Origin of the sequence: Prochlorococcus sp. MIT 1201, assembly GCF_047303415.1 — a bacterium.
Taxonomy (GTDB): Bacteria; Cyanobacteriota; Cyanobacteriia; order PCC-6307; family Cyanobiaceae; genus Prochlorococcus; species Prochlorococcus marinus_D.
Genome location: NZ_CP138947.1, coordinates 624,111 through 848,293 on the forward strand (window position 1 = coordinate 624,111; position 224,183 = coordinate 848,293).

The 224,183-nt window shown below is 48.2% G+C and carries 233 protein-coding genes, 3 tRNA genes and 2 pseudogenes (2 of these 238 cut by a window edge); 118 read left to right on the plus strand and 120 right to left on the minus strand.

The annotated features are described in order from the left end of the window. On the minus strand, nucleotides 1-1,460 hold the 5' portion of the coding sequence (locus SIB41_RS03045) for an HDIG domain-containing metalloprotein (RefSeq protein ID WP_413361345.1). 634 nt of this gene lie to the left of the window's left edge; 1,460 of the gene's 2,094 nt are visible here — the first part of the coding sequence; it begins with the start codon at nucleotides 1,458-1,460; its stop codon lies beyond the left edge, outside the window. 70 nt (nucleotides 1,461-1,530) lie between these two features. Between SIB41_RS03045 and folD the strand changes: the two genes are divergently transcribed. From folD to SIB41_RS03065, 4 genes are read left to right on the plus strand one after another with little or no spacing between them, the layout of a single operon-like run. Further along, on the plus strand, nucleotides 1,531-2,439 hold the full coding sequence (gene folD, locus SIB41_RS03050) for a bifunctional methylenetetrahydrofolate dehydrogenase/methenyltetrahydrofolate cyclohydrolase FolD (protein WP_413360345.1): 909 nt from the start codon (nucleotides 1,531-1,533) through the stop codon (nucleotides 2,437-2,439). 42 nt (nucleotides 2,440-2,481) lie between these two features. Further along, entirely contained in the window at nucleotides 2,482-3,384 is a 903-nt protein-coding gene (gene crtE, locus SIB41_RS03055) for a geranylgeranyl diphosphate synthase CrtE (RefSeq protein ID WP_196757120.1), read from the plus strand. Next, nucleotides 3,381-3,893 carry a divergent PAP2 family protein gene (locus tag SIB41_RS03060; RefSeq protein WP_011130480.1) on the plus strand — a complete coding sequence of 171 codons (513 nt, stop codon included), beginning with the start codon at nucleotides 3,381-3,383 and terminating at the stop codon, nucleotides 3,891-3,893. The genes crtE and SIB41_RS03060 overlap by 4 nt, the downstream gene beginning before the upstream one ends. After that, nucleotides 3,890-5,365, plus strand: a complete 1,476-nt coding sequence (locus SIB41_RS03065; protein ID WP_413360348.1) for an ATP-dependent DNA helicase — start codon at nucleotides 3,890-3,892, stop codon at nucleotides 5,363-5,365. The genes SIB41_RS03060 and SIB41_RS03065 overlap by 4 nt, the downstream gene beginning before the upstream one ends. Here SIB41_RS03065 and SIB41_RS03070 read toward each other — a convergent pair. The 6 genes from SIB41_RS03070 to SIB41_RS03095 form a co-directional block, all read right to left on the minus strand. Beyond that, a complete protein-coding gene (locus tag SIB41_RS03070) occupies nucleotides 5,340-6,029 on the minus strand; it encodes a GAP family protein (RefSeq protein ID WP_413360351.1) in 690 nt (229 codons plus the stop codon). The two genes, SIB41_RS03065 and SIB41_RS03070, sit on opposite strands and share 26 nt — an antisense overlap. Before the next feature lie 79 nt (nucleotides 6,030-6,108). Then, nucleotides 6,109-6,699, minus strand: a complete 591-nt coding sequence (locus tag SIB41_RS03075; RefSeq protein ID WP_413360354.1) for a histidine phosphatase family protein — start codon at nucleotides 6,697-6,699, stop codon at nucleotides 6,109-6,111. 69 nt (nucleotides 6,700-6,768) lie between these two features. Next, nucleotides 6,769-8,196, minus strand: coding sequence for a cobyrinate a,c-diamide synthase (locus SIB41_RS03080; protein WP_413360356.1), 1,428 nt, complete (start codon nucleotides 8,194-8,196; stop codon nucleotides 6,769-6,771). Nucleotides 8,197-8,237: 41 nt separating this feature from the next. Beyond that, entirely contained in the window at nucleotides 8,238-9,527 is a 1,290-nt protein-coding gene (locus SIB41_RS03085; RefSeq protein ID WP_413360359.1) for a glucose-6-phosphate dehydrogenase assembly protein OpcA, read from the minus strand. Between the two features lie 41 nt (nucleotides 9,528-9,568). Next, entirely contained in the window at nucleotides 9,569-11,092 is a 1,524-nt protein-coding gene (gene zwf / locus SIB41_RS03090) for a glucose-6-phosphate dehydrogenase (RefSeq protein WP_011825597.1), read from the minus strand. Between the two features lie 171 nt (nucleotides 11,093-11,263). Continuing rightward, nucleotides 11,264-12,364, minus strand: a complete 1,101-nt coding sequence (locus SIB41_RS03095; RefSeq protein WP_413360363.1) for an FAD-binding oxidoreductase — start codon at nucleotides 12,362-12,364, stop codon at nucleotides 11,264-11,266. 171 nt (nucleotides 12,365-12,535) lie between these two features. Between SIB41_RS03095 and SIB41_RS03100 the strand changes: the two genes are divergently transcribed. Beyond that, complete coding sequence (locus tag SIB41_RS03100) at nucleotides 12,536-13,108, plus strand: SRPBCC family protein (RefSeq protein ID WP_413360366.1); 573 nt, start codon at nucleotides 12,536-12,538, stop codon at nucleotides 13,106-13,108. 129 nt (nucleotides 13,109-13,237) lie between these two features. Here the strand turns inward: SIB41_RS03100 and SIB41_RS03105 are convergent. After that, nucleotides 13,238-13,310 (minus strand) — tRNA-Glu (locus tag SIB41_RS03105). A gap of 84 nt (nucleotides 13,311-13,394) precedes the next feature. Continuing rightward, complete coding sequence (locus SIB41_RS03110) at nucleotides 13,395-14,507, minus strand: histidine kinase (protein WP_063402938.1); 1,113 nt, start codon at nucleotides 14,505-14,507, stop codon at nucleotides 13,395-13,397. A 508-nt stretch (nucleotides 14,508-15,015) separates the two neighbouring features. Between SIB41_RS03110 and SIB41_RS03115 the strand changes: the two genes are divergently transcribed. Next, nucleotides 15,016-15,390: a cAMP phosphodiesterase gene (locus tag SIB41_RS03115; protein ID WP_413361347.1), complete on the plus strand. Its 375-nt coding sequence runs from the start codon at nucleotides 15,016-15,018 to the stop codon at nucleotides 15,388-15,390. A 600-nt stretch (nucleotides 15,391-15,990) separates the two neighbouring features. Here SIB41_RS03115 and SIB41_RS03120 read toward each other — a convergent pair. Next, nucleotides 15,991-16,695 (minus strand): response regulator transcription factor, encoded by a 705-nt coding sequence (locus SIB41_RS03120; protein ID WP_369818036.1) that lies wholly within the window; start codon nucleotides 16,693-16,695, stop codon nucleotides 15,991-15,993. A 146-nt stretch (nucleotides 16,696-16,841) separates the two neighbouring features. On the opposite strand from SIB41_RS03120, the gene SIB41_RS03125 reads away from it, so the two are divergent. Beyond that, complete coding sequence (locus SIB41_RS03125) at nucleotides 16,842-17,114, plus strand: DUF6761 family protein (RefSeq protein ID WP_011130468.1); 273 nt, start codon at nucleotides 16,842-16,844, stop codon at nucleotides 17,112-17,114. 243 nt (nucleotides 17,115-17,357) lie between these two features. Here SIB41_RS03125 and SIB41_RS03130 read toward each other — a convergent pair whose 3' ends face one another. Genes SIB41_RS03130 through SIB41_RS03150 form a run of 5 tightly spaced genes read right to left on the minus strand, consistent with a single transcriptional unit; the run spans nucleotide 17,358 to nucleotide 19,504 of the window. Then, complete coding sequence (locus SIB41_RS03130; protein WP_413360369.1) at nucleotides 17,358-17,531, minus strand: hypothetical protein; 174 nt, start codon at nucleotides 17,529-17,531, stop codon at nucleotides 17,358-17,360. Between the two features lie 37 nt (nucleotides 17,532-17,568). Next, on the minus strand, nucleotides 17,569-17,892 hold the full coding sequence (grxD, locus tag SIB41_RS03135) for a Grx4 family monothiol glutaredoxin (RefSeq protein ID WP_011130467.1): 324 nt from the start codon (nucleotides 17,890-17,892) through the stop codon (nucleotides 17,569-17,571). Between the two features lie 21 nt (nucleotides 17,893-17,913). Further along, a complete protein-coding gene (locus SIB41_RS03140) occupies nucleotides 17,914-18,147 on the minus strand; it encodes a BolA family protein (RefSeq protein ID WP_011130466.1) in 234 nt (77 codons plus the stop codon). Nucleotides 18,148-18,203: 56 nt separating this feature from the next. After that, entirely contained in the window at nucleotides 18,204-18,740 is a 537-nt protein-coding gene (locus SIB41_RS03145) for a hypothetical protein (protein WP_063397946.1), read from the minus strand. A gap of 26 nt (nucleotides 18,741-18,766) precedes the next feature. Further along, on the minus strand, nucleotides 18,767-19,504 hold the full coding sequence (locus SIB41_RS03150) for a lysophospholipid acyltransferase family protein (protein ID WP_011130464.1): 738 nt from the start codon (nucleotides 19,502-19,504) through the stop codon (nucleotides 18,767-18,769). Nucleotides 19,505-19,614: 110 nt separating this feature from the next. Between SIB41_RS03150 and SIB41_RS03155 the strand changes: the two genes are divergently transcribed. After that, on the plus strand, nucleotides 19,615-20,352 hold the full coding sequence (locus tag SIB41_RS03155; protein ID WP_413360372.1) for a pyridoxine 5'-phosphate synthase: 738 nt from the start codon (nucleotides 19,615-19,617) through the stop codon (nucleotides 20,350-20,352). Nucleotides 20,353-20,527: 175 nt separating this feature from the next. Here SIB41_RS03155 and SIB41_RS03160 read toward each other — a convergent pair whose 3' ends face one another. Beyond that, nucleotides 20,528-20,902, minus strand: a complete 375-nt coding sequence (locus SIB41_RS03160) for a hypothetical protein (protein ID WP_236066052.1) — start codon at nucleotides 20,900-20,902, stop codon at nucleotides 20,528-20,530. A 46-nt stretch (nucleotides 20,903-20,948) separates the two neighbouring features. Between SIB41_RS03160 and SIB41_RS03165 the strand changes: the two genes are divergently transcribed. From SIB41_RS03165 to SIB41_RS03215, 11 genes are all read left to right on the plus strand, one after another. Then, nucleotides 20,949-21,650 carry a metallophosphoesterase gene (locus tag SIB41_RS03165; protein ID WP_413360374.1) on the plus strand — a complete coding sequence of 234 codons (702 nt, stop codon included), beginning with the start codon at nucleotides 20,949-20,951 and terminating at the stop codon, nucleotides 21,648-21,650. Then, entirely contained in the window at nucleotides 21,644-24,955 is a 3,312-nt protein-coding gene (locus tag SIB41_RS03170) for an exodeoxyribonuclease V subunit gamma (RefSeq protein WP_413360377.1), read from the plus strand. Before SIB41_RS03165 ends, SIB41_RS03170 begins: the two co-directional genes overlap by 7 nt. Nucleotides 24,956-25,041: 86 nt before the next feature. After that, nucleotides 25,042-25,614 (plus strand): methyltransferase family protein, encoded by a 573-nt coding sequence (locus SIB41_RS03175; RefSeq protein ID WP_413360380.1) that lies wholly within the window; start codon nucleotides 25,042-25,044, stop codon nucleotides 25,612-25,614. A 337-nt stretch (nucleotides 25,615-25,951) separates the two neighbouring features. Then, entirely contained in the window at nucleotides 25,952-26,569 is a 618-nt protein-coding gene (locus SIB41_RS03180; RefSeq protein WP_413360383.1) for a YbfB/YjiJ family MFS transporter, read from the plus strand. Between the two features lie 51 nt (nucleotides 26,570-26,620). Next, complete coding sequence (locus tag SIB41_RS03185; RefSeq protein ID WP_413360386.1) at nucleotides 26,621-27,130, plus strand: hypothetical protein; 510 nt, start codon at nucleotides 26,621-26,623, stop codon at nucleotides 27,128-27,130. Nucleotides 27,131-27,559: 429 nt separating this feature from the next. Beyond that, nucleotides 27,560-31,384 carry a UvrD-helicase domain-containing protein gene (locus SIB41_RS03190; protein ID WP_413360389.1) on the plus strand — a complete coding sequence of 1,275 codons (3,825 nt, stop codon included), beginning with the start codon at nucleotides 27,560-27,562 and terminating at the stop codon, nucleotides 31,382-31,384. Then, on the plus strand, nucleotides 31,381-33,111 hold the full coding sequence (locus SIB41_RS03195; RefSeq protein WP_413360392.1) for an ATP-dependent DNA helicase: 1,731 nt from the start codon (nucleotides 31,381-31,383) through the stop codon (nucleotides 33,109-33,111). The genes SIB41_RS03190 and SIB41_RS03195 overlap by 4 nt, the downstream gene beginning before the upstream one ends. A 13-nt stretch (nucleotides 33,112-33,124) precedes the next feature. Beyond that, a complete protein-coding gene (locus SIB41_RS03200; protein ID WP_413361349.1) occupies nucleotides 33,125-33,508 on the plus strand; it encodes a phosphomannose isomerase type II C-terminal cupin domain in 384 nt (127 codons plus the stop codon). A 51-nt stretch (nucleotides 33,509-33,559) separates the two neighbouring features. After that, nucleotides 33,560-35,467 (plus strand): DEAD/DEAH box helicase, encoded by a 1,908-nt coding sequence (locus SIB41_RS03205; RefSeq protein ID WP_413360395.1) that lies wholly within the window; start codon nucleotides 33,560-33,562, stop codon nucleotides 35,465-35,467. Nucleotides 35,468-35,534: 67 nt separating this feature from the next. Further along, a complete protein-coding gene (locus SIB41_RS03210; RefSeq protein ID WP_413360398.1) occupies nucleotides 35,535-35,762 on the plus strand; it encodes a hypothetical protein in 228 nt (75 codons plus the stop codon). Nucleotides 35,763-36,208: 446 nt separating this feature from the next. Next, a complete protein-coding gene (locus SIB41_RS03215; protein ID WP_413361351.1) occupies nucleotides 36,209-36,568 on the plus strand; it encodes an RNA recognition motif domain-containing protein in 360 nt (119 codons plus the stop codon). A 54-nt stretch (nucleotides 36,569-36,622) separates the two neighbouring features. Here SIB41_RS03215 and SIB41_RS03220 read toward each other — a convergent pair whose 3' ends face one another. Next, the gene (locus tag SIB41_RS03220) at nucleotides 36,623-36,823 is read right to left on the minus strand and encodes a hypothetical protein (RefSeq protein WP_413360400.1); all 201 of its coding nucleotides are present in this window, start codon (nucleotides 36,821-36,823) and stop codon (nucleotides 36,623-36,625) included. A 139-nt stretch (nucleotides 36,824-36,962) separates the two neighbouring features. Between SIB41_RS03220 and SIB41_RS03225 the strand changes: the two genes are divergently transcribed. Both SIB41_RS03225 and SIB41_RS03230 read left to right on the plus strand, forming a co-directional pair. Then, a complete protein-coding gene (locus SIB41_RS03225; protein WP_413360403.1) occupies nucleotides 36,963-38,765 on the plus strand; it encodes an ABC transporter ATP-binding protein in 1,803 nt (600 codons plus the stop codon). Between the two features lie 377 nt (nucleotides 38,766-39,142). Then, complete coding sequence (locus SIB41_RS03230) at nucleotides 39,143-40,039, plus strand: LCP family protein (protein ID WP_413360405.1); 897 nt, start codon at nucleotides 39,143-39,145, stop codon at nucleotides 40,037-40,039. A gap of 205 nt (nucleotides 40,040-40,244) precedes the next feature. On the opposite strand, the gene psbP is transcribed toward SIB41_RS03230, so the two are convergent. Beyond that, nucleotides 40,245-40,799 carry a photosystem II reaction center PsbP gene (psbP, locus tag SIB41_RS03235; protein WP_413360407.1) on the minus strand — a complete coding sequence of 185 codons (555 nt, stop codon included), beginning with the start codon at nucleotides 40,797-40,799 and terminating at the stop codon, nucleotides 40,245-40,247. A gap of 137 nt (nucleotides 40,800-40,936) precedes the next feature. Between psbP and recR the strand changes: the two genes are divergently transcribed. Next, complete coding sequence (recR, locus tag SIB41_RS03240; protein WP_011130449.1) at nucleotides 40,937-41,506, plus strand: recombination mediator RecR; 570 nt, start codon at nucleotides 40,937-40,939, stop codon at nucleotides 41,504-41,506. Nucleotides 41,507-41,510: 4 nt separating this feature from the next. Further along, nucleotides 41,511-42,431 carry a lipoyl synthase gene (gene lipA / locus SIB41_RS03245; protein ID WP_413360409.1) on the plus strand — a complete coding sequence of 307 codons (921 nt, stop codon included), beginning with the start codon at nucleotides 41,511-41,513 and terminating at the stop codon, nucleotides 42,429-42,431. Here lipA and SIB41_RS03250 read toward each other — a convergent pair. Continuing rightward, nucleotides 42,413-42,952: a hypothetical protein gene (locus tag SIB41_RS03250; RefSeq protein WP_413360411.1), complete on the minus strand. Its 540-nt coding sequence runs from the start codon at nucleotides 42,950-42,952 to the stop codon at nucleotides 42,413-42,415. The genes lipA and SIB41_RS03250 overlap by 19 nt on opposite strands. 872 nt (nucleotides 42,953-43,824) lie before the next feature. After that, entirely contained in the window at nucleotides 43,825-44,823 is a 999-nt protein-coding gene (locus tag SIB41_RS03255; RefSeq protein WP_011130446.1) for a ribose-phosphate pyrophosphokinase, read from the minus strand. An 86-nt stretch (nucleotides 44,824-44,909) separates the two neighbouring features. Here SIB41_RS03255 and SIB41_RS03260 point away from each other — a divergent pair, with 86 nt between their 5' ends. Beyond that, nucleotides 44,910-45,446: a hypothetical protein gene (locus SIB41_RS03260; RefSeq protein ID WP_413360414.1), complete on the plus strand. Its 537-nt coding sequence runs from the start codon at nucleotides 44,910-44,912 to the stop codon at nucleotides 45,444-45,446. Nucleotides 45,447-45,456: 10 nt separating this feature from the next. On the opposite strand, the gene SIB41_RS03265 is transcribed toward SIB41_RS03260, so the two are convergent. Continuing rightward, entirely contained in the window at nucleotides 45,457-46,458 is a 1,002-nt protein-coding gene (locus tag SIB41_RS03265; protein WP_413360416.1) for an LCP family protein, read from the minus strand. Between the two features lie 196 nt (nucleotides 46,459-46,654). Between SIB41_RS03265 and malQ the strand changes: the two genes are divergently transcribed. Beyond that, nucleotides 46,655-48,220: a 4-alpha-glucanotransferase gene (malQ, locus tag SIB41_RS03270; RefSeq protein WP_413360419.1), complete on the plus strand. Its 1,566-nt coding sequence runs from the start codon at nucleotides 46,655-46,657 to the stop codon at nucleotides 48,218-48,220. On the opposite strand, the gene SIB41_RS03275 is transcribed toward malQ, so the two are convergent. Both SIB41_RS03275 and SIB41_RS03280 read right to left on the minus strand, forming a co-directional pair. Beyond that, nucleotides 48,142-49,071, minus strand: coding sequence for a helix-turn-helix domain-containing protein (locus tag SIB41_RS03275; RefSeq protein WP_063419978.1), 930 nt, complete (start codon nucleotides 49,069-49,071; stop codon nucleotides 48,142-48,144). The genes malQ and SIB41_RS03275 overlap by 79 nt on opposite strands. Before the next feature lie 33 nt (nucleotides 49,072-49,104). Next, the gene (locus SIB41_RS03280; protein ID WP_413360421.1) at nucleotides 49,105-49,839 is read right to left on the minus strand and encodes a pseudouridine synthase; all 735 of its coding nucleotides are present in this window, start codon (nucleotides 49,837-49,839) and stop codon (nucleotides 49,105-49,107) included. Between the two features lie 315 nt (nucleotides 49,840-50,154). Between SIB41_RS03280 and SIB41_RS03285 the strand changes: the two genes are divergently transcribed. Next, entirely contained in the window at nucleotides 50,155-51,117 is a 963-nt protein-coding gene (locus tag SIB41_RS03285; RefSeq protein ID WP_413360424.1) for an RpoD/SigA family RNA polymerase sigma factor, read from the plus strand. A gap of 283 nt (nucleotides 51,118-51,400) precedes the next feature. Here the strand turns inward: SIB41_RS03285 and SIB41_RS03290 are convergent, their stop codons facing one another. Then, complete coding sequence (locus SIB41_RS03290; RefSeq protein ID WP_413361353.1) at nucleotides 51,401-53,047, minus strand: ABC1 kinase family protein; 1,647 nt, start codon at nucleotides 53,045-53,047, stop codon at nucleotides 51,401-51,403. A 101-nt stretch (nucleotides 53,048-53,148) separates the two neighbouring features. On the opposite strand from SIB41_RS03290, the gene SIB41_RS03295 reads away from it, so the two are divergent. Both SIB41_RS03295 and SIB41_RS03300 read left to right on the plus strand, forming a co-directional pair. Then, nucleotides 53,149-54,549, plus strand: a complete 1,401-nt coding sequence (locus SIB41_RS03295) for a lysine decarboxylase (RefSeq protein ID WP_413360426.1) — start codon at nucleotides 53,149-53,151, stop codon at nucleotides 54,547-54,549. Between the two features lie 19 nt (nucleotides 54,550-54,568). Beyond that, nucleotides 54,569-55,483 (plus strand): phosphatidate cytidylyltransferase, encoded by a 915-nt coding sequence (locus SIB41_RS03300; RefSeq protein ID WP_413360428.1) that lies wholly within the window; start codon nucleotides 54,569-54,571, stop codon nucleotides 55,481-55,483. A 5-nt stretch (nucleotides 55,484-55,488) separates the two neighbouring features. Here SIB41_RS03300 and SIB41_RS03305 read toward each other — a convergent pair whose 3' ends face one another. The 5 genes from SIB41_RS03305 to rimI form a co-directional block, all read right to left on the minus strand. Next, nucleotides 55,489-56,133, minus strand: coding sequence for a DUF2993 domain-containing protein (locus SIB41_RS03305; RefSeq protein WP_063403157.1), 645 nt, complete (start codon nucleotides 56,131-56,133; stop codon nucleotides 55,489-55,491). Between the two features lie 2 nt (nucleotides 56,134-56,135). Further along, nucleotides 56,136-57,035: an alpha/beta fold hydrolase gene (locus SIB41_RS03310; protein ID WP_413360431.1), complete on the minus strand. Its 900-nt coding sequence runs from the start codon at nucleotides 57,033-57,035 to the stop codon at nucleotides 56,136-56,138. Nucleotides 57,036-57,049: 14 nt separating this feature from the next. Then, the gene (locus SIB41_RS03315; protein ID WP_413360433.1) at nucleotides 57,050-58,210 is read right to left on the minus strand and encodes an iron-containing alcohol dehydrogenase family protein; all 1,161 of its coding nucleotides are present in this window, start codon (nucleotides 58,208-58,210) and stop codon (nucleotides 57,050-57,052) included. Between the two features lie 16 nt (nucleotides 58,211-58,226). After that, complete coding sequence (locus tag SIB41_RS03320; protein WP_413361355.1) at nucleotides 58,227-60,806, minus strand: ATP-dependent Clp protease ATP-binding subunit; 2,580 nt, start codon at nucleotides 60,804-60,806, stop codon at nucleotides 58,227-58,229. Between the two features lie 175 nt (nucleotides 60,807-60,981). After that, the gene (gene rimI / locus SIB41_RS03325) at nucleotides 60,982-61,467 is read right to left on the minus strand and encodes a ribosomal protein S18-alanine N-acetyltransferase (RefSeq protein ID WP_063399270.1); all 486 of its coding nucleotides are present in this window, start codon (nucleotides 61,465-61,467) and stop codon (nucleotides 60,982-60,984) included. A gap of 69 nt (nucleotides 61,468-61,536) precedes the next feature. On the opposite strand from rimI, the gene lysA reads away from it, so the two are divergent. The 6 genes from lysA (at nucleotide 61,537) to SIB41_RS03355 (ending at nucleotide 68,989) form a co-directional block, all read left to right on the plus strand. Then, nucleotides 61,537-62,904, plus strand: coding sequence for a diaminopimelate decarboxylase (lysA, locus tag SIB41_RS03330; protein ID WP_413360435.1), 1,368 nt, complete (start codon nucleotides 61,537-61,539; stop codon nucleotides 62,902-62,904). 23 nt (nucleotides 62,905-62,927) lie between these two features. After that, on the plus strand, nucleotides 62,928-63,809 hold the full coding sequence (gene cdaA / locus SIB41_RS03335; protein ID WP_063419258.1) for a diadenylate cyclase CdaA: 882 nt from the start codon (nucleotides 62,928-62,930) through the stop codon (nucleotides 63,807-63,809). Beyond that, entirely contained in the window at nucleotides 63,806-64,603 is a 798-nt protein-coding gene (locus tag SIB41_RS03340; RefSeq protein ID WP_413360437.1) for an isoprenyl transferase, read from the plus strand. Before cdaA ends, SIB41_RS03340 begins: the two co-directional genes overlap by 4 nt. Before the next feature lie 20 nt (nucleotides 64,604-64,623). Beyond that, nucleotides 64,624-65,631: a biotin synthase BioB gene (gene bioB / locus SIB41_RS03345; RefSeq protein WP_413361357.1), complete on the plus strand. Its 1,008-nt coding sequence runs from the start codon at nucleotides 64,624-64,626 to the stop codon at nucleotides 65,629-65,631. After that, the gene (locus tag SIB41_RS03350) at nucleotides 65,628-66,560 is read left to right on the plus strand and encodes a rhodanese-related sulfurtransferase (RefSeq protein ID WP_413360439.1); all 933 of its coding nucleotides are present in this window, start codon (nucleotides 65,628-65,630) and stop codon (nucleotides 66,558-66,560) included. Before bioB ends, SIB41_RS03350 begins: the two co-directional genes overlap by 4 nt. A gap of 1,196 nt (nucleotides 66,561-67,756) precedes the next feature. Continuing rightward, nucleotides 67,757-68,989, plus strand: coding sequence for a glycoside hydrolase family 10 protein (locus tag SIB41_RS03355; RefSeq protein ID WP_413361359.1), 1,233 nt, complete (start codon nucleotides 67,757-67,759; stop codon nucleotides 68,987-68,989). An 8-nt stretch (nucleotides 68,990-68,997) separates the two neighbouring features. On the opposite strand, the gene pepN is transcribed toward SIB41_RS03355, so the two are convergent. The 4 genes from pepN to SIB41_RS03375 form a co-directional block, all read right to left on the minus strand. Next, nucleotides 68,998-71,616: an aminopeptidase N gene (gene pepN, locus SIB41_RS03360; RefSeq protein WP_413360441.1), complete on the minus strand. Its 2,619-nt coding sequence runs from the start codon at nucleotides 71,614-71,616 to the stop codon at nucleotides 68,998-69,000. Between the two features lie 173 nt (nucleotides 71,617-71,789). Then, the gene (gene crtH / locus SIB41_RS03365) at nucleotides 71,790-73,352 is read right to left on the minus strand and encodes a carotenoid isomerase (protein ID WP_413360443.1); all 1,563 of its coding nucleotides are present in this window, start codon (nucleotides 73,350-73,352) and stop codon (nucleotides 71,790-71,792) included. 102 nt (nucleotides 73,353-73,454) lie between these two features. Further along, nucleotides 73,455-74,888, minus strand: coding sequence for an FADH(2)-oxidizing methylenetetrahydrofolate--tRNA-(uracil(54)-C(5))-methyltransferase TrmFO (gene trmFO, locus SIB41_RS03370; RefSeq protein WP_413360445.1), 1,434 nt, complete (start codon nucleotides 74,886-74,888; stop codon nucleotides 73,455-73,457). A 75-nt stretch (nucleotides 74,889-74,963) separates the two neighbouring features. Beyond that, entirely contained in the window at nucleotides 74,964-75,080 is a 117-nt protein-coding gene (locus tag SIB41_RS03375; protein WP_011130420.1) for a photosystem II protein Y, read from the minus strand. Nucleotides 75,081-75,306: 226 nt separating this feature from the next. Between SIB41_RS03375 and SIB41_RS03380 the strand changes: the two genes are divergently transcribed. After that, nucleotides 75,307-75,378: transfer RNA gene (locus SIB41_RS03380), tRNA-Lys, on the plus strand. A gap of 192 nt (nucleotides 75,379-75,570) precedes the next feature. Continuing rightward, nucleotides 75,571-75,768, plus strand: a complete 198-nt coding sequence (locus SIB41_RS03385) for a hypothetical protein (protein ID WP_063395417.1) — start codon at nucleotides 75,571-75,573, stop codon at nucleotides 75,766-75,768. A 672-nt stretch (nucleotides 75,769-76,440) separates the two neighbouring features. Here the strand turns inward: SIB41_RS03385 and SIB41_RS03390 are convergent. Then, nucleotides 76,441-76,701 carry a hypothetical protein gene (locus SIB41_RS03390; RefSeq protein ID WP_063403168.1) on the minus strand — a complete coding sequence of 87 codons (261 nt, stop codon included), beginning with the start codon at nucleotides 76,699-76,701 and terminating at the stop codon, nucleotides 76,441-76,443. 3,329 nt (nucleotides 76,702-80,030) lie between these two features. Here SIB41_RS03390 and SIB41_RS03395 point away from each other — a divergent pair. Further along, complete coding sequence (locus SIB41_RS03395; RefSeq protein ID WP_011130418.1) at nucleotides 80,031-81,083, plus strand: chlorophyll a/b binding light-harvesting protein; 1,053 nt, start codon at nucleotides 80,031-80,033, stop codon at nucleotides 81,081-81,083. A gap of 503 nt (nucleotides 81,084-81,586) precedes the next feature. On the opposite strand, the gene SIB41_RS03400 is transcribed toward SIB41_RS03395, so the two are convergent. Further along, the gene (locus tag SIB41_RS03400) at nucleotides 81,587-81,865 is read right to left on the minus strand and encodes a glyceraldehyde-3-phosphate dehydrogenase (RefSeq protein WP_413360448.1); all 279 of its coding nucleotides are present in this window, start codon (nucleotides 81,863-81,865) and stop codon (nucleotides 81,587-81,589) included. Between the two features lie 1,193 nt (nucleotides 81,866-83,058). Between SIB41_RS03400 and SIB41_RS03405 the strand changes: the two genes are divergently transcribed. After that, the gene (locus tag SIB41_RS03405; protein ID WP_413360450.1) at nucleotides 83,059-84,321 is read left to right on the plus strand and encodes an MFS transporter; all 1,263 of its coding nucleotides are present in this window, start codon (nucleotides 83,059-83,061) and stop codon (nucleotides 84,319-84,321) included. A gap of 751 nt (nucleotides 84,322-85,072) precedes the next feature. Here SIB41_RS03405 and SIB41_RS03410 read toward each other — a convergent pair. Then, nucleotides 85,073-85,675, minus strand: coding sequence for a hypothetical protein (locus SIB41_RS03410; protein ID WP_413360452.1), 603 nt, complete (start codon nucleotides 85,673-85,675; stop codon nucleotides 85,073-85,075). Nucleotides 85,676-86,132: 457 nt separating this feature from the next. Here SIB41_RS03410 and SIB41_RS03415 point away from each other — a divergent pair, with 457 nt between their 5' ends. Next, entirely contained in the window at nucleotides 86,133-86,375 is a 243-nt protein-coding gene (locus tag SIB41_RS03415; RefSeq protein ID WP_413360454.1) for a hypothetical protein, read from the plus strand. Nucleotides 86,376-86,557: 182 nt separating this feature from the next. Here the strand turns inward: SIB41_RS03415 and SIB41_RS03420 are convergent, their stop codons facing one another. The 4 genes from SIB41_RS03420 to SIB41_RS03435 all read right to left on the minus strand — a co-directional run bounded on the left by SIB41_RS03420 (nucleotide 86,558) and on the right by SIB41_RS03435 (nucleotide 89,573). Beyond that, entirely contained in the window at nucleotides 86,558-86,797 is a 240-nt protein-coding gene (locus tag SIB41_RS03420) for a hypothetical protein (RefSeq protein ID WP_413360456.1), read from the minus strand. A gap of 173 nt (nucleotides 86,798-86,970) precedes the next feature. Then, nucleotides 86,971-87,474, minus strand: a complete 504-nt coding sequence (locus SIB41_RS03425) for a Sema domain-containing protein (protein ID WP_413360459.1) — start codon at nucleotides 87,472-87,474, stop codon at nucleotides 86,971-86,973. Between the two features lie 1,022 nt (nucleotides 87,475-88,496). Next, the gene (locus SIB41_RS03430) at nucleotides 88,497-88,730 is read right to left on the minus strand and encodes a hypothetical protein (RefSeq protein ID WP_063403176.1); all 234 of its coding nucleotides are present in this window, start codon (nucleotides 88,728-88,730) and stop codon (nucleotides 88,497-88,499) included. A gap of 435 nt (nucleotides 88,731-89,165) precedes the next feature. After that, entirely contained in the window at nucleotides 89,166-89,573 is a 408-nt protein-coding gene (locus tag SIB41_RS03435) for an OsmC family protein (protein WP_413360461.1), read from the minus strand. Between the two features lie 251 nt (nucleotides 89,574-89,824). Here SIB41_RS03435 and SIB41_RS03440 point away from each other — a divergent pair, with 251 nt between their 5' ends. Together SIB41_RS03440 and SIB41_RS03445 are read left to right on the plus strand one after the other, a co-directional pair. Continuing rightward, nucleotides 89,825-90,163, plus strand: a complete 339-nt coding sequence (locus tag SIB41_RS03440) for a DUF3288 family protein (RefSeq protein WP_041384454.1) — start codon at nucleotides 89,825-89,827, stop codon at nucleotides 90,161-90,163. Between the two features lie 51 nt (nucleotides 90,164-90,214). Further along, nucleotides 90,215-90,490 (plus strand): Ets-domain-containing protein, encoded by a 276-nt coding sequence (locus SIB41_RS03445; protein ID WP_413360463.1) that lies wholly within the window; start codon nucleotides 90,215-90,217, stop codon nucleotides 90,488-90,490. Between the two features lie 525 nt (nucleotides 90,491-91,015). Here the strand turns inward: SIB41_RS03445 and SIB41_RS03450 are convergent. Then, the gene (locus SIB41_RS03450) at nucleotides 91,016-91,309 is read right to left on the minus strand and encodes a hypothetical protein (RefSeq protein ID WP_413360465.1); all 294 of its coding nucleotides are present in this window, start codon (nucleotides 91,307-91,309) and stop codon (nucleotides 91,016-91,018) included. A 139-nt stretch (nucleotides 91,310-91,448) separates the two neighbouring features. Here SIB41_RS03450 and SIB41_RS03455 point away from each other — a divergent pair, with 139 nt between their 5' ends. Then, the gene (locus SIB41_RS03455) at nucleotides 91,449-91,646 is read left to right on the plus strand and encodes a hypothetical protein (protein WP_413360467.1); all 198 of its coding nucleotides are present in this window, start codon (nucleotides 91,449-91,451) and stop codon (nucleotides 91,644-91,646) included. Nucleotides 91,647-93,054: 1,408 nt separating this feature from the next. Here the strand turns inward: SIB41_RS03455 and SIB41_RS03460 are convergent. Then, on the minus strand, nucleotides 93,055-93,462 hold the full coding sequence (locus SIB41_RS03460) for a DUF1499 domain-containing protein (protein WP_413360470.1): 408 nt from the start codon (nucleotides 93,460-93,462) through the stop codon (nucleotides 93,055-93,057). Nucleotides 93,463-93,581: 119 nt separating this feature from the next. Between SIB41_RS03460 and SIB41_RS03465 the strand changes: the two genes are divergently transcribed. Beyond that, the gene (locus SIB41_RS03465) at nucleotides 93,582-93,899 is read left to right on the plus strand and encodes an Ets-domain-containing protein (protein WP_413360472.1); all 318 of its coding nucleotides are present in this window, start codon (nucleotides 93,582-93,584) and stop codon (nucleotides 93,897-93,899) included. Between the two features lie 72 nt (nucleotides 93,900-93,971). Here the strand turns inward: SIB41_RS03465 and SIB41_RS03470 are convergent, their stop codons facing one another. The 3 genes from SIB41_RS03470 to SIB41_RS03480 all read right to left on the minus strand — a co-directional run bounded on the left by SIB41_RS03470 (nucleotide 93,972) and on the right by SIB41_RS03480 (nucleotide 96,778). Then, nucleotides 93,972-94,442: a DUF427 domain-containing protein gene (locus tag SIB41_RS03470; RefSeq protein WP_413361361.1), complete on the minus strand. Its 471-nt coding sequence runs from the start codon at nucleotides 94,440-94,442 to the stop codon at nucleotides 93,972-93,974. A 170-nt stretch (nucleotides 94,443-94,612) separates the two neighbouring features. Further along, nucleotides 94,613-95,353, minus strand: coding sequence for a dienelactone hydrolase family protein (locus SIB41_RS03475; protein ID WP_413360474.1), 741 nt, complete (start codon nucleotides 95,351-95,353; stop codon nucleotides 94,613-94,615). Between the two features lie 903 nt (nucleotides 95,354-96,256). Further along, nucleotides 96,257-96,778, minus strand: a complete 522-nt coding sequence (locus SIB41_RS03480; RefSeq protein WP_413360476.1) for a MarC family protein — start codon at nucleotides 96,776-96,778, stop codon at nucleotides 96,257-96,259. A 342-nt stretch (nucleotides 96,779-97,120) separates the two neighbouring features. On the opposite strand from SIB41_RS03480, the gene SIB41_RS03485 reads away from it, so the two are divergent. Continuing rightward, the gene (locus SIB41_RS03485) at nucleotides 97,121-98,335 is read left to right on the plus strand and encodes a pyridoxal phosphate-dependent aminotransferase (protein ID WP_413360479.1); all 1,215 of its coding nucleotides are present in this window, start codon (nucleotides 97,121-97,123) and stop codon (nucleotides 98,333-98,335) included. A 666-nt stretch (nucleotides 98,336-99,001) separates the two neighbouring features. Here SIB41_RS03485 and SIB41_RS03490 read toward each other — a convergent pair. Continuing rightward, entirely contained in the window at nucleotides 99,002-99,253 is a 252-nt protein-coding gene (locus SIB41_RS03490; RefSeq protein ID WP_063399293.1) for a hypothetical protein, read from the minus strand. A 454-nt stretch (nucleotides 99,254-99,707) separates the two neighbouring features. On the opposite strand from SIB41_RS03490, the gene SIB41_RS03495 reads away from it, so the two are divergent. Continuing rightward, nucleotides 99,708-99,980, plus strand: coding sequence for a cupin domain-containing protein (locus SIB41_RS03495; RefSeq protein ID WP_413360481.1), 273 nt, complete (start codon nucleotides 99,708-99,710; stop codon nucleotides 99,978-99,980). A 319-nt stretch (nucleotides 99,981-100,299) separates the two neighbouring features. On the opposite strand, the gene SIB41_RS03500 is transcribed toward SIB41_RS03495, so the two are convergent. From SIB41_RS03500 to amrS, 3 genes are all read right to left on the minus strand, one after another. Then, nucleotides 100,300-100,521 carry a hypothetical protein gene (locus SIB41_RS03500; protein ID WP_413360484.1) on the minus strand — a complete coding sequence of 74 codons (222 nt, stop codon included), beginning with the start codon at nucleotides 100,519-100,521 and terminating at the stop codon, nucleotides 100,300-100,302. Nucleotides 100,522-101,251: 730 nt separating this feature from the next. Next, nucleotides 101,252-102,670: an AmmeMemoRadiSam system protein B gene (gene amrB, locus SIB41_RS03505; RefSeq protein ID WP_413360486.1), complete on the minus strand. Its 1,419-nt coding sequence runs from the start codon at nucleotides 102,668-102,670 to the stop codon at nucleotides 101,252-101,254. Nucleotides 102,671-102,911: 241 nt separating this feature from the next. Then, nucleotides 102,912-103,994, minus strand: coding sequence for an AmmeMemoRadiSam system radical SAM enzyme (gene amrS / locus SIB41_RS03510; RefSeq protein WP_413360489.1), 1,083 nt, complete (start codon nucleotides 103,992-103,994; stop codon nucleotides 102,912-102,914). 1,651 nt (nucleotides 103,995-105,645) lie between these two features. On the opposite strand from amrS, the gene SIB41_RS03515 reads away from it, so the two are divergent. After that, the gene (locus SIB41_RS03515) at nucleotides 105,646-106,788 is read left to right on the plus strand and encodes a S1C family serine protease (protein ID WP_413360491.1); all 1,143 of its coding nucleotides are present in this window, start codon (nucleotides 105,646-105,648) and stop codon (nucleotides 106,786-106,788) included. 674 nt (nucleotides 106,789-107,462) lie between these two features. On the opposite strand, the gene SIB41_RS03520 is transcribed toward SIB41_RS03515, so the two are convergent. Together SIB41_RS03520 and SIB41_RS03525 are read right to left on the minus strand one after the other, a co-directional pair. Next, entirely contained in the window at nucleotides 107,463-107,648 is a 186-nt protein-coding gene (locus SIB41_RS03520; RefSeq protein WP_063403191.1) for a hypothetical protein, read from the minus strand. 22 nt (nucleotides 107,649-107,670) lie between these two features. Then, nucleotides 107,671-107,796 (minus strand): hypothetical protein, encoded by a 126-nt coding sequence (locus SIB41_RS03525; RefSeq protein ID WP_413360493.1) that lies wholly within the window; start codon nucleotides 107,794-107,796, stop codon nucleotides 107,671-107,673. Nucleotides 107,797-107,994: 198 nt separating this feature from the next. On the opposite strand from SIB41_RS03525, the gene SIB41_RS03530 reads away from it, so the two are divergent. The 3 genes from SIB41_RS03530 (at nucleotide 107,995) to SIB41_RS03540 (ending at nucleotide 109,634) form a co-directional block, all read left to right on the plus strand. Beyond that, on the plus strand, nucleotides 107,995-108,237 hold the full coding sequence (locus tag SIB41_RS03530) for a Signal peptidase I (RefSeq protein ID WP_236065961.1): 243 nt from the start codon (nucleotides 107,995-107,997) through the stop codon (nucleotides 108,235-108,237). A 206-nt stretch (nucleotides 108,238-108,443) separates the two neighbouring features. Next, complete coding sequence (locus SIB41_RS03535; protein ID WP_413360495.1) at nucleotides 108,444-108,869, plus strand: NUDIX hydrolase; 426 nt, start codon at nucleotides 108,444-108,446, stop codon at nucleotides 108,867-108,869. Nucleotides 108,870-109,247: 378 nt separating this feature from the next. Then, a complete protein-coding gene (locus SIB41_RS03540; RefSeq protein ID WP_011130397.1) occupies nucleotides 109,248-109,634 on the plus strand; it encodes an MAPEG family protein in 387 nt (128 codons plus the stop codon). Between the two features lie 262 nt (nucleotides 109,635-109,896). On the opposite strand, the gene SIB41_RS03545 is transcribed toward SIB41_RS03540, so the two are convergent. Beyond that, on the minus strand, nucleotides 109,897-110,661 hold the full coding sequence (locus tag SIB41_RS03545) for an ion transporter (protein WP_413361363.1): 765 nt from the start codon (nucleotides 110,659-110,661) through the stop codon (nucleotides 109,897-109,899). Between the two features lie 185 nt (nucleotides 110,662-110,846). Between SIB41_RS03545 and SIB41_RS03550 the strand changes: the two genes are divergently transcribed. Continuing rightward, nucleotides 110,847-111,020, plus strand: a complete 174-nt coding sequence (locus SIB41_RS03550) for a hypothetical protein (protein WP_155724881.1) — start codon at nucleotides 110,847-110,849, stop codon at nucleotides 111,018-111,020. 1,604 nt (nucleotides 111,021-112,624) lie between these two features. Further along, on the plus strand, nucleotides 112,625-112,801 hold the full coding sequence (gene rpsU, locus SIB41_RS03555) for a 30S ribosomal protein S21 (RefSeq protein ID WP_011130394.1): 177 nt from the start codon (nucleotides 112,625-112,627) through the stop codon (nucleotides 112,799-112,801). Nucleotides 112,802-114,505: 1,704 nt separating this feature from the next. Here rpsU and SIB41_RS03560 read toward each other — a convergent pair. Together SIB41_RS03560 and SIB41_RS03565 are read right to left on the minus strand one after the other, a co-directional pair. After that, complete coding sequence (locus SIB41_RS03560) at nucleotides 114,506-114,670, minus strand: hypothetical protein (protein ID WP_413360497.1); 165 nt, start codon at nucleotides 114,668-114,670, stop codon at nucleotides 114,506-114,508. Nucleotides 114,671-114,678: 8 nt separating this feature from the next. After that, nucleotides 114,679-115,389, minus strand: coding sequence for a DUF4079 domain-containing protein (locus tag SIB41_RS03565; RefSeq protein ID WP_413360499.1), 711 nt, complete (start codon nucleotides 115,387-115,389; stop codon nucleotides 114,679-114,681). Between the two features lie 812 nt (nucleotides 115,390-116,201). On the opposite strand from SIB41_RS03565, the gene SIB41_RS03570 reads away from it, so the two are divergent. The 3 genes from SIB41_RS03570 to SIB41_RS03580 all read left to right on the plus strand — a co-directional run bounded on the left by SIB41_RS03570 (nucleotide 116,202) and on the right by SIB41_RS03580 (nucleotide 117,417). Next, nucleotides 116,202-116,396 carry a hypothetical protein gene (locus tag SIB41_RS03570; RefSeq protein WP_041384432.1) on the plus strand — a complete coding sequence of 65 codons (195 nt, stop codon included), beginning with the start codon at nucleotides 116,202-116,204 and terminating at the stop codon, nucleotides 116,394-116,396. A gap of 687 nt (nucleotides 116,397-117,083) precedes the next feature. Further along, nucleotides 117,084-117,221, plus strand: a complete 138-nt coding sequence (locus SIB41_RS03575; RefSeq protein WP_413360502.1) for a hypothetical protein — start codon at nucleotides 117,084-117,086, stop codon at nucleotides 117,219-117,221. 16 nt (nucleotides 117,222-117,237) lie between these two features. Then, the gene (locus tag SIB41_RS03580) at nucleotides 117,238-117,417 is read left to right on the plus strand and encodes a hypothetical protein (protein WP_413360505.1); all 180 of its coding nucleotides are present in this window, start codon (nucleotides 117,238-117,240) and stop codon (nucleotides 117,415-117,417) included. 114 nt (nucleotides 117,418-117,531) lie between these two features. Here SIB41_RS03580 and SIB41_RS03585 read toward each other — a convergent pair whose 3' ends face one another. Continuing rightward, nucleotides 117,532-117,768 (minus strand): hypothetical protein, encoded by a 237-nt coding sequence (locus SIB41_RS03585; RefSeq protein ID WP_413360508.1) that lies wholly within the window; start codon nucleotides 117,766-117,768, stop codon nucleotides 117,532-117,534. Nucleotides 117,769-117,807: 39 nt separating this feature from the next. On the opposite strand from SIB41_RS03585, the gene SIB41_RS03590 reads away from it, so the two are divergent. The 5 genes from SIB41_RS03590 (at nucleotide 117,808) to SIB41_RS03610 (ending at nucleotide 121,068) form a co-directional block, all read left to right on the plus strand. Continuing rightward, entirely contained in the window at nucleotides 117,808-118,092 is a 285-nt protein-coding gene (locus SIB41_RS03590) for a hypothetical protein (protein ID WP_413360510.1), read from the plus strand. Continuing rightward, nucleotides 118,089-118,217, plus strand: a complete 129-nt coding sequence (locus SIB41_RS03595) for a hypothetical protein (RefSeq protein ID WP_413360512.1) — start codon at nucleotides 118,089-118,091, stop codon at nucleotides 118,215-118,217. Before SIB41_RS03590 ends, SIB41_RS03595 begins: the two co-directional genes overlap by 4 nt. Before the next feature lie 208 nt (nucleotides 118,218-118,425). Then, nucleotides 118,426-119,073 (plus strand): methyltransferase domain-containing protein, encoded by a 648-nt coding sequence (locus SIB41_RS03600; RefSeq protein WP_413360514.1) that lies wholly within the window; start codon nucleotides 118,426-118,428, stop codon nucleotides 119,071-119,073. A gap of 678 nt (nucleotides 119,074-119,751) precedes the next feature. Beyond that, complete coding sequence (locus tag SIB41_RS03605) at nucleotides 119,752-120,084, plus strand: hypothetical protein (protein ID WP_413360516.1); 333 nt, start codon at nucleotides 119,752-119,754, stop codon at nucleotides 120,082-120,084. A gap of 486 nt (nucleotides 120,085-120,570) precedes the next feature. Continuing rightward, nucleotides 120,571-121,068, plus strand: a complete 498-nt coding sequence (locus tag SIB41_RS03610) for a DUF1543 domain-containing protein (RefSeq protein ID WP_413360518.1) — start codon at nucleotides 120,571-120,573, stop codon at nucleotides 121,066-121,068. 178 nt (nucleotides 121,069-121,246) lie between these two features. Here the strand turns inward: SIB41_RS03610 and SIB41_RS03615 are convergent, their stop codons facing one another. The 4 genes from SIB41_RS03615 to SIB41_RS03630 all read right to left on the minus strand — a co-directional run bounded on the left by SIB41_RS03615 (nucleotide 121,247) and on the right by SIB41_RS03630 (nucleotide 124,098). Continuing rightward, nucleotides 121,247-121,996, minus strand: coding sequence for a phytochelatin synthase family protein (locus tag SIB41_RS03615; protein WP_413360521.1), 750 nt, complete (start codon nucleotides 121,994-121,996; stop codon nucleotides 121,247-121,249). A 206-nt stretch (nucleotides 121,997-122,202) separates the two neighbouring features. Further along, complete coding sequence (locus SIB41_RS03620) at nucleotides 122,203-122,766, minus strand: peroxiredoxin (RefSeq protein ID WP_413360523.1); 564 nt, start codon at nucleotides 122,764-122,766, stop codon at nucleotides 122,203-122,205. A gap of 270 nt (nucleotides 122,767-123,036) precedes the next feature. Beyond that, nucleotides 123,037-123,435, minus strand: coding sequence for a trigger factor family protein (locus SIB41_RS03625; protein ID WP_413360525.1), 399 nt, complete (start codon nucleotides 123,433-123,435; stop codon nucleotides 123,037-123,039). Nucleotides 123,436-123,735: 300 nt separating this feature from the next. Next, the gene (locus tag SIB41_RS03630; RefSeq protein ID WP_413360528.1) at nucleotides 123,736-124,098 is read right to left on the minus strand and encodes a hypothetical protein; all 363 of its coding nucleotides are present in this window, start codon (nucleotides 124,096-124,098) and stop codon (nucleotides 123,736-123,738) included. A gap of 520 nt (nucleotides 124,099-124,618) precedes the next feature. Here SIB41_RS03630 and SIB41_RS03635 point away from each other — a divergent pair. Further along, the gene (locus SIB41_RS03635) at nucleotides 124,619-124,912 is read left to right on the plus strand and encodes a DUF1651 domain-containing protein (protein WP_063395381.1); all 294 of its coding nucleotides are present in this window, start codon (nucleotides 124,619-124,621) and stop codon (nucleotides 124,910-124,912) included. A 526-nt stretch (nucleotides 124,913-125,438) separates the two neighbouring features. Here SIB41_RS03635 and SIB41_RS03640 read toward each other — a convergent pair. After that, complete coding sequence (locus tag SIB41_RS03640) at nucleotides 125,439-125,756, minus strand: hypothetical protein (protein ID WP_413360530.1); 318 nt, start codon at nucleotides 125,754-125,756, stop codon at nucleotides 125,439-125,441. A 647-nt stretch (nucleotides 125,757-126,403) separates the two neighbouring features. On the opposite strand from SIB41_RS03640, the gene SIB41_RS03645 reads away from it, so the two are divergent. Further along, nucleotides 126,404-126,622, plus strand: a complete 219-nt coding sequence (locus SIB41_RS03645) for a hypothetical protein (protein ID WP_413360532.1) — start codon at nucleotides 126,404-126,406, stop codon at nucleotides 126,620-126,622. An 84-nt stretch (nucleotides 126,623-126,706) separates the two neighbouring features. Here SIB41_RS03645 and SIB41_RS03650 read toward each other — a convergent pair whose 3' ends face one another. After that, nucleotides 126,707-126,937: a hypothetical protein gene (locus SIB41_RS03650; RefSeq protein ID WP_236069680.1), complete on the minus strand. Its 231-nt coding sequence runs from the start codon at nucleotides 126,935-126,937 to the stop codon at nucleotides 126,707-126,709. 510 nt (nucleotides 126,938-127,447) lie between these two features. Between SIB41_RS03650 and SIB41_RS03655 the strand changes: the two genes are divergently transcribed. After that, the gene (locus SIB41_RS03655) at nucleotides 127,448-127,666 is read left to right on the plus strand and encodes a gamma-thionins family protein (protein WP_413360535.1); all 219 of its coding nucleotides are present in this window, start codon (nucleotides 127,448-127,450) and stop codon (nucleotides 127,664-127,666) included. 103 nt (nucleotides 127,667-127,769) lie between these two features. On the opposite strand, the gene SIB41_RS03660 is transcribed toward SIB41_RS03655, so the two are convergent. Then, nucleotides 127,770-127,928, minus strand: a complete 159-nt coding sequence (locus SIB41_RS03660) for a hypothetical protein (protein WP_413360537.1) — start codon at nucleotides 127,926-127,928, stop codon at nucleotides 127,770-127,772. Next, nucleotides 127,925-128,365, minus strand: coding sequence for a cupin domain-containing protein (locus SIB41_RS03665; protein WP_011130376.1), 441 nt, complete (start codon nucleotides 128,363-128,365; stop codon nucleotides 127,925-127,927). Before SIB41_RS03665 ends, SIB41_RS03660 begins: the two co-directional genes overlap by 4 nt. Nucleotides 128,366-128,471: 106 nt before the next feature. Between SIB41_RS03665 and SIB41_RS03670 the strand changes: the two genes are divergently transcribed. Further along, nucleotides 128,472-128,651 (plus strand): hypothetical protein, encoded by a 180-nt coding sequence (locus SIB41_RS03670; RefSeq protein ID WP_052646180.1) that lies wholly within the window; start codon nucleotides 128,472-128,474, stop codon nucleotides 128,649-128,651. A 213-nt stretch (nucleotides 128,652-128,864) separates the two neighbouring features. On the opposite strand, the gene SIB41_RS03675 is transcribed toward SIB41_RS03670, so the two are convergent. The 7 genes from SIB41_RS03675 to SIB41_RS03705 form a co-directional block, all read right to left on the minus strand. Continuing rightward, nucleotides 128,865-130,334: a glycosyl hydrolase family 57 gene (locus tag SIB41_RS03675; RefSeq protein WP_413360540.1), complete on the minus strand. Its 1,470-nt coding sequence runs from the start codon at nucleotides 130,332-130,334 to the stop codon at nucleotides 128,865-128,867. Between the two features lie 130 nt (nucleotides 130,335-130,464). Beyond that, complete coding sequence (locus SIB41_RS03680; RefSeq protein WP_063407752.1) at nucleotides 130,465-131,148, minus strand: hypothetical protein; 684 nt, start codon at nucleotides 131,146-131,148, stop codon at nucleotides 130,465-130,467. A gap of 128 nt (nucleotides 131,149-131,276) precedes the next feature. Further along, nucleotides 131,277-131,549, minus strand: a complete 273-nt coding sequence (locus SIB41_RS03685) for an ArsR/SmtB family transcription factor (protein WP_413361365.1) — start codon at nucleotides 131,547-131,549, stop codon at nucleotides 131,277-131,279. 47 nt (nucleotides 131,550-131,596) lie between these two features. Continuing rightward, nucleotides 131,597-132,580: a phosphate ABC transporter substrate-binding protein PstS gene (gene pstS / locus SIB41_RS03690; protein WP_413361367.1), complete on the minus strand. Its 984-nt coding sequence runs from the start codon at nucleotides 132,578-132,580 to the stop codon at nucleotides 131,597-131,599. 586 nt (nucleotides 132,581-133,166) lie between these two features. Further along, the gene (locus tag SIB41_RS03695) at nucleotides 133,167-133,292 is read right to left on the minus strand and encodes a high light inducible protein (RefSeq protein ID WP_011130364.1); all 126 of its coding nucleotides are present in this window, start codon (nucleotides 133,290-133,292) and stop codon (nucleotides 133,167-133,169) included. Between the two features lie 844 nt (nucleotides 133,293-134,136). Next, a complete protein-coding gene (locus SIB41_RS03700; protein ID WP_063395370.1) occupies nucleotides 134,137-134,448 on the minus strand; it encodes a 2TM domain-containing protein in 312 nt (103 codons plus the stop codon). A gap of 666 nt (nucleotides 134,449-135,114) precedes the next feature. Continuing rightward, nucleotides 135,115-135,249 carry a hypothetical protein gene (locus SIB41_RS03705; RefSeq protein WP_413360543.1) on the minus strand — a complete coding sequence of 45 codons (135 nt, stop codon included), beginning with the start codon at nucleotides 135,247-135,249 and terminating at the stop codon, nucleotides 135,115-135,117. Between the two features lie 268 nt (nucleotides 135,250-135,517). Here SIB41_RS03705 and SIB41_RS03710 point away from each other — a divergent pair, with 268 nt between their 5' ends. Then, nucleotides 135,518-135,661 carry a hypothetical protein gene (locus tag SIB41_RS03710; RefSeq protein WP_413360545.1) on the plus strand — a complete coding sequence of 48 codons (144 nt, stop codon included), beginning with the start codon at nucleotides 135,518-135,520 and terminating at the stop codon, nucleotides 135,659-135,661. Between the two features lie 138 nt (nucleotides 135,662-135,799). Here SIB41_RS03710 and SIB41_RS03715 read toward each other — a convergent pair whose 3' ends face one another. The 3 genes from SIB41_RS03715 to SIB41_RS03725 form a co-directional block, all read right to left on the minus strand. Next, nucleotides 135,800-136,105, minus strand: coding sequence for a hypothetical protein (locus tag SIB41_RS03715; protein ID WP_413360547.1), 306 nt, complete (start codon nucleotides 136,103-136,105; stop codon nucleotides 135,800-135,802). A gap of 200 nt (nucleotides 136,106-136,305) precedes the next feature. Beyond that, nucleotides 136,306-136,488 carry a hypothetical protein gene (locus SIB41_RS03720; protein WP_011825786.1) on the minus strand — a complete coding sequence of 61 codons (183 nt, stop codon included), beginning with the start codon at nucleotides 136,486-136,488 and terminating at the stop codon, nucleotides 136,306-136,308. Between the two features lie 207 nt (nucleotides 136,489-136,695). Continuing rightward, on the minus strand, nucleotides 136,696-136,884 hold the full coding sequence (locus SIB41_RS03725) for a hypothetical protein (protein ID WP_413360549.1): 189 nt from the start codon (nucleotides 136,882-136,884) through the stop codon (nucleotides 136,696-136,698). Nucleotides 136,885-137,061: 177 nt separating this feature from the next. On the opposite strand from SIB41_RS03725, the gene SIB41_RS03730 reads away from it, so the two are divergent. The 8 genes and pseudogenes from SIB41_RS03730 to SIB41_RS03765 form a co-directional block, all read left to right on the plus strand. Then, the gene (locus tag SIB41_RS03730) at nucleotides 137,062-137,196 is read left to right on the plus strand and encodes a hypothetical protein (protein WP_268873943.1); all 135 of its coding nucleotides are present in this window, start codon (nucleotides 137,062-137,064) and stop codon (nucleotides 137,194-137,196) included. Between the two features lie 140 nt (nucleotides 137,197-137,336). After that, nucleotides 137,337-137,501: a hypothetical protein gene (locus SIB41_RS03735; protein WP_413360551.1), complete on the plus strand. Its 165-nt coding sequence runs from the start codon at nucleotides 137,337-137,339 to the stop codon at nucleotides 137,499-137,501. Nucleotides 137,502-137,552: 51 nt separating this feature from the next. Beyond that, entirely contained in the window at nucleotides 137,553-137,759 is a 207-nt protein-coding gene (locus tag SIB41_RS03740; RefSeq protein WP_413360554.1) for a hypothetical protein, read from the plus strand. Between the two features lie 37 nt (nucleotides 137,760-137,796). Further along, nucleotides 137,797-138,084 (plus strand): hypothetical protein, encoded by a 288-nt coding sequence (locus tag SIB41_RS03745; RefSeq protein ID WP_063419255.1) that lies wholly within the window; start codon nucleotides 137,797-137,799, stop codon nucleotides 138,082-138,084. A 560-nt stretch (nucleotides 138,085-138,644) separates the two neighbouring features. Continuing rightward, a complete protein-coding gene (locus SIB41_RS03750) occupies nucleotides 138,645-138,788 on the plus strand; it encodes a hypothetical protein (RefSeq protein WP_155724852.1) in 144 nt (47 codons plus the stop codon). A gap of 323 nt (nucleotides 138,789-139,111) precedes the next feature. Then, the gene (locus SIB41_RS03755; protein ID WP_413360557.1) at nucleotides 139,112-139,603 is read left to right on the plus strand and encodes a hypothetical protein; all 492 of its coding nucleotides are present in this window, start codon (nucleotides 139,112-139,114) and stop codon (nucleotides 139,601-139,603) included. A gap of 300 nt (nucleotides 139,604-139,903) precedes the next feature. Continuing rightward, on the plus strand, nucleotides 139,904-140,086 hold the full coding sequence (locus tag SIB41_RS03760) for a hypothetical protein (RefSeq protein WP_155724849.1): 183 nt from the start codon (nucleotides 139,904-139,906) through the stop codon (nucleotides 140,084-140,086). Nucleotides 140,087-140,102: 16 nt separating this feature from the next. Continuing rightward, nucleotides 140,103-140,240 (plus strand): annotated as a pseudogene (locus tag SIB41_RS03765) (DUF1651 domain-containing protein); the annotation flags it as partial. A 205-nt stretch (nucleotides 140,241-140,445) separates the two neighbouring features. On the opposite strand, the gene SIB41_RS03770 reads toward SIB41_RS03765, so the two are convergent. Then, a complete protein-coding gene (locus SIB41_RS03770; protein ID WP_413360560.1) occupies nucleotides 140,446-140,574 on the minus strand; it encodes a hypothetical protein in 129 nt (42 codons plus the stop codon). A gap of 279 nt (nucleotides 140,575-140,853) precedes the next feature. On the opposite strand from SIB41_RS03770, the gene SIB41_RS03775 reads away from it, so the two are divergent. Next, complete coding sequence (locus SIB41_RS03775) at nucleotides 140,854-141,108, plus strand: guanylate-binding protein (RefSeq protein WP_413360562.1); 255 nt, start codon at nucleotides 140,854-140,856, stop codon at nucleotides 141,106-141,108. A gap of 158 nt (nucleotides 141,109-141,266) precedes the next feature. Here SIB41_RS03775 and SIB41_RS03780 read toward each other — a convergent pair. Continuing rightward, nucleotides 141,267-141,790, minus strand: a pseudogene (locus SIB41_RS03780) (transposase); the annotation flags it as partial. 180 nt (nucleotides 141,791-141,970) lie between these two features. After that, nucleotides 141,971-142,501: a flagellar basal body rod protein gene (locus SIB41_RS03785; protein WP_413360564.1), complete on the minus strand. Its 531-nt coding sequence runs from the start codon at nucleotides 142,499-142,501 to the stop codon at nucleotides 141,971-141,973. Nucleotides 142,502-142,677: 176 nt separating this feature from the next. On the opposite strand from SIB41_RS03785, the gene SIB41_RS03790 reads away from it, so the two are divergent. Together SIB41_RS03790 and SIB41_RS03795 are read left to right on the plus strand one after the other, a co-directional pair. Beyond that, the gene (locus SIB41_RS03790; protein WP_063395349.1) at nucleotides 142,678-142,878 is read left to right on the plus strand and encodes a hypothetical protein; all 201 of its coding nucleotides are present in this window, start codon (nucleotides 142,678-142,680) and stop codon (nucleotides 142,876-142,878) included. Between the two features lie 373 nt (nucleotides 142,879-143,251). Continuing rightward, nucleotides 143,252-143,506: a guanylate-binding protein gene (locus SIB41_RS03795; RefSeq protein ID WP_413360566.1), complete on the plus strand. Its 255-nt coding sequence runs from the start codon at nucleotides 143,252-143,254 to the stop codon at nucleotides 143,504-143,506. Nucleotides 143,507-143,918: 412 nt separating this feature from the next. Here the strand turns inward: SIB41_RS03795 and SIB41_RS03800 are convergent, their stop codons facing one another. From SIB41_RS03800 to SIB41_RS03810, 3 genes are read right to left on the minus strand one after another with little or no spacing between them, the layout of a single operon-like run. Next, entirely contained in the window at nucleotides 143,919-144,629 is a 711-nt protein-coding gene (locus tag SIB41_RS03800) for a hypothetical protein (protein ID WP_063395361.1), read from the minus strand. Continuing rightward, a complete protein-coding gene (locus SIB41_RS03805) occupies nucleotides 144,629-145,444 on the minus strand; it encodes a metallophosphoesterase family protein (protein ID WP_011130339.1) in 816 nt (271 codons plus the stop codon). Before SIB41_RS03805 ends, SIB41_RS03800 begins: the two co-directional genes overlap by 1 nt. A gap of 5 nt (nucleotides 145,445-145,449) precedes the next feature. Further along, nucleotides 145,450-146,235, minus strand: a complete 786-nt coding sequence (locus SIB41_RS03810) for an ATPase (protein WP_413361370.1) — start codon at nucleotides 146,233-146,235, stop codon at nucleotides 145,450-145,452. 276 nt (nucleotides 146,236-146,511) lie between these two features. Here SIB41_RS03810 and SIB41_RS03815 point away from each other — a divergent pair, with 276 nt between their 5' ends. The 4 genes from SIB41_RS03815 (at nucleotide 146,512) to SIB41_RS03830 (ending at nucleotide 148,906) form a co-directional block, all read left to right on the plus strand. Next, nucleotides 146,512-146,691 carry a hypothetical protein gene (locus SIB41_RS03815; RefSeq protein WP_063399061.1) on the plus strand — a complete coding sequence of 60 codons (180 nt, stop codon included), beginning with the start codon at nucleotides 146,512-146,514 and terminating at the stop codon, nucleotides 146,689-146,691. 133 nt (nucleotides 146,692-146,824) lie between these two features. After that, entirely contained in the window at nucleotides 146,825-147,010 is a 186-nt protein-coding gene (locus SIB41_RS03820) for a hypothetical protein (protein ID WP_196757062.1), read from the plus strand. Between the two features lie 921 nt (nucleotides 147,011-147,931). After that, nucleotides 147,932-148,222: a guanylate-binding protein gene (locus SIB41_RS03825; RefSeq protein WP_081215454.1), complete on the plus strand. Its 291-nt coding sequence runs from the start codon at nucleotides 147,932-147,934 to the stop codon at nucleotides 148,220-148,222. 462 nt (nucleotides 148,223-148,684) lie between these two features. Beyond that, a complete protein-coding gene (locus tag SIB41_RS03830) occupies nucleotides 148,685-148,906 on the plus strand; it encodes a hypothetical protein (RefSeq protein WP_011130345.1) in 222 nt (73 codons plus the stop codon). A gap of 1,165 nt (nucleotides 148,907-150,071) precedes the next feature. Here SIB41_RS03830 and SIB41_RS03835 read toward each other — a convergent pair. Continuing rightward, entirely contained in the window at nucleotides 150,072-150,431 is a 360-nt protein-coding gene (locus tag SIB41_RS03835) for a DUF2237 family protein (RefSeq protein ID WP_063399058.1), read from the minus strand. 1,277 nt (nucleotides 150,432-151,708) lie between these two features. Here SIB41_RS03835 and SIB41_RS03840 point away from each other — a divergent pair. Both SIB41_RS03840 and SIB41_RS03845 read left to right on the plus strand, forming a co-directional pair. Further along, nucleotides 151,709-151,840 (plus strand): hypothetical protein, encoded by a 132-nt coding sequence (locus SIB41_RS03840; RefSeq protein WP_255359767.1) that lies wholly within the window; start codon nucleotides 151,709-151,711, stop codon nucleotides 151,838-151,840. Between the two features lie 584 nt (nucleotides 151,841-152,424). Then, nucleotides 152,425-152,547, plus strand: a complete 123-nt coding sequence (locus SIB41_RS03845) for a thermonuclease family protein (protein ID WP_413360569.1) — start codon at nucleotides 152,425-152,427, stop codon at nucleotides 152,545-152,547. Between the two features lie 1,570 nt (nucleotides 152,548-154,117). Here SIB41_RS03845 and SIB41_RS03850 read toward each other — a convergent pair. After that, nucleotides 154,118-154,423 carry a hypothetical protein gene (locus SIB41_RS03850; protein ID WP_063395352.1) on the minus strand — a complete coding sequence of 102 codons (306 nt, stop codon included), beginning with the start codon at nucleotides 154,421-154,423 and terminating at the stop codon, nucleotides 154,118-154,120. Between the two features lie 204 nt (nucleotides 154,424-154,627). Next, entirely contained in the window at nucleotides 154,628-154,882 is a 255-nt protein-coding gene (locus SIB41_RS03855; RefSeq protein ID WP_413360571.1) for a hypothetical protein, read from the minus strand. Nucleotides 154,883-157,118: 2,236 nt separating this feature from the next. Between SIB41_RS03855 and SIB41_RS03860 the strand changes: the two genes are divergently transcribed. The 4 genes from SIB41_RS03860 (at nucleotide 157,119) to SIB41_RS03875 (ending at nucleotide 160,219) form a co-directional block, all read left to right on the plus strand. Beyond that, nucleotides 157,119-157,325, plus strand: a complete 207-nt coding sequence (locus tag SIB41_RS03860) for a hypothetical protein (protein WP_413360573.1) — start codon at nucleotides 157,119-157,121, stop codon at nucleotides 157,323-157,325. Nucleotides 157,326-157,464: 139 nt separating this feature from the next. Continuing rightward, the gene (locus SIB41_RS03865) at nucleotides 157,465-157,830 is read left to right on the plus strand and encodes a GNAT family N-acetyltransferase (RefSeq protein WP_413361372.1); all 366 of its coding nucleotides are present in this window, start codon (nucleotides 157,465-157,467) and stop codon (nucleotides 157,828-157,830) included. 32 nt (nucleotides 157,831-157,862) lie between these two features. Next, entirely contained in the window at nucleotides 157,863-159,491 is a 1,629-nt protein-coding gene (locus tag SIB41_RS03870; RefSeq protein ID WP_413360575.1) for an FAD-binding protein, read from the plus strand. Further along, complete coding sequence (locus SIB41_RS03875) at nucleotides 159,488-160,219, plus strand: 2Fe-2S iron-sulfur cluster-binding protein (protein WP_413360577.1); 732 nt, start codon at nucleotides 159,488-159,490, stop codon at nucleotides 160,217-160,219. The genes SIB41_RS03870 and SIB41_RS03875 overlap by 4 nt, the downstream gene beginning before the upstream one ends. On the opposite strand, the gene SIB41_RS03880 is transcribed toward SIB41_RS03875, so the two are convergent. From SIB41_RS03880 to SIB41_RS03895, 4 genes are all read right to left on the minus strand, one after another. Next, the gene (locus tag SIB41_RS03880; protein ID WP_413360579.1) at nucleotides 160,167-161,369 is read right to left on the minus strand and encodes a hypothetical protein; all 1,203 of its coding nucleotides are present in this window, start codon (nucleotides 161,367-161,369) and stop codon (nucleotides 160,167-160,169) included. The genes SIB41_RS03875 and SIB41_RS03880 overlap by 53 nt on opposite strands. Continuing rightward, nucleotides 161,366-162,541 (minus strand): hypothetical protein, encoded by a 1,176-nt coding sequence (locus SIB41_RS03885; protein ID WP_413360581.1) that lies wholly within the window; start codon nucleotides 162,539-162,541, stop codon nucleotides 161,366-161,368. Before SIB41_RS03885 ends, SIB41_RS03880 begins: the two co-directional genes overlap by 4 nt. A gap of 198 nt (nucleotides 162,542-162,739) precedes the next feature. Then, entirely contained in the window at nucleotides 162,740-163,075 is a 336-nt protein-coding gene (locus SIB41_RS03890; protein ID WP_413360583.1) for a DUF1254 domain-containing protein, read from the minus strand. Nucleotides 163,076-164,078: 1,003 nt separating this feature from the next. Then, nucleotides 164,079-164,279, minus strand: a complete 201-nt coding sequence (locus SIB41_RS03895) for a hypothetical protein (RefSeq protein ID WP_063395349.1) — start codon at nucleotides 164,277-164,279, stop codon at nucleotides 164,079-164,081. 269 nt (nucleotides 164,280-164,548) lie between these two features. Here SIB41_RS03895 and SIB41_RS03900 point away from each other — a divergent pair, with 269 nt between their 5' ends. After that, nucleotides 164,549-166,180, plus strand: a complete 1,632-nt coding sequence (locus SIB41_RS03900; protein ID WP_413361374.1) for an FAD-dependent oxidoreductase — start codon at nucleotides 164,549-164,551, stop codon at nucleotides 166,178-166,180. 65 nt (nucleotides 166,181-166,245) lie between these two features. Here SIB41_RS03900 and SIB41_RS03905 read toward each other — a convergent pair whose 3' ends face one another. After that, nucleotides 166,246-167,058, minus strand: a complete 813-nt coding sequence (locus SIB41_RS03905) for a VanW family protein (protein WP_413360585.1) — start codon at nucleotides 167,056-167,058, stop codon at nucleotides 166,246-166,248. Between the two features lie 379 nt (nucleotides 167,059-167,437). Here SIB41_RS03905 and SIB41_RS03910 point away from each other — a divergent pair, with 379 nt between their 5' ends. Both SIB41_RS03910 and SIB41_RS03915 read left to right on the plus strand, forming a co-directional pair. Continuing rightward, nucleotides 167,438-167,551: a hypothetical protein gene (locus SIB41_RS03910; protein ID WP_413360587.1), complete on the plus strand. Its 114-nt coding sequence runs from the start codon at nucleotides 167,438-167,440 to the stop codon at nucleotides 167,549-167,551. Beyond that, nucleotides 167,545-167,799, plus strand: coding sequence for a hypothetical protein (locus SIB41_RS03915; protein WP_413360589.1), 255 nt, complete (start codon nucleotides 167,545-167,547; stop codon nucleotides 167,797-167,799). Before SIB41_RS03910 ends, SIB41_RS03915 begins: the two co-directional genes overlap by 7 nt. A 98-nt stretch (nucleotides 167,800-167,897) precedes the next feature. On the opposite strand, the gene SIB41_RS03920 is transcribed toward SIB41_RS03915, so the two are convergent. From SIB41_RS03920 to SIB41_RS03935, 4 genes are all read right to left on the minus strand, one after another. Next, entirely contained in the window at nucleotides 167,898-168,170 is a 273-nt protein-coding gene (locus SIB41_RS03920) for a DUF3303 domain-containing protein (protein ID WP_041385049.1), read from the minus strand. Nucleotides 168,171-168,249: 79 nt separating this feature from the next. Beyond that, entirely contained in the window at nucleotides 168,250-168,591 is a 342-nt protein-coding gene (locus tag SIB41_RS03925) for a DUF1330 domain-containing protein (protein ID WP_011825836.1), read from the minus strand. Between the two features lie 54 nt (nucleotides 168,592-168,645). Beyond that, nucleotides 168,646-168,774, minus strand: coding sequence for a hypothetical protein (locus SIB41_RS03930; RefSeq protein WP_413360592.1), 129 nt, complete (start codon nucleotides 168,772-168,774; stop codon nucleotides 168,646-168,648). 31 nt (nucleotides 168,775-168,805) lie between these two features. Beyond that, on the minus strand, nucleotides 168,806-169,072 hold the full coding sequence (locus SIB41_RS03935) for a hypothetical protein (RefSeq protein ID WP_413360594.1): 267 nt from the start codon (nucleotides 169,070-169,072) through the stop codon (nucleotides 168,806-168,808). Between the two features lie 141 nt (nucleotides 169,073-169,213). On the opposite strand from SIB41_RS03935, the gene SIB41_RS03940 reads away from it, so the two are divergent. From SIB41_RS03940 to SIB41_RS03950, 3 genes are all read left to right on the plus strand, one after another. After that, entirely contained in the window at nucleotides 169,214-169,360 is a 147-nt protein-coding gene (locus SIB41_RS03940) for a DUF1651 domain-containing protein (RefSeq protein WP_413360596.1), read from the plus strand. Between the two features lie 614 nt (nucleotides 169,361-169,974). Then, nucleotides 169,975-170,229 carry a hypothetical protein gene (locus tag SIB41_RS03945; RefSeq protein ID WP_063418766.1) on the plus strand — a complete coding sequence of 85 codons (255 nt, stop codon included), beginning with the start codon at nucleotides 169,975-169,977 and terminating at the stop codon, nucleotides 170,227-170,229. A gap of 754 nt (nucleotides 170,230-170,983) precedes the next feature. Continuing rightward, the gene (locus SIB41_RS03950) at nucleotides 170,984-171,106 is read left to right on the plus strand and encodes a hypothetical protein (RefSeq protein WP_413360599.1); all 123 of its coding nucleotides are present in this window, start codon (nucleotides 170,984-170,986) and stop codon (nucleotides 171,104-171,106) included. Between the two features lie 51 nt (nucleotides 171,107-171,157). Here SIB41_RS03950 and SIB41_RS03955 read toward each other — a convergent pair whose 3' ends face one another. From SIB41_RS03955 to SIB41_RS03970, 4 genes are all read right to left on the minus strand, one after another. Then, nucleotides 171,158-172,762 carry a DUF4114 domain-containing protein gene (locus SIB41_RS03955; RefSeq protein WP_413360601.1) on the minus strand — a complete coding sequence of 535 codons (1,605 nt, stop codon included), beginning with the start codon at nucleotides 172,760-172,762 and terminating at the stop codon, nucleotides 171,158-171,160. A 397-nt stretch (nucleotides 172,763-173,159) separates the two neighbouring features. After that, on the minus strand, nucleotides 173,160-173,450 hold the full coding sequence (locus SIB41_RS03960; RefSeq protein ID WP_413360603.1) for a SemiSWEET transporter: 291 nt from the start codon (nucleotides 173,448-173,450) through the stop codon (nucleotides 173,160-173,162). A 309-nt stretch (nucleotides 173,451-173,759) separates the two neighbouring features. Continuing rightward, entirely contained in the window at nucleotides 173,760-173,960 is a 201-nt protein-coding gene (locus SIB41_RS03965) for a hypothetical protein (protein ID WP_413360605.1), read from the minus strand. Next, nucleotides 173,947-174,081: a hypothetical protein gene (locus SIB41_RS03970; RefSeq protein ID WP_413360607.1), complete on the minus strand. Its 135-nt coding sequence runs from the start codon at nucleotides 174,079-174,081 to the stop codon at nucleotides 173,947-173,949. The genes SIB41_RS03965 and SIB41_RS03970 overlap by 14 nt, the downstream gene beginning before the upstream one ends. 80 nt (nucleotides 174,082-174,161) lie before the next feature. On the opposite strand from SIB41_RS03970, the gene SIB41_RS03975 reads away from it, so the two are divergent. The 3 genes from SIB41_RS03975 (at nucleotide 174,162) to SIB41_RS03985 (ending at nucleotide 175,201) form a co-directional block, all read left to right on the plus strand. Continuing rightward, complete coding sequence (locus SIB41_RS03975) at nucleotides 174,162-174,290, plus strand: hypothetical protein (protein ID WP_413360609.1); 129 nt, start codon at nucleotides 174,162-174,164, stop codon at nucleotides 174,288-174,290. 210 nt (nucleotides 174,291-174,500) lie between these two features. After that, a complete protein-coding gene (locus SIB41_RS03980) occupies nucleotides 174,501-174,779 on the plus strand; it encodes a hypothetical protein (RefSeq protein WP_063419184.1) in 279 nt (92 codons plus the stop codon). Between the two features lie 185 nt (nucleotides 174,780-174,964). Next, the gene (locus SIB41_RS03985; protein WP_413360611.1) at nucleotides 174,965-175,201 is read left to right on the plus strand and encodes a hypothetical protein; all 237 of its coding nucleotides are present in this window, start codon (nucleotides 174,965-174,967) and stop codon (nucleotides 175,199-175,201) included. Here SIB41_RS03985 and SIB41_RS03990 read toward each other — a convergent pair. Next, a complete protein-coding gene (locus SIB41_RS03990; protein WP_063419183.1) occupies nucleotides 175,189-175,929 on the minus strand; it encodes an amino acid ABC transporter ATP-binding protein in 741 nt (246 codons plus the stop codon). The genes SIB41_RS03985 and SIB41_RS03990 overlap by 13 nt on opposite strands. Beyond that, nucleotides 175,926-176,954, minus strand: a complete 1,029-nt coding sequence (locus SIB41_RS03995; protein ID WP_413360613.1) for an amino acid ABC transporter permease — start codon at nucleotides 176,952-176,954, stop codon at nucleotides 175,926-175,928. The genes SIB41_RS03990 and SIB41_RS03995 overlap by 4 nt, the downstream gene beginning before the upstream one ends. Before the next feature lie 231 nt (nucleotides 176,955-177,185). Here SIB41_RS03995 and SIB41_RS04000 point away from each other — a divergent pair, with 231 nt between their 5' ends. Next, entirely contained in the window at nucleotides 177,186-177,422 is a 237-nt protein-coding gene (locus SIB41_RS04000; RefSeq protein ID WP_413360615.1) for a DUF6868 family protein, read from the plus strand. A 168-nt stretch (nucleotides 177,423-177,590) separates the two neighbouring features. Here SIB41_RS04000 and SIB41_RS04005 read toward each other — a convergent pair whose 3' ends face one another. From SIB41_RS04005 to SIB41_RS04015, 3 genes are read right to left on the minus strand one after another with little or no spacing between them, the layout of a single operon-like run. Then, entirely contained in the window at nucleotides 177,591-178,100 is a 510-nt protein-coding gene (locus SIB41_RS04005; RefSeq protein ID WP_413360617.1) for an HdeD family acid-resistance protein, read from the minus strand. 29 nt (nucleotides 178,101-178,129) lie between these two features. Further along, nucleotides 178,130-179,023, minus strand: coding sequence for an ABC transporter permease subunit (locus SIB41_RS04010; RefSeq protein ID WP_413360619.1), 894 nt, complete (start codon nucleotides 179,021-179,023; stop codon nucleotides 178,130-178,132). A gap of 6 nt (nucleotides 179,024-179,029) precedes the next feature. Further along, on the minus strand, nucleotides 179,030-180,079 hold the full coding sequence (locus tag SIB41_RS04015) for an amino acid ABC transporter substrate-binding protein (protein WP_413360621.1): 1,050 nt from the start codon (nucleotides 180,077-180,079) through the stop codon (nucleotides 179,030-179,032). A 681-nt stretch (nucleotides 180,080-180,760) separates the two neighbouring features. Between SIB41_RS04015 and SIB41_RS04020 the strand changes: the two genes are divergently transcribed. Beyond that, nucleotides 180,761-181,009, plus strand: a complete 249-nt coding sequence (locus SIB41_RS04020; RefSeq protein ID WP_413360623.1) for a hypothetical protein — start codon at nucleotides 180,761-180,763, stop codon at nucleotides 181,007-181,009. Between the two features lie 483 nt (nucleotides 181,010-181,492). On the opposite strand, the gene SIB41_RS04025 is transcribed toward SIB41_RS04020, so the two are convergent. From SIB41_RS04025 to SIB41_RS04035, 3 genes are all read right to left on the minus strand, one after another. Continuing rightward, nucleotides 181,493-181,882: a putative quinol monooxygenase gene (locus SIB41_RS04025; RefSeq protein WP_413360625.1), complete on the minus strand. Its 390-nt coding sequence runs from the start codon at nucleotides 181,880-181,882 to the stop codon at nucleotides 181,493-181,495. A gap of 331 nt (nucleotides 181,883-182,213) precedes the next feature. Beyond that, nucleotides 182,214-183,794 (minus strand): SulP family inorganic anion transporter, encoded by a 1,581-nt coding sequence (locus SIB41_RS04030; protein WP_011130277.1) that lies wholly within the window; start codon nucleotides 183,792-183,794, stop codon nucleotides 182,214-182,216. A 32-nt stretch (nucleotides 183,795-183,826) separates the two neighbouring features. Next, complete coding sequence (locus SIB41_RS04035) at nucleotides 183,827-185,104, minus strand: FAD-binding protein (RefSeq protein ID WP_413361376.1); 1,278 nt, start codon at nucleotides 185,102-185,104, stop codon at nucleotides 183,827-183,829. Between the two features lie 162 nt (nucleotides 185,105-185,266). On the opposite strand from SIB41_RS04035, the gene SIB41_RS04040 reads away from it, so the two are divergent. The 3 genes from SIB41_RS04040 to SIB41_RS04050 all read left to right on the plus strand — a co-directional run bounded on the left by SIB41_RS04040 (nucleotide 185,267) and on the right by SIB41_RS04050 (nucleotide 187,020). After that, nucleotides 185,267-186,364, plus strand: coding sequence for a sirohydrochlorin chelatase (locus SIB41_RS04040; RefSeq protein ID WP_413360627.1), 1,098 nt, complete (start codon nucleotides 185,267-185,269; stop codon nucleotides 186,362-186,364). A gap of 146 nt (nucleotides 186,365-186,510) precedes the next feature. Continuing rightward, nucleotides 186,511-186,639: a hypothetical protein gene (locus SIB41_RS04045; RefSeq protein ID WP_413360629.1), complete on the plus strand. Its 129-nt coding sequence runs from the start codon at nucleotides 186,511-186,513 to the stop codon at nucleotides 186,637-186,639. A gap of 114 nt (nucleotides 186,640-186,753) precedes the next feature. Then, nucleotides 186,754-187,020, plus strand: coding sequence for a DUF2811 domain-containing protein (locus SIB41_RS04050; RefSeq protein WP_011130280.1), 267 nt, complete (start codon nucleotides 186,754-186,756; stop codon nucleotides 187,018-187,020). On the opposite strand, the gene SIB41_RS04055 is transcribed toward SIB41_RS04050, so the two are convergent. Further along, the gene (locus SIB41_RS04055; RefSeq protein WP_413360630.1) at nucleotides 187,001-188,656 is read right to left on the minus strand and encodes a GMC oxidoreductase; all 1,656 of its coding nucleotides are present in this window, start codon (nucleotides 188,654-188,656) and stop codon (nucleotides 187,001-187,003) included. The two genes, SIB41_RS04050 and SIB41_RS04055, sit on opposite strands and share 20 nt — an antisense overlap. Before the next feature lie 131 nt (nucleotides 188,657-188,787). On the opposite strand from SIB41_RS04055, the gene SIB41_RS04060 reads away from it, so the two are divergent. Further along, nucleotides 188,788-189,129, plus strand: coding sequence for a hypothetical protein (locus SIB41_RS04060; RefSeq protein ID WP_063419173.1), 342 nt, complete (start codon nucleotides 188,788-188,790; stop codon nucleotides 189,127-189,129). 92 nt (nucleotides 189,130-189,221) lie between these two features. On the opposite strand, the gene SIB41_RS04065 is transcribed toward SIB41_RS04060, so the two are convergent. Together SIB41_RS04065 and SIB41_RS04070 are read right to left on the minus strand one after the other, a co-directional pair. Beyond that, nucleotides 189,222-189,416, minus strand: coding sequence for a hypothetical protein (locus SIB41_RS04065; RefSeq protein WP_369818714.1), 195 nt, complete (start codon nucleotides 189,414-189,416; stop codon nucleotides 189,222-189,224). Nucleotides 189,417-190,044: 628 nt separating this feature from the next. Further along, nucleotides 190,045-190,269, minus strand: coding sequence for a hypothetical protein (locus SIB41_RS04070; RefSeq protein ID WP_041384382.1), 225 nt, complete (start codon nucleotides 190,267-190,269; stop codon nucleotides 190,045-190,047). A gap of 148 nt (nucleotides 190,270-190,417) precedes the next feature. On the opposite strand from SIB41_RS04070, the gene SIB41_RS04075 reads away from it, so the two are divergent. The 5 genes from SIB41_RS04075 to SIB41_RS04095 all read left to right on the plus strand — a co-directional run bounded on the left by SIB41_RS04075 (nucleotide 190,418) and on the right by SIB41_RS04095 (nucleotide 193,176). Further along, nucleotides 190,418-190,600 (plus strand): hypothetical protein, encoded by a 183-nt coding sequence (locus SIB41_RS04075; protein ID WP_063400652.1) that lies wholly within the window; start codon nucleotides 190,418-190,420, stop codon nucleotides 190,598-190,600. 114 nt (nucleotides 190,601-190,714) lie between these two features. Next, a complete protein-coding gene (locus SIB41_RS04080; RefSeq protein WP_413360633.1) occupies nucleotides 190,715-191,164 on the plus strand; it encodes a hypothetical protein in 450 nt (149 codons plus the stop codon). 251 nt (nucleotides 191,165-191,415) lie between these two features. Continuing rightward, on the plus strand, nucleotides 191,416-192,216 hold the full coding sequence (locus SIB41_RS04085) for a prohibitin family protein (protein ID WP_063398253.1): 801 nt from the start codon (nucleotides 191,416-191,418) through the stop codon (nucleotides 192,214-192,216). A 127-nt stretch (nucleotides 192,217-192,343) separates the two neighbouring features. Further along, nucleotides 192,344-192,541: a hypothetical protein gene (locus SIB41_RS04090; RefSeq protein WP_413360636.1), complete on the plus strand. Its 198-nt coding sequence runs from the start codon at nucleotides 192,344-192,346 to the stop codon at nucleotides 192,539-192,541. 452 nt (nucleotides 192,542-192,993) lie between these two features. Then, nucleotides 192,994-193,176 (plus strand): hypothetical protein, encoded by a 183-nt coding sequence (locus SIB41_RS04095; RefSeq protein ID WP_413360638.1) that lies wholly within the window; start codon nucleotides 192,994-192,996, stop codon nucleotides 193,174-193,176. Between the two features lie 473 nt (nucleotides 193,177-193,649). Here the strand turns inward: SIB41_RS04095 and SIB41_RS04100 are convergent, their stop codons facing one another. Both SIB41_RS04100 and SIB41_RS04105 read right to left on the minus strand, forming a co-directional pair. Next, nucleotides 193,650-194,501, minus strand: a complete 852-nt coding sequence (locus SIB41_RS04100; RefSeq protein WP_413360640.1) for a carbohydrate kinase family protein — start codon at nucleotides 194,499-194,501, stop codon at nucleotides 193,650-193,652. A gap of 689 nt (nucleotides 194,502-195,190) precedes the next feature. Further along, nucleotides 195,191-195,364 carry a hypothetical protein gene (locus tag SIB41_RS04105; protein ID WP_413360642.1) on the minus strand — a complete coding sequence of 58 codons (174 nt, stop codon included), beginning with the start codon at nucleotides 195,362-195,364 and terminating at the stop codon, nucleotides 195,191-195,193. 162 nt (nucleotides 195,365-195,526) lie between these two features. Here SIB41_RS04105 and SIB41_RS04110 point away from each other — a divergent pair, with 162 nt between their 5' ends. Next, entirely contained in the window at nucleotides 195,527-195,712 is a 186-nt protein-coding gene (locus SIB41_RS04110) for a hypothetical protein (RefSeq protein WP_413360644.1), read from the plus strand. Further along, a complete protein-coding gene (locus SIB41_RS04115) occupies nucleotides 195,709-195,984 on the plus strand; it encodes a hypothetical protein (RefSeq protein WP_413360646.1) in 276 nt (91 codons plus the stop codon). Before SIB41_RS04110 ends, SIB41_RS04115 begins: the two co-directional genes overlap by 4 nt. 184 nt (nucleotides 195,985-196,168) lie before the next feature. On the opposite strand, the gene SIB41_RS04120 is transcribed toward SIB41_RS04115, so the two are convergent. Further along, nucleotides 196,169-196,501, minus strand: a complete 333-nt coding sequence (locus tag SIB41_RS04120; RefSeq protein WP_413360648.1) for a TIGR02450 family Trp-rich protein — start codon at nucleotides 196,499-196,501, stop codon at nucleotides 196,169-196,171. A gap of 338 nt (nucleotides 196,502-196,839) precedes the next feature. Here SIB41_RS04120 and SIB41_RS04125 point away from each other — a divergent pair, with 338 nt between their 5' ends. Then, nucleotides 196,840-197,103 carry a hypothetical protein gene (locus SIB41_RS04125; RefSeq protein WP_413360650.1) on the plus strand — a complete coding sequence of 88 codons (264 nt, stop codon included), beginning with the start codon at nucleotides 196,840-196,842 and terminating at the stop codon, nucleotides 197,101-197,103. Between the two features lie 173 nt (nucleotides 197,104-197,276). Here SIB41_RS04125 and SIB41_RS04130 read toward each other — a convergent pair whose 3' ends face one another. The 4 genes from SIB41_RS04130 to SIB41_RS04145 form a co-directional block, all read right to left on the minus strand. Then, nucleotides 197,277-197,969: an OmpA family protein gene (locus SIB41_RS04130; RefSeq protein ID WP_413360653.1), complete on the minus strand. Its 693-nt coding sequence runs from the start codon at nucleotides 197,967-197,969 to the stop codon at nucleotides 197,277-197,279. Then, nucleotides 197,959-198,534 carry a hypothetical protein gene (locus SIB41_RS04135; RefSeq protein ID WP_413360656.1) on the minus strand — a complete coding sequence of 192 codons (576 nt, stop codon included), beginning with the start codon at nucleotides 198,532-198,534 and terminating at the stop codon, nucleotides 197,959-197,961. Before SIB41_RS04135 ends, SIB41_RS04130 begins: the two co-directional genes overlap by 11 nt. A 689-nt stretch (nucleotides 198,535-199,223) precedes the next feature. Continuing rightward, on the minus strand, nucleotides 199,224-199,520 hold the full coding sequence (locus SIB41_RS04140; protein WP_413360659.1) for a SemiSWEET family sugar transporter: 297 nt from the start codon (nucleotides 199,518-199,520) through the stop codon (nucleotides 199,224-199,226). Nucleotides 199,521-199,761: 241 nt separating this feature from the next. Further along, on the minus strand, nucleotides 199,762-199,998 hold the full coding sequence (locus tag SIB41_RS04145; protein WP_413360661.1) for a hypothetical protein: 237 nt from the start codon (nucleotides 199,996-199,998) through the stop codon (nucleotides 199,762-199,764). A 320-nt stretch (nucleotides 199,999-200,318) separates the two neighbouring features. Between SIB41_RS04145 and SIB41_RS04150 the strand changes: the two genes are divergently transcribed. Beyond that, a complete protein-coding gene (locus SIB41_RS04150; RefSeq protein WP_413360663.1) occupies nucleotides 200,319-200,498 on the plus strand; it encodes a hypothetical protein in 180 nt (59 codons plus the stop codon). Nucleotides 200,499-201,071: 573 nt separating this feature from the next. Here the strand turns inward: SIB41_RS04150 and SIB41_RS04155 are convergent. Both SIB41_RS04155 and SIB41_RS04160 read right to left on the minus strand, forming a co-directional pair. Next, nucleotides 201,072-201,953: an EamA family transporter gene (locus SIB41_RS04155; RefSeq protein ID WP_413360666.1), complete on the minus strand. Its 882-nt coding sequence runs from the start codon at nucleotides 201,951-201,953 to the stop codon at nucleotides 201,072-201,074. Nucleotides 201,954-202,003: 50 nt separating this feature from the next. Further along, a complete protein-coding gene (locus SIB41_RS04160) occupies nucleotides 202,004-202,171 on the minus strand; it encodes a hypothetical protein (protein ID WP_169276481.1) in 168 nt (55 codons plus the stop codon). A gap of 392 nt (nucleotides 202,172-202,563) precedes the next feature. Here SIB41_RS04160 and SIB41_RS04165 point away from each other — a divergent pair. The 6 genes from SIB41_RS04165 to SIB41_RS04190 all read left to right on the plus strand — a co-directional run bounded on the left by SIB41_RS04165 (nucleotide 202,564) and on the right by SIB41_RS04190 (nucleotide 214,692). Then, nucleotides 202,564-202,637: transfer RNA gene (locus SIB41_RS04165), tRNA-Pro, on the plus strand. Nucleotides 202,638-203,045: 408 nt separating this feature from the next. Beyond that, complete coding sequence (locus SIB41_RS04170) at nucleotides 203,046-203,318, plus strand: hypothetical protein (protein WP_413360668.1); 273 nt, start codon at nucleotides 203,046-203,048, stop codon at nucleotides 203,316-203,318. Then, nucleotides 203,315-205,303 carry a DUF3854 domain-containing protein gene (locus SIB41_RS04175; protein WP_413360670.1) on the plus strand — a complete coding sequence of 663 codons (1,989 nt, stop codon included), beginning with the start codon at nucleotides 203,315-203,317 and terminating at the stop codon, nucleotides 205,301-205,303. Before SIB41_RS04170 ends, SIB41_RS04175 begins: the two co-directional genes overlap by 4 nt. Further along, nucleotides 205,269-205,460, plus strand: a complete 192-nt coding sequence (locus SIB41_RS04180) for a hypothetical protein (RefSeq protein WP_413360672.1) — start codon at nucleotides 205,269-205,271, stop codon at nucleotides 205,458-205,460. The genes SIB41_RS04175 and SIB41_RS04180 overlap by 35 nt, the downstream gene beginning before the upstream one ends. Nucleotides 205,461-205,861: 401 nt before the next feature. Further along, complete coding sequence (locus SIB41_RS04185) at nucleotides 205,862-214,093, plus strand: leucine-rich repeat protein (protein ID WP_413360673.1); 8,232 nt, start codon at nucleotides 205,862-205,864, stop codon at nucleotides 214,091-214,093. A gap of 140 nt (nucleotides 214,094-214,233) precedes the next feature. After that, nucleotides 214,234-214,692 carry a hypothetical protein gene (locus SIB41_RS04190; protein WP_413360675.1) on the plus strand — a complete coding sequence of 153 codons (459 nt, stop codon included), beginning with the start codon at nucleotides 214,234-214,236 and terminating at the stop codon, nucleotides 214,690-214,692. Between the two features lie 341 nt (nucleotides 214,693-215,033). On the opposite strand, the gene SIB41_RS04195 is transcribed toward SIB41_RS04190, so the two are convergent. The 4 genes from SIB41_RS04195 to SIB41_RS04210 form a co-directional block, all read right to left on the minus strand. Continuing rightward, the gene (locus SIB41_RS04195; RefSeq protein WP_413360676.1) at nucleotides 215,034-215,495 is read right to left on the minus strand and encodes a hypothetical protein; all 462 of its coding nucleotides are present in this window, start codon (nucleotides 215,493-215,495) and stop codon (nucleotides 215,034-215,036) included. Between the two features lie 353 nt (nucleotides 215,496-215,848). Next, nucleotides 215,849-216,481, minus strand: coding sequence for a S1C family serine protease (locus SIB41_RS04200; protein WP_413360678.1), 633 nt, complete (start codon nucleotides 216,479-216,481; stop codon nucleotides 215,849-215,851). Nucleotides 216,482-216,663: 182 nt separating this feature from the next. Continuing rightward, a complete protein-coding gene (locus SIB41_RS04205; protein ID WP_413360680.1) occupies nucleotides 216,664-217,215 on the minus strand; it encodes a hypothetical protein in 552 nt (183 codons plus the stop codon). Nucleotides 217,216-217,364: 149 nt separating this feature from the next. Continuing rightward, entirely contained in the window at nucleotides 217,365-217,487 is a 123-nt protein-coding gene (locus SIB41_RS04210) for a hypothetical protein (protein ID WP_413360682.1), read from the minus strand. 701 nt (nucleotides 217,488-218,188) lie between these two features. Between SIB41_RS04210 and SIB41_RS04215 the strand changes: the two genes are divergently transcribed. After that, nucleotides 218,189-220,675, plus strand: coding sequence for a S8 family peptidase (locus tag SIB41_RS04215; protein ID WP_413360685.1), 2,487 nt, complete (start codon nucleotides 218,189-218,191; stop codon nucleotides 220,673-220,675). 753 nt (nucleotides 220,676-221,428) lie between these two features. On the opposite strand, the gene SIB41_RS04220 is transcribed toward SIB41_RS04215, so the two are convergent. Further along, complete coding sequence (locus tag SIB41_RS04220) at nucleotides 221,429-222,601, minus strand: tyrosine-type recombinase/integrase (RefSeq protein ID WP_413360687.1); 1,173 nt, start codon at nucleotides 222,599-222,601, stop codon at nucleotides 221,429-221,431. Between the two features lie 402 nt (nucleotides 222,602-223,003). Here SIB41_RS04220 and SIB41_RS04225 point away from each other — a divergent pair, with 402 nt between their 5' ends. Both SIB41_RS04225 and SIB41_RS04230 read left to right on the plus strand, forming a co-directional pair. Further along, on the plus strand, nucleotides 223,004-223,264 hold the full coding sequence (locus SIB41_RS04225; RefSeq protein WP_413360690.1) for a hypothetical protein: 261 nt from the start codon (nucleotides 223,004-223,006) through the stop codon (nucleotides 223,262-223,264). 38 nt (nucleotides 223,265-223,302) lie between these two features. Next, nucleotides 223,303-224,183, plus strand: partial view of a hypothetical protein gene (locus tag SIB41_RS04230; protein ID WP_413360692.1) — the 5' portion only. 460 nt of this gene lie beyond the right edge of the window; only the first 881 of its 1,341 coding nucleotides appear in the window; its start codon is at nucleotides 223,303-223,305; the stop codon falls past the right edge of the window.

Consider the following 224,183-nt stretch of genomic DNA (forward strand, 5'->3'; position numbering starts at 1 on the left):
AATGTGTGTTCGAAAGTCCCTGCAGCTTCTGAGGAGAGGCGGCGCAGAAGGGGACGCTCTTGATCGGCTAGTTCCATCAAGCGGGCTCTGGTGAGCAGGCCAAAAGAGGTCTCCAAAATTGGGATCAGTAGGATCGCTAGCATCAGCAAGATCCCCATTAGCAGTGCTTCTGAGAGAAGTTCGTTGCCATTGGGTGCAAATCGACCCCAGGCCCCGCTGCCGCCGGCACTCAGGAGCAGCCACTCAGCCAGTAGGGCTCCTAAGGGCAACAAAAATGCCATTTGCAGCAGCTGTGCTCTGCTCCGTAGGCGGCGGCTATATATAGCTGCCACTGCAGCGATTGCACAGGCAATGATCATTCGGCCTTCGCCAAGGCCGTTGACTGGCATAGGCCATAGCAGGCTCTCTATCGCCATCCAAGCCAAGCCACAGGTTGTACCAAGACCTTGGGCGAGCAGGAGTGTCGGCGGAACGATTACGGCTAGGGGGCTCACAGTAGGAACGAACCAGAGCTTGCTGGCCTGAGTGACCAATAGCAATCCCACTGCCAGTAGGCCATGACGTGCTTCTAGGCAGGGACGTTCCCGTCGCATGATCAGCAGCATCACGCCACAGCCGGCAAGGGCTGTACTGAATCGGCTGAGCAAAGGACCCCATTCGGGGCCTCGACTGACAAGAGCGAAGTGATTTAAAACGGCATAGGCCCTTGGGCTGATGGGGTCTCCTTTGCTGGTGATCAGATCGCCGCGGCGGACTTCAATGATTGGAATGTCTTGTTTGGTGATCAGCTCTTCAATGAGGCGTTGGCTGAGGGCTGGATCTGTGCGCAGATTGCTACTGCCTTGATAGGTGCTGGCGAGCAGCTTGCTGCTAAGGCTTCTCGCAGGACCGTTCCGCTCCCCTCGGTCGGCTAATTGAATTGCGGCCGCCTCTTGTAGCTGCTCAAGGGCGAGATTGTTCAGTCCTTGACTGAGCATGCGTTCGGAGGCACGGCGGATGGCCATATCCCAGCGTTTTCGTTCTTGTTGGGAGCGCGTTTGGAGCCAGATTTGTTCTTCGGCGCTGAGATTGACAGGCCCTATCCGTCCTGCATCACTGTTGCGTGCAACACGTTCCAGCTCAGCGAGATTGCGCTCTAGCCGTTGTTTGAGTCGGGTTGTTTCTTGTTGATCGATCACTTGCACAAAGGTGCTCTGTACGAGCTGAGATCGCCTTTGTTCGTGAGCTTCACTGTCAACGACGCGAGCATCCCTGGGGGCTCGCGCCTCAAATGGAGCTGGAAGTCCTGGGCTCAAATTCGGTTGAAACAACCAGGGCCAGCTAGAGATGATTGCTACAGCAAAGCAACTCATCAGGAGCGCAGCCTTGTGGGGCATCGACCAGCGGAGCACCGGACGCCGCGGCGACTCGCTGCGTAACCAGCTCTGCCAGAGCCTGTTTAAGGTTGGAAGACGGACCACAGAAGCTGGCACTTGTCCTAAACGCTAGCTCTCTTCTGCGTGCATGCTTGGGGAAGCATCGGATCGCTGAATGGCCCTTAGGCTTGATGGCAAACAACTGGCCGCAGAATTGGAGCAGCGTCTCCAAGCTGAAATTGCGGCTGGCTTGGTGCAAGCCGGAAGGCCGCCAGGGTTGGCTGTATTGCGTATTGGGGACGACCCCGCCAGTGGGGTGTATGTGGCCAACAAGCAGAAAGCTTGTGGGCGTATTGGCGTGGCCAGCCATCTAACTCATTTGCCGGAAACGGTTTCAGCTGCAAAGGTTTTGTCCACGATCCAGGCCTTAAACATCGATGAGCGAGTGGACGGAATTCTTTTGCAATTGCCTTTGCCAAAGGGCCTTGATGAAGGGCCTTTGCTTGCTGCGATTGATCCCGAGAAGGATGCCGATGGTCTGCATACCCTCAACCTTGGCCGATTGTTGAAAGGTGAACCTGGGCCGCGCAGTTGTACCCCTGTCGGTGTGATGGCCTTGTTGGCACGCCATCAGATTTCTTTGGAGGGGAAAAGGGCTGTTGTGATTGGGCGCAGCATCCTGGTAGGCCAACCAATGGCATTGATGCTTCAGGCTGCAAATGCCACCGTGAGCGTGGCCCATTCTCATACCGGTGATCTGGCCTCGTTAACTCAGCAGGCTGATGTGTTGGTGGTAGCGGCAGGGCGGCCACAAATGATTGGCTCAGAGCATGTCAAGCCAGGAGCAGTGGTTGTCGATGTTGGCATTCATCGCCTTCCTGCAGATCCTGAACTAGGGACGCAAGCCAAGGCCAGGTTGTGTGGAGATGTACGAACGCAAGAAGTTGAACCTTTAGCAAGTGCATTGACCCCTGTTCCTGGTGGTGTAGGTCCGATGACCGTGACCATGCTCTTGGTGAATACCGTGGCTAGATGGCAGCAGCATTGCGGTTTGCCCTTCGGCCTGAGAGATTTGCTTGTTTGAGACTGGTTGGCCTGAGAGAATCCCATGAACGAGACAAGGTTCATGGCGGCGGCGGTCAGCACCTTCTTCGACTTCCCTGCTTATTTGGCTGCGGCCAAAGCCAGCGTTGAAGAGGCTTTGGATGATTCGCTTGGCCCTGAGCGCCCTGAGCAACTCAGGGAGGCCATGCGCTACTCCCTTTTGGCGGGTGGTAAGCGTTTACGCCCCATCCTTTGCCTGGCAGCTTGCGAACTTGCTGGAGGTGAACCGGCACAGGCTCTGCCGACAGCAGTGGCTTTGGAAATGATTCACACGATGTCGCTGATTCATGACGATCTCCCCGCAATGGATAACGACGATCTACGCCGCGGTCGTCCCACCAATCACAAGGTGTATGGAGACGCCGTTGCCATCCTCGCGGGTGATGCGTTGCTTACACGTTCCTTTGAGATGGTTGCCTTGCGCAGCCAGGGTGTAGCGCCTGAGCGGCTGTTGAAGGTTGTTGGCGAGCTTTCGCTGGTTGCTGGTGCTCCTGGTTTAGTGGGGGGGCAGGTTGTCGATCTGGAGTGTGAGGGCAAAGAGGTGGATCTGGAGACTTTGGAGTTCATTCATCTCCATAAGACCGGGGCCTTGCTGAGTGCTTGTGTGATCTGTGGAGCGTTGATTGGTGGAGCAGAAGACGATTTGATTGATGCGCTACGCATCTATGCCAGAGGGATTGGTTTGGCGTTTCAGATCATTGATGACATCCTTGATGTAACGGCGAGTAGCGATGTTCTTGGCAAAACTGCTGGCAAGGATCTGCTTGCCGATAAGACCACATATCCCAAATTGTTGGGTCTAGAGGAATCCCGCCGGCGTGCAGAGCTCCTTGTGAGCGAAGCCAAGGCAGCACTAGAGCCTTGGCAAGCTTCTGCTGCACCTTTGCTTGCACTAGCCGATTACATCACCAGCCGCGATCGATGATTGTCAGCGATTCTTCCCCATCAGCGTGGCTTGGACTTTTAGATAATGCTGTATTGGCTTGGGGGCTTGCCGCTTGTGGCTTGGCTCAGCTTTCCAAGCTGATTGTGGAGTTAATTTTTTATCGTCGCTGGCGACCTGCAGTGCTTCTTGAAACGGGTGGCATGCCTTCGAGCCATTCGGCCCTTGTAACTGGTACAGCAGCAGGTGTGGGATGGGAGATGGGTTTTGATCATTCAGGATTTGCTCTTGCAGCCACTGTGGCTTTTGTGGTCATGTATGACGCCAGTGGGATTAGACGTGCTGCGGGATTTACCGCAGCACGGGTGAATCTTTTGCCTGTGGAGACCTGGCCCACTCCACCAGAAAAACAGCTTAAGGAAAGCCTTGGTCACACTCGTTTTGAAGTGTTAGTGGGCAGTTTGATCGGCCCTGCAGTGGCTTTACCGGGATTGGTTTTTGTTGGTTCTCCACTCCATCTCAGCCAGTTATTGGGTATGACATTGGGGTGACGCAGTCTTCTTTAGATCCTGCGACTGTTGAGCTCACCGCAGATCAGCAGCAGGCTGCCGAAGCGTTCAGTTCTTGGTTGGATGATGCGAATCATGGCAATCCCTTTGTTCTGAGTGGTTTCGCCGGCAGTGGTAAGACGTTTCTTTCAATGCGATTGTTGCGTCAGGTTGAGGACGCTGGACTGTGTTGGACAGTTGTTGCGCCAACTCACAAGGCTGTTGGTGTGCTTCGTCAGGCTTTGGACCTTGAAGGCCTCAGGCCCACCTGGTATCCCTCCACGATTCATAGGCTGCTTCGCCTGAAATTGAAGCGGCAGGGTGATCTTGAGCTGTGTGAGTCAACAGAGCAAACGGCCCAGTCTCTAGAGCAATTGGGCCTGGTTCTGATCGATGAATCTTCGATGATTGACAGCACCCTGCTCGGTCTTGCTCTGCAGTGTGCCCACCCCTTTCGGACACGTCTCGTTTTTGTAGGCGATCCTGCTCAACTGCCTCCTATCGGTGAGGCTCAAAGTCCTGTGTTTTCGATGCATAGAGCCTGTACAGCAACATTGCAGCAGGTGGTGCGTCATCAGGGCCCTGTGTTGCGATTAGCGAGTCGTCTTCGCGATGGCAGCTTGCCCTGTCAGTCCCCGCCATGCTTTCCCTTGATTGAGGATGAGCTGGGCCGGGTTGGATGCATGGATCAAAACAACTGGCTGAAGCGAGCTCAGGCTGCCTTGCAATCCGCGGCGACTCAGGACAATCCTGATGCAGCAAGGATTCTTTGCTACACGAATCGCAGCTTGGAGCAATTGGTTCCCCATGTAAGGCGGGCGATTCATGGTGATATGGCCGATCAGTTGCCGGTACTCCCCGGAGAGGTCTTGATTGCACGCAAAGCAGTCATGGCACCGGCTTCTCGTAGTGGTGCCGAGACTGGCGAGGAACCCGACATGGTGCTCGGATCAAACCGAGAGGTGGTTGTCCGTGACGTCACTCCGGAACGCTGTGACCTTGCAGAGTTTGGTTTAGAAGGACAAAGTGATTGGTCTGTGCCGGTGGTTGACACCCTGACGGCCAAAGTTCGAGCAGGTGAGCTTGATTTGGAGTTGCGTTTGCAGCCGCCAGTTGGTTCTGAGGGCAGACGTTTGCTCGATACCACGTTGCAAAGGCTCAGGGTTGAGGCAAAAGCGGCGGGCAAAAGGGATGGTCGCTCTTTGTGGCGGCGTTTTTTTCTGCTTCGAGATGCCTTCGCATCATTGGGGCCTGCGGCGGTTCTTACCGTCCATCGCAGCCAGGGGAGCAGCTTCGGGGAGGTGTTTGTTGCTGGTGATGTTTTCTGGCCTCAAGATCTCAGCTTGAGACGGCAATTGGTTTATGTGGCTGTTAGTCGTGCCCGTACAGGTGTGTGGCTTGTGGGGAAAACAGGAGCCGCCGCCTCACAAGGTCGCTGGTTGGATCAACTCAGATCACAATCGTCAGACCGCTGATTCCTTGCCAACCAAGGTAGGCACCTAGAGCAAAACTCACCCCACCAACGATTAAGTCACCTTTGGCAAATAAAAGTTGTTTGCCAGATTGCAGCAAGGGAATCACGCGTTCTCTGCCAATGATCACGGCGACTAGGGGGATCAGTAGCAGCAGGCTCGAGCCAAATGTGAAAAACACCAAGCCAACGATTTCTTGCCAGCTGGGGAGGCTTGCGGCTAGTACCACGGCTGAAGTCTTGGCAAATAGGAAGAGGTCATCTGGGCTGATGAGTTCTGTTAGCGCACCAACGGCGATCAAAAGCGGCAGCGGCAAATTGATAATTCGTTCGATCGTATGGGTCCAGGCTGGTTTCTCTTCTCCTGCAGCAAACGAACGCAAGAGCTCCTTTAATCCCAACGAGATCAAAGCTCCTCCGCCAAGAAGGTCGAGAGCTGTTCGATGATGAGATCCTTGGGTCATGTCCAACACCAAGCTGTGGCCCACAGTCAGTAGCAGGATGACGGTGACCAGAGTGGTTACGATCCAGCCAGTAACGAACCAACTTCCCCGCTGAATCGGTTTAGGCCCTAGCAGTAGGAGAAGTAGGACACCTAAATGGATCGGCGAGAGAGCTAAGCCGGTGCCAAAGGCCAATAGTTCGGCCCATAGGGTGGTGTCAGCCATTGAGGCGATCAGGTGAGCTTGTCAATATTCGCTCATGATCAATGGTCAACCTTGGCGCAAGAACCTTTCGTTGTTCGATTTAGAACTTGCCACTGCAAAGGGCATTCCAGCGTGTGATCACGCGCTGTTCTCTTTCGAAACCAAGAATGCAAATGCTGCCGGTATCGAGTCTGAACAGTCGTCCGGCTGCGGCTCCAAGGCCTAGCCAGGTGCCAGTTAGGGCTCGCAAGATATGTCCATGGGCGAAGAGAACGATGTCACCGTTGTTTGAGATGCCGAGGGCATGTTCAATGATTCGTTCACAACGCTCTTGCACGGCAGTAGCGTGCTCGCCACCAGGACAACCTTGGTCCCAAATGGTCCACTCAGGAACGGTTTGACGGATCTCTGCTGTGGTGATGCCTTCATAGTTTCCGTAGTTCCACTCGATCAGCTCCGGCAGGATTTCAGCGGGCATTTCAAGCTCAGCCAGCGCACAGGTGCGCATGGCTCGTTGCAGGGGAGATGACAACACAGCGGCAAATCTCACGCCTTTGAGCACAGGAGCAAGAGCCTTCGCCTCTTCTTCCCCTTGGGGTAGCAAGGGGAGGTTGGTGCTACCGGTATGGCGGCCTTGGAGTGCCCATTCGGTAGCCCCATGGCGGATGATCCAAAGTTGACGAGATGTCATGCAGGACGGTTGCTGCTGGCTGAATTTTGACGAGCATCTTCAAATGATGTCTTCCTGGGTTTGTGCTGTTCAGAAATTACTTGTTGCTGGGATTGATTGCGGCTCGAGTGCGGCTCGCCATCGACGGGAGATCATTGAGCAGCTCGCCCAGTGGAGGTGCACCCAGCTGGCATGCAATGTCTGATGGCTCCATCCTTCTTTGTGTTGCGGCACCCGCCACCCTTGAACTTGCCATAGAGAGCTTGGCTTGTTGATCTTGTGTGGTCGATCAAGAGGTTTTTTTAAGCTTTTGTTAGGGCCCGTGGGGTGGAGTTCCCAGCGGTGGAATTCATGGCCCATCAGTCGATCACCTTTGCGAATAACAAGACTGTCTTCTGTGCCATCAAGGCTGCGATAACCCACTTGAAGGGAGCCTTTTTTGGCATGAAAAGGAAGTAGGCCTGTCATTGGATGGGCTTGTCCTTCCAGATCAGTGAGGGTCTGTCCAAGCAGCAGCATCCCGCCACATTCGGCATAAATCGGGCGCCGTCCATACCAGGCTCGTAGGTCAGCCATGCTGCGATCACATTGACTAAGACTCGCCGCATATTGTTCGGGGAAGCCGCCTGGAAGGATCACACCTTTCGCTTGTGCAGGTAGGGGTTCATCCTCCAGTGGTTTCCAGGGCAGGACTGGCATCCCAAGAGCTTCAAGGCAATCTTTGGTTTCTGGATAGCGAAAGTGAAAGGCATCGTCTTGAGCTACTGCTACAGGCCGTAGTGGTTGTGGTGATTGGATGCTCTTTTCTCCAAGCAGGGCATCAATTGGATCTATTGCCGGGGTAGGCGCGCGGAGCAACGTTTTGAAGCTCGTTAGATCGAGATGAGTCTCTGCGAGGGCACTCCAGGCTTGTAGTCGAGCCTCCAATCGCTCAAGCTCATGGGCTGGAGCAAGGCCGAGATGTCTGCTGGGAAGATTGAGTTCAGGATCTCGGGGCAAGCAACCGAGCACTTTCACCTCAATGCTGTTGAGGACTTCTTTCAGTAATTCTTTGTGGCGATTGCTGTTGACCCGGTTCAACACCACCCCGGCTAGAGTCAGTTGTGGATCGTGGTCTCGGAAGCCTTTAACAAGGGCCGCTAGGGAGCCTGCTTGGCCGCTTGCATCCACGACAAGCACGACTGGTAGTTGCAGATGACGAGCTACGGCAGCAGTACTGCCTTGCTGCGATGTGCCGACACCATCGAATAGGCCCATGACGCCTTCCACCAGCGCAAGGTCGGCAGCTGCACCAAAGCCATGAAAGCTGTTTTGCACCCAGTCGGGGCCACAGAGCAGTAGGTCAAGGTTTCGACAGGGTCTACCGGAAGCAACTGTTAGTTGTTGCGGGTCGAGATAGTCGGGCCCCACCTTGAATGGTTGGAGGCTTAGATCACGGCTGCGTGCCCAGGCTGTGAGGGTGAGGCTTAGTAAGGTTTTTCCAGTGCCACTGGCTGGGGCAGCAATCACACAGGCCATGACGGGTGGCGGCTGAAAAAGGGCTTCGCCAAAGGGGGGTCTTAGCTAAGCAGCTTGGCAGCAAGGGGGGCTGCAGCGGCAAGCAGGGGGGTGGTGGTGTTATGGCCACCAGCGAGGAGTCTGGCTACATCCATCTCTACAGAGGCGACCTGCATGGGGACGACTTCTTCAATCAGCTCCATGCTGGCCATGCCACCTGCTTCGAGTCTCATGCAGCCGCCAGATTCGGCACAGAGAATCACGCAAACGGCATGTTCGAGTTGTGCATCTGGCTTGCAGATCAACCTGACCCCCACGATCTGGCCAGGATGAATGCTCGGTTGCCCCATGGGTACAGGCATAAGGCGAAAATGAACAGTGGTGCCATCGGTTCGGCGGAATTCGGCAGCAATGCCTTCTCCTTTTATTGTCTGGGTGGCTTGTAATTGCCATCCCAGTCGATCGGCGATCCAGGCGGCTAACAACAGCCCCTGGACGGGGTGATGACCCTCAACGTCGATTTCGAGCTGATCAACATGACTAAGGGCATTGCGGCGGTGTGGTGGGTCAAACACCATTGCGAGGTGTTCTCGCCAAGTGCGCAGCCTTAACCAATTCAGATCATTCACCGCTCGGCCTGCTTCCACATGGGCCTTGAGCAGCTCAATGCAGCGATGGGGATCTCCTAGTGCTGTATCGATCACCAGGCGCCGTGGGGTCACAGCCAGCCGCTCGAGCAATTCGGGGGCTTCGTCCAGGCTGCCGTTCCACCAGACCCAGGAGGGCAGTTCTGCAGGTAGTAGAGGTTGAAGGATTCCCAGCCCATCTGTTAGGGCGTGATGGTCACCGCGAAGCACCACCACATCTCCGCAGGCGCTGTTTCCTCCTCCTTCTTCTGGTAATGGGCAATAGGCAGCCACGAGTGTCTCGAGGTCATGCCCCTTCTCGAGGGTTGGTGCCAGTGTGATCAGGCGTCGGGGTTCTAAGGCACTGATGGCAGCATCAATGTGTTGCCCACGTAAATCCTCGCCATGTTGATTGCCTTTGCGATTGGCAAGGACTCCTGCAACACTTGAATCCAGAGGAGGTGTGCTGTGGGGTAGATCACCTTCGGTAACGGCTTGGCGGGCAGCTTGGATCAGCTCTTGGCTCTGCGATCCAATGATCGGGCCATCAATCTGGCCGGTTCTAACCAGCTGCTGTTCGACCCAGGCCGGCTGCCAAACCAGCAGGGAGAATGTTTTGGCGCCTGTGTTGCCAGGTTGATCGTTTAACCAGAGCTGCTCGAGATAGCTAGGGACCTCACTAGGAGGGAGTTGCAGAGGGCTCTGAAGCGTGAGCTGGGGGGACATGGATAGAGCTGAGTAATCAAGATGAGATAAGCCAGGCGGGATCAGGGTCGGCGCCAGAGCAATCCGTCATTGGCAAGCAGGGTATCGGCAGCAGCGGGCCCCCAGGTACGTGATTCATAGGGATGAATGGGCAATTGCCATGGGCTGTCTTCAATCAGTTCCAGGAGAGGGGTGTAAAGGCGCCACGCTGCCTCAACCTCATCACTGCGGGTGAATAAAGTTGGGTCACTGAGCATGGCATCGGCCAAAAGTCGGACGTATCCCTCATCGGATGGCTCACCGAAGGATTCGTCATAGGAGAATTCCATCTCTACTGGTCGGCTGCGCATGCCTGAACCAGGTGACTTCACCTCAAAGCGCCACTCGGCTCCTTCATCCGGTTGGATTCGCAGGATGAGTTGGTTTGCTGTAGGGCTGCCGCCAGCGGCATCGAAAAGGTGCACGGGTGCTTCTCGAAAGGTGAGAACCACTTCACTAAGACGCTTTGCCAGTCGTTTGCCAGTGCGAACGTAAAAGGGCACTCCCTGCCAGCGCCAGTTGTCGATGAAAAGTTTCATCGCTACATAGGTCTCGGTGGTGCTGCTGGGATCGACACCCGGCTCCTGTCGGTAGCCTGCTATCGGAGCTTCCTTGGTGCCGCCAGGTGCGTACTGGCCACGGATGCAGCAGTTCCAAGGTTCCAACTCATCCGCTAGGCGAGCCGCTAGCAAAACCTTGGCTTTTTCATTGCGGATTGCCTCAGGGTCAAAGCGCCCTGGCGGTTCCATCGTGGTGATGGCCAGCATCTGGGTGAGATGGTTTTGCACCATGTCGCGCAGGGCCCCTGACGATTCGTAGTAGTTGGCTCGTTCTTCAACACCTACGGTTTCAGCGGCTGTGATTTGAACGCTGGAGATGTAATTCCGGTTCCAGATTGGTTCAAAGATGGTATTTGCGAATCGCAGCACAAGGATGTTCTGGACTGTTTCTTTGCCGAGGTAGTGGTCGATGCGGAAGATTTGATTTTCTTGGCCACAGCTTTGGACGATTTGATTTAAAGACTGAGCACTGGCGTAATCACGCCCGAATGGTTTTTCGATGACCACTCGACTGCGTTTTGGATCGCTTAGAAGACCGGCATTAGCAAGAGCTTTGCAGCCACTGCCGTAGAACTTTGGTGACACCGAAAGATAGAAGGTGCGATTGCTGCGGGTGGCGCGGAGTCGATCAATCTCTTCCAGCCGATGGCTGAGTTTGATGAGGTCTTCTGGCTTCTGTAGATCGACAGGTTCGTAAAAAAGGCCAGCGGCGAATTGATCCCAAGCAAGCTGGTTTTCGTTGATAGTCTCGCCGAGGGCTTCAGCCATTTTTTGGCGAAATATTTCGTTGCTCCAAGGACGTCGCGCGCAGCCAAGTAGGGCGAATTCACTCGGTAGCCGCCGTTGTTTGTATAGCTCGAAAAGGGCTGGAACCAATTTGCGGTGGGTCAGATCGCCACTTGCACCAAAGATGACTAGGCACTGTGGTGCAATAACCCGCTCTTGACGTAGTCCAACCCGTAAAGGGTTGGTGATCGTGGTGCTCATGGAACACAGACCTCTTCTGACGGGTAACCAAGGATCTGTGAATTCAAAGTGCTCCAGACCATCCCGGCATGCTTTGTCGTCGTATGCCCAAAAAAATGTGAGGAAGCATAAAAAGACCCGCCCATTTGGGCGGGTGTTTTTATCAGGTTAAAAAACCTGGAGAGTGCAGGATTAATAGGTTTCCACGTGCCAGCGATGAGCTTTCTTCAGCTGGGGTCGTAACTCTGACCAATCGATCCCCTTAGCAGTTGCTGCTGCGGTCATGGCTTCGTCGATGCCAGGCTCCATGCCCTTGAGGCCGCACATATAAACATGGGTTTTGGGGTTCTCAATCATTTTGAAGATCTGATCGGAATACTCCATCACCCTGTCTTGGATATACATCCTGCCGCCTTTAGGATTCTGCTGTTCACGGCTGATGGCTTTGGTATAGATGAAGTTGTCGGGAAACTCTCTGAGATAACGCTCAAAGTCTTCGTCATAAAGCAGATTGGCTGTGTAGGGAGCTCCCATGAAGAGCCATGCTTTGCCACGGAATTTCCAGCCATTCTTGGAGCGCTCTGTGGGCTCAAACATGCGGCGAAGATAGGCACGCATTGGAGCGATGCCGGTTCCAGTGGCCAACATGATCACGTTGGCCTCTTCATCATCAGGTAGAAGCATTTCTTTGCCTACCGGTCCGGTGATCTTCGTTTTGGCTCCAGGCTTGATGTCGCAGAGATAGGTCGAGCAGACACCGTCGATCGTTTTGCCGTCTAGCTCGTATTGGAGCTGACGAACACATAAAGAGACTGTTTTGCCCTCTAGGTTGTCGCCATGGCGGGTGCTGGCAATGGAATACAAGCGGAGCTTATGGGGCTTGCCGTTGGCGTCTGTACCAGCAGGAATGATGCCAATGCTCTGGCCTTCTACATAACTGAGATGGGGATCACTCCCTGCCAGGTCGAAAGTGATGTGATTGACCCTGCCAACAGCACCTTCTTTGACTAGGCTGTAGTTCTCTAGAACAGTCCCTTCAAAGGGAGCCTTCGGCTTGTAAAGGTTAATGGGTATCGATTTTTGAGCGGGTGGGCTTTTGGTGTCAGGCTTTTCGGTTGAGGTGGTTGTCGATGATGATTTTCTTTGAGCTGCTTGGCGGTAAGAAAAGCTAAAAGGAGCTAACTCTCCGTCTTGGCCTCGGTAAAAGAGTGCTTTGACAACGTAGAAAGCGCCAATAACAAGAGGGATATGGGCGATTCCACCGAGAACTACTTCAGTTTGGTTGAAAGCCATCAAGAGCAAGAGCGTGACGGCGAGAATACCTTAGAAGGTGTGATGGTATGCATACTCATCCGTGTTTTCGGGTTACGTTTAGCGATTGGCACAGCTCAGTCTCTGGGCATTGGCTCAACGGTCATTGAATTCTTTCGGTATTCTTAGGCGTCTTGAGCACAGCCTCTTCTTGTGGTACCTATCCAGGATCTTCAACCACGTTCGGGTTCCGTGCTCATAGCCTCACCAGAGTCGGTCTCTGTGAAGCGACAGGCCATCGAGCAGACGATGGAACGATTGCCTCATGGGGCGCGACGACTGGCGGTCCAGTTGAGAACGCCGATCAAAGAGTCTGTGTTATGGGACGTTCTGACCGATTACGACAAACTTAGTGAATTCATCCCAAACCTTGCCAGCAGCACAGTGTTGGAACGCACTGGCAATCGAGTGCGGCTGAACCAGGTGGGTTCTCAACAGTTGCTGGGGCTGAGGTTTTCAGCTCAGGTTCAGTTGGAGTTGGTGGAATATCGATCTGAGGGCCAGTTGCAGTTCCATTTGCTTAAAGGGGACTTCAGACGTTTTGAGGGAAATTGGATCATGCGCGAGCTGGCTGAGGGAACGTCCACTTCCCTTCTCTACGAGCTCACTGTTCAGGGCTGCATTGGTATGCCAGTTGCCTTGATTGAACAGCGATTGAGAGATGATCTCACTGCAAATCTACTTGCAGTGGAGAAGGAGGGCTTGCGTCGCCAGTCCTTGGTTTGAACATCTCAAAATATGGAGATGATCTTGAGCAGCGTTTGTTTAAATTGCTCGAGCTAAGGGTCTACGAAAAAGGTCATTGCTTTTGCGAATAGAACCCACCTTTAGCAAGCTCAATCCGTTATCAGCTGATACCCCCAAGGGGATTCGAACCCCTGTCGCCTCCGTGAAAGGGAGGTGTCCTAGGCCTCTAGACGATGGGGGCGAGGCCGTAATCAAAGCTGTCTGTGCTTGTGATCACTCGGGAAAACTACGTTTAAGCCTGACCCTCCGTCAAGGCAAGCGCAGTTCAATCTTGTCCATTTCGTTGCCAGACTGGAACTGTTAAGTAAAAGCATGCGCCCTTGTCGGGTTCTGAGACAACCCAGATTTTGCCCCCATGGACCTCCACGATGCGGCGGCATACCGATAGGCCGACTCCGAATCCAGATGTTGAAACTGAAGTTTGTGGCAAGCGCACTCGGTCAAGAAAAATCCGCTCTTGCTCATCTTCTGGAATCCCTGGCCCGTTGTCACAGATGCTCACCTGCACCCATTGACTTGTGCGGTGCAGCATGGTCAGTGAAACTTCTCCGCCATCCTCAGTGAACTTCAGGGCATTTTCCAGCAGGTTGAGCAGCACCTGTCGCATGCGTCTCTGATCAGCAAAGACCTTGGGTAGGTCGGAGGGAATGTCTGTACGGATCTCGATGTTTCGATCAAGCCATAGCTTTTCGAGCTCTAGGATCGCTTCAGCGGCGATATTGCCTAGATCAAGATTTTGTGGATTGAAAAGGTCTTCCCATTTCGTGCTTTTTACTTCCAGCAGGTCTTTTGATAGCAATTCGATTTCATCAAGACGCCGTTTGACGACATCCTGAAAGTGTTCAATATTGATTTGCCCCAGCTGTTGACTCTGCAACGCTAGGACTGCTGCGGTTAGAGGAGTTCTTAACTCATGAGCCACCATTCTCAGTGTTCTTTCCTGTGCATTGAGGCGGTCGATCAGGGTTTCGTTCTCCTGGCGCAATACCAGCAGCTGATCTTCCAGTTGCAATTCCCTTTGAGTACGGCTGCCATCTAGTTCTGTTGGCCTCAAGCTCAGGCCCAGGCCAGTGACGACGATGTCTTGCTGCCAGCGAGTGATCCAGTTTTGTAGTTGCTGGAAAATACTGCTGCCTGCGAACACTTGCTTTGGCGTTGGCGATAGCTTGATTAGTGCAGGGGTTGCCACTAGTCGATGCAGTTCAAGCAACTCCGGCTGTTCACTTGGATCAGCCATCTGCAGCGTGACATTGAAGCCGCAGTCTTCATTCTCCAGAAACTGGATCATTGATCGCAGATCGCTTCTGGAGAGCTGATGGCGAGCTGCTACAAGCAGGAGCTGAAGCTGTTGTCGCTGATTGGCTTTGACCCCATCCACTTTGGCGGGTGCCTGGCAAGGTTGAGGTTCACATTATGGGTTTTTACTTGAACTGGTAGAGCTGCTAACACCTTGATGAACAGTCTGTTGCTCAGTGGGCGTTGCTGATAGCTCTCTTCCCATTGCAAGAATTGGTTGCTCCCACATGTGGATCAGTTGATCCGCGTGGAGGTTGTTGCATAAGCCAAAGAGGGTGATAGCCGGTATCGCTGTAGCTGTTGGCCATACAAGCAGTGCGACTTATTGACGAAAAACCTGGCGATGAGTGGGACGGACTGATTGAAGAGGAGGGTTTGTCCACCATTAGAATTTGCTTGAGCGGGCATCAGCCTCGATTCAGAAGGGATAGGAGTTGATTCGACTCTCTAAAGCTTTGATATGTCATAACTGACTCAGTTGGGGTGGTTAAACCCTTGTCGGATAGGGCACCATGGCGAAGTCTTGAAGACCAGATCCATTGCAAACCCTTTCCCGTCGACTTCGTCCAGTTTTGGCGGCTTCGTTGTTGATGCCCCTCAGTTTGATTAGTTCTGCTGCGTTTGCTCAGCAGGCTGGTGGGTCCAAAGCAACACCGGCTAGCAACGAAGACATCTTTCTCTATCGAGGCATTGGCTCTTCGTATGTTTGTAATGCACGTGCCGCTGGCGTGGAATTTCCCAAGGCCGTTGGTATCGCTGCCGCTACGTACGCGCAGATCCTTACGGGCCGCCATGGTGGATTAGTGGCTTCGGCAGGAACTAGCAAACTCACCACCAAACAGCTTTTCGCTGGTGCTGAGTTTCAGATCATCACTGGGGCTATTCAGTACTGCCCTAAGGAGGTGCCAGCAGATGTGAAGGCCAAGGTTGAGGAGGCTGTCAAGAAACAACAGGACAGCAAGTAGACGAGGTGAGGTTTCAGGTGCTGTTTAACAGCTGCATCTAAATGCAGCTGTTAAACAGCTTTGCATGCAAATTGCGCTTAAAGCTGGAGAAAGCATCTTTGATGAGTAGCTCATGATTGAGAGCATCAACTTCTTCTTGCAGGCTGATTAAGCCGCTGTCAACTTGTTGACTAATAAATGCTGATGATGTTCGATGCAGCATTCATCACTGTGATCAATCTCACTGCAGTATTTGAGCAAGGTTAGAACAGATGTAGTTGATCTGATGGATGGTGTGTGCAGCCATCAGTCCTAGATCATGACTGCAAAACACTTCGCTGTTGTCGGTGCTCAATTGCTGACTGCAACCGCTATTGGTACCGCTCCGCTGATCTGGGCAATTGCTGCTCATCCAAGCTTGTCAGCCTTTTAGGGTTTGTTTTGATAACAGACTTCCTTAAGGATTGACCGCTTGCCCTGGTTATCTGAATATCAACCTATTGCGCTCATCTTTTGTTTATGTCATAAATCATGAACTTGTAGTAATGCCTAGAATCTGTTTCGGCCACTTCAACCAGGATCTTTAATCATTGGCTAATCGATAGTTTTGAGGTCCAATACTTATGATTCAGAATCAGGAAGAGTATCCAGGCTGAATCGATAGCCCTGCTGGCGCATGGTGGTGATGCCACCTCCTTCGCCAAGCCCAGCTTGCTCAAGTTTGCGTCGCAAGGTAAGGATCTGGGTGTCTACAGAACGAGGCCCGCCGCTGAAGGGAGGCCAAGCCATTCGCAATAATTCCTGGCGGCTTCGTACGATACCTGGAGGCATTAAAAGTGCACAGAGAAGTGCAAATTCTCTGGGGCTTAATTCCACAGGTTTATCGCTCAGAGTCACTTGCCTGAGCAACAAGTGGACTTCAAGGGGGCCCACTGTGACGCGCTCCTGTAAACCGCTATGTCCCCGTTTCAGCAAGGTGCGACAGCGTGCGGCGAGTTCTTCAAGTCCAAATGGTTTGCGCAACACATCGTCGGCGCCTTCATTGAGGAGGCCCACCATGGGCTCTGTGCCTGTTCGAGCTGTTAACACGATCACAGGGCAACGGAGCTGATGAGAGAGTCGCATTGCAGAACTCCTCTCAAGTAACTCAGCACTAACGAGAAGATCCGGTGATTGATCTCGGCAGACGTCAAGGGCTTCCACGGCAGATGCCACTGCAGCGGTGAGATGGCCGTCCTGACGGAGGCGATGGACCAGCACCGTGCGAAGAGTTTGGTGAGGTTCCACCACAAGGACCCTTGAGGGCTGCTTTGGCGTGGTCTGCATCTGCAAAGACCCCGATGAAGACACTTGGGTGTCCTCATTGGAATGAAGATTGCGGGGAATGGAGGTCACATGTGATCACAGATCGCGCTTACGCTAAACCCAATCCAATGGCAAGCTGCCAAAAGAGGCTGCCGTGATCTCCGACCATGACATCTCTTGATCACCCTGAGGCGATTAGACACTTCCAGTCGCTTTGTGATGCCTGTCAGGAACTGACCAGTCGTTACCACAGTCAGTCGGAGCTGCGGCTCTATGCAGACGGCTACATTCATGCTCTAAGGCGTAGTGGACAACTGGAGATAAGGGATCAGGCCAGGTTTGAAGATCTTGTCGATCGTTGGATTTTGGATCCCTCCAGCTTTATTGGCCCAGATGGCGATATGGGAACTCTTTATCGCAAAAAAGAAGCGGGTTGGTAATTCCTTTTTGGAATTCCAGCAGCCTTTGCAGACCAGCTGGCCAGGGCAAGCTCCCTGTTTACATCCCAGGGATTGGGTAGCTGCCTTTTGTTTTCGCTAGCTGTGTTGGCCATGATTGGCTCGGTGGCGACCAACATGGGCCTGGTCCCCTAAGTTTTGGAGAGGTATCTCGTTTAAGCCCATCACCCCAAGCCTCTCTAGGGCTGATGGGGATGCCCTACGGGGGCAATGCTGCTGAGTCGTTCAGTCCTTTTTAAGGCCAAACAATTTCTTCCAGCCTCGCCAAACCAGCGGGTTATTGCCTTTGGTGATCACTGTGATCGCTCGACCCAAAAACCAGGAACCAGCAAAAAATCCGATCACAGCCACTCCATAGAGGAGATTTGCTTGCACGGTTGTGGCGAGTAGTAACGGCATTTAATTGCTAAGACTTAACGAATTAAAGCTTGAGATCTTAGCTGTTAAGAGCGATTTCAAGCTTCTCGGCCAATTCTCCCGCGTTGTACATCTCAATCAAGATATCTGATCCGCCGATAAATTCTCCTTTTACATAAACCTGGGGAATTGTCGGCCAATTGGAGTAGTCCTTGATCCCTTGGCGAATTTCCATGTCGGAGAGCACATCAAAGGTTTCGAAGCTCATGCCGAGGGAGTTGAGGATCTGCACGCAATTGTTGGAGAAGCCGCACTGAGGCATCAGTTTTGTGCCTTTCATGAACACCATGATCGGGCTTGATTGGATCAGGGCTTCAATACGTGTTTTGGTGGTGGGATCCATCGAAAACGAGGGGGAGAGGGTTTAGTTGGGAGTAGAGGTGCTTAAGGCCAGGGCATGGATAACTTCACTGGCGAGCTGATCTTTGAGGGCCCCATAGACCAACTGATGCTGACGGATTCTGGAAAGGCCAGCGAAGGCGTTTGAGATGACGCTCACCTGTAGATGGTCGCCGCCACCAGTGAGGTCTTCAACGGTGACTTGGGCATCAGGTAGGGCTAGCCGGATCGCTGCACCGACCTCGTCGGATTGAACCATGGAGACTAATGTTGACTTCAAAGCTTGATGCTGGCAGATCCAAGTCGAAAGTTGACTCAGTTGGGAGCTGTCAGCTTGGCGCCGGCATAGGGGGTTTCTACGAAGCCCAGCTCCAGAAGGCTCTGATAGGCCTTTTGGCCTTCGGGGCGGGAGGGCGACATCACTCTCACCACTTCTACCAACACCGGTACAGCGACCTCAGGTTGGTTTTGTTGGCGGAAAAGTGCTGCAAGGCGAAGGTTGGCCTGGGCAAGGAGCCCCATGGCTTTACGCCCTTTGGCATCCATTTCGCGTGGGATACGAGCATCCAGTCCGCGGAAGGCTCCACTGAGGTCTCGATAAAAGGCAAGCAGCTGCTTTGCAGCATCGCGAGCGTTGTCGTAGTCATTTCGGGCTTCAGTGAGATTTCCAGCGGATACAGCAGCATCTCCTTGATTCAGGAGGGCTTGAACTGCTGCCACATTGAATCCACCGCCCGCTTGGGCCAGCACCTTGTCATTGGATGAAGCTGCTGTTTGAGCTAGTGCTGAACCAGATGAGAGAAGTAGGCCAGCAGAAAGAGCCAGGGCCGTCAGCGGAAGGCGACAACGCATGAACTGAAGAACAGATGGGCGAAACTTTAAGGTGCTTTCTTGAGACGGCCTACTGCATGGAGGGCCGCTTGTTCAGCTGCATGCATCTTTTCTGACAGCTCAGCATTGAAGCTTTTCACCGCTTCACGACCAGTCTCCAAGACCTTCATCGGTTCTGCGAAGCAAATTGATGCCCGTCCACAGGCTTTGGGAATGACTTCGCTATAGCCAAGACCAACTGGTACGACTTGGACATCAATATTTTGGCTTTTTGCAAGTTGAGCCAGACGTGCCAAACCTTGATAGAGCTTGATGGGTTTTTCTGTGCGATTGATTGTTCCTTCTGGAAAAACCACGACCTGTTGTCCATCGGCCATCAGATCAATCGCATAGCGCAGGCTGGTGAGCGAAGGTTTGCTCTGATTCACCGGGAAACATCCCAAGCGATGGAGAAACCACCCCTGTAGGCCCTTCATTTCATCAACAGTGACCATAAATCGACAATCACGACCCGTAACCCGACGGCCAGCGGCCATGGGCAACATCAATGCATCCCAGCGTGAACGATGGGTGGGAGCCAGCAACACTGGCCCTTGCATGGGCAGATTCTCTTGACCCAGAACGATGCGCTCTCGAAAGTATTGGCGCAGGACGATGTCTTGAGTCGCCACCATGGCAACGGGGGCTAAAAAAGGGTCTATTGCGAGACCCAGGGAGTTTTCACGAGTCGCTAGGGCCGAGGACACCGTCTCTGGCGAGTTCAAACATCCGAAGTTAAAGGCCAAGAACCTCTGAACCCAATGTTGATTGGGCAGTTGAACCGGCGGTCAAATCCCTTAGAGAATAGAAGGCGGTCAATTATCCCCAATAGGATCAGGCCTGTTTCCCTTTCTTTATGGCCAGCCTCGGGGTCAACATCGACCACATTGCCAATGTGCGCCAGGCTCGCCAAACCGTGGAACCCGATCCAGTGCCGATGGCTCTATTGGCGGAACTTGGTGGAGCCGATGGCATCACAGTTCACTTAAGAGAAGATCGCCGTCATATTCAGGATCGAGACCTGGACCTGCTTCGGGCAACAGTGCGCAGTCGTCTTAATTTGGAGATGGCAGCCACTGCTGAAATGGTTGGGATTGCTTTAAAAATTCAACCTGACATGGTGACACTCGTACCAGAGCGACGGCAGGAGGTGACCACAGAAGGAGGTTTGGATGTTGCTGCCCAGCAGGGATCCTTGAAAGGCATGGTTGATCAGCTGCAGGTTGCAGGGATTCCCGTCAGCTTGTTTGTAGATCCTGTTTCTCAACAACTGGAGGCAGCTTGTAAGAGTGGTGCTCGTTGGGTGGAGCTGCACACTGGCGCTTACGCCGAAGCCTGTTGGGCTGATCAATCCTTTGAACTTGCACGCTTGACTGAAGCGACAGCAAGAGCGCGCAGCCTTGGCTTACGGGTGAATGCTGGGCATGGCCTCACTTATCAGAATGTAGAAGCCGTGGCTGCGATTGAAGGGATTGAAGAATTGAATATTGGTCATACAATTGTGGCTCGCTCGATCGCTGTAGGCCTTCAAGAAGCTGTAAGAGAGATGAAGCGTCTTGTCCAGAATCCCCGACGAGAGCTTCTTTTTGGGTAGCCAGTAAGGATGAGTAGGCATTATTTAATCGTTGCAAATCAATGGTTACTCAGGAATCTTTGATGTCGGACATGTTGACTGAGTAAAAAAGATGAATCTGCCTGCAGTGATGGTGGTCTCGATCGTTACTGATCCTTCTACTGAAGCCTAAAACAGGCCCTCCAACATTTAGCAATCAGAATCTGAACAACCCTAGGAAGGTGCGACGTCCAGTCGAATTCTCTGCGGAGGCTCGATCGTCTTGTTTGTAACGGGGCTTGGTTTCACCGATGGTAATCAGGGCCTCTTTCTCCTTCCACCAGATCCAGTCACGGATTGGTGGTGTGGTCATCAAATCTTCCCGGGTGAGACCAAGCTCAAGCTGGGCTGCCGCACCTAGAAGGACGTCAATCATGGAGTCTGCATCCTCGCAACGTGCCAAAGCTTCATTGGTGCGCTCAGCACCATTGAGGGATTTGACGAGTAAGTCGACTCGTTTGATGACCGGCAACGTGCGTGGATCCAAATCAACCACTTCAAGACTGTTCACCGTACGCAGTAGCGCTGACATATGGCTACTGCCAAGTCAGAATCTTGAAGAGAATGCTGCTGCGATTGTGAAGTCACCCCGCGAATTTCACTGGGTGATTGGGGATGTCCATGGCTGTTATCAATCCTTGGTAGAGCTCATCGCCTTGCTCCCCAGCTCAGACCAGCTCGTGTTTTGTGGAGATGTGATCAATCGAGGGCCGGCCATTGAGGCCACCATGTTGCTTGCCTGGGAAATGGTCTGTGGAGGTCGTGCTCATTGGTTGTGTGGAAACCATGAACAACACCTGATCGATTGTCTGGAGGTCGACCCTCAAGATGGCCAGGCTGCTTTGCTGGTGATTGACACGTACCGGCAATTGGGTGATCGCCAGGCTCGAGAGTGGTTAAGCCGCTTGAAAGGGCTTCCTCTTGTTTACAAAGCCAAGGGATGGATTGCGACTCACGCTGGCTTTGACCTCGATGGCAATCCTGATTTGAGCATTCGTCAGCGATTCTGGGAGGATTACGACGGTCGCTATGGACGCGTGATCGTGGCTCATACCCCTCGACCGCAGGTGGAGCGCCATCGCCATCTTGTGATGATTGATACGGGAGCTTGCTACGGGGGCTTGCTGAGCGCCTATTGCCCAGAACGCGATGCTGTTGTTCAGGTCTGCGGTGACCGCAAGTTGAATCAGTATCTTGCATGCGATGTCGACAAGCTCAAAGAGTCGTTCACTCAAGAGATGACTACATCATCATCCCTGGTTTCTACTAAGCCTTGCTGACGATCTACCGCAGCAACAGAGCGGAGTGGTTAGCTCGAGTGTTGGCGGAGCAGCTGCGTCTGGCACCACCAGGTCTATTTGACTCAGTGGATGTCGTGGTGAACACCTGGCCCACAAGCCGCTGGCTGGGGGAACAGTTGGCAAGTGTGAATGGCATCAGTGCTTTGGTGCGATTCCCTTTCCCAGGATCACGTTTAAGGCAATTGGTTCGGATGATATTGGGGATCGATAGTGATGCTGAAGATCCCTGGCGGGCTAGTCGACTCGTTTGGCCTCTGCTTGATTTGTTGCCACAGCTTTTGGAGACTGAAGAAGCTGCGCCATTGAGAGAATGGGTCAATCGGCAGCCATCTCGGCCAGGCCACCTCAACCGAGTGCAATGGCAGTTAGCCAGAAGCATTGCCGATGCCTTTGACGACTATGCGCTTTACCGCCCCAAGTTGATCCATCAATGGCTTGAGGGCAGTGATCGGCTTTTGAACTCATCGCAGGAGATGCCTTTAACCCTGCGCTGGCAACCCCAGTTGCTGCGTTTATTGGCTGAACGTTTGCAGGTTGAACCGTTCGGGATTCAGGTGCATAGGGCTGTTTTAAAGCTGCGCAGCGGAGACAACCCCGCCATGGCATTGCCAAGTCAACTGCGGCTTTTTGGTCTGAGCAGTCTTGCTCCGGTGCAAGTGGAGTTGATTCAGGCCCTCTCTGGTTTTGTGGACGTACAGATGTTTCTGCTGACCCCCTGCCCGGATCTTTGGCAGCGATGTCGTAGCAGAAGGGAGACGTTGGGGAATCAGTGGACTGAGCCGGCTGATGGTTTGTGGATGCTCGAAGCGCCGCGCTTAGAAGCCATCCTTGGACGCATGGGCGCGGAATTTCAGCAGTTGCTGGAAGGTGGCGGTGAGAGTCAGCTTGGCCAGTGGCAGGAGGGTGATCTATTCGCCGCGCCGGCCACCATGGCTTGTGAATCCGGGCAAGAACCTACGTTGCTTGAGCAGCTTCAGCAGCAGCTTGTCTCGCCGGAGGATCATCAACCTCTGCGGCGCAGGCAAGAGGACAGTTCTTTGCAGTTTTTGGCTTGCCCTGGGCAATGGCGCCAGGTGCAGTTGGTCCGCGATCAGATCTTGCAATGGTTTGCTGCCGACCCCAGCCTCGAACCCCGTGATGTGTTGGTGATGACCCCACAGGTCAATCGTTTTGCTCCTCTGCTCGCCTCGGTGTTCAACGATGCTGCCGCCACTGGCGTGGAGCTTCCTTGGCGGCTCACAGATCGCAGCCAGCAGGACAGCCCTGGGCTGACGCAGGGGATGTTGCAACTGCTTCAGATCGCAGGTGAGCGATTGACTGCCACCGCCCTTGAAGGCTTGCTCGCTAATCCGGCAATACAGCAGCAGCAAGGTTTCAGCCAGGACGATGCCAGTAGCCTTAGTCGCTGTTTGCAGCGCACAGGATTTCGCTGGGGACTAGATGCCGAGGAGCGTGGTGGTGATGAGACCCATAGCCTCAGCTGGTGCTTGGATCGCTGGCTGCTTGGCTTGGTGTTGCCCAGCACACCAGGTCTGGCCCCTGGAGGAGCAGCACCCTTCGCAGAAGGGCTGGAACCAGCACAGCTTGCGAAGTGGTGGCAGCTTTTGGCTCAGTTCTGCCGGCAGCTGAAAGAGTTTCGTCGTGCTCGAACTTGTGGAGCTTGGGTAGAGCTTCTACAGGATTTTGTCGAGGAGTTGTTTGGTGATGGTGGCTCTTGGGCCTGGGAGCGGCAGTGCCTGCTGATTGCTTTGGAGGATTGGCGTCAGATTGGTGCTGACTGCACGTTGTTGCTGGAAGCGGCTGTTGTAGCAGATGTGTTGAATGAAGCTCTCTCTGCAGATAGCGGGCGGTTTGGACATCGCACTGGTGCCCTCACAGTGAGTGCTCTGGAGCCGATGCGTGCCATCCCTCATCGTGTGATCGTGCTGATGGGATTGGACGCCGATGTTTTCCCTCGCCATCGCGAGCGAGCTGGCTTTCATCTATTGGAGCAGCAGCGTCAGCTAGGTGATCCACGTAGTAGTGATCAAGATCGTTATGTGCTTTTGGAAGCATTGATGTCGACCCGACAGCATCTGCTGATCACATGGAACAGCCGCGATGAGCACACGGGCGAATGTCGCCCAGCTGCTAGCCCTGTGCAGCAATGGCTTGGATGGCTGCAGCATGAGCTCAGCGATGAGACATTTGAGGGCCTATGTCGAGAACCAGCCGCCAATCCCCTTGAGCGCAGTAATTTTCTATCTCAGGGGAGCCAACCACCTCCTAGCTGTGACCGTCGCCATTTCGAGGCGCGCCGCTGGTTGGATAAAACTCTAGCGCCACTACCCCTTGCCCTTGCGCTGCCTTTGCATTGGAATTCGGTGTCATTGGAGGCTTCTGCGGTTATCTCATCTGAATTGTTGTTGCGCTGGTTAATCGCTCCCCAGTTGATTTGGCTGGAGCAATTTCAGGTAACACCACGTGAATGGTTTGATCCTGTTGAAGACTTTGAGGCCCTCGATCTAGATGAATGGCATCGGCATGGTTTGCTCAGGCAACGCTTGTCAGAGCTGCTTGGCCATCTCCCTACGGATGAGAAGGCATTGCTGCAGGAATCAGAAGCAGGTGATTGGAAGCATCGCTATGCCGGCCAAGGCACCCTTCCACCAGGAGCAGCTGCGACGTTGGAGTGCGAACGACTCGAGATGCGTTGGCAACATTTACAGGCAACGCTACTGAGCATGGGACCATGCTCGACACGACGTCTTGAATTGGCTGATGGCTCCAGGCAAATGCTTTGGGCTGGGGACACGGTCGTGGTGGTGCAACCAGGTCAGTTGAAGTCAAGGGGGGTGATGGAGGGATGGCTAAGCCATTTGCAGGTCTGCGCAAATCACACGCTTACCTCGGCAACTGTCGTCGTAGCCCGTTGTGGATCAGCAGCCAAGAAGGATCAATTTGAGATAGCTCTGCGTTGGCAGCCACTTCCAGCCGAGCAAGCAAGAGAACAACTCATTGCTTTGCAGGCTTTAGCCTGTCAGGGTTTGAGTCAGTGTTGGCCGGTGCCACCGATGAGTGGTTGGGCCTACGCCAACGCCAACAACAAATCGGCTGGTAGGGGTGAACAAGCCTTCCGTCAGTCTTGGAGTGGCGGATTTAATGCTCAGGGTGAGCGTGAACGGGCTGAGATGCAGCTCTGTTTTGGTCTGAACTGCGAAGCTTCAGAGCTTCTCAACACCCCTGGTTTTGAGCAGGCATACACAAGCCTCTATGGCCCTTTGGTTGAGGCATTGGTGATCTAGAAGTCATTGCGGCTGATCATTGATTTGAAGTTCATGCAAGCTTTTTGCTATTCAGTCTGCGCAGACTTGTGTGAACAGATCAAGGGATGGCTCAGATGTCAAATGCTTCAAAGCAAAGCCCAGCAGAGTCTCTGGGTATGGCTTTTTCTGGTTGGGGCCTGAGTTGGGGAGGCTGGCTGGATAATCGCCAGGGTGAGTGGTGGCTGTTGGCACAGATCATCCTGATTGCTGCCCATCTCTTGCCCCCTTGGCCTGCTTTAGAGCGTTGGGGATATCGCTGGCCATTGCCAATTACCATTTTTGGCGCCTGCCTATTTGGTGTGGGGGTGTTGTTAGCGGTTCAAGCGTTTTGGCGTCTTGGCGCAAGCCTTTCACCACTGCCTGATCCAAAGCCCGCTGCAGCCCTGGTAACGATGGGTGCCTATCGACGCTGCCGCCATCCGCTTTATCAAGCGCTGTTGCTGTGTTCCGCTGGAGTTGCCATTGCCCTTGGCAGCCTGTTGCATGTGGCGTTGTTCCTTGCGCTGTGCCTTTTGCTGAGGGGTAAGGCTCGGCGGGAGGAGCGAAAGTTAATGATCTTGCATACTGAATACAGTGCCTATCGCGCTAGTACTGCAGCGATTATTCCAGGGTTTCCTCTGCTGGACTGGAGAAGCTGATTGGGATTAAAAGTTACTTTTTTGGGTTGGATGTGTATTGGATAGAGGCGCATAATTGGGGCTGAGTTGTTTAAAAAACCAGCTTCATTCTGTATGATACTTAATGCCTGAGATTTTAAGACACGCCAGCTTCCTGAAATTGAGATCAGCAATGATGACTTGAGAAGTTACGCCAAAATCTATCCTGCCCATTATTGTTAAGCTTTTTGCCCTTGGTGTTCTTGGCCGCAAAAGTAACTTGAATGGGGAGTGGGCGATGCTCACGAGATTCTCGCCAACTTTTACGGAGTTATTTTGATACAAAAAAACTGAAAATAATCATGGCCCCTTCAACCTTATGGTCGTTGCAGGTAGCTGTGCTACTGCAATCGGGCTTGGCATAGGCCGCTTTGATTTTGGGGCAGTTGGACGCTTCATGATCGATGACGCTTGGATCAGTACCACAGGAATGGGAGATTTTGCAGGCTTAAATCTTGGTGCTTATTTATTGGGCTCTTTGCACCATTCGCAGATACGCAATCGAAAAGTTGTTCTGCGTATGATGATACTTGCATTATTGCTGCTGCCGCTGTCTTTCTGGCTGGAGGCATTTGAATCGAGTTTTTTGTGGCAAGTAGTTGCTCGAATTTGTGCAGGCTTTGCAGCCGGCCATTTGATTAGTGGAATTCCAGCGATTGCTCTTGCTGGTTTGCATTCGCGTCATCGACGCCGAGGTTCAGGTTTGGTTCTGGCTGGAGGAGGGATTGGAGCATTGCTTGGGGCCTCTGCAATTGGCCTCTTTGCCCATCATTCGGCGATGATCGCCTGGGTCATTTTGGCCTTGTTGTCGATGGCATTGGCATTGCCTGTGCTTTGGTTGCTTAGCAAGTCAATACAGTCTCAATCTGCTCCTGAACAATCTCAATCTGCTGAGAGCTCAACTGACTTAAGTGCAATAAAACCAGGTAATCGTTGACGAGTTGTGGTTCTGTTAGTAGGTGGAGGGCTGTTAATAGGAGCGGGGCAAGTGCCGATTTCACTTTATGCACCGATCGTTGTTGCTCAGAAATTTGGTGGAGCCTCTTCTTTGAGCAGCGACTCTTTAGCTGTACTTGGATTGGGATCTACGGGTGGGGCACTCACTGCAGCCTTTTTACCGCGCCGATGGCCGACATCCTTGATGCTCCCATTGGTGTCTTGTATTGGACTTCTCGCCAGCGTATTGTTTTTATTTAGCGATGAAGTCTCAATCATCCTTTTAGCAACGTTTCTGATTGGTGTATGGATTTGGATGACAGTCACTCTTACTTATGACAGGCTTGGAGAGTTTTTGCCATCTCCAGATGTTCATCTTCGTGTGTGGGCTTTTGTGGTTTCTTCAGCAGGTTTTGACTATGCAGCCTTTTCTCTCTCATTCGCTCATCTTGCGAGTGCCAACCTAAATTTAGTGCTTTTAATAGGCATTGGAGTACTTGGACTTCAGTTGATCATGGAATTACTGCAAAGATTAGGCTCTGTAAAAGTTCCTAGTCATTGAGACTTGTGTTACGATTTGGCCAATTTTGATGAGATTATATGCCTGAGATGTAAGTGGAGAGATCAATTCTATTGATGCTGCATTGGAATGCTTAGACAGTGGAACACGGGAATCATTGAGGTGTGTTATATATGTTATCGTTTTTATATAAGCCCAGTGCATAATCAGTAGGTAGCAAGATTGATGATTAATATCCTTCAGCAATCGATTAGGTAACCTGTGACTGCCTGAGCTTGTTTGGGATGGAGCGATCTTTGGCAGATTAGACTAGGTAATGAACAATAATTATATTTGAAGCTACTAGTCAACAATTGTTTTAAGGTGTTTGGTAAATTGAGTTTTTCAACGCCTTTAGGCCCTTTTGGTAAATACGATGTCAAAGGCAGAGAATGATCGGTGAGATTTACCAATTAGCTCTGCTGCACTGCAATGGCTAATGTCAGCCGTGAACCTGAATATTGTTTCCAGTCCAATGATTACCCCCTCGGACCTGGCTTGCGCTTACTAGAAGCCAGTGCAGGAACAGGCAAGACTTTTGCTCTTGCTCATCTGGTTTTACGACTGCTCACTGAAGGCGGCCACCAAATTAGTGAACTATTGGTGGTGACTTTCACTGAAGCTGCAGCAGCAGAGCTGCGCTCTCGCATTGGCCAACGCCTTGAGGATGCTCTTGAAGGTCTTGAAGCCCTCGATCAGGGCGCCACTCATAAGTCGCCTGATCTTGTTCTCGAGCAATGGCTTCAGCGCAAAGGCCACGATGGCTCTCAAAGGCATCAATGGATCTCCTCCCTCTTGATAGCACTTGAGAGCCTTGATCTGGCTGATATCACCACCATCCATGGCTTCTGCAGGCGTACCTTGCGGCGTCAGGCTCTTGAGAGTGGTGCTGTCATGGACCCACGCCTGGATGACTCAGGACAACAACTTGTTCAAGATGTTGTTCATGATTATTGGCAGCAACAGGTCTTAGCTCTCGATGCCCAGCATCTACGCGGTCTTCTCCATGCTGGCTTGAGCGTTGAGAACTTGGCAAAGGCTTTGCTCAAACTCGATAGCGATCCCAGCTTGCCTCTCGAAACTCACCCCAGCAATCTGCAGTCTTCACAACCGCTAGCAAGCCAGTTCGATGCCTACCTTAAGCAGTGCTGGCAACAGTTTGTTGATCACTGGCAACGACACGGCTCTGAATTGGATATCGCATTATCGAGTCGCGCTGCTGATTGGCGATCTCTGGGCGCTAAAGATACAAAACCCTTTAGCCCTAAACCCAAAAAAGATCGTTTCGCCATCCTCAATCACTGGCTTGAAGCTTTCTCCCAATCACCACAACATTCTGATCAGCCTTTTACTCCTGGCTACGCAGCGATCCGTGATCAACCCTTACTCACGGATTACTTTCATCCAGCTGTTGTTTGCACTGTTGCTCGGCGTTGCGGCGAAGAAAACCCCAATCCTCTGATCCCTGCATTGCAGAGATCAATTGCTGATCTTTGTGATGGCCCTGCTGAACAGGTGTGGAATCATGCCTTGCATTGGGGGCTGTCTGCGTTAGCTGAGCGCCGCAGGCAGCGTGGTGTGATGAGCTACGCAGAGCTTCTCTCTGCACTGGACCCCAAACCTCAACCCGAGTCCATGGCTCAACTCCATCCTGATCAACAAGCACCATGGCTTGAGGCGTTAAGACAGCGTTATCGCGTCGCGTTGATTGATGAGTTTCAAGACACGGATCCTGTGCAATGGCGTCTGCTTGAAGGGGCCTTTGCGCATAGCCCTGACCATCTTCTGTTGATGGTGGGTGACCCTAAGCAGGCGATTTATCGATTTCGTGGTGGTGATCTAAACACCTATATGCATGCACGTTCAAAGGTTGATCGCATCGACGCCTTACTTGACAACTTCCGTACAACGACTTCATTGCTTGATGGATTGAACCACTTGATGGCTCCAGGCTTGAGGCGTTCAAAACTAAATGTTCCATCTTTGACTGCTTGTAGTCAAGCAACACCAAGGCCTTTGCTCCTTGGTGTTAACCCACTTCAACTGCTCAATCTTGATGAAGCTACTCATCAAACAGGAGCGCAACCTGCTCCACTGACCTCTAAAACCAACCTGGAAGAACAGATCCCAACGGCTGTTGCCCATGCTGTTTTGGATCTGCTTCAGAGTGATTCATACAACTTCAGCCCTTCTGATATCTGCATACTTGTTGGTCGTCATCGACAGGCAGCCAGCATTCGCCAGGGCCTTGCTGTCGCGGCAGTGCCCACCCGGCTTGTTAGCCAGGGGGATGTTCTCACCAGTGAAGCGGCCCAGGTCTTACAACGTTTTCTGGATTGTTTGGCCAGACCCTCCCACAGCAGCAGTTTGAAGCTTGTGGCCTGTTCAGCTCTGATGCAATGGAAGACAGAGCAGCTCGCTCATGCTGAATGCAATGGTGAGCTCGATCAATTAGCCCTTCGCTTCAGGGATTGGACCATTAATCTTCCCCGCCTTGGTCTTATGGGCTGCCTAGCGGAGTTACTTGAAGGCCGCACAATTGCTGATCTCTCAGAACGCGGACGTCTTTTAGGCGACTTATATCAATGTGCGCAGCTTGTACAGGAGGTGATTCATCGCCAAGGATTGGATGCGTCTACTGCAGCCGATTGGTTGCGTCGCCAACGACTACAACCTGTTGATCCGGTTCCAGAGGTTCGACAACCTCACAGTGATGTGGCCGAGAGTGCGGTTGCTGTGGTTACAGTGCATCGCAGCAAGGGGATGGAATATCCCGTTGTGATTTGTCCCTACCTCTGGCAAGCCCCCTCCCTCCCCCACGGCCCCCTGTGGAGATCCAGCTCAGAGTCGCGTTGGTGTGTAGCACTCAGCACCCGCTGGGGGAAAGGATGGCAGCTTTCACAGCAGGCTCATCAAGCATCCCTGCAGGAAGCCGAACGTCTTGCCTATGTGGCGATCACCAGAGCCTGCTCTCTGTTGATGTTGATTTGGGCTCGGGGCGCCAAACAGGAAGGCAATCCCCTCAGCGCTTGGCTGTTTGGTGTTGATGCCATCGATGCAGCGATGCAGGATCTCACTCCAGAACGAATGAGTGCTTGGCTTGATCGCCAGCAGTTGCCGATCACTGTTGTTCCGGCTCAGCTGAAATCGGTGCAACAGCGCTGGCAACCGCCGCCGCTTCATGGTGAGTTAACTCTTGGTCCAACACCGCAACGGCGCCTTGATCTTTCTTGGGGTCGCAGTAGTTATTCCGCTTGGGTGTCTGCTACACACACTTATGACGGCAGTGCTCCGGCTGATCCTTTGGAGTTGGAAGAAGGTCGAGATAGCGATCAGCAGAAGCTTGAACCCATGCTCAAACTTCAAGATCAGAGTGCGATTGCTGATGCCTCTCGCTCAACTCCAACGTTGAACTGGTCTGACCAGAGCCCTCTGGGGCAATTCCCTCGTGGTGCTGCAGCAGGGGATTGCTTACACCGGATTCTTGAACGACTGGATTTTTGCAAGCCATTGCAAGATCCGAATGCCGTCATCGTGATTGAAGAAGAGCTACGAAGCGCAGGCCTTGACAGCACTCTGCTCGCCTCAGTTCAGGATGGTCTTGAGAGGGTGTTGAGTACTCCAATTGGTGGTTCTCTTGGAGGCTTGCGACTGAATCAACTGCATGGTCAACGTCGCATTCATGAACTCAGCTTCGATTTGCCAATTGCTCATCAAGGCAAGGTGTTGCGTTCGTTTGATCTAGCCAGTGTTTTTCATCTGAATCCATTGGCTCGCTTTGGCTTGCCCTATGCCGAAATGATTACAGGTCTCAATGTTTGCAGTCGTGGTTTTCTTACCGGTTCGATTGATCTTGTGTTCACCGATTCAGAAGAATCTTTAGAAGCTCGTTGGTGGGTTGCTGATTGGAAAAGCAACTGGATCGGTCGGCGTGATCCAGAGGGGCAGGCTGTCGCTTGTGGTCCGCTCCATTACGACGATTCCGCAATGGAGCAGCAGATGCTCCTTCATCATTACCCTCTTCAAGCCCATCTTTATTTGGTCGCACTCCATCGTTTTCTGCGTTGGAGGTTGCCAAGTTACGAACCACAGCGCCATCTAGGCGGATACGTCTACGTTTTTCTTAGAGGTCTACCAGGCGCTAAGGCCATCAACGGTCACTCCTTTACTAAACCAGTGCCTGGCTTGATTGTGGAGCCCGCACCATTGGAGCGGGTTTTGCTTTTGGATCGCTTGCTCAAGAACGGAGGACAATGACTCGCAGCGATTCATCCACTTGGCCATCAGGTTTTCCCAGAGCACTGCATCAAACGTTGTTGAGGCGTCTCCCGCCCAAGGCTTCATCAATTCATCTCGAGGACTTGGTCAACGCCTTGATGGATTCATTAGCCCGCGGTGAGCTGCAGCTGAATCTCACTCCGATGTCTCCCCCTAAAGAACTCAAAGCGATGGGATGGCCTGAGGCTCATTGTCAGGCCCTGCTGGCTAGTGGCTGGCTGGAGGGCGCGGCTTCTCCGATGGTTTTAAACGGCAATCAATTGAGTTGGCGTCGTTGGCATGGTGACATGGACGTTGTGATCAAGGAGTTGATCAACAGGTCAAATGTTGTTCAACCGACTTCAATCTGCACCACACCATCCCATCATCCTGCTTTGTTGGATGGGCTTAACCCTGAACAGCAGGCTGCCGTAGAAGCCATCGATAACCATGGCGTGGTGTTGTTGAGTGGCGGTCCGGGTACGGGCAAAACCAGCACCATCGTGCAAATGTTGGCGCGGGCAGTCACGTTGAGACCAGGCCTGAAGATTGGTCTTGCTGCTCCCACAGGTAAAGCGGCAAGACGCCTAGAGGAGGCTGTTCGCAAGGGGCTTGAGACAATCTCTCCCCCCCAGCGGCAGGCATTGACCAGCCTGCCTTGTAGCACCCTTCACCGCTGGCTTCAGGCCAGGCCTGGTGGGTTTGCTAGGCATCAACAACACCCCCTAATGCTTGATCTCCTCGTTATTGATGAGATGTCGATGGTGGATCTCACCCTGATGCAGGCGTTATTAAACGCCCTTCCTGTTGATAGTCAGCTTGTAATGATTGGCGATCCCGATCAGTTGCCTCCAGTTGGTAGTGGAGCGGTTTGGCATCAACTCCAACAGGCTGATATTCGCCAACAGTTCAATCATGGTGCCATTCACCTGCATCAGCTCTATCGCAACCGCGGTTCACTAGCAACGTTGAGCAGAGTTCTGTGTGATCAGGGCCTGTCTGCTTTTTGGCAACAACTTTCTCTTCTACCGAAATCAGCGAACGTTGAGCAGCATCAATGCAACCTCAGCAGCATGCCAAGGTTTTTTGTTCAGCACTTGCAGGAGCACAGCAGAACACTGCAACGACTCACTGCCGAACTGATGCTCGAGCTGCCAGATGATGCTTATACCTCAACCATGATCAATACCAATTTTGCTGTTGCAGCTGAGTCTTTGCTGGATTCTCTCGAGCGGTTGATGGTGCTTTGTCCGAAACGTCGTGGTTTTTGGGGAGTCGATCATGTGCATCGCGCATTGTTGGGTCAAAGCCTTGAGGCTGGAGTAATGCGTTGGCCGTTGGGAACGCCGGTGATGTGTTGCGAGAACCAAGCGGAACTGGGGCTAGCAAACGGTGACGTTGGCTTGGTGGTTGGTCAAGGAGACAATCTGCGCATCCTGTTTCGCGTGATCTCTGAGCAGGGAGGACTGACCACACGCTTCATCCACCCGGCCCGATTGAGCATGGTGGAGCCAGCTTTGGCTCTTACGGTTCATAAGTCTCAGGGGAGTGAGGCTGACCATGTCATTCTTCTCTGGCCGGAAATCACAGCTGTGTCGGCTACGAGCGCTGATGGTTGTGAGAGCGCTTCTCGCTTCGAGAGGAAACTTCTCTACACTGCTATCACGCGCGCGCGAAAGCGAGTGGATCTCATTACTGCAATGCCATCTGCTCGTAGTGACGGCTGAGGCTGACGCCGCCATGCTGAACGCAACTGCTAGCAGAGGCATGAGCAAGGCCCCCCAGAGAGTTGAGCGTCCTTGGGGTTGGTATGAAGATCTGCTCGAAGGAGAGGGCTATAAGGTCAAGCTTTTTTTGGTCTTTGCCGGTCAACAGCTCAGCCTTCAGCGCCATCAACATCGCAGTGAAAATTGGACTGTGGTCTCAGGCCAGGGGCAGCTTTTCTGTAAAAACACTTGGCACGATGCTCAAGCTGGCACCACGTTGTATATCCCTCTGGGAGTGCTTCACCGAGCTCGTGGAGGCCAAAGCGATTTGGTGGTCATTGAGGTTCAGCATGGTCAGCTATTGCAGGAATCAGATATTGAACGCCTCGAGGATGACTACGGACGGGTGATAAGTTAGGCAATCAACCTTTGAAGAAAAGGCGAGGCAGCACAACGCGGGTATCCGCGTATGGGGCGTTGTCTGCCTGATTTAAAGGATCAATCAGGTAGACAACGCCTTCTCTCGATGACCCATACAAAAGCGCACGAGGATGTCTCGTGCTCCCCTGAAAAGAGTGCGTCTGAGATCTCTTCAACGAGCGCAGATGATGGTTTAACCACTGTGGCTGAGGCCACCAATCAAAACTATTCAGGCGATGGCTCGGTCGCAGTAGCCGCTGAGGCCTGTGAAGAGACTGAAGCGACAGAGTTAGTTTCCGAATTCGATTGTTTTGGCTTTAGCGAGCCGTTGCTCAAGACCCTTGCAGAAAAGGGTTATAAGCAACCCTCCCCAATTCAGAAAGCTGCTATTCCAGAATTGATGCTGGGTCGTGATCTAGTTGGTCAGGCTCAGACTGGAACAGGCAAAACAGCCGCTTTTGCGTTGCCCCTGATCGAGCGGCTTCATGATCATGGCAGTCGTCCCCAAGTGTTGGTGCTTGCCCCGACCAGGGAGTTGGCGATGCAGGTCGCGGATTCGTTCCGTGCTTATGCCGTTGGCCATCCGCATCTCAAAGTTTTAGCGGTATATGGCGGAGCCGATTTCCGCTCTCAGATCAATACCCTCAAGCGTGGCGTGGATGTCGTGGTAGGCACCCCGGGCCGCTTGATGGATCACATGCGGCAGGGCACTCTCGACACCTCTGGTTTGAGGTGTTTGGTGCTTGACGAAGCCGATGAAATGCTGCGCATGGGTTTCATCGATGATGTCGAATGGATCTTGGAGCAGTTGCCTGAGGAGCGCCAGATGGTGCTGTTTTCGGCAACGATGCCATCAGAGATCCGTCGACTTTCGAAGCGTTACCTACACGAACCAGCAGAGATCACGATCAAGAGCCGTGATCAGGAGGCTCGTCTCATCCGTCAGCGATGTATCACTCTCCAGAACAGCCACAAACTTGAAGCCCTTAGAAGGGTTCTTGAGGCTTTCACTGGTGAGGGAGTGATTATTTTTGCCCGCACCAAGGTGATCACTCTCACCGTTGCTGAGGCACTAGAAGCCGCTGGACACGATGTTGCCGTACTGAACGGGGATGTCCCTCAAAACCAACGGGAACGAACGGTTGAACGTTTGCGCAAAGGCAGCGTGAATATCTTGGTTGCTACTGATGTTGCCGCTCGAGGTCTAGATGTCGATCGCATCAGCCTGGTGATCAACTACGACATCCCCTTTGATAGCGAAGCCTATGTGCATCGCATCGGACGTACCGGCCGGGCTGGCCGCAGTGGAGAGGCCATTTTGTTCGTGAACCCTAGGGAGCGTCGCTTTGTGGGCGGCTTTGAACGTGCTGTAGGTCAACCCATCGAACCGATGGATATCCCCAACAATGCAGCGATTAACCAGAGTCGTCTTGATCGCCTTCGTCAACGTCTCACCACTGCCGCTAAGACGGAGAGAGATAACTCCGAGGAGACAGCCCTTCTCCAGGAGCTAATCCAGCGTGTTGTGCAGGAGCTTAGCCTCAGTCCAGAGCAATTGGCTCTAGCAGCATTAGAGCTTGCTGTTGGCCCAGGCCCAATCTTGGTGCAGGCTGATGAGGGTTGGTTGCAGCAGTCAACTCAGCGAAACCGTCGCAACGATCGTCACGAAAGTCGTGGAGGCTCTGGCCGAAGGCCTGATCGTTCATCGAGACCGCCGGAAGATCACATGGAGCGCTATCGTGTGGAAGTCGGTCATCGCGATCGTGTCAAGCCTGGCAATCTGGTTGGTGCCATCGCCAATGAATCCGGGCTGGAAGGACGGATGATTGGTCGCATTCAGATTTTTGAGTCGCACAGTCTTGTGGATCTTCCCAAAGGAATGCCTGAGGATGTTTTTAAAGATCTAAAACGTCTCAAGGTGATGAATCGAGAGTTGCATATCCAGCGTGCTTCTTAATTCAGCGTCGATGGCTCTTTTGCAGCGAATCTGTCTATCTATCAGTCTGAGCAGTGTCCTTTTTGCTATGGCTACGGCTGATGGTTTAGCTCAAAGCAGCGAGGATGAGAACGCTATCACCACAATGTGTTTGCTGGGTTTTAACGCAGCTATGGCCAATGCAGGTAAGACGCCCCCTGCAGGGATGGGTCAGTTCACCTGTCAATGTTTCCTAGATCAGGTGAATGCCGGGGAATTCATCAGTTCAGCGCAGTCCAAATGCCAAGCCAAGGCAGGTGCTCACTACGACATTTAAACCTGCTTTTAATGTATTGGTCTGAACATTGGCCTGAAAGCGATTTAGATCAAGAACCTCAGTCATTCTGATCAATTCGAACGCTACTTCTTCAATAGTTCTGTTCTGCTGATAAGAATGGTAGGCCGATTCTGATGAGTCCCTTGGTTCAGCACACTATCGCAGCTGCAACCAAGATTGAGAAGAAGGACAATCCACTCTAGATCTCGTGATTGGCCACTCTTGACAATCGCCTGTTTTTGTCTCCAGACAACAGCTTGTTTGTATGTCTTATGGCTTTTTGAGAGCTTTTGACTCGCTCCCCTGTAACTTAGGTGAGCATCAGCATCAGCTCACCGGCCCCAAACGGCTCGCTCCCTAGGCTTCGGCTTTCCAGCTCCAGCATTCAAGGACTTTCCTTTTCGGACCAAGGCTTCACTGATCAAATCCCATCGGTCCTTTTAGGAATGACCATTTACATAGGCAACCTCTCTTTCCAGGCGGAACAGGAGGACTTGCTCGACCTGTTCAGCCAATACGGCGAAGTCAAGACATGCAGCCTCCCTCTCGATCGAGAGACGGGGCGCAAGCGTGGTTTTGCCTTCGTTGAGATGACAAACGATGCCGACGAACAAAAAGCGATTGACGATCTTCAGGACGTTGAATGGATGGGGCGAATGATTCGCGTGAATAAAGCAACACCACGTGAACGCACAGGTGGCGGTGGTGGCCGTGGTGGCTACGGCGGTGGCGGTGGCGGTGGCGGTGGCTACGGCGGTGGCGGTGGCTACGGCGGTGGCGGTGGCGGTGGCGGCAACCGCTGGTAAATCAGTAGCCTTAGCCCTTTCAATAAGGCCACCCACAGGGTGGCCTTATTCGTCTTAATAACTTTCTTCTGGATCGATTAATTCGAGCATTAGATCCTTTTGCCAAGCCCGTTGGTGGGGCTCTTTGCGGTGGTTAACCGCTTCATTGCCAGAACGAATGTCGTCTTGCAGATTTGGAACCGCTGCTCGAAGGCTGAACCTGCGTTTCTTTGCGGTGAAGCGATGGAATCGATTGAACGCTCTCGAACGGGTCATCGAACCTCCTTCAAGTCTTTGAGTTCTACCCCCTTTCAGGCCAAATGAACAGTTCAGACGGGATTGCTCAGCAAGGTTTCAGCTCAATGCTTTGATCCGAAACCTTGTAGCGCTTGAATGAAGGCAGTGCCCAAGGTTTATGGATTCTCGCGTTCGGCGCACTGCAAGTCCCCTGAGAAGGCTGCTCAGCAGCCTTAAGCCTCATCGGCGCCTGATTCTTGCGGCAACCACTTGCTCCATTCTCAACAAACTGTTTGATCTCGCCCCGCCGGTACTCATCGGTTTGGCCATTGACGTCGTCGTACACGAGCAGACCTCCTGGTTGGCGAATCTTGGCTTTAGCACTGTCCCTAGCCAATTGGGATTTCTTGCGTTGCTCTCCTTTCTGATCTGGAGTGCTGAATCCTTCTTTGAATATCTTTATGGTGTGTTGTGGCGCAATCTCGCCCAGACAACTCAACACAATCTTCGCCTGAAGGCCTATAACCACCTCCAGCATTTGGAGATGGCGTTTTTCGAGGCAGATAGCAGTGGGCGGCTGATGGCTGTTCTTAATGACGACATCAACCAATTAGAACGATTTCTCGACTACGGGGCCAATCAGATCTTGCAGTTGATTACAACTGTGCTGTTGGTAGGTGGGGCGATGCTGTTCGTCGCTCCAGGCGTTGCCTTGTTCGCCTTTTTGCCTATCCCAGTGATCTTATGGGGATCAATTCAATTTCAGCGGCGGTTGGCTCCGCGTTACCGCGAGGTCAGAGATAAAGCTGGTGAGCTGGCTGCTCATCTCAGCAACAACCTCGGTGGGATGTTCACAATCAAGAGTTTCGCTACAGAAGCCTGGGAACTAGAGCAAATTCGCTATCGCAGTGAGGCCTATCGCTGCAGCAATAAGCAGGCAATCAAACTTTCAGCAGCCTTCATCCCTCTGATTCGCTTTGCCATTTTGTTTGCCTTTTTGGCCATCTTGGTGATCGGAGGCCTTCAGGCATGGAAGGGGCAAATGGCTGTTGGGCTTTACAGCGTGCTCGTTTTTATTACACAACGCTTGCTGTGGCCTCTTACAACCCTTGGCCGCACACTTGATGAATATCAGCGTTCAATGGCCTCTACCAATCGTGTGCTGGATTTGATCGATACTCCGATTACCATCGTTGAAGGATCACAGCCGTTGATAACAGCACGAGTGCGGGGCGCTTTGTGCTTTGAGGATGTGGGCTTCCATTACCAAGGCCGTGCTCCTCTTCTAACTCACTTTAATCTTGATATTCCCGCTGGCTGCACGATCGGAATTGTGGGAGCTACAGGGTCAGGAAAAAGTACCCTCGTGAAACTCTTGCTGAGGCTTTATCCACTCAGCTCTGGACGGATTCTTCTGGATGGACAGCCGATTGACAGGCTCAAGTTAAGGGATCTACGTCGTTCAATCGCACTGGTCAGTCAAGAAGTTTATTTATTTCATGGAACAGTTTCTGAAAACATTGCGTATGGCAGTCCCGAGACAACTCAGGAAACAATTGATGATGCGGCAGATTTGGCTGAAGCCTCAGAGTTTATTAAAGCCCTCCCGCATGGTTTCAATACGTTGGTGGGTGAACGTGGGCAACGTCTTTCTGGTGGTCAGCGTCAACGAATTGCCCTGGCTAGGGCAATTCTCAAGCAGGCACCGATTCTGATCTTGGATGAGGCCACCGCTGCCGTTGATAATGAGACAGAAGCAGCGATTCAACGTTCATTGATGCATATCACCAAAAACCGAACCACTGTTGTGATTGCTCATCGTCTTAGTACTGTGAGGCATGCAGATCAGATTATTGTTATGGATCAAGGTAATATTGTCGAGCAAGGTACTCACGATTCACTTTTGAAGCAATCAGGTATCTATAGGGATCTCTGGCGAGTTCAGGCTGGGTTACGTGCTGACGAATTGCTGTTGACCTGAATCAACCCTTGTGGAGTCTTTGGTCTATCATATTTGTGAGATATCTTCTGATTAGCGCAATATCCACATGGCAGGATTATTTCGTTGTTAATCAACTACAATATGGCTCATTTGCTTCTCTTGTCGACACAGGCTGCCAAAAAGAGGTTTGATTTTCTGAAAGTTTTCGCTTCTTCTACTGAGAAATAAAAGCAGCATCTTCTTTGCACTGATTAAAGATCTTGAAGCAAGCAACAGTTAGTAATTCAAATTGAGCTTATGATTAACTCTAGATGTTTAACTAGATGTTCAACACAATTGAGCACTGGCTAGAGTGTTGTTTAAAGCGGCAGGCTACTTTTATTAGAGAAAAATCTAAAGGGCTCTAAGATGGTGATATGACTCCCAAGCATCAAGGCAGTTCTGGTTGGCGTTCTATGACCACTGCCATTGGCGTGGGCTTGATCGCAGGCCTGTTCCTTTCAATTCCACTCAGTCGATCACTCACGCAAAAGACTGCAGGCACAATCACTCCCCTTTTCCCGATTAGCAATCCCTTCAATGCCTGGCAGGGCTTTGGTAATCGTGATGTGGTGGTGCTTGGCATGGATGCAGGGCGTGGTAACACTGATGTGATCTTCACAATTCGAGTTACGGGGGGCGAAACAAGAATCACCCAGATTCCACGTGATAGTTATATCAATTCGCGTAATTTTGGGCCAATGAAAGTTAATGCTTTGTATGCATATGGTGGTGTCGAGGCGGTAAAAAGTGAGTTAACTCGGCTGATGCACCGTCCCATTAGCCATCACATCCTTGTTAATCTTGAAGGAATCAGAACTATTGCAGACTTATTGGGAGGCATTGAGGTTGATGTGCCTAAGCGTCTTTATTACCAAGATCAATCCCAGGGTCTTTATATTGATCTTCAAGCTGGCCCTCAGGTCTTGAAAGGTAAAGATCTCGAGGGGTTTTTGCGGTGGCGCCATGATGGTGAAGGCGACTTTGGTCGTCTGGGTCGTCAACAATTAGTCCTCAAGAGTCTCTTTAGTAAGCTCACTCGAGCTGAGAATCTTATTAGACTGCCAGCATTGATAAGTGCTGCAGGCCGTAACATCAAGACAGATATGGGGCCTTTGGAGCTAGGAGGCTTAATGACAGCAATGGGTACTACTGAACTTGAAACAACGCGGCTAGCAGCTACGCCATTCTTTAGTAATGGCATCAGTTACCTAGATACTGAATGGCCAGATGCTGCGGAAGCCAATGGCTCACTTTACCGATTCCTATTTTAAATCGATCGGTGGCAGATCAAAGCTGAATCATTCCTTTCTCCTTGAGCTCTTAATGGGAAATTTGATATGAAGTGTTTGTTCAGCTTTAACTCCATGATAGGCAAGAAATAGCAATAAAGATTAGAAGTTGGCTTTTGCATCCAATTTATTGGCATTGAACAATAAACTATTGCTGTTATGTGTTTTCTTTTACGGCCTTTAATGATCAGATTAAGAATGTAAATGATGTGATTACCTCTTTGAACAGCCCCTTGACTTTATTCCATCTAAACTCGTTAGTGCTTGCTGCTAATGTATATAAACGCCCCCGATCAACGACCACTGTTGCTAGCTCATGGCGTTCTCGATCTTCAAGATGAACGGTATACTCCAAATCGTAAAAGATGTGTCCTCCTGCTTCACGCTGATTGGCGTCTACTAACTCAGCCTCTCGCCCACTGCCTTGAGGTGCAATCACTTCACGGCTTAAACGTTCCCCAATTGCTATTGGACTCCCTAGGGTTTGCAGATCTCCCTTTTCGTCAACTTTCGAAACAGCCAAACTTAGTGTTTCGTCGCTGTTGATTAAGTCGTGAAATACCACCTGAGGCCCTCCATTCATGCTCACACGGCTCCATCCATTGGGATAAAGGAATGCATAACGACCATCCGGGCTCTGGAAGGAGTTCATGCCTGCATATGAACCACTGCAGGCAGCGAGCAACATCACAAGCGCACAAGCGAAACCCACACGTGAAATGGTTCGCACAAGTTCAAGCATTGGAACAGAACCGGACTTGCTTACCATTCTGCCGGCGTACGGTCTTGGCTTGATCAACAATTGCCACCTGGTGAACTGCCAAGATTCTCAGTATCTGCGGCGGACCCCTGAGCGGCTTTACTCGACCCCTGGCTCGCTTGATCGACCAGTTCGAGCGTCTGCCTGGGATTGGGCCACGAACGGCCCAGAGACTTGCCTTGCATCTGTTGAGACAACCAGAAGATCAAATCCGCGCTTTTGCTGATGCACTCCTCGCGGCCCGTTCTCAAGTGGGTCAATGTCAGACCTGTTTTCATCTCAGCGCGGAGCCTCTTTGCGACATTTGCCGTGATGGCAAGCGATGCGATCAATTGCTTTGTGTGGTGGCTGATTCCCGAGATCTGTTAGCTCTCGAAAGAACCAGGGAATATAAGGGCCGTTATCACGTCCTCGGCGGACTGATCTCACCAATGGATGGTATCGGGCCGGACATGCTGCAGATCCCCAGCTTGATTCAACGCGTTGATCGTGATGGCATTAGCGAGGTCATTCTCGCTCTCACTCCCAGTGTGGAAGGTGATACCACTAGCCTTTACCTGGCACGGTTATTAAAGCCGTTTACTCAAGTGAGTCGAATCGCCTACGGCCTTCCTGTTGGCAGTGAGTTGGAGTATGCCGACGAAGTCACCCTGACTCGTGCGCTTGAAGGGCGTCGAGCGATGCAATAAAGCAATGTCTTCCACCCATCGCCCAACCCAATACAGCACCATTTTGCCTGCGGAGCGCCTTCCGGAATGGTTGCGGCGCCCCATCGGCAGCGTCTCCCAATTGGAGCAGATGCAGCAGCTGGTGAAGGGGAATCAGCTTCACACCATTTGTGAGGAAGGGCGTTGTCCCAATCGCGGCGAGTGTTACGCAGCCGGCACAGCAACTTTTCTCCTGGGCGGATCGATCTGTACGCGTAGTTGTGCTTTCTGCCAGGTCATGAAAGGCCAATCTCCTCAGGCAATCGATCCACTCGAAGCAGAGCGAGTTGCAGATGCGGTGCAGCAGATGGGTCTTCGTTATGTGGTTCTTACTTCAGTAGCAAGGGATGATTTGCCCGACCATGGTGTCAGTATTTTTACTGAGACCATGGCGGCCATTCGCCAGCGCAATCCTCTTATTGAGATAGAAGTGCTGACGCCGGATTTTTGGGGCGGAGTCGCTGATCTGGCCAAGGCATTAGAGGCCCAGAGAGAACGGCTCACGCAGTTGCTCATGGCTGCACCAGTTTGTTTCAACCACAACCTCGAAACCGTTGAAAGGCTTCAGAGCAAGGTTCGACGGGGAGCTACGTATCACCATTCTCTCAATCTGCTGGCTGCAGCGCGGGAACTTGCTCCCAACATCCCTACCAAATCAGGCTTGATGTTGGGACTAGGAGAAGAGCAAGAAGAGGTGATTCAGACTCTTGAGGATCTCCGTTCTGTTGACTGTCAACGGGTCACATTGGGTCAGTATCTGCGCCCTTCATTGGCACATATTCCGGTGCATCGTTATTGGCATCCCGAGGATTTCAAGAACTTGGCTGAAGTTGCTCGCAAGCTTGGATTTGCTCAGGTGCGTAGTGGGCCTCTAGTGCGTAGTAGTTATCACGCTGGTGAAGAATGATCTCTGTGATCCAATCCCCGGCAGGTTTGCCAACGACGCTGATTACGCTCCAGCACCTCACTACAGCTTCCAACCATTAACGCTCCGGCTCCCCCCCAGATCATCCTGAGTGGGAAATCCATTGGGGCTGCTCCTAGCTCTCGGATAGTAAGAAATCCACGTTGCCGGAAATAACGAATTAAGCGATGGTGCTGGCGCCCTTCATCACAAATTGCCAGTAGTCGAGCCTGTTTACAAGGAGTGGCTTCAAGTGCCCAGGTCATGGTGCCAACCCAGATGAGATCCCCTACTCCGGTGGGTGCTTCAGGATGAACACGCATTGTGTCGAGCTGTAATCCCTTCTCGCCTGCATAGGCCCAAGCCTTCATCTCACCCCAAAGTTGTATACGTTCCTGATCGAGAGCTTGTGCGACGACTAATTTTAAGGACCAGAGATTGAGTGGTCTTCTCACCTGCAACCTCAAGAGCAGGCCGGCATCAGAGGCCTGCTTTTCTAACTCAATTAGACTTAGTTGAGTCATGGCAAGGGAATGAGAGTGACAGATTTTTGAGGAGTCAAGTCAATACAGTCTAGTTACGAATGGCAAGCTGATCAGAGTAATCGTAGAATTCAAGATGAAATTCAGCTTCTACTCTCTGCAGCCTGTCTGTTTTAATTGGCGGACTTTTTCCGGCAGAAGTTGATTTAGTGGTTCTTGACGATAGTATGTCTAAGTTCAGAATAATAGAGCAGCATTTAACTGCAATATATGCTCAGAGCTATCATCTTCTCAAATTAAGCCATCGCTCTGTATATGAAATATCAGTACAAAGTTTTGCCAAGTAGCCGGTTAATATAAGCATAGAGTCTTGTCTTTGCTAATCTCGTTTTAGGCTTATTAGCTGTCTATTGAAACTTTAAATACAAACGATCTTTTGCGAAAGGAATCAGATGTATTGAGGTCAGTAATGCAAGCCATTAAGGTTGCTTGAGTAATGAGCGTGAAACGGCAATGCTTAACATTTTTATTTCGTAGCTTAAGCTTATTACTAGTCAAGTCAAGCTAGTTTCTTTTGATGGCTTTGATTTCAGGTTGTGGAAACGAATGATTGGGCTGTTCTATAGTTTTTGTAGAAGGTTTCTCAAGAGTCTGTTTGAGTTTCTTCTTGCGCCACACTTTTATCGATAAGCAATGGTCTTGTGAATAGGTCTTAGGGTCTTGTCTAGTTGAAATGCCTTTGCCCTAATAATGAAGCATTTAAAGAGCAAGCAAGTTGGGATTAATTGAAAAGGCCTAGAGGGTTAAGGCTTATTGATTTTGCTTCGATTTTTTAGTGCCTAAAACATTGATGAGCTGCTCTAAGAAGAGTCATCTCTATTGCTTGGCAGCAAATTTTAGACTTAATCTCAGGGTTATCCTCTAAACATTGAGCTCACAGAGCTTTCCTCATGGATGCGCCAAATCGCTTCGCCAAGCATATTGGCCACTGAAAGTACCTGCAATTGAGGGAAGTGTCGTTCCGCAGCGATGGGAATGCTGTTGGTAACCAAGACTTGTTCGAATAAGCCTTCTTCGGATAATCGTTCGCAGGCGGGGGGCGAAAACACGGCATGAGAGGCACAGGCAATCACCCGTTTAGCCCCTTGTTGTCGAAGAAGACGAGCCCCTGAGCAAATGGTTCCCCCAGTGTCGATCATGTCGTCGATCAGGATGGCTGTTTTCCCAGCCACATCGCCGATCACTGTGAGACTTTCGGCAACGTTGTGACCTGATCGGCGCTTATCAATAATTGCCAGTGGCGCATCCCTCATTTGTTTCGCAAAGGCTCGGGCTCGTGCGACTCCTCCAACATCTGGAGACACCACCACGACTTCGTTAAGTTCTTGTGCTGCGAGGTAATCAACCAAGACTGGTGAGCCGTAGATGTGATCGCAAGGGATGTCAAAGTAGCCCTGGATTTGGGCGGAATGCAGATCCATGGCGAGGACTCTGTTCACGCCAGATTTCACCAGCAGGTTTGCGGTGAGCTTGGCAGTGATTGACTCGCGACCAGCCGTTTTGCGGTCGGCTCTTGCATAGCCGTAGTAGGGAACTACCGCAGTGATCTGCCTGGCAGAGGCGCGCTGACAGGCATCAACCATGATCAGCAGCTCCATCAAATTGTCGTTCACTGGCGCGCAGGTGGGCTGAATCAGGAAGACGTCACAACCTCGGATCGATTCCTGGATTTGTACATAGAGTTCACCATCTGCGAACCGTTTGCAGATCCTTGGACCATCGGGAACACCTAGGTAGGCCGCAATCTCTCTTGCAAGAGCTGGATTTGAGGTGCCGCTGAACAAGCGCAGACGCTGCATGTCATAGCTGATGCTCTCTTGTTCGGTACGGGCTGCGGTCAGAAAACTCGTCACGTCGCCAGCGAGCAATATCAGCTGTACTCCGATGCTAGTGCTGCAAAGGCTCTCATCTCAACTTCTTCTCTATGTAGGGTCGCCTGATGATTGCTCCCATCCCTTTTCTGGTTGGTGCAGGCCCCCTCCCTGATGCTCGGATGCGGGCTGGTTGCTTGCTTTTGGCTAGCGCTTGGGGAGTTGAGTTGAGCCATCATCGCTGTTCTGAAAATCCCCATCAGGTTCTTGGTTTGTTGTCTGCGGAGATGGGAATGGTGCAACTGAGTGGTGATCCAGCCATGTTTCATCCAGATGGTGGTAGCTGGCTGGAGGCTCTCGGAGCATGGCGCCAGCCCACCATTTTGATGGTGTCGCCTTTGCCCTCTGGGGAGATTCCTGGAGTGGCACCTGCTTATGTAGCGCTCTGTGCGGTCCTCGATGTTCCTCTGATTGGGGTTCTGCAATTGGGTGGCCCATGGAACCCCAGCCTTCGCCGCTCGGATGGTTTGCCGTGGTTCGGTTTGCTTCCAGATGATCCCTCAGCTTTGTCAGCAGTCCCTAATGGGGGCGGCTTGCAGCAGGGGCCCTCTATGGAGGAGCTCGTGGTGCAATTGCGTCGACGGCTGCTGCTGTCGTCCGATTGATGAGGCCCTGTTAGTTGCCCTGCGGCCAGAGCGGCATGGGGTGGCTTGCCTTGAGTTGCCGCAGGGTTTGTTCCCCGGCTCGTGGGGCTAGAGGTAATTCGCTGATGATTGGGAATTGATTGTTGCTAAGAGCAGCTGCCGTGAGGCTTAACAACTCACGAGGGGTTAAATCGGTTTGCACTTCTTTTGAAAACTCTTTCAGAAGTTTGGGGAGTTTTGCGAGGGTGTTTGGCTGTCGCAATTGTCTAGACAGACCGTTCAGGATCCATTGTTGCCTTTGACGCCGACCGCTTTCTTCTTCAGGACCAGCGCGGTAGCGAACCAGTTGTTCTACCTGGCCTCCATTGAGTCTCTGCCGTCCTGCTTGCAAGTCCACCGAATAGTTCTGGGCATTGTCTTGGTGTTTAAAAGGCGCGTTGAGGTTGACCTCCACATCTCCGAGTCCATCTACAAGGACTCTTAGAGCTTTGCGGGGGATCACCACAAAGCGGTGGGGTTGTCCTTTTGTAAGGCCGAGGATTTCCGCAATCACATCGGCTGTAAGGGCAATCCCCCCCCGCCCGTAACTTGACGCTAGTGGTTGCATCCCATTGCTTCCAGGCAGGGTCACAGCGAGTTCAATCGGCAGCTGAAGCACTTCAACAGGTTGCTTGGCCGCTACCTTCACGAGCATCAGGCTGTCTGCATTGGCTGAACCCATCGGTGCAGCTTGGTTTGTGAGATCGTTCAGTTGGTCCGAATCAATGCCCACTAACAAGATGATGATTGGTTGTTTGGGAAGCGGCGCTAGGGAGGTTGCTTTGTCCACTGATGGATCGCCTTTGGCGACTTGATCTGGCTTCGGCCAGAGCAGCCCCAGGGCCGTGCTTGCCAGCCAAAGACCACCCAGAGTCGCAGCCAGGCGTAGCAAGGTACGGCCTGGATATTTCCCCATCCAGTGACCCACGCTTGATGGCGTTGTCGTTCTGCCTGAATCTTGCGTAGGCATCAACCGTGTTGAGGACAGCGGCATCACAGTCTTGCTCAACTACAGCTCTTTAGGGTTAAAAGTCCAATGGCTTTTGGACTAACCGAGACTTCTGACAAGGCATCTTGCGAGTATGTAACGACCCGCCTAAGCCCTTCCAAGATTGATTGGGGCTAATGGCTGATCTAGATGCTGACTTCGATCAGATTCCACTGTTGTTTTTATTTTCTGGTGTTTTTTGATGGTTGAGGGCAGTTCAGCGTTAGTCCGCACGACCGGGGTGTTACTTCATCCCACAGCACTGCCTGTCAGTCCAGTTTGCGGCAGTTTCGGTGCCCCTTCAAGGGTTTGGTTGCAATCACTTGCTCGCCATGACATCGGTGTGTGGCAGTTGTTGCCTTTGGCTCCTCCTGATGCGACAGGGTCTCCCTACAGCTCCCCTTCAAGTTTTGCTCTGAACCCTTGGTTGCTTGATGCCTATGATCTTGTTGATGAGGATTTCCTGTCCGCATCCGTTCTGCGTGAGTTGCCAGGAACAGTTCCTATCCAGGAGCCTTGCGCCTCGGTTGATTTTGCTCTGGCTGACCTTCGCAGTCAGCGACTTGGCATAGCCTTAAGGGAGGCTTGGTCTGAGCAGGCTAGAGATCATCATCTTGCCTTTGAGAGTTGGTGTGGCAAGCAGTTCTGGCTTGAGGACCATGTTTTATTTATGGAGCTCCGTCGTCAGCATCAAGGCCTTCCTTGGTGGGAATGGCCGGCAGGCTTGGCAGCTCATCAACGTAGTGCCCTCAATGCCTGGAAAGGTCATCATCAGGAGGCTCTGCTTGAACATCGTTTGCTGCAATGGCAGCTTGATCGGCAGTGGCAAGCACTGAGACATCTAGCAGGCGAGCTTGGCGTTTTGTTGTTTGGTGATCTGCCTTTCTATGTTGCACGCGATAGCGCTGACGTCTGGAGTCATCAGGGCCTGTTTTCGATTCTTCAAGGCGGGGAGCTTGAGATCCAAAGTGGTGTTCCCCCTGATTATTTCTCCAGTACAGGACAACTCTGGGGCACGCCTGTTTATCGCTGGTGGCGGCATCGCTTGAGTGGATTCCATTGGTGGCGAAGCCGCTTTGTGCGTCAATGGCAACAGGTGGATCTTTTACGCCTCGACCATTTCAGGGCGCTTGCGTCTTATTGGGCAGTTCCTGGATCCGATTCGACAGCGGAGCACGGGGAGTGGCGGTCTTCTCCAGGGGCATCTCTATTGAAGCGGCTAAGGCGTGATGCTGGTGGCAGCTTGCCACTGGTTGCAGAAGATCTGGGAGTGATTACTCCTGATGTGGAAGCGCTACGAGACCAATTTGGTTTGCCTGGAATGAAAATTCTCCAGTTTGCTTTTGATGGCAATCCCAGTAATCCCTATCTACCTGAAAATATTCAGGGTCATCACTGGGTGGTTTATACAGGCACTCACGACAATCCAACGACGCTGGGTTGGTGGCAGCAGCTTGATCTCGACGCCCGTGAGCGGGTCGCAGATCGATTGAAGGGTGCAGTTGATGCCCCTGGTTGGCAGTTGCTGGAGCTGGGCCTAGCGACAGAGGCGAGTTTAGTGATGACCCCAGTGCAGGATTTGCTTCATTTAGATGATGCAGCTCGTTTCAACACCCCTGGCACTGTCGAGGGAAATTGGTGTTGGCGGTTGTCTTGCTTTGATTCAGCTCTTGATGGAGCCCTGAGCGGCTATGGCGAGAGAGGAGCTGTCTGGGGACGTTCGCTTGAATCGGCATCCGGTTTGCTGACGGCATCTGCGAGTCGGTAAATCCCAGGATGATTGGGTTCGGGAGTATGCGCCTGGCCCTTCCAAATGACGCTGTCCTCAGGAGCTGCTGGAGGCTTGATTTCTAGTAGGAGGGGTGGCCGCAATTGAAGAGTGAGTGTCCCCTGAGCTTCTCTGAGATTTGTGAGATCCTTTCCAGCGCTGTTGATTTTGAGCATACGTGGCTGACTGAGATTGATCTCCAGTAGACCCATCTCATCCTGAGCTTGGTGCTGGATAAGGGTTGCGTTGAGCCATTGCTCTGGAGATCGTTTTCGTGCTTCTTCCAGGGGTCTTAGGCCATCAAGGGCGGGGTTGGCTGTCTCGCTTGCGTGCTGATCATCAAGGGACTCAAGGCTGACTGTGATTGGCGAGAGTGTTTGACTGTTGAGTGCAGCAAGATGGTTTTGCTGGTGATTGAGGGCCAAGAGGCTGCTGAGCATGACCACGGCATAAATCACACTCCCTTGCCAGGTAGTGAAGACATCGATGCTGCCGGGGGTGAATCGCGTCAGGCCCCTGTTGGAATGAGTTTGGTTCCTGGCATTGCGTTCTGGCATGGCCCCGTTGAGGCTGCCTGGGGCTAGTTCAAGATGCTGTTCCAGCAGCGGCAGCATTGAGCACAGATAGGCTGGTTCTGGTAGTCGTTTGACCCACCCCCGTTCAATTGCTTCTAAAACGGGGGTAGTGATTCGTGTTTCTTCAGCTAAATCACGCAGGCTCATTCCACACTGTTCGCGACGCTCTCTGAGTTGTCGACCAGCTTCCAGTAATGAACTCTGGAATATCTGTTGTGGATCTTGTCTGGTTTCGACTTCAGATCTTGATTTTTGCCATGGAAGGTTTAGTCGCATCGGTGTTTCAATTGGATGGCTTTATCAAGCGCATCAACACATTGAGGGCTTGGTGATTTTCAGTAGGGGAGTCCATTCTCTCTCGTCAAGAGCGCGCCAGCACCCTTCTGGTAATGCGTCTAGGGCAACATTTGCAATCGCAGTGCGTTGAAGGTCTAATACGGGGTGACCTAGTTGTTCGGCTACGCGACGGATTTGCCGGTTGCGGCCTTCCCTTAGAACAATCTTCAAAAGGCTTTGGCTTGAGTGTGATTGCAAAAGCTCAAGTTCAGCGGGCAAGGTTGTTTTCCCATCAAGCATGACGCCATGTCGCCAGCTTGAGAGCACTAGGGCTGAGGGTTTACCTTCCACCAAGACTTGGTAAGTCTTGTGATGTGCATAGCGTGGATGGGTCAATCGCAGCGTGAGCTCTCCTTGGTTGGTGATTAGCAGAGCTCCTCGGCTATCGGCATCAAGTCTGCCTACAGGATGAAGACCCTTGCAAAGTTTGTCGGGCAGCATGCTGAAGACAGTCACTCGCCCGTGGGGATCATGACAACTAGTGATCACCCCCGCAGGTTTGTTGAACAGCAACACTCTTGTTTCGGTGTTGGAATTGAGCACACTCCCATCTACAGAGATCTTGTCAAGCTCTGGATCGGCCTTGTCGCCAAGCTTGGCAAGATGGCCATTCAACGTTACCCGCTCTTGCAGGAGGAGTTGCTCGGCATGGCGCCGGGAGCAGAGTCCTGACGCTGCAATCAGCTTTTGCAGTCTTTGTTGCTTCATGCCAATGTTGTCAGCATGGTTTTCAGCGGGCGCCGAGAACCAGCTGCACCATATCCATCTCCAAACATTTAATAGTTGGAAGAGTGTTTTGGAAGATGTGGAGAGGTTTTCGAGGGCATCATTATAGATAAGGATTTGCAAGTGCTTGGCGCATCAAAAGACTGTCTCTATTGATGGCGCTTGAAGATAAAACGTTAATTCTCGATTTTAAAGCCTTCTTCATTTTGGCAATGGTGTGGAATTCGTCCGCAAGGCATTGATTTGCTCGTGGCAAACGATGGTAAATTAGGAAACCTAGTTGTTTCGTTATTTAGTATGGCTCCGTTGGCTGTGCTTTCAGATGTCGACCTGGTGCGTTCATACCTGCGCGATATCGGTCGAGTGCCGCTGCTGAGCCATGAGCAGGAGATCACGTTGGGTCGTCAGGTGCAGGAGTTGATGTCTTTAGAGCAGCTTGAGTCTGAACTGGAAGGTAAAAAAGGTGAGCCAGCGAGTCGTCAAGAGCTAGCGAAGGCAGCTGGATTGAGTGCGTTGCAGCTCAAGAAGAAGTTGCAGAGCGGACGACGTGCGAAGGAGCGGATGGTGTCTGCGAACCTGCGCTTAGTGGTGAGTGTTGCCAAGAAGTACACCAAACGGAATATGGAGCTGCTTGATTTGATCCAAGAGGGAACGATCGGCTTGGTGAGGGGAGTAGAGAAGTTCGACCCAACCCGTGGCTACAAGTTTTCGACCTATGCGTATTGGTGGATTCGTCAGGGGATCACGCGTGCGATTGCGGAGAAGAGCCGGACGATCCGTCTGCCGATCCACATCACGGAGATGCTGAACAAGCTCAAGAAAGGCCAGCGAGAATTAAGTCAGGAGATGGGGCGCACGCCAACAGTGAGCGAACTTGCAGAGTTTGTGGAGTTGCCCGAGGAGGAGGTGAAGGATCTGATGTGCCGTGCCCGTCAGCCGATGAGTTTGGAGATGAAGGTGGGAGATGGGGATGAAACGGAGTTGCTTGAGTTGCTTGCAGGGGAAGAGGAGTTGCCGAGTGAGAAGGTGGAAGTGGATTGCATGAAAGGCGATTTACGTACCTTGCTAGAAAAGTTGCCCGAGCTGCAGGGTCGTGTGCTGCGGATGCGTTATGGAATCGACGGAGGCGAGCCGATGAACCTCACCGGGATTGCTAAGACTTTAGGAATGAGTCGCGATCGAACACGCCGTCTGGAGAGGGAAGGCTTGGCGTTGATGCGAACCTCTTCGTTTGAGCTTGAGGCTTATATGGCGGTTTGAAACTTGTTTTTTAGTTTTCTGAGAGTCGACAACCAAAGCTAAGGTTTAGGGATTATTCCTGGATTAATTTATCCCAACTCTCGTCCGTATTAGTTGCATATTCTCTTCCCTTTGTCATTATCTGTTTAGCATGGGATGAATATAACTTAGTTGGATTGTTGCTAAATCTTCGTGCTAATCGATAGATAGCTATTGTGGAATCAGAGCATTGATGAATGGCAGAGACTTGTATTGTTGAGTAGTTTCTTTCCCCTCTATCGATTGTTATTCTTTATGCCCATGTTTAGGTGGTTCGTGGAGTAAGGGTTTGCAGCATGCCATTTGCGATTTTGCGAGGGCTGAAGGTTCGCCTTATCAGGCTCATTAAGGCCTTGATATCAGATGCGCTTAAATGCTCGTCTTTGATCAATGTCATCAGTAGACGACTACGCAAAGTGGATCCATCTGGGCCAAGTAGCAGTTTTAGGCCTGCTCCTGCTACAGGGATTAGTTCTGCATCTGGTGCTACAGCGTCTTGGCTTATCACTTTCAGTAAACTTTCAATTCGCTCCAGGCGCAGGTGCCCATGATTATCAAAAATCACCTCCATCAGTTTCTCTCGCATCTCCATTGAGTCTCCTGCCAGTAGACGTTTGGCCACATATGGGTAGGCAATTGCGATGATCTTGAACTCTGGATCTAGCCTTAATGCAAGACCTTCTTGACTAACAACAGCTCGGATGATCAAGGCAAATCTCGCCGGGACTCTGAAGGGATAATCGAACATCAGTTCTGAGAAACGATCGGTGATTGCCTTGAAGTTGAAGGACTCCACTGATTCACCAAGAGAGCCACCAAGTACTTCTTCTAGTGCCGGTATGATTGTCGTTAGATCACTTTTTAGACTAAGGAAGCCCAGCTTTTGAAAGTCTTTAGCTAGCGCATTGAAATCGTTGTTGATTAGGTGAACTACTGCTCCAGTAAGAGTGAGACGATCGTCATCACTAATTGAATCCATCATGCCGAAATCGCAGTAGGCAAGATGGCCCATCTTTTTACTTTGACCACTGAGGGCAAAAATGTTGCCTGGGTGAGGATCAGCATGGAAATAGCCGAACTCAAAAAGTTGTTGAAGACCGCTGATGACGGCCGTCCTGATCAGTGCTGTTGGATTAAGAAGTTGGGCTTTTAACTCCTTGCGGTCTCGTAGCTTCGTGCCCTCGATCCAGCTTGTGGTTAGTACACGACGGGATGATAACAATCGCTCCACCCTCGGGACCGTCACCGTTGGGTCTTTGGCGAAAAGAGCCGCAAATCGTTCAGCATTGTTAGCTTCTTGTTCGTAATCAATCTCCTCAAATAGGCTGCGACCAAATTCATCAATGATGTTGCCTAGTCCAAAGCCCAGGTTGAGCGGGAGCAAAGGTGCTGACAGCACGCCGAGTAGGCGGATAATGACGAGATCGCGGCGCAAGATGAACGCCAGTTGAGGACGTTGTACTTTCACGGCTACCCATTGATTGCCGTGTAGGCGAGCTTTGTAGACCTGGCCCAGGCTGGCTGCAGCAATTGGTTGGCTAGGAAACTCTTCAAAGAGTTGACTAGCTGGAGCCCCAAGATCTTCTGCCAACGTGGCGAGGGCCGTGGCATGGTTGAAGGCGGGCAAATTGTCTTGGAGGCTGGTGAGTTCCTCGAGCCATTCACGCTTGATTAGGTCTGGTCGGGTGGAAAGGGCTTGGCCCACCTTGATAAAGCAAGGCCCGAGGTTGGTGAGGGTGATGAGCAGTTTTTTTGCGAGCCTTTTTTGTGCCTCTTCGTCGTTGTTAGAGCCCTGAGCCAGCACTCTCACCGCCAGTGTGAGCAGTGAGGTGAGCACATGAATCAATCGAGGTATCCACACCCAGGGCCTGGCTAGCAACCAGAGCAGATCCTGAGTCGCGTCGTAACGCATCGGGGCTTTGCGGGATGCTGAAGCGGACGATGGATTGGAGCTGTTCAACAGACCGCCCGGGCACGTTGATCATCAGACTTTAGAAACGGCGATTCACCTTCATGGGCTTTCTTCCCCTGTTGACTCGCGACCGTGGTCGCAGCTTGCATCTCCCCGCTCATGGTCGTGGGGCTGGCTTGCCTGATGATCTGCGTGCAATGTTGCGCCATCGAGCTGGCATCTGGGATCTGCCGGAACTTCCTGAGTTGGGTGGGCCATTGATGCAGCAGGGGGCGGTGGCAGAGAGTCAAAGGCAGGCAGCGATTGCTATCGGGGCTGAGCGGGGTTGGTATGGCGTCAATGGCGCGACAGGCCTCTTGCAGGCTGCTCTCTTGGCAATAGCAAGGCCTGGTCAGGCTGTGTTGATGCCTCGCAATGTCCATCGCAGTCTCATTCAGGCTTGTGTTTTGGGCGATCTCACGCCTGTCTTGTTTGACCTGCCTTTCATGGTTGATCGGGGTCATGTGTTTCCCCCTGATGGACCTTGGTTGAAGGACGTTTTGAATGAACTTCCCATCGCTGGTGTTGAGATCGCTGCAGCTGTGTTGGTGCATCCCACTTATCAGGGCTATGCGACGGATCTCAAGCCCATGGTTGTTGAGCTTCATTCTCGGGGTTGGCCGGTATTAGTGGATGAGGCTCATGGTGCTCATTTCGCCAGTCGGGTGGATGAATCTTTACCTGATTCTGCGATCACAGCAGGTGCTGACTTAATCGTTCACTCATTGCACAAATCTGCTGCCGGTTTGACTCAGACGGCAGTGCTTTGGAGTCAAGGGGATCGCGTTGATCCCAAAGCTGTCGAGCGCAGTCTCGGCTGGTTGCAAACCACCAGTCCAAGCGCACTCTTGCTGGCTTCTTGTGAAGCGTCGCTGAGTGACTTGTGCAAGCCTGCAGGCTTGCACAAGCTGGGAACGCGCCTCAAGGATGCTCGCGAATTGGCGGTTCAACTTCGTCAGTTGGGATTGCCTTTGCTTGAAAACCAGGATCCCTTGCGGCTGATTTTGCACACCGCTGCAGAGGGTATCAGCGGACTTGAAGCAGATGCTTGGCTGATGGCCAGGGGGCTGGTGGGCGAACTTCCAGAACCAGGCTGCCTAACGTTCTGTCTTGGCTTGGCGCCCCAGCGTGGATTGGTCAGGTTGATGCATCGTCGCTGGCGGGGACTCCTTGCGGCCCAAGGTAAGGGCCTACCCTTGCCAGTCTTTACGCCCCCGCCACTGCCGCGCATTACAGCACCATCAATGGCTTGTGGCTTGGCTTGGCGCGCTCAAAGTCGGAGAGTGTCGATTGCTGATGCGGTAGGGAGAGTCGCGGCGGAGTTAATCTGTCCCTACCCTCCAGGGATTCCCTTGCTAGTGCCGGGTGAGAAGCTGGATCACAGACGTGTGGACTGGCTTTTAGAGCAGCAGAACCTTTGGCCCGAGCAGATCGCTGGTACGGTAAAAGTTCTGGCCTTGTAAGACCATCAATGGTGTGGGCGTGAGAGCAGAGGCCTTTCGATGGAGATTGGTTGCAGCCGGATCTTCCAGCCAGCGGATTATCAGTGGCCTGGCTGCTGGAGCTTTCGGTTTGGTGGTGGTTGCTTTAGGCGGTTGGTGGTTCACGGTTGGTTTGGGTGTGATCGTGCACTTTGCTTTGCTTGAGTTTTTCCGCATGGCGAAGTTCACCGGAATCAGGCCGGCGACGAAAACGACTCTTGTGGCCTGTCAGTTGTTGCTGATCAGTACACAGTGGGGAGTGGTTGGCGGGTTGCCATCTGATCTTGCTGCAGCAGTGCTGCCTCTTTCTGGCGCCGCCATTTGCGGTTGGTTGTTGCTTCAGCCGATCACCGGCTCCATTGCCGATATCGCCGCCTCGATCTTTGGGTTGTTTTACTTGGGTTTTTTACCCAGTCATTGGTTGCGATTGCGTAATTTGAGTGCTATCGATCTTGCTCCTGGGCTGGGTCAGCTTCCTGGCTGGTGTGCAGGCTGGTTGACTTCTGGGATGGCTATCACTTTGGTGGCTTGCCTGATGATCGTCGCTAGTGATATTGGCTCTTATGAATTGGGACGTCGTTTTGGACGCCTACCTTTATCTTCTATTTCGCCTGGCAAAACTGTGGAAGGTGCTGTCGGAGGCCTGTTTTGCGCAATGACTATAGGGGCAGTTGCCGGTGAGCTTTTGGCTTGGCCATTGGGGTTTTTGCTGGGCGTGCTGCTTGGCGTTTTGGTTGCATTATTTGCGCTGGTTGGAGACCTGATCGAGTCGATGATGAAACGAGATGCGGGTCTTAAGGATTCTGGTGATGCGCTGCCTGGTCATGGCGGCATCCTTGATCGCATTGATAGCTATCTCTTCACTCCTGCAGTGGTGTATTACGCAGTAACGCTGATCCTGCCTGTCATGAGTTAATGCGATCAGGGTGTTACTGATGCGCGACCCTTGAGGTGAAGTTGTCCACCGTTCAGAACGGCTTCTTCAATGTGAATAGCAGGGTCCATGGGTAGTGAAGCTTCTAGATCCACATCCTGGTGTCTAATCAGCACGGTTCCTTGATCCGCTCTGATTAGAAAACGTCGTCTTGCAGGTTCTTGTTGACCAATCACTGGAGCCTGTAATTCCAAGGTGTCGTTGTTGATTTGAAGTCCTCCAAGAGGCGTTATGCCAATGAGCTCTTCTGCTAGCCAATCTCCAAGCCATCTCCATGGATCTGATAGCAGGACCTGATTGAGGTCTTTGTCCGTGATTGATACAGTTCCCTGAAGATCGAAGCTTTGCTCGAGAGTCACAGCCTGGGCTGATTTGCCGAGGTTCATGTTCAGCCTGAGGGGGCCGCTTTTCAATTCGGCGTAATGCAATGGCAGGCCTTGAAAGATCACCTCCTTGGCCATGAGACTGACTCCTGAAAGACGACCTCTCAACAGCTCCAGAGCAGATCCGTGCAGTTCCAGCTTCAGTTCACCAACGGCATCGCATTGTCGGCGGACCCAAATCTTTAGACCATTGGCGAGGAGTTGCAGTAATGGGCCGCTACTGGTGGTGGTGGATGAAGGATCTCCCATTGCTAGGACAAAGCTTGAAGCCAGCGTTGAGCGACAATCTTGGGATGGTCGAGATGTGGTAAATGGCCGCAGTTGTCAAGTTCTTCCACTTGAGACCCCAGCAGGGTGAGGGCTTCCCGTCTCTGAGGTCCATTGAGAATACGGTCGTTGGCACCCCAGATCACATGAAGTGGTTGCTGGGGTAGCGGTGTTCCGCAATTGGCGATCCCTCCACTGCGGGCAAAGGCAGTTAGTGATCTTCTCCAGCCTGATACCTGTAGATGAAGGGAAGCGATTTGTTCCTCAGCATCTCCGACAGAGTTTTTGGGATCAGCGAAGGCTTGGCGGCAGATGCTTCGTCGCACGGCCGGTTGACTAAGGATCCATGCGCCCAGTTGATCTAGGCCTGGAGGGATAGGTTTTGGCCGTCCTGTTAATCCTGCAGGCGAAAGTAAGAGCAAGCGGTTGATTTGTTTTGGATGACGTCGAGCAAGCTCCATGGCAATAGCACCTCCCATTGATGCTCCGATGACTCCCACTGAAGTATTAGAGGGCAGATGGGCTAGCAGTTCATCGAGGTGACGGATGAGCGCCTCTTGTCCATAGTCAGCTTCAGGGGGACGGGGAGTGAAGCCAAAACCATACAAATCCGGAATCACAAGCTGATGGTGAGGGCTTAATAACGGAGCTAGGCGTCGGAATTCAAGGAAGCTGCTATCAAACCCATGCAGCAGCAGCACTGGAGCTCCCTCGCCAGTGATGGCTACTGGGTAGGACTCAGGCTCTGAGTTCGAGCATGGGACAAGCCCCGGTAAAGACCACCACTGAACTTGATTGGCCAGGTCACGGGCTAATGGATCCAGAAGTTGTGGTGTGAGCTGACGTAAAAGGGCTTCTGACGAGGCGATTTTTTGGGCTGCCATTCCAGTTTTGAGGTTCAAGAGGCTGCCATTCGCTTGGTGACTGTGGATTCGACGGGGACCGGGCCATTGTCGCTAGCGCCGAGGAGTGCTTCGAGTAGGGCTCTGGAATTGACGGGAAACGGCAGCTGGTATAGGTCAGAGCCTTTTTGACAGGCGAATTGGCAGACCTCATGCAGCTCGTGAAGACTCAAATTCGATAGGCCCAGATCCTCAAGATTTACAGGCAGATCAAGTCCTTTGAGGAATGGAATCAGCTGTCGCCTTGCTTGTCCGGCCAGTTGATGGCCTCCAATAATCTCCTCAAGACGCAACTGTACGAGAATCCCGTAACCAACCTTTTCTCCATGAAGGACCTCATGGCAATCTTTTAATTGCGTGAGTGCGTTGTGTATCGCGTGGGCAGCGGCAGTACGGCAGCGAGAACCGCCAATCCCTCCGATCAGCCCTGCAGTTAGTGCGCAGGCTTCTGCAACCCTGATCCAGGCCAGGCTGTTTTGATCTTTCAGCGCTTCAGGCCCATCAAGCAGCAGCTGATCGCGCAAGACCCTTGCCATCTGCACAGCTTGTTGAATTAAGCCATCGTTGCTGGAGCCATTGCTGACAGACGCTTCGTACCATTTGGCGATTGCATCTGCGATGCCGCTTGCGAGAGTCCTAGGAGGAGCCTGACGCACGAGACCATGATCAAAGATCATCAGATGTGGACATCGATCCAGAACTTGATCGCGTTGAAAAGCACCTGTTGGTGAATAGATATTGGCGAGGGCGGTCCAACCGGCACAGGTGGCTGCACTCAGTGGAACTGTGATGCATGGGATGCTTAGCCGATGGGCCAAAAGCTTCCCGGCATCTAGCACCTTGCCCCCACCTGCGGCAATCACACCGTCGCAGGAGTTGTCCAAGGCAAGAGCATTGATCCGCTTGAGATCCATCTCGCAGCAATCGTGCTTGAGCTCAGCAGAAACTGTGTTGAGTCCAAGGTCTCTGAGGTTGTTGAGTAATCCCTGGCGTAACTCAGCCGTGGCGATGCTGCGTCCAAGAAGTAAAGGTGAGCGGCAAATCGAGGCAATGAGTTGATGGCTTTCTTCCCACGCCCTTTCACCCCTAACAACCTTTGCGGGGGCGATGGAGTGAGCGCAGTGAGAGACCTCCTCAGGCAAATTGTTTTTGTTCATTGATGTTGGAGAGGTGTCAGACGCCTGCTCCAGCGAGTTCCGGTGTGGCAGTAGTTTTGCTGACATGGCGTACAACGATTTGCTTGTTGTCATCCACATCCATCTCCGCAGCATCACCGTCCTTGATGCGGCCAGTAAGCACTTCCTCGGCAAGACTGTCTTCCATGAGTCGCATGACAGCCCTTCGTAGCGGCCTCGCTCCATAAGAGGGGTTGTATCCCTCTTCTACTAGTCGTTCTTTGAATGCATCTGAAACAGTGAGAGTGATCCCTTTGTCTTGCATGCGAGAGAACACTTCTTGAAGCATGATCTCAGCGATTTCTTTCACCTCATTTCTGCTGAGTTGGCGGAAGACGATAATTTCATCGAGACGGTTCAGAAATTCAGGACGGAAGTATTGTTTTAGTTCTTCGTTGACAAGGGATTTGATTCGGTTGTATTGACTGTCTTCTGCATTTTCACCTGAGAATTCGAAGCCAAGTCCTCCGCCTCCTTTCTCAATTACTTTTGAACCGATATTCGAAGTCATAATGATCAAGGTATTCTTGAAGTCCACTGTTCTTCCTTTGGAGTCAGTTAGTCGACCATCTTCCAATAATTGAAGCAGCAGGTTAAAAACATCTGGGTGTGCCTTTTCGATTTCGTCGAAGAGCACAACGGTATAAGGTCTGCGACGAACTGCTTCGGTGAGTTGTCCCCCTTCGTTGAACCCCACATAGCCAGGAGGTGATCCGATCAGCTTGCTGACCGTATGTCGCTCCATGAATTCCGACATGTCTAGTCGGATCATGGCTTCTTCGCTACCAAAGAAGTAGGTGGCGAGAGCTTTGGTTAGTTCGGTTTTGCCCACGCCAGTAGGGCCTGAAAAGATGAAACTGGCAATGGGGCGATTGGGGTTTTTGAGGCCCACCCTGGCTCGACGGATGGCTTTCGAGACTGCTTTGACGGCTTCATCTTGGCCAATCAGCCTCTGGTGGAGGGTTTCCTCCATGTTTAGGAGCTTCACTGATTCGCTTTCGGTGAGCTTTTGTACAGGTACTCCGGTCCAAGCCGCCACGATGTTGGCAATATCTTCTTCTGTCACCAGTGGTGTGGTGAGATGAGGAATTAATGCAGCTGTTGTGTCTTTTTCAGGTTGAGGCGTTGGCGTCTCATCGCTGGAACGAACAGCATTTTCCGCCTCAGCGGGGGGCGATTCCTCACTGCCTTGGCGACTGCTTTGAAGCAGAGTGCGGATCCTCTCTCTTAGCTCAACTTCTTTTTCACGTAATTCTCCGGCTTTGGCGAAGTCCTGATCACGAACGGCATCTTCTTTTTCCTTTTGAACCTTGCGTAATTCTTTGTCAACCTCTTTTGCCGCAGGGGGGAGTTTGGAGTTAAGCAAACGCACGCGGCTGCCAGCTTCATCGATTAAGTCGATGGCCTTATCCGGCAGGAAGCGGTCAGAGATATAGCGATCGCCTAGGTTTGCTGCGGCATCTAGGGCTTCGTCTGTGATTTTTAGGCGGTGATGCTGTTCGTAGCGCTCCCTTAATCCTTGCAGGATCTCAATGGTTTCAGCGATCGATGGCTCGCCAACCATGACCGGCTGAAATCGGCGTTCTAGGGCAGCATCCCGTTCGATGTGTTTTCGATATTCGTCAAGAGTGGTGGCACCAATGCACTGCAGTTCTCCTCTAGCTAGCGCTGGTTTGAGAATGTTGGCGGCATCGATGGCACCTTCTGCAGCGCCTGCCCCAATCAGTGTGTGCACTTCATCGATGACCAGGATCACGTTGCCTGCGGCTTTGATCTCTTCCATGATCTTTTTGAGCCGTTCTTCGAACTCTCCCCGGTATTTGGTTCCAGCAACTAGCAGGCCGATGTCGAGGGTTAGAACCCTCTTCTCTTCAAGGATGTCGGGAATATCTCCCTGTTGGATGCGTTGAGCGAGGCCTTCAGCAATTGCTGTTTTCCCAACTCCAGGCTCTCCAATCAGTACAGGGTTGTTCTTTGTGCGTCTTCCGAGGATCTGAATAACACGATCGATTTCATTTTGTCGCCCGACAACAGGATCAAGCTTGGATTCATTGGCTAGCTGGGTCAGGTTGCTGCCGAATTCATCAAGTGTGGCTGTCTTTGTTGAGCCTTTGCCTCCACCTCCGCCTGCAGTGACCTCGGCGGTTTCTCCGAGCATGCGGATTACTTGGGTGCGCACCTTTGCTAGGTCTACACCAAGGTTTTCGAGGACTCTGGCTGCTACACCCTCTCCTTCTCGGATGAGACCAAGCAGTAAATGTTCTGTACCGATGTAATTGTGGCCAAGTTGTCGGGCTTCTTCTAGAGAGAGTTCTAGTACGCGCTTTGCTCTGGGAGTAAAGGGTATTTCTACTGCGACGAAGCCTGAACCACGGCCAATGATCTTTTCAACTTCAACGCGGGCGTCTTTAAGGTTCACGCTCATTGACTTGAGAACCTTCGCTGCCACACCTGTGCCCTCACCGATCAATCCCAAAAGAATCTGCTCGGTGCCCACGAAATTATGACCAAGACGCCGGGCCTCTTCCTGGGCCAGCATGATCACCTTGATGGCCTTCTCGGTAAACCGCTCGAACATGGTCCGGGGCACGTGAATCTATATCTAACTTATCAGGGTTGGTGTTGGAATGTGAGCTGTTGGATTATTTGTCCTAGTCCCTTTGCTGCAAGGGAGTTAGTGGTTTCAATAGTAACAATGAAGTAGCTAAGATGTTTGTCTTCGTTGTATTTCCCGGACGGTAATCCGTACTTATTCAAATCTTTTGTCTTGGCTCAGCCTGCTTCCCTAAGCTTCGCCACTGGATCAGAGCATCTTGGCCGTTGCTGTAATAGTGATGACGACATCCTGCTGTCTTGAATCCGCAGCTTTCGTAAAGCCCTCTGGCCGCCGAATTGTTTCTGGCAACTTCGAGTGTGGCGTGGATGGCTCCTGTTCGTTGCCCTTGCTCGAGCAACTTTGATAACAGCAGACGGGCAAGGCCCTGTCTGCGATGTTGAGGATGAACGCCTATTGCGGTGAGATGAAGTTCGTCTACCACTAGCCAGCCACAGGCCAAAGCAAGCAGTGTTGAAGACTTGAGCACTCCCATGCAGAGACTGCGGGAATCGATCAATTCCTGAATCCATTGCTGTTTGCTCCAGAGTCCATTGAGTGCGAGTTGATTCAGCTCCATGCACGCATTGATCTGTTCCGGCCCTAGATGGATGACTTCCATTGCTTGGATGTCGTGCTTCAACATGCCTAACCCCTTCCTTGGGGGGATTGATCCCTACATTGATCCCTCTAACTAATTTCCTCGTCCATCGCCATGATGTCATCCAGCCCCTATGAGCCTGGGCGGGATCCCCTTAGCCCCAATTGCAACCTCGCGCCGATTACAACCGAACTTGATGCGCAATCACGCTTGATCGTTGGAGGCTGTCAACTGAGCGAATTGGCGGAGTGTTATGGCACCCCTCTCTATGTGCTTGATGAAGCCACTTTGAGGGCAGCTTGTCAGTCATACCGTGGGGCATTACAGCGTCACTATCCAGGGCCATCTCTTCCTATCTATGCCTCTAAGGCCAATAGCTCATTGATGATGAGCTGCCTGGTGGCTTCAGAAGGTTTTGGGTTGGATGTGGTCTCAGCAGGTGAGTTGCTTACCGCTTTGAAGGGAGGTGTGCCAGGCGATTGCATTGTGCTTCATGGCAACAACAAATCTGATCAGGAGCTGCTGCTTGCCTATCGCAATGGCGTGACAATCGTTGCTGATAATCAGCATGATCTGGATCGCCTCTCACAACTGGTGCCTGTTGGAGCAGATCCTGCAAAGTTGATGTTGCGTTTCACTCCGGGTATCGAATGCCATACCCATGAGTACATCCGCACCGGCCATCTTGATAGCAAGTTTGGTTTTGATCCAGATCAGCTTGAATCAGTTCTGAATCAGTTACTCGGCTGTCGCTGGGCACGCTTAACGGGACTCCACGCTCATATTGGATCGCAGATCTTTGAATTGGAACCTCATCAGGATCTGGCAGATGTGATGGCTGGTGCTCTGCAACTGGCTAGGCGCCTGGGGCATCCAGTCATGGATCTCAACGTTGGAGGAGGCCTAGGTGTCAGATATGTCAGCTCTGATGATCCACCTTCAATTGATAACTGGGTCAAGGTGGTTGCCGAGGCAGTGAATCAAGCCTGTCGTTCTCGCAACCTGGATTTGCCCCGGTTGATGTGTGAGCCGGGTCGCTCTCTGGTCGCTGCTGCCGGAGTCACCCTTTATCGGGTTGGATCACGCAAGACCATCCCAGGGCTGCGCACCTATCTTTCTGTCGATGGAGGGATGAGTGATAACCCCCGCCCAATCACGTATCAATCTCTCTATACGGCTTGCCTTGCTGACCGACCGTTGGCCTCGCCAGACGAGACGATCACTCTGGTTGGCAAGCATTGTGAATCTGGGGATGTTCTGCTTAAGGACCTTGCTTTGCCATATGCCAGCAGTGGAGACGTCTTGGTGGTGTTTGCGACAGGGGCTTACAACGTCTCTATGAGTTCTAACTACAACCGCATCCCACGACCTGCAGCGGTACTTGTTCATTCAGGCCACTCGGAGTTGGTGCAGAGGCGGGAGCAGCCAGAAGATCTTCTGCGATATGACGTTATGCCGGAACGATTTTTAGCGTTAGGCTGAGCAAGCAAGGCTGGGGAGTGGGAGTGAACTTGTGGGGGGTGGTAGATCCGCGCCTGCTCGATGTTTTGTTTGCTTCGGCCCTTGGCGTCTTGCTTTTTTCTAGGGTTAATGAGCGGCGCACCCTGTGGTTGTTGAGGGGCTACCTCTTTTTGGTTGCCTTGGCTTGGTTTGTGCAGCGCTTTGAAAATCTTCCGCTCACTTCAAAGTTGGTGGATGCGCTGGTTTTGGCTTGTTCTTTGTCATTAGCGATCCTTTGGCAGGGGGAACTGAGACGTTTGATGGAATTACTGGGAACAGGTCGTCTGGCCGTTCTTCTTGGCAATCCTCAGAACGAGTTACGGGCCACCGCCAGCACCGTTGCCCAGCTTACTGAGGCGGCTGGACGTTTATCTCAGAGCCGCCGTGGAGCATTGGTTGTTGTTGATATGGGTAGTGATCTTCGTCCAGAAGACTTCCTTAACCCTGGTGTGCTGATCGATGCCCAGCTAAGTAGTGAGTTGCTGCTGAATCTTTTTGCATCTGATACGCCCCTTCATGACGGGGCCGTACTTGTAAAGGGGAATCGGATCGTTTCTGCTGGTGTGATTCTGCCCCTCTCGCGGCAGGGCATCAGCCGTTATGGCACGAGACATTTAGCCGCTTTGGGGATAACAGAACGTTTTGATCGCTGTATTTGTGTGGTGGTTTCCGAAGAGACTGGAACATTGTCTCTTGCAAGCCAGGGCCGGCTTGAACGGCCTATCACCAGTAGTCGTCTGGAGGATTTGCTTAAGGAGTTGCTTGGTTCCTCATTAGGAGCAGCAGCTACGAAGGGGGCCTCTAGTCCAGTCAAAGCTTCGGCTGTTGCTACACAAGCTTCATCCAGGCTTAGCGTGAGCAGCTCTATCGAGGAACCACTCCCGTGAGCCGCCGTTCGGCCACTAGTTCAGGCCCTCCAAAGGTCTGTGCATGTCCCTCGGGGCTTGATCCCTATCGGCTACCTAACCATGTGGCTGTGATTATGGATGGGAACGGACGCTGGGCCAAGGCCAGGGGCCTGCCTAGGATGGTTGGCCATCGCGCTGGCGTAGAAGCTCTCAAGAGAACCCTTCGTCTTTGCAGTGACTGGGGCATTGGCGCCCTTACGGCTTATGCCTTTTCTACGGAGAATTGGTCTCGCCCTGGAGATGAGGTGAATTTCTTGATGACTCTGTTTGAGCGTGTGCTGCAGAGGGAGTTGGAGTCACTTGAACGTGAAAAGGTACGGATTCGTTTCCTGGGAGACCTTGAGGGTCTCCCATCAGGTCTGCAGGAGTTGATCAGTGAGGCCACCGAGCTCACTGTTAGGAACAATGGCATTCACTTCAATGTTTGCACCAATTACGGTGGTCGACGTGAACTGGTGCTAGCGGCACAGAAACTTGCACAACGCGCTGCAAGAGGGGATCTTGATCCAACTTTGATTGATGAGAACAGTTTCGAGGCTGAGTTGCTCACAGCTGGTGAGGTTGATCCAGACCTGCTGATCCGCACCAGTGGTGAGCGACGGATCAGTAATTTTCTGCTCTGGCAACTCGCCTATGCAGAAATTCACGTCACCGATGTGTGCTGGCCTGATTTTGATGAAGTAGCTTTGACAAAAGCTCTTTTTGATTACCAGTCACGCTGTCGTCGTTTCGGCGGTTTGGATCCAATCGCAGCGAATCATCTGGGATCTTGACCGTTGGCTCCAGTCGTTCCATGACCGTGCTTATTGCCAAGGATCTCACCTTTGAACCCGTTGTTCATCGTTATGACTGGACAGTGGATGAAGTGCGGGAACTTTTGCAGCGACCACTTATGGACTTGCTCTGGCAGGCCCAGCTTGTGCATCGGACGGCAAATCCTGGCTATCGGGTTCAGCTGGCTTCTTTGCTCAGCGTGAAGACGGGAGGATGCCAGGAGGATTGCGCTTATTGCCCCCAGTCCATGCACAACAGTAGTGATGTTGAAGGGCAGCCCGATCTAGTGGTTCAGATCCAAACAGTGCTTGAGCGCGCACGGGCCGCCAAAGATGCTGGTGCGGATCGCTTCTGCATGGGATGGGCTTGGCGGGAGATCAGAGATGGTGCCCAGTTTGAAGCCATGCTTGCGATGGTGAGTGGTGTACGGGAGTTGGGACTAGAGGCCTGTGTTACTGCCGGCATGCTGACTGAAAAGCAGGCTTCTCGGTTGGCAGATGCGGGATTGACTGCCTACAACCACAATCTCGATACCAGCCCTGAGTACTACGACCAGATCATCACAACGCGCACTTACCAAGAGCGAATCGAAACCCTTCAGAAGGTTCGTTCAGCTGGCATCACTCTTTGCTGTGGGGGCATTATCGGGATGGGGGAATCAACGCTGGATCGAGCCTCTCTTCTTTGTGTACTAGCCAATATCAACCCTCATCCTGAGAGTGTTCCAATTAATGGTCTGGTGGCAGTGGAGGGCACGCCATTGCAGGACCTCCCTGCGGTGGATCCTTTAGAGATGGTGCGCATGGTTGCGACGGCTCGAATTCTGATGCCTCGCAGTCGTGTGCGTCTAAGCGCAGGGCGTGAGCAGCTTGGTCGAGAGGCTCAGATCCTTTGTCTCCAAGCGGGAGCTGATTCGATCTTTTACGGCGATAGTTTGCTAACTACCAGCAATCCTGATGTAAAAACTGATCGCGAACTTCTCTCTCAGGCAGGAGTTCATGCGAATTGGGAGGAGAGTGACGAATGAATCTGCAAGATGATCAGACCTCTGCAGATCTATTTCAGGTAGCGACTTTCTATTCCTTTACTGCTTGGCCTGAGGTCACTATTGCCTGCTTATTGCAGGATCTGCTGAGCCTTGGGGATGAACATCAACTGATGGGAACTGTGCTGTTAGCAGAGGAAGGGGTGAATGGAACGATTTGTGGATCGGTTGGTGGTGTTAGCGCTTTGCTTGAGAGGTTAGAACGCGATTTGGTCGAGGGTTTGTTTGAACTGAAAATTAGCTGGACGCCTGAGCAGGCTTTTCGTCGCTTCAAGGTTCGCCGTAAGGCAGAGATTGTGACCATGGGTCTTGCCGGCCTGAATCCATCAAAGACGGTGGGGATTTATGTGGACGCTCATGAATGGAATGATCTACTTGATGATCCAGATACTCTTTTGATCGATACGCGAAATGACTATGAGATTGCGATTGGGGAATTTAAAGGAGCAATAAACCCCAAAACGAAGTGCTTCCGCGACTTTCCTGCTTGGGTAGAACAGCAGTTGCGTTCGATGGTTAAAGCACAAACTCCAGCACGAATAGCCATGTATTGCACAGGTGGCATTCGCTGTGAGAAGGCTACGTCTTATCTGCTTGAGAAGGGCTTTACTAACGTCCATCATCTTCGTGGTGGCATCCTTCGTTATTTTGAGGAGGTATCTCAAGCTGAAAGTCGCTGGCAAGGAGAGTGTTTTGTTTTTGATCAACGTGTGGCTTTGAATCATCAGCTTTCACCTGGTGTCCATTGTCTTTGTCATGCCTGTGGAATGCCCCTCACCCCTGAGGATCAGACGATGAATAGTTATCTGCCTGGTGTTCAATGTCGCCACTGCGTGGATCAATTTAGTGATACGGACCGTATTCGTTTTGCTGAAAGACAACGGCAGATGGAACACAGTTCTAGGAAGTAGACAACACAGCGATGAAGAAAGTGTGTCTGTATGGTTTTTAGTTAGAGATTGGCTAAGCTTAGACCAAGAGCAGTTGAATATCTCCAAGCAGGTTTTCCAGTAATGTGGCTCTTGTTGAAGTGAAGTTTTTTTGTTGGCTACTCTCACGAAGGAATGCTAGTTAAATGGATGCATGAACAGTTGGTTTTGTTCGAGCAATGAATCTTGCAATGTTGAATGAATCACTTGCTTGCATTGATTAGAGAAGTCTGGTTAGAGACTCAGTATTTTTCTGCCGGAACATCTTCGTGGAAAGGCAAGTAGCATGTATGGCTCCAACTCTCATGGATTTAAGAGAGTTGGAGCCATACATGCCTAACTGATCTAAAGCAGTAAATAAGAGGACAATTTTGAGGATTTAAAGTTGATTTGATCTAAGCTTAGCTCCAATTCTTTGATTGTTTGCTCTGCCTTTGCGATGGCCATGCTTAAGGTGTGATTGCATAGGCTCTAGCCCCATGTTCTTTAGGGTGGCATTGATTTTTTTGCGGCGTTGCTCTTTTAAGGCTCTATGAGATTGCCATCCTTTTTGTTTACAGTTTCGAAAAGCTTCTGGTGTTTGGGCAGCATCAAAACAGTTTTGGGAAGCGTTGATGATGGCAATCCGATTGTCTGCACTACTTAGTTCCCATTCTTTGCGGGCTTCAAAAAGCTTCTGTTGCTGAGCTTCGCTAAGTTTGGCTGCAAAACTTTGGCCACCTTTGTTGGCGTCAGCATCGCGGACGACAAAGGCCGAACCAGTGAGGGCAAAACAAGGAATCAGCCAAAGGGCTTTAGAACGTATGGAAAAGTTCATCGAGAACTCCAAAAGTTGACCTTTTTATCTTGCGCGGATGCACATGCAAAAATCTGACCAGAAGCACTGCAAAGCATGACTAAGTTTGACCGTGGTCTTCATGTAGACCTTTGCCCATAGGCCAGACAAAAACACTTGTTGCGATCAATGCCTTTTGGATTGTCCGATGGTCTGAGTGTTAGCAAGGATATGTAGGGGCTCAATAACGATTAAGTGCGATTGGTTTCGTTCTTTCATCTCTTTTGCTTCTTTGTTAGCAAGCAGGCTATTTGTGCTCATCTTTCAGGACTAGATACCTTTCTACAACTTCAACCCTTCTCCACGCTTTGCTTAAATCCTATTTTTGGTTGATTCTCGCGTCATGCCAAGAAATATGCCATGCCCTGATAACACGATGCCATTACTCAGCTTTTGGTGGCGCTATCCCTACTTGAGAGTGTTAGTGGTTGTGTTGTTGATGACTTCTCAACCATGCGCAATTTCAGCGCAGGCATCAACTTCCCCATCAGTGGCCCAATCAAGCTTGCGACATTTAAGTGATCAGTTGCCGATTGTTGGTGTTTGGATGACCAATAGTCCGAGCCCTCTTTATTACAGCCGTAACTTGATGCATAAGGCGGTGAAAGATCTCTATAGCGCAGGCTTCACGGCGCTCTATCTCAATGTTTGGAGTCGGGGGTCTACCTTCCATCGCAGCAACTATGCCCCTGTAGAAGGGCCCCTTCAGAAAGCAGGCTTGGCTCTCGACCCTATTTGCACCCTGAGTCGAGAAGGTCATGCCCGCGGCATGAAGGTGGTGCCATGGTTTGAATACGGGCTGATGGAGCCTGATGACGCAGAGGTGGTTAAGCTTCATCCCGACTGGGTTCTTGCCAGAGCTGATGGCAACCCAGTTGTGAAGATGCATGGGAATCACCAGCGGGTTTGGCTTAATCCAGCCCATCCAGAGGTGCGTGCGCGATTCATTGGTGTAGTGATTGAGGTCATGAAGCGCTGCAAGATGGATGGCGTTCAGCTTGATGATCATTTTGCTTGGCCGGTGCAGCTTGGTTATGACCCTTACACCGTGGCTCTTTATCAACAAGAAACCGGCTCCTCTCCGCCCCGGGACTACAGCGACCGCTTTTGGATGCAATGGAGAAGGCGGAAACTGACCGGTTTGCTTAGAGAACTGAGGCAAGCATTGGAGAAGGAAAAGCTACCTGTCAACATCAGCCTTGCCCCTGGGCCTTTCAGGTTTGCTTACAACAACTGGCTTCAAGACTGGGAGCTTTGGACTGTAGGCAAATTGATAGACGAGTTGGTTGTGCAGAACTACGCCTACTCGCTCAAGGGATTTGCGAAGGATCTCGACCAGCCGGCCTTACGCAAAGCACCTCAATTGGGTGTCCCTGTGCATATTGGTGTGCTGGCAGGATTCGGCAAACGCACCACGCCCATGTCGATTTTGGCTGAAAAGGTTCGAATGGCAGCTGAGCGCGGCCATGGAGTGATTTATTTTTATTGGGAGGGGCTCTGGGGACAGCACGCTGGGATAGAGGGTGGAATTGAGCGCCTCAGGCAGTTCAAGCAATTGCATGAGAAGAAAAACTAGGCTTACTTCTAGTGTTCTGGCTGCATGAGCGTGACCACTTCTCTGGTGTTTGCAGACAGCTCTGCACTGGCCAGTTGATCGATGGCTTGGTGCATCGCCTCTTTCCTTGAGGGAGAATAAGTTTGCCAACGACTGAACACTTTCACCATGCGTGAAGCAGTGATTGGGTTGCGTTGATCAATGGCAATGAGCTGTTCAGCCATGAAGTTGTAACCACTTCCATCAATAGCGTGAAATACAGGTGGATTTGAAGCGAGACCACCAAGGACAGCCCTTATCGCGTTGGGTGCCATTGGGTCAAAGCGGGGATGATCTAGTAACTGTTTGATTCGTTCAAGCCCATCTGACCGTGGAGTGGATGCCTCCAGAGCAAACCAGGTATCTAGGATCACTGGTCGATCTTGCCAGCGCTCGTAAAAGCTTTTGAGAGCTTCGTCTCGCTCAGTACATTCAACGGGTTGTAGTGCCCGAAGGGCCGCTCGAGCCAAAGACATCGAGGGTCCGTTGACTGCTTCAGCTGCTTCCTTGCGAACTTCGCAATCACCAGCAGCCGCTAACCAGCTCCAGGTCAGTCCTGTGAGCATGCGTTCACCTTGTCCAGCTGGCCATTGAGCCCCCCAATTCAATCGACTACGTTCAAGCAGATTCTGGAGCGGATCTGAAAGCTTGACTCCCAACCATGACTTGAGTGATTGATAGACCTGATAGAGCATCAATGGATCGGCGACATCCTGGGCGGCCTCCAGTTCAGCTAGTCCTGGCATTCCAAATAACATCGCCAGAAAAGAGGGATCACTCTCCCCTCCACTGGTGATCAGTTGATTTAGCGCTAGAGCTAAACGTTCTTCAAGTGGCTTGTCAGCTTGCTTGCGAGCCCTTGCTAAAAGGATCTTTCTCCATAATCTCTGGCCTGCTTCCCATCGAGCAACGGGATCGTCATCCAGAGCAAGTAGCTGCAACGATTCGTCGACTGAGACGTCCATCTGCAACGTGATCGGAGCTGAAAAACGACGAAAGATCGATAGAGCTGGAGGCTTTGCTTGCCTTGGTAGATCCCTTAGTGAGACGCTCTGCGTGTCTTGGTCCAACACAACCAGTTTCTCTTCGCCGATGCGTCCATTTGGGCCGATCACGGCGAGGGCCATCGGAATGACTAGAGGTGCTTTTGAGGGTTGACCAGGCGTTGGTGGTGTGAATTGGCTGACCTCAAGTGTGAGTGTTCCGACTTGAGAATCCCAGTGGCGTTTGACGCAGACTTGAGGAGTTCCGCTTTGGTGATACCAACGCTGAAATTGATCAAGATCAAACCCAAGTTGTTCCCCATTTGCGCAGGCTCCTTCAGCAATGGAGTGGATAAAATCTTCTGTGGTGGCAGCAGTGCCATCAAAACGCTGCACATATAACGCCATTCCTGCCATGAAGCGTTGCTGCCCAAGTAGGGTGTGAAGCATGCGGATTAACTCTGCACCTTTTTCATAAATAGTTGTGGTGTAGAAGTTATCAATCGCCTTGTACTCACTAGGTTTAACTGGATGAGATGTAGGGCCTGAATCTTCACGAAATTGGGTGTTTCGCAGCATTGATACATCCTCGATGCGTTTCACTGCTTTTGAATGCAGATCCGCTGTGAAGCTCTGATCCCGGAATACAGTGAGACCTTCTTTTAGGGAGAGCTGAAACCAGTCCCTGCAGGTGATACGGTTGCCAGTCCAGTTGTGAAAATATTCATGAGCAACAACACTTTCGATTCGTTCAAGTTCACCATCGGTGGCACATTCGGAGTCAGCTAATACAAGTTTTGAGTTGAATATATTTAAGCTTTTATTTTCCATTGCACCCATGTTGAAGTGGCGCACTGCCACAATGTTGTATTCATCCAGGTCGTACTCCAGCCCATAGACCTTTTCATCCCAGGCCATAGCTTTTTTCAGAGAATCCAAGGCGTGAGAGGTGTAGGCCTCATCTCCCTTCTCAACATGCAAACGCAATAGAACTGAGCGTCCAGATGTGGTTTTGAAATGAGCCTGAACTTCCTGAAGTGCCCCTGCAACCAAAGCAAAGAGATAGGCAGGCTTGGGATAGGGATCGTCCCAAATTGCCTCATGTCGCATTGGATCTTTAGCTAAAGGCCCTTTGCTCACAAGATTTCCGTTCGAGAGCAACACTGGATAGCGCGTCCGATCCGCCTCAATTCGTACTCGATAGCGACTGAGCACATCCGGACGATCAGGATGGAAGCAGATGCGACGGAAGCCTTCTGCCTCACATTGGCTTGTGAGCATGCTCTCGCTGGCATAAAGCCCTTCTAGTGAGGTGTTGTTGAAGGGATCAATTCGGCAGATGATCTTCAACTCAAAAGGATGAATTGGTGGCTGATGGAGAACTAACTCACTGCTAGATAGGCTGTAGGCATCCGTTGGTACAGAACTGCCGTTTATAACAATGGAGTCCAACTCCAGGTTTAACCCCTGAAGGACTAAAGGAACTTTGGTTGTCAAGGCAGGCTCGATCTGCATGGAGCTGGAGATCGCGATGTGCTGTTCTTCGACAACAACATCCAGTTCAATGTTAGGAATCTGGTAGGGATATGGACTGTAATCTGCTAATCGGGTGGTTGCTGTTGTCATGGGGGAGTGATTGTTTGTAGAGATTTTTGAGCTTGAGCTTGAGCTTCCTCGCTAATTTCCTGATGACAGCAATTGAGATGTGCTAGCCATACCGCGGAACAATTTCTGTTGCTGCCTTGCGCTTCAAGTTCGTTTGGGTAGCGATTGTCTTCTATGAAGATCTAGAAGATGGCTCAATTGGGCAGGGCCCAGGGGTTGATCCCTAAATCGGCACCGATGAGATGGGAGCAGGCAAAGCCACTAAAAGCAACTGCATTTAGGCCTTGGCCAGGGAAACAAGAGTCGCCGACGCAATAAAGCCCTTTGATTCCAGTGCGGTTAAAGGGCATGGTGAGAAGTCCTGGTAAACGACTTGAGGGGATTGGCCCATAGCTACCCTGAAATCGTCCTAGGAAACGTCGATGGCTACGAGGAGTGCCCACCTCTCGGTGAACGATGGCTTGACTTAGGCCAGGCAAGATTTTTTCGAGTTTCCTGATTAGACGATCAGCATCAGCTTGCTTTTTGCTGTTGTAGGTCGCAGGGCTTAGGTCTTGCCATGCCTGCATTGAGGATGGTGTGAAGGCGTGGACGATGTGATGTCCCTCTGGCGCCAGGGATGGATCCAGGAGAGTCGGCATAGAGACGAATGCGACACCCTGTTCACTCTCCATTTCATCCCAGCTTTCTAGGAGCAGATGGTGGCAGTGGCTGTTGGCTGGAATGGCATCGTTACGGACTCCAAGGTGAAGAGAGAGGAAGGATGGCGAGGGCACATAGCGGCGTCGCCAGGTCTGCTCCGCTGCGGGTGTGTGTTCTGCATCCACCAGGGCCTGTTTGGACCCCTCACCGCTGAATGTGTCCCAGCGAGTGGCGTTGGATATCACCCTGCGGGCGTGGATGATTTCTCCATTTGCTAGCTGTACACCAACAGCACGGTTATCTTTTAGCACCACTCGTGTGACCCGTGCCTTGTAGCGGATCTCACCACCATGACGTTGCATGCCTTTGACGAGCTTTTGGGCTATCACACCAACGCCTCCTTTGGGGTAGTTGATGCCACCTGCATGGCGATCTGAAAACACCATGCCAGCATTGATCATCGGTGTGAGGTCTGCAGGCATCACTGACCAGCAGAAGCATTCAATGTCGATGAACCGCAACAGTTCTGGGTCTTTGATGTGACGCCTGGCTACATCACCCACGTTGACGGGCAACCAGCGCGCAAGACCGAGACAGGCCAGGGGGGACTTGAAAAAAACTTTGGCCAGATAAGTGGGATCCTCGATCGATAGCAGTGGCATTGCATCCAGGCAGTTGAACACTTGCCAACAGATGTCGTAAAAGTGACGGATCCCCTTCGCTTCGTGGGGGAAGCGTGCGGTGAGATCAGCAATGAACTGCTCGTATTTCCGATCAACTGCGAGCTCTAATCCTCCAGGAAGGTGGTAGGCGAGTTGGGCGGGGTCCGGCAGGGTGTCACAGTGCTCCCCCACATCGGCCAAGGCTCGGGTTAGCAGGTTGGTGTATCCCTTTTCTCCGAACCCGAAGATCATTGATGCGCCTACATCAAAGGTGTAGCCCTCTCGCTGGAATGAGCCGCTACTACCACCTGGGATTGTGTAGCTCTCCAGAACAAGAACCTTGGCACCTTTGACAGCTAGCTGACTGGCGGTGACCAGGCCGCCGATGCCCGAACCGATAACCACAGCATCCCAAGGCTGTGTTGCGTCTTTTTCGATGCGGATAGGTTCCATGGCATGGTCTCAACAGCTTGACGCTAAGGGCTTGTATGCAACTCTGAACCCGTCAACTCTGACTGTGAAGTTTGCGGCAGCTTTGCTGGAGAGATTAAAGAATCAGTTTGATGCTTGCCCTGCTCGAGACGATGATGAACTCCCTATCTGGACAGGGGCCTTTCTCGTGCCCCATTGTTGCTGGGCTTCCTCAAGCATCTTGAGCGCCCTATCTCGGTAGGCACCGTAGCGTGCGCGTTTAGCGTGGATTCGCTCTGCAAGTTCTGGCAGAAGGCCGAAATTTGCGGGCATCGGCTGGAACTCACCTTTGCGGCCCCTAAAGCAGTCGCTGTCACTCACAAAGTGTGTAAGGGCACCGATCATTGTTGTAGAAGGAAGCGTAATGGTGTTGAGACCCATTGCCAATCTCGCTGCATTGTTTCCAGCAAGCCAGCCTCCAGCTACTGCAGCGGTATAACCCTCTGTGCCGGTGATCTGTCCAGCAGCGAGGAGGTTGGATCGTTTGCTGAATTGCAGGGTTGGTTCAAGTAGCTGCGGGGCTTCGAGAAAGGTATTGCGGTGCATGACCCCAAAACGCACGAATTCAGCCTGGTTCAGGCCTGGAATCATTTTTAGAACTCGCTTTTGTTCGCTCCATTTGAGATTGGTCTGAAAGCCCACCAGATTCCAGAGACGACCCTCGTGGTCTTCTTTGCGCAGTTGCACAACTGCATAAGCCCGCTTGGAGCGACGCACGTCTCGATCATTGAGATCGCCCCAACGGGGATCCCAGAGTCCGATTGGTTTGAGTGGGCCATAGCGCATTGTGTCTTCGCCGCGACGAGCAAGCTCTTCGATTGGTAGGCAGCCCTCGAAAAACTTGGCAGATTCCTTATCGAACTCTTTGAGTTCGGCTTGCTCAGCATTGAGCAGTGCTTCCCGAAAGGCAAGGTATTGCCCTTTGTCCATCGGGCAATTCATGTAGTCAGCGTCACCTTTGTCGTAGCGGCTTGCCCGAAATGCCAGCGTGAGATCGATACTTTCGCCTTCGATAATTGGACTGGCGGCATCAAAGAAGTGGCATTCGCTACGGCCGGTGAAGGTTCGTAGGTTTTCTGCAAGCAATTCACTGGTCAGAGGACCCGTTGCCAGAACAGTGATTTGTCCTTCATCTGGAAGGTGTTCCTGCTCTTGACGCTCGATCGTGATGAGTGGATGGGCAGAGAGTTCTTTGGTAAGGGATGCACTGAAGGAAGCCCTATTGACAGCTAGTGCACCACCAGCAGGTACGGCGTGGCTATCGGCTGTGCGGATCACGATTGAGCCCAGCCGGCGCAGCTCTTCCTTGAGTAGGCCGGCTGCACGATCGCTACTCAGAGCACCAAAGCTATTACTGCAGACCAGCTCTGCACATTCACTGCTGTAGTGAGCTGGTGAGTGCTTGATCGGCCGCATCTCTATCAGCCTGACAGGCACGCCTGCTTGTGCTATTTGCCATGCAGCTTCGGAACCAGCCAGGCCAGCTCCTATGACAAGCACAGTAGGGAGGGAACTCAAGAGTTCAGGTCATTCGGGATTTGGCCTGAACTCGAGCTTAGGTAGTGGCCATTTGGGGATGGCCATTGCGGATTTTTAGCCTTTGTTTTTGCTGACAAGCCCCAAGCCCTGTTGCTTTAAAGCAGCACCGCGGATGTTGATAAAGGCCCAGGTGGCGGCAAGTAAAATAGGGAGGAGAACGATGAGAATCATGAGAGGGCTGATCGCTTAGTGGATTTTGCAGAGAACCGATTCTACGGACTTACATAAGGCCAAGCATGCTTGGCCTCAGCAGCTGATCGAATTTTCATCAACCACTTTAGGTCCTTAATCTTCAGTTGATGCGGTGGCTGCATGGATACTTTCCCAAGGTGTCCTTTTTGCTCGATAGGCTGCATGATAATTTTTCATGCGTGCCTGAATGGCATGCCCAAAGGGCGGGTCGCTAGCTCAGCGGTAGAGCATTCGGCTTTTAACCGACTGGTCCTGCGTTCGAATCGCAGGCGACCCACTTCAGTCAGGCCAGTGGACCTCAGGGAAAACCCTTGAAGTCACTGGCTTTTTTCTTGCCTTGAAGAGCCATCAAAGACTTCGGAGTACTTCGTTGGGAATCGGCTCATGTCGAGCATTGCGACATGGACTTAGGCGCGGATAGGAAGAATCAACCCTTATCTTGAGAGGTAAAATCGTATTAAAAGGAACAATGGCGACAGCCGCTGAAAAACGTGAGGACATCAAAAGCAAGCTCCAAATTCTGCGCAAGGAATTGCGGGAGATCCATTCGAAAGTGATGGAGGAAAGCACGATGCCCGAACCCAGCGAGGTGCGTGCCTCGATGGCCAAATTGGAAGAGCTGCTTGAAGTACTTGAACCCAAGTCAGCGAAGAAGTCGAAGAAGTAAACCTCATGAGCTGACATTCTTGAGAGGATTTGTAAAGACCACTAGGACTTCGCCACTGTCTTCGTCATCTTCGATGACCTAGCTCCAGCTGTATGCGTCGAGAGCTACGAGTGGATTTTCGATGAGGACTGGCTTGAGTTGCGTCGCATCTTCGAAGGCTCTTGCAACTTCTGCTTTGACTGGCTTGTCGGAGTCAATGGCTATTGCAACGTCATCGTTCTGGGAGTTGAGTCATTTGATTTCTTTCGATCATCCTTGATTCGTTTGTTGATTCAGTTCTCGGCTCTTGCTCACATCCACTTTGGTCTTTAGTTCCCCTGGCTTGAGTGCCAAATCCCAAGCCCAAACCTTTTGATAGGTTAAAATGCCTAGATTAAGTAGCTTCGGAATGCCTAAGGCAACGGGATAAACCCCTTTGGTTGAGGGGGAGGGGATCGCGTTCGTGTCAATGGACGCGTAAGTTTTGTCGTACTTTTTCGTTGGAGCAGCGCATCTCAGGGTTTCCATCCGGCTTTTTGAACCGGCTGGCCCTGCGTTCGAATCGCACGCGACCCATCTCAATCACACCAAGGGGCTAGGGCCAAAAAGCTTTGGCCCTTTTGCGTTTGAACGCTGTGATGGTGGTTTTGTTGAGATTGTTGTGGTCAGTTTGCAAAACTCGTGCGTGCCTTGTCACTCCTGAGCGACTTTCTTGAAGACCACTAGGAATTCGTCACTATCTTCGTCATCTTCGACGACCCAGCTCCAGCTTGATGCGTCGATTGCTACGAGTGGATTTTCGATGAGGACTGGCTTGAGTTGCGTCGCCTCTTCGAAGGTTCTTGCCACTTCTTCTTTGATTGGCTTGTCGGGGTCAATGGCTATTTCAACGTCATAGCCCAGGGAATAGCTTCTTTCCCCTTTGACCGACCCATGGAGTAGCTCGTTTTTCAATCCAGTTCTCGGTTCTGGTGGACAAATGCACTCTGTTGCGTATTTGTGCTCATGAGTGTTAGACGACACACTTCCCGACAAAGTGCAGAGGCCTTTTCGGAAAAGAGTTTCTCGATGTCTACAGCAAGTGAGACACGTAGAAGAGGTCAAGGTCAAGTTTCAGGGCCTCCGCAAGGCCTTGCGGGTCATGCATGCAGGGGCGCTTGAAGAAACAGTGCTCCCTCACCCTGGTGATGTTTGATTTACTATGGCCCAGTTGGAAGCTCTACTCGAACTGTTAGAAAGCAAATCAGCTAGAAAATCGAGGTCGAAAGAGTCAGCCAAATCATTTAGAGCTGTTTTTTGTCAATCCTCACTGTTGTATGCATGATCTATTCGGAACTGTGCTCAGCTGTGAGCCTGGATACACTTCGATAGGGGGTGGAAACCAGATTTATGTCCTGCATGAGGAGTGATGCATGCATTAAAAATAACCGTTTAGGGGGGTACTGAGAGGATACTTGCAACTGGAATAGCCTGAAATTTCAAAAGTTATCAAGCTCTTATAGGCGGTCTCTATGTAAGTTTTTTATCTTTAGATTGATCATCATTACTTCCCTTGAACAAACATTTTTTACGTTGACCAACGCAATGATTTAAGCAGTGGAACAAAACTATAAGAATTAATGATTAAAGATTTAAACGCCTGCTACTTATTGACTTTGGCAGTGAGGTTGTTGGCAGTTGATCTTGTTGTCTTGCTAAAGTGCTAAATAGCATGTTGAAAATCAACAATTGGCAGACTTCCAGGCTGCTTGAGAGGCAATAAAGAGAACCTGGCTGGTTGGCGGGTGATGAGGAGAGCCAACCTTGGAAAGCTTCTCTTTAATGACATGAAAGATTATAAGCAGGCTCAAGATAAACTCTGAACTTGCTTGCAGTGCTATCTAAAACACCCTAATAACTGACAGACAGAGTCTGCTTTCCAGGGCCCATTGCTGCGGATTGCAGAACCACTACGTCCCCTGGACTGTTGATGGATCCACGCTGATGACCTTTGGTGTATCCATCTCTATTTTGAAGACACACCGATCAAACCCTGTGTTGATCCTTCGCTGCCGATAGCTTTGGTTCTTTAGTCTAAAAGGATCTTGGCAATACATGCTCCCGGTGTGTTGTTTAATTGATCATTGAGACTGATTGGAGCAATGGAACTCCCTGAAAATAATTTCGAGATAGATACTCAAACCGTTTGCTCCGCGAGTAGTTTCTCTGCTGATTTTGCCAATCCATGCAAGATCAATTGCAGCGTATAGGAGAAAATAATTTTAAGGAGGAGATGTAGAAGAATGATGCGCTTGATTGCTGGAGATCTGAAGTCTGCGTAGTAATACCTCAAAGCCTTACGAATTCCCCTAACAGTAAATGACTTTTCTGAGGAGTTTTTGATGTTCTAATCATGCGCAAACAGCAAAGCTTTTGCAGGTAATAATTTGCCTTGAGAAGGGGTTTTCAAAAGATCTTGCAAAGGGGAGACCTTGCATTCCTCTTCTTCCACCCATCATGTGATCAAGATCACGAAGATGAGTGAGAGGCAACAAGGTTTCTTCTGCTTCATGAAATCAGGCTGGTAGACAACGGGCATAGAGCCCTCACTCTATCCAAAAGATGAAATCACAGCTCGCCGTCACATGTCTTTTAATTGCCATGGGAATATGTATTCAGGACCAATATCCCCAACAGATGAACGCTAAAGCAGAGTCGCGCAGAGTTCTTTGTTCAAAGCAAATTGGCATCCCATTTGGCACCGACAATATGACCGACCTTCAGTGGCAGAAATTCGGGCAATGCATTCGTGAATCTTTTTCCTGAGAGTTGTTTGAACTCCGCTCTTGTACCGCAAAGGAGTAGGGATGATCCTTGGCCTAATTGCGGTTTGACCTGTTGAGGAGGCTTCGCCTACGTTGACGGATCTCTGAGGAGTCCGCTCAGATTGATCTCATCAGCATCGTGTTTGGGTAGTTTCAAGATGATGCGGATCTAGTTCCGTGATTCATTGCTAGACCGTAAGGGAGTCTTGGTGCTTCCGAGCCCATCTTTTTGTTGAGACTTGGTTGCGACTTAGTGCATTTGTGGCGAGATTTGTGTAGTGGTGCACACCTCATTAAAGCAATGGCTATTCGCTCGCTTATTACAGTTACCCTTAATCGAGTTAAGGAAACCATTGATCGCTAACCACTGGGGAAGTAGTACGCCTGGAGTAGAGGATTAAATTGCAGAAGTATGCAATTCACATTTCGTTTATTGCTGTCATGTTGAGCAAAGCCATTCGAAATCGATCGGAGCTGAAATGAAATGCACTTATTGAACGAAGCGGGTGGTCCAAGCACTCTTACTATTGCCGCAGTGGTGCTTGCTATGCTTACTTCAAGTTGGTTGTTTGGCGCATTGATAACCCTCCTCATTAAAAGTAAAAAATAACCTTACTTGGCAAAAAAAATTGAGTGTTGAGAATCAATGAGCCATACACTTTTTCATTTCATTGCCTAGTGAAAGCCCATGATTGGACTAGGAACTAATATTAGTTTTCTAATCATGTTTATTGACTTGATTCTTTTTATAAGAAACATCCAAGCAAAGGAACTGAATGGATCCCTTTGGCGATCCAAGAGATTTACCCCTTCACAAGTATGCAGAAAACCTCGTAACTTGAGTATTTTTACTAGATAAGTCATTATGACAGGGCTAATATTAGCTTGATCTAAGCTGATGAGTTGATAAATTGTTTTTACATTGATTTAGCCAAAGATCCACCTTCAGCTATGTGAGGCTCATTAGCTTGGCTGTTTTCAACAGATTATTGAAGTGCCACTAGTGGATTTTCTCGGAATCAGATCAGATGCTTCTTTATAGCGTTGTTAAGACACGCATAGAAACTGAACGATGACAAAAGCTGATTCTCAAGAGATTGGGGAATCGATTTCCAGCGAGGGTTTGGTACCTCTCCTCTGGAAACGGTTGAACTGAAATCTCTAGCAAAAAACGCACCTTATTTTCTGGACCTGGAAGGCCTATGTCTTCAAGACTTGATCTTGCCTGAACCATGGCAGGCCTTATGAGTGGATTGCGAGGGATCCGCCCTTTAGCAAGAATCACCTCTAAAAGTCAGCAGAGTGTGCCAGTAAGCTGACCGACAGTGAGCAATTATACCTAAAAAATCGATTTTTTTAGCATAAATGCCTAGGTAATTAGCACTAATTTGCCGCTCAAGTGGAGTCTTGTTACAGGTTCTAGGTGAATCCCTTAGTAAAGGTTCATAATGCTGCTGGCGTTTCTCTTGCTCCGTTCTCGTGCAAACTTATGGAAATCCTAACCCCACCTATGGGTGGTGGGCAGGAAATGCAGGAACTACAAATCGATCAGGAAAATTCCTGGCAGCGCATATTGCCCACACAGGTTTGATGGCCTTCTGGGCAGGATCGTTCACCTTATTTGAACTTTCCCGTTATGACCCCTCAGTACCCATGGGGCATCAGCCTCTGGTTGCCCTCCCTCATCTGGCAACTCTTGGAATAGGCGTCGGTGATGGTGGTGTCATAACTGATACTTACCCAATTGTTGTGACGGCAGTCCTGCACCTGGTTCTATCCATGGTTTATGCAGCTGGCGGACTTATGCACTCCCTCCTATTCAATGGAGACATTGGCGAAATGGGAGTTAAGTGGGCTAGAAAGTTTGACTTTAAGTGGGATGATCCAGACAAGTTGACCTTTATTCTTGGTCATCACCTATTCCTATTAGGCCTTGGCAACGTTCAATTTGTTGAATGGGCTAAGTATTACGGCCTGTATGACAATGCAGAAGGGGTAGTACGAACTGTAGTACCAAACCTGAACATTGGCATGGTATGGAATGCTCAGTTTAATTTCCTAGCTATTAATAGCCTTGAAGATGTAATGGGCGGCCATGCCTTCCTCGCATTGTTCATGATGTCTGGTGGCCTTTGGCACATTGTTACCAAGCAAGCTGGTGAGTACACCACATTTAAAGGCAAAGGAATCCTTAGTGCTGAAGCTCAGCTCTCATGGGCCCTTGCAGGTGTAGGTTGGATGGCTTTAGTTGCTGCCTTCTGGTGTGCTTCTAACACAACCATTTATCCAGATACATTCTTCGGTGAAGTTCTAGATCTCAAATTCAGTATCTCCCCTTATTGGGTTGACACTGCAAATCTTCCTGAAGGAACCTACACATCACGTGCTTGGTTGACCAACATTCACTACTACTTGGGATTCTTCTATATCCAAGGTCATCTGTGGCATGCCCTCAGAGCTCTCGGATTTGATTTCAAGAGAGTTTCCAATGCTATCGGCAATGCCGACAGCGCAACAATTACTCTGAACTGATAGTTCTCCAGTAATTCAATTAAGCCCTGCACTCACGTGCAGGGCTTTTTTTTTGCTTAGGAATAGTCTGATTTGTCCATTAATTGAATATTCCCTTTTACGTTTTTACAGATTTTTCTAAGCTGAATCCTGCTATCTATGAAGTTCAGGGCTAAACGGGACTCAAACAAATACTTGGGATGGTTTTGCTGGTCCTGATTTTATGAATGTATAACTCTCAAGCTAAACAGAACACATCTAAAAATCTCATCATTTTAAAAAGCCTCCAGTCTTATTTCTCACGAATAGGGTTGGACTATTTTGGTTTTGTAGATTATGCCATTTTTGGTTATGGCTTAAACCCACTAACCCATCTGACTCCTTCTTCTTGGTGGGGGCGTAGCTTTTGTGGATAGATAGATTGATTTTTTTTGCAAAAGAAAAACCCTGCACATAAGTGCAGGGTTTAATTGAACCTATTTGAATTTTAAATTCATTAGGACTTATCGTGGATTCTCTTGTTATCAGGCACCACTGAAATTTAACAGCCAGCCTAGCCCTAGGCATTTCCATTCTGCCGGGCAACTTGCAACGGATCCAATGCCATTGGGATCAGCATTTACGCCAAAGAACCAAAGGACCATTACAAATAAAGCAGGCCCACCAAGTAAAAGTGCATGAATGGCACTAACTTGTTGATCCTCTACACCACGCCACCAAATAATAGGTGGAGCCAGCCACCGCTGCATCCACTTAGGAGCACCGTCGAGTGGGTCAATTGGATCACCTACATTTCGTCCCATAATTCCAGGGGTGAGCGAAGACCTCATAGTTCTAGCATTTCTTGGGCGAATTAGAATTATCTGATTGCAAAGTTGAAGTTACTCTTCATTGCTTGTGATGCCCCATCTGTAGGTCTAAATTTATCAGAATATCTTGATACCAGATTGGTGATGGGCTGTTTACAAGCAATGCCTTTGTATGCGCTGTTTAAATGATCTGGATTGTTTTTTCATCGCAGCACTGTTTGGTGATTTTTTATCGAAGGGTCCTTGCAGCACGAATTGGCTTTTCGGGCTGGCCTTGACCTTGAGTTTTTTGGCGCACCCATAAGGCTTCTTGCCTTGCGACTTACAACGAATCCATTATGTGCAGCTCGCCTAATGCCCTAAGCGATAACGATCGTATAAGGCTTATTAAACCAAGCAGATTTGAAAACATGGTAGAAATGGTGCTTAAGGCTGGGCTTTATAGTGTATAATTAACCGGCTTTGCATTCTAATTCAAATGATTCCTTCAGCTGCAATCCTTGGAGTCCTTGGCATTCTTGGTTTTGCTTTCTTCTTCTGGCTGGCCGTTAACGATCCAGCAGACGCCTGAAAATAAATTACTTAATTGGGCAGAGTCTTTCTCTGCCCAATTTCTTTTTGATTCTTGTATGGTTTCTTGGAACTCATGCATAGAAAACCATTGCCAAATTCATTTTCAAAAGCTGGTAAAATTTGATTCTCTCCTGATGTGTAAAAAGCTCTTGGCTTGACTTCATCTTGAGAAAACAGAACTGCTATGAAAGCTAGAGATACTAGAATCTCACGCAGTTACACGAATCAAAATTATCTCAATATAGCAAGGCACACCTTTAATAGCTTAGTGTGTGCAAATCACTCTATTTCCTTGTTTGTATAACCGGAAATGATACCGGTTTGGCAACTTTTTTGATCAATCTTAGACCTTTGCCTATAAAGAACTTTGCCTTTCATTCATGAATGAATTGTGATTTGAACACAGAATTCAGATCAGATAGCATTTGCGGATGTGTTTAAGTAAGATATGAAGAGTACATCAATGAATTCTCTTTTTTGTCGACATACAAGAAACGCTTTTGCCTTTTCTTAAGTCTTAATCACACCATTTATGTTTGAGCCTTAGATCAGAATTTCTTGCTTAATCATGAGAGGAGACTCACCTGAAAAGACCATTCTTTTAGTTATTTGGCATGATCGTAAAAGCCCAAGAAACATCTAACATGCGTGTGATACTAGCGGGCCTCGTTGGTAACGTGATCGAGTGGTATGACTTTGCTTTGTATGGATACTTTGCCAACGTTATTGGACAACAGTTCTTTCCCTCAAGTAATCCTTCTGTTTCTCTAATTGCTGCTTTCGGAGCGTTTGCCGTCGGCTTTCTAGTTCGGCCCTTTGGAGGACTTTTGTTCGGACGTATCGCTGATTTGCTGGGACGAAAACAGGCTCTTATCCTTACCTTGATGGCTATGGCTATTCCAACAGTGCTAATGGCCTGTATGCCCAACTACAGCAGGATTGGCATAGCTGCCCCGATCATAGTTGTTTTGTTGCGTATCATCCAAGGATTATCAGTCGGCGGCGAGTACACAACATCGATTGTCTATCTCGTTGAGAATGCCCCTCATCAACGACGAGGCTTCTTTGCTATTTGGGGGCTATGGGGTGCAGTATTGGGAATTCTGTTGGCTTCAGCAGTCGCCAGTTTTCTTGCGAATATTCTTGATCATCAACAGCTAGATATCTGGGGCTGGAGAGTGCCTTTTGCTCTTGGTTCTCTTGTCGCATTAATAGGACTTTTAATTCGTCGTGGCCTTGTTAGCGATGTATCTACTGAAGTATCCAGAGACCCAGTACAACAGGTTTTTGGAAAATACCGTATGCAGGTATTACGCTTGTTCTTGCTTAATATTGGTGGTGGTGTTGGCTTCTATGCAGCTTTTGTGTATGTTGTGAGTTATATAAAAGAAATAGATATGGTGTCTGAACGCATAGCTTTGAATATAAATACAGTTTCTATGGCAATACTTTTACTACTTTATCCATTAACAGCTTGGCTTTCAGACCGTATTGGACGCAAGCCCTTGTTGCTCGCTGGGGGTGGCATGTTGATGTTTGGCTCGATTCCACTGTTTGAATTGATTCACACCACTGATCCTTCTCTAATTTTCGCAGGGCAGCTTGGATTTGTGATTGCACTCGCAACTCTTTCGGGAGGATTAAATGTCGCGAATGTGGAGCTAATGCCTAAGGTGGTTCGCTGTACCGGCCTGGCCTTTGCCTACAACACTTCTATGGGAATTTTTGGTGGTACAACACCATTAATAGCGACCTGGTTAATTCAGGGAAGTGGAAATCCAATTAGCCCTGCTTACTGGGTAGCGGGCAGTGCTTCGATCACTTTATTAACAAGTATCTTTTGGGTTAGAGAGACGAGACTTTCATGCCTGTCTTGAAAATAGAAAAAACAAATCAAGCACCGCTATTCCCCAATCAAGGTTATTTACTCGCCCATCATTAACCTGGGGAGATACCCTCAAATTGTTTGGTTTGTGTTCTATTGCTGACAGAATAAGCGGAGGGAGGGCTGGCCTCAAGCGCAATTTGTTGCATTATAAGTATTAGACCACACAGGCAGGATTCGTTTAATATCCTCTGAGGTAAGGAACCAGCCATTCGTTTGCGCCATGGATTTGTCAACAGTACTTCTATGGGCTTCTTTACCATTTGCACTGATAACGCTTTATTTTGGAACTAGAAATGGATATTACGACAGTGATTTGTATGAGGGAGATGGATGCGCACATGACGTGCAGAGATGATACTCTTTTCATTGCTAGCTTTTATTAATATTGAGATGCTCTGACTCTTCCTCGTTTGACTTGTGTCTAATTCATAGAAATTTTTGAATTGTAGAAATAAATACTGAGATTCAAATCAATTAAATTATAGTTTCCCTCTTTATATACACATCGGCTGTACTTCTAATGTAGATATGATAATTAAGCTTTTTAGCGAAATTGATTCAAGACGAGAACTTGGATTTATGATTTTTTATAAACTATTGCTGGACTAGACTTTCTTTGTCATGAGTCTTGATTTGGGTTCAGCGTATTACTTTTCTTAATCAGTCTGTAAATAGTTTATTGTAGCTTTAGCTGTTCTATTCAGGAATGCTTATTTTTGTAGGGTTAGTTGATTTCACATTTATTCGTGGCCACCATTACAACTCATCACTTTTATCGGAAGATCAGCTTTATTCATTCCATCATTATTTGAAGTCGATTCAATACATTCATTCTGTGACTTAGCCCAACGTGCAATCGGCTCAAGCCCTTCAGCAATCGGCTCAAGCCTAGAGACACCAACGACTAGGGCGATCGTGCTGATTGCTGCCATCAATGTGTAGGCGAGATCTTTGGCAATTTCTAGTTTGTTAACTTTACGACGTTCTGGCTGTGTGATTTTTGGGGAGGCCTCAATTGCCTTCCAATTAAAACGCGTTTGCGAGGTAGTGATTAGATCTGAGTTGAGTTTTGTTTGCGAGTTAGCTCTTGGCTTTGTGTCATGAGTCGATCGAGAGGTAAGGGTTGGATATGAAGAAGCAGGAATTGCTTGCATTTGAGGGATCTGATCATTGTTGCTAGTCGTTGATTTAGAAGCTTTTGATCGTGGCCTCCATCCTGCAATGGTGATCAAAAGCGAGACAGCCGCTACAAATAACGAGCGCAGGCTTTTCAAAGCATCACGGAGCTCCATCGACAGGCGTCCTCTGTCTTCAAAAAAGTCCGGGGTTGTTTCTTTGGTCATGCCTCCTTTTAGCTTATTTCATCCTTTGTGAGAAGTCGCTTTGAACGTCGATTTGTCTCTTCAGGAGAAAAGCCTGTATTTCTTCAATTGTAAGACATCACTAGCGAAGTCAGTTCATTGCCACTCAGCTTTTTTGTCAAGATAGAAAACCCTTTTGATCTTGCTTCACCGAGGCACATTGCTTATTGACGTTTATTCTAGTCTGTTTAATTGGTGCAGGTCTAGTCAGGTTGAGATGGTTGATCTGCAGGACCGTCGCTAATCTGACTCTCTCAATGAAGACTTATATGCTCATGATAGTAGCAATTCCTACTTCGTTTAGATCATTGCCAATGATTTGACAACCTCATAATTGTCTTGTATCTGATGTGCTAACAACTGTCTAATCTTTAAGCCGTTAGGGCCTAATTTATATGATGGCAACCTTTTGGATAAACGACTGAAAATCGTCAAACTCATGACATCTGCCTTTGCAACAACATTTGTTTTCATTGGATTGCCGATGTCCGCAGTCGGAAAATATCATCACCATGACCATTATGTATGTGCTATCGGTTACCACTATGTTGGCGATGGTGTTTGTCGGCGCAACGGGCTTTGGTATCAGGGAAGACGCCATGAGCGTGGTTTGGAATACCGCCCTGAACCCAGAGGAACTGTTGAGTTGTTTGATGGAGCTCTAAAAATTAAATTTCAATAGTTAGCTCTTAAGAAAGGTTAGTGCCTTTCACTATTAGTCCTTATCCATTCTTACATCTGTGTAAATAACTATCAAGTGCTAGCTCATCATGTCTAGAGTTCCTTTGAAGATCATTGATGAGCTAGAGTCTATAATGTTAAGCTTTTAGTAAAACCTGAACACTCCAAATCTCAACGCTCTTGTTAATAGCGGAAGCGTTTAATTACTTTTGCTGGCTCATGGTTAGAACCCTCTTGATAGAGGATCCATTGGTTCGTTTCTAGATCATGATCACAGCCAAATTCAAGGCTTTCCTTATAGGATTCCCATTTTATGAAGTGGCAGGCTTGGTCTGCTTCAAAGGCTGAACGGTAACTAGTAAAAAATAAAAAAATCATCACGCCAGCGGCGAGAACAATAATGGTAATGAAGCCGACTTTCATTTTTGCTCTGATCTGTGTCTTGAGTACATGGATGATATTGGCACAGATGATGGAATATTGGCTGAGATGAAGTCAGTTCTTGATTTTAATCCAATGAACGGCACCTTCTTAAATCAAAGGATAAATCTGATGTTTGACACTTGCCGCATAAAGTTTGTTTATTCGTTACATCTTTATAACCTCTTCCTTTGGAATAAGAACAATACCAACAACAGTGTTCCCCAGATTGGTAATAGATAAATAGCGGTAAAAACCCCCATTACGAAAATCGTAGAGGCAACAATTATGGCGGCTCCGATTCCAGCCCAAAGTAACCAGCGACGCAGTCTTTTCGGCCATACTTGCCCGGTGAGTCGATCTAGTTGATTCTGTAGCTCCCTACGTTCTTGAGTCATCTCCTGCAGACGGCTCTGATGCCAGGAAACTGAGTTTCGAGCTGATGATTCTACGACCTTTTGCTGTATACCTCCCAAAAAATCTGAGGATCCAGAAAACATTGAGCGCACACTAACCGCTTGAGCTTGAATGAGTGCACGGCTGGTTTCGCCGATTGCTCGATCGAGCCTCTCTAGTCGAGCCTGCAAAGACTGCACAGGGTCAGCATTGCGCGAGAGGTCGATCCTTTGCAGGGCGACGACTTTGTTGGGTCTGCTAAAAATCCCTTGAATGAGGCGCAAATGGTTGGTTCCGGACCCTTACATTATGGGTGTGCTCGTCAACACGCTCTATCGCTAGGCCTCTATGGGCCTCCACTGGTTGGGAGCTTTAGCCATGGATGTGTTGAGTCTGCCTGAGTCTGCTTGAAACGCAGGTTTTTTAGAATCCGTCCAGCCGCGCTAAAACACCGTTGGTAGTGCCTGGGGGAGTGTAAACACTCCAGCGCATCCACTCATGACGTTCGTTTTGCTGTTGACTAAAACGGAATTAGAGCCAAGGACAGGGTGATGGATGGAGAGGTCGGTCCTAAAAGGCTTTAGGGGCCTACTTTGTGGGCCCCCGCTAACAACGGTTGGAGTCAAGCAATGGCAAGCCAAAGCTCAGATAGCAAACAAAAATCCAGACAATCAGTTTCTTATTCAACAAACGATGCCCTTAGAGCTGACTGCCGTGAGATTCGTCGCCTGGATTTGAAACAAAGCTTGGGGTATTGCTCTATTGACGTGAATGTATGGAGCGTGAATTAGAAGCAATTAAGGCAGCCTTGAGCACATTGGAAGCTCAGATGCAGAGAAATGTCGTCTATGAGCAGCTCTCTATCTGTCATAAATCCTCTCCTTAATTACCATTGATTTGTTGTTATTATTAATTTAGATATCATAAGACGTTCTAGAAATTTTCAGCTGTGATTCGTATTTCTTCTGCTTTCCTTTGGAGGGTTCTGCGCAAGATGGCAAGAGTTAATCTGATCGGAGCTGAGTAAATAAGCCTTTCCTCATCGTCCTTCCTGTACAGGTTCATGCTTTTGAGGGCATGCCTAACGACGACACCTTTTAGAATTTATCATTCATTTGATCGGTGACCTTCTTCAGGCGCTTTCATATACTTCTTTGCGATCAACTCTGTAAGAAATATTCTCTTGTTATTGTGCTAATGCAATGATGCCAAGGGTAAGTTGTTCCTTTTTATTATTTTTTTAGATAAATAGCTGAAGTCGTTTTCTCTACAGCTTCTTTCCCAAATTTGTCCTTTGAAAACTGGGTTAGGGCCATTCGTCGAAGTAGTCCTGATCTGCTAGGGAGCTCTGTTGATCGTTTTGAATTTTGCCCTCTGCTCGATCAATTGAGCTCAATGATTTCTCAACATAGGTTCTTACGTAAGCAGCTCGCTTCTGTTGGTAATGCATGTGACGAAGGGTACGAGTTAACTCATGACGTCGAACGCGTCGCCACTGATGCATGAATCGTTCGAGAATTGTTGGACGGCGACGGCTCATCGATCTAGTCGCTTCCTAACCCAGATTGTATTCAGTTTTCTTGGTGCAGTGAAGAATGCTGCAAGATCATTTGCTGATGGTTGCAGATGGCTAATCAAAGGCCAGGCATTGCTCGTCATTGATGATGCATCCTGTGGTGCTCTCGCGATCACAAGGGTGTTGAGCAGAGTGGGCTTGCGCCGCTCTCCTATGACGAGGTTGTGATCTGTTTGCTGGTGATGTAGGCAGTCCTGCTCAAGTTCACGGTCATCAGGAGGTGAAGCGGCTCAACTCGAGGCTTCACAACATCAGTAAGGTTTGAAGCCTGCAGGTATGCGTTGAAGAAGGTCACTTGGGGCCTTTCACGGAAGATAGGTATGGGAGTGAAGTGAAGTCGTATCAGTGGACCCCTGCTTAGAACTGCTTTAGGCAGGCTTGTCGTACGAGGGAAGTCAATCAGCTCCAGCTGAACTCCATAGCGATCCCTTCTTCGAGGCTACGTTTTACTGGGCAGGTATCAACCACCCTTTGAAGCAGCTTGACCTGTTCATCGCTCAGTTCAGGCGGCATGCTAATTCGAAGTTTCAGGGCTTTGATACTGCGCTGGCCTTCACTGGTCATGATCTTCTCAACCTCAACTGCTGCACCCTCGATTCTCCAGCCCTTGCGACGGGCAGTGATGCCCATCACGGTGAGCACGCAGGTGCCAAGAGCTGTTGCAACTAGGTCTGTAGGTGAGAAGGCCTCGCCCTTGCCTTCGTGATCGATGGGGGCATCGGTGCTAAGACGATCCCCAGAAGGGGTATGTAGGGCTTCACAGCGCAGATTGCCCTTGTAGCAACACGAGATTGTGGTCATCGTCATTCAGCTCTGAACTGATTATTCTGCGATTGGATGTCTTTGAGAACCTCCTCGAATAAAAAATCAAAGGCCCCAGTAGCCTGCAACGATTAATTAAACTCTTGATCACATCAAGGTTGATTTGATCTGATCATCTTGGATTCAACCTCAAGTAAGCCCAATTGCTATGGCGCTCATTGTTTAAGGCCTACTAACTAGAGATGGATCAATACAAATCAGGCTTTTGTATCGGCCCATTCAAATATCCTGTTGTTATGGAAAAGAAAAAACAAGAGGAGACTTCACCTCCAGATCAAAACCACCCCCTCTATGCGAGTGATCGTGATCGAGTTGATGCTCTCTTAGGGCATAAGGGGCATCCCAACGAAGACCAGCTCACCACGGCAGCGATGCTTCTCAACCGTTACGACGGCTTCCAAGGTGCGATGGACTTGCAGGAAGATCTGACAAAGGTGGTTAAGAGTTGGGGTTTTGATCGTGAAGCCCTTAATGCCAAGACCAGAGCGATCTGGTCCAGTGGTTGGCGACCAGGCACTGCCACTTCTGGCGATGACGTTGGCTCAGGAGCCGACGTCGTTGACAAGGAGACCTGATTGGTACTGCCGCTCAAGGTTGATACTGCTATTGATGTTCCCCTTGCATCGATGAGCGCTGCTTACCAGGAAGGCAGGAGAATGAGCCCATGCGAAATGGTTAGATCCCATGCTTTTCCCGTCTTGGCTGCTTTAAGTACTATCAGCCTCATCGTGATCGCCTGGTCGCTTATCCCAATTTCTAGACAGGCAGCCCGTTGGAACGGATGTTTTGAGGAATCCTTACGCTGGCAACGTAGGGACTTCCCAAAGGAGTCCAAAACGATTTCGAAGTTGTGGGCGACTCGCTACTGCAATGGTGGCTCTCTACCAATGCCAAAGAAGTAAACGAAGCCTCACCGTTTTTGCGTAAGTTGCAAGAATTGATTGTGCCTGATAAGCCGTTTGAGCATCCTATTTAGATGGAAAGTCGATGAGTAGTTCCAAGAGAAAACAGATGCCTTGACAGATATCAGATTTTAAGTCTTTAGAAAGGATGCGAACGCCTACTGAATTAATCCAAGGCACAACTTCTTTCACAGATTCAGAAAAGCCTTTAAAGTTAGTAAAGGCTCTCTGTTGATAAGCAAGTACAAATTAGTCATGAAGAGAACCTTTAGGCCTCTGCTTAGATAAAAATTCAAAGAGTTACTTTGAGTGTCTGTGTTATCGGCTTAAGATCATTTTCTCTGTATTTAGCATAACAAAAAACATGTATGAGTCAGTTGTGGTTTTGATTTTATTTGATCAGCCTCTCTATGAGCTTCATCCATTATTGCATGAAGCTCATAGAGTATGATTTTGTTGAGGTAAACTTTTAAGTGGATACTTGATTGCGATTGTTGTGGCTTTAGTTGGCTTTAATATTACCCTCTAGCCAGCCGCAATCATTGAAGATAAAAATTCCGGGATTGGCAGCTTAGTCATGAGTGAAGAAAGAAGATTCATATTGAACTTGTGGACGGCTGGAATGGTGCGATCCAGAATAAAAATTGCTAGGTATGGAATGTTCATCGCGATTTGCCAACGCCATTTGAAGGTCAGGATCCCCCAGGCCTTTTTGGCGTAAGCCTTTTGAGGATCAGTTAGGCGCTCCCATCTCTGATTGCCAAAAGCGGTGATACGTTCCTTGAGAGAGGCTTGAGACAGTGAACCTGTTGACTGCATTTTATGTCTTGAGATGGAGGCCTTTATAGCACATAGGGGTTTTTACCCATGCCTGATGGGTCTTGGTTGCCGATTCGCGGCGATGTTGTTCAGGCAGATACATAGCTAGAATGAATGACTGATTCAATTAAGCTTGCTTGTGCCTGATCTTTCCAATGGCTTAGATCCCTTCTCTCCTTGGGGAATCGCACTTTTAACTTTTGGGGTGGTTTTTACCTTTTGTATTCCCTTCTTTTTGATTAAAAGTGATGATTTTAACCCAGACAAAGATAGCAAAGCCTATCAGGATGAGATGAGAGCAAAAAAAATAGCTAGTCTCTATCCGAAAAAACCTTAGCCTGAGAAATACCCTAATAGCTATCAACCAATTCTACTTTGCACCAGCATTGATAGTGCTGACTTACGTATGCTTTACCATAAGAGTCTTGTCAATAGTTATGGATTTTTTATTGTCTAGTTTTTCTGTTGGCTAGACTTGCTGATTAATTGATAAGCCAAATTGCTTTAGATTTTTCCATGAAGTTATTGTTTTTGGCGCAAGAAATTTGGATCTGATAAATGCGTAGATATCAATAAGCTGGCATTTTTTGGTCTTCCAGTTAGTGATAGGTGTTGCTGTTAGAGAGTTTTCAGATGATAGAAATTAGTGCAGTATTGATGGCATTGCTATCTATAGGGATTTGATCTCTTCACGCGCCTTGCATCGATCAAGGAACTTATTCCAAGATTTTGGCCACCTCCAGCGAACGATTAGAGCCAAATAGAAGAGGTAGGCCATCCCCTCCACGGGATGCTTGATAATCGATAAGAGAGATAGTGCCTGTTCGACTGGTGAGGCCATGGCTGAGGGAGTTCGATACCCATAATTAGACAGGAAACTCTTGGTTGTGTCTGAACTGTTTCTAACCGTCGTAGCTTTTGGTGGTTTTGAGTTGCGGTGCCCATAGGCTCTGCTCGACTCGCCTCTTGTTGCACCCAGTGCTAACCATATGTCCTCCCATGCATTGGTTCGTCCTAGGCCGAATTTTGCTAAACAGATGATTTCCCTAGCGATCTGCCCCGGCGCTTGCTAGACGCACTGAAAGCAAAAGCTCCTTGAATAGTGTTTTGCTAGCACTTCCTCTGATTAGTTGGATGGCCTCTCTTGCTTTTCCTCAAATGCTTTGACGAGTCTCTGCTTATTTTCTTTTAAAGGCCTTCGTTCTGATTGCATCTCAAGGCTTGAGAAACAGCGTTGATGGTTTTGAGGGCTTTCTACCTGTCCAGCACCTATTTTGAGGGGGCATGCTCTTTACAGGCAAGCTTCTCCAGTTGTTCGCTTGGATCAACTGTTGAACCAGCGATCTCTGGCTAGAAGGTAGGTGTATTCATCGAGGCCTATGACTAGCATAATCAGATGCCGATACTGTGGAATTCCTTTGTCGTCGTCATACGAATGGGAGCTCGAGGCCCTGATCGCTAGTGGGAGTTGTCTGGAGTGCGTGGAGCGAATTGAGAAAGGAGACCTTATTATTCAACGACGCATCAGCACTCCTAAAGATCAGTGTGATGATTAGCGGCCAACGAGCTAATCAAGATCTTCATTCTTGATAGTGAGTTCTTCGAGGTCCCGCCCGTTTCTATCGCTTGTATTGGGTGGAGAATTGAGTCGATAGGTTTAATGAATGATTTTTATTTAGACCTGTTTTGATTGATAATAAGTCTCGACTATTCCTCTCAATATTCGTGCGGGATTGCTAGCTGCTTTAATCCTTAGTCAATCTAGAAAATAGACTGTCAACTCTTTTCTTATTCACGCCTAGATCTGAAACACCAACTCTTGAAGCTGATCGAACTTGGATAACCTTTTCGTTTGGTATTTGAAGAATCTCCAGGTCGTCTGGGAATCGAAAAACTAGGCTTCTAACAACAGCATGCCAATAATTGTTGGTTTGCTCGAGGACCTTAGTTCTTGGTAGTTGAGATGCAATGCCTAAGAGATCCTCATAGGACTTCTTCACTTCGCTGACTTCCCATTCAACTAGCACACAGTTTGTGTCAACTACGCATTCGGATAACCTTCCTTCCCCAGAGAATGCCATGGCGGGATCACTGTGAATGGTGATGAGCGTTATCAAAAGGCAAGGAATCAGACTGTATGCTAGACGTTTCATTGAAAAGCAATCATTTAATAGAAACCTACAGGTTTTAGGCTGTTGTCAGGCCGTATTTTAAGAACACAACTTTGTCTGATGTCTTGATTGGAGCAATGAGTGATAGTTGGCATCCACCGATGACCGTTCAAAAACCTCTTTCAGACAACGTCTCTGCATCGATGCAAGACCCCGACCGTAAAGACCAGAACCTCAATCCGATTGAAGGGCTTGGATCTCACTCTTATGTGATTTTGGCTACTTTATGTACTGTTAGCTTGATCGTTATTGCCTGGTCTCTTGTTCCAATCTCTAGGCAGGCAACACGCTGGAACGGATGTTTTCAGGAGTCTTTTCGTTGGGACCGCAGAACGTTCCCAACGGATCCACAGTTGGTTTCGAAGTTGTGGGCGACTCGCTACTGCAATGGTGGATCACTATCAATGCCTAGGGAGTAGTCGCTGCTGACTTTGATGCAGAGTCACCATGGTTGCACTCAGCCTCGATTTCTTTTGAGGTGCTCTCATGGATCAAATTAACTGCGGATGAGCAGGATCACCTTTGAATGGACCGACCACTTGGGATGTGATCCATCCTCCATAGAATTGTCCGGGTTGGGGTATCACTGTCTCTCCATTGACGCTGCAATGATCCATGCGTCCGGGGTATAGCGCGTACCAGCCCGTAAGGGCTCTAAATGTTGGGGTGGGATCTGGATATGACCAGATTGCACCCTCGAGACGTTTGTCTGCAATCACCAGATCCCAGTAGTTTGCGATTCCCTTCCATTCGCAGAAACTGCTGCGACGGCTGCGTATCAGTAGATCCTTCCGCATCGCCTTTGGAGGAAGATAGTAGGTGGGTGGATGGAATGTCTCCAGCACACGCAGGCAGTGATGGGTTTCGCAGATACGCGTACCGAGGGCCTCCACAATGACGTGGTCTGAGCAGGCCACAAGAGCTGGCGGACGTGGGTACTCAGCAACAATTTCAAGGCTCATTAGCTCTCCGTTGAGATAGTGACTTTGTTTAAGGGGGTGAGTGATGACATTTGAGCCTGGTTGCACATGCCAGAGATGTCGTGGACTGGGCTTTGACAAAAGGGTTAAAAACCAGGCCTTTTAAGCAGAATTGGTTCGTCGCAAGGATGACGCCAGAAGCTGCCAAATGATTAGCGTTCGAGACTCTCTAGCAGTAGGCGCCAACCTAGGGCGGAAGCTTCAGCGGCGAAGCTTTCTCTTTCTTCGCACATAAAACCATGATCGGCGCCAATGATCTCTACGTAGCGCAGTCGCTCTTCATCAGGATCCTGCATGCGTAATGCCGCTTGGATTGCTTGCCGATCTGAAGTTGGGATCAACGGATCTGCTGTACCGCACAGACATGTCAGTCGGCCTGAGACGTGCGGTAATAATTCGAGGCTTGGTGCACCACCTCCCGGGCGGGTTTTGCTTACACTGGCACCATAAAAATTGAAGGTTTCGCTCACCTCGGTCATGGTTGCAGTGATCAGAGCAGCGTGTCCGCCGAAACAGAAGCCAATCACAGTGATTTGTGGTTGATCAAGCTGTTTGTTAAGCCAGCAAATAGCTGTGTAGGTATCGGTAAGGATTTGTTCCATTGAGGTTGAGTCCTTGTGACGTCGCCCTTCGATCAGGTTGTCTTCGCTATAGCCAAGCTCTAGCTCCGGTGCGGTGCGAGAAAATAGTGGCATCGCCAGGGCTGGGATGCCTCTGGTGGCGAGGCGATCGGCCACACTGCGAACCCAGTTATTGACTCCGAAGATTTCTGGTAACACCAGGGCAACACGATTCGGCCCTTCACCGATTTCATCACGACCTTGACTCGGTTTTGACCACCAGCAGCGCAGGGGGACTGAGCCTTCTTTGATCACAATCCATTCGCTTTTCATTTGAGCAGCTGTCTCATGAGTCGTCGGTGTGAAGTCTTCTGCCAGATTTCTGCAGTATGGGGCCTTTAGCTGGCTGATCTAGGAGTTGCTTTGCCTAGATCACTGGGTAGATGTGCCAGGCTTTCTAGGAGTGGATGGTTTGCCTTGATAAGGGCTTTTGTGATCTTGTTTGGATCTCAAACAGCCTCTTCTATGACCAATTGTGCCGATGGACTCAATGGCTTGTGGAGCTCGTAGCTCTTAACACTGCCCTTGCTTGGGACGATTCGTCAACGAAGACCGGTCTCCTTGCTGGTGATGGCGAACTTTGGGCTAGTCACTACTCAGCAATCTGGTGAGATTCCAGTTCATCAAAGCTTTGCTCCATATTTGCTTTGAGGCTATTTAATGGCTTGATGGATCCTTTAGACCCTTTAAGCCAGACTGGAAGACACCTTCCATTAGCAATTCTGCTGGTTACAACAGCGTTTGGAGCGTTTTTTGGAGGCGCACTCATCACTGCATTGATCCGCGCCAGATCTGAGCTTGGCTGGTTTAAGAGGGAAGAGGAATGAACACTTTTGCTGCCACTTATGTTGGTTTTGTTTAGGCCATCGGGGCACTGGTGATCTTTGGTGTTGCTGCTTATGCAATCAAACAGATGCTGCTTAAGCTTCAACAGGCAATCGATGAGCCAGATATCCGAGTTGAGGTGACAAGACGATGAGCTTTCACAAGCTTGCTGTTTTGGTTGTCTCGATGGAGGTGCTTACTGGTTCAAGCGGCGAGCTTATGAATTTCTCATTGCCTTGATGATCATACATAGGCTCATTGTGAAATGTTTGGGAACGAGATTTCTAGGCCATCAAGTAACATCTGAACAGCAATAGATGTAAGCACTATTCCCATTACTTTTGTTAGCACTTACAAGGCTGATACACTAATCTTGGATGAAAGCATCTCGGCTGCATCAAAAATAAGATAGATTATCAAAGACAGTAGTAAAACTATTAAGCTCAATGAAATTTTGCCATCGATGGAAGAATTCACCGGGTCGGCAATTGCAATCTTCAGTGTGCCAGGGCCTGCAAGAAGGGGAATGCCGATAGGCACGATTCCTTTCCCTGAAGAACTCTTGTCCCGATCAATCGAGGCTGGGTCATGGTGCTCCTCTGGTGGTTTGGATCGGAGCATGGAAAGGCCGATCAGAATAACAATTAACCCACCAGATATTTGAAAGGCTCCTTGGCTTATGCCGAAAATTGCCAGCAAATCATTCCCGAGCCATGTAGCCAAGAGAAGTGCGATCAAGAAGGTGAAGGCACTGTTGCGTGCGATTGCCTTGTCGGTTTTTTGATCTCCATCTGTAAATGAAAGATAGATCGGCAGATTGCCAATAGGGTTAGCAACAGTAAAGATTCCAATGGCAGTGTTTAGAAGAGACATAAAGATCGGAAATAGTTGATTTTGTTGCTAACATTTACAGGTCTGATTGAACCGCAGATGTTAATTCTATGCCAGGTATTTTTGATCTGTAAGCGCCTCTATTGGCAGCAGATCGCGATCAGCAATGGGTTTGATTGCAAAAGGCTTATTAGGTAGGCTACTTATACTCGGCTGAGATTACCTCGTGCAAGACGGATTGTTTCAGGAATGATAAATGCTTTAATAACTTCATGTTGAGAAGGTGGTTCTTCTCTTTTAGTCGGTCAGTATCTTATGGATTTGGTCATTTGAGATTTCCATTCCATTCTGGTAAATAATGGACGAACCTTTAACTCGATCGACGTGAACTCTTTGTCCTCAAGCAAACACCCTCAACCTGGCACGCAGATCGATGCTGTGCTGGATCCTGTGATTCCAGAACTTAACGAGTTGGTGGCGAAGACGCCAGGGACCCTTTCGCTGGCCCAAGGCATGGTGAATTGGGCTCCACCCGTTGCCGTAAAACTGGCAATGAACAATGCTCTGTTGAATCAAGAATCAAGCCTTAATCGTTATGGCCCGGTTCGAGGTGATCCTGATCTGCTTGAGCTAATTAAGCAAAAATTGATGATCCAGAACGGTTTGGATTTGGCCGAAAGCATGGTCATGGTCACTGCAGGTAGCAACATGGCATTTCATGCCATTGCTCAGGTTCTCTGTGACCCTGGTGATGAGGTCATTCTGCCGCTGCCTTATTACTTTAATCATTTTATGGCTATTCAGTTGGCCGGTGGAGTGCCTGTGCCTGTGAATGCTGGTTTAATACCTAACCCTGAGCTCATAGAGGCTGCGATTACAAAACGCACCCGTGCCATTGTCACGATAAGCCCTAATAATCCAAGCGGAATCGTTTTCCCTCAAACCTTACTTGCTGCCATCAATGGGATCTGTGCCCAGCATGGTTTGCTGCACATCAGCGATGAAGCTTATGAGGATTTTGTGTTTGGTGATGTACCTCATTGGAGCCCTGGATCTCTTCCTGACGCAGGGAACCATACTGTTTCGCTCTATTCGTTCTCCAAGGCCTATGGCATGGCCGGATGGCGTCTTGGTTATATGTCTGTTCCTATTGGCTGGAGTAATGCTTTGGCCAAGGTTCAAGACACAGTCTTGATCTGTCCACCTCGTTTTTGCCAACGAGCAGCGATTGCCGCCTTGTTGGATGGTTCTGATTGGGTGCGGCAGAATGTCTCTCAATTGATGAGTCGATATCAGTTGCTCTTGAAGCGTTTTGCCGCTAGTAACGATCGACCCTGGCGCTTTTTACATCAACCCAATGGAGCTTTTTATTGCTTACTTGAAGTGGATTGTGGTTGCAATGGAGACACCTTGATGCGTCAGCTGGTAAGAGATTATCGAGTTGCCACGATTGGAGGTTGTAGTTTTGGTTTTAAGAACGAGAGTTGTGTACTGCGCATCAGCGTGGGGATGCTTGAAGGCGCTGAATTGATAGATGCCTTTGATCGCTTGGAGGCAGGCTTGCTTAATGCTGTTCAACAAGGAGACCGTACCACCTGAATAATAAAGTTAATTCCAATTTATTTTTTTATTTTATTGAAGATAGCAATCAGCACTTGCTGAGTAATGACTGCGTGGTGAATTTTGATCAGCTCTGCAGCATCGAGTTTTGCTGCTGAAACCTTACTCAAATCATGTAATAAGCCAATGGTCTTAAGATTATTAATGGCTGCATTTATTTCTATGAGATTCTATCCATTGCCCTAAACACTTGCATCATTTTGTAGATATGATTTAATAACTTTCTTGCCTGTTAAGCAATTCAATTTTTTAAGTAAGTCTTTGATTTGATCCGCTTATTGCTAGCCATAATGCCTCCTATGGCTTTTTACCATAATTGATTGGAAGGTAAATAGTGATCAGAATTCTTGCTCCTAACTCTATGGGAATGATTGTAGGGGCTGATTGCCTTTGTCTAGCATGCTTTTTGGCAATGTTGACTATTTTTCGTCATCACTCTTTGAGAACCAATGAAGTGATAAAGCATTCGTCTGTTGATGAGAACATCAATAATGCTGCGAGAATGCATGGATCGAATTTTAGAGGCTTTTGTTTTCATCCTTAGATGTCTAATCCCACCCATTCTCTTCTCGTATGCAAATAAATTTAGACCTTTTAGCAATTCTACATGTCTCTATTGTGTCAGGCTAACTTCGATGATTGAAATTATTTTTTTTCGTCAGTATCCAAGCCTAATGCTGACACAATAAGGGTATTTTCTAATACTTTTGGATATAGCAATACGCCAACGATTACCGATATGATCGCTGTGACAATGAATGTTGTGACTTGGCCTATTGAACCTGGCAAGTAGATTTCAGAGTTCAGAAATGGCAAATCAATCAGAGAGCCTATGGTTCCCCAAATCAATACCCATGCAGACACATATCCAATGCCGAACCAGTCTTTCTTTGACATGTGACCTCAGAAAACACAGAACAATTTTTGAATACTAGCTGATAGACACGCATAGGCTTAATAAAGTGGCAACTCTGATGTGCAGCTTGTCTGACCAGTGACAACACCTAGGCCCTGCTGCCAATGACTTGCCCAAGTCTTGCCGTGGCTGTTTTTGCTTGCTGCAGCGTCTCTTCATCTTCTTTCTCTTGGCGTTGGAGCGCAGATTGATCCACGTTAGCTGCTACCGCAAAGTGGTTTGATTCTGTTGAATGAGGTCTTGGCATAACTGAGCAAATGATTGGTTTGTCTCATTCAACAGACAAACTTAGCTGCATATAAGAGTTTGCTCTCGTTAGCATCTTTGCTTTTATTCGTCATCTTTACAGAAATCTGAAGCTTCCGCTCCGTTTTCTTGTTAAACAATTCATCAGGCCTGCTACTAGGTTCAAGAGAGTTTCCCTTCGACCCGCCCATGGCGATTAGCGTTACCTCTGCATGTCCAGAGAGCACAATTAATGAACTGGGCATCCGGCAATGGCCCATTTGGACATGTGAGGCCAGCACTTTTCCTTGGACCTATGCTGAACAGGAAACCTGCTTGTTGTTGGAAGGCGAGGTGACCGTTAAGCCCGAAGGCGGAAAGCCCGTGCGCTTTGGTGCAGGTGATCTGGTGGTGTTCCCTGCTGGAATGTCATGCATTTGGGAGGTTCATCAGGCAGTTCGTAAGCACTATCGCGTTGGTTGATGTATGAGGTATGACGGCTAGCTGTGAAGTGACCTCGCTGAAGACGGGATCAATGCATGGTCTAAGAAATGCAAATGATTCGTTGATTGCTCTCGGGAAACATTAAGCAGACCAGGTAGGTAAATAACAGTAGCGCTATAATGCAGTAGTGCTACTGTCCAGGGCGCGAACTGTTGAAGGAGGGTATTTTCGTCGTTCAGTTTTGCTACATAGGCTTTGTGCTTTTTGCTTGGCCTACTCAAGATTCATCTGACGTTCTTCGCGTTGCTGAGAATCAATGCTGTATTCACATCAAGGCCATGGTGAAGACGGAGCGTAATCACACATGCCAATGGCTCAGCCAATCGAGATTATCTTGCTGTTGCTTGATCTGAAGCATTGCACATTCTTTCTCTGAACGACTCGATTTTGACTGGGTTTTCTGCTGAGCAGCCTGTGCTGCGACATGAGCCTGTCGGCCAAAGCTCTCCTCTGTTGTAGGCCTCAATGATGGATTCGTAGTGGTCTTCTCTTTGTCTTGTTTGATGTGCCATGTACTCATGTATTTTCTTTGCTTGAATGAAAGCGCATCAACCTGCAATGCGCGATCGGAGGGAATACTCAATACGAGCGATCCCTCCCTTAGACAGGTCTACTCAGGCCTCGTTGTTTGAGGGGCTCCATAGGAGAAGGCCCTGGAACTTGACAAAGCTAGATAATGGAATGAATGAAAAACAAACTATGGCTGGAGTCATTGCCGGGGCAATTTCTCTATCACTTCATTTATTCTGGAAGTTTAGAACAGCCAATAGCGTGAGAGCCAAGTGGAAGATCTTGATACCTGCCTTATGGATCCCTCACCAATGTGTAACATTTTCATCATTATCTCAGCTTTCGTGGCTGGCTAACAAGAACATTTCTTCTGGGCGACTGAAACACTAGCTTGATAGATTAAATCAGTATAATCCACGCTGCTTAAACTTTAGATCTCCGCTGTCTTCGATATTAGTTTGAATGTTTACGCTTAAGCGGTAATTGCTATAAGTGCCTGAGTTGCATTGATTCGAGACATTCGAATGTCTTTGCTTTATTGCTGTTTGACAAGTATCAAGTGGTGAAAAGTAATTTGCAAGTTTTTTGAAAAGTAGGTGTTTTTGGTTTTTTTATTTGCCTGCGTACATGTGTGGATCTATTTGTGCTAGTCGTTTTTGTTTTCCATATTCATTAATCTTTTTGTATCTTTTTAATGAAGTCATTGTGATTGTGCCTTTATTGATATGTTTTTTTATTGCTCAAGCTTTGTTGTTGATTTGAGTTTCCGTTGATGATTTTACTGAAATAGCCGTAAACCGCCAGGCTTGCAATGTATCCCCCCAGTAATTGCTAGGCAGACCAGCTTTCTTTTTGAGCTGCCCTACGAATTCAGTCTTCTCCGGAAGACTTTCCCAGACCTGCGGTAGAAAAACACTACGTTTTCCTTGGTCAGAGATGATCAGACCGTCGACATTTTGACGCAGTTGTTGCATGAAATCTGCTTCATCTGAGAATGTCATTCTTTCAAAAGGGCTGAGAAGCGAGATTGAGACCTCAAGCTCTGAGGCCTCTTCTAGCTTTATAGGAGAAAACCGCGGATCTTTCATTGCAGCTTTATAGGCATTATCGACGACATCCTCGATGAGTGGTCGATAGGCCTGGACTGTACCGATACAGCCTCGTAAATTCCCGTTTTTATTTAATGTGACAAAAGTGGCGCGCTTTTGTTGAAGTTCTGGCGGGAAAGAAGCGATGTCTACAGCAGGAGGATGACCATTTTTAATCGAATAGGCCACGGTCTGTGCTGCAATTCGGATAAGACGCCCTGCTTCACGATTCAGTAGACCCCAATCATCTTCCCCTCGTAGAGAATTGCTTTGATCGATTTTCTTGCATGCGGCCCAGGAACCATAACCAACGACTCGTTCTTTGTTGCCTGCTGTGTCACCAGAGTTTTGCAAAGCAAGTCGCTTAACAGAGAGGCCATATTTGCGTGCTGCAATCAGCATTCCGGCAACTGGAATACAACCACATGCTTTTTCTGGGCTAAGTATGTCTGGATTCAAACTCTCGATAGATTGAGCCGTTTCTCTATCAATCTTTTGGGCATTTTTGTAGTCCTTGAAATGGCTGAGATCAGTGCTGATGAGAAACCGTGTTGAATCACTGCCCCAGAGCCGTTCAATGACTTCGGCAACCTGTTTTCCGGAAACGGCACCAACCACAAGTGGTAGCAATTTGAAGTCGCCAAGAACTTTCTGGAGAAATGGAAGATGGACCTCAAGTGAATGTTCCGGGCGGTGTGCTTCGTCATTGACGCTGATCTGAGGTAAGTCAAGAATTGCGGTGATGGCTTCACGGTCAATCTCAACTTCACCCAACGGTGTTTGAAAGGCATCTACTGATGGCACAGCAATGCCCTGTAGGGCGATGCGATGAGCAGGGCCGATCAAAACAACACGTTCAATTTTGTCTTTTTGACTTTGCCAGGTGATATAGGCATTTGCCGCGACCTGGCCTGAGTAAACGTAACCTGCATGTGGAGCGATTAGCGCCTTGGGCTGCAAGGGATTTGTTGTGTCGGCATTCGCGATCAATCTGGCGACGTCGCTTGCGAGCGTTTCTCTATCAGCTGAGTAAAAAACTCCAGCTACTGCAGGGGCTCTCACCTTACCCATTGCTTTAAGACTCTTTCCTTAGCTGGCCAAAGGCTTGTACTGGAAGGCGTTGATTCGTGACATTCCCCCATCTATGCAGTTCCGTCGGCAATAGTCCATATCGATTCGATCTGCTTAAAGGATATTTGATTTGAGTCTAACTTGGAAATTTTCATGATTAATGCAGCCTCAATATCAGCTCAAATACATTCATTTCGGCGGCATTGTCTGAGACAGGTGTTGGCAACCTTCCATCGCTGAGTTATTGGCCAATACGTACCGGTTGTCGTTTCCGGCCCCATTGACCAGGAGTGGCATCAAAGTGACCAGGGATCCTGGTGCCGCATTGTGCACATGTTCCTTTCACTGTTGTGGAGAGGCCCCACTGACCCAATGCATACCAGTCGCGCTCGATGACCAAATGGTTGCAATCAGGGCAACGTGTGTTGTCTCCGGCTGGGTCGTGCACGTTACCTGTGTAGACAAATTGCAGGCCTTCCTCAATAGCGATCAACCTTGCCTTGGTCAATGTTGATGGAGGAGTTTTGGGCCGATTGAGCTTGTAGTCTGGGTGATAAGCAGAAAAATGAATCGGAATATTTGGGCGTAGCTCTTCGCGGACCCATGCTGCCAGTTGGCGGATTTCGTCATCGCCATCGTTTTCTTCCGGGATCAATAGGGTTGTGATCTCAACCCAAGTATCAGTTTCATGCACCAGATAGCGAAGGGTGTCTTTGACTGGTTCAATCTCGCTTGCACATAAGTCTCGGTAAAAGCGTTGAGTGAAGGCTTTGAGATCTACGTTGACTGCATCCATCACTTCGAAGAACTCTGCTCGAGCATTTGCGGTGATGTAGCCGGCAGTGACGGCCACATTTTTGATCCCGCGCGCTCGATTTGCTTGTGCCACGTCGATGGCATATTCCGCAAAGATCACAGGGTCGTTGTAGGTAAAAGCTACTGAGCGGCAGCCGTGTTGTTGAGCAGTCGCAGCTAGCCCCTCGGGTGAGGCAGCATCCATCAAACGATCCATCTCTCGAGATTTCGAGATGTCCCAGTTTTGACAGAACTTGCAACCAAGATTGCAGCCTGCTGTTCCGAACGAAAGCACCGAAGAACCTGGAAAAAAATGATTCAGCGGTTTCTTTTCGATCGGGTCGATGCAAAAACCACTTGACCGGCCGTAAGTGGTTAGGGCCATGCCTTCAGCAGTGGCTTGTCGCACAAAACAAAACCCTCGCTGCCCTGGTTTCATTCGACAATGACGTGGGCAGAGATCGCATCGGATTTTTTCACCATCTTGCGACCACCATCGACCTAGGTGTAATGGGGCAGTATTAGTCATGATGTGACGTGCTTAGTGATCAAGAGATCATTGAGTTCCATCAATACAATCGTATTGCCAATCTCTAGGAATTCATTCTATCTCTAATTTGTTTATGAGTGTTTAGAAATTGCCATTGAAATGCTAAAGGATATTGCTAGGACTTATTAGAACCACAAGAGAGTCAAGTCATCTTGAGTCTCCAAACAGCACTGCCTTGATCACACTCACCACATAAACAGGTTGGAGAGGTTGCCTTGCTCACATGATCCAGATGCCTTCAAGGAGAGAGATTAGATTGACTGAGTCTCCTTTATTGATAGTGATGTGAATGAGCTCGCAAAGCGAGCGATTGAACCCCCACCTTTCATACAATTTACTTGCCTAGTTTGACTTCAAGTAAATCTATATGAGGCGGCTTCATATTGACCAACTCAGAAGTCATGATCTTTGTTTAGATGTTAGATATTTGTGACAAGGGGCTATTTCTGCATAGTGTTCTACCATAAGTATTTAGCTAGGGCCAGACTTCGGGGTACTCAATAATGATTTCAGGATCCTTAGGCTTAGAGGCGCACTCTTCTTTGACCACTCTTTCTACGAATGTTCTAGACCATCTGTCAAACCTTCTTGCATATGTGGTCTTACATACCTCTACGAAGACTTTTCCTCTAGCTTCTGATTGTGTTACTGCCGATTTAGTAATGCATACGTATTGATGCTCTCCTTTGATTAGATCATATACTTCTCGGCTACATTGACGGATTGAGTTTTTAAATCCCTGAGCATTGACACTATCCTGCATCACTAATAATAGTAGGATTAAAGTGCTAAGTGATAAATTCACGGCAATAGCATGTCTCTAAAATTAGTTGCTCTTACTCTTTATCCTTAGGTCGCTGTCTTAGGATATAGAGCCAAGCAACTGTCGCTAGTGCGACTGTAAACTCTGTAAGTATTGTTGCATTGCCCGCAAAGAAATCGTTCCAGCTAGAGGTGTTGTTCAAGTATTGATCTTTTGGCTGCTCATAGTCTAGCCCTAAGCCAGTACAAAGCGCTACCAATATATGGCTGGTGGTTGGGTTCCCGGTGACAGGCACGAATCAATAACTTTTCACCTGTATTGTTGAATTGAAGCCGCATGCAATCTGAGATTTCAGTACTGGAGATTTCGTAGGCAGTTTGTGTATGGTTGATTTGCTCATAAAGACCACACACCATTTACGAAAGACACAACAGCTCTTTAGCTCCCTATTGCTGATCGTGCGGTGAACGAGCGAGCAAAGCGAGCGAGTGAACCACCATCTTGAATACAACTTCCTTTTATTAGGTTTAACTTATAAAGCGATGCTCCTAATAGCTCTACTCATCGCCCAAAGCAACAATACTTTATGAGTTCGTGAAGTGTCCAGTATTTCCTGTAAAGTAGTATTCATTCAAAAGGAAATTAAGATGAAGTCGTTGGCCAATCTACTTGTCGCAACTTCTATTATTTTAAGCATAAGTCCAATTGAGCCAGTATCATCAAAGCCTGCTTACTGTAATGATCCACTCCGCAGCCGTGGTTTGCCTCCGGCTAAGCAGAAAATATGCGATGAGGGTGGCTCTGGGAAATATTCAAAAGGTGAGATTGATTCTGATACGGGCCTCAATGTTGTAATTATTCAGAGAGATGACGATTGGGACCAAAGTGAAAGACCATCGATACCTTTTTCAAGACCAGTTAAAAATAGTTTCCGAATTTGACAGTGAAGCCGAGTATGCAGTTTTTGACAAGAACTGGAAGAAGACATACCCAACAGAGCGTGGAGTTATTACGAAATCGACTACTGACTATATTTCAGGCGTCACTTACTTGAGAACAGGTTGCGGATTGCTAACATGTGCTGCTGGACAGACTATTATGGGAGGGAGGCTAAAGTCGCCTCTGGAAATAAAAGTTAGTTCTGAACAATATACTCTATATGGTGATGATGGTAAATTCATACTTCCATCCTCTATGATTGAGCAAATAAGAAAAAGTTCTACATCTGCACCGCCAAAGTTAACGATACGAACAGATAGAAATGTAATCCCAATTGGCGCTGGCACTGTTAAAAGCCTTATTAAGATATTTTCAAAAACAACTAGAGAATGGGATCGTCCAGATATAGAAATCCACCCTCAGCAGATAGAAGATGAAATAACAACTAAGGCACTTGCCGGCAGATCATTGCCAAGCGTAGTTAAGCTTGAAGCAGGAAGCTCAACTGGGAGTGGTTTTATAATAGGTGATGGGTATTATTTGCTTACTAACCGCCATGTGGTAGGGAGTTCTCCTAGAAAGAAGATTAGAGTTGAATTTTCAAACGGATCTTACGGTCAGGCTAAAACAGTCTATGTCAGTAGGACGGATGACTTTGCTGTCCTTAAGCTTAATGTGAGAAAGAAAGACTCAACTATGCCAATTTGCTATGCAAGTTATCCATTGACTGGAGAGGATGTTTTGGCAATTGGTAGTCCAAGAGGTTTAGCTAATACTCTCACTAGAGGTATTGTAAGTGCAGTTCGTAGATCTGATTCTAATCTAAAATCAGCTGTTCCCCAAGGCTCAACGATAATCCAAACCGATGCAGCTGTTAATCCTGGTAATAGTGGTGGTCCATTAGTGAATTCCAATGGAGAAGTTATTGGAATCGTTACATTTCAGAAGTCTGGCGCAGAAGGCTTAAACTTTGCAATCTCAATAATTGATATTTTCGAAGAGTTAGGTGTGAGCAAGCCTGTCGTCATAAAGAAGGTAAATACTTGTGGAAACTATATTGCCATGAGTTGAATGGAATTATATTTATAATATTTCTTTCTCCCATAATATGTTGTCCCATCAGAATGAACAAACGCATACCTTACAAAATACCAGAAGCAATACAAAAGAGTAAGCAAGGATTAAAGGTAAAGCCACTGCAAACTCCATGCAAACGACAGGAGCAGTCTCATCCTAAATCCAACGATCTAACTAAGAACAAAACCAATCCACAAGACCAGAAAGCGAAAGCAAAAGCAAAAGAGATGTTGGAGTATCTTCAGAATCTACGTCTCTACTGAGAATAAATAACCCATATTTGAGAGGCTAGATAACGTAGATGAATTATCTAATATCTCCCCAGAGCCCCCTGCAAAGCACGGCCTATTTCTTTGAGACATGATCTGTTAGGGCGAACAAGGTGCGTTGAGTCATTACTAATAGACAACAAATGGCCTGTCGGCCTATGTCCGTATTCAGCGTAAGCGCCTATTTGATAGCCCCTCAAAAGCCTTACAGCACAACCATTCTCAGTCTAGGTTGTGTATCCGCGTTGATATGGGCGTAAGTCTGATTGTTCTGAGGCCTACTAGGTCGTACAGACGATCTCGGCTTAAAAAGGATCTAAAGACTTAACCAGGACTAATCTGTTGCCGTTAATGTAATACTGTTCAGCTGTTGAAATGCCTAAATTAAAGCAGGAAGGGTTAACTGCTCCCCTTCTTGCTTGATTCCTGTTGGGCAATCTTGAACCACAGCACAATGAAGTAAACCGACGAGATGCCTAGGAAGATCAACGTCAAGATCATCCATGTCCCCATGCTTAGGCCAAGTACGCCTGCATTGCGTGCGTCGCCGATTGTGGCGTAGGCCAGAAGAGTGGGGAAAGTCAATGGGATCAGTTTGTTCTGGTTATCAGTTCAGCACGGCTCGGTGGTTGGTCGTTGAACCTTGCGCATCAAGCAAAGGAGCCCCTTTGCTTGATGGAGGCGCACTGAGGTAAAAAGCCGACTGCTCACCATCACCCAGCCACGCTGACACTAGGAACAGGCTTGCAACCTGCCATGCGTAGAAACACTACTACTGGTGCCACTTGTACTTTCTTTAAGCCGAAGCGCTATTTGTAGGGGCTTGCGTCAATAAGCTCTTTCCCTTAGAAATAAAGCTCCCCATCACCCAGGCCCGTCGCGTCACGCGAGGGTCTTTTTTTTTTGTTGATCAGCCCCCCATGGGGCTGCAATGAGCTTCCTTTTTGGTGGAGGGCATAATGCAGAAAGCTTGATGAGCGGTGATTCGATGAACGAACCGCAGCCGAAAGAGAGTTTGCTCAAGAAGAGTGGACGAATCGGCGCAATCCTTGGTTTTGCCTGGATTGCTCTGAATATTGTTGTGCCTTTGGCTTTGTTGCGTGTGCCTGCGGTGCAACGCTGGCTCGTGGCATTTGACAACAAGCTTCCTTTTCACATTCCAGGAATTGGCTAGCTGCTTTTTGTTCCCGATTGCTGTGGTCCCCATGATTGGACAGGTGCTCACGCCCTCTCCAAGGTCAATAGCCTTGGACAACTCATCTGTTTACAGAACAAAACCTGATGAGCCGAATTTTTGAACCTTTGGGCGGGTCTATAAGACGTTAAGTACAAGGGTGCGGCAGGCTGGCGTGATGGGTAACGACTCCTCGAAATGAAGAGATGACGCACGAGGTCTCTCTTGCTGTGCTGGAAAGCGATGGTCGCTGGCTCCTTCAGCTTCGTGATGACATCGAAGGAATCTTGTTTCCAGGTCATTGGGGATTATTTGGAGGTCACTTGAATGCAGGGGAAACGCCTTTTCAGGCCGTGAACCGTGAACTTGTCGAGGAAATCAACTGGGCACCTGAAAATCTCCTCGTTCCTTGGTTCAGCAACCACAGCAGCACGCTTGTGGTACATGTATTTCGAGGGCCACTGTGTGTTTCCCTTGGCCAATTGCAGTTGCTTGAGGGTCAGGATATGACCCTGGCGACTATGGAGGAGCTGGCGAGTGGTGCTATCTGGAGCCCCAGACTTGGGGAGTTCAGACCGATTGCGCCAGGCCTGGATATCGTGCTGCAGCGTCAGCTCTTAGATAAAGACTGAAGCCAGGTTGTGTGGAGCAATATTTTGAGGTTTTGCGGAATTTCGATGCAGAAGATCTTGTAGGCCGAGCCCTTGCCAAGACAGCATGACAGGACTCTCTCTTTGTTGGGCTTTAGGGAAATTGAGGGGGGATGGCAGCCGCTAGTTCAATGATGATGATCACCTCAGTCAAGTGGGCGACTTCATGGAGGAGCTTTCCCCTCAGTTCAGTTGGGCAACTATGAATGTCGTGGCTCTGGTCAGCTAGTTGCTTGAACCAAGAGGCTATGCAGAGACAAACACTGCTCTTCATCAGAGAGGCACAGCCCCACTCGCTGGTGGCCATCAAGGTTGGAATTCAGATGGCATCCTTAAAGTCATTGTGCTGATACCAATTTCATGACCATTCCTGTGCTTCCAGCCGTTGTCACCTTGGCTGCCGCGATCGTCTACCAAGGAACCATGTTTGCAGTGGCATTTGCACGAAGCCAGCACAAAGTAAAAGCTCCAGCAACGAGTGGGCCAGAAGAATTTGAGCGAGTGCTACGTGTTCAGCAGAACACCCTTGAACAGATGATGTTCTTCCTGCCGGTGTTCTGGCTAGCAGCTCTTTCTAGCAACACGTCTGTTGCCTGCTTGATTGGCTTCATCTGGGTGGGCGCACGTATTGCTTATGGCATTGGCTATTGGAAAGCGGCCAAGCTGAGAGGGCCAGGCTTTGCCATTAGCCTCCTTGCCAGCGCAGTTCTTCTGGTGATGGCAATTGTTGGTCTATTTAACTCATAGTTGGCGATCTTATAGGAAGCTTCCCTCGGCAATAGTGGCCTCTTCTGCCAGAAGTCAACATTGTGAGCTTCGTTTGCAGAGGCTGCGCACCTTTGGCTAATTGATTGGTTAGAAGAGAATAGGCTGAAAGATAGAGATGCCTTACTTTATCTAGCCAACTACAGCTTAAACTCTCATCTTTCAACTTTTGCCTGAAAACAAGGATTTGATTGTTTGATATTATGAACCAACTGCCGTGTGTCGATTTCTAAGTAATGCTTTCCTAAGCAGATTCCTCAAGATTCTTCTTTTGCACAGCAATTGATTCGCTAAAACCTGCGGCAAGAATTCCTGCAGGTATTGCGATGGCGCCAATTCCCATAAGAGAAGTTACTGAAGCGATAATCTTGCCTACCGCACTAATTGGTACTGAATCTCCATGCCCCACTGAGCTGACTGCATTAATTGACCACCAGAGGCATCTTGGTATTGACCCTAATAGATCAGGCTGAATAGATGATTCTGCAAGATACATCAATGTGCTGCTAATGAGTAAAAGTAATAATGTATAAACAGTAGATATCTGCAGCTCTTGGCTCTTGGATCTGAGTGCATAGTTGAAATGAAGCATGCTTTGCTTGAATCTTTCGCTGCGGCCAATCTTTAGAATCGTAAGAAGACGAATAATTCTCAGGATCTTTAGTTCTGTTCTTACGCCGATAAAGGAGGGGACGATTGCAATCAGATCAACAATGGCCATTGCTGAGAACATGTAGCGAATCGCGCCTTCTACACCTTCTCCATATTTGCCCTCAAGTGGGGCAGTCCACACTCGACAAAAATATTCAATGCAAAACAGACAGCCAATGATCCAATCGATTGCATCTATTTGTCCGCCAAACTGAAAATCAATTTGATTTTCAGTGCTTAGAACTGCAAAAAAGATTGAAACAGCAATTGTTGCGCCACTTAACTTATTGAATATCGATGTATTGCCTCCTGGGGATTGATTGATTATCTGTTCATGCAGTTTGAGGCGGAATCCCATGATGGTCCCCAAGGTTCCCTCTCCCTTTTGATTTCAATCCATCCTAGGCATGGGTCGATCCAGCGAGCCTTAGCGTGCCAGTTGTCCGGAGATTTCCTGGTAGGTGTGAGTAAGGATCTAGTTTGCTTAATTCTTCGGCTTTGACCTCGATCTGAGAGGATGATGAAGATGCCTTGCAGATCGTCATGCCTGCTCTTGTTTTCGCGATGGCTCTTGACTTGAGTCCACTGACGATTGGAGTGATTGTGGTTGTCGGAGTATTATTCATTGCGATGTTCGGGATTAGCTCGGCATTTGGTGGCTATCAGGGAATCTTCGATTGGACGCAGGAGAAGCCAGGTGATCAAAAGAAAAGGTGAGAAATAAAGCAATTCTAAACGATACTTCTCTTTCTTTAAGTAATAGATTGGGCGATATCTCATGCCTAATCTATAGTGGTAATGGTTTTTAAGTTACCTGGTCTGAGAATGGATGCTCATGGGGTATTTGCAATCGTGGTTGTTTATAAAGTGTGCTTTTAATACTCAAGAAACCACGTCTTGCTGAAAGTGCTATGCCCATTATTGTAGGTCTTTTGCATTCAACCAGCACCATATTGGTCGGAGGCCTAAACAAAGTGACCATTGCTAATTAGTGCACCTCAATCGCTCAGCAGTTATTTGGTTCGTTTTAAAGTTTGAATTGAGCCATCAATGGCTTTGACTTGATTTGTTTTTTTATGTCTTCTGCAGTGGCAGCATTCTCTGAGTGGAGATTGGATTTGATTGCCCACCACAAAGCTATTGCTGAGACACCTCTCAGCGAAATAGCCTGATTAGTATTTGGACTAAGTGAAGCAAAGGCTTCAATAGCGAGTTAAAGGATTTCAGAGATTGATTAAGAACTGATAGATCACACAAGGCTTATACGCTTAAGTATTACTTAAGCGTATAATTGGTAGTCTTTTCTTGTTTAGATCTGCAGTCGTGCGATACGTACGGGCTAGTATCGACTCTATGCCCGGATTGACTTCAGGAGATCTGATGAACGCACTCCGCCAAGCATGAGCTGAGTAAGTAGTCGGCAAGACTTGTGCCTCAACCTATTCACATCAATTGTGCGTTCTCAATTTGAATGAGTGAGAACAGTCCCTCTGAACCTGTTGCAGGGGGGTGTGCTTTATTCGTTTGGAAACCCGTTCGCCATGATTTTTTGCCCGAAGCAATTGGGACGAGGTTTGGCAAATTAGATGGGGGTCATTGCTGCCTTGATAGGTCCTTGTTTTGATAGAACTTCTCAAGATGTGTGGGCCCATCACAACAACTCATGGTGCAGGTCTTTTTGAACAAGTGGTGAGTTCAGTAGAACAGTCGGTGGGTTTTGGTAGATTTTGCCTGGTTAGAACTTGGCAGGATGCAGCAGTGGATCTTGAGCGGACTAGGGATTGCCTGAGAAGACATTTTGCATAAATAAGGTGTCTGTCTCGTAAACAACACTTGCCTTTGGTCTTTGCTTGTCAAATTGGCCCCTCTTGGGATCGATCGCGACTGATTTGTAGCGAACTAAGGTCTTTAACGGAATCAGCAAAGGAATGTCTGAGCGTAATGATCCTGTTGAGCCAGAGTGAAGAGAGCAATCAGCGGTTCACTGCCTAGCCGTGTTGGTGAAAATCAGGAACCAGGCGTGTCTGGTTTGCTGTTCTGGAGCGATCGAGACCCCAAAGATGGCCCCTCTCTGAGGCAATCAGGATGGCCTCGTAGAGATCGCTGTTCCTGGCTTTGAATTGGCTTTTCTTCATGTAGGTAAAAATACCGACAGGAGTGGCCTTGGATCAATGGAAATTCCAAATCCTGATGCCTTGCATAGGCTTGCTTTATTGATCAGATCTCCAATTCTCAAGGTGATGCCGCACACCTTTTTGTTGTGTTGGTGAATTTCTCACGAGAGGTGGCCTGGTAAATTCGTTGATTGGTTGAATTTGCTTATGGCTCAGGTCACGGTAGGGGAGAATGAGGGCGTTGAATCGGCCCTGCGTCGCTTTAAGCGAGCAGTCTCTAAGGCTGGGATTTTTTCTGATCTCAAGCGCATTCGTCACCACGAGACCCCAGTCGAAAAGTACAAACGCAAGGCTCAGCAACGTCGTCGTAGTCGCAGACGTTGAGTCCATTCCAATCGAGCAGCTGATCCCTCCTGGTAGCTCTTGCCTTGATGACTAATGACTGCTGGTTGGGTCCAAGAAGATTCTCCTGGGAATGATTTTTTTGCTGATTTGCTATTAGAGCTGCGACAGCATTGACGCATCCATTGCTTATTGGCGCCCATTGAGCTGGAGGTGAATCTGCTCGGTTTGATGCTTCAACTGAAGCCATACCTCCTTGCTCCAGTTCCTTGTTACTGGTGCAAGCGGTGCGCCGAGACAACGGTGAACGTCGTTTCTGCACGGCTTGTGTGAATGGTTGTCACTGGCTGTGGAACGCTCAATCCCAGCTGGTCAAGTTGAGATCAAGTTCCTATGAGCTGTTCTGTCTCTGGGTGCGTTTCGGCCGAGGGGAGGCGAACGAATTTTTGCGCGGCACGTGGTCCCCTAGGCAATCAACCATGGCTACCATTGCACCATCAGCACGGCGAAAAGCTCTTATTCCTTAGTTAGTACGCCAAATATGGTATTCGTGTTGCAAAACAGCCCTAAACAAGGGGCAAGAGTTTCAAGGATATCCCTGACCTCTAGCCACCAGCTGGATGGTTGACGAAGGCTGAGCCCTAAGGCTCAAATTGTTGTTCTAGCTTGAGCGAAGAATGTGATCAATCGCATTTGGATGCTCATGGACGAATTTGATCGTTTCCATGGCAACCTGTCTTGCCTCAAAAGAGTCATTCGCATAGGCACAGAATTCGCACCGATGACTCTGAGCATCGCGATAGCTGATGGTGTAACCGTGGCGGCTCATTAGTCCAGCCATTCAATTGATCATTTACATCCTTGCTCAGCAGAGTATGGAGTTGCCACTAATTGTTCAAAGAAGTGAGCGAATGCACAAGAACCAAACTTTGCTCTTCTTCACCACATCAACTTCCGGATCAGTGACCATTGGTCTATTGAGCGTGGGCCTCTTTCCATAGCCTTGTGAGGGCTCACTGACAGACTCTGGCAAAGGCACATCGTGATTTGCTGCAGTGGAAGGGTTACCTGGATGATCCATGAAGAAGGTCTCCTCCGTCGGCTTGGCAATTGCCGCAAATGTCTTTCTATTCGTTTGGGCTGCGATCAATAGCCCCGTTGGTTAAAGATTTAAATCGCTCTGCCTAGCAGCAACAATCACCTCAACCATCAAAGGTAGTGAAGGCTTTTGTTGAAGCGCAGGCAAAAGCCCTGCTATTAAGACGGGGATTTGCTTATTCGTTTCACCCTTAGGGCAGTGAACCCTTTTTCTTGTCGTCCTTGACCTGTGACCATAGGGTCTGCTCGCTTCTATAGAAATGCAGTGGCTTGGATCAAGTTCAGCACTGAGTTTGATCCCAGCGCTCTGGCACTGCAGACTGAACCGGTTTGTGGCATTGAAGTCTCATGCCAAAAAGGCGTTGCACTGCCAGCTTTGTTCATGGTCAACTTTCGTTGATGAGAAACGCTCAACCAAGCGTTTCCAATTTGATTGCTTCCATCAAAGCAGCCGTTTCAGCAGCTATTTGATTTGTCTTGCTGTCTTCACTCCTCACACGATGCAGTTCTCTATGGATTCGCTTTTCTCGTTGATTATCGGCTTAGGGCTGAGAGCTGATTGAGTGCTTAATTGAGCTGGTAAGAGTGATATTTGTATCCCTTTTGAGAATCTTTTGTTTGCAGAACTCCTGCATTTGTTTGCTGGGTTTAAGCAGGTTGAAGAACGCTGATGGCATAGACGCCTTCTTCTCCAATGGCAACCATGGCAAGCGCTCGATAGGGATCAATTGAAAGATCAGGAGGGCTTAGAGCGCATCGTTGGTCTGTTTGGCGGCGTGAGGTTTGTTCCAGCACTGGCGAGCGGGCGCGCACAATAATTCCTACGGTTGGGGAGCATTCGCGGTGTAATTAGCTACCCGCTCGGCTTTTGCCTGTTGGATGTAAGGCTTTTGCCAGCTCAGGGGGATCTCTAGTAGGGCTTTGGGGCCGGTGATTGCTTCTGCCAGGAAGATCACCGCCGCAAGACTATTGGCTGTGATGTGCAGCCATCGCCAACGCAGATCACGCAGGATTTCTTGTCGGGATGCCAGCGAGAACAGCATCAGCCCAACGAGACCAATGCCACCCCAGAAATGCGATTGCCAGAATTCTGCTTTGAAGGGGTTGTCACCGAGGCGGAATACTTCCGGCTGCATCCCAAGGACGATTACGCCTGCCCAGCAGAGTAAGGAGAAGCCTGCTCGATAGGCGGGTCTTTTGTCTCGCCAGGTTGTCAGCAAGGCGATGCAACATCCAATGAGTACCAGTAGAAGCAATCCAGCACGGATCAGACCTCCCTCAAACTCCGTTAGCGGATGTTCAGTGCTGATCATCACCACCAGAGCAAGCAGCACGATTGCGATCACTCCGACTGAGAGCCATCGTCCGAGATTGCTGTGCACACTCCCGACATTGGCTGGACTTTCGTTCTGACGTTTTAGCCGACGACTGCGGGTTTGAAGTGACAGGTTTAGGACTACCCCCAGTAGGGGGTAGATCAAGGCTACGGCGAAAATCGGGTGTAGCAACCAGATCCAGTCAAGGGTCTGCATGGTGAGGGTCTGGCCGGGGAATCAAAAGGGAGACACAATTGGATTTAGCAATGGTGCTAAAAGCATGCACGCCATCGCTTAGAGCTTATTGAGTTGAACTGGATAGAGAATCTCTCCGTTTCTGGGTCCCTGATTCTCTTCCTATCGAAGGAGCTTATGGGGATTCAGGTGGTTGATGTTACTCAGTAATTCTACAAACCTGCCTAATTCTTGAGAGTGAATGATTATTTTCGCTGCTTGGCTAGCTGAGTAAGCATTTTGAATTAGTTCAAACCCCTTTGCCGTTGCAACAGTGATGAATAGAACTTGATTGGGATCTAAGAGGATATAGTTCAAGCCATCAGGAATGTTTCTGAGGTGCCATGTCTTTGCTGATATAAGCAGGAGCGATCATGAGCATAGGCCAGCAATTGTCAATGGGGTTCGAGTGAAGAACTGAGCCTGTGATTGTGGCGATACTTTGCTGCTGTTATTAGTCCGCATCAAAACCAATACATGAATAAGGGGCTTGGGGGAGGTTTTTAGCCGAGTGGCGAATGAACGAGATACGTTCTTTGATTAGCCCCGCAATGCTGATCGGTTGAATCAAATTTCGCTTGCCTAGCCTTGGTTTTGGCTTGCCTAAATGCTAAGAGCTACTTTTTTGCAGATGTTGAAAGGAAGAGCTAAGTCGAAGGCAATGCAGTCATGCGCATCAGATGGGGCCCCTTGCGTAAAAAATAAGGCGAAGGCGGAACTGTTGCTACTAATGATTTAGGGCTTGCTGGTCATAGGTGAGGTGAGCTACGACTAGCTCCTAACTGAGGCGATAGATGAGGGGCATTTTTGAGCTGTTGCTGGCCTGGCGTTGGCCGCTAGCCGTTATCGTGAGCACAGCCTTTTTAAGCAAGGCTTTAATCGCGATTACTCGCGCGGGCATTCGTGTTGAGATTTTCACCAGACGTCCTATCAAGGTTTCCACTGGACCATCAGCGATTCAGGCCGAGGTCACCAAAGTAAGGCTTTAGTGGCTGAAATCTTTGTGACCTAGGTAGGGGAAGACTCTGTTGATCCCGTTAAATATACAATGATTTCGAAGAACTAACTTCTTTCTTTTGATAGACAAAACAATCAATATCTATCGCCATGATCAACAATGTTTATTCCCAATACTGTCTACTATCTTTATAGCCTGATTGGTAGTATTTGTTATCCAATTAATTCCTCTTTGAGCCTTTCTCACTCCACGCAGCCATGCCTGATCGCAAAGACAGCTGCTTGAGTTCGATCGCATAAATCAAGCTTGTTGATGATTGTACTTTGGGGCAAAGTATCGTAGTGCTTGCGATGTTATTGAGCTTCCATCAAGGTATCCTTAAAGATTAATCTTAGAGTTCTGCAAGGATAATTTCAAAAGGGGAATTTAAAACCTTGATGCTCGTCTAGCCTTCTTTTGTCTGGCTAATATAAAGAGAAGCTATTGCTTAGACGTGCTTAATGCAAACTGTGGCCTTCCATAGAAATATGGAAAAACCTAAGTGGAGAGTGTAAGTCGCCAGAGCTGCAAAACTTGGTTTTTAAACACGATCGACTGACGTTGATCGAAAAAAGCTTCTGCCGTTCCTTCCAGATCAACTTATGGATTCGTGCGTGAGCAAGAAAAGACCCTTGGATGATCCGGGTACCCAAGGGAGTGAGTCGCTGTATCTCCACGCATGGAGATCATGAATGATCCAGAAAAAACCGATGTAGGCAATGATCCAAAGACATGTATTCGTGATTACCACTTGGTTGATGATGTTGGAGTGATCGAACATTTACGCGATCAAGTGAGCTTTGATCAACCCTTGTAAAACAAGGGCCATCCGCTTGGCTGATCCTCAAAGGCCTCTCTATTGCCTTGAGATTTGGCGAGCGGATGGCCAATCGGCAAATGGTGAAATTGGCGTGGAAGGCATCACTGATGAGCCAATGGGCAACGTGGTGATCGGCATGAACGAACTGATGCAGTCACAAAAATGCCTTTCTGGGATGGCGGTCAGGAGGTAGTAGCAGACATCTAGATCAAGGCCCTGACATTGATATGGAGCGGTGGGGTCCACAGATGTGCAACTAGAGAATGCCTTGGGGAGGGGCATTTCTGCCCCATAGGGATGAGGTTTTTCACGCCCAGGAGTGAAAAAAAGAGATCTCAGTCGTTTTTGCTGCGTCGCTGATGAGCATCACCGTCAAGGGAGTGCTTGTAACGACGAGGTCCAGCTGTTGTGGAGTGCTTTTGATCAAGCCATCGATTCCCCGATGCAAGTTGATTGGCGAAAACCGTACAACTATCACTTTGGAGTGGCTTTTTAATCCCAACCGGGCCTGGTTCTCCGTACTGCTTTTGTTCGGTCTAGGCATCTACGCCGACCAAGCTGTAAAAATCTCTTATAGAACACCATGTACTCCCTCTTTGACGAGTTTTTCTCTAGTGCAAGCTTCTATAAAACACGTCCTCGCGTTTCTGTGATCAGTGATTCTGAGTTCAAGGCTGATCAGGATCGCCAGAACTCAGAACGTGTTTCTCATCTCGAGAATGTAAGGGCCGATTTGCTCGATTCAGTCAACAAAGTTGAAGCACAGATTGAGGCGCTTCAAACAGCACTGCCGCAAGCCAAGCAAGCGATCAAGGCACCTATCGCTGAGCCTGCCGCAGCAAAGGAGACCTGCTCGCGCTCGGCATGACAAGAATTTTTGGGCAAGGAGGAACCACTACAAGCTCAGTGGCGATTCATGAAGCCCCTGCTAGTGTGGGGGCTTTCTATTTCCTGCAAGTAGCTGCAATGGTTGGTAAGACAATTAACGGCTAAAGCGGGAAAAATTCCCCTGCGGCAGCTTAAAAATCATCTGCTCGAGTGGATTAGTACTGAAATGATCTATATAGAGAAACTCGCAAAAGTTGACGATAGTGAGCATGTTTTGCTGATATTAGCTTAGTTGAATCTTGTGAGGCCTTGAGGTTATTGACTCGCGGAATGGTTTGCAGCAGGCGAGACTGAACATCGCTTCGCAATCCCCTTGGCGGTTCAAGTTCTTCGAAACGATCAGCGTTCCAAGCTCGATCAGAACGATGACGTGCTTTTTTATGCTGAGCCTCGTTTCGTTCATCATTTGGACGAGGCCTTTCGGGAGCGTTTGACGCAGCTTTATCGCGAGAAGATCCCGCCTTGCTCCACAGTGCTCGACTTGATGTCGAGCTGGGTGTCTCACCTGCCTGATGACGTTATCTATGACCGTGTGATCGGCCATGGCCTCAATGAAAAGGAACTCGTGGCCAACAACCGGCTTGATAGCCATTGGGTTCAGAATTTCAATCTCAACCAGTCCATTCCGCTTAAGGATGAGAGCATTGATGCGACTCTTGTCGTTGCGGGTTGGCAATACCTTCAGCAGCCTGAGGATATGGCTGCGGAGTTATTGCGTGTGACGCGCTCGAAGGGCCAAGTCATCGTTGCGTTCTCGAATCGTATGTTTTTCACAAAAGCTCCGCAGATCTGGAGGGATGGTGATGACCGTGATCATTACAGCTATGTTTCTAGGGTGCTGATGGCTCAGGGTTGGCCAAAGCCTGAGATCATCGCAGAGGAGACTCGCTCAACAGGTGTCTTGGGGTTGCTAGGCGGCAAAGGAGATCCATTTTTTGCAGTGATCGCGACAAAGCCTTGACTGCAGTAAAGCCAACAAAGGAAGCAATCTGAGTTGGCAAATAAGACGAAAATCTTTGCATGAAGGCTACAATTAATCTAGACTCTATGCACAGATTGCTAATCCATGACCTCTTCATTAGTTTGAACTATTGCTCGCTTCCTGAGCGTATTGTTTTTTCCTAATGGGCCATGATTCATACAAAAGGCTAAGGCTAAGGCTAAGGCACTCTATTGTTATCGATGACCTTAGGACTTCTAGGAGGAGTTGAAAATTAAACAGTGGCTCTTTCGTGAGAGCTAAAATAGAAAGAGAGTAAAACTAAGGTTTCCTTTGTTTGATGCATGCCTTGATTGATGCATTGATTTTATGATTGACTCCTATACGCTGCAGCATTGCAAAGCCAATAAGCACATTTGCAAGCTTAAAGTTAGAAACCTAGAGCATGCTGTTCAACAGGCAAAGCTGATGATTGTAGAGTCTGCTATGGACCCTGAATCACTCGTTTCTTTAAGGGGTAAAGTTGCTGAATCCATTCTGGATTTAGAAGTATTATATTTGTTGATGGAGGAGGAGGGCCAAGTGTATTAGTCGTTTAACATTTATCTGTTTTAAATTTATATAGATTGCTTTTGTCTTGTACCGGCATGGCTGTTTATGCTTAATTGCATGTCGTCTATTGCATCATTTTGATTTGCTATGATATTAGCTGTTTATCTCTTTCAAATGGATAAGTCGACCAAAGATCAAATTGTTGCATCTTCTGCTGGTTGGGTTGCTGTTGCATTAAATATTTTGCCAGGTATTGGAGCCGGCTACCTCTACCAACGGAGGTGGAAGGCCTATTGGATTACTTCCGCGATCGTTAGTATTTGGATTGTGATTGGTGCTGTCTTGGGTCAAGACATTGATCCTGTTAATGAGCAAAGAAATCAATTGGTGGGTCTTATAGGTCTCTTGCTTGTCGCTGGAACAACTGCTGTAGAAGCTGGTCTAGCGGTAAAACGTGCGCGCAATAATGAATCGACTTGATCGATAGGATTAACAAAACATCTAGAGAGAGTTGTCCCCCTCTACTCTGTTGGTAATTAGTCTCGATGCTTGTTTTTATTCGTATGCCTATAGGCCCCGGCTCTTCACTCCAGCAGGCTTCGCTCGTAGAGCAAGGATAAATGGAATAAGGATAGATTCATGATTTAATATGGGGATTAATTCAAATTTTTACCCGTTAATCCGGTTTAAACATTTATGCTTTCTTTTCTTGAAAATGCTTGCTAAGCTTGGGAAGAACGAGAGGGCTTAGTATGCACACATATCTTGTTGAGGCATTGATCGTTGTCTCATCTACTCTTTGGGTTGTATTGTTGCTTTGGAAGCCTCAAAAGGAATAGCTGATAGTCTAGCCTTAAACTATTTTTTGGTCTTTTCTTTTGGCATGCTGGCTTAAGTGAAGCTTTTGTGCAGTATTTCTTTTTAAGCATCAAAAATGATCTTTTCCTTGATTAGTCTTTTATAGAGATGAATCTCTACCTTGTCGTGTTGGGTGGGAGGACGCGCGGAGGACACGTGGAGATGCACGATGTGCGCTGGGTGGTGGGTGAAACGATTGAAGCAACAGTTCCCCAGCTGAAATCACAATGGATTGGCAATCCTCGAGGGTTGCATGTGGACAGCTACATGCGCATCCGCTTCGTGGATGGTTACCGGATCACAATGGCTAGCGCCGGCAAAGTTAATGCAAACGAAGCTAACAAGCTCTGGTTCATCAACCTGGGAGGTTATAAGGCTGGTGAAATGCTTGAACAGCATCATTTGGAACTTGTGGTCGCACCTTCAGCTCAAATTGCCAAGGGCAAGGCACGTCGCCGCTGGTTCGAGCCGATGGATCAGATCCACAAGGATGATCATGCCGCGATCATCCGTCTACAGGGACATTCAGTCGTCCTGGAGATCGATCCTCAGGGGCGACATGATGGCATGAAGCCCGACTGGAGTGGCTACTGGGTCATCACTTGATCAGCATTCTCCCGGATTGGTTTCATCTCATGGTTCTGCTGGCTATTAGCTAAGGATAATCTTGTCAAGTTAGAATTTATAGGGATAATGATTGATCTATTGTATTAGTATTTCTTTGTGAAAAGGGACAAGTTTCATGAGAAATTATTTTATAAATGATTCTCCCTAATCTTGCACACTATTCAATAACGAGCATCCCTCTCTGCAATCCTGATATGCCGTCTAATGTTCGCATTGCTTTCCATAGATCATGTGTTTTTACCCATACAGAAGGATAGCGGTATCTGGCAACATCTAGGATTAGAACTTTGTCAGTAACGGCGTCATAAGCTGCTAGTGGAGAGAAGTGTCCACCCCCTTTTTGGCCAAGAACCTTCCTGTCATAATTGACAATCAAGCGATCATTAGAATCGTCAAGATTAGCTTTAAGAAGCGATCTAAATGCTGACAGACTAAGGGTATCTCCGTGTAAACGCTTAGAAGAAACACCATGATGACTTAGTAGGTTTTGAACTTCTTGAAGTGTCATGCCTTGACGCCTGACTTTGGCTGGGCTAATGACTGCTTGAGATGAATCCGAGTCGAAGATATTGTCTTGGGTCCAGAAGTGGTAGTTTCTGAAACCATCTACTGGAGGTGCAGGAATTGCTAGGCTGTTTAAAACCATTACGGCACTGGCAACCCCGCAATAGGAAAGGTTTGATTGGGTCAGAAAAGCTTCCATTAACGAGCCGTAATCTGATACAGACTTGCTGCTTTGCAACAAGACCATTCCTTCTGATGTCGTTATTGGAACTAGTTTTTCTGCTAGGGCAGGATTAGACCAAGGGCTTACTATCAGAGCAAAACTCAATAAGCTGATTCTAGGAGAAGTTTTCCAGATGAAATGTTTGGCTGTCTTGTATTTTCGAGCAGGATTAAAGACCATTGCCTCACCTATGCTGAGCAGTGCACCATTCTATCTAGTTTCAGACTTGCTTGACAGAAGGAATGATTGCTTACAGTATCAACGCTTTCCGGTGTGCACAATATTGCAGGTAATTTCAAGATATTTGCGTTATTATTTTGCCTGTTTGCGATAAGTTTTTCGCTGTTTGGGCAGAAGTTAGATGGTCTCTTTCCCTCGCGATTCATTTATGACTGCTGAAGTTCCTTCAACGCTCGCAGCACATCTTGACTATGGCGAGATGGACTTACGTCTTCCCAGCGAGCGCGAAGGATGCCCTCGGGATCAATCAGAAATGTGTGACGTTGGCTGAATGGTGAACTCCATGATCCATACCTTTCGCTTACGACTCCACCTGGGTCAGACAACAATGTGTATCCAAGGCCTTCGCTGCTACAGAAGCTCACGTGCTCTTCGGTGCCATCAGCGCTGACTCCCACCACAGCCGCACCTGCAGCGTTAAAGTCTGAGAGATCTCGCTGGAATCCACGCGCCTCGAGTGTGCAGCCACTGGTGAAGTCGCGAGGGTAGAAGTAAAGAACCAGCCAACTGCCTAGAAAGGCATCACGTTGTAATTTCTCAGCCAGCGCACCTTCTTGAGCAGCGGCCTCTAGCTCAAAGTCTGGGGCTTGAGCGTCTAGAGCAGGAAGCTTTCCCTCCATGGCCAAGGCTTGGCTTGGGCGCCCAAGACATTGGCTGATACTCAACACTGCCGCCCCTGTTATGACTCTCAAGAGTTCAGATCGTTTCACCGGTATCAAGCCAACTGCAGAAGAGATTAGTCAGAACAACTTCATGGCGGAGCTAATCTGGCAAATGAATCTGACGATTGTGATCTCAACCAGTTGAATTGGATTCATGAGTCAAGCACCCCTAATTTTTAGCTAGCTGACCAACATCTTGCGTTGAATTGGAATCTATAACTTAGTGCCCCCCCCTCCCATAAGACTGCCAACAGTTATTAATCATGCTCTGATCTTCTTTGTCTCTTTACTCTTTTCAAGTTCCGTCAGGTCGGCTTTTCACTCTTCTTCCTGTTTGCTTGCTGCAGCCACCTCTGCTTCAAGAGTAAATGTCACACTTTTATCAGGACTGAAGCGATCCACAAGAGTTTGAAGTTCTTCTTTGAGCTGCGCCTCAGAAATTGGTTCGATTGATTCTTGAACGATGGCTTCCTTCCATGTCATATCGATCAGCTTCTCTAGTGCCGCTGCTTTGATACGTGCGATACCGATCTGCTGAATGATCACTTGCTTAGGAATCTTTCCTGGACGGAAGCCTGGCAGCCTTATCGCGCTACCTAGGCGCGATAAGGCTGCGTCATAACTTGATTTGCAGCGAGCCGCTGGAACCTCTAGCTCTATCGAGATGTGGTTGTCTGGCAACGCATTGATTTTGACTTTCAACCCCGCCTTCGTCATTGGTAAGACTCCTTAAACAGTGACAACACAACAGCAGCAGACCCACTAACCCCTACAGCAATGGCGCCAGGTCGACGCAGGCTCATTAAAAGGATGTGTGATCTCCTATCCCTCACACTAGTTTGCTTTCGCTGATTTTTCTTAAGCACTGTTCTGTGTATGCCTTGTTTACTGGAGGTGATTCTTTGTTAATTTGGATCAATCATTTTTAGCAAAGCTTAGGATCTATCCACTTATTTATTACCAACTAAATCCTAATTTGCTAGACATGGTGGTAGCCATTCCTAAGCGAATGCTAGCTTATAGAGCTTCACAATTAAATTCTTGAATTTCACCGAGTGGTGTAAGACCCCGGAAAGTTGGATGTTGATGGTCTTCATAGTTCCACCACCATTTGCCATCAGTAAAACTGGTTTCGCCAACATTGAAGGTTCTTGGTAGCATTAGTTTTGAATTCACTAGCTTGATCACGATAAAAGCTCCAGCATCAAGCTCTTCATATGCTTTTACTCTGCTGTATGCTCCATTCTCATTGTTGTAGATTGTTGCTTCGACAAGACTTCCATCGCATGTAAAAGAGGTTGATTCCGGAGCTAATGCACTTGGGACTACTGGTGAAATACTGATTAGAAAACTCATCATCAAGCCAAGGAATGTCATCATTAACTCTGTCCTGACTAAACTAATAGGGTCAACTGATTGATAGTATGGCAAATACGTGCTCTCAAGGTAATGATTTTTAAATCATCGTATTAAGCAAAGCCCCCGCGCAAAGTGAGGCTTTACTTAGTGGGTTCTCATTCTGTTGTGGTGAAAAAATTTTCTGCATTCTTTAGGGCTGTCTATAGCTTCTGGTAACTTGCCCTGCCAAGTCTTTGCAGGGCTCAATGATGGCTATGGGGTTGATCAAAATTTTCTAGTGGATGGGCTTTACCTTTGCGAACCAGGCCAGATCAGTTGCGTGAAGTTGGGAAGCTCTGCGCAGGAGTGTTTTTGATGCCTGGGCAAGGCGCAACTCTCACAGCGCGATTTTGAAATCGGTTTTCGGGTTGTCGCGATCGTCCGGAGGACGCTCTGATCAAGGGCATGTAGGGGCGTAGCTAACAAGATCAGCGTGCCGCCCATCGCCACTATTGACAGGCCACAGGAACAAGGCTAGTACAGGCGTACTTTTGCTTGTGTTATGCAAAGTCCTCCAGTGCAGCAGGTCAATGGCTGGCTGATCAGCCCTGATGGCCATTTCTGCTATCGCTTCCACCGCGATGCCAACAGTTGGATCAGAAACCCCTTCGTTTTTGTTGACCAATGGAGTGCACAAATGGATGGAACTCCATCGCAGATGAAACAGCGCCTGAGGCTTCCTTTGGATCAAGCCCTTGAACTATGTGGTCAGATGCTTCTTGATGGATGGCAAAAACTGACGACTCCATGCGGGGAAGACCCAGACCCTCAGTTCACAGAAGAGCTCGCCGCGTGACCAAGAATGAACTCGCCATGAGATTGGCTCGACTATTGCTGCTTAAAGAGGGTGGTGGCACCTTAGAGAGCTTTGAATCCTTGCTTTGCTTGCGGAGTTATTTTTCCGAATTGACGTTCGATGAGCTGCATCAAATCGCAATTGAGTATGGGATCGAGGCCTAGGAACTCTCGAGATGACGAAGGAAAAGCCCTGGTTTCGACTAGGGCTCTTGGTTCGCCTCAACAGCGAATTGATCTTCAAGGCTCCTGGAAACGACGCTTTCAATCCAGCGAAAACCAGGCCTTATTGAAGAGCTGAGGGGTAGTGCCATTCGTAGCGGCATAAGCATGTTCATCTTCCGCGGGCAATGAGCCTTGACTGGCCCATCAGCTCTCTGGAGCCTTCTTGGTGGATTTAGTAGGGCATGGTTCGAGTTGTCTTGCTCATGATCAATGGTCGCGATGATCCGCAGAAAAAAATGACATCGGTCACAGCATTAATCCATCCTGATCCATCGGCACTCTTTTGTTTTTGCTAGTTGGTATCAATTCGATCGCCTTAGAGAGGTACTCGTGCTCGCGAGCAGGCGGGTCTCTGTAAAGACGCGGCATTCGCGGCCTAGTTCGTAGACTTGGTGGGTGAGGATTGTCCACTCTTTGAGATGGATGCGCCAACGAGCTTGCACATTTGAAACTTGCTCAGACCAGGAGACAATTCCACTGGTTCGCTCTGAGTTTCTTTTGCGTTCTACCTCCAGCTCTGTAAGCAGTTCATTGCGTGTCCAGGCTTTCCCCGTGGTGGGGTTGTTGGGGATTGGTGCGCTTGCAGCCATGGTGTTTTTATCGGCAACGTGAGCAAACATAGTACACCTGTATTGTCGACTTGTGGATGGGCGGCCTGCTCCTGGCGACAGGTTCGGCATCGATCCATCGCTCAAGGAAGAGATAAGACGCAGGGAGGAATGTCAATCGATACCAGATCTTTTGTTTTGGCAAGGGTGCTCGCGTTGGCCGCTGCATGCTTAGGGCCAATGTTTAGAGCGATGGCTTATTTGTACCTCTTGCTTGGATTTGGCCTCGCTGGCGAATCGCATCGCCTAGACGGCTGAAATTCATGCTTTGGCCCATGGGACGGGAGGTCCAAGGGCGCTAGCCCATGGGAGGCCTTAATACCACAGAAAGGTGTTGGTGTGATATGCCAGTTACGTAGACTCTTTATTGATGCATGTATTTGCTCTAGGGTCACCTGTTCAATGGCAGCGAATGCGGCGATGCAGCAAGTTTTGCTCGAGCCTAAGCATGCCAAGTTCGCAGCAACACTCTCCCCGATGAGATTTGATTGAGTGCCCCTGCTTGATAGCACTGCTTCTGCTCACCCAACTGCCCCTGATCATCGCTCTGGCAGATGTTCAGGCTCTGATGTGTGAGCTCGTTCACATTGAATTGAGATCAAGCCCCCTAGCTGAGAGGCTTTTTTGTTGCTATTAAGAGCCAACAAAAATTCTTCGCCATGCCAACAACACTCAAACTCGTGGATAACTACTCTCCAGTAACACTCACTGAAGAGCAAAAGGCAGCATTGGCTCGTGCAAGAGATCCTCAAGCAACAAGCGTTGATGAGTCAGTGAAACTCTTGAAGACGGTGTACTTAAGTGCCGAACCAGAGAATTGGGATGACACCACTGAACCAGAATGGAATTGTGTCGCCACCTGTATCCGTGCTGCTTAGGCAGGCTGATCAGCAATCCTGTATACAGCGAGGCAAAACAGCGCGATAAAAACGCCGAGTGTGATGGTGTAAAAATCCACCTGATTAAGCTCTAGCCTTGGCATAGATGGGTTGAAGCGTCCCACCGTTGTGATCATCATCATCTTCGTTGTCGAAGAAAGAGAGGCCTAATAAAAGTGCGCTTACTGGCAGTAAAGGGAATAGCGCAGCCAGTTGACCACTACTTAGAACAGGCTGCACTGCATCCCAAGTGGACCAAACAATCCAGAGTGATGTGAAGAGGATGAAGGAGAGGGTGAGCTTTGATTGAGGCATTGAATGTGCCTGCCAAAAAACGTTCCATGACAATGACAAAAAAACAACGCCAATGTGGGGGCTTTGGGACCTGCGTTGGTACGGATAGCCGAGGCTTTATTGCTACTTATCTAAGCCCAAAGCATCGATTATCGAAGTGGTTTCAAGCGGTCTCAGGCGGTCTTGCTGTCATCGTTAATACAACAGAGTTCAATCACTCGCCTGATCATCCAGGTGATTGTCAATTGCTTCTTTCATCAATCAGACAGCCTCCTGCACCAATTGGCTGTCCATCTCTTTTCCGTGCTACAAGCGAGGGGCTTTTGTTCTGACCGATTGAAACTCGCGATTCAATGAACCAGCAGCAGGCTCTTTTTTTGAGACTGTTGTCTTGCTTGATGCAAGCCAGGCTGAACTGGCGCAAGATGGTTGGGGCCTTGTTGGTGATGCTTGATCGTTAGTGAATCACTCAGCAGACTTGGAGGACACACCGACTTGATATTCATACTCAAGAGTAGAGTTGTTGAGTTCTTGAGCTGTGCTCAGCGTTGTGGGCGAGAAGAACATTGGTTTGTTCAAGATCTTGTTGTCGATCCAATCGACAATCATCTCCAACCTCTGTTCACGCCAACAGGGCAAAGATTTTGGGGCACAAAGGCAGCGGCTGCTCTATGGCAAGCAATAAAAAAGACCCTCGCAGGAGAGCGACGGGTCCGGGTGATGGGGAAATCAACTTTTAGGCAAAAATGATCAAAAAAACAAGCTTCCGCTACAGGTGGTGTCAGAAAGTCTATATAAATGCATTTAAACCTAAATATAGTGTGAAGACCACCACTTTCACCCTTGACAGCCACTATTCTCTTTGCGTGGCCGGGTGATGGGGATCAGTCGGTTTTTCACAAATCCGCCCCCTCGTTAGCTGGGGGGCTCTTTTATTGCCTATATAAAAACCTGCGCAGGCGCGATGTGCAAGAGGGGCTGGCCGCAACACTGCCAACAGTTCTGACTTCATTCAGTTTTGACAGGTTGCTTGAGCGGCACTCCTTCTACCCCTGCCCAGGCAACAAACACAACGGCATCTTCATTGCCAATGTTTTCACAGGCGTGTTGGGTGTCTCCGGTAGAGGCAACAAAGGCTTCTCCTCGTCTGAACTCCCTTGCCTTACCAGACTCTGTGAGTGTGCACTTGATCCAACCTTTCTCGACATACACGACACCAGGTTGAGGGTGAGTGTGGATTGGGGTTTTGGCGCCAGGCGGAAAAACAGCTCTTATCAATGTCATCTCAGCTTTGCCTTGCGGATAGCTGACCCGCTCCCCATCCCATGATTCTGTTGAAGACACCAAGACATCAGATTTGATCGGTGCACTGGCTTGATCTTTCCTGTTGCTGCAACTGACGGCCAATAAACCAGTGAGGCAGATGGTCGAGACGATGAGAGCGCGCATAGGAAATAAAAAAGCGGTTTCCTTGAGGAAAACCGCTGAGGTGGTGTGATTTGTAGGAGATTTAAGTGATTTATATGGTGTAGTCAACCCCTCGATTGGTGTGTGTGTGGACAGCGAGTTTCGCTGGGGACTGATGAGCGGAGGTGTAGTCAATTCCTCGATAGCTTTTCGCCATCAGGAACTGGGAATGAGACAGGGCAGCTTGCTTTTGCGCTTTGCGCTGAATCATGGAGAGGATGTTCATCGAACGCTCCTGCAGTGCTTAAGCCCCCGTTGCCTGGCTTAAGTCTGACTGCGCCCCGGAACGGGGCCAACGGTTGGGAATAGTCTACAGGTGTTTGTTTGGCATTTGTGGGATGTGCCTCCCTGTCCCCCCTAAATAGGAGTTCAGGACTTTGTAATCCTCTAGGCACGATGCCGATTATTGATGTTTGCGATCACTTTGGGATTGACTGCAAAGTTGAAGGCTTTGCTTTTGCATTGTTGCTTAGACGAACACCTATCTCAGTGCTTGGTTTGCTGAGTTGATCATGGCTTCTCCGCGCCGGTGGATCTCATTGGCGTAGTTGGTCCAGGTGCCTTGGCCCCAATAGCGGAAGCAACTGGTTTCTAGCAGTAGCAGGTAGAGCAGAGCTTCTTGATACTGCGGGGTTTGCGTGATTGCTGGATCCTTTGTCACCAAGGGATCAAACAGCTGGTGAAACTTGGCGCTGAGGCTGTTGATCGGTTCCAGAACATTTTCATAGCCCTTGATCCAGCTGAGATTGTTGGTCCAGGATGCGCCGTCCATCGAGAAGGAGGGATCTGTTTCTTTGAGGTTGCTGATGGCTGCTTCGATTGATTCGGGGTTGATGGGGCTGTCAGTGTTATCCCACAGCTTGTGTTGCTGTACCGCCTGAATCTTCGGGTAATCAGAGGCTTCCACACCGGCGGCCTCCAGTAACTCCAGATATTCAGTGCCGTTGAGCGCAACTGTGCTTACAGGATCAACCTGGGCAGCAACGGTTTGATGGGCTTGGATAAAGGCGGCTGGAAACTCATTCATCATCACGCCTCCATTTTCTCCGTCGGCAATTTGAGAGACCAATGATGGAATCGATTTGCCTGCCAGTGATTGTCTGCCCAGGCCTAATGCTTCGTGATAGGGCTGCATCTGTCCTACCAATTTGGTGTCTGAGCCCTGGGTTTTGATCAACGCCACAATGGTGACTGTTTCCCCTCTGGAGTTACGAGCCACAAGTTGATTGGGGCCGTATTTCTGTGCATGGCGAAGGCATGAGCCATCGAAGTTTTCAACGCTGTTTTCTTGAACAAGGAGCCAACGGTATCCGCAATCTCTGAGGGCTTTCACCAATTCATAGAGGGTGTCTGGATGGTTGGGAAGGTGCATTTCCGGTGGCGAGAAACCCTTCACTCGTTGCAATGCCTGCCGCCCAAACATGGCAGCGAATTGATGCTGCCAGGCCAGGATTTGTAGCTTTAGATCTGGAATAGGAGTTGAGGGTGCAACGGCATGGCTCCAAAAGGTGCCGAGCCATTCCACATGGGGTTGAAGCGTGGGATCGCATGCCAGACGTTTAAGCGCCTCGAGAATGTCGACACGGCCCATTTGCTCAACACCCCAGAGCAAGTTGCCTGAGTAATCCAGCATGATGCGAGGGTTGCATCCCTCTTCAATCAGTTGGGGAATGATGTCTGCGAGGCGCTTGTAGCAATGGGCAAAGGGTTCGGCGTTGTGGTTATCGCCTTCTTCGCTGTGCTCCAGCATGTATTGCAGATGCGAGATCAGTTCTCCATTCGCACCTGCTGGAATCGTGGGCTGATGCATGTGGAGAGCACAGGCAAAGGCTGATTGAAACTGCTCCAGATTGAGATTGCTGTGCGTGAGCACAGCGGGATTAGCTTGTTGAACGAGGGCAAGAATTTCGGCTTCGTAGCCAGCGATCGCAGGCAAGCTTTGCTTGGGCATCAACTTTTGTTTGCGGTAGTACGGGCCTGGTAGAGCTTCAAGCAGGTGCTGATCAATGCGAGACCTGAAGGGGGGCTAACGGGTTGCCTGTCAGCTGGAATGTGGCGAAGCGGCTTGGTTTCCTACACCCCTACACCGTGTTGACGTTGTTCTGAGTGAAATCGACATTTTTTTCGCCGATCAATGTCTTGAGATCTTCCGGTGGTAGCCAACGCCTGTTGGCGCCATGTTTAAACGCGAAGCGAAGGAATTCTGCTGCGTACTGAATGCGAAGTCTTCTGCTTGTGGAGCCGGGCTCTCCTCCATGACGTTCAATCAATGCTTTCAAGAGCGTGTAGCCGGAGCTGGGTTCAGGCTGGCTTGTGAGAATAACGACTGTACGGGCAAGGGGAGTGCGGTAGTTACGGTTCCAAACCCGGGCTCCATTTTTGCTTTTACTTGTTTTATGTGATTTGAATTTTTTTAGTAGTCGTTCCCAATCGAATTCACCATCAGCTCCAGACTCGTTTCTTTGTTTCACCAACTCGTAGGCATCAGTCAATCCTTTGCCCTGATCTTTCATTAACTCAGAGATCTCAGTTGAAATTTTCAAGATCCAATCAGCGCTTGTTGCGACCCATGGAACGAAATCAGGATCGGTCTTGGCCTTTGGACCGAGGATGATGCTGGTGCGGGTGCCATCGTCGAAGCGCACAGTCAGCTGAACCCTCTGGAGAAGACCGTCACCAACGCCGCGAACCATCCAGCCATCGCCACATTGTCGTCTGATCCTGTCGCGCAGGGCTGTGATCCATTTCGCTGACTTATCGGCCATTGGGATCCTGTTGCACCACAAGCTGTTTGATTGTTCTTGTCAATTCAACAGTGTTGCGGCGGCATCCTCAAGCGGCTGGGGCTTTTGCTTTGGTCTGCTGATCAGGCTCATGACTAGCAACAACATCATTATTCGCAGTCAATCGTTGGTTTCTGGCATTGGTCGGCTAAAGATGAAAGCCAATCCTGCAAGATACCAAGGGCTTTTGGCTCTAAGCGGTAATAAACCCAACGACCACTCTGCCGATCAACAATCAAACCAGCATCTTTTAAGACCTTGAGGTGAAAGGAAAGACGTGATTGGCCAAGACTTAACTCATTAATGAGATCACACACACAACGTTCACCAGAGGCAAGCTCCTCGATCACTTGCAGACGAATAGGGTCTGCAAGTGCCTTCATTAAGGTTCTGGCACGACTTGAATCAAGCAAATGTGGCGGGGCGATTGTCACTTGCCGACCAAGCCAACGGCACTACGAGCTTTGTTGAGAATTTTGCCTTGAAGGGGAACAAATCCCAAACCATCAGCTTGCGCCTGAGCCTCATCACTCAACATGTAGTCAAAGGTTGTTTTAAGAGCATCAAGGTTGCTGCCATTACCAGTTTTGTATGCCAACAACCAGGTGAGAGTGGCAATCGGATAAGCCCCTTTGGCTGTGGGGTTTGGATTGGTACCAGCGAGATTGGCGTCTAACTGGATGCCATTGAGGGCAGCAGCTCCTGTATTCACACTTGGCTTGAGGAACTCGCCAGAGAGATTTTCAAGTGCAGCAGCTTTGACCTCTCCTTTGATGAATGACTGATTCACATAGCCGATGGCACCTGGTGTGTTTGTAATCACACCAGCAACACCTGAATTCCCTTTGGCGCCCACCCCTGCTGGCCATTCCACTGATTTACCGGTTCCCAGGGTCCATTGTTTAGAAAAGGCCTGCATGGAATTGGTAAATGCCTTGGTGGTGCCAGAGCCATCAGAGCGATGCACCCAAGTGATCTTGCCTGCAGGGCAATTGAGTTGATTCCAATCAGTGATGCTGCCAAGAGCAACTTGAACCGCTTGCTGTTGGGTCAACTTCAGGTCGCAGTTGCGGTTGTAGCCAAAGGCGATGGTGCCTCCCACCATGGGGATTTGCACCAAGCCACGCTGAACCTTGTCAATATCCTCCTGCTTCATCGGATCATCCGATGCCGCGAAGCTCACGGTCTGATCAATGAAGGCTTTACGACCAGATCCAGAGCCAACAGCTTGATAGTTGACCTGTGGCCCCCCAGCCTTGGCCAGCTCAGAGAACCAACGGGTATAGATCTTTGCAGGGAAAGTGGCACCAGCTCCGCTGAGCCGTGCGGATGATCCTGAGGTGCCGCAAGCCGTGATGCCAACACCGAGAACGACCAGTGAAGAAAGCAGAAAGCCCTTCTTGAGAATGGTCATCATGAGCCTTAGCGCTGTTAGGCGTTCCATAACTAGAGCAGCGCGTATGTGATACGAGGAACAGTTGGCGATCCATCAAGAAATCTTGATATATCTAATCGGTTGCTAGCCCTTGGTTCGTCAGTACGTTGCCGATCCGCTCGGATGCCTACCAGGAGATGTGTTGAGTTGCTCTGTTGTTACCTCTTCAGCCAGGCCGTAGATCGATGCTGGTGAGAAGAGCGTTGAGAACTGAGAGTTGAAAGTAGGCGTTGATTAGTTGCAGTAGAAGGATGCGACGAGGCTGCAGCACGTTTGATTGATGGCCTCATCTGCTTCTGTTGCTACTCACGAAAGGAGGCTTGACGATTGCATCTAAGACGCCATGGAGCTCATGGAGCGATGCACACAAGGCATCAAGTAGGGTTGGAGCGCTGCGCCACCCCAGTGGCTATGAGTGCACGGATCGATCAATGCCGCAAAGCACTTGAGGTGAAATTAGAAAGGGATGACACGCCCCAATGCAATAGATGAAGAGCCTTTTGGTTTAAATAATAGGGAGCCACTTGAATATAAAAATAGCTCAAGAAAGCTCCCTATAAGTTCACTAAAAAATACCGGGAATAATTTCTCCTGTTACTACATATGTACCGATGGCCACTAAAAAGCCAAGCATTGCGACTCTTCCGTTCCAAGTCTCTGCCTTGTTGCTCATGAAATCAGCGATCGTCATGGTCTTGCTCAAAATATGTGACTTGATAAAGATAAGAAAAACTATAAAAGAATGCTGTATAAAACCTCACAATACAGCCGCAAAAGTTGACTATGCCATGGTTTGAAGACTTACAATCAACTAACCTGTGCTTACAACTACAAAAGATAGATTCTATTGGCTAATGGAAAATATCCTTGCATTGACTTCTATGGCAACCAAAATTTATTGGGATATTACCTGTTTAGTGAGGAAGTGGTCGTCAACCAATTGACTTGCCCAAACGCAGCCATGAAGCAGCACGACAAGCTAAGAATAATGAAGCAGGTCTTAGCTGCTTTCTAGTAAATGTAGGAATAAAAGCTCTATTAAACCAATTGGCTTAGTTTAAGACGGCCGACTTTATAAATTGCCAAATGATTCAAGATAAGACAAACTCGCGGCAAGCATCAATTGAAATCCTTTTCATACATCAACCTTTCATCATGAGCATCATTGCAGACACTTGCTATTGCCTACATCTATTTCATATTGATACTTGAGGCATTGTTTGTCTAACTAAAATCGCAAGGCTACTCAAATACACTTGATCTATAATCAAGTTTTTTAGTTCGAATACCAATCAATAAAACCACTGTTATCCATATTCAATGTTTCGGTATTTAATAATGCAAAAAATATCATGGGATCTTTTCGAATCTAATATTCTTCTGACTGAATCAAGATTTAGCCTCTGAAATGTCTGGAGATTGATGGTCTCGGTAGCATCTTCTTCGGGTCCGCAAAGGGCGAGCCCTCAGCTGCCTTGATAGGTTCTGCAAGTTTTCTGTCGATCTCCTCCATTACGAAGATGAAGCGCCAAGATTCACGATGCTTCAACAAGTTTCGAAATGTGTTCGTCTTTTAGAAGAGTCGAGGCACCCATACGCTGCCTCGCTTTTGCATGGATAAGCTGCTTCTGTATACGAGAGAGTTTATGTGACTTAGAAAGAAGATAAATACCTCCAGCCAAAATAGACCAAATGGGCCAAAAAAAGGTAATTTTAGTAAACACCCAAACCCAGATAAGCAATTGATTGAAAACAAGGTAAAGCTTGAGCTCATTTTTCAAAGCTCTTTTTCTGCTGAGGAGTTTCAGAGCTTTCTGCCGCAGATCAAAATTTAACATTTCAGTCATGGAAAGTCTTCTCGTCTAACTCTATTTAGGCCAAAAGGCGCTTTTCTGTCTGCATCAATTGATTCACTTTGAACGAATCAAAGCTTAATTTAGTTGACCCTGTCATGCAAAAACTACTCCTGAAAATTTCAGATGGAGATGCTGCTTGCTATCTAACACCATCAACGCCCTAAAGGCTGCCATTTGAAATGGCTGATGAGATCATAAGAAAGAATAAAAGCCTTTGAAAGAATCAAGACACAGCAACCACTATTGCCCGCAAAGGCTTGAGCCGTCTGAGCATCATGAAGGCAAATACATGCATTGTGTGACCAAGCTAGATGATTAAATTCAACAGAGGCCTCTACTACATAACTGAGGGAATCATGTTACTGCAGGTCTACAGAAGAGAGATCAATAACCTTCAAACATCAATCAGAAAATGATTCATTTAAGGAAAATCGGGAGCCCATTCATTAGAGTTTTATATAAGTTTTAATCTAAGAATGACTCCCAGTTAATCGCTCCCCATCAATTGGAGAATCGCCAGACTAAAAAACACCTGGGATAATGTCTCCCGTTGCAAGGTACGTAACCATAAGAGCCAATATACCAACCATTGCAATCCTGCCATTCAATGATTCTGCCTTATTGGTCATGCAATCATTAATGGTCTCTTTTAAGAAATCACTGATGGGCATGAACTTGCTCCATATAGATGACTTTCAAACCATACACATAGAGATTCATCAAGGCTGTATTAGAAATTACAGGGAAACTACCTGGAAGGGTTGATGTCTTGGCCTCAAGATATTGAGCCATCAAAGATGTATTTACCGTTACCAAAGGTCAGGTTTTTCTTGATTGAATTCACAAGACTCATCTGAATTTAAATCGCAATCGCAAGCTTATTGGGTGTTCAAAAAAACAGGCTTCCATACACAGCTCTACCCGCAGCCATCAGATCTAGGCTGCTCTCCATTGACCTTTGCTTCAGCGTTCAGGCGCACACCGACCTGACACGAATTCTTTGGCTGGCTCAGCTGCTGGAAGGGCAAGGAGCCTTCCTGGAATCGTTTTGGTCTGCGCTATGTCGAAGACATCGCCACACGTACGTTTCCGAGCTACTCAGTCATCGGTGTTGATCGTGCGGGCAATCAATGGCATGACGCCAAAACAGACTTCAGCTACCGGCTGCCAAAAGAAGAACGGCGCTGGTGGCATTCACAGGTAATGCCTGTAGGCGAGGGTTATCCGGCCTATCCGTCGAGATGAAAACGGCCGGTGCGGATAAGGCAAAAAAAAAGCCCCCGAAGGGGCGGTTGACCGTCAACGATTTGGCATGGCGTTCTATAGGGCGTCCACCATGGCCTCAAGTTTCCGCACGCCCGCTCTGGAGAAAAGCCTCGTCTGCATCGATCATCGCTTCCGCATCGTCGTGGAACCAGCATCCATACATCAAGTTGAGCACCCGATCCACATCAAGATTGCGATCGCTCACGTCCTGCCATAACCTCTGCGTCAGCTCAGCATCAGCAAGTTGAAACTGAGCGTTGGCCAAATTCCTTGCAGATGAGAAGTAAATTTCACGTTCACGTGCCGCAGGCGACGTATAAGTGAGAGGTTTGGTTTGGATCGCTTGCGAAAAAACCACCGTTGTCAAAACAGCTGGTTCCATCTTGAGTATCGATGAATACAAGTACAACCAGCATTAACGTTTGTTCAAGATGAACAGCAGGTTCTATCCAGGCCTCGCCTGGGCTTAGCCCCTCAGGCTTAAAGATCCTTCTCGATGATCATTGGTTTACTTGGCTTATACGTCTAGACGAAGCTGGTCTACGCGTATCAGGGCAAAAAAGCCCCCTGAGGGGCGGTTGATCAGTTGCATCTCGTGGCTGCGGTGTAGCTATTGGTGAGAATGATCATGCCTGCCTCTGCTCCGTTTGCCAGGAGGTCTTCTACAGCCCAAAAACCGCCAGCGGCCAAGAGTGAACCAGCGATAGAAGCAGTAACAACGCTGCGAAGTCCGTTCAGGTAGGTGAAACGAGGAAAAGTTAGCAATCCATCAAGAAAACTTGATATATCGCATCGGTGGCTAGCGCTTGGTTCGTCAGTCCCTTGCCGATCCGCTCGGATGTCTGTCAGGAGATGTGTTGAGTGGCTCTGTTGTTGCCTCTTCAGCCAGGCCGTAGATCGATGTTGATCAGAAGAGCGTTGAGAACTGAGAGTTGAAAGGAGACGTTGATCAGTTGCAGTAGAAGGATGCGACTAGGCTGCAGCACGCTTGATTGATGGCCTCATCAGCCTCTGTTGCTGCTCACGGCAAGGAGGCTTGACGATTGCATCGAAGACGCCATGGAGCTCATGGAGCGATGTAAACAAGGCATCAAGGGGTTTTGGAGCGCTGCGCCACCCCAGTGGTGATGAGTGCACCGATCGATCAATGCTGCACAGCACCTCAGGTGAAATTAGAAAGGGATGACACGCCCCAATGCAATAGATGAGTGGCAAAGCTCTTTTTCTGGCAATCGCCCTGCTACTGGCTGGTGTCGCTCTATGTGAACCTTTGATCGTCAGATTCCTCCAACCAGGTTGAGTGTTGATCAATCCTTCATGCTTTCAAGTGGTGCATCGATGAACGGCAAAGTTGTGGTTCTGGCCATCGTCCTATCCCTTGTGGGGATCGCTGTTTATGAATTTGTGCTGGTTGGCGGGGTCAGCTTGGAAGGGATCGCCAGGTTTGCCAATGGGGACCTTGGCCCGACTTGAGCACGCATGAGTCCTAAACGGTGCAATCCTTTGGGCTGCCCTTCTTTGCCTCATTTTCAATTGGTGCAGAGCGAAAGCCTTGCCCAGTTATTGGGTTGAGATGGCCAGGCCAGCATTCTCAGCGCAAGGGTGGCAGGTTCTTGCAAGACTGGATTAGCACAGCACTTGAGCAGAAAGTAGAAAGGGAAGTGCCTGTCTCTAAGACATCGATGAACGGCAAAGTATTGGTGAGCGGAATCGTCTTGATCTTGTTGGCGATAGCCGTTTATGAATCCCTGCTCTTTAGAACCCTCCAACCTGCTTGAGTTGGGATGAGCTCTGACTAAGAAGATTTCTTGCCTAGTTGATCGGCTCTCATGGCAAGAGGTGTACACCAGCAGCGACGCGCACAACTGAGCAGGAGTGGTTCTAGAACCGCATCGCCGCAGAGCAGAGGAACAACAGCTGCAGTTAAACCAGGCACAAGTCAAGGTGCTCTGGGTGACGTTGGCACACAGCAAGTATCTGCCTATCGAGTTTTATTCGCGGAAACCGTACCCACTGCCTCCTGGATGGCCCTTTAAATGCAGCCCGATAAGGAACGATTTTTCTCTCCCTCCAATGACCTCCTTAGACAACCGCATTGCTGACTATCAGGACAAAGGCGAGCTCCTCGACAGTTATTTCGCATCCTCAAGCGCCTCTGTAAAACCCACCTTCTATGCAATGAGTGATGGTGAGTACAAGGCTCATTACGACGCTCAGAAGGCTGCACGTGTTGCAGACCTCGAGCAAACCAAGGCTGCATACCTCAGCGCCCTTGAACGTCTTGAAATTCAGATCGCAAGGTTGACTCTTGAAGGAGCTCTGTCAGACAAGGCTAAGGAGCTAGCTCGTACTGCGAGCTAACCCCACCTCACAAGAGAACGCCAAGACCCTTGCTGTGAATGCAAAGCAACCAAGGGTCTTTTTTATATGCTGGCAAACCCACTGGTATGACTTGATGCTGTCCACCAACTAAGGCATCAGAACATTCGCTGACGGGCGATATCGGTCTTGGTTCTTGTTTGTGGGGCTCGCAGCGTGTGTTGCTGGAGTGATCTTTTTTTTTCTGTAGTGGTGTACTGCTTAAGTGGCCTGAACTGCCATCTTGGCGAGGTTGTCTGAACGATCCATGGCGTCCAATCCCTTTAAGACCAGGGTTTAGCGGCTTCAGTCAGGATGGATGCTTCGCAAATGTTGGATTTTGTTTGTTCTTTGATTGACAATCTCGCAGCTGCTATGAACCACACGATTGAGGTGAGCTGAGGTGGTTCTGTCGTTTTACACCGCCTGCAAAAGCAAGTCTTTTTGCTTAATTGATCGTTGGCGCCATTCATTGCCATTGACCTGATCAGCAACGATCAACCTGGCCCCATTGGCGATTGGCTGAGTTGTTGCTATGAACTAAAAGTCTTGCTGTAACTGACATGGGTATCAGCTTTTGGGGTAGTTGCTATGAACTGACCCCCACTTTGGTCTCGACCCTTGTACTTCTCACCGGCATCAGCTCCGTCCTTGCCTTTTTCGGACTGCGCGGTCTTGCAGTCGCCAAACCTCATCGAGCCCTGTGAGAACCACAAGGTTTGTCCCTGGCCCTAATGGGCCTTTTTTATTGTCTTGCCTGCTTGCGCATCACATCAACATCTAGGTGATCTCTTTGATGTGGTATGCATGAGCCAATCAGTGGCGATGGTCGCAGGGGGCTCAATTCAAGTTGTTGCTGATCAGCATGCTTGCACTGGCATGGGGCATGCCTAAGACCGGCGCATTGTCTCTTTTTTCTGGTCCGGGTTCTTAGCGCTGAATTCAAGCGGCCCTGCTTACTCGTCATCGCGACGGTTTTTAGGCAGTGGTCAGATCGTCATGGTGGCTGGGTGCTTTGCCTTGGTCATCGATGAGCAGTTCATCCTCAGCCTTGTTACTGCCATGGGCAAATCGATTGTTTTGGCTACAACTGAGAGAGAAATACCCCCAACTGATGCGCAGATTCCTGGTCGCGGCTGTGTTTTTGTTCACCACTCTTTCGCCAGCTGCATGGGCGGAAAAGCCATCGGTACTTCTGAACACGCTTCCCAAGGAGGTGAGAGGGAAGTTGGCTCCTCTATTTATGGCAAATGCGATTGGTCAAACTGGGCTCAATGGTCAGCTCAATGGCACAGCTGAAACACTCTTTCCAATTGTCAAAAGTGCTCTGACAAAGGCAGGTTATAGCGAGCAACCAATCCGAACCACGATTGGACCCTGGGGGTTTTCCGCGACCTGGGCACCACCCATTGGCGTGTCAGTTGATGGAACAGCAAGCCAAAAGACAGCAGTTTTGGTGACGCAAGCTACTGCCCTAGGGCCTGAAAGGGTGAACCTAAATGTTCGATTCGATGGCCTCTGAAGAGTTGACCTGCTGGTGAATTCAGTCAGTCCATATCGCTAACCAGCTTGTCTTTATCCAGTTGAAATGGAATAGTCACTGCATCTTGATACCAGTATTTTTGGATTTTGATGAGGCGAATCGTCCAATGCCAACGGAGTTGTTGTTGCCTTGGAGAAAACCTTTTTTTATCCTTCTAAGACTTGAATGAATGACTGACTATCCGTTTGATCTGGATAAAAAAAGCTGCTAACTCCAAAGCTTTCATTCAACAAGGCGCTGTGATCTAGTAGAGCATTGGTACTGATTGTTATTGATTCAATGATGGACCGTCGCCACTGGTCTCTACTGGCAGTGGCTGCATTGCTGATTGGTGTTTTGTCTCTTCTTTTCGTTGAGATCGATTTGGGCATGGAAGAAGCCATCCCGCAAAACCCAGAGGAACAGCAAATCCCTGACCCGCCAGAGACGTACGGCGAAGGCAAGATCTTGATGGGCGACTGACAAGAGCGATCTCGACCGCCCCATCGAAGTGATCAAAGGCCGGCGGATGAGAGGCGAGCCCGCCGTACTGAAAACCAGATCGATGGATCCCGATGTGGATGACCTAAGGGAGCGATGGAAAAGACTGCAAAAAGTGGGCTGGAGTGCCAAGTGAGCCGTGTGGTGAGGGTCGTTTCAACCCCTCTGCCCCTAGACCAGTGGTGGAAAGTCAGGGCTTTGGTTTTTGCGCGAGAAGTTCTTTCAAGATCTCCTTTTGTCTAGCGGCAGCGAGCCTGTAGCCCCTTTCGAGATCTGTTTCTGTGGGTTCCTCCTTGGGAGCATCTTTTTTGTTTCGACGACCGAACATCCCAGTTATGGACTTACTGAGCATCGAGGCGCGGGAAATCTCGCTCAGCTGATGGTCTCACATGGCCAGCGATGGCAAGAACAGGCGTAAACGTGCGCAGCGTGAGAAGAAAGAGCTCGCGAACCCTATTGCTGAATTTCAAGGCAACGGCGAGCTATAGGCGCCAAGCGGGGTCAGTTTTAGGTGCTCGAGGAGTTCATAGCAGAGAAGCCTCCAGGCTTGAGACTTGCTCAAGCCATGCAACTCTTGTCTTCCCTTGACGATGCGACCTGTTGATCGATCGATTTTGAGTCGCGAAAACCGTACCTGTGACGTTCACGATGGGATGTCTATCGCTAACCGGCCCTGGTTCTCACGACCCTTTTGGTTCGGTTGAACATTCTGGTGGAGTCAAACTAAGAGGGTCTTGAAGAGAACAATCATGTATTCACTATTCGACTCCGTCTTTGACGTTCCATTCGGCTACAGCATCCCTCGTGATCGCGTTGTTGTGATCCCTGATTCGCAGTACAACAAGCTGCGTGCGCAAGAAAACGAGCGCCAAGTTGCCAAGCTTGAAGCTCGCAAAGAGCATCACTCTCAGGTGATTGAGCTCCTCAATGAGCAGATCGGCGAACTCCAAGCTGCACTACCAGCAGCAGAGCCAGACAAAGAGATAGCGGCCACAAAAGAGTGACCGCTAACGGCAGCTGGAGTGGGACCCATCTGCCGATATTTGCTGGGATACAACGGTACGTTCTACGGGGCCTGCGGGCCCCTTTCTTGTCTCTGAGCTAATAGTTACTGTTGACATATTCCTACCATCTAATCCTTATGAAATACTCTGGATTCATCCAGCGTTGCCGAGAGCTTTAAAAAGGTTGGCGGCCACACACTGATGCCGTCTGATTGCAACCTGCTGTAGTGGCCATAGTTGGGTAAGGGTCATCAAAGCCTTTCCTTACAACAGCCACTTTGAGATTGGTATGGATAGTCCTCAAGGTGTTCAACTCTCTTCTGTGGTCTTTGGGGTGGATTGGCGTTGAGAAATACCTGGCCTCCCAGAAGTGCTCGCAACGCCCGCACAAGCGGTTTAGGGCCATGGCGGAGTACCAAGCAAACCAATGCATCAGCCTCGGCAAATCCTTGGCATCGGTTGGCTTAACCAGCAAGTGAAGATGGTTCGCCATCAGGCAGAGCCCATCAACCTTCACCGCAAACTTCTGTTTGGTCTTTTGAAGTACCGCCAACAACAGATCACGCCTAAGGGCTTTGGCAATCAAGAACTGCCGGCTATTGCAGCGCAGTGTGATGTGAAAACTGCAGCCAGTCGGAAGTAAGCGCTTTGCTCTCATTTTTGCCCTCAATTGCTCGAACATCTACAGCCTCAGAGCTGTTATTTCACTTATCGCTAAATCTTGCCTCGCCTGAGAGCACAGCCAGCTTCACACCAACATCCGTAATGCGATTGAGAGTTGGAGCCACCTGCAGCAAGCGGTCTCGGTGCGATGTGCATCTAGGTGGCACCAGCAGTTGATTGATCGTCCGCGGGTGATGCTCTAGGGCAATCGTTCAAACCTGGGCTGATCTCCACCAGTCCACATCCCATTCCAGCGGTAGCGAGCAGTCACTTCCTGATAGGTGCCGAACTTCGCCCGTCCCGTCGTTCCGCGGATGGTCACGACTCCATCTTTGAAGCTGAGATCCCGCAAGCCGTTCATTGCGAGATCTGGCATGGGTCGAGAGTCAATCACCACCGGGCTGACGGTTCTATTCGAAAAGCCGTTCTGCGAGACCAAATTGATTTGTAGACCAAGGGTGCCATTGCCCCCCATGCATCCCAGATCGCCCGTCCAACCCACCAGCCAAGCACCAGATGGGTACTTGGAGTGAGCTGGTTCAAGCTCGACCGTGGCGTATTGCTGATAACCAGAAGTTGACCCATAGATCTGGCAGGCCACCGTATGGCTGTAGCGGCGAACGACTTCCTTAGGGCTCAACCCAGGTTCATTTGCGAGCGCAATCGGTAAGACACTAAAAGCAGCAAAGAAGCTGACAGGGAGCCAACGACGATGGGATGGCAAATGCATATCGAGATGGTGCTTATTTGCTAGCAACCATCCAGAGATTTTCTATTGCCAGGTAACCTTTTGATGCCCAATCGATTTGCAGAACCAAGGGAGCTGTGGCGCTATCCCTCTCCTTGCAAGCGGCTTGAGAAACTGACCCTAAATTGGGTTAACGCTGCCGAGGGCTCTGCAAAAAAATGGTTTTCCGCACCCTGAGAACAGACACTCGTAGACGTGTGGAGGAGATCATCCATCGCTTAGCGACTGGAGAACCTGTCAGCCTCGAGGAGCGGGCTCAACTGCAGAAGTATGCACTCCACATTCCTTTTGTTGCAGGCCAATTGAGAAGAGCCCTTAAGCATCGAGAGGAACTGGAGGCAGATGGACTGATTGAATGATAAGAGGGTTGGCTCGCCACTGTCAGTTCTCTTTCTGAGCTTGCCACCCCACTCTGAGCTTCAGAACAGGAGAGATATCTTCACTCACTCATGAATTGCAGATATCCAAGGATGTGTTTTTTTGTTGCTCAACATCTTCGCAATGAGCATGTAAACCCTCAATCAGAACTTCATAACGCCGTCTAAACGACAGTTCTTTGCTAGACGCTTGAAGGTGCCATCTGTTGATCGATGGATTTTGAGTCGCGAAAACCGTACCAGAGTCGTTCAAAACGGGATGTCTATCTCCGACCGGCCCTGGTTCTCACGACCCTTTTGGTTCGGTTGAACATTCTGGTGGAGTCAAACTAAGAGGGTCTTGAAGAGAACAATCATGTATTCACTATTCGACTCCGTCTTTGACGTTCCATTCGGCTACAGCATTCCTCGTGATCGCGTTGTTGTGATCCCTGATTCGCAGTACAACAAGCTGCGTGTGCAAGAAAATGAGCGCCAAGTTGCCAAGCTTGAAGCTCGCAAAGAGCATCACTCTCAGGTAATTGAGCGCCTCAATGAGCAGATCGGCGAACTCCAAGCGGCCCTGCCAGCAGCTGAGCCAGACAAAGAGTTAGCGGCCACAAAAGAGTGATCGCTAACGGCAGCTGGAGTGGGACCCCTCTGCCGTCGTTTGCTGGGATACAACAGCACGTTCTACGGGGCCTGCGGGCCCCTTTTTCTTGTCTGAGTTGGCCAGTTGCTGGCAAGTGACAGTAAGGGGTTATTGGATAGGAGTGAAGATTGGGGGCGTGGTTAACAAGGCAATGCCTACCTGCCCTCCTCCGCTCATAGCTCCAGGTTTTTTTATTGTGGCTTCAGCAGACAAGGAATGCTTAGGGAAAGGAGCCAATGATTGCTTCAAAGGGGAACTGCTTGAGCGTTTAAAAGCTTTCGCTTTTCTAAGCATTGGATCGTAAGAGAGTGTTAAACCCCATTGCCATCAAGGGTTTAGGCGCTCCTGTCTTTCACTGAACTTTTAACTTGTCCTGTTGGGCAGGGTTCGTTCAAGCAAAACCGCGATGCTTGGATGGCGTTTGACTTCCGGCAGTGAGGAAGTCGATTTGATCGCTGCCTGGGTCGTACAGGGTGTAATGAGGGCCAGCTCCGATGCCGATCACGCTCCGTTTGGGAACCGTCTGTTGATGTTGCTGTTGACCCTCCAAATCCTTGACTTGTGAGTCGATACCTCCACCTGTTAACTCAAGACGAAATTGCTTAGTGCTGCGTGCAGTGAACAGTCTGTTCACATCGAGTCGTGTGAGGCGATCAAGGAGCACTAACGGTGAGCTCTCAGGCGTCAGGTTGTCGCCAACGTCCGCCGAGCTGCCATGGATGAGACCACAATCCAGTTCAATGAAGCCGAATTGAAGAGAGGCCAGCCAGTTCAAGTGAGCAGAATCAACAGCATTGACAAGTGCATGCACAGCATCTTCTCCTTGGTTGAGACGTAGTGCTTCGGCATTTCGATCACCACGAAACCCGCGCTCTGCAAGCAATTGTTCTTCCCACCACCCATAGATGCATTGGGGTTTTAATTCATTGCGATGAGGGTTTTGCAGACGGTTCAACAGTGCGTTGCAGTTGCGATCAGGACCAATCAGATCTCCCAAGACAAAGAGGGTCTCTACCCCACGGGTTTTCTTTAAGTCTCGCTGGATGAGGTTATAAACCTCCAAATCTCCGCGGAGACCGCTTACGAGTGCCCAGCGATCCATCAGCGTTCACACACGTGGCTGGCGTCTTCTGCTTGTTCGGCATATTCGAAGCCATGGCTCAAGCGCCAGGCGAACACTGGAGGTAGCCCCGCTTCAACAATGGCTTGACAGGTTCGCCCAACGTCATAGCTCACCTCTTTGATCTCAACCTCATCAGTGGCATCGTTGTGAATCACATAGGTGGCGCTGGTACTGCCGTGACGTGGCTCGCCCACAGAGCCAGCATTGACGATTCGACGCATTGGCAAATTGAGCTCGTGTTCCCCTGCGCTGTGGCTGCCGGCGTTTTGCAGGCGCACATGAATTGATCCATTGCGCAGTTCACGCACATAAGGCTGATGAGTGTGTCCACAGAAAAGGGTCTCGGCTCCTGCCGTTTCCACCCTTTCGAGTGCTGCAAAGGCATCCATATTTGGCAGCAGATATTCGTGTTGGCTATTGGGGCTGCCGTGCACAAACAGGAGCCGATCTCGACGTAACGATGTCGGCAGACTGGCCAGAAAGGCCTTGTTCTCATCAGTCATCCGCTCGGCTGTCCACTGATGGGCCAGGTGTCCGCGCCGTTCTGCCAGCTGAGATGGGTAACTGCACTCGCATGCATTCAGTCCATCGATGATGTCCTCGTCCCAGCAGCCCTGACAAGTGGGTATGGCACGTTCTCGCACCAGCTCCACAACTTCGTTGGGTTGGGGGCCGTAGCCCACTAAATCGCCAAGGCAGGTGATCGTCTCGATCCCTTGTTGATCAATGTCATCCAGCACCGCCTCGAATGCAGCGAGGTTGGCGTGCAGACACGAAATCACAGCATGAGCCATAACAATCAGCGTGAGTGAGTGAGTTCTGGTTGCCGATCTCGCAGAGGTGCCTGATGCATCTCCAATACGGCATCGTTAAGCAGGCAGTCGTCGATCGTCGACTGAGCGCCGACTGCATCGAGCGCTTTGCCTTGAACCACCAATTCAGACACTCGAGTGGGGCGGCCATTTGGTGGTGCAACTGCTTGCAGGGGCAGGAACTGTGAACCGTCCTGAGTCATCATCCAGTTGCAGAAAAATGCACGACCATCAGGCAGATTCATTAATGCCTTGGCTCGGTAAACATCGCCATAGGCACCGTTCACAAGTTCGAACCAGAAGCTGTTGAGGCTGCTGGGGTCCCAGACATATTTGTGAAGGCTGATGGTCCAGGATTCGAGCTTGCTGAATTCCAGGGTGTCTCGCTTCGGCAATTCAGGCTCTTGGCCGAAGTGGAGATGGCGGTCAGGGAGCAGCTGAAATGCTTCGAGCTGAGCTTTGACGCGAGGATCGATCCCGATCAGACCACTCTCCTTGGGAGGGCGGAACTGAGGAACTTCGATCAATGCCAGCAAGTCGTCCGGTTGGGATGCGAGGTCTAGATGCGGATCAGTGAGGTCTCTCAGTTGAGGAATTTGATCTTGGAGAAAGGCAAGATCTATTCCCGTGTCGGTGGCCTGTTCAAGGCCTTCATCGGTGTAACCCTCAAGTCGCAGGTATCCGCAAGAGCCTGGGTGGCTCTGCATTGTGTTGAGGATCCAGGTTGTTTTGCCGCAGCCGGGAGGCCCCGAAATCAGCCAAGTTTTACTCATGGTTGTCGCAACAAGGCTGTTGGCTGATTGAGTGGAATTCGCATGGTCATCATTTGGGGTTGGTCCAACCCGCCGCCCTGAAAGGCCCCTGAGTCTCCAGCCGTGGCCTCGGCCGATAGACGGAGAACCAAGACCAAGAATGGGAATGGGAATCATTCTCATCATGACTGGTTTGATTCCCTCCTGTCCACCCCCATCAAGAGATTGATTCGTTTGCTCAATAGGGGTGAGGGCAAATTCCAGTAGAAGAGGTCCATGTGCTTGCCTCACCGCTGTATGGACCGTCGCCATTGGTCTCTACTCGCAGGAGCTGTTCTACTCATTGGTGCCCTATCTCTTCTTTTCATTGAGATCGATTTAGGGATGGAAGAAGCCATCCCACAAAACCCAGAGGAACAGCCCATTCCTGACCCGCCAGAGACGTATGGCGCAGGCAAGATCTTGATGGGCGACTGACAATGATGCGTGAGATGAGGCGCGACGCGGCGTATTTGTTGCCTGACCCCAAGGGCTAGTGGTTTCTGCAATTCATGGATTGCGCTGGCCCTAGCGATCTCGATCGCGATATCGAGTTGTCCAAGGCCGCTCGATGAAGGCTGAGCCTGCCTTACTGAAAACCAAGATGATCAATCCCCACGTGGATGACCCGCGTGAGCGATGGAAGCAGCGCAAGAAAGATCGGTGGCAGGAGTTCTACCCCTCCTCAGGGTTAAGGCGTCTTAGTCCTCCGTTCGTGAAGCGCTATCAGCGAAGGTTTTTTCCAATCGCTCTTTGATTGCGTCGTTTGGTGCGATCTTGCGCCGCGAGCTGGCCTTCTGTTGAGAACTGAAGTTAAAGAGCCCTCCTGCTTTTCTCACTTCTCTGGCCCGATCAGGGCCTTTCCTGATCGTCAGTCTGAACAACCACCAAAAACCAAGGCCAAATAAGACAAGCAAAGAGAGAAGAAGTGCTAAAGCAGCGTTCGTCTCCATAGCAGTCCAAGGGGGTATTGAAACTTAGACCACCTGTTGTACACCGGCAGCTTTGCACACATCTGATCTGCGTAAATCGAAAGACCGGTGGAGTGTGCACCACCGAGGTAATCGAGGGCCTTTAAGGGCTTTTAGAGAAGGTTTCCTCTAACTGTTTTCTGATTTTGTAGCTCTGGATGCTGTCTTTTGGTTTGACCTCTTGTTGAGACCTGAAGTCAAAAAGACCTGTTCTCCCCCATCCGTTTGCCCCACCACGGCCATTTCTCATCGTCATTCCTACCCACCAAAACTGAAGGCCAAGGAAGACAAGCAAACAGATCCCAAGAGCGATATAGCCAGCATTCATCTCAACTCAGAGCGTGTTGCATAAGAGAAGCCTTGCACACATCTGATGGGCTTACATGACCAGATAGAGCAAGAACAATAAAAGTTGCTCCCAATCTGAGAAGAATTGGATCGGGCCTCTTATTGCTGAAGATCAGATCAACGGCGAAACCAGCGATCCAAGCGAGTAGCGGTTCTATGTCATCAACAAGATCACAGGAGAGAAGCGTTTGCTTTGAAACCTTGCGCAAGCAAAGAAGCTCTGGGGTTCCCTCGAGGATGCGATGGATTGATCGATGGATTTTGATTCGTAAAAACCGTACACGAGACGTTCAGGGGGTGATGTCTATCTCCAACCGGCACTGGTCCTTGTGACCTTTTTGGTTCGGTCGCCCGTTCTGATGGCGTCATGCTGTAGAGGTCTTGAACTGCACGACCTGTACTCACGATTCGACGAAGTCTTCAATGCTCCCTTTGGCTACACCATGCCTCGTGATCGCGTTGTTGTGATCCCTGATTCTGCGTACATGGCTGCTCAGGAACGTCAAAACGCACAGCGCGTTGCTCGTCTTGAAGCACGCAGAGCAGAGCATCTTTCAGTTGTTGATCAGCTCGAGAAGCAGATTGCCGAATTGCCGCCTTGTCAGCAAGAACCAGTGCCAGACAAAGGGTTGGCGGCAGCTGAAACCTGACCGCTAGCACCTATGGGTGTGGGAGAGAAAAGACCTCCTGGTTCCTCGGGGGGCTTTTGTTCCTAAGGGAATCTTGAACTGCAGCGTGATGGTGCACACCTCCACAAGATCAACACCATGGCTTTAAGAGGTGAGTTGCTGAGCAACAAGGGAAAAGTCAGCTTGGATTAATTCAAAATGAATCAGCAGATTTTTCTGACCAAATGGCTCAGTAAACGAGGTGAAATGATTCAGTCTTCAGCTTGTTCTCTTCTCCCAAGCCGATTTTATCGATGATCTTAAGGAGCTTGCTCTGATGGTTGGTGATCATCCAGTTGTTGATTGCTGCTTGCATGCTTGCGTCTATTCACCAGTTTGGGGCACTTATAGGCCGGCTAATCCATCTCTCTCTTACTGTTTCTTCTTGACTTCTTTTTTCTTTGATCGCAATTGTATTTTTAACGGACCGGAACGATCCATTCAATGCCAAACCAACAGCGGCTGCGAGCCCGCTTGCTGGAGTTCCTGAAGTTCCGAGTTCTGGCTGCTCAGGAGGAGTTTTTCACACCCTGGCAGAGCAAGGCTGGAATCGATTGCATCAAGCTACGTGCTTGGCTCTCTGATGTTTGGCCAGAAGCCCTTGCTCTCGATGACGACCAGTTGAAGCAGGTGCTTGATCAGGCCCGCTGGCTTTATGTGAACTGAGGCCCCAAGAGAAAGAAGGCTCCCTTCAGGCTATTGGGAGAACCAAAGAAATACATTCGCCAATGCGGCTCAATCTCTGATGCTCTTCTTGCTGATCGGAGCTCTGGCTGCTCCTTCTAGAGCTGAGAAACCATACGTCAACCTTGACTGTTAGAAAAATACCTCGACCTATGCCCACAGTGGTGCGTCGGAGAAAGATGGGGCGACTCAAGCAAAGAGTTGAATCAATATCTGGAGAATTAGGGGGGTAAGGAATGGGAAGAGGCGACGAGAACCGACTGCACCAAGTTTTGGGCTCCCTCTATTGATGGCACTGGCTGGAAGCAGGGCGACGTTGATTGAGCAGATCGAGGTCTATCTCCTCTGCCATAAAAAAAGGCCCTCTGGTAGGTACAGAGGGCAGCTCATGCGTTCTTTCGCGCTTTGGCTAAGTCACAAGGCGTTTGCACGCACCAAGGCAACAAGCTTAGGTATCAAATGCCCACTCGCATAGCAACAGGGGGGGAGTAGGCGTTCTCTTGTATCCAAGATCCATAGTCCCTGTTTGTTTTATCCCACCTACGCAGCGCCAGGCTGATCCCACATCATTAGCAGCCAGCGGTCAGCAATCTGCTCCGCGAGCTGGTCGAGTTCACGAGCTTCGATTCACTTCTTCTCTCGTTTGGCACGCGTTCACCTGTTCTTGCCACACCTGCTCATCTCGAGCCCCATGCCAGTTGTATGCAAGGCTTCTTGTATGGAGATGAACGCTGGCTACATAGGGCTTGGGCTCTGTTTTCTTGTTTTCGCTGGACTTCAGTTCTGGTGGCTAGGTATGACGATGGGACTATTCAGTAAAAGAAGGGACTTACAAGTCGAATTCAAGCCTCCAAAGGAAGTCGGCACAAACTTCAAGCCGCAAAGGGATCTTAGTCCAATCAGTCGGGACGACGAATTTAAAAGGCGCTTGGAGCAGACCTTTGCTGAAAGCCCTTCACAAAGGGATGATTGATAACAACCATGGCCACTATCCCTTAAAGTACTGGGAAGTATTTAGTTCTTCAACATACATAAATCTGATTGATGCCAAAGTATTGTTCGAAGAGTATTAAATAATGATTCCTTAGCGCATCCGAGATATCGATCATGCCTCTTAGTGCTCTCAATTCTCAAAGATCTATGCAGCTCAAGCATGACTGTATTGCTTGAGTATCTGAAGATCTATAGCTGTTAAAACCTCAATATTCGTTGCCTCTAATCGAATATTTGGGGCCATGCCATCATCATAGGCTTGTTTCCAACGAGATGCACATACACACCAATGATCACCTGGCTTCAAGCCTGGGAAACCATACTGAGGCATTGGCGTTGATAGATCGTTGCCTTGAGCTTTGCTATAGGTCAGAAATTGCTCGCTGATCACGCAGCAAACCGTATGCTGACCAAGGTCATTCCCATCAGTTCTACATTTTCCGTCTCGATACCAACCCGTGTTCGGATCACAACTACAAATCTCGAGAGGTTCACCTAAAACATTTCGATCCATTTGCAAATGACTGATTAGCTAAATCCTATAGGTTTAAAGCTACATGGCAATAGCAACTGAGCCTTAGCATTTGCTTTAAGATAAGCATAAGTAGTGTTTTGCCTGCTTCAGGTAAGAAGAATTCTATTTACCGCTGATGAATCCAACGATCAACCACGCTAAAACTTGGTCGTTCTGGATCACTAAAATCTAGTCGGTACTTTTTAACCTCGTAGCCCCATCCATTCCCAGAGTGATATTCGTATTCAATAACTGATGAACCCGCTTGTCTTTCGATGTTATGGAGGAACAGGCTCCTGCCTGGGGTCTCGATGGGTGAGTTGTCTCTGAAATTATTCTTCGAAAGGCAGAGCTTCCTGCTCCCATCACCATATCTTATTGCGAAGATCAATTACTTATTTCCATAAGCGTTGAATCTACTTGCGTAATCGATTTGCCAATTCCTAGGATCAAAAGAATCACTTGCTAGCTCACAATCGGCTCCAAATGCTCTTTTAGCTTTAGAGATTAGTGAAGAGGATTGGCATGATTTTTCAATATCATTCCTAATATTTACTTGCCGAGCACCTGAAAGCTCCTCCAGCCTTTCAATTGTAATCCAATCTTTGTCGTTGACTCCACGACCAATTATTTTGCTTTTCCAGAGCCCTTCTCTGCAATTATAGCTATAAGTTGTGCCTTCAATGACTTTATCCTTTGGCTCCGTAGAGGTTGTTGATGTGCAGAGCAATATGCCGGCTAATGCACATTTGAGAATGAAATCTGAGATTGGCCTGCATCGCATATATAGGGTTTAAGATGATTTGTATATTTTATCAGTATTAGAAGACTCCGCTCTTGAACGTTATACCTTATCCGTTGTAGACTTGGGATCTGAGAATGATTAATGGATTTAGCTTGTATACACTAGCAAGAGGATTGTCTGGTTTTTACACGAGCGAAAGCAGCTCACCGGATTGGACTTTTTAACAATGCGCTTTGAAACCTTTGCGGACCTTCTCCCCTTAGATGCGAACCCTGAACCCAAGCGTGCTATCTACTGTGAGTTGTTTAGTGAGATCAGCTTCAGAAGCAGGCTTGAGCCAAGGCAGGACTTCTATGACAAGGCCATGTCTTCAACCTAGATAGAGCCTCGTGACTTGTTAGATAGCGCACCGGCATCTTCACCAGCAATGCCATAGCCCCCTTCTATTGCTTGACCTACGCTTCTTCCTCCTATCACCATGAGATGTGATCAGGCAAAATTGAGTTAGATGAGATCAAATGGAGGTTTAGGCATGACTGTTCACGAAAGAGATGTCGATGATGATTCCTATGACGAAGTTGATGAGTACCTCAGCAGCCAAGAATCTGATGAGGAAGAACGTGCTTACTTTCCAGTTGAAGACTCAAAGCCGCCTCACTACTGAGACACTTGTCTTTGAAAAGATCAACAAGAATTTGAAATCTCAATTGCCTTCGCGAACCTTTGCTCGATGGCAGCAGATAACTAAAGATTTTTGTGCCAAGGGATGTGCCGCTTATAGGCAAGGCACGATTGACACGCAGATGATCATTGGCTGCCATGACAACCTCAACCCTGCCCTTCTGAAGGAACTAAAAGGGCTGGGAGAGAACTGATGGGTCACTTGCACTGGAGTTATTTCGAAGTTGGTTTGCTGGTTGTTTTCTACTGGGGTTTGATGATTTGGTGGATCAGGAGAGCTAAGAGAAAGCAAGAGCTTGCTAAACCGTTGACTGAAAAGGAGTTTGCTAAGTGTTTGGAGCGGATATGGGCAAGGCACTTTTAGTTCTGCTTCTTACTCTTTGGGCAGCCTCTTCCAATGCAGCAGAAGTACTTGCGATAGGTGATGGTGACACTCTCGCCGCACAGAAGGCCGCCAATCCATCCAAGTGCGCTTTTGCCTGCAAATCCGCTCCTGAGACCTCACAGTCGCCGTATGACATATCAGCACGACAAGCAATAAAGGCTCTGTGAGCGGTTGGATCTGATGTGACTCTTCGCTCCAAGGCAACTGATCGCTATGGAAGAACCGTGGCAGAGGTCATTCGCAATGGCAGCAACATCAATCACTCATTAGTGAAGTCGGGAAATGCGTTTGTCTATTGGCAGTAGATCAAAGGGTGTGATCACAGACCTACTCAGCTCTAGAGATCACTGTCAGGCCAGGAGGAATGGGAATGTGGTCTGTTTCTGCTGGGATCAAGCGTCCATGGCACTACAGGTACAGGACAAGCAAGCAGGGCAACAGCAAGGGAACACGTTATCGCTGCAAGGGCATCAGTTCATAGCGTGTAGCACAGGAACTGCTCAGACAAGGAGACTCCTGTCTGGATGGGGATAAGCACGGGAAGGCATGTGAGTCGATCAGGCGGCAGATTGCAACTTGATGAAGGTTTCGTGCCGATAGGAGCCTGATAGAGCATTGTCTTAGCGGAGGCTCTTTAGCGATGCAACATCCCATTTGGGTAATCCTTGCTTGGGCAGTTGCTTGCTTTGCTGTGGGCCTGAAATTAAGAAGACTCTCCCATCTACTCTTCCAGAAGACACTGAATAGAGCATTCGCAACAGAAGACTTCAGAGCATCGCTAGAGCGTATCTGGGAGAAGCAAATAGTGCGGTGAAACTAGCTTTCGAGAACTCTTGCATGATTTTAATTAAAAAGGTATGAACCCATAGTTAATTTCCACTGGCGTATCTAACTATGGAAATAACGGCAATGATGATTACACCATATGTCCAGATTGCTCCACTTCTATTCGTTAGCCTCTCTAACCAAACAGGAAACCCTGAAGCATTATTGATCAGTAGATAGGCTAGACCCAAGACCACCATGGGAATGCCTAGCGCTAGTAATAAATCCATTGCTTTAGTCCATTGATCCTAATCATACCCTTTGTATCGTGAAAGCAAGTATTTTTTCAAGACAAAGGAGAAGGCTGTCGTTTCTTTGGGGCCGATTTAGTCCTATTGCCTGATAGTTTTGTTCCACCAATCCGGCAGAAAATCATAAAAAGAGCATAAGAGAGTGGGCTACTAGCTCATACAGCCATGGCAAAGCAATTCAGTTCTAAAGATCACAACCTTGGGAGGTTCACTGCTGGACTTGAGAGTATTTATGGGATCCTGGAGATACCAGCACGGAATTCGACGGCCTAAAGCTAGCCGATGCCCACTTATCTCAAGGCGATGTGCAAATGCCACGGCATCAAGTACTCAGAAAGCTAAAGAGTTCAATCCGTCTGAAAGTCTGCCGACCGTCTTCTTCTTGGGCTATGGCCTGACTGACAGCCTATGAACTATCTTTTGTCTGCCTGGTTAACTGTCCGAGGTGGGCCAGTCATTATTTACTTAAATGGCCTTAGCCAGGTGATACCACTTTGACTTTTGCTTGATTTAAAGATGACGACGAAAGGGTTGTATATCTCATTAAATATATAAACAAACTTTTGATCTAAAATTCATACCAGAGCAACGCCCCAAAAGGTCTATAGTGGCGTAGTCTCTCTGGCCTGTGGGGTAGTTGCATGCTTAAAAGGTGCTTCATTATCCACTTCCCTTTTGGCTGCAGCTACCAGCCGACCTAAATTGTAGTCATGAATAAAGAGTGAGATAGTCCTCCTTTGACTTCATGGGGTACACCAGCTCTCTGTTCATCGCATAGCAGCTGTGTGTTCTCAAGTGCCTAACGATCAACTAGATAACGATTGTTGATCAACTCATCAAAGACTGTTGCGCCTCTTGCTTTCTTCCCGGCTGATACAGGAGTGACCTGATCAAGTACAGCGGCAAAGCAAGTGATCCAGAAACTACCTTTGCAGACACCAGCTGATTGGCAAATGTGATCAGGAGCGACTTCAATACAACCCTGCGTTCGAGAAACTTTGATACTTGCGATTTGAGAGTCAAGCTCTAGATCCAATAGCTGTGCCTCTCTTACAGTTATTGCTGTCCCTGCGGCATGGCATTCGAGCAACATTTGATAGTTCATCTATAGACCAGCTGCTAGTAGATATTATCTTCACATGTCTAGTGGCGAGTCGATTCAAGGGTTAGCCGCTATCCCATCGGTATTTCTAGCAGCTTCGGACACCTCGAAGATGCGAGAGCTTTTTGAAAAAAGAGGCTTGGAGGGCCACGTCAGCCCTGGGTAAGGGGTCGTGTCACCCTCCTGCACCAGTTCAGAGCTAGCAAGTCAAGCTCTTGGCTTCTGCTCGAGAAGACCTTTCAGGATTTCCTTTTGCCTAGCAGCAGCACGGATATAACCCCTTTGTAATTCTGCTTCAGCCAATTCCTTCTTTAGAGGAGCTTCTACCTCCGCCAATTCCTTCTTTAGACGAGCCAATATCTCAGCGATTTCGTTTTTTAGACGAGCCTCTGCCTCCGCCAATTCGTTCTTGATACGAGCAATCCGAAGATCGATTTCCTGCTCGCTTTCCTTGTTGTTCATCTAGATACGGAAGGGCTTGTCCAGCTGATGCTCTCACATGGCCAGGAATGGAAGAACAAAAAGTTGTGCCTAACGTGAGAAGAAGTGGATCGAGGCTTGTATTGCTGAATATCAGCACACGGCGAGGCCAGCGAGCCAAGCGAGGGGCAGGTCTTCGTAATCGACAAGATCACAGGAGAGAAGCCTCTGGGTTGAAACTTGGCTCAAGCAAAGAAGCTCTGGCCTTCCCTCGAAGATGCGATGGGTTGATCGATGGATTCTTATGTACGCAAACCGTATGCGAGATGTTCAGGAGGTGATGCCTAGCCCCGACCAGTCCTGGCTCTTACGACCTTTTTAGTTCGCTCACACGTTCTGATGGCGTCATGCTGTAGAGGTCTTGATCTGCACGATCTGTACTCACGATTCGACGAAGTCTTCAATGCTCCCTTTGACTACACCATTCCCCCTTGATCGCGTTGTTGTGATAACTGAATCGGAGCACAACAAACTCCGTGAGGAAGAAAATTAGCGAAAATTGCATGACTTGAAGCTCGTAAAGAGCATCTCTCTCAGTGGATTGAACGCCTAAATGAGCAGATCGGCGAACTCCAAGCGGCAAATCCCGTTGGTGATACAGCCAAAGAGTAGCGGGTATAAGCGCTATCGAAAGGTGTAGTAGGAGCTATCTGCTTTAGTTTCCTGGGATACAACAGGACGTTGTCTGATTTTGAAGGGAAAGACTCTCGTTTTGAGAAAAATATAGTCCCTGGTCGTTATCGCTCTTTATCAGATCAATCTATTTGAATGGTTACTCCTTGACCTGCATCGGCAACGTTTAGCAATGGTGAACTGGTTGATCTCCGCGTGGACCAGTCTCAAAAATGCAAAACATTGCTTGGATAGATTGGCAGGGTTTTGAATATGGTTTAACCCTCTTCATTTCCATGTAATCTGAAGAGCATTTAATGGGTATTAGGACAGGACTCTTCTAGTTCTGTCTTATTTTCTAGCTTTGGGGCTTTCAACAAGAGCAAAGTTTTTGCTATGGGTAGACCTTCCTGCTGACTTGTCTGATCTCTATATTGAAAAATTATCTCTTAATGTGATTTCGTGTAACTGACTCGAAGGCTTTCGATATTGGTTCATTTGCGTAAGGCAGCAGCTTTTGGTCAATATAACCGGCCTGACGTTTGAACTATTTAACCCAATACAGATGTCGAACTTTCAGTGAAATGTGGATTTGAATACGATAAAGATTCTAGATATTTTGTTGCATAACATCAGCAAGAAATCGCTCATTTAGAAGAGTTGCTTAAACGCTCAATCTTTTCGTTCATTCATAGAGTTGATGGTTGAAGCATTACTGCAACTATCGCCAAGCTGCAGAGCAGTCAGGTTTAAGTACAGATCGCTACTTAGATCGACAATCTGGAGTGCTACATCCCTAACTCTCAGGCTCTTGTACACATCCGTAGGTCAAAAGGTTGGTCGTCAAGGGTGGTATTAAGACCTCTAATCAGCTTCTACAACGTTCGCTGGATGCTCAAGAAGCTCAGGCTTTTTGGGGACGATTCGTTGAGATGTCGATCAGGCACCAAACATTGATTGAGGAGATTCGTCGTGGTCATACTCTGAGTTATGACATAGACATCGTGGAATACTCGAGCACATCGCTTAGGAGAACAAGAAGGCGCAAGAGAAGGCTATTGCAGATGAAATCAATGGGGGGCGCGGAATCCGGAGGATTATGCACAGGCGGAGATCCAGTATTAAGAAGATGAGAAGGGCAAGTAGACCCAAACGCAAAGGGCATACATGTGCAGAGCAAAAAATATCCCTTCGCTAGTGAGCAAAAGGGCCTGGGCGATGTGGAAATTACTTATGAGGACAGCGCTGTATCAAATGCAACACCCAAGAACCTTATTAAGATAGATATTGGCAAAATATATGGAGTGAACAAGATTAGATTTAGGTAAAGGCGTAAATATGTAGCTTATCATAGCTCTCCAGCAAGCCCAATCAGTGATTGTCTTTTGAACAGGGTCGGGTGATGGAGATCAGCTGGCCTTTTGAAAGATGCCCGTGCTGAACACTCACACCAAACTTTTAGTGCCCGCACTTAGCAGTGAATCATTATAACAACTTTTATCTAATCAATAGAGCACATGAAAATACAATAGTTTCAGAACGTGTAGAAGTTGTAGTCAGAACGAATCAGGTCGCCTAAGAAGTATGTAGATGCATTTGAAAGACTATGGCCACCAATGATTTTGACGCTTCTATGGATGAGGAACTCACAGAAGAAGAGTTCAATGAAATCGCAGGAGGCAGGATTAGCATAAAAGATCTTGCTGATCGTTTAAATGTGCCCACAAATAAGCGGCGTAATTTCTATACAAGGCTTATGTCACCAAAAGGATTTCTCTCCAAACCAGATGCACAAGTTCATCCATTTGACTGAGTAAACTAAAGTTTTGACATCAATTCCTATGAAGATGAGGCCATACAGGAGTGAGGATTGGGGCCCTTTTCTTTCCCTAGAGATTGAGACCATTTCCGCTTCACTGCCTCCAGAAGAATTGGATATTGAAAGTTTAAGAATGAGATGGCCAGAAGTATTGCGAAGTAAATATGAGTGGAGTGATTCTGGCCCAAAAGCGAATAGAGGACAAGTGACCGTAATTGAAACATTAAATAATGACTATGGAGGTCATCTATGGGTTGCCGATCACGAAGATCTTTTTACTGGTGTAGTGCGATGTTGGATTGTCACCCTAGCGATAACTCCCTTATATAGGGGGCAAGGGTTGGGTAGTAGATTAATACAACATGCAACTTCAATTGCTCGAGCTAGAGGTGCTAAGTCAGTGGGTTTAAATGTTTCAAAATCAAATAAAGAGGCCAAGAGTCTATACTCAACGTTTGGGTTTAGTGAGGCCAGGTCAACAATGATGCTCAATCTTTAGACTAGTGAATGAATTGTAGTAACTGAGGTTATATGAGTTTTTTATATCAGAGTTTTAAAAGTGAATCTTCATTTGGATGCAGGAAAGATCCACCTTCACTGAACAATTCACTCAAACAACAACTCCTAAAGGACCATCACCCTAACCAGCAATCTGAGTTGATGGAATTGATCCCTTTTGGGGTCAATGCTGGCGATCCTGCTCCGCGCGAACTAGTTGACCTCTTGGCAGCTCCAAGCATCATAAATTATAAAAGTGAACGAGCACCACGGATTGACGAAGAAGTCGATGTTTTGGTCCTTGGTGGCGGTGGAGCTGGGATGGTTGCTGCGTTATCTGCACATGGCCAAGGGGCATCGGTGTTACTTGCAACAAAGCTCAGGCTTGGAGATTCCAACACATTGATGGCTAACGGAATAAGCGTGGCCTTAGGGAAAAAAGACTCAAAATCTCTTCATTTTTTGGACACTTTTATCGCTGGCGGATTCGCTGCAGACCCTACTCTAGTCCGTACATTGGTAGAAGAGGGGCCTGATGCAATCGAATGGTTACGCATGCAGGGTGTAGCCCTTGAATGGAACAAAGAAGCCTCAGTAGAAGAGAACAATCGCTTAGCAGGACATAGCGTGGCGCGAGGAGTTAAATCACTAATTGGTGATACCGGTGTGGAGATAATTCGAACCCTACGTAGAGAGTTAAACAAGCATGGAATAAAAACCCTTCAGTTTCATCCAATTATTGATTGCCTGAAGGATGCTCAAGGAAGGTGTATCGGTGCGGTTCTACTGAATACAGATACAGGTTCTTATAAATATGTAATTGCTAAGTCTGTCATTCTTGCTACAGGCGGTTTAGGACGTCTTCACTGCGGTAAATCCATCACATCAAACCACTACGGAGCAACCGGTGATGGACTTGTTGTTGCTTATAGAGCAGGCGCAAAGCTTGTGCAGATTGATTCATTACAATATCACCCGACAGGAATGATATGGCCTGAAAGATGTCAAGGTAGACTGATATCTGAGCACTTTCGTTTACTAGGTGCTCATCTTGTTAATCGTGATGGCAGACGATTTATTAACGAGAAGGAACTTAGAGATGTTGTTAGCGCTGCAATTTTGCGAGAATGTTCTGAGGGAAGAGGAGTTCAAGCAGCTTCAGGAATATCTGGCGTATGGCTTGATACTCCAGAGTTGATTAAACGACTTGAGGTAAGAGGATTAGAATCAAGAACAGTAGCGTCTACTGCAGAACGATTAATGCGCATTGACTTGGATATAAAAAAATTTCCATGCCTGGTTAGGCCGACCCTTCACTTTCACAATGGAGGATTATATATTAACTCTCAATGTCAGACCTCAGTTCCTGGCCTTTTTGCAGCCGGCGAAGTTTCGGGAGGTATTCATGGCAATAATCGGCTTGGTGGCAATGCACTATTAGAAGTAGTAGTTTTCGGGCGACGAGCAGGAATGAATGCTGCTAACTACGCTGCAAATGCTTGCCGATCAAGTGTTAATCTTGATCATATAATTAAACACAATAAGCAATCATTTAAAGAGAAGACTAATTCACCCATACTCTTCCCAGACTATTCTATAGACTCAATTGGAATCAAACAAAAAGATACTGCTGCAAATAGTTTCAGTATAGAATCATCATGACTAGGAATTTAGTCAAAATCAGATATAATGGTATCAAATATCAAGTTAGAGCTGGGGCTACAGTTTTAAACGCACTTGAAGAAGTTGGGGTTTCATTTATTCATGGTACAAGTTGTCGCCAAGGCATATGTGGATCCTGTGCCTTGATCTATCGTATTAATGAAGAAAGTGAACTTCTTGGTTTACTGGGATGCCAGCATTTTGTGGTAGATGGAATGGAAATCATGTCAACCCCACATATCCCATCTAAAGAAAGAAATTTTGATCCACATGATCAAAACCCTATAGAACTACTTTTACAAACCTATCCAGAAATCAATAATTGCAATGACTGTAATGCATGTAATACTATATGCCCATTGGAAATTGATGTCAATAATGTTATAAAGGGATTTGCAAAATGGGAACTTAATGAGGCTATTGATATGTCATCAAAATGTGTGGCCTGTGGGTTATGTAGTTTACGGTGCCCAGTAAATATCATGCCAGAGAATATAATTATGCAAGCAAGAGGTGTCTTTAACATTGCTATAGCACAGAGTATGGTGCCTATACCCAATAAAGCAAAAAAGGAGCTTGCAAGAGAGACTATGGAGCTAGATAGAATCTGCTTGATGAGCAAAGAAAGTTTAACCTTACAAGCAAACTCCTTGAGAAGAGAAATATTAGAAGGCTTTATTGGTTACGAAAAAATGGACTCAGAAAAGGATTTTCAAGAATCTGATTAACCATTGATAGAATTGATTCTTCAGATTTGCTGACCATTTGCTTATTTTTCAAATTTCTCATAATAACTTGAGCATCACCACCAGACTCTAAAGCAACACAAAAAATAGTCGTAAATAACGAATCTCTATCCCCCCCGACATTATTATTTAACTCGGCAATAAGTTCTGTTATTATTTCTGATGAGTTTTTCGTATTCCATAGTTCTTTTACAGACTCCACAATTGACTTATGATCAGGAGAGAACATAATGACTGCAAGAAATCGACGCAAGCTATAATCATATATGTCAGAAAATAGATCACTAACAAGGTTTTCTCTCTGACTTAATGGCAATGATTTGATTAGAGCTAGACGGTCTTGACTATCTCCTGACCATTGCTTACAAAGGGCCTTAAAATTAGAATATTCTAAGTTTAGAGATTGAACTTTTAGCAGCATCTTATAGCCACTTAATGTATCTGTTGACTGGAGCATATTATTAACCCTTTCTAAGAATAGCTGTTCATGAGATATTGATAATGGCAATAATACTTTGAGCTGATTGTCAAGCAATGCAGCTTTAGAATTTGCTGATAATGCCGCATTACCTATATGTCTATAAAAACTCTTTAAATCTGATAATCCATTAGAATTACGTACGCTAAGACTAACTGAAGGTCTAGGAATATGCGCGACTCCATGAACAAAGTTCAAACCTGGTTCTACTTTTACCACATCACCACGAAGCAAACGCTCAATTCCCAGATATTTCATAGAGCCAATGCGTAAGTCAGAGTGAAAGAATCTGCTTTCCTCAAATTCATACCTTGAATGAATTGCTTCTCCGTCAAGAATAGTAAAAGCACCCCCCCATTGATGTGAATGAAGATCAGCAACTTCATCAATCCAAAAATGGATATACACATTGAAATATGACGATCTGATTAAGGGTATAGCAGCTGCAGGATGTGTTCCTAATCTATGAGCTTGATGATCTTTTGAAACCATATGTTCCAGTAGAGAATTCAAGTTGAAATTCTCGTGAAGTTTACATCTTTTAAGTGCAATTGTTGCTGCTTCGGGGAACCCAGAGGGTTCATACTTCATTCGCATCCATTCCGAATGAATAGACAGATATAATTCCTTGATAACTGTATTTAGTGTATTCATTTGAACAGTACAGAGAGAAAAGGGCTTCTGATAAGTAGTTCAAGAATGCTTGTTAGACTGGATTCTTTTCTTGAGTCTGCAGCATTTCCAATGAGCTTAAATTGGGTCTTTTTAGGATCTCCCTCAAGTATAAAAAGTGATTTTGCTGCTTTAACTAAGAAGGGTCTGTGCTCAATCCCCAGAAGCTCATTTATCTTCTCAAGCCAATCTAGGATACACTCTTCTGCAATGTAACCTTTCGTTTCTTGAATAGATTTAAGCATTGTTTCTCTATCTTTTGATAAGAAAAGAAATGCCATAAACTCCCTAAGACTTCGATCATGGATTAGCTTCCACCTAGAATAGAATAGAGGCTGGCGGTTCTGCTCTAATAGAGAAGGAATAAATGCATTGCGAAGAGTTTCTCCATCAAGCCAGTCATGGATGATTTCAGTATATAGATTTTCAGGTACATGATTATATTCTCTAATCTTTTTCAAGAGAATATATGTTAAATCTATATCTAGCTTTTTTAGGATATATTTTAACTTTTCAAGGTATTTATTAAAGTCTATTGCTTTGTATGCATTTAGTATCTTAAGATAGTTTCTGACTTCTTGAGATGTTGCATTTGTTGCCAATGCGACATCTTTGTATATATTAAATGGCTGCGTATAATCACATCTTCTTCTAACACTTATAGTTAAAGATGGCCTTGGCAAATGGCAAACGCCATGCACCATTCTGAGCCCAGGATGCACTTTTACAATATCTCCTCTTGTAATTCTCTTAGATGAGGTGAACTCTAGGCTGCCAATGCTTAGCAATTTAGAGATTGCTTTACTTTTAATAAAGGAGTATTCAAAATGAATGGCATCCCCGCATACGACTTGAAAAGCACCACTCCAATCATGAGAATGGAGGTCAGCAAAATCGTCCATCCAGAGATGTGCCATTACTTGATAATGATCAGTTGAAATTAAAGGGATAACATTACTACTGCTATGTAATTTTTTTTCGTCATGCGTATATTCTTCTGAAAAAACATGATTTAAAAGACTGGTTGGATTTACGGATTCATGAAGTGAAGCTTCCTGAAGTACTCGTTCAGCAAAATCAGGAAATTCCAGGTCAGATACTCGCTTGCCATTTCTTTCTAGTAATTCAGCAACAGAGTCAAGAGCCTGTCTCATGAAGGAATTGCCCAGCAACTAATTTCTTGTATTAAAAAGCATATCTCTACAGTAGCACTGTTTTGCTTGAACTGTCTAAGCGTAATTAACATTGATTATTTTTAAACGATTATAGATTGAAGGCTTCTATCGCTTTACTATTGTTTCCTGCTTGTACCTTTGTCTATGGATGATTAGCTTAATCTAAAAATAATACCCTTATGAAGGCTTTATTGCTTTTGTACCGTTCCTTTGTTCTTTCCTTTTAACTAGCTGTTGCAGTAGTTGCCATCGATATATATAGTGCTCTTTAGAGATCACAAGTGCACTTTGGTAACGCCCTTTCGTTATTGGCATTGAGATTATGGCTGGTCTAGAGAGTCCGAGAATTAATGCGGAGTAGAGCGTGTCGAAGTTCGGGCGAAGTATCGTTCGGTCGTTGGGATCCATGGCTTCCTTCATGTTCCAGAAAACACCAACCCCATGAGAACAATTGTTCTTTGCAATTTCTTCACGTAGCCAACAATGATCACCTGGGTCTCTGAAATCGCACAATTGTCTTCATTCATCCTGGTTACGTCTTTGGTAGGCCAGTGAATGGTAGTAAGCGGCGCTGAACAAATTCTTTTTCTGCAGCCTTTAGAGCTGTGCTGTCTATCGATGTGCCAAAAAGCAGACTTTATGCGAAGAAACTGCCAAATAGAGCGGGGCGAAATTTGAACATAGACAAAAAAATGATCATTCCTTCACCCTAAAGCTGAGGTCAAGCAAGAAAAAGTCCCTTCGCGGTTGAGCGTCAGGGCCTTAGAGATTGGGAAATTACTTATTAGTACCGCGGTGTATCAAATGCAACCCCCGAAAGTCTTCAGAGAGAGCTCAGCGTTATTTATGGGGTGAGAAAGTCTAAAGTTAGGTGAAGGTTTCAATATATAGCGTATTTCAGGTCTCTAACAGACCCATTAGTGACTACCTTTGCACAGGGTCGGTTGATGAGGATCAGTTGGTCTTGTGTGAGTGGCTATGTTTTCTGTTCTCATACAGGGGTATTTTTATTGATCACATAAAAACTCCAGCCAAAGGGTAGTGCAAGGCTTGATCAATCCAATCGCTCTGCGTAGTCCCTTAGCACTTCTGCAATTTTGTGGGGTGGGATTTCTTGCTGATATTCCCTGCAGAGATCGAAGAGCTTCTCGGTGAAGTCCTTCATAGGACTTGCTTTCTTGGTTTCAGTCATTGAGCAATCTCCACTACAACTCTAATTGTTGCAGATAGTGATTCCCCATTTAAGCAGTATTATGATTTTGCATGCAAGCACGCTTGAACGAAAAGAAGAAGCCGAAATCTGGCCAATTATAATTACAATCAATACCAACATCTAAACCAATGTTAGAAGCAAAACTCATTGAGGGTCTACATGCTCATTGCAAACGTGTTGAGTAATAGCAAAACCACATCCTTGACTATCTAGAATTCATGATCGAAGATAACTCTCGCCTTAAGCGAAGAGTGTGGTAGCAAGATCATAAAGAGGGCTGACTGTGGCGAGTTAACCCTCTGATCATTCAATCAGTCCATCTGCCTCCAGCTCCTCTCGATGCTTAAGGGCTCTTCTCAATTGGCCTGCAACAAAAGGAATGTGGAGTGCATACTTCTGCAGTTGAGCCCTCTCCTCGAGGCTGACAGGTTCTCCAGTCGCTAAGCGATGGATGATCTCCTCAACACGTCTACGAGTGTCTGTTCTCAGGGTGCGAAAAACCATTTTTTTAAACAGCCCTCCTAAGCGTTAAACCAATTTAGGTCAGTTTTTAGGCGCTCTTAACGAGAGAGAGGGGTCTTGCTGCGCTGCCTCTGAGGTGTTTGCTACAGGGCTCGCTGCGTTCCCCCATGTAAGGAGAGACGAAGAAATAGTAGTTGCTCTGTAGAGACAACGAAGACTTCCTTCAAGAGTTGCCTTTGTCACAAGGTGGCGAAGGAAGCCCATGGTTCATGAGTTCATCTCTTTAGCTTGGGCCGATGTTAAACAGCTTCATGGCCGAAGGTTTTCCGGGTAAAAAGCAATCTCATGCGGTTGTCATCGGGGCCGGCTGGGCTGGCTGGGGTGCGGCCAAGGCACTCTGCGAAGCGGGTGTTCGCGTAACCCTGATGGATGGGATGGCGGATCCAACCGGTAGTCAGCCCCTCACCACGCCAAGCGGCAAACCGTTCGAGGCAGGCACCCGGGGGTTCTGGAAGGATTATCCAAACATCAATGCCCTGACAGCAGAGCTCGGGCTCGGCTCGATCTTCACGGAGTTCACCACTAGTGCGTTCTGGTCACCCGAAGGCCTGGAGGCGACGGCTCCTGTCTTCGGTGACGCTCCGCTGTGGCCGAGTCCCCTGGGTCAGGTTGCTGCAACGATCAATAACTTCAAGCGCCTGCCTGTTGTTGATCGGCTCAGCATCGCCGGCCTGCTCTACGCCATGCTCGATCTGAACCGCAGCGATGCGGTATACACGAGCTACGACTCGATCGATGCGCTGACGCTGTTTAGACAGCTCAGGATCAGTGATCGCATGATCGATGATTTCCTGCGGCCCACGTTGCTGGTGGGGCTGTTCAAGCCGCCGGAGGAGCTGTCGGCCGCTGTCACGATGGAGCTCCTCTACTACTACGCCCTGGCGCATCAGGATTCCTTCGATGTGCGTTGGATCAGGTCGAAAAGCATCGCCGAACAGCTGATTGCCCCGCTCAGTGAGCGGCTGCAGGAGCAGCATCAGCTCGAGGTGCTGGGCGGAACCCTGGCCACCCGGCTGAACGTCTCGCCGGAGACTCAGGCCATCCGCTCGGTGGGAACCCGTTCCGTAACAAGCGGGAGCACCGGTTTAATCGAGGATGTCGATGCCGTGGTGCTTGCGGTGAGTGCCAAAGGAATGGGTGCTTTGATGGCGCAATCCCCGGAGTGCGGCGTGCTGGCGCCAGAGCTTGTGCGTGCCGCCACGCTCGGATCGATCGATGTGGTGTCGATCCGTCTGTGGCTGGATCGCACCGTGCCGGTCGCCGATCCCGCCAATGTGTTCTCACGTTTCAGCTCACTAAGAGGCGCCGGCGCCACCTTCTTCATGTTGGATCAACTGCAGCGAGAGTCGGAGCAGGCGCTCTGGGGTGATCAGCCACCGCAGGGTTCGGTGATTGCCAGCGACTTCTACAACGCCTCGGCCATTGCCGAGCTGAGCGATCAGGAGATCGTCGACTGCCTGATGCAGGATCTGCTGCCCATAGCGCAGCCTGCCTTCAGGGGGGCCAGGGTCGTGGATCAGGAGGTGCGGCGTTATCCGAGTTCGGTCTCTCTCTTCTCTCCTGGAAGTTTCAGCAAGCGGCCACCAATGGAGACGTCACTGGCTTCGGTGGTCTGTGCCGGCGACTGGGTGCGGATGGGCGAGAAAGAACATGGTGCTAAAGGCCTTTGTCAGGAACGCGCCTACGTGTGTGGTCTGGAAGCGGGCAACTCACTGCTCAGGCGCGGGATCGTGAGGGGCGCCGACCTGCCCAGGACCCTGCAGCACTCTGTGATCCCCATCCGCGCCGATGAACCGCAGGTGGTTCTCGGGCGTGCGCTTAACAAGCTGGTGATGGACCCCCTCGAGGCCTTCGGGGTCCAGTGGCCTTGGTTGGCTAACTAGCTGGCGACTCTCAAGGGATTGGCGATGACGATTCAACAGGCTGAGATTCGTTCAGTATCAAGGCATCATGGCGCCGCTTTCAGCAACGGCTCGTACATCATGATCGCGTGATTTTCCACCAGTAGCTGTTCCGTCTTACCACCATCGGATGCTGTGCAGATCCGATAGAGCTGATTGTGCCTCGAATAGCCGCCCCAGATCTGCTGCTGGATCCTGTGATGACGCTCCTCGACGCTGTAGATGCAGTCGTAATCCTCATCACAGCAGAGTTCACCATGCAGATGGATGTCATCCAGCCATAGATGAATCGCGAAGCAATAGGGCGTGTTGTTGGTGATCTGCAGATCCACATAGTTGTACGCCAGTGTTGCTCCGGCACCAAAGGGAATGGTTCGATTCACATCCGGGAACACATCAAAACCATGCCTCCAGCGCTCCGAAATCGTGAGCGGACTGTGAGCTGCCATCCAGAACAGCAGATTTCCCAGCTGACAGAGCCCTCCTCCTGTCCCCCTGGAGATCCTGCCCTGATTCAGCACCAGACCCTCTAGATAGCCCTTGCGTCTAGTGGGTCGTCCGACCAGCTTCCACACGGACATTGTTTCCCCCGGATGAATCAGGATTCGATCCAGTTGCGCAAGCGCTAGCTCCAGATTCCTGCGCTTGTTGTGCTGAAGCACCATATCCACATCCCTTAAAGGGCGCAGGATCAGAGACTGATGGCAGAATTTGCGGTGGCTTGACGTCAGGACGTCGCGTGTTGTCGCCCATTGTCTGGAGCCGAACAGCCAGTTGGCTTTGCGTCTGGCAATGTGATATTCCCGGCCCAGCAATTGTCGAACCCTGCTGCGGTGAATCGGTTTGGGAATTTCAAACATCGCTGAGCCCTGAGTTGTCTCGTTTTGAACCGACCAGGCTGTTCATTCTGACAAGACTGTTCAAAGGCGAGGCTGTCAAAAGTGATTAGGCCTGCAAAGGAGAGGGCCTGTTGATCCGTGCCGGAGATGACATCAGCACCCTGCTTCTGAATGTGCACAGGGATGCGTTTCTGGCTCATGAACCGGCCCATCTGCATATCATTCCAGCCCAGGACGACAACCTGATCTGATCTGATCTGATCTGATCTGATCTGATCTGATCTGTACTGTCCTGCTGAAGGCATAGATCAGATCATTCTCTGCAGTTCCGAGTTGATGATTCAGGGCCCGAAGCACCCGTCGTCATGATGTCGTCGTCCAACTGAACGGTCTGCCGGTCGTGGTTTTAGAACTGAAGAACCACGCCGATGAGAAGGTAGACGTCTGGGCAGCGTTAACCAACTTCAGCCCTACAAGGACAACATCCCAGACCTGTTCACCTCCAACGTGCTGACGCTGATCAGTGATAGCACCGATGCCCGTGTCGGGTCGTTGTCTGCTTCAAGGGAGCGTTCCCAGCAGCTTGCTCTCACTGGTGTCATCAGCAGTGTTCCCGCGCATGAACAGGCGGCTGTGGATCAAGCCCCGGCTAGCACGCCTGTTATGCACAGCAGAGCAGTAGCCATGGGGAAAGAGCCGCTTCGTGCAATGTGGATGCATGCGTTTGTCTTGCCCTCCCCCCAGATCGGGGAGGGTTGGTGAATATTCAGGGAGAAAGAGACGAGGTCAGCTACAGCTTCCCTAGGAACCTCGGAGCTTCCAACTGGGCTAGGACCTTGCATCACTCCTTGCAATAGAGGTTAGCTATAAACCTTTGCAATCAATGGGCCTGCCTGATCATCCGTGAAGACGGGAGTCACGTCCCAGTCAAGGAACTCAGCCCACTCAGCTGCATGCTCATAGCAGACTCCAGCGTCGTTGGTTTCGACAATGATCCAGCCTTGTACAGAGCCTGGTGCGTGAAAACGCTGCCAAGACTTGCACTCAGGCATAGGGGCACCTGTAGCAAGGAACTGACGAGCTGCTTTCTCGTGATAGCCAGTTTTAAAGCTCCAATGCATCAGAAAAGTCATGTCAAACAAAAAAAGCATCAGCCTTCTAGTCGATTTCCATCAAAGGCGATGTCACCCAAGTAACAGTTTCAAGAAACGACTACTTACCCATGGCTCTCCTTAGTTTTGCCGCTTCATCCATACCTTCCATGATCGTGAAGGTTGCATTCTCTGTGGCTGCGTTACGTATTTTGCTTAGCTCTTGATACTCAGCTGATTCATAAGCATCGACTGCTGCTCTCATCGAAGGGAACTCACAAATAACTGCCAAGTTTGCTCCTTCTGTCTTCTCTTTCCCTTGAGGTTCTGTGTCTTTAGCAAAAACCACTCCATCAACTTCTTTAAGCCATGGTCCAACCTTCTCAACGTACTCAGCAAATAAAGCTGGATTGGTGACTGTTGAAGTGCTGATCCAATAACCCTTAGCGCCTTTCTTGTCCATGCGTAGCTTCTAGAAACCCCTAGAGCTTCGCACTAAAGTGCTGTATTGGGTTTGTCACCAATGTTGTAGTGGGTCCCCATAGGGAAGCGGTTTCAACAGATAAGAGCTGGTGTCGAGGCAGGAGTTGCAACTGCCGAGTCGGCTCCTGAGGCCCTCCAACAGCAACTGGAGAGCGGAGGCCACTCGACTGGCTGCTTCGGGGGGCTTTCTCTCTTTATCGGGCTTCGTCGTCTTCAGGAGGTGTTGGCGGAGGAATTGTGCCTGAGCCTTCTAACGCTTCTCCGACCAGAGCAATCTCTTGAGGAGTACTCGGCAGGTGGAAAGCGCCAGATAGCAGCTCACCCGCACGATCACGCAAAGTGTCGTCAACAGTTTCTTCGCTAAATCGAACAGTTTCTTTGATCAGTTGGATCAACTCAGCGTCAACTTCATCCGCCGCTTGCCAGCGTTCGAATAGTTCATCGAAGTCGGTCTCATTCATCGACTTCAGCTTCAGACATTTCGAAGGTGATCCCTGCTTCCTTCATCTCCATCTCCAGCTTGAGCAGGCTTTTTTATCAGAGCGCTTCCCAGTTGGTTCTTTAAAGGGTATCTGTACTTGATAGATGTTCTCGTCCGTAGTTTGCGAGAATGCCCCATCGAAGTGATCAAAGGCCGGCGGATGAGAGGCGAGCCCGCCGTACTGAAAACCAGATCGATGGATCCCGATGTGGATGACCTAAGGGAGCGATGGAAAAGACTGCAAAAAGATGGTTGGAGGGCCAAGTGAGCCGTGTGGTGAGGGTCGTTTCAACCCCTCTGCCCCTAGATCAGTGGTAGCAAGTTAGGCCCTTGGCTTTTGTGCGAGAAGTTCTTTCAAAATCTCCTTTTGCTTGGCGGCAGCGAGCCTGTAGCTCCTTCCGAGATCTGTTTCTGTGGGTTCCTCCTTGGGAGCATCTTTTTTGTTTCGACGACCGAACATCCCAGTTATGGACTTACTGAGCATTTAGGAGCTGGAAGGCTTGCTCAGCTGATGGTCTCACATGGCCAGCGATGGCAAGAACAGGCGCAAACGTGCGCAGTGTGAGAAGAAATAGCTCGAGAACCTTATTGCTGAATTTCAAGACAACGGCGAGCTATAGGAGCCAAGCGCGGGGCAGTTCTAGGTGCTCGAGGAGTTCATAGCAGAGAAGCCTCCAGGCTTGAATCTTGCTCAGGCCATGCAACTCTTGTCTTCCCTTGACGATGCGACCTGTTGATCGATGGATTTTGAGTCGCGAAAACCGTACCTGTGACGTTCACGATGGGATGTCTATCGCTAACCGGCCCTGGTTCTCACGACCCTTTTGGTTCGGTTGAACATTCTGGTGGAGTCAAACTAAGAGGGTCTTGAAGAGAACAATCATGTATTCACTATTCGACTCCGTCTTTGACGTTCCATTCGGCTACAGCATCCCTCGTGATCGCGTTGTTGTGATCCCTGATTCGCAGTACAACAAGCTGCGTGCGCAAGAAAACGAGCGCCAAGTTGCCAAGCTTGAAGCTCGCAAAGAGCATCACTCTCAGGTAATTGAGCGCCTCAATGAGCAGATCGGAGAACTGCAAGCTGCACTACCAGCAGCAGAGCCAGACAAAGAGATAGCGGCCACAAAAGAGTGACCGCTAACGGCAGCTGGAGTGGGACCCATCTGCCGATATTTGCTGGGATACAACGGTACGTTCTACGGGGCCTGCGGGCCCCTTTTTCTTGTCTGAGTTGGCCAGTTGCTGACAAGTGACCACAAGGGTTTCAACGGACAGAACCGGCTATTTAGATCGTCGTTAATAAGACAAGGCCTACCTGAATCTCCCATCCAGATTCGGGGGCTCTTTTTTGTGTTCTTAACAGCAAAAAATGCTTGTGCGATCCAGCCCCTGAGTGGTGCGAAAGGGTATTGCGGGGGCATTTAGAGACGCTTGATAGAAAGGAGTAATTCTTCCTGCTGACGCCTTGTTGTTGCCTGCTTAGACCTAGATCAGGAGTCCGAGGACGTAGAAACCCTGAAAACCTGTCCTGGACTTGAGGGCATCCAACGCGGGTGCCCTTCTTCATGTCAGTTATTTGTGCTAATTGTAGAGAAAATGGATATGTTCTTGATGTTTATGCTCAAGCTCACTATTGGCATTGAGCCAGGTCACTGCATTTTCAAAGAGGTTGAGTGAATCTATTGATAGCGGTGAAGGATGAAAACAAAAAATCATCACCGCCCCAGGGGGGAGAAATTAAATAAACAAAGGCCTCGCACCATGGCGGGGTTTTTTGATGGTTGGTCATCAAAGTTTTTCCATCTCCTTTTACAGCAGTTGATGTGGGCTGATACCTGCAAGCAAACACATCCCAGATAATGAATGACCTTTTAAGCGTTCAATCCCAGTGCACCGTTCCCTTCGTCTTCTTCTGTCGCTTGCTGGTGCTGCTGCTCTTGCCTTAGCAAGCACTCCTCTCCAACCAGTCGCTGCTCAAGAGGACGGCAGTGCAGCAGATCTTTATGTATGAGTGAACGCTTAATGGAAGAACTACAGCAAAACGAGACTTAACTGTTGAGATTCAGACAGTGATCGTATATCGCACGATCATGTCGGAGAAGTCCTTATCACCACCACCAAATAGATCCTCTACACCGAAGCCATTGGGACCAAGAGCAGTGAAATGCGCGGACTTGTCAGAGTTAGCGCCAGTGAAGGCAAAATACTGTTCACCAGTTACTTCGTTGATCAGCAATGGTGCATAAATCTTTCCGGCCTCGGCATTGAACTGAAATTTATTGATTTCCTTATTTTTGATTTCCAATGAACTGTTTGTGCTGGTAAGCAGATTGCTCCTCGCCACATAATTGTAGCCGCTTTCATCGGGCATCAGCGTTCTGCCAGTAACAGGGTCAACTACACCACCATCGGGTCCTGCTACCTCATAAAACTGCAATGTTGAGCTGTGAGATGCTGAGCGACTAAATGACCCGGAAATAATGACGCTGGAGTCGGTCGCAAAACCTGTTGTGTCAATCAGGTCAATCGGCTTCGGCTTCAGGAGGTTGCTAGGAAGTACCGAGGCTACGTCTTTGGAGGCTTCGAAACTTGTGTAGAAACGACGTCCATAGGGATCTTCGTACGCGTAAATTTGCTGGCCGCTGATCGTGTCTTCCACTGCTACTCCTAGCAGCTTTCCAACCGGTAAGTTACTCAATGGATTTGTCCGTACGGCTCCTTCGATTTCTACATAGGTGGCAGTCATCGCACCATTAAGGTCGTTGATGATGGCAATGGTGTGATCGACGCTCGGCATCGTAAACGGGCCTGGTGCTGCAGCCTGTGCATCCGGATTATTACCAGGTCCACCAGGGTTATAAACGGCCTGGTAATTACCACTTGATGGCATACGAACACTTTTTAGTCTCGTAATTGCACTGAGATCACCTTCTAGGATGATGTCGTAGTAATTATCATGATCTTCCACATAAGCGGCATTTTCTATTGTTCCTGCTGGTGCTAAATCTGCTATTCCTACAACTTTGATGGAACCATACTTGCCAATAGTGTAATCCTGATTCGATTTAGTAAGTGAAATTTTTTCGCCGTTATCGCCTTTCGCTTCAAGAATAAAGTATTTATTGAACTCGCTGGGTTGCAGGCTGGCAATACCATCTGGTGAGAATCCTGCACTGGTATAAAGGCGTAGGCGATATTGGGCTTGATCCCCATAAAGATCGCTCCCGCTGTTGCTAGCTGAAGTGGCGCCAACGCCAATAGGTCCGCCTTCTCCAAGCGGACTGAAGGTATTGAGTTTGGCCGCAACAAGCTTCGGGCCATCCCCTTGAACATAGGAGTTGCTGCTATCGATGGACAGTTCTGTAGCAAAGACAGGCCCTTTTGCTGAGAGCATCTGCAGGGGTGTGCCGTCATTGACGATTCGAACCGATACCGGATAGCGGGCTCCTTCACTTTCGGGGTTGAGGCGATTGCCGAAATCACCTGCCACCACAATCGTTTGGCGTTCATTGTATTCGAGGTTTGGCAAGAATCCTGCAAGGGCAGGTGATACGATCGAACCATCTTTCAGGGTGATCTCAAAATCGCTTCCATCACCATCTAAGGTTTTTGGTAAGACTGGATAACTGAACACCAATGGCATGGTGTCTTGCAACAAAAGACTCATGCCATAAACAGCTTTAGATCCAACAATGCTCGCTGCACTTGTTAGCGCGCGGAGCGTTGGACTCAGATCTGGATCAACACTTTCCCAGGCAACATTGTGATGCGCAGCTGCCTGCTGGCCCCCTGGTCCGAGTAAGCCTGGTACTCCAATATATCCGTCAAATCCATAGTTACCAGTGAAAAACTTTGCCTCGTTAGCAAATAGATCTGCGTTGTAGTTGATTGGGGTTAGTAAGCTTGATGCTCTACCCGATGTATTTTCTTGGTCTTTGTCTATGTAGTCTATCAGAGGATCGGCTAGAGAGCTGTACCGGATAGCCATAATTAATAATTTTAGCTAGTGAACATAGTTTAGACCTTTAAAAATATATTTTAGCAAGAGCTGATACCATCTGCTTTTAGCCTGCTGTAGTGGGCTGTTTTCCGTAGATTAACTTCAAGGTAAGGATTGTCACGTTGAGGATGAAGGTAATGATGTTTGCAATAAGTACAGGAAGAGCATTCGTTTCTATTGCATAGATGATCCAAAATAACAGACCAGTGATAAACATCAAGAGCATCACTATTGATACATCATCAGCCTTCTTGCTTTTCCATGTCTTTATGACCTGAGGTATGAATGCAATGGTCGTTAATGCAGCAGCTATAAAGCCGAAGGTGTTAGGAGTTATGAGTTGATCAATGCTCATTTAGAACTCTAAGAATTAGTTTCTAGAAAATAATTCCCTTAGTGTAATTGCACACCAGCTTTGCCTATCTAGACAGGCACACCCCAGTAGCTTTTGGGAGTGCTTTGGTAAGACGCTCCTTGCTTAGGCGCTCCTCTGCAACAAATCCCTTATCGGCTGTGCTCAACCCAAAACGCCAACAGCTGTTCATATAACGGAGCGAGTGGTGCTTTATTTTTGATAAGGAAATGGATGATGGTTGCTTCCTTGTGTATTTGCTCCGTCCAGTGAGAGCCATGCGTGACGCAATGGCTTTAAGCTCTTTTAACTTCAGCATTTAGAACGACCCCTTCTTTGCTGGAGATAACGACCTAAAGGCTTGAGGAGAAATGCCTTGGCCTCCACCTCATTCTTCAGAGCCTCAAGCCTGCTGGCCTGGGAGTCGATGTGCTCCCTGATGTCACGAGCCAGCTTCTTGTCGAGGTTGTTGACCTCCTCAATGGATGCAAGTAACCCATCAGCGATCGGCATCGAACACCTCCTTGGCGGCCTCACGCTTAGTAAGCCGTGCCTCCTTCGCTTGATCCAATGCAAGGAGGAAGGTCTGGATGAATGCCCGCACAGGCTCAACCAAGCTAGACCCAGAGAACACGCCCCAAGAACCGTTCTCCTCAAAAGCCTCTTCTAGAGCTTCTCCTGCGTTCTCGAGCTCCTAAGCACTTGGCCATAACCATGGAGGATCTGGTTCAGCTCTGCCTTCTGGCGCAGGCTGAGATCCATTCCGAAGGAAGCCGAACAGGTGATCAAGAGTTGGCTCCAACTCCATGGCAAGCTCCCCCAGGATTAATGGCAGTTATCTGATCAGGGCTTCCAGGCCTGATCTGTAGGAGGAATGGCTTGAAGTCCCATTCGCTGACCATTAAGCCCCCCTTTGGGGAAGAGCAAACGTGAAGCTGCAACCAGCAATCAAGAGCTGAATGATCACTGACCAGAAGATCATTTACTTACCACCTCTGGCGATGCGAGCTCATCAGAGGTGTGCAAGGCTGCAGGGATGGACATGTGATCTAGATGGAGACGCACACTGCTCTACTCACGTTGATCTCAATGGCGGTGTTGGTTGGCCTTGGTGTTGGCTATTTGGCAAAAACTGCGATGTTCAAGAACGGCCCAATCGAGAGAGGTCCACTCGGGCAAATGAAGGCAGGAGGGCTGTTTGACTTCGGGGCTGGGGAAAAGGTCAGCTTTCAACGAAAGCCTCCCTATCAAACGAAGATCAGCCAGGACGAGACAATCAAAGCGCGATTGGAGAAGACTTTTGCTGATAGCGCATCAGGAAAGGACGATTGAGAATGACCGTTGCGCAATGAATTAACAAGCATTATAACGAAGTTATTGTTCTTGCATGATCCAATTGGTTGTGTGGCAAAGGCATCAAAGTAATGGCAAAGTAAAACTCTCCTTGATTAGTATTTTAATAAGTCTTGATTTTAACAAGTCTTGGTTATCACTGGTTGAACGGAGACTTCTCTTAGATGTTTGGGTTGAACGCAGATAATGACAGCAGGCCGGTGAATACAGGCGATGTTGATACTTATATCAAGGGAGCTCACTCCGTTAGTGATAACCGTGATGTCTTCTTCTCGTATGTTGCATCAGGACTAGAAGCTTTCAGTAACAGCTGGAATTTCAATGCCTATGCACAAGTTTCAATCGCTGAAGTCGAAATTGCTTCAATCCTAAAAATCCTTGGAGAAATTCACATCATTTGATTGAGAAAACGGCGGCTGCGCTCTTCACGAGCATTCGCGAAAAACTCATCTGGTGATGAGGTCTCCACAACCTTGCCCTCATCCATAAACAACACCCGATCTGCTACCTCACGGGCGAAGCCCATCTCATGGGTGACAACCACCATGGTCATCCCAGCATTCGCTAGCGACCGCATCGCATCAAGAACCTCCTTGACCCGTTCCGGATCGAGAGCGCTTGTCGGTTCATCAAAAAGCATGATTTCAGGTTGTAGTGCGAGTGCACGTGCAATGGCTACTCGTTGTTGCTGCCCTCCACTCAGCTGGCCAGGGTATTTACCTGCCTGCTCGGCAATTCCCATCTGAGTTAATAAATCATTAGCGCGTGCCTCCGCCTCCTTTCGAGGCCGACGTTGCACACGAATCGGTGCAAGAGTGATGTTGTCGAGGATGGATAGATGCGGGAAGAGATTGAATTGTTGAAACACCATGCCCACACGTTTACGGATACGTCGTATCTGACGTTCATCGTGGTCTGCATCTAAGGGGATACCAAGCACTTCAAGTCGCCCTTCATCAAGCGACTCGAGTCCATTGAAGGTTCGAATCAAGGTGCTTTTACCAGAACCCGAAGGACCCATTACGACCAAAACTTCTCCGCTTTCAACATGCAACGACACCTCATCAAGAGCTCGCTGATGATCACCAAAGGATTTAACAAGGCCCGTGGCTTGAATGGCTGGAATCATCGCTTTGAAGTCGCAGACCTTGTGGGGCTCAGTTGATGTTCAAGATGACGGGCAAGTAAGGCCATAGCAGTGCAAACCAACCAGTAAACACCTGCTAGCCATACATACACCTCCAGATACCGACCAATGAAATCAGGGTTGGCCAACAGGCTGCGACTGATCCCCAGGAGTTCCACCAAACCCAAGATGGCCATCAGGCTGGTGTTCTGAAGTAATCCAACTGCTTGGTTGGTCAGGGCCGGCAGAGCTGTACGAAGTGCCTGGGGCAACACCACAAGTTGAATTATTTGCTTAGGACTCAGGCCCAGCACAGCAGCAGCTTCACGCTGGGTTCGTGGGATCGCTTGCAATCCACCTCGTACGTCTTCAGCGATGTATGCAGCAGCAAATAATGCGAAGGCCAATACAGCGCGCAGGACTCGATTGACTTCTAGATGCATGGGAAGGAAAAGGGGAATCAACAGCTGACCAAAAAACAACACTGCGATTAGAGGAACAGCCCGCATCACGTCGATATAGACGCTGCAACTTCGTTGGATCACGGCCAGCCTGGTTTGACGTCCGAGTGCCAGAAGGATGCCCAGCGGCAGGGCAAGAGCACCGCTGCAGGCGGTTAGCAGCAGGGTGAGGGTTAGGCCACCCCAGGCATGAGAAGGGATCGGCAGTAAACCGAGGCCACCAGCAAGAAGGACCACACCACAGGGCACCATCGCAATCCATACCAAAGGCAAGGCCTTCCGAATCCAACCCCGACGTGGCCCCAACAGCGTTAAAAAGGTGAGGCCTATCAGCAGCGCAATCCAAAGAAATGGGCGCCAACGTTGATGAGGTGGATAGCTACCAAAGGCATAGAGCGGAAGGTTTTGGCTAACGACTTGCCAATCCGCATCAACAAAAAGCCAATGCAGGGTTGTGGTCGCAACCCAACCAAGCAGGGCAAGCAGCAAAACAGTCATCAAGCCATCCAAAGGGGTGGCCAATAGGTGCCGTTTCAGACGTTTAAAAGGGCTTGGCCCAGACTGCATCAGGATTTAGCAGGTGTACTCAGGAGAACTAGAAACTCAATTCGGACCACTTCTCTTGGGATAGAAACGATCAAGGGACAGGCTCAAACGCATAGGCCATCGATGCAGATCATCAACGTAAGCCCCTTTGTGCATCCTGTTGAAACAGAGGTTCTGTTGCCCTTGTTGAGCCAAGCATGGACAGAAGCAAAAGCCATTGCTATTGCTTAGAGATCAACCAAAATCTAGGCAATGGAGAGAGCTGAATTCGCTGAAATCTTTGCCAAGGCAACGGTGCTGAATTTCGCACTCTTGACCTTCTGGCTGATTGCTTTCATACGGCATCGTGAATGGGGCTACCGCTGGCATTCACGCTGGTTCATCGATCTCAGCAAGAGAAGCTTTGACCGCATCCACTATGGCGGAATGATGCTTTACGAAATCATGATCATCCTCTTCTGCTTAACACCTGCTTTGGTACTTAGGTGAGGTTAATGATCCTTTTGACTTCTGCATTGCCTCGGAGTGCATTGTCTACAGCTAAGTAGTAGTAGTGCAAATATTGAAGGATTCTATGCACCCCTATGGGAATGTTGAGATCTCACCTTACTGGTCAAATTGGCGATATTTGCTGATCTCGCCAATGAGATCCACTTGCTAAGTGGTCTCAGCAGGCTTAGGGCCCCTCAGCAGGTTGATTGCAGATAGGAACAATGCTGCCCCGAACAATGTTCCGAGAGCCCAAATACTGTCTGATGGCCATTCAATAACAAGCAATAGACCGAAGATTGCTGTAATCACTCCATCGAAGACCACCAATCCACCCAAAGGGCTTGGAGATGCAGCACCTCCAGCCAATTCCATCAAGCCTTCTATTAAAAGTAAGACGCCTGCAAACAAGGTAAGGCTGATTTCACTATCAACAGGGTCGATCAAAATCCAAAGAGCAGCTGCGATATAAAGCACGCCACTGAAGCCTCTAAATACTTTGCCCTGCAGGCTTGCTTCACCGCCAAGACGCAATAATTGGCCAATACCTGCGGCACAGGCAGCCCCCCCGAGGGCAATGGTTAGCAGGGTGGCCGAGGCAAAAGGCAAAAGGATGGCAATGGCAGCTGCAATAAACAAGAGCACTGCTGCGATGCGCCGTTGAAGTAAAGAATCCATGAAAAACCTAAACCTCATTTAGCTTAAGGCTATTGCTGGGATCTGATCACAACCCGATTGAGAAATTCCATCCCTCCAGTGATCAGAAGGTTAAGCAGCAAAAAACTGATCAACAACAAGAAGAATCCTTCAATCGCTCTGCCGGTCTGTGTGATTGTCGTATCACTTATCGCATAGACATCGGCATAACCTACGGCGATCGCCAATGTGCTGTTTTTGGCCAAATTGAGATATTGGCTTGTTAGGCCAGGCAGGATGGCTGGTAAAGCTTGAGGTAACACCACTCGACGTAACCCAAAACCTTCTGGCAAACCAAGACTGCGAAACGCTTCCCATTGACCACTCGGAACAGAATTCAATCCACCGCGGACAATTTCAGCAATCGATGCTGCTGTGAAGACGCTTAGGCCCACTAATAAAGCCGAAAATTCAACGCTTAGATTTAGACCAAGCAATTCGATCCCTTGGTTCGAGATACGGATCAAGCTTCCCAATGGCGCCAAGGGGGTCCCGGAAAGGCTTAAGAAAGCAACGAAATACCAGAACAACAGCTGAAGCAACAGAGGGATCTGCCGGATCAAGGCCACATATCCGCTAGACAGTGTTCGTAACAGCAGATTGCGGCTACTTCTGGCAGCCCCTGCAAGCACTCCAATCACCGTGGCCAGAACAAGGCCGCAAAGGATGACCTTGAGGCTGTTTAGCCAGCCCATGCAAAGAGCCCAGGCATAACTATCCGAAGGCCTATAAGACAGCGGATGTTCAGCTAGAGCAAAGCCTGCAGGTCGTCCTAACCAAAGAAAGCTGAGCCCCATGTCCGTGCGGATCAGATTCACAGCGAGATTGTTGATCAACACGCCAAGAATGGTCAGCAGAGCGAGAGCGACGCCAACTTGCAAGCAAAAGTGCTGCGAGCGCTTCATAGGGGGTTAGTTAAATGGTGGCGCGATCAGCAAGCCACCTTGCCGATAGGAGCGATTTAGGCCTCTAGGAATTGGCACAGAACTGTTTGGGCCGAGGTGGCGGTTGTAAATCTCTCCATAATTGCCTGTGGCTCGGATCACCTTGACAACGAAGTCATCTGCCAGACCAAGCTTTTGACCAAGGCCAGCATCAACGCCTAGAAAGCGTCGCAGCGACGACATCTGTGGGTTTGACTTGGCTTGTTCGAGCTTGCTGTCGACATTCTCTTGAGTAATACCAAATTCTTCAGCGGCAAAAAGAGCAAAGACCACCCATCGGATGGCATCAGCAAGACGCTGGTCTCCACCCACTGAAGCCGGGGCTAGCGGTTCCTTACTCAGCACAACATCAAGAATGATGTGCTGTTCAGGATCAGGAAAACCAGATCGGGCCGCCGCAAGTTGAGAACGATCGGAAGTCATCGCTAGACATCGACCCTGGAGGTAACCGGCGACAACCTGATTGAGATCTTGATACTTGATCGGCGTATAAGAAAGCTTTCGTTCCTGAAATGCATCGTTGAGGTTCTGTTCCGTCGTGGTGCCTGAGCCCACACAGATGTTGCTGGCTTTCAAATCCTGAAGGCCCTTAATTCCGCTACTTCGCTTGACCATCAACCCCTGGCCATCGTGAAACACCACAGGTGCAAAGGTGAGACCATTACCTCCTGCTGCATCCCGGCTGAGATTAAATGTGGTGTTACGTGAAAGCAGATCAATTTCGCCTGTTTTTAGAGCGGTGAATCGTTCGGGAGCTGTAAGAGGGCGATATTGCACTTTCGTGGCATCACCAACAACTGCAGCGGCCATAGCGCGGCAGATATCAACGTCTAGCCCTTCATAGCGACCATCGCCAAGTAGAAAACTAAAGCCTGGAATTTTGCCGCTAACGCCACAATTTAATTGACCTCGCTTATTGATTAAATCAAGCCGAGAAGAATCCTCTTGATCAATGGAGGCGCATCCTGCGGTTAATAAGACCAAGCTGGTCAGAGCTGTGGCCAGAAGCTTATTCATTGAGCAAGAAGATGGATGGTTGTCATTTTCACATACTTTGGATGGCGAGATAGGTAATCTAATGATAATTGCAAAGAAAGTTAGAATTGTCTAAATAAAAAGGTGTCAATTTGGTCAGCTATTTAGCTATCATTAGATCAAGCTAAAGGAGTGAATAAGCATCTGTTAAATCAAGCGAAAGGATGGCGTTGGATCTGTTGCCACAAGTGAAGCAAAGCATTGTCAAAAGTTTATAGGTAGAGTCAAGAAAGGATTAGAGGCAGCTTTGCTTCAAGTGACTTCTCATAGATACAAGAAGGAGTAATTCAAGGCCAAAAGAGGCCTGGCGGTTGACTGATTAAGACTTTTTGAAGGATTAGACAATGAAACAGAAATATGTAATCATCTGTTCTTGTAAGTCAAGCTGATATAGCCTGGAAAGTACTAATCTAAAAAATGACACTCGACTGGCGAGCCCTAGATCCAGAAGAATAGAGAGAGGCTTTTAATATTGAGGATTTAGACGAAGGTTATGATTCATTATCTGATAGGTCAGATGCATATGCCAACCATGGCGCCTTCTCTAAGCTAAAAGAAAATCCTGGTCACTATGATTATGGCTATCACGGTATCAACGGCAAAGAAGATATATATGGCTCGCCAATTGATGAGATTATATATGCTCATGGAGGCAGGGATAGATTGTATCTAACTCCTGGTTTTGATCTTGTCTTGGCTGGTACAGGTAAAGATAGGCTATATATTACGGCAGAAAGTATTCTTGCTACTGATTCTTATTCTCTTGTTGAAGGCTTTGATCCTAAAAAGGATCAATTAGAGCTTGAAGATATTGATGAGTTTATCGATTCTTTGAGCATTGTCGAAATTGGCAATTGTGCTGCCATCGTTTTGATTCCGCACCAGCGGCAATTTCTAATGGAGTTACTCTAGACAAATTTATGCAGGCAGATATTCCTAGCTTACTTTTAGCCTGAAGCAATTCAAAAACTTGGAGACCTTTTTGAAATCCAAACATAGTTTTGATCTGATCAGATAGCTGAAATTTACTAAAGATACTTGCTTAAAATTTCTAGCTTGCCTTGCTCTCTACTTTCAGAAATCGATATTAATGTTCGATTACTTGCAAGTTTATCAAAGGATATTGCTAGAGGAAAAATGTTGCTTATAAGCCAGTAGGTAACAACTAAGACTATCTTGAGTTGGTTCAATCAAAAAACAATCATGCATAAGCTAAAGAATAACTCGAGCTCTAGTGAATACGATTGCAATTTAGCGAGCCGAAGGATGTGCTCTGCTTATAAAGCTTGCAATATAGATGATACTGGTCAGCCGTAAATAATAATAAATACCATTGATTTGTCTTGTTGATAATCATAGCTTGCAAAAGCTAGGCTAAAAAACTATTAACAAGGCTCAAAAACGACTGTATCCACATCTTGTCTCGAAGATTTTTAGGGGTAATCCAGTTGCTGCCATTGCAGCTCGACACTCAGCACCAATGGTGCCGTAGACCTCAACACTAAAACCATCACCAAGTTCTGCATGCTTAGCGAGATAGTCACCAACGATGGGGTTCGATAGATGAGCCAAAAAGGCTGCATCATTTGCATAGACCTCAGACCAAACAAAAGCGAGGGGATCATCTGGATCTTGATCAAAGGTGTGATGCAACATCCCAGGCTCAGAATCCTTAACCCCTGCATCTGTCTTCGCAGCCAATGAAAGATAATCGTCAACACAGCCTGGTTTTACATGGATGCGAGCCAGCAGAAGAAAGGGCGTAGAAGCATCGAAGTTCGCCATGAAAAGCATTGGTGAGCTAAATAGTTATAGCAGCTCAGAGTAGGTGTATGAGTGAATTTCAAAATGAGCCAAGAAATCATTTTTTCAGCAACAGATTAAACAACTGATTTTGTAAAGTAGCGCGCTTGGTGGATGACGAAAAACAAAGCCCTTCTGGATTATTCTCGAGAAGTTATTGTATTAACAAAATATCATCGTGTCTAAAGAATAATGGTTTAGATAAATCCAACACCTTTAAGCCAGTTCAGGATTTGAAATCATTGGCGCTGCAAACAACTCTAACGATAAGACGGCTTAGAAAATCTTGGGCATCATCTCAAATACAACCCTTCTAGATATGAGCAGGCTCTTGATTGCCGCCTATGCGTTCAAATAGATCAAGACTTTCCTTGTTAAGGCCCACCACCTCGACTTCTGATCCTCCAAGGCGAAGCTTGCGGATCACCTGATCCAATGCAGCAACTCCGCTTTGGTCCCAGATGTGTGCTCGTGACATATCGATCGTTACTTTGGCAGGGTGCTTGTGAATGTCAAAGCCCTGTAAAAAATAAACCTTGCTCACGAAGAACAATTGTCCACTGACTTCATAACGAAGCTCATCAGGGTTGACTTGAATAACACTGACACGGATCACTTTGGCAACTTTACGGCTGAAGAGTATTCCTGCGAGTGCAACACCCGCTAAAACTCCCAGCGCCAAATTATGGGGTGTGGTGAGCATGGTGACGGCAAAAGTCATCAGCATCACAGCTGTATCGCTACGAGGAATCTTTTTCAGCTGTCGGAGTCCGCGGATATCAGCAGTACTGACAGCAATCGCAATCATCACAGCCACTAAAGCCGCCATAGGGATTTGTTCTAACCAGACTCGACCCACCAAGATCATTAATAATAAACTGACGCCAGAAAACAATGTTGAAAGTCTGCTACGCCCACCATTCTCTGTATTCATTACCGATTGGCCGACAAGTGCACAACCGGCCATTCCTCCAAAAAGAGAGGAGACAACGTTTGCGATTCCCTGGCCTCGAGCCTCAACATTCTTGTTTGATGTGGTATCAGTTAAATCGTCAACAATGTCTTGGGTGAGGAACGTCTCAATCAGCCCAACCAAGGAAACCGCGAGAGCTGTTGGTAACACCAATCCAAATGTTTCGAGGTTGAATGGCACTTTCCCATCTGCTAATGACCCAAATGGAAGTGTGAAACTAGGAAGACCAGTCGGGAGATGTCCTAAATCTTTAACGGTTGGAATATCGAAGCCGAAGCCGATGCTAATGATCGTCAAAACAATGATGGCCACGAGCTGAGAAGGCAGCAGGCGCGTCAAGCGTGGTAAGCCATAAATAATCACCAAGCCAAGGATCACCAACCCCCAAACCAAAGGGATCTGTCCACCAGTAGGCAAAATCTGGGTGGCATGATCGCTAACTACAGCTTCTCCGTAATGCAGATTCAGGCCTAATTGGGGTAATTGAGCTTGAAAAATCAATAAGGCGAGTGCATTCACAAATCCACTTAGAACCCCTTGAGGAACAAAACGCATTTGATAGGCAAGTCTCAAATAACCCCAAAGGATTTGCAAGAGCCCAGTCAATAGGCCTGCTGCCATCAAATAGGCAAGGCCTAGGCCTTCACCAACGGCATTACCAGTCGCCACAAGCCCTGTCATCAACAGTGCTGTCGAGCCAGTCGCTGAGGTGATCATCCCCATACGTCCGCCGACTATGGCGATGGTGACTGAAAGGCAAAACGCTCCAAAGAGGCCCACTTGCGGATCAACACCAGCGATGCCTGAAAAGGCAATCGCCTCTGGGATCATTGCGAAGGCAACCACCAGCCCGGAGAGGAGATCTTTTGGAGGGTTGCCTAACCACTGTTTGATCAACGATGGTTCTGACCGGTTAATCATTAAAAAGGCTGGCTTTGACGGCAGACCTTATCTCAAAGCGACGGCAAAATACCGTTTGGGTCATGACGAGCCTTAAGTTCTTGAAGACCTGGTAACCATTCGCCGAATGCTGCTTTCAGCTCCCGCTGATGCCATGGCAGATGCGGATGCATCTGAGCCAGATGAACTCCTGCGCAATAAGGCTCAAGCGTTGCCCATACCTTCTCTAGCCAGTTGAGACTTAGCGCTCTGATATGGCTATCTCCAGCCGGCCAGGCTGCCGTGATCCATGGTTTCCAGATTGCCTCACGGTGAATCAAAGAACTGACATCTTTACGTTGCCGACTGGCGACTCCGCCGAGTTGTTGAACAGCCAAGGAACACCTTGGATCTGGGCGTTCTGCCATCAGTTCGGCAAGGGCCGTGATCACTCCCTGACAGGCAGACCCCCAAGCAGGGCCAAGCAATGCAACGACTTCAGAGTGGCAACGCCCAATCGCTGCGTTCGAAACAACAGGCAATGCAAATGGTGGCAATTCATGTATGCCAGCAACATCGTCAATTTCAATAACGTTTGTGCAGAGAGTTGTTTTTTGCAGCTGATTGAATGTCGCAACAGCGGCAGCATCGTTCGCAAGCATCACTCCGTAAGCGTGGACTTCATCCCCCCAGATCCACTGCAGGCTTAACGAATCAGGCCAGCTTTCAGCCTGATGGATAAGCTCCAACAGCTGTTCAAACGTCAAACTTGATTGCCAGATACGCAGCGGTTGCAGCAGATGTGTCTGAAGCTTCAGGTCTGTGATCACAGCCAGAAAAGGAGCTGCTCCGCAGAGGCCACGCCAAGCCAATTGATCTTCAGAGCAGCAAGCAGCTTCCGGCTTGGAGAGAACAAAGCTTTCTCCATCGCCCCATACACCTTTGATCTCAAGGATTTGATCAATTGCTAATCCTTGACTGCGACTCAAAGGGCTGATGCCTCCAGTGAGGATGTAACCGAGGCCTGGCAGTCCTGATAGCCCTGTGGGAAAACTTCGTCCGTGCTTGGCGAGTTCCCTGAGAAGACTCTCCATTGTCTGACCAGCCCCAATCTCCACGTGTTGGGTGCTGGGATCGAAATGGATCTGGCGACAGCTTTGGCGCAGATCCAGAGTCCAGTGTCCTTCAGCTGCACAGCGACTGGTTGTGCCTCCGCTGCAAACCATTAAGGGTTTACGTTTGAGCTGTAGCGAGCGCATCAGCTCAGGAATGTCATCCGCTTTGGGATTGAAGACTCCTGCGATGCAAGCATCCTCTGCAAGTGCGTTTGGAACATGGAGGCGACGATGAATGGCGGCCTCTTAACCCTCATTGATCAGCGTAACCATCTCTGTCTTGAGGAGAAAGCCCTTGCTCATCAGGCTTCAGTCAAGATCTCATTGAAGACATCGAACTTTGCGTTGGTTCTCTTGCTTCACGACAACAGATAGGGTCTTTCTAGGTCGCTCCTCACTGTGAATCCTGCATCCTTAGATCATCCAGATGGTCATCTCGGCATCCTGATCTGTGGGCATGGCAGTCGGAATCGCTTAGCCGTTGAGGAGTTTGCCCAATTAGTCAAGGCGCTCAAGCCAAAATTCCCCACAATTCCCGTTGAATACGGCTACCTGGAATTTGCCCGTCCAGTGCTCAGAGAAGGCCTTGATCGGCTACTTGAACAAGGCGTGAAGAGGGTTCTTGCAGTCCCGGCGATGTTGTTTGCCGCAGGCCATGCCAAAAATGACATCCCCTCCGTACTCAACAACTACGCAGCTGAAAAGGGGTTAATCATTGATTACGGACGCGAACTCGGCATTAACGACTTAATGATCGGTGCGGCCGGCGCTCGCTTGAAAGAGGCGCTTGAATCTGCTCCTGACGTCCCACTTTGCGAGACGCTCCTGGTGGTCGTAGGTCGTGGCTCCTCAGATCCTGATGCCAATTCCAATGTGGCCAAAATCACCAGGATGTTGGTGGAAGGCTTCGGATTCGGTTGGGGGGAAACCGTGTATTCCGGCGTCACCTTCCCCCTTGTGGAGCCTGGCTTGCGTTACCTAGTACGCCTCGGTTTCCGCCGCATCATCGTGTTTCCTTACTTCCTCTTCTCAGGGGTGTTGGTGAGTCGGATTCGACAGCACACAAAGCGGGTTGCAGATGATCATCCCAATATTGAGTTTCTTGCGGCCAAATACCTTGGAGACCACCCTCTTGTCATCGAGACCTTCCGGGATCGCATTGACGAGATCTTGCGTGGCGGAGATACAGCAATGAACTGTTCGCTATGTAAATACAGGTCTGAGCTTCTCGGCTTTGAAAACGAAGTTGGTCTTGCGCAGGAAAGCCATCACCATCACGTCGAAGGCCTTACAGAGAGCTGCACCCTGTGCAAAAAGGAGTGCACCGGTGCCTGTCAGCCCGACGGCATACCAGTGTCCCTAAAGGAAAAGGCTCATGACCATGACCACAGCCATGACCACAGCCATGACCACAGCCATGCTCACTATCCCTATCCCCATGCTGAACATCCATTTGGTCCAGTCAGCCTGAGAAAATCAAGCGAAACTGAAACCTAAAATCACTTATGAAACGCAAGGATTGTCAGTAGCTTTCTCACTTGCGATAGACGCGACTAGGCTTAGATAAGCAAGGCTTATCAGTCGACAGGGGGGTGCTTTCTTCAACTGCTTTCCACAGTTCTACGAGGGTTTTCCACGGTCTGTTGGGCAACACTCTTGATGGGGAGGTGGTCCTGTGGTTTAACAGCTTTGTTACTGATCTGCGTTACATCAGTAAGCCTTGGACTGCGTTCGGCTCCCTGCTCAGCCCAATGAAGCCTGAACGCCTGTGAGCACATGAGTCTTGCCTTCCCACGGGACAGCTTGCTAAGTGCTTGCAACGATTGACGCTAAGCCCAAGAGTGTGGCTTCCTGGTGTCAAGAAAAAAACTCGCTGAAGGCGTTCTATGGATCGAAATCACCTCGAGCGCTGCGTTGAAATCAATGATGCTTGCCAATCAGTTGAGGCCACTTCCACCTATGTGAGCCTTGAAGCAGAAATTCCAGAAGTGCTCTATCGAGGCATGAAGGAATTCATCGGGTCACATCCCAACTGGGACCAATACCGTGTGATGAGTTCAGCCATCGCCCATTTCCTGTTTCAAAACGGCTGCGGGGATCGAGCCGTTACTGAGCGGTATCTCAATGACCTTTTTAGCCACGCCGAGGCCTAAGGGCTTCTAGACAAGCCCTTCTTGTAATCGCCATCATTGTCAGAGTGGGACTCTGCCAGGCGGATGTTGGCCAACACGCTCCATCCACAACAAGCACATTTGGACATCGCCAAAGACGGTTCCAACGATCCACCACACTGCAATCTTCACTTTCTCCCATCGCAGCACCGCCAACTTCATGGATGTAATACCCCGGCGGAGGAGACGTTTCACTGAGAGCTAGCGCACCATCGAGAAGGGGTTCGAGAAACATCAAATTAATCAGCTCCTTGAGCGGCAACATTGTTCCCCCAGCTGACTGGATCGCTGCCTTGATCGTGCCTTGCATGTGAGCAACCATGGCCTGCTCGTTCTCCCCCCATCGACAATCGATATGTGGTACCGGAACACCCCAGCGATCCAAAGTGCTTGAAAGCGTCACTTTGTTGTGAGCTGAAGGCAACACTTCACCATGCCCAATCAGGAAACCTGTAGCCGTCTCTGGTTTACGTTTCAACCAATCTGGGGGTTCAAAGCGATCAATCCCTCCCCAGAGTCCATAACCACGCAAGAACTTCAACTGATTTTTAGGCTCTAAGCAAGCACCGAAAGGAAGAAAAAAACTGCCAGCTCCAGAAAGCACATTCGCTGTTGAGTCAGTCTCAGACACCTGCTTCACTTGGCTACGTGGCAGAGCAAAGAAACGACAGGTGGAGACGTGGTCCATCAAATAGCAACCGAGGTTGCCCGAGGGGTCAGTAAACCCCTCGCTGTGATGGTTCACTTCGGAACTCAGCAGGAGTCGAAGACTCTGAATTGTCGATGCACAAAGCACCACAAGCTCACCATGGAGCTCTTGTCGGTTGCCGTTGTGCTGATCAATCACCAGCACCCCTCGGGCTGCTTCATGATCTGGATGCATCAGCAACCGCTCAGCCTTGTGGTTGCTCAGGATCTCTACCTTGCCTGTGGCAAGTGCCATCTGTAAGGTGCTGCCCGGACTGCTTGAACGAGGCCAAGGTCCATCAACTGAAGGCTGGTGAGGTCCGAACCCTCGTGAATGAATGACTGGATAACCAAGTTCCGTATCAACGGCGCTAGCGAACTGTTGTTCGCTAGCTGTGAACGGTAATGGTGCGATGTAGTTGCCATCCGGTAACTGTTCCAACCCATCCACATGACCATGAACCTTCAAGCGCTCTTCTAGGGCGGAGTAATGAGGGGCTAACTCGCTGTATTGCAGTGGCCATTCAGGCCCATACCCATCTCTGCGCGAAGCCTTTAAGTCCTGATCTGAAAGGCGAAGAGTGATTCCACCCCAAGTGAGGCTGCGCCCCCCCACCTGACGACCCTGGGTCCAGATGAAGGGGTGTTCAGAAGGATAGGTATAGGGATTCTCTTTTTCATTCGCGTAGAGCAACGGATTCGCTTTCCAATAGCCAGGATGTTGAGCCTGAGATCGATGTTTGCCGCTACATAAACCATCCAAACGTCTAAGGGTGTTTCCAGGTTCTGAGCCCAGGGCTTTTTGAGCAGACAAAGCTGGCCCAGCTTCTACCACGAGTACACGTACGCCAGCTTCTGCAAGGGTTAGAGCCGCAACCCCTCCAGTAGCACCAGAGCCGATCACGATCACCTCATAAGGGTGCTGAATCACGCTTGCATAGACAACATCAAGACAGTTTCGCCCCTCACGTGCATAGACACCATCTGGATCTCAAAGACCTGCGCGTTGACTTGATGCCTTGGAGAATGGATGTGCTGCTGCAATAGGGAGTTGAAAGTCTCGTGCTCGCCTTAAAACTTGCGACGGGAAGTACTCTGAATGGAAATGTCTATGTTTCCAATCCATTGAGTCCGATTGTAGGTAGCCACTCAACTGAACCAGGTGTCCCTCCACAAGAATCTCAGGACCGCTGGTTTAAGTCAGATTTACTTCGACGGGAGGTGAACCTCTCAGAGTTGTACGAACTCTCTCAGGGTGAACTTGATCTCCTAATGGCCGAAACCGCAACGATTCGCAGCGACCCAGACTCTAGTCGAAACAATCGTGGCAAGTTTGTAGTCGCAGGTTACGTTCTGGAGCTGGCCAAAATCATCAGCGATCGTCGAGCTAATCAATCATCTTGATTGGAGCGGCTATGAGCTAGGCAAACTTAGATCCTGAAGGAGATTGAGAAAGTACTCTCCCACCTCCTTATCAATCAAGCGGTACATTCGCATCAACGACGCAGCACTCCTCTTCCTCCGCCAAGGAAACCAATATCAAACAGAATGCCCATTGCAAGAATCAACAATCCGCTAAAGCTGCTGAATCCACCATCCAGTGCGATTGCCCAACAATAAGCAAGGGTCGTTGTTGGAAGCAAAAACAGCCCTAACAATGGCCAGATCCAAACGCCAGCAAATGGGCCCATGATAAATGGATGATAAAAGAACCAAAGTGCAATCAGCACAACTCTTGGGGCTAGAAGTCCAAGCAAGCCGATTAAACACATGATTCATTCACCACTCTTCTTTCAATAGATAGCAATTCCTGCTTCAACTGGTTGAGATGGCTGGCGAAATCCTCACCAGAGTAAAAACTCAAACTCAGCAAAGAAGTTAAAGCCAAAACTTGCCCATAGGCAGCTAACGGCCGCTTGCTCTCCTGATCAGAATTTTCAAGAACCCAAGACTGCCATGAGATACCGACCTTCCTGCAATGGCCAGGTTTCGGGGAGGTCAGACTTAAATTGTGCAAGGCACTAGCCCAGTGTCGACAGAGGAGAAGAAACCCTGATGTTGAAAAGAATTTATTCAGATCGACAAAGTCAATTCAAGCAAATCTTTGACAGTTAGACCAGATTAGGGAATTCAAAAGGAGTAAAGATTTAAGCCTGAGCCAATTGATTGAGATGTACTGAAGCGAGATCAGCAAAAAAAACAGTATTTATTTCTAGAGAGCATGAGCATTATGAAGACGTTGTGGCAATTCCCTCCATGAACCATGGAGGGCCATTTCAGGCTGAGCCCAGTTAGATGCTCGCTTTGTGAAAAGAAGGTTCAGCCTTCTTTTTTGACGAAGACTTGCGTGGCAAGCAGGAACAGTCCTCCAGCGATAAGCAGTGCTATCTCGGGACGGATTGAGGGGCCGACTGCTGAGGCAAAGAGCACTGCAGGCATAACCACGTCCATGACGTCCATTTCAAAATCGCTGCCACTTCTAGCACTGAACAACCCCCCTCGTCCATCAACGTCATCAAAGGCCATGACAACCAATGCACTCAAGTCAAACCTGCTGAAACAGCTGCAAAGACACGCAGAGGGAGCCCCTAGAAGGCAAATCTAAAGAAAAGCTGAGTAAAGGTTGGGTAAGAATTGAGCTTCAGCAGTGCTTCTCAGGCTTATATGTATCACCCGATACAGGGAGCCAATCATGAGCACCCAAAACTCCAGAACACCAAAACCCGACAAAAGCCCTCCCCAACGCAAAACCACCTTCAAGTGGAACAGCAACGGAGAGTTGTCTGCGGTGGATATGGCACGAGTACTCGAGCGATTGACCAACCCAGCGCTGACCCAATGCGACCTTGCCTGTGAACTTGATCAAAATACCTAAATCAACTTGATATTGATTCAGGCTTCATGTACTGCCTGATCGCCTTGGAAGCTACTCGTGCCATTGAGCCAAGCCCAGCAGCTGTGGCACCATCAACAAGACAAATAGATTGCCATGACAATTCTCAAGACCTTCATGATCAGGCTGAAGAGAACAGCGATTCTAATAGCCTTACTAGCACTTGTTTTGACAATATTCTCCCCTGCAGCAGTCTTCGCTTCTGAGATTGTTGATGTAAAAGATCCTACGCCATTAGAGCTCAAAGTCGCACAAGGCTATGCAGGCAAATTTTGCAATGGAGTTGCCATGGGCCTTACGCAAGAAAGTGCTCTTAAAATTGCAATTGCTGAAAATCGCAAACCCTCATTCAATCCCTCGTTATGGACTGCTGTCATCTCCAATGACAAGCAGCTAGAAAGTATAGACGAAAACAAAATTGCATCTCTTGTTACATCAATGGTTGTCGATAAATGTGGTGACCCTCTTGGGCTAAATAGTCAAACTGATATGGATGACTTTACATCCTATTTCATATCTACGCGAGAAGACTCATTGAGTAATTGATGAGTTCTGACCATCATTGAAATGTCCATGACAATGAAGGTAATCCTCCAGATAACTCATCCTTAGATGAATGCATTCGATCACCTGCGGCTGCATGGTCAATGTATTTAAAGGAGTCCGCCAGAGTTTCGTTAGATCTACTGCTTGGCTGAGGGCCAAAGAGCTCAATGGTGTTGAGGTCCTCAATCGAAGCGCCCAGTATCAACAAAATGCAGGAAAGCTCCATAGGCTTTAGCAATCGCGATTTAGACATGGAAACCCCCTTTCGTAACGTCACTCCCAATACCCCTGGAGGTGCGGCATCACTTCTGATCGCTCTCTTGTTTTCCAGCTTTATCTTGATCACGCAGGCTTTGTTCGTCGTCCCAGCAGGTCAAGTTGCAGTTGTGACCACGTTGGGCAAAGTCAGTGGGGGGTCTCGTCTGCCAGGGCTAAACCTCAAAATTCCGTTCATCCAAGCAGTAGCTCCTTTTGATGTTCGCACGCAGGTGAGGCCTGAGAAATTCGCCTCCCTAACAAAGGATCTTCAAGTCATTGAGGCCACTGCCACGGTGAAATATGCCGTACGGCCGAATGAAGCCGGGCGTGTGTACAGCACAATCGCCAGCAATGACCGCGAAATCTATCCACGCATCATTCAACCCTCCCTGCTCAAGGCACTTAAATCAGTGTTCTCCCAATACGAACTTGTCACTATTGCCAGCAAGTGGAGCGACATCTCAGAGCTGGTGGAACGGGCTGTCGCTGATGAACTCGATAAGTTTGACTATGTAGAAGTTCGTGGCCTTGATCTCACTGGCCTTGTCATCGCTGAAGAGTACAGAGCCGCTATCGAACAAAAGCAGATTGCAGAGCAACAACTTCTAAGAGCGCAAACTGAAGTTAAAATTGCTGAGCAGGAAGCACAGCGATACGAAACGCTCAACCGCACCCTCGACGACCAGGTGCTTTTCAAACTGTTCCTCGACAAATGGGACGGCAGCACGAAGGTTGTGCCCGCTTTGCCAGGATCAAAAGGAGGCGGGACGCCTGTGATCGTAGGGGGACGTTGATCATTAATCAGATTAGCCTAATTCTCAACTGTGGTAATAACCGAAGACAAAAAATCACCACCAGACAAAAAGCCAGTTAAAAGCTAATAAAAGCCCTGATTAAATACCCAAGTATTTAATCGCTGTGTTGGAGATAATTCCAATACTCACTATTGCCGTTAAATTGATTGTAGTAATGGCACGGCAATCAAAAAGACAAGTTCCTGAAGATGCGATTGAGCTTTCGAGGGTTTGGAATCATTGGCTAAAGCTGCAGGGGTTTGACGGAACTAAAAATAAAGTTTATCAACACTGGGTTGAAGGAATTGCAGATGAGGGAAAATAATGACGCTAACAATATCAACCGAGCAATAGACAAGGCTTGACAGTTGCCTAACCATTTCAAGATTGATATCCTGGAAATATGTATGTCAATGATATTGATAGAATACGCGAGAACTTTAACGAGGAGTCAATATTATATCCGTAAAAAATGATAAGAAAGAATCAAGCTACTGATCAGATTCAGTCAGCTTGATCAAAGGGTGTTCTGTTTAGAGGTCGATGACCCAATAGTTTTTGTAGCGAAGCAAAATCTAAGTACAACTATCTGCGACAACCTGCCTCTCTCTTTTGATCTAGTCAGGATTGCCAGCCTTGGTCAGGCCAGAAGAAAGGGGATGAAGTTTTTTCCTGGCGCGATGGGGTGACACCCTCAACCGTGAAGTCGGTGCACTGCTGGACAATTGATGGGCATGTGGACCCCATTCGGGGATAGGTGCAGGTTGTGCATTCCGATTGACATGCGTTGAACGGATTGGAGTTAACGATGAGCGGGAAGGCTTTAACCGTCGTTGGGAGCGCGATGCAGTCAAGGTGATCAACAATGCGATTGCGCTAATAAATACGGGGCGCAACGTAAAAACTGAAAAGCGCCCTCCGAGCAATAGGGCAATGCCAACAACGATGGTCAGCTCGTAAGGGTGTGGAGAGGATCTCATTGATCGTCTTCCAATTCGGTAGTACTCAAGCTTCTAACGCATTGATCTTCTTGTCGCAAGGATTGCCTCGATCTTCGAAAGTCCTGTTCCAGCAGCTGAGCTGCCCATCGGTTGAGAACAATGCAAAGGGCGAATGGGTAGATGTTCAATTGATCAAAGCCGACAAGACGTCTTGCTAACAAGCAAAAAAGTGCTCAGGGACCGCGCAGATCTTGGACATCAATCAGCTGTGATTTCTTGGATTTATAGGCTGATCATCCTCCCGGCCAATTGCCTCTGCAAACCAAGCGCCATCTTTCTGAATCAAGCTGAGCGCTATCTCTAATTTTGCTGATCAAGATCTGATCGCGATTGCCTAAGTGAATCAGGTTGATCCTCACTTCAAGCTACTGACAAGCTATTGGCAGGCTTGCCTTCAAGTCTGAAGGTCGAATCAACGCCCAACTCTCTGACTCACTCATCACTGGAGTAAGGCCCAAAATGAGTTGCACAGCTTGCACCGCAGTGAGCCCCTAGGCTGATGGCCTGTTCATCAGTCCAACCAGCAGCCAAACCTGCAGTTACCCCAGCGGCAAAGCTATCGCCACAGCCATAGGTATCCAAGACTGGAGACTTCAGTGAAACAGCCTGATAGCGTCCGCCAGGCCATAGCTGACCGCCTAAAGCTCCTTCAGTTGCAATTCTCAGCCGGGGAGTTGGAAAGAGAGCTGTATCTGGAACGTGTTCGCCTGGATCAAGACCACTACCAATCAGCGCATCAAGCTGAATATTCGCCTGTTCAAGTGTCTCTAGACGAACGCGAGGAGTAGCTGCCATCACACCAGCATGACGACAATGATGCAGTGCGGGTGCATCTGCAGCGGTCACAAAAACACCGTCGTAACCAGCAAGGGCTCCCCAGCCCAGCGCATCCTTTGCTCTGGGCTGTAAACGCTCGCCAATCACTGTAATTGCCCGTTCCCCATGAGAATCAACAAGGCTGATCGCCCGACGAGTGGGTTGATCACGCCAAGCCACAGTCAGGCTTAAGCCAAGCTGCTGCAGTCTTTGAAAACTCTGTTCACCGTATGAATCTCGACCTAGAGCTGTTTTGAATTGAACGGGTTGTTTAACGAGCCGAGCCAATTGCACCGCGACGACAGCTCCACCGCCAGCGGGTTCTTCAAAAAAATGATCTGCATGGCTGATTACCCCAGGCTGGGGTAATTGATCTGTAGACAGGAAGGTTACCCATTCAACGTGGCCCACAACGGCCAACTTCAGCTTGGGAAGATCTGGTAGATCATGGAGTTCCAAGAGATTCATGGTGATTGATTCACTCAATACAAAAGGATGCATCAGTACGACGTGGTCAGGGGGATGGGGCTGTTGGCTATCGATCGGACTAGTAACAACCCTGGGCCGCTCGCTTAGGCCATGATCGTTGCAGGGGATGCAAAAAGCCTTGGCTGATTCGTGGTCTTAGAAAAAAGAGGACTGGCAAATGGCGTGTCTCTTTGCTATCCCTGGGTAACTGCCAAAGCACAATGGCAACACTGTTACAGGCAACTGGGGTGGAGCTAGAGCCATGCCTTTGCGAGCATTGCTGTCAGATTCGAAGTCAACAAAAGGAAGCCCAGAGAGTCTGGCAACTTCCGAAATTCCAAAGCGGTTGCTGGCAGCGTCTTGATCTGGATCATTCCAGCAAGGCCGCATAATCTAAAAATGGCAAGCAGATGATCGACAGAACCAAAACCCAGTTCTTCATGCGAGCTGGGTTGGCCATCTCCTGGTCATCTCAGAAGATGATTTGCACTGTTCACTGATGTAGAGAGTTCGCATTCAAGCTCTCAAAAGAGGGCCCAAATGCCTTTCGTAAATGATTGTTATCGACAAGAGTTTCCTTCATTGAATGAGTAGGAAACCAGTCTGCTCGAAGTGCCTTGTAGAAGAGACGATAGCGATAAGGTCTGACCGTTACTTGATCAGCTTGATTAAAAACGGCTTGAGACGATTCAAGACCTGTGCTGCTCGCGATTGAGTTCAAGCAAGACCTGATCCTCAATAGCGTTCCGAAGCCATGAGGCAATAGAACGACGCTCATTCCTTGCCAAACGTTCCACCTCTGCCGCAAGCGAAAGCGGAAGGTTGACAGCCAGTCGCCTGGTGATGGAGAGATTGACAGGCATTGCCCTGAAGCTGCATCAGCCAGCACACAATAGCCATAAGGGATCCAAAGTGAAGCATAGGGGTATCCCTACACACAAGGGGTTGCACTTTGCAGCGCAAAGGTTCGATGATTCGGATGCCGACAACCTCCGGCATTAAAACAAACCCATCGCAATCAGTAAATGAACAACACAATCAAGAGAACTTCAGTAACGCGTGGGCTGACAAACATCCACACGATCAAGTTGGCAGTGCTCGATGCAATCGAATATGCAGAGCAGCGAGGTGATTTAAACCTAGCTCTCGCCTACGCCGCTTTCCTCAAGAAAGACCTCGACCCATTGATCAAAGAGAGGCTAGGACTATGAAACTCACAAATGTTGTAGCAAAACATGGATTCGTTCCATCTGCTCTTGCCGAAATCAACAATGCCAAGCTCTATGAGCGCAACAACTCAGACGGAGTGACAGAACTACTTTGCGTTCAGAAGATAGGCAAGGGCATGAGAGTTGACCGCATGCCATTGCTGATAGCATCTGATTTAATCATCCCTATCGGGGAGGCAGTTAAACAGATCCTACCGATCTCAGAGCTCGAGGCATTTCTGGAAATAACACTTAGACCAGCTGTGTTCCATTAAGCTGCTTGTCATTTAGTAGCAAAGCCCTAATTATAAAGTATACAACCACTACTTGCTAAGCGGTTGAGAATGAATAAGAGGTAAATATAGGAACAAGCAGGTGTTAATAAATAGAAAGAGGAGTAAATGGTCTTTGATTTAATCATCAATCAATAGAAAAGGAAAAGTCAGGCATCTAATCAGCTCAACTGTTTTCTTGATCAAACCACGGCCGATCATCAAAATCCTCAGAAGGATGCAGACTAGCCGCTTGCGTATTTTGATCTATTTGTTGATTAACTATCTGATCATTAGGTGTTTTGGCCTCAAGTTTAGGTAGCTGTTGCCAGCCACTGTTCCACATGGAGGAGTCTTTCATTTCCTGCCAAGACACACGTAATCGTGCTTGACCATCAAGCACAGAAACGAGATTCACCCATCGATCTGATCCCTTACCACCGTAGTTGATGGCAACAAAATGGCGAAAACCAAGCCGAGAAGTTGTGCTTGTCCAAGCTTTGTTGGGTGGCCAGTTCATAGGTATATCAAGGCGTTTGAAAATCGGAAAATACATTTTTACCAAGGATTCGGAGTCGATAGAAAGAATCTATAGTTTTAGTAACGAAACAAAGACAGGAGGTTCTGTTCTTTAACCATGAAAATCTTAGAGGTAACTTGAACAAAATCATGGGATTGTAGTGGGATTACGATCTACCCAGCTTGGTAGTCTCGCGGCAATCACGCTCTTTTAAACCATGGCTAAGCTGCGATGACCCTGCAGAGAACGGAAGCCTAGGGAATGAATGGTTTGCGTTAAGTGGTGTCAAAGATGACGACTATCAATTGATTAGAGACCCTAAGCGTCTAAATTTAGACATGGCCAAACTCAAGACCGACAAGTCAGCACCATGGCCCTTGTTGGTGATCAGCTTCTTCATCTCGTTATTTATCGGCAGCCAATTAGGGCTGGTTGGCCAGATGCTCTTATCTGATATCAGTGAGCAAATGAATTTTAATGGAAGCAAAGATCAACAGTATAGAATCAAGAAAGAACAGTCACAGACGCCACAATCGAGCTGTATCCAGCCCGCTGATGGTGGCCCAGCATTGAATGAAAACTTCGAGCCATGCACAAATTAGAGTTTGATTTTTGCTTTTTGAAAGAACATTCTAAAGATGGCTTAAACAGCAAGGACGTCAAGGAATAAACTAGCTGATTAGAACGAACAGAATACAGATTCGTGACCAAGCTTGGCAAGAGAAAATTAAATAACAAGAAAGATTGTAGGATTGGAATTTCTCGCTAGTAGAAATTAGTCTACAGTTTTAATGATAATCTCGACACGTCGATTGCGCTGTCGTCCTATTGGATTATCGGCTCCTTCTTCAGTTGTGTTAGAGGCCACTGGCTTCAATTCCCCCAAGCCCTTGGTGACGAATTGAACACTGCTTAGGCCACCATCAGAGACAAACCAGTCTCGAACTGAAATTGCACGCTTCTCAGAAAGCGTTTGGTTGTATTCATTCGAACCCTTCGAGTCAGTATGACCCTCGATGCGAACATCCCCGATAGCATCTTCCTTGATTCGAGTTGCCACCTTATTCAGAGAGGCGACAGCTGATTGCTTAAGAGTTGATTTATCAAAGTCAAACAAAATATCAGCTGAGAGTTCGATTAAAATTTCACTCTCTTGTTGAGATACTTTGACAAGATCATCAATAGTGTAGGTCAAGATTGGAGTATCTAAAAGGAGGTCATATGTGTCAAAGATTAGATTATGAATATTAACATTAATATCTTTCTTGTCCGAGCGGGAATCCTCTTTTTTTAAAATCAAACTCGTTGAGTCAGGCTCGGAAAACTGCGCAAGAAACAAATCATTACCCTTAGGCTCTTGGGAATTAGTGATTCGTATGTCTAACGGAAAATAAAGTGTTGATATCATAATTGAAAATAGCAATTTTCCAATAAATCGATTTCTTTTTAACATGAGACTAGCTTCCAATCTGGATATCTTCAATCGGAGGGATTCTAGGAATATAGATTGAAACCCTATCAACATCTAATGGGGGGGCTGGAAACTTTGCCCAAACATTATATGTTTCGCCGGGTTTTAGAACTATTTTACTTTCAGATGATTTGCTAGCTACTGGAGGTTTATTATGTGAGCGTGCCCTCACGACAGGATGCTTCTTCTGATTAACGCTATCGATCAAATAGGTGCCTGAGACAAGATAAGTATCTTCATCTCTCCATGCGTTTTCTTCAAGTAGTTTGTCCTCGTCAGACCTATTGGTATAACTCCAATAAATAGTCAATGTTTTATCACTTGATCGCTTGACTCTTAATAGGGCAACTTCAATACCATCAACTTCATGCGGCTCAATAGCTATTGCATTTAAATTTCTCTTAGGGGCTCTTTTCGTTATTGTGGTGCTTTGATTTTTCGGCTGTTGTTTAGCTCTTTCTACCTCCACTCTCTCCTCAGATTTCATATCATTAGAGGATTCCTGAGGTTCATTGCTCCCTAAACATCCACTAAGGATCATGGCAAGGGATAAACTAGTCAAGGCAATTGAGGAAGACTTTAGGTTGGTCATGAGTTTAGATTTCGATTTGTTATTAGAACAATGGAATTGATTGACCATTTTTCTGTCAATTCTTCCCTTATAAGCCAATTAATAAAAATATGCAAGTCAATGTCAAGAAAATGAACCTTTCATTATCCATGCATTTCTCAGCAATCAAAAGATGGAACAATTTTTGCGAAGACTTGCTTCATTTAAAATGTTTAGAAAACAATGAGTGGGCTTCATGGTGACGACCGTGATTCGTTAGATATTTCACACGTTTTAAAATTTTACCTTTTGTTGTTTCTTGGGAGTTTTGCTGTTCATCGGTCTGAGATAAGTGAGAAAGCATAAAGCTCTCAATGTTGATAGTCTCTGCCAAAAAAGCCTGACCAGTAGTGATCAGAGACGAGATATGCTGTGATTCTGCTCACACAAATGTTCGTCGATATAAAGGCTTCGAGTCGTAAACACAAGAGATTGACTTGGATTAGGTCAACCCAGGCAATGGTGTAAAATTTCAAAACTGGCCGCAATTGAACAACTTTGCACCAAGTATAGAGATCAATTAATGCTGTATGTCTGCTCAATCTAAACACTTTTACGAGCATATTATCGCCATTGAACTGTTATTAGACTTGTCTTTCCAATAAAAATAAATTAATCACTGAACTCGCCATTCACGAATTTTATTTTGATGTCTCCGTTGCCCCCCCAGCTGGCCTGTCAAAGACAAACTTAAGGATTAGGATTGCCAGTCCTAGTATGAAGGTGATCACATTAAACAGGATTACTGGCATAGAATGTATTCCCCAGCCATATATTTCCCATAGGATGATGCCGGCGATAAATAGAATGAACATCACGTAAGAGATGTCTTTTGCTGATTTAGAACGCCAAACCTTTACTAATTGAGGTACAAAAGCAATTGTGGTTAGTGTTCCAGCTATTAATCCCAAAACATCCATAGAAGAGAGAGAGTCCATCAGGGCCTCCTGAGCCATAAGGATAATTTTTGGCTAAGCCGTACAGACTCTATTGCAGTGGCCTGACGTCATCGCAACATCAAGACATCAATTGAGGACAGCATTCGTATAGCCGTTGCCTTTCCTGCCACGAGGAGTGAATGTCTTACGTTGCTACAAAGCCCTGGTTGTTTCCTTATTCTGATATGAGTTGATCTGCTCTGCTCCGCTCCGCTCTACGCAGCAATCAACCTGCTGAGCCTCAGGGTTGATGATCCACAAGTGATGAGAACGGCTCCGTTGTTTGACCGATTTCAGCAACACTATCGGCTGAGACAAGTAAAGCCCTTTGCTGGTCATGCAATTTGGCAGTCAAACCAGAAATAGAAAGCATTTGTCTGGCGATCTTCTCAGGGCTGGTCAGGCAAGGTCTTGCTTCTCTCTGCAGTGATTGACCATCGTCTAACTCCAACCTATTGCTGAACAGAGCTTTAGCCAATTTCTCTGGGCTCCAAAAACTCAACCAGGCCAAGCTTGTTCGATTGCAAGGGTAGACAGTTGTTCCAATGATCTTCACGAACAAACTGACGCTTGTGGGATCCCTGTCTCATCTAGCCTCTAGCGCAAAACAGCATTGGGTATGACTGGTCAAGATCATTGTCAGGTCAGATTGCTGAGCTAGTTCAAGGCTTAAGGCAGAATTCGCCGGCATCTTCCATTTCAATCAAGACATTCAAGCAACGTCTCCCTTCAAAAATTCCACCAAGGGTTTTTTCTTGGTTGATTGTTTGCTGTAATTGGATGTTCTCAATTGATCTGATGACAACTGTTCGAGACCGAATCAATGCTCACCTCCCTATCGTTCTGGAGGTTCTGCGCACTGGATCCTTGGTTGTAATTGCCCTAAGCACGATCTGCGCTAGTCAGTCCCTTAAGCAAATGGCTGGTGGTCACGATGCTCCCTCTGGAGTCAGTGCGACCCATAAGGGGCCTAACTGAAGCCAAAACTGAGTAGCTCTTTATCGACAGCGATAGAGCAAATGTAAAAGCAATGCTCATTACCTCGACTTTCCATTTGAAGGTTGCTTTTGCCCTAGCTATGGCCGATGCCAAACGTTATGAAAAGACAATGAGCATCTATTAGCAGGGCAGTATGGGCATTGAATGACAATTCAATTATTTAGACTCTCTGGCTGTCTTCAAGCGACAAGAGACACCTTGCTTTGTTAAGGCTTCTCAATATCTGATGCGTTCATTTATGACATCCAGAGTTTATATATGGCTACCTAGTAACAAATAATGTCAGCCTAAGAGCTAGAGCAAAGACTTGATTCTTCTCATCAGAATCTCGCCAGGTGTTATCAATAAGTTGAAGAACAACTTCTTCAACTTATCTGATTTTTTAACCTCTAACCTTTTGATTAGAACCTGGCAATCTTTAAGACACCAAAGCCAACTCTGAGATCTTTGATAACCTCTCCCTCTTAATAAGTAATGGTTAATGCCATGGCGAGTCTGAGTTCGCTGACAAAATCAAAGGATTCTATTTAATAGAGTTAAATCTTTTTGTATTTAGCTAGTTACTGCAAGCCAAATTCCAAAAACTGCCATAAAAGATGCAGCTATTCCTCCAATCCTTAGTCTATCGCCTTCATAGCGGCAAAGAAGCAAAGCCATTACAGGTGAGCTGCTCAGTAATGTCACCCCAATCCCTAAGGGAAGCTTTTGCAGAGCTAGCTGTTGCAAAATAATGCCAAGGTTGGTTCCCAACAATGTTGCAAACAGAATCCTGGGCCAACGGACTTGTGACGGACGTGGATAAGGAATTGGTCGAATACATTTGCCTAGCCAAGGAATAATGAGCAACAATCCACCTAGTAAACGAATCGCGGCACTTTGCAAAGGTGTGATCTGTCCTAAAAGCAGTACCTGGCGTGAAAGTGCGGCACCACTAACGCCGCAAATAACACCAGAGAGAGCAAAGAGCAGGCCCAATCGTTGAGACGAGAACTGTCGATTGAAACCCACTCCCTTTTCCGGCGGTTGCTGAAAGGCTGCAATCACGACTGATGTAGCAACAAGCATTGCTCCAAACCATGAATTCAAATTAATTATCTCAGCCAAAAATGTCATTCCGTAAAAGCTCGCCAAAAGAGGCCCTAGCGCTTCAATCGTCAATGTTCTTCGTGTTCCTAGTCGACGCAGTGCAGCGAAGTAGAAGCTATCTCCCAATGCAATACCTAAAGCACCACTGGCCATTAACAACATCAAGCCATTGCTCTGTTCAGACCATGGCAAGAATAGAAGTACAGGGCACAAAAATAATGTGGCAATGACGATCTTAAGACCATTTAATTGCCAGGCAGTTAAAGACGTTTCGATTGAGCGCCAAAGACTACTACTTAATGTCCAAGCAAGAGATCCACAAAGCGCTGCTAAAACACCAACAACCATTGAATGATTCAATCAGAATAGAGAAGGAAAAATTACAACTTCTCTGTAAGCTAGATATTCCTATTGGGGCTAGGTGATGGCAAACCCCATGTTGGAATCGGTGGTGGCTCTGCTCCCGCTGCCAATGATTGTTGCCTGCCTTCTAGCCAGGCTTCCATTTCTTTCGGAGTCAGCACTCGCTCCAAGCGGCGAATCAATTCTTGTGGAGGGTGTTGCATCAGTATGTTCCTGAATAGTGCTTGCCAAAGCTCAAATTGGTCTCTGCTCGACCAATCTCCATCATTAGCTTCTGAATTTTTAGCTCATCGAGAGATAGCCCTATCAGCATGAGGTGATCATGATCATGGACAATCGCTCGATTTTAAAGTCATGACTATCAAAAAAAATGGCCTAGATGATCCCTGCCGACTCTTGCTGAAAGTCTGCGCCAACCAAAGTTATGGGGGTTGTCGTTGCCTTTTCAGAGCATCAAGGGAGGAAAATCAGCCCGATCGGCTGAGTGACGCCCACGCCACAAACGAACTCAGAGTGAGTCTCTACAAAAAGGCCCAACCTTTTGGGGGCAAAGGTTTTACTGATAAGCACCCCAGAGATTAGGATTCTATCGTGGCGGGGCGTGGCGCAGCTTGGTAGCGCGGGTGCTTTGGGAGCACTAGGTCGCAGGTTCGAATCCTGTCGCCCCGACTGGTTTCTCGATGGTTAGGCCACCACCTTGTGCGCAAGATGTGCGCAAGGCGTCACTTTTTTGCGCACACGCGCCCCAAAAAGGTGGTGCATGCAAGAACTCAGCCCGGAGGGAGAAAAGAGCAAACAACCCCTCGTAGCCTTTCAGTAGCGATAGTTCCTTCACACCAAACGCGAAACATCAAAGCTGAGAGGGTTAGAGCTCCCGTGCTCCTCAAGCTGAATAGATCATCAAGGCTGGGTTGCAGTTCCCTTGGTGGATTTGACGGGACGAATCAGAAGAGTCTGCAGCGTCAGGTCGTAATCGAGGCATCGATTGCAACAGACCGGAGAACCTCATGCAAAGGGTGTGGAGGGCAAGACCATCTGAGATGTCCCTGGTGGTCCTTGATCGTCTCCAAAAGCTTCATGGACAACTTTTCTTTAATTGGCACTGCCCAAGCAGCCAAACATCTTGGTGTGTCGATCAGCTGGCTTCGTTCAAAGAAGTCAACCTGTGAGTTCATTGCTGGCGAACACTGGATCTATGCCACCGGAAGTCCTGGTGGACGAGTTCTGTGGAACGTCAATGCCATCTGTCAATGGCAAGTCGAGCAAACCAAGTTATATGCCAATAAACAGCAAGATCTTGCGAGTGAAATTGAGATTTACTCGCTTATGTCTGCGGAGGAGGTTGTATGAGCCCTTACAACTGCAGCAATTCCAATGGAGATCTTGTTCGAGTTCTCCCAATACAGACGCTGGGTGAGTTGATCTTTGACCACAGGATCGATCCTCAGCTATTCGCTCCAGGAGCGATCACTCTGGGTAAGGACCAAGGCTGGGAGCAGGCGGTTGAACGTCATAAGGAGAAGTGCAAGCAACAAGCTCGCGAAAATATGGACTTGCGGCCCAACGAGGTGGTTCAAGAAGAACGAAAGATTGAACGCCGCAATCGTGAGTATTTTCAGCAGACACAGCCAGACAATTGGAACCTCTACAGCGTCAACGCCAACAGCAAAGGCGCGCTCAGTCCTGGGCTTGAACTTGCTGGCCAACGTCTTCATCCAAGTCACCGAGAGAGAGGCTCGAAGAGGAACAAGTTCGATTGCCGGGGCACTCGTGTGCGGCTCTACCTCCCGCCCCTGAGTTACGAAGGCGCGATGGACCGCCTGGGTATTTACGGCTTCACAGCTAACCGTGAAACGTATGAACCGCTCCATGCCTGGGAATTTGTAGTTGCTCATCCAGTAGTTCCTCTTTGGGTTGAGGAGTCAGCACTGAAAGCACTAGCGGCAACATCCGCTGGTCAGCTTGCAGTTGGGTTGAACGGCATCAACTCTGCAGGCCAGAAGTCACGCCCTGATCGACTGCGACCAATGCTTGCGCAACTAGCGAAGGATGGGCGACCAATGACGGTTCGCTTCGATCACGGTGAGTCTTCATGCAAGGCTGCTGAAAGGCTCAGCAATCAGCTACACAAGGCTGGTGCAAAAGCAGGTTGGTTTTGTTGGACCGGTGGTGATCTGCCAGAGAAGACGGACGATTATCTCGCTGAGCAGTTCAGACGCCGCTATCGGGGCCAAGAGCCATTGCGGGAGCCAATACCGGGCAAGAAGTGGGAGGACCTCAGGGTCGTTGGGAAAAGCAAGCTGCCTCACTATTCAAGGCTTGTGGGTGAATGGCCAACTACGACTATCGATCGTGAGTTCGCTGCAAAAGACATAGCCAAGGCAATGGTCGAAAGCCGGGTGATTGCGCTGGTTGGCGCTACAGGCACAGGTAAGACAACGGCAAGCGTCGCTGCTGTCGAGTTGATGGAACGAGTCTCTGGCAGCAAATCCGTTGTCATTGGCCTCTATCACCGCAAGTCCTTAGTTCACAAGGGTGCGGCTGAGTTCGGCGTTAGAGATATGTCGGCACTTCCTGGAACGGCAGATCGTGAAGGTTGCAATTCCACCAGAGACGGACTCTTCTGCTGCTGTGAGTCAATCAAGAAGCCAGACATGGAAAAAACTCTGCTGGCAATGTCTTACGACCTGGAAGAGAATCCTAGAGGCACGATTCTGTTCTTAGACGAGATCAGCCAGAGCGCGTTTCATCTTTTGGTAGGTGGTACCGATGGAATGCCGAAGATTCGAAGAGATGCAGTGAATGCAATCGAGAGGCTGGTTAGCAACCCTTGCGTCACTGTTATTACTGCTGAATCCGGTATGGGCGATATAGAGCTTGCGTGGCTGCAGTCGCTCAGTGGAGTCAAGCCAGAGGTAATCAAATCGACCTTTACTCGTGAGAGTGTTCTGTATGTAGGCGCGCCATCCAAAGCGAACATCGATCACCTACAGAGCCTTGCTTCAGAAATCCTGCAGAGTGGCAAGAAGGTCTGGCTCTCTATGGGCGAAGCAACAGCTGTCGAGAGGTTCTGCAAAGCCTTTGAAAACGAATACAAGGTATTGGCGATTACTTCTGCAAACTCCTCTGATGATGAGGTAGCAGAATTTATGTCTGATACAGAGACTGTTGGGCCCAAATACGATTTGGTTGCTTACTCACCATCTGTGGTATCTGGGATCTCATTGGCAGGAACGGAAGTTGGATTAGCTGCCTGCGTTCAACAATTCGCGATGGGCCCTGAGGATGCATTACAAGCTCTTGGCCGTGCAAGGCGAATGGCTAAGGCCCTATAGCTTCCGCGACACCTATTCACTCGTTTGCGAATCGATGCAGGTGCACAAGGCTGATCTCTGCGCAGCGATGGGCCACTGCGAAGAAGTTCACAACGGCAGCTACAGAACCACCAGCTTTCGCACAATGCGTGATTCGTTCAAGCAAGCCTTTGGATGATCAACTAAGTGGACAGGACCTTAATGGCCAATAGATAAGCAAAAAAAGCATAAATACTTAAGTATTTACTGACGTAAACAAATCCTCCTTGTGCCTAGCAAAGAAGTAAGATGAGATTATACGCTGGTACAAGTGATGACTTCCATAAGCGTCCCATCAAGTTACTCAAGTTTTGCGTTTGGGTGTAAGCGAAGAAGTCAGTATTTAGAAGATAAGCAGCGTAATCAAAGCCTTCTCTTGAAGCAAGTTAACGGCGAAAAGCCCATCAGTCACTTTCGATTAATCAGTAGAATATGTAATGAGAAAAATACTCTTATAAGAATAATTAAGCAGCAAACTCAAGAATCCAAAGCTGATCTCTTGACTGCTTTTGACTACTCCTCTAACGAGTATGGTTGCAAATGAGAAATTCCCTCAGCCAAGCAGATGCATTAGCCCTAATTGGAACCCAAGGGAATGCTGTAATAATTCCGGAAGGGTATACCGCGATTGACAGTAATGCATTTTCACATACTCAACTGACGAGTGTTGAAATCCCAAATAGCGTCACTTCGATTGGTGATATGGCATTTTTCAATACTCAACTGACGAGTGTTGAGATACCAAATAGCGTTACTTCGATTGGCAATATGGCATTTGGCACCCAGCTGCAGAGTGTTGTATTAAGTGATGGAATTAAATCGATTGCTGATGGGGCATTTTCAAATACTCAACTAACGAGTATTGAGATACCAAATAGCGTTATTTCGATTGGTAACAATGCATTTGCCGGTACTCAACTAACGAGTATTGAGATCCCAAATAGCGTTACTTCAATTGGCTCTAGTGCATTCCAAAATACTCAACTGACGAGTATTGTAATTCCAGATAGCGTTACTTCGATTCGTGATGGGGCATTTTCAAATACTCAACTGACGAGTATTGTAATTCCAGATAGCGTTACTTCGATTCGTGATGGGGCATTTTCAAATACTCAACTGACGGAGGTTGAGATCCCAAATAGCGTTACTTCGATTGGTGATGCGGCATTTGCGGGCAGTCAACTAACGAGTATTGAGATCCCAAATAGCGTTACTTCGATTGGCAATAGTGCATTTCGGGACACTCAACTGACGAGCGTTGAGATACCAAATAGCGTTACTTCAATTGAATTTAGTGCATTCCAAAATACTCCACTGAGGAGTATTAAGATACCAAATAGCGTTACTTCGATTGAATATGATGCATTTTATAGTACTGAACTGACGGAGGTTGAAATCCCAAATAGCGTCACTTCGATTGGTGCTAGAGCATTTTGGAATACTCAACTGACGAGTGTTGAGATACCAAATAGCGTTACTTCGATTGGCAATAATGCATTTGGCACCCGGCTGCAGAGTGTTGTATTAAGTGATGGAACTAAATCGATTGGTAACAGTGCATTTTTAAATACTCAACTAACGAGTATTGACATCCCAAATAGCGTTACTTCCATTGGTAACAGTGCATTTTCAAATACTCAACTGACGGAGGTTGAGATCCCAAATAGCGTTACTTCGATTGGTAATAATGCATTTGCCGGCACTCCACTAACGAGTATTGAGATACCAAATAGCGTTACTTCAATTGGCTCTAGTGCATTCCAAAATACTCAACTGACGAGTATTGACATCCCAAATAGCGTTACAGAGATTGGTGATTATGCATTTTTCAATACTCAACTGAGGAGTGTTAAGATCCCAAATAGCGTTACCTCGATTGGCAATAGTGCATTTGGTACCCAGCTGCAGAGTGTTGTATTAAGTGATGGAATTAAATCGATTGGTGATGGGGCATTTTCAAATACTCAACTAACGAGTATTGAGATCCCAAATAGCGTTACTTCGATTGGTAACAATGCATTTGCCGGTACTCCACTGACGAGTATAGAGATCCCAAATAGCGTTACTTCAATTGGCTCTAGTGCATTCCAAAATACTCCACTGACGAGTGTTGAGATACCAAATAGCGTTACTTCGATTGGCAATAGTGCATTTGGCACCCAGCTGCAGAGTGTTGTATTAAGTGATGGAATTAAATCGATTGGTGATGGGGCATTTATCAATAGTCAACTAACGAGTATTGAGATCCCAAATAGCGTTACTTCGATTGGCAATAGTGCATTTGCAAATACTCCACTAACGAGTATTGAGATCCCAAATAGCGTTACTTCGATTGGTAATAGTGCATTTTCAAATACTCCACTAACGAGTATTGAGATCCCAGATAGCGTCACCTCGATTGGAAGTGATGCATTTACGAATACTCAACTAACGAGTGTTGTTATTGGTGATGGCGTCACTACGATTGGCAATAATGCATTTGGCACCCAGCTGCAGAGTGTTGTATTAAGTGATGGAATTAAATCGATTGCTGATGGGGCATTCCAAAATACTCAACTCACGAGTATTGAGATACCAAATAGCGTTACTTCTATTGGCAATAGTGCATTCCAAAATACTCAACTCACGAGTATTGAGATACCAAATAGCGTTACTTCTATTGGCAATAGTGCATTTTTAAATACTCCACTAACGAGTGTTGAGATACCAAATAGTGTTACTTCAATTGGTGATATGGCATTTTCAAATACTCCACTAACGAGTGTTGAGATACCAAATAGTGTTACTTCAATTGGTGATATGGCATTTTCAAATACTCCACTAACGAGTGTTGAGATACCAAATAGTGTTACTTCGATTGGCAATAGTGCATTTTCAAATACTCAACTGACGAGTATTGAGGTGCCAAATAGTGTTACTTCGATTGGCAATAGTGCATTTGGCACCCAGCTGCAGAGTGTTGTATTAAGTGATGGAATTGAATCGATTGGTGATGGGGCTTTTGCGGGCAGTCAACTAACGAGTATTGAGATCCCAAATAGCGTTACTTCGATTGGCAATAATGCATTTTGGAATACTCAACTAACGAGTATTGAGATCCCAAATAGCGTAACTTCAATTGGCTCTAGTGCATTCCAAAATACTCCACTGACGAGTGTTGAGATCCCAAATAGCGTTACTTCGATTGGCAATAGTGCATTTGGCACCCAGCTGCAGAGTGTTGTATTAAGTGATGGAATTGAATCGATTGGTGATGGGGCATTTGCGGGCAGTCAACTAACGAGTATTGAGATCCCAAATAGCGTTACTTCGATTGGCAATAATGCATTTTGGAATACTCAACTAACGAGTATTGAGATCCCAAATAGCGTTACTTCTATTGGCAATAGTGCATTTTGGAATACTCCACTAACGAGTATTGAGATCCCAAATAGCGTAACTTCAATTGGCTCTAGTGCATTCCAAAATACTCCACTGACGAGTGTTGAGATCCCAAATAGTGTTACTTCGATTGGCAATAATGCATTTTGGAATACTCAACTAACGAGTATTGAGATACCAAATAGTGTTACTTCGATTGGCAATAGGGCATTTGGCAACCAACTGACAAGTGTTGTATTAAGTGATGGAATTGAATCGATTGGTGATGGGGCATTTTCAAATACTCAACTAACGAGTATTGAGATACCAAATAGCGTTACTTCCATTGGTAACAGTGCATTTGCAAGTACTCCACTGACGAGTATTGTAATGCCAGATAGCGTTACTTCGATTGGTAATAATGCATTTTGGAATACTCAACTAACGAGTATTGAGATACCAAATAGTGTTACTTCGATTGGTAATAGTGCATTTTCAAATACTCCACTAACGAGTATTGAGATCCCAGATAGCGTTACTTCAATTGGTGATCATGCATTTAGGAATACTCAACTAACGAGTGTTGTTATTGGTGATGGCGTCACTACGATTGGCAATAATGCATTTGGCACCCAGCTGCAGAGTGTTGTATTAAGTGATGGAATTAAATCGATTGCTGATGGGGCATTTTCAAATACTCAACTCACGAGTATTGAGATACCAAATAGCGTTACTTCTATTGGCAATAGTGCATTTTGGAATACTCCACTAACGAGTATTGAGATCCCAAATAGCGTAACTTCAATTGGTGATATGGCATTTTCAAATACTCCACTAACGAGTGTTGAGATACCAAATAGTGTTACTTCGATTGGCAATAGTGCATTTTCAAATACTCAACTGACGAGTATTGAGGTGCCAAATAGTGTTACTTCGATTGGCAATAGTGCATTTTCAGATACTCAACTGACGAGTATTGAGGTGCCAAATAGTGTTACTTCGATTGGTGATAGTTCATTTTCAAGTACTCCACTGACGAGTATTGTAATTCCAGATAGCGTTACTTCAATTGGTGATCATGCATTTAGGAATTCTCAACTGACGAATGTTGTATTAAGTGATGGAATTAAATCGATTGGTCGTCATGCATTTCAGGATACTCAACTAACGAGTATTGACATCCCAAATAGCGTTACAGAGATTGGTGCTTATGCATTTTCAAATACTCCACTAACGAGTGTTATAATTCCAGAAAATACAGAGATTCAAGAAAATACTTTTGATCCATATGTTTCGGTCGAGCAAATACATGAAAGCCTTTATCGATCAGATGCAATAGACCTCATCGCTACACAAGGGCAAGATTTAATCATTCCAGAAAGCTATAGATGGATTGGTAATAATGCCTTTCAGGGCACTCCGCTACAGAGTGTTGTAATTCCAGATAGCGTTATCTCGATTGGTGATCATGCCTTTCAGACCACTGGCCTAACGAGTATTGAGATCCCAAATAGCGTTACCTCGATTGGTAATCATGCCTTTCAGGGCACTCCGCTACAGAGTGTTGTAATTCCAGATAGCGTTACCTCGATTGATGAAGGGGCATTTTCAAATACTCAACTCACTAGTATTGAGATCCCAAATAGCGTTACCTCGATTGGTCTTAGGGCATTTTCAAGTACTCCACTGACGAGTGTTGAGATGCCAAATAGTGTTACTTCGATTGGCAATAGTGCATTTTCAAATACTCAACTGACGAGTATTGAAGTGCCAAATAGTGTTACTTCGATTGGTGATAGTTCATTTTCAAGTACTCCACTGACGAGTATTGTAATTCCAGATAGCGTTACTTCAATTGGTGATCATGCATTTTCAAATACTCAACTGACGAGTATTGAGATACCAAATAGTGTTACTTCGATTGGCAATAATGCATTTTGGAATACTCCACTAACGAGTGTTGAGATACCAAATAGTGTTACTTCGATTGGCAATAGGGCATTTGGGAATACTGAACTGACGAGCGTTTTAGTTCCGGAAGGTGCTGAGGTGAATAGCGAAGCATTTGATTCAACTGTTTCAATCACAATATATAAAGTGATTGATGGTACAGATGTTAATGACACAATTAATGGTGGTGTTGGCAATGACACGATTAATGGTCAATTAGGAAATGACTCGCTTAGTGGTGGAGTTGGCAATGACTCGCTTAGTGGTGGAGTTGGAATTGACGTGATTTATGGGGGAGTTGGCAATGATGTGATTGATGGTGGAGATGGTCATGACGTGGTCGATGGGGGCGATGGTCATGACACGATTAGTGGAGGCGGTGGTAATGACACGATTAGTGGTGGCATTGGTAATGACAATATTGATGGCGGAGAAGGTTCCGATGATTATGTATTTTTCAGTGGAACTAGAGGTGAATATACTTTAAGTCTTGATGGAAGCAGTGAAACATTTAGCGTTGCTGATAATACCACGAGCAGAGATGGTACTGATCAACTGCGAAACATAGAAGCGATTAACTTCTCGAGTGATGGCCGTTATTTGTTTCCTACAGATATATCCATTTCAGTCAAAAGCTTTGAGGCAAGCCTCCTGCCAGGAACTGCAATTGGATCACTATCAGCGACTGATCCTGATTCACCAAATGGTCATACTTTCGCATTAATATCAGGAAGAGGCAGTGAAGACAATTCATTCTTTAGCGTCACCGGAGATCAGCTAGTCATTAATGGTCCTGCTGATGAAGAAACAAAAACAAAAGAGACATATTCTTTAAGGCTAGAAGCTAAGGACCCAGATGGATTAGCAACAGCGAAGTCATTTGTTTTGGTCGAAGAAGGGTCAATCTTAAACAATTTAGATGCCATAGCACTCATTGAAGCCCAAGGGAATGATGTAATCATTCCAGCAGACAGCCAAAACAGTTATGTATGGATTGGCGAGGGTGCATTTGAGGGCACTGAACTCACGAGTGTTGAGATCCCAAATAGCGTTACTTCGATTGGAAGTGATGCATTCCGCCAAACTCCACTCACGAGTGTTATTATAGGCGATGGGGTCAAATCGATTGGTGATGGTGCATTTTTAAATACTCAACTCACGAGTGTTGTAATCCCAGAGAACGTCACATCTATTGGTGATGGTGCATTTGCTGGTACTCAACTATCGAGTATTTTGATTCCAGAAGATACTGAAGTACATGGTGATGCTTTTGATTCTTCTGTTGAAATCACAAGAGGCAAACCAGGGCCAGACGTAAGAACCAATCCCGATATTGCTAAAACATGGAACACTTATAAGACTCCACCCCCAGCAGATGCAGTCCTCGGAAATTCAGCTTATGTAATTGTTGATGGGCACTCCTGGGAAGAAGCAGAAGCCAATGCTGTAAAGCTTAATGGCAACCTGGTCACACTCAATACAGCAGCCGAACAAACATGGTTAACCAATAATTTCAATCAAACTATAATTAACAACGGAGACCCACTCAAAGGTGTTGCTGGTAAATGGACGGGGCTGACTACTGATCTGGCAGGTAGATACAAATGGAGTAGTGGTGAAATAACGCCTGGAAATGGAAATACCCTTCTTTGGCAAACCCCTCTATCTGCTATTGATTTCAATTTAGATGTTGGTCCACCTAGTTCACCCCTCAGCAGAGATTTCTTACAGACAGGCCAGCCTGGCAAGCATGCTTGGTTTGATACTGGTGGCAAACTCGAAACAAGAGCGGGGCAAGATTTTCTTACTAATCCATATGAGCCATATGGTGACCTGAAACCTGTTAATGGTTTCCCATATAGTGGCGGTATTGCGGAAATACCCCTTGATGTATATGGTAATTCTTTAGCAATTACTGCAGATAGCGACATTAAGCTCGGTTATAGCCTGCATTTAAACAACGGTACAGAAGTTGACAATGCTACTGGTTTAAATCAACTTGGTGTTCTTGGCGATTCTGTTGATCTAGATGATACCTATCGCCTGGACATCACAGCCAAGAGCCTTGCAGAAGGCTATAACTTAGAAACAGCAGATGTAACGATCAACTTTGATCCCTACTTGTTTAATGAGATCAAAGCATCGGATATCAAGATTGGTAGCCAGTTGCCAATTGCTAATGCCGTTCAGATTGATAATGATGCTGGCACAATCCGTATAGCAGCAGCAAGCCTTGGAGATCTTGCCGCTGGACAATCAATCTCATCAGAAAATGTTCTGGCGTCGATAGACGTCAATTTCAATGAACGTAATCTTGCAGGGCTCACTCAAAATTCAGATGGCAGCATCGACGATCCCAGCACACCACTGTTCTTTGGTTTGAGTGCCAATCAAGATGAAACAGTTTTCTCTAAAGCCTTAGAAGACAACAGCGGCTTTAGCAATCGTGAAATCAAGAGTCTGCGCGATCTCGGTGGTGATTTGGCTGTAGAAGGAACCAAAGTCACCCTGTATGAGGCAACAATCAACCTAGAAGAACAAGGCGATGGCTTGATCTTAAGTAGTGATCTTGAGATTGGATCCTATAACTCAAAACAAACAAATCTGGTACGAGCTGGCGATACGATTACAGCCACAAGTGAATGGACCAATGTGGGCAACATTCAGGCCAAAGACATACAAATTACTGGCCTAACGAATGCCAATGCAAGTTTGGCAAGCTCTGGTTTCTATATCAGTTCACCTGACGACAGTCAAACATCAACAAACCTCGAGAGTGGCAGCTTTGTTGATGGCGCATTTGTGCAAGCAGGTCAAGAAACAGCGCAACTGGTTGCCGATATTGAGATCACCGGTGCTGCAGGCAATGTTGTTGATCTAAGCCAAGGCATCCTCAGCCTTCAAGCAACAGGCTCAGACGTCTTTGAAAATCAAAAGGGCTCCAAAAACCTAATTACCTATCAAGGCGATTTGAACTACGACGGCCGGGTCTCGATGAAAGATCTGGCTTATCTCAATGCTGGTGCTGCAAGGCAACAGCAAGTCAGTGCTGATGACAGTGCAACTGAGGTTGATACCAATAACGATGGCTTTGTTGATGCCAGTGTGGCGCGAGGAGTCGATGCCAACTTTGATGGCCAGATCTCGATGGCAGATCTAGCTGTCTTGGATGCCGATTGGGGCCAAAGCCTGCATCAAGCAGCGAATGGAACAGAATCAAGCTTCAACGGATCCGATGATATTTCCTGGCAGGAACTCGACAGCCAGGGAACAACAGGCGAAGCGACCTGGGATAACCAAGCGTTTAAGGATCAAAACGCTGTAGAAGCGGGTAATGACTTCGTTGAATCACTTGAGAACCCAACAGCTGTGGGTGTGATTGGCATGAATGGCAACAGTATTAACAACGATGTTCCAGAAGGGGGAAAAGGAGATTCTCAGGATGAATCACTAACGTTGTAACCGCTTAATGCAGCAATCAGCACTGGCGCCAGTGAAACAACAAGCGAAGGCTTTTTCCAGCCAACAACGATTGGCTTGGGATTGAGATGGAGATGTCTTTATCTATTGCGGCAGCATTAAAGAACAACTATAATTAATAAATGAAGATTACCTACAAAGGAAACACCTACCAAGAGCTCCTTGATTTAACCGGTGACAAAGGTAAGACATCTTTTGAAGTTCCAGCAAGTGAAACTGAGTTAATTGATTTTATCTATAAATCAGGTTACGTGGATGAGGATGACTGTGATTGGCATGAAGATAAGTTATTCTTTGACATCCCTTCTTGGTGTAAGTTCTCACCCAACTCTTGGGAGATTGATGAAGATGGTTGGGGTGAAGGTGAGGATAAAGATTATTGGGATTGGAAAAAAGTTGAAATTCTTTACCCTCACAAACCTGAGCATCATGAAACTCTTATGTATTTAACTGCCTGTCAATGGTTAGAGGGCGACTGGGACGATGAAGAAATTAATTCCAAGAGGTGTAAAGAAGAGATTGAACCAATCCTTCCATTTGTAAAACAGCTATACAAATACAACAACGGTATTGATAGCTAAACCGATCATTCTTTGTGGCAGGTTTAGTGTTATTTCCTTTCTTTCTATTTGTAGTAAATGATATTCATGGATTATTCATCCCGTGATTGCTTTTGCACGTTTTCCAAACCAGTTACAGCAAAGGTTCTGAGGACACATTCCAAACTCATTTGGGTGGGTTGCTTGATTTCTACTAAATCCCTCCCATTATTCTAACTTTCTTCGGTTCATTCGTTTCCCTTAGCTTCTCATTAAGAGTGGCCGTGGCTTTTCGATCAAAGCTAAAGAATCGACTTAACAGTAGAGCTGCAATTAAACCAGAGATAACTCCAGTGAGATAAAGAAGTATAGGAGCCATTTGCTCAAGTGCCTCCGTTAGAGACCTGGCATTCATAGCAAGGGATAAATTTGGCGTCTTTCCAGGAATATAAAATTGGAGAGTTTTCAAGCTTCATAGTGATGCTATTCCTGGTGAATGAAAGAATTTCACCCTTGTTTTGCTCACTACTAACTGATTTCCCTTGATTGATTGAAACGTAAGTCGTGTTTGGTTTAAATCTAGGGTCGGTGCACATCTCCTCGTTTATACAGACAGTCGTTATCACTGTGAGATCAGAGCTTCTGAATCCACCACCAGCGCTATAGGCGTTGCCACAACGAAAGCTAGTGCCGGCAATGTCTTTAGATCGCTCACCGGAGACCGCATTCGTAAACCAGCCCACCGCTTCGTAGTTTGCGCAACCTGCAACGGCTGGCTGCTGATGGACTCCATGAAAAGCCAGTGAGACCAGTGTCAGAAACAGGCTTGAGCTAAAGCGGGACATCTATGACAAGGCCAGATCTTCAAACTAGATAGAGCCTCCTGACTTGTCAGATGGAGTCGTGGTAATCGTTGTGGATAGAAGAGAGGCTGTCTCCTACTCCCTTTACTAGAGGGAGAGACGCCTTTGTCCTTGCCTGTTACAGACCGATCTGAAGGCACTAAGAGGTCACTGACAGTTCTCCTCCAGCAACTTTGCAGCATGTTCATCACCTAGTTCTGCTGCTTTCTTCTAGTTCTCACAGGCTCCTTTGAGGTCTCCTAGTTCTTTTTTGGCATTAGCATGCTTGAGATAAGCATTGAGCATTGTGGTTCAATATCAATTGCCAAAGATCTGACGAATCTGTTTCGCGTTGTTTATTTTGTAGATAGATAGTTTCCATATGCATTAACTTGCTTCGTGAGTACTGGTCTGCTAACGCCTAAGTCTTCAAGAATGTCTATTATTGAGATGGCAAAATTCAAACCTTCTGCTCCTGACTTCTTGAATGTAACGACTCCAATAACTTCTCCATTAGAATTTACCAATGGGCCTCCGCTATTGCCTGGATTAACGGCAGCATCAGTTTGAATTAATGTTGAGCCAGATGGAACAGTCGATTTAAAGTCAGAACCAACCTGACGTACGGCACTCACCATACCTCTTGTAATGGTATTAGAAAGACCACGAGGACTACCTAGCACAAGGACATCTTGACCAGGAACTGGATATGTTGAATAACAAATTGGTAGTGGTGAACTCGCATTTCTACTCTTCAACTTAAGCACTGCAAAGTCTTCATTACTACTTATAAATACTGTCTTTGCTTGATCAGATGAACCATCGGAAAATTCTACTCGTGTAGTTTTATTTTTAGACCTGCCAACGACATGCCTATTCGTCATTATGTATGAGCCATCCCCTATCAGGAAACCACTACCTGTAGAGCCTCCAGATATTAGTTTTACTACCTTTGGTAGAGATAAGCCTGCGAGCTTTTGGTTATTCATACCAGGCTGGATAGTCTGGGGTAAAAGCTTTATATCTGGAGGCATCCATTTAGATGTAGTCTTACTAAATAGCTTTGACAGACTAGCTACTGTTTTTTCATGAATGGGAAATTCTTGGGCTATCTTAAATTTCAAGCAGTGTTGACATAAGCTTATTGTCTTAGGGCTAGGCATGCGTATGATTAACTTAGATGGATTTTTTCGGACTTTATTGACTCTATCAGGGGATTTGGAAGGATGAATTTACCTTCTTCTCCATACAATGTGTAAGTCTTGCCCAAATGCTTGATATCTATAGGTGATAGAAGTGTTTCAGTTGCTGTTTTGACAAGATAATTCACACCTGATAAGTACTCCGGGGTCCACTTTGTCATCACCCCGGCTCGATAACATGTGAAGGGGAATTCACAATTTTTTCTATTGTAGAAATTATCATATACAGCATATTCATCTTCTCCGTTAAATGAAGATGTTATTTTAACTAAGCTAGAGAATGGAGCATCTACTTTTAACCTTGTATCCCAACTATCGTCATTGGGAATATTTATAAAGCTAAGACCTGAACCCTGATCCACTACTTTTTTCCTGCCAATGCCTTTCTCGCAAATCTTTTTTTTAATTGGAGGCAAGTTTTCTGTATTATTACAGTAAGCCGGCCTTGATGATACTGGCTCAATGGGACTTATGAACAAAGCCATTGAAGCTGAAAGAAGCAACTTCTCTAAATTCTTCATGAATTAATAAAGCCTTCGAAGTATAAGTAATCTACTTGAAAAAATCATTACTTCCAGCTCCTTAAAAACTTGTCATCAAAATACTGTCAGCATGCCATTGAATCATTCCAGCAATTGTCTGAAAAGCGGAAATAAAAAATAACTAGACGCTATAACTTAAAAGCCGCAGCAGAAGCAATGACTAATGGTGTCTTTGCTCCTGCTAGAGACAAAACAACAGCAGTAGCAGCACCAACCCCAATTGCAATGGCACCAGTACGACAATGGGACATCAAAAGGTGGCGTACTCCGATGCCTTAAGACTAGGTATGGGAGTCAGATCGACCATTAGGGCAGCAACTGCAAGACATGAAGAAGGGCACCCGCGTTGGATGCCCTCAAGTCCAGGACAGGTTTTCAGGGTTTCTACGTCCTCGGACTCCTGATCTAGGTCTAAGCAAGCAACAACAAGGCGTCAGTAGGCAGAATTGCTCCTTTCGATCAAGGGTCTCTAAATGCCCCAGCAATAAACTTTCATACCAGTGGGTGCAGGTCTTTTTGTAGCTGCTAAGAACATAAAAAAGAACCATCCGAATCGGGATAGAGGGTTTAAGTAGGCGTTTCGTTTTTAAGCGGGTTTTCCCAGGCCCGCTGTATCCCTCGCAATCACGCCAGTTGGGTCCCAATCCACCTAGCGATAGCGATTATTGATCAGCAGTCACAACAACTGCAGCGACAACTACAAGCACAGGTTACAGAGGCTGTCATTGACTGAAAAAGCAAGCGGCACCAAAATAGAAAGATGAAAAGCAAGGCTATTGATAGGATTAGTCGCAAGACTGATCTAGAATAATCAGATTCTCCATCCAAATTACTTCTAATCAATCGATATGCACAAATAAAGGTGTGACCTACGTCACAATTGAATATGAGCAAGTTCGTGGCTCAAAAGGTTCTGGATCACATCTAAAGTCATGACATTGAGCGAAATTGATTGAGTCATTCAAAAGGCTTTGCCTTTTCTCTAATCATGAAACGGCTCTTCAGAAGTATCAGCTCAAATGACAAGCAATCAGAGCGCAGAGACTTCATCAGTGACTCACTAAATTTAGCAAAGCCAACAGACAGTCAGAACACTCATCTTGGCTCGGGGCATTCAAGCCACTATTACTCCAATAGTGACAAGATCACTGAACAAGAGCAGCCCTTTGAACTCGAAGCTAAGGGAGCCTCAAATTCAAACAACACAACCAAAGATTATCCTCGCGATAGCAGACTATCTTTTGAGAGGCAAGAAACATTCAATGTTCATCATTCCACAAGTTTGGAAGATCCGATTACAGGCAATCAACATGGTCCAAATACAGTTGGCCGACACCTAAGGCAGCCATTTCGTTCAGTCAATCGGCAAGGTTTCTCTTCCAGTGCAAATCAGCAAGATCGCGATGAATCACCTGATGAATTCAATCATCAAGGCCAATTTGAAAGAAAATCAAATAGGTTTTCCTTCGTAAGGCTAAACTGGATAGCAAGAAAAGGCCAACAGGATTTACCAGAAGATCGTACAAATGGTGAACATGAAGCTGGCGAGGAAGGTGGTTCACACAACCCATTTAGCCAAGGTTTTCACCGGCAAGCTTTCAACAAACTCCCACTAGCGCGCGATGTTGATCTCAGCATCAGCATCAAGCCATGGGACTTTAGTGTAGAGGGTCTATTTGATTATGGTTATACCCGTATTTATGATGCATCACACGACGGTACGAAAAAAGAAGTCTTTGAAGATGGTGCTATCAGAATCAATTATGATGGTGATTTCTTAAATGATAATAGGTTAGATTTCTCAGATATTTATGGCTGGAGTTGGGGCCCATTCTCAACAATGAAACTTGGTAATGTTGAAGCTCAAGTCAATGCAACCCACACCACTACAGGAGAAAGTGTTGATCTTGGATCATACACACTAGATCTCTCAGAAGATCGATTCCTTGTCGATCTTAACGGCAAGATCGATGCTGCGGAAAGCTTCTTCGATAGACGCAGTAACTGGGACTTTGATGTGGATATTGATGCTGTATTCGGTGGCTGGAGAGAAAATATAGAAGACTTTGATGAAAGATTAACGATGATTGATGCTCTTGACTGGAGTACATTTGATGGTGACATTGAAGCGAACACTTTTACTTATAATGATCTGGATGCATATTCATGGGTAGGTTCACAATATGATTCAGGTAGAATTTACAAGGCTCGTGGTGGAACCGACGAACTAATACTTAATGGTATTGATAGTGCAGACATCAAGAGCTTCAATGGCGAAACCTTCAGCGGTTTGACTGATTACACAACGATCGGCGAACAGGCCATTTATCAAGGCACAGCTTTCGACATCTTGAGCCTCAAAAATGGAGATGAGATTTATCTACAAGGTTTTGAGAGGATTACCACCGAAGACGATAGCTACCGCATTAGAGAAGGAATGAGCGACAGTACAAAAGAACAATGGAACCTACAAGCCATGGATGCAGGAGGTGCTTGGCGATTCAACAAAGGTTCAGAAGATGTTGTTCTCGTATCTCTGGATACTGGTCTTAATGATGTTGCAGGAAGTGCAACTGATGCTCATGATGAAATTGATCATGTTGTCAACCAAACCGGCAAGTCAAATGACTCCCATGGACATCGAGCCATGAGTGTGATGGCTGCCAAACATGATAGTCAAAACTTGGCAGGTATTGCTCCTGGAAGTGAACTTTGGGCCTACAATGTTTATGGTGGAGGTGATTCACTCTACGATTCAATTGAAGATGCCAAAGATCAACGCAATTGTAGTCAAAGACTAGTCTTTCAAGGTGGTATTCAAGGTGAAGGTTGGTGGACCCATGGCGCAACCAAGGCAGAAATGCAAACTGCTCTAGATGAAACAGCAGATTATGGCTTCTTTGCCATCGCAGCCGGTAACGGTGGCCCAGGTGGCAACCTCGATGACGACGACTATCTAACTAGTGTTTCAGGTCTAGCCAAAGCACAAACTACAAATGACAATATTGCTAGTGTCGGTGCTCTGAAGTTCACAGGCACAGAAGAAATCGATGCAATTACTGGTGGTTCACTTACTAATGTTACAGGAACTGAACTTGCTGGTTATTCCAATAGAGGCGATAACCTTACATTAGTAGCACCGACAGACAGTCAATCTATTGATGCGAACGGATGGCAAAGATCTTTTGGCGGAACCTCGTGTGCAAACCCCAATGTAGCTGGAGTTGCTGCTCTTGTTTGGAGTGAAAATTTATCTCTAACTGGCGGAGAGGTTAGAGATATCCTGACAACAAGTGCCATGGATTTAGGAGCTACAGGGCGTGACGACACCTACGGTGCAGGCACAATCAATGCTGAATCTGCAGTTCGTCGCTCTCATGCTCTCTCAGTCGACAATGAATTAGCCAGTCTGTACAGCAATACGGATTTTCTAGCTTGATTAATAACACGATCTAAGCGCTTCTCCTTTCATCGCCCTGGGCATATGTCCAGGGCTTTTTTAGGTATTAATGAGCCTGAACGCACTTTCAGCGGATCAACAACAACAAGAATACCGCTGCCAAGCACCATTCAGCTCATCAGCCAACCACTCAAACTTCAGAACGGCACCTCGCTTCCCTTGCAAGTTGGGTCTCACTTACTGCAAATATCAAACGACTCAGTGGGAACTATTAACAACTACTGCTGGGACAGCTCCAGAGCAAAACCGATTCACTCAGGCAATTGTGAACTAAGTAAAAGACTATCAATATTAACTGCAACAACAGCAGGGCAACAATAAGCACAGCTACTGCAATGGCAACAGTGCTTGGTGTTCTCAAGGTTATTCATGGCATTCATTGCACGGTTCAAACAAATCCTCCTGCCTCCGCAAATACAACCGAACCAAAAAGGTAGTGAGAACAAAGGCCGGTCGGTGATCGACATCCCGTCTTAAACGTCACAGGTACGGTTTTCGCGGCCGCGATTTCATCAATTGAATAAAGGTGGCTGTGGAGCAGTCGACTGGTCTAAGGATTTTTAGATTCCTTAAGCCAGCGTTTGCGTCGTAAGCCAAGGAAAGACTCGCACTTACAGATGAAATACCGGGAATAGGCTCCCCTGCGAATCCAATCTTCCCTCCCCCACTTTGAATGGAGCGTGAGAGGCATGCTTTGAGCAAGTTGCTCGTCGGTTGGCTGTAGTTCTTCCATTAAGCGTTCACCTGTGCATAGAGGTCTGCTGTTGCATCTGGTGTAAAGCGTGCATAGCTACTTAAGTGCACCTCAATCGTGTGACCCATGGCTTGGGCGATGTTCGCTATCGGTAGCCCCGCAGCATGTGATGCTTTGGCGTAGCGATGTCGAAAGGTATAGGGCTTTAATACCTCACCAGCATGATCAGCGTCTTGTCGTAGTTGCTGCCATATCGCCTTGCGCTTGAGATAAGTGCCAAGTGCATCACCAGCGTTGCCTTGTTGTCCTAATGGCGGCAGTTGTTCGCCAATCTGTAGACGGCCTTGCAGGTTCCAGTCGCTAGGAGTGCCATCTGAGTCTTTGACTAGCAGCGCATTGAGTCGACGAGGGTCAGTTCGTTCGCCTTTTTTTCCGCCTTTACTCTTGCGGTAGATAGTCCATAACTCAGGCCCTATCGGACCATCCTTAATCCGTAGGTATCGCAGCTCTTCTGGCCTAAGCCCATAGACAGCGCATAGTTGAAGCGCAAAGCGCCATCGATCATGTGAGTCTCCTTCTGGTAGAGCTTCTAACAACTGCAGAATCTGCGCATCTGACAAGGCGTAGCCATCACGCTTGGGCCTGCGTGTCTCTGCAGCATCCGCCGGTGGCAGATAGAGCGATTTGAGCTGTCCTCGCTGCACTGCCCAGGTAAGAAACGCATAGAGGTTTTGTCGCATGATCTGACGCTGCCTAGAGCCGTGTTCCCATTGCTTCAATGCAACATCGCAAAGCGTTTCGCCATCGATTGGTGGCTTGCCTACAAATGCAGCGTCAATGTTTCTAAGGATTGGAATGTATTTTGCTTTCCAGGTGTCATCTGATGCTGTATGGCGGAATTTTCTGAATTCTGCAAATAGCTGCTTGAAGTCAATCTTTTGTTGACTACTAGCGGTGTTGGTGTTTCGTGCTGCTTCTGCAAGGGTGAACAGTCCAGTAGAAAAGCGCTTAAAGATCTGCTTAATACGGGGCAGAGCATGAGCAGCACCATCTTCTGACCAATCAAAAGGAAGGATGACTGAGCCAACACCTTTAACTTCCAAACGCATTCGTTTCCCCGATGGCCTCACCTGCCATTGATCACCACAACTGTTGGCAACAAGCTTGCGAAAGGGCTTAATCCATGGATCTGTGTGTGTAAGGCGAGGCAAACGAAGCTGACCGAGTGCTATCTCAATTTTGCGCTAAGCTTGCGCTAGGCGTCAATACCTCCTGGAATCTGTCAGCATCTCTCAGCACAGAATCCACTACCAAAAAAGGGATAGTGACTAAGAAAGCCGCATGAACACAAGAGTAGACCGAGTGATTTGGGAGCACTAGGTCGCAGGTTCGAATCCTGTCGCCCCGACTTGAATCTCAGCGAATAGCAAAAGTGGTTACGCCCTGTGTGCGCCCTGAGAGCTTTTCGTTTGGGCGGGCCAAACCCATCTACGAGGCCTGTGCAAGGCTCAATTTTTGAGCGCGACAACCCCTCGTAGTTTGTAAATGGGGCCATCGAGCAGCTGCTTGCACCAGCCGCTTAAAGCCACCGCCAACGCAGCCAAAAGGGCCTCATGACACCGACCAACTTCCTAAATACGCAGCAAGCAGCAGAGCTGCTGCGCGTTTCTGGTAGCTGGTTACGTCAGCGCAAGGCCAAAAAGATTTTCAAACCCGGTACTCACTACGTCTATTCCACTGGAAACATCTACGGCACCTTGCTGTGGGATGTGATCGCCTTGCAGGAGTGGCAACGCGATAAGACATGTCAACTGGAGGCAAAGCCAGAGATCAATGCCTCGCGAATCGAGACCTACTGCTCTGGCAAGGATTGAGTCAAATCGTTCTTAGCCACTTCCGATCTCAAGACTCCATGAGCAACACTTCCCCCTCGAAGGCTTCCCCACTAGCTGAGTGGTTCATAAAGGCCTTTACGCCTGGGTGGGGCTATGTGATTGAGGTGAATGGAGTCAAGGCATTTCGTTCAGGTCATCCTTCAGCAAAGCTGCTTTCTCATCACCTGGGATTGTCCAAAGAAGAACCTTCTTACCTTACAATTCGCCCTTCTAGGACTACCCAATGGATTGCCTTTGACATTGATCAGGCACGTTCTCCATACCACCCTGATCGTGGAGATGACGCAATCAACATCCTGTTGGAGAGATGTGCACTGATGGGCTTGAGAGAGCCCCTTGTATTTCGCTCAAGTCACAGTGGAGGCATTCACCTCTGGTATCCATTAGCCAAACCGGTTAAAGCCTTTGATGCAGCTCTCACTGTGAAACTATGCCTCGAGGCAGGCGCAATAGATGCAGGAGAACTGGGCGAGAGCATCGACTTCACTACTGATCAACAACTGAAAATATCTTCAGGCCTGTTGGAGGTTTTCCCTAACGTCAAGCAAGTAGATAGTGACTACATCTCAATCCGGTTACCGTTCACAGGTCAAGGTAACGGTCTTTTGCTAGACGGATTCGGCTTAGTAGAGGAGCCGTCTCTATTGCCTGATAGATGGAACGTCGCAGCAAAAAACAATGTTCTGGTTCAATCCATAAGGCTTAAAAAAAGAGAGTTAGGTCCCGGTCCCTACAACCTTGTTGATGAAGATTGTGAAGTCACCTGTATCAACTGGATCAAACCTAGGAAGCGAACAGCCGCGAACCAACAACTGGTCTACGCGGATAAAGGTGAGCAGCCCCTTGAGAGTCTTTCTAAGCAAAGTGGTGAGCCAACAAGCTTGCAAGATGCCCATGA

Excerpts from the sequence above, each read along its gene's own strand:
- folD (WP_413360345.1), top strand. The coding sequence starts at position 1,531 with ATGGCCCTTAGGCTTGATGGCAAACAACTGGCCGCAGAATTGGAGCAG.
- crtE (WP_196757120.1), top strand. The coding sequence starts at position 2,482 with ATGGCGGCGGCGGTCAGCACCTTCTTCGACTTCCCTGCTTATTTGGCT.
- SIB41_RS03060 (WP_011130480.1), top strand. The coding sequence starts at position 3,381 with ATGATTGTCAGCGATTCTTCCCCATCAGCGTGGCTTGGACTTTTAGAT.
- SIB41_RS03070 (WP_413360351.1), bottom strand. The coding sequence starts at position 6,029 with ATGGCTGACACCACCCTATGGGCCGAACTATTGGCCTTTGGCACCGGC.
- SIB41_RS03075 (WP_413360354.1), bottom strand. The coding sequence starts at position 6,699 with ATGACATCTCGTCAACTTTGGATCATCCGCCATGGGGCTACCGAATGG.
- SIB41_RS03080 (WP_413360356.1), bottom strand. The coding sequence starts at position 8,196 with ATGGCCTGTGTGATTGCTGCCCCAGCCAGTGGCACTGGAAAAACCTTA.
- SIB41_RS03085 (WP_413360359.1), bottom strand. The coding sequence starts at position 9,527 with ATGTCCCCCCAGCTCACGCTTCAGAGCCCTCTGCAACTCCCTCCTAGT.
- zwf (WP_011825597.1), bottom strand. The coding sequence starts at position 11,092 with ATGAGCACCACGATCACCAACCCTTTACGGGTTGGACTACGTCAAGAG.
- SIB41_RS03095 (WP_413360363.1), bottom strand. The coding sequence starts at position 12,364 with ATGGCTTTCAACCAAACTGAAGTAGTTCTCGGTGGAATCGCCCATATC.
- SIB41_RS03115 (WP_413361347.1), top strand. The coding sequence starts at position 15,016 with ATGCCCCTCAGTTTGATTAGTTCTGCTGCGTTTGCTCAGCAGGCTGGT.
- SIB41_RS03120 (WP_369818036.1), bottom strand. The coding sequence starts at position 16,695 with ATGCAGACCACGCCAAAGCAGCCCTCAAGGGTCCTTGTGGTGGAACCT.
- SIB41_RS03125 (WP_011130468.1), top strand. The coding sequence starts at position 16,842 with ATGACATCTCTTGATCACCCTGAGGCGATTAGACACTTCCAGTCGCTT.
- SIB41_RS03130 (WP_413360369.1), bottom strand. The coding sequence starts at position 17,531 with ATGCCGTTACTACTCGCCACAACCGTGCAAGCAAATCTCCTCTATGGA.
- grxD (WP_011130467.1), bottom strand. The coding sequence starts at position 17,892 with ATGGATCCCACCACCAAAACACGTATTGAAGCCCTGATCCAATCAAGC.
- SIB41_RS03140 (WP_011130466.1), bottom strand. The coding sequence starts at position 18,147 with ATGGTTCAATCCGACGAGGTCGGTGCAGCGATCCGGCTAGCCCTACCT.
- SIB41_RS03145 (WP_063397946.1), bottom strand. The coding sequence starts at position 18,740 with ATGCGTTGTCGCCTTCCGCTGACGGCCCTGGCTCTTTCTGCTGGCCTA.
- SIB41_RS03155 (WP_413360372.1), top strand. The coding sequence starts at position 19,615 with ATGGCCAGCCTCGGGGTCAACATCGACCACATTGCCAATGTGCGCCAG.
- SIB41_RS03160 (WP_236066052.1), bottom strand. The coding sequence starts at position 20,902 with ATGTCAGCGCTACTGCGTACGGTGAACAGTCTTGAAGTGGTTGATTTG.
- SIB41_RS03175 (WP_413360380.1), top strand. The coding sequence starts at position 25,042 with ATGGCTCAGATGTCAAATGCTTCAAAGCAAAGCCCAGCAGAGTCTCTG.
- SIB41_RS03180 (WP_413360383.1), top strand. The coding sequence starts at position 25,952 with ATGGTCGTTGCAGGTAGCTGTGCTACTGCAATCGGGCTTGGCATAGGC.
- SIB41_RS03190 (WP_413360389.1), top strand. The coding sequence starts at position 27,560 with ATGGCTAATGTCAGCCGTGAACCTGAATATTGTTTCCAGTCCAATGAT.
- SIB41_RS03195 (WP_413360392.1), top strand. The coding sequence starts at position 31,381 with ATGACTCGCAGCGATTCATCCACTTGGCCATCAGGTTTTCCCAGAGCA.
- SIB41_RS03200 (WP_413361349.1), top strand. The coding sequence starts at position 33,125 with ATGCTGAACGCAACTGCTAGCAGAGGCATGAGCAAGGCCCCCCAGAGA.
- SIB41_RS03205 (WP_413360395.1), top strand. The coding sequence starts at position 33,560 with ATGGGGCGTTGTCTGCCTGATTTAAAGGATCAATCAGGTAGACAACGC.
- SIB41_RS03210 (WP_413360398.1), top strand. The coding sequence starts at position 35,535 with ATGGCTACGGCTGATGGTTTAGCTCAAAGCAGCGAGGATGAGAACGCT.
- SIB41_RS03215 (WP_413361351.1), top strand. The coding sequence starts at position 36,209 with ATGACCATTTACATAGGCAACCTCTCTTTCCAGGCGGAACAGGAGGAC.
- SIB41_RS03220 (WP_413360400.1), bottom strand. The coding sequence starts at position 36,823 with ATGACCCGTTCGAGAGCGTTCAATCGATTCCATCGCTTCACCGCAAAG.
- SIB41_RS03225 (WP_413360403.1), top strand. The coding sequence starts at position 36,963 with ATGGATTCTCGCGTTCGGCGCACTGCAAGTCCCCTGAGAAGGCTGCTC.
- SIB41_RS03230 (WP_413360405.1), top strand. The coding sequence starts at position 39,143 with ATGACTCCCAAGCATCAAGGCAGTTCTGGTTGGCGTTCTATGACCACT.
- psbP (WP_413360407.1), bottom strand. The coding sequence starts at position 40,799 with ATGCTTGAACTTGTGCGAACCATTTCACGTGTGGGTTTCGCTTGTGCG.
- lipA (WP_413360409.1), top strand. The coding sequence starts at position 41,511 with ATGTCTTCCACCCATCGCCCAACCCAATACAGCACCATTTTGCCTGCG.
- SIB41_RS03250 (WP_413360411.1), bottom strand. The coding sequence starts at position 42,952 with ATGACTCAACTAAGTCTAATTGAGTTAGAAAAGCAGGCCTCTGATGCC.
- SIB41_RS03260 (WP_413360414.1), top strand. The coding sequence starts at position 44,910 with ATGATTGCTCCCATCCCTTTTCTGGTTGGTGCAGGCCCCCTCCCTGAT.
- SIB41_RS03265 (WP_413360416.1), bottom strand. The coding sequence starts at position 46,458 with ATGCCGCTGTCCTCAACACGGTTGATGCCTACGCAAGATTCAGGCAGA.
- malQ (WP_413360419.1), top strand. The coding sequence starts at position 46,655 with ATGGTTGAGGGCAGTTCAGCGTTAGTCCGCACGACCGGGGTGTTACTT.
- SIB41_RS03275 (WP_063419978.1), bottom strand. The coding sequence starts at position 49,071 with ATGCGACTAAACCTTCCATGGCAAAAATCAAGATCTGAAGTCGAAACC.
- SIB41_RS03280 (WP_413360421.1), bottom strand. The coding sequence starts at position 49,839 with ATGAAGCAACAAAGACTGCAAAAGCTGATTGCAGCGTCAGGACTCTGC.
- SIB41_RS03285 (WP_413360424.1), top strand. The coding sequence starts at position 50,155 with ATGGCTCCGTTGGCTGTGCTTTCAGATGTCGACCTGGTGCGTTCATAC.
- SIB41_RS03290 (WP_413361353.1), bottom strand. The coding sequence starts at position 53,047 with ATGCGTTACGACGCGACTCAGGATCTGCTCTGGTTGCTAGCCAGGCCC.
- SIB41_RS03295 (WP_413360426.1), top strand. The coding sequence starts at position 53,149 with ATGGGCTTTCTTCCCCTGTTGACTCGCGACCGTGGTCGCAGCTTGCAT.
- SIB41_RS03305 (WP_063403157.1), bottom strand. The coding sequence starts at position 56,133 with ATGGGAGATCCTTCATCCACCACCACCAGTAGCGGCCCATTACTGCAA.
- SIB41_RS03310 (WP_413360431.1), bottom strand. The coding sequence starts at position 57,035 with ATGGCAGCCCAAAAAATCGCCTCGTCAGAAGCCCTTTTACGTCAGCTC.
- SIB41_RS03315 (WP_413360433.1), bottom strand. The coding sequence starts at position 58,210 with ATGAACAAAAACAATTTGCCTGAGGAGGTCTCTCACTGCGCTCACTCC.
- SIB41_RS03320 (WP_413361355.1), bottom strand. The coding sequence starts at position 60,806 with ATGTTCGAGCGGTTTACCGAGAAGGCCATCAAGGTGATCATGCTGGCC.
- rimI (WP_063399270.1), bottom strand. The coding sequence starts at position 61,467 with ATGTTGAAGCACGACATCCAAGCAATGGAAGTCATCCATCTAGGGCCG.
- lysA (WP_413360435.1), top strand. The coding sequence starts at position 61,537 with ATGATGTCATCCAGCCCCTATGAGCCTGGGCGGGATCCCCTTAGCCCC.
- bioB (WP_413361357.1), top strand. The coding sequence starts at position 64,624 with ATGACCGTGCTTATTGCCAAGGATCTCACCTTTGAACCCGTTGTTCAT.
- SIB41_RS03350 (WP_413360439.1), top strand. The coding sequence starts at position 65,628 with ATGAATCTGCAAGATGATCAGACCTCTGCAGATCTATTTCAGGTAGCG.
- SIB41_RS03355 (WP_413361359.1), top strand. The coding sequence starts at position 67,757 with ATGCCAAGAAATATGCCATGCCCTGATAACACGATGCCATTACTCAGC.
- pepN (WP_413360441.1), bottom strand. The coding sequence starts at position 71,616 with ATGACAACAGCAACCACCCGATTAGCAGATTACAGTCCATATCCCTAC.
- crtH (WP_413360443.1), bottom strand. The coding sequence starts at position 73,352 with ATGGAACCTATCCGCATCGAAAAAGACGCAACACAGCCTTGGGATGCT.
- SIB41_RS03375 (WP_011130420.1), bottom strand. The coding sequence starts at position 75,080 with ATGATTCTCATCGTTCTCCTCCCTATTTTACTTGCCGCCACCTGGGCC.
- SIB41_RS03385 (WP_063395417.1), top strand. The coding sequence starts at position 75,571 with ATGGCGACAGCCGCTGAAAAACGTGAGGACATCAAAAGCAAGCTCCAA.
- SIB41_RS03400 (WP_413360448.1), bottom strand. The coding sequence starts at position 81,865 with ATGGGACGAAATGTAGGTGATCCAATTGACCCACTCGACGGTGCTCCT.
- SIB41_RS03405 (WP_413360450.1), top strand. The coding sequence starts at position 83,059 with ATGATCGTAAAAGCCCAAGAAACATCTAACATGCGTGTGATACTAGCG.
- SIB41_RS03410 (WP_413360452.1), bottom strand. The coding sequence starts at position 85,675 with ATGACCAAAGAAACAACCCCGGACTTTTTTGAAGACAGAGGACGCCTG.
- SIB41_RS03415 (WP_413360454.1), top strand. The coding sequence starts at position 86,133 with ATGACATCTGCCTTTGCAACAACATTTGTTTTCATTGGATTGCCGATG.
- SIB41_RS03420 (WP_413360456.1), bottom strand. The coding sequence starts at position 86,797 with ATGAAAGTCGGCTTCATTACCATTATTGTTCTCGCCGCTGGCGTGATG.
- SIB41_RS03430 (WP_063403176.1), bottom strand. The coding sequence starts at position 88,730 with ATGAGCCGTCGCCGTCCAACAATTCTCGAACGATTCATGCATCAGTGG.
- SIB41_RS03435 (WP_413360461.1), bottom strand. The coding sequence starts at position 89,573 with ATGACGATGACCACAATCTCGTGTTGCTACAAGGGCAATCTGCGCTGT.
- SIB41_RS03440 (WP_041384454.1), top strand. The coding sequence starts at position 89,825 with ATGGAAAAGAAAAAACAAGAGGAGACTTCACCTCCAGATCAAAACCAC.
- SIB41_RS03445 (WP_413360463.1), top strand. The coding sequence starts at position 90,215 with ATGAGCGCTGCTTACCAGGAAGGCAGGAGAATGAGCCCATGCGAAATG.
- SIB41_RS03450 (WP_413360465.1), bottom strand. The coding sequence starts at position 91,309 with ATGCAGTCAACAGGTTCACTGTCTCAAGCCTCTCTCAAGGAACGTATC.
- SIB41_RS03460 (WP_413360470.1), bottom strand. The coding sequence starts at position 93,462 with ATGAAACGTCTAGCATACAGTCTGATTCCTTGCCTTTTGATAACGCTC.
- SIB41_RS03465 (WP_413360472.1), top strand. The coding sequence starts at position 93,582 with ATGACCGTTCAAAAACCTCTTTCAGACAACGTCTCTGCATCGATGCAA.
- SIB41_RS03470 (WP_413361361.1), bottom strand. The coding sequence starts at position 94,442 with ATGAGCCTTGAAATTGTTGCTGAGTACCCACGTCCGCCAGCTCTTGTG.
- SIB41_RS03475 (WP_413360474.1), bottom strand. The coding sequence starts at position 95,353 with ATGAAAAGCGAATGGATTGTGATCAAAGAAGGCTCAGTCCCCCTGCGC.
- SIB41_RS03480 (WP_413360476.1), bottom strand. The coding sequence starts at position 96,778 with ATGTCTCTTCTAAACACTGCCATTGGAATCTTTACTGTTGCTAACCCT.
- SIB41_RS03490 (WP_063399293.1), bottom strand. The coding sequence starts at position 99,253 with ATGTCAAAGAAAGACTGGTTCGGCATTGGATATGTGTCTGCATGGGTA.
- SIB41_RS03495 (WP_413360481.1), top strand. The coding sequence starts at position 99,708 with ATGGCGATTAGCGTTACCTCTGCATGTCCAGAGAGCACAATTAATGAA.
- SIB41_RS03500 (WP_413360484.1), bottom strand. The coding sequence starts at position 100,521 with ATGAGTACATGGCACATCAAACAAGACAAAGAGAAGACCACTACGAAT.
- amrB (WP_413360486.1), bottom strand. The coding sequence starts at position 102,670 with ATGGGTAAGGTGAGAGCCCCTGCAGTAGCTGGAGTTTTTTACTCAGCT.
- amrS (WP_413360489.1), bottom strand. The coding sequence starts at position 103,994 with ATGACTAATACTGCCCCATTACACCTAGGTCGATGGTGGTCGCAAGAT.
- SIB41_RS03515 (WP_413360491.1), top strand. The coding sequence starts at position 105,646 with ATGACGATTGGGACCAAAGTGAAAGACCATCGATACCTTTTTCAAGAC.
- SIB41_RS03530 (WP_236065961.1), top strand. The coding sequence starts at position 107,995 with ATGAGCTTCCTTTTTGGTGGAGGGCATAATGCAGAAAGCTTGATGAGC.
- SIB41_RS03535 (WP_413360495.1), top strand. The coding sequence starts at position 108,444 with ATGACGCACGAGGTCTCTCTTGCTGTGCTGGAAAGCGATGGTCGCTGG.
- SIB41_RS03540 (WP_011130397.1), top strand. The coding sequence starts at position 109,248 with ATGACCATTCCTGTGCTTCCAGCCGTTGTCACCTTGGCTGCCGCGATC.
- SIB41_RS03545 (WP_413361363.1), bottom strand. The coding sequence starts at position 110,661 with ATGGGATTCCGCCTCAAACTGCATGAACAGATAATCAATCAATCCCCA.
- SIB41_RS03550 (WP_155724881.1), top strand. The coding sequence starts at position 110,847 with ATGCCTGCTCTTGTTTTCGCGATGGCTCTTGACTTGAGTCCACTGACG.
- rpsU (WP_011130394.1), top strand. The coding sequence starts at position 112,625 with ATGGCTCAGGTCACGGTAGGGGAGAATGAGGGCGTTGAATCGGCCCTG.
- SIB41_RS03565 (WP_413360499.1), bottom strand. The coding sequence starts at position 115,389 with ATGCAGACCCTTGACTGGATCTGGTTGCTACACCCGATTTTCGCCGTA.
- SIB41_RS03570 (WP_041384432.1), top strand. The coding sequence starts at position 116,202 with ATGAGGGGCATTTTTGAGCTGTTGCTGGCCTGGCGTTGGCCGCTAGCC.
- SIB41_RS03575 (WP_413360502.1), top strand. The coding sequence starts at position 117,084 with ATGGAGATCATGAATGATCCAGAAAAAACCGATGTAGGCAATGATCCA.
- SIB41_RS03585 (WP_413360508.1), bottom strand. The coding sequence starts at position 117,768 with ATGCCTAGACCGAACAAAAGCAGTACGGAGAACCAGGCCCGGTTGGGA.
- SIB41_RS03590 (WP_413360510.1), top strand. The coding sequence starts at position 117,808 with ATGTACTCCCTCTTTGACGAGTTTTTCTCTAGTGCAAGCTTCTATAAA.
- SIB41_RS03595 (WP_413360512.1), top strand. The coding sequence starts at position 118,089 with ATGACAAGAATTTTTGGGCAAGGAGGAACCACTACAAGCTCAGTGGCG.
- SIB41_RS03605 (WP_413360516.1), top strand. The coding sequence starts at position 119,752 with ATGATATTAGCTGTTTATCTCTTTCAAATGGATAAGTCGACCAAAGAT.
- SIB41_RS03610 (WP_413360518.1), top strand. The coding sequence starts at position 120,571 with ATGAATCTCTACCTTGTCGTGTTGGGTGGGAGGACGCGCGGAGGACAC.
- SIB41_RS03615 (WP_413360521.1), bottom strand. The coding sequence starts at position 121,996 with ATGGTCTTTAATCCTGCTCGAAAATACAAGACAGCCAAACATTTCATC.
- SIB41_RS03625 (WP_413360525.1), bottom strand. The coding sequence starts at position 123,435 with ATGACGAAGGCGGGGTTGAAAGTCAAAATCAATGCGTTGCCAGACAAC.
- SIB41_RS03630 (WP_413360528.1), bottom strand. The coding sequence starts at position 124,098 with ATGATGACATTCCTTGGCTTGATGATGAGTTTTCTAATCAGTATTTCA.
- SIB41_RS03635 (WP_063395381.1), top strand. The coding sequence starts at position 124,619 with ATGCAAAGTCCTCCAGTGCAGCAGGTCAATGGCTGGCTGATCAGCCCT.
- SIB41_RS03640 (WP_413360530.1), bottom strand. The coding sequence starts at position 125,756 with ATGTTTGCTCACGTTGCCGATAAAAACACCATGGCTGCAAGCGCACCA.
- SIB41_RS03645 (WP_413360532.1), top strand. The coding sequence starts at position 126,404 with ATGCCAACAACACTCAAACTCGTGGATAACTACTCTCCAGTAACACTC.
- SIB41_RS03650 (WP_236069680.1), bottom strand. The coding sequence starts at position 126,937 with ATGCCTCAATCAAAGCTCACCCTCTCCTTCATCCTCTTCACATCACTC.
- SIB41_RS03660 (WP_413360537.1), bottom strand. The coding sequence starts at position 127,928 with ATGAAGTCAGAACTGTTGGCAGTGTTGCGGCCAGCCCCTCTTGCACAT.
- SIB41_RS03665 (WP_011130376.1), bottom strand. The coding sequence starts at position 128,365 with ATGCGCGCTCTCATCGTCTCGACCATCTGCCTCACTGGTTTATTGGCC.
- SIB41_RS03675 (WP_413360540.1), bottom strand. The coding sequence starts at position 130,334 with ATGCCCAAGCAAAGCTTGCCTGCGATCGCTGGCTACGAAGCCGAAATT.
- SIB41_RS03680 (WP_063407752.1), bottom strand. The coding sequence starts at position 131,148 with ATGGCCGATAAGTCAGCGAAATGGATCACAGCCCTGCGCGACAGGATC.
- SIB41_RS03685 (WP_413361365.1), bottom strand. The coding sequence starts at position 131,549 with ATGAAGGCACTTGCAGACCCTATTCGTCTGCAAGTGATCGAGGAGCTT.
- pstS (WP_413361367.1), bottom strand. The coding sequence starts at position 132,580 with ATGACCATTCTCAAGAAGGGCTTTCTGCTTTCTTCACTGGTCGTTCTC.
- SIB41_RS03695 (WP_011130364.1), bottom strand. The coding sequence starts at position 133,292 with ATGACGATCGCTGATTTCATGAGCAACAAGGCAGAGACTTGGAACGGA.
- SIB41_RS03700 (WP_063395370.1), bottom strand. The coding sequence starts at position 134,448 with ATGACTGAAATGTTAAATTTTGATCTGCGGCAGAAAGCTCTGAAACTC.
- SIB41_RS03705 (WP_413360543.1), bottom strand. The coding sequence starts at position 135,249 with ATGGCTCAATATCTTGAGGCCAAGACATCAACCCTTCCAGGTAGTTTC.
- SIB41_RS03710 (WP_413360545.1), top strand. The coding sequence starts at position 135,518 with ATGTCGAAGACATCGCCACACGTACGTTTCCGAGCTACTCAGTCATCG.
- SIB41_RS03715 (WP_413360547.1), bottom strand. The coding sequence starts at position 136,105 with ATGGAACCAGCTGTTTTGACAACGGTGGTTTTTTCGCAAGCGATCCAA.
- SIB41_RS03730 (WP_268873943.1), top strand. The coding sequence starts at position 137,062 with ATGAACGGCAAAGTTGTGGTTCTGGCCATCGTCCTATCCCTTGTGGGG.
- SIB41_RS03740 (WP_413360554.1), top strand. The coding sequence starts at position 137,553 with ATGGCAAGAGGTGTACACCAGCAGCGACGCGCACAACTGAGCAGGAGT.
- SIB41_RS03745 (WP_063419255.1), top strand. The coding sequence starts at position 137,797 with ATGACCTCCTTAGACAACCGCATTGCTGACTATCAGGACAAAGGCGAG.
- SIB41_RS03750 (WP_155724852.1), top strand. The coding sequence starts at position 138,645 with ATGGGTATCAGCTTTTGGGGTAGTTGCTATGAACTGACCCCCACTTTG.
- SIB41_RS03755 (WP_413360557.1), top strand. The coding sequence starts at position 139,112 with ATGAGCAGTTCATCCTCAGCCTTGTTACTGCCATGGGCAAATCGATTG.
- SIB41_RS03760 (WP_155724849.1), top strand. The coding sequence starts at position 139,904 with ATGATGGACCGTCGCCACTGGTCTCTACTGGCAGTGGCTGCATTGCTG.
- SIB41_RS03775 (WP_413360562.1), top strand. The coding sequence starts at position 140,854 with ATGTATTCACTATTCGACTCCGTCTTTGACGTTCCATTCGGCTACAGC.
- SIB41_RS03785 (WP_413360564.1), bottom strand. The coding sequence starts at position 142,501 with ATGCATTTGCCATCCCATCGTCGTTGGCTCCCTGTCAGCTTCTTTGCT.
- SIB41_RS03790 (WP_063395349.1), top strand. The coding sequence starts at position 142,678 with ATGGTTTTCCGCACCCTGAGAACAGACACTCGTAGACGTGTGGAGGAG.
- SIB41_RS03795 (WP_413360566.1), top strand. The coding sequence starts at position 143,252 with ATGTATTCACTATTCGACTCCGTCTTTGACGTTCCATTCGGCTACAGC.
- SIB41_RS03800 (WP_063395361.1), bottom strand. The coding sequence starts at position 144,629 with ATGGATCGCTGGGCACTCGTAAGCGGTCTCCGCGGAGATTTGGAGGTT.
- SIB41_RS03805 (WP_011130339.1), bottom strand. The coding sequence starts at position 145,444 with ATGGCTCATGCTGTGATTTCGTGTCTGCACGCCAACCTCGCTGCATTC.
- SIB41_RS03810 (WP_413361370.1), bottom strand. The coding sequence starts at position 146,235 with ATGAGTAAAACTTGGCTGATTTCGGGGCCTCCCGGCTGCGGCAAAACA.
- SIB41_RS03815 (WP_063399061.1), top strand. The coding sequence starts at position 146,512 with ATGGACCGTCGCCATTGGTCTCTACTCGCAGGAGCTGTTCTACTCATT.
- SIB41_RS03820 (WP_196757062.1), top strand. The coding sequence starts at position 146,825 with ATGAAGGCTGAGCCTGCCTTACTGAAAACCAAGATGATCAATCCCCAC.
- SIB41_RS03825 (WP_081215454.1), top strand. The coding sequence starts at position 147,932 with ATGGCGTCATGCTGTAGAGGTCTTGAACTGCACGACCTGTACTCACGA.
- SIB41_RS03830 (WP_011130345.1), top strand. The coding sequence starts at position 148,685 with ATGCCAAACCAACAGCGGCTGCGAGCCCGCTTGCTGGAGTTCCTGAAG.
- SIB41_RS03835 (WP_063399058.1), bottom strand. The coding sequence starts at position 150,431 with ATGGATCGAAATGTTTTAGGTGAACCTCTCGAGATTTGTAGTTGTGAT.
- SIB41_RS03840 (WP_255359767.1), top strand. The coding sequence starts at position 151,709 with ATGACTGTTCACGAAAGAGATGTCGATGATGATTCCTATGACGAAGTT.
- SIB41_RS03850 (WP_063395352.1), bottom strand. The coding sequence starts at position 154,423 with ATGAACTATCAAATGTTGCTCGAATGCCATGCCGCAGGGACAGCAATA.
- SIB41_RS03855 (WP_413360571.1), bottom strand. The coding sequence starts at position 154,882 with ATGAACAACAAGGAAAGCGAGCAGGAAATCGATCTTCGGATTGCTCGT.
- SIB41_RS03860 (WP_413360573.1), top strand. The coding sequence starts at position 157,119 with ATGGCCACCAATGATTTTGACGCTTCTATGGATGAGGAACTCACAGAA.
- SIB41_RS03865 (WP_413361372.1), top strand. The coding sequence starts at position 157,465 with ATGAGATGGCCAGAAGTATTGCGAAGTAAATATGAGTGGAGTGATTCT.
- SIB41_RS03870 (WP_413360575.1), top strand. The coding sequence starts at position 157,863 with ATGAGTTTTTTATATCAGAGTTTTAAAAGTGAATCTTCATTTGGATGC.
- SIB41_RS03875 (WP_413360577.1), top strand. The coding sequence starts at position 159,488 with ATGACTAGGAATTTAGTCAAAATCAGATATAATGGTATCAAATATCAA.
- SIB41_RS03880 (WP_413360579.1), bottom strand. The coding sequence starts at position 161,369 with ATGAATACACTAAATACAGTTATCAAGGAATTATATCTGTCTATTCAT.
- SIB41_RS03885 (WP_413360581.1), bottom strand. The coding sequence starts at position 162,541 with ATGAGACAGGCTCTTGACTCTGTTGCTGAATTACTAGAAAGAAATGGC.
- SIB41_RS03895 (WP_063395349.1), bottom strand. The coding sequence starts at position 164,279 with ATGGTTTTTCGCACCCTGAGAACAGACACTCGTAGACGTGTTGAGGAG.
- SIB41_RS03900 (WP_413361374.1), top strand. The coding sequence starts at position 164,549 with ATGGCCGAAGGTTTTCCGGGTAAAAAGCAATCTCATGCGGTTGTCATC.
- SIB41_RS03905 (WP_413360585.1), bottom strand. The coding sequence starts at position 167,058 with ATGTTTGAAATTCCCAAACCGATTCACCGCAGCAGGGTTCGACAATTG.
- SIB41_RS03920 (WP_041385049.1), bottom strand. The coding sequence starts at position 168,170 with ATGACTTTTCTGATGCATTGGAGCTTTAAAACTGGCTATCACGAGAAA.
- SIB41_RS03925 (WP_011825836.1), bottom strand. The coding sequence starts at position 168,591 with ATGGACAAGAAAGGCGCTAAGGGTTATTGGATCAGCACTTCAACAGTC.
- SIB41_RS03935 (WP_413360594.1), bottom strand. The coding sequence starts at position 169,072 with ATGAATGAGACCGACTTCGATGAACTATTCGAACGCTGGCAAGCGGCG.
- SIB41_RS03945 (WP_063418766.1), top strand. The coding sequence starts at position 169,975 with ATGTATTCACTATTCGACTCCGTCTTTGACGTTCCATTCGGCTACAGC.
- SIB41_RS03955 (WP_413360601.1), bottom strand. The coding sequence starts at position 172,762 with ATGAGTCTTTTGTTGCAAGACACCATGCCATTGGTGTTCAGTTATCCA.
- SIB41_RS03960 (WP_413360603.1), bottom strand. The coding sequence starts at position 173,450 with ATGAGCATTGATCAACTCATAACTCCTAACACCTTCGGCTTTATAGCT.
- SIB41_RS03965 (WP_413360605.1), bottom strand. The coding sequence starts at position 173,960 with ATGCCGATCGCTGATGGGTTACTTGCATCCATTGAGGAGGTCAACAAC.
- SIB41_RS03975 (WP_413360609.1), top strand. The coding sequence starts at position 174,162 with ATGGAGGATCTGGTTCAGCTCTGCCTTCTGGCGCAGGCTGAGATCCAT.
- SIB41_RS03980 (WP_063419184.1), top strand. The coding sequence starts at position 174,501 with ATGGAGACGCACACTGCTCTACTCACGTTGATCTCAATGGCGGTGTTG.
- SIB41_RS03985 (WP_413360611.1), top strand. The coding sequence starts at position 174,965 with ATGTTTGGGTTGAACGCAGATAATGACAGCAGGCCGGTGAATACAGGC.
- SIB41_RS03990 (WP_063419183.1), bottom strand. The coding sequence starts at position 175,929 with ATGATTCCAGCCATTCAAGCCACGGGCCTTGTTAAATCCTTTGGTGAT.
- SIB41_RS03995 (WP_413360613.1), bottom strand. The coding sequence starts at position 176,954 with ATGCAGTCTGGGCCAAGCCCTTTTAAACGTCTGAAACGGCACCTATTG.
- SIB41_RS04000 (WP_413360615.1), top strand. The coding sequence starts at position 177,186 with ATGGAGAGAGCTGAATTCGCTGAAATCTTTGCCAAGGCAACGGTGCTG.
- SIB41_RS04005 (WP_413360617.1), bottom strand. The coding sequence starts at position 178,100 with ATGGATTCTTTACTTCAACGGCGCATCGCAGCAGTGCTCTTGTTTATT.
- SIB41_RS04010 (WP_413360619.1), bottom strand. The coding sequence starts at position 179,023 with ATGAAGCGCTCGCAGCACTTTTGCTTGCAAGTTGGCGTCGCTCTCGCT.
- SIB41_RS04015 (WP_413360621.1), bottom strand. The coding sequence starts at position 180,079 with ATGAATAAGCTTCTGGCCACAGCTCTGACCAGCTTGGTCTTATTAACC.
- SIB41_RS04025 (WP_413360625.1), bottom strand. The coding sequence starts at position 181,882 with ATGGCGAACTTCGATGCTTCTACGCCCTTTCTTCTGCTGGCTCGCATC.
- SIB41_RS04030 (WP_011130277.1), bottom strand. The coding sequence starts at position 183,794 with ATGATTAACCGGTCAGAACCATCGTTGATCAAACAGTGGTTAGGCAAC.
- SIB41_RS04050 (WP_011130280.1), top strand. The coding sequence starts at position 186,754 with ATGGATCGAAATCACCTCGAGCGCTGCGTTGAAATCAATGATGCTTGC.
- SIB41_RS04065 (WP_369818714.1), bottom strand. The coding sequence starts at position 189,416 with ATGGGCCCATTTGCTGGCGTTTGGATCTGGCCATTGTTAGGGCTGTTT.
- SIB41_RS04075 (WP_063400652.1), top strand. The coding sequence starts at position 190,418 with ATGAGCACCCAAAACTCCAGAACACCAAAACCCGACAAAAGCCCTCCC.
- SIB41_RS04080 (WP_413360633.1), top strand. The coding sequence starts at position 190,715 with ATGACAATTCTCAAGACCTTCATGATCAGGCTGAAGAGAACAGCGATT.
- SIB41_RS04085 (WP_063398253.1), top strand. The coding sequence starts at position 191,416 with ATGGAAACCCCCTTTCGTAACGTCACTCCCAATACCCCTGGAGGTGCG.
- SIB41_RS04100 (WP_413360640.1), bottom strand. The coding sequence starts at position 194,501 with ATGAATCTCTTGGAACTCCATGATCTACCAGATCTTCCCAAGCTGAAG.
- SIB41_RS04105 (WP_413360642.1), bottom strand. The coding sequence starts at position 195,364 with ATGCCTGTCAATCTCTCCATCACCAGGCGACTGGCTGTCAACCTTCCG.
- SIB41_RS04110 (WP_413360644.1), top strand. The coding sequence starts at position 195,527 with ATGAACAACACAATCAAGAGAACTTCAGTAACGCGTGGGCTGACAAAC.
- SIB41_RS04115 (WP_413360646.1), top strand. The coding sequence starts at position 195,709 with ATGAAACTCACAAATGTTGTAGCAAAACATGGATTCGTTCCATCTGCT.
- SIB41_RS04120 (WP_413360648.1), bottom strand. The coding sequence starts at position 196,501 with ATGAACTGGCCACCCAACAAAGCTTGGACAAGCACAACTTCTCGGCTT.
- SIB41_RS04125 (WP_413360650.1), top strand. The coding sequence starts at position 196,840 with ATGGCCAAACTCAAGACCGACAAGTCAGCACCATGGCCCTTGTTGGTG.
- SIB41_RS04140 (WP_413360659.1), bottom strand. The coding sequence starts at position 199,520 with ATGGACTCTCTCTCTTCTATGGATGTTTTGGGATTAATAGCTGGAACA.
- SIB41_RS04150 (WP_413360663.1), top strand. The coding sequence starts at position 200,319 with ATGACAACTGTTCGAGACCGAATCAATGCTCACCTCCCTATCGTTCTG.
- SIB41_RS04155 (WP_413360666.1), bottom strand. The coding sequence starts at position 201,953 with ATGGTTGTTGGTGTTTTAGCAGCGCTTTGTGGATCTCTTGCTTGGACA.
- SIB41_RS04160 (WP_169276481.1), bottom strand. The coding sequence starts at position 202,171 with ATGCAACACCCTCCACAAGAATTGATTCGCCGCTTGGAGCGAGTGCTG.
- SIB41_RS04170 (WP_413360668.1), top strand. The coding sequence starts at position 203,046 with ATGGACAACTTTTCTTTAATTGGCACTGCCCAAGCAGCCAAACATCTT.
- SIB41_RS04175 (WP_413360670.1), top strand. The coding sequence starts at position 203,315 with ATGAGCCCTTACAACTGCAGCAATTCCAATGGAGATCTTGTTCGAGTT.
- SIB41_RS04185 (WP_413360673.1), top strand. The coding sequence starts at position 205,862 with ATGAGAAATTCCCTCAGCCAAGCAGATGCATTAGCCCTAATTGGAACC.
- SIB41_RS04190 (WP_413360675.1), top strand. The coding sequence starts at position 214,234 with ATGAAGATTACCTACAAAGGAAACACCTACCAAGAGCTCCTTGATTTA.
- SIB41_RS04195 (WP_413360676.1), bottom strand. The coding sequence starts at position 215,495 with ATGTCCCGCTTTAGCTCAAGCCTGTTTCTGACACTGGTCTCACTGGCT.
- SIB41_RS04200 (WP_413360678.1), bottom strand. The coding sequence starts at position 216,481 with ATGAATAACCAAAAGCTCGCAGGCTTATCTCTACCAAAGGTAGTAAAA.
- SIB41_RS04205 (WP_413360680.1), bottom strand. The coding sequence starts at position 217,215 with ATGAAGAATTTAGAGAAGTTGCTTCTTTCAGCTTCAATGGCTTTGTTC.
- SIB41_RS04210 (WP_413360682.1), bottom strand. The coding sequence starts at position 217,487 with ATGTCCCATTGTCGTACTGGTGCCATTGCAATTGGGGTTGGTGCTGCT.
- SIB41_RS04225 (WP_413360690.1), top strand. The coding sequence starts at position 223,004 with ATGACACCGACCAACTTCCTAAATACGCAGCAAGCAGCAGAGCTGCTG.